Consider the following 227535-nt stretch of genomic DNA (forward strand, 5'->3'; position numbering starts at 1 on the left):
CTGAGGAAATGATGGCAAACAGCCAGGCCCAGTGGTTCTGGCGGATATTCAGCGCAACGGTTGTCAATGCCAGGACAAAGGAAATCAGTTCAAGCGGCGTGGTGGCAAAACCCAGCAGGAGAAGCGTATCGTTCATGGGAATCGTGATGAGGCTGGTGGCGCAGTATGCAATACCGGGCATGAATAAGCAAGATTGCCCGCACCGTCACGCCAGCTTCACGCCACCTTTACCGCTCAGGCAAAGCCGGCCCTCGCGGCGCGCGCCAGCGAACGCTGCACGATCAGCTTGTGAAACGGGCGGATCAGCAGGATATACGCGCGTCCCACCCAGTTATGGCAATGCACGACGCTGGAGACGGTCACGCTGCCATGGCGCCCCGCGCCCCGGTCGCGCAGCACCGACAGGCGAAAATCCAGATGGCTGTCATCTTCGCCCAGGATGATTTCATCGTCGCTGACGCTATAGATGCGGAAGATGCCGATGCGCTTGCCTGGCTTGGCTTCCAGCTGCTTCGCCGTCTTGATGCCGAACAGCGAGACGATGGCGTCGCGCACCAGCATCAGCCATTGCGCCCAACGGGGCTGGCTGCCCAGCAGCTGGCGCGCCAGGCTCTGCATGTCCATCTGGCGCGCCTGCGCCGTCGGCAGCGCGACGGCATACGCGTCGGCCAGGTTGCTGCCTGGATACAGCGACGCGATGCCGGCGCCGGACGGCAGGGCCACGGCCCGCACCGCGTTGTTCATTTCTTGCATGTGAACTCCATGTTTTCAGTGATAACATGGCCATCATACACCACAATGTGAACAGCGATAACATGCAATGACAACAGCGATGACAACCACGAACACTTACCATCACGGCAACCTGCGCGATACCCTCGTGACCGCCGCCATCGCCCAGCTGGCGCGGCAAAGCGACGCCGGGCTCTCCTTGCGCGAACTGGCGCGCGCGGTGGGCGTCTCGGTGGCCGCCGTGTACCGCCACTTCCCCAGCAAGGAAGCGCTGCTGGCCGAGGTGGCGGCGGCCGGCTTCGCCAGCCTGATACAGAAATGGGAAACGCAGCTGCCGCCGCCGGGCAGCCTGCCGGCCGAACAGCACTTTCAATTGCTGGGCCAGCAATACATCGAATTCGCCCTGGCCGCGCCGGCCCATTACCGCCTGATGTTCGAGCACCAGGACGTGCGCCAGTTCCCCGCCCTGCAGGAAGCGGCGCAAGCGTGCTTCCAGTATGTGCTGCAAACGGCGGGCGCGGCCGTGCGCGAAGCGGGCCTCGATGCGCGCTGGGACAAGGCCGCCGCCAGCGCCGGCTGGTCGCTGGGCCACGGCTACGTGATGCTGCTGCTGAGCGGCCGCCTGGCCATGACGGACGGCGGCGACGATTTATCGCCGGCCATGGTGCCGCGCTTTTTTCAGTTGCCGGTGGAGGCCCTGACGCCAGCACCGCTGTCCTGAATCCTGGACATCGTCGTCATGCGGGATCGCAAGGCGGCAGGGTGCAGCGCATAGTCGGCGGCCAGGAAATATGGTTGTTGCAACAGCGAGGCGGCGCTTGGCTGCGGGGTGGCTGGCGGTGGGCGGACGCCCATGGCGGCGTCAAGCAGGCTCTTTCGTTGACCATCCCAAGGCGGCAGATCGGCCGGTGGCAATGGCAGGACTCTATCGAGATTGGGGAAGCGGCGATTGGGGTTGAAGCCGAGGGCACGATTAAGCACCGCATAACGTTCGCCGCGAGCCTTGTCAATGAACGGCACTAACATATCGGACATATTAAAAGGTTGGCTGAACTCTATTGAGAGATCGCGTGCGCACTGCGCGCAACCCAGGCGGACACCTTCATGTAAGACTTTTAGTGCGCGGTCTTTTGTTTCTGGCGTCCGATGATCGCCAATTATTGTGCCATCTGCAGTTCTTGGCGCACCATATAAATAATATAAATCATATGCCGCTGGACCATAACCTTGGGCAACCGCACATTCCAGCATTTTGGTCGCTACAGGAATGTTGCCCCACATATCAATACCTGGGTGATCCTCTCCAGCAGTCAATTTTTCGCCGAGAAAACCCATTGCCTGTGGATTTCCCATCTGCGCCGCCTTTTGCCAGAAGGCATAGGCACGCGTGATGTCGCCGTTCACGCCGGTGCTGCTAGCATAATACGTGCCCATGCGGTCATAGGCGGCCGGTATGCCCAGCCGCATCGCCTTTTCCACCAGTTGGACCGCCTCTTCCTCGCCATACGAAGGATCGTGCCCTTCCACATACAGGCTGGCCAGATTAAGCATCGCCTTCCAGTGCAATCGCTCTGCCGCTTGACGCGTCAGATCGACGATTTTTTTATAATCGCGGTCTTCCACAAAAATTTCTGGATCTTCCATGGCGCGCGCTTCGAGGAACCAATCCTCCGCTTGCGCATCGATGGGCGGCACCTTGCTTGCCTCGATTTCACAGATGAAATCCGCGACATGGGGATTGAAGAGCGGCAGGCTCTGGTTGCGTGGCCAACCTTTGTCGTCTGGCATTTTGCAGGCTAGCAGGCAGCACAAGACAATCAGCAACGCAAGGCGTCCTCTTGTGGCATCCATGCTGGATTGATTGCCATCCATTGCGTTACCCAAGATCAGGAAGGGACGCATCCATCAAATGCCACGTCACCTCGTCGTCAGGCAAATCGAGCAGCCAGTCGCGGCGCGGTCGCGGGAACGGCGCGCCCTGGTTCAGCCACGCCTGCCGCCAGTACTGGTTGACGACGGCTTGCAGCGGATGGTCGGCCTCCACCCACGGTTGCCAGACGCCGCTGACCGGACAGGCCTGGTCGCAAGCGCAGCTCAACAAAGGCTCCGGCCGCGCCACCTCGCGCAGCAAGCCGCGCGCCGCGCACGGTTCCACTGCCCCATGGCTGTGCCGTATCGTCAGGCACTGCTCCCACGTCACGGGGCCGTAACGGGTCGTTCCATCGGCATCCAGCATGCCGAAATGGCGGAACTCTTCACCTTCACCGAACAGCCGGGCCGCTTCCGTCACTCCTTGCCCTTGGGCGGGTTGCCAGTATGCGGAAAACGGCGCAGTCGGCGCGTCGCTGAGCAAGCCGGTGGGATGCAGCGCATAGTCGGCGGCCAGGAAATATGGTTGTTGCAACAGCGAGGCGGCGCTTGGCTGCGGGGTGGCTGGCGGCGGACGGACGCCCTTTGCGGCATGCAGCAAGGTATCCCTGTCGCCATTCCAGGGCGGCAGATCGGCGGGCGGGAGCGGCAAGACCTTGTCCAGATTAGGAAAGCGCGCATTGGGATTGAATCCCAGTTCACGATTAAGTACGCCGTAACGTTCCGCTCGCGCTTTATCAATATAAGGAGCCAACATGGTTGCAAGATTAAATGGATCTCCAAACTCAATCTCCAGCTTGTTTGCGCACTTTTCGCAGCCGAATGCTACGCCCTCATGTAGCACTTTAAGAGCAAGTGCTTTAGTTTCTGGCGTACGCAGCCCGCTAACTCTTCCTGTGGCCATTCTCGGGGAGGCATACATATAAGATAAATTATATGCAACTGGTCCGTACCCTTGGGAAAATGCACATTCCATCATTTTTATTGCGACAGGAATATTAGCCCAATACCCTGCTCCTTCATTTGCAGGACCTACATTTAGTTTATCTGACAAAAAATCCATCGCTTGGGGGTTACCCATTTGCGCCGCCTTTTGCCAGAAGGCATAGGCACGCGTGATATCGCCGTTGACGCCCGTGCCATTCGCATAATACGTTCCCATCCGGTCATATGCGGCCGGAATCCCTAGCCGCATCGCCTTTTCCACCAGTTGCACCGCCTCTTCATTACCGTATAAAGGATCGCGTCCTTCCACATACAGGCTGGCTAGATTGAGCATCGCCTTCCAGTGCAATCGCTCTGCCGCTCGACGGGTCAAATCGACAATTTTTTTGTAGTCGCGGTCTTCCACGAAAATTTCAGGATCTTCCAAGGCGCGCGCTTCGAGGAACCAATCCTCCGCTTGCGCATCAATGGGCGGCACCTTGCTTGCCTCGATTTCACAGATGAAATCCGCCACATGCGGATTGAAGAGCGGCAGGCTTTGGTTGCGTGGCAGGACTGTGTCGTTAGGCATTTTGCATGAAGTTAGAGGAATACAGAGAAAAACTGCCAAAATAAGAAAAGGCAGGGGAAGGGGGAAATTTTTATACTTTTTCATGCTCACCCCAAACGCATCGTGGAACTGCGTGTATCTTCCAAGGGGAGCAAAAAGCCGGTCATTTTCTTGTCATCCGCATTTGCAGAATCAGATTTTTTCCTGTCACGGTTTGCCCCCATCAGCTCCACCCATTTCCCGTAAGCAGCTACAATTTCCCCCTTCGTCCCCTCCCCGCCATCGACCAGCCCACCGCTATGCATGCGCCACACCCGCTTGCGCAAGTCGCGGGCCACGCGGTAGTCGACGGTGGCGATATTGATCTCGCTGTCGACAGCCATGCTGCGCTGGTTCAGGTTGGCGCTGCCCAGCGTCATGAACACGTCGTCGACCAGCATCAATTTGGAATGGATATAGATTTCACGGTAGCGCCAGCGGTCCTTGTCAAACGCGCTGACATTGAGCATGGCCACCGATACCTTCAGCCCGAATTCGCTCTCAAGCGTCATCGCGCCGGGTTTGTTGATGCCGTTGGAGTGCTGCACCACGTCTGGCAACTTGACTTCCGCCTCGGTGGAAATGCCGAATCCGGCCCTGACACGCCGGGTTTTCGGTCGCTTGTTATAGTCGTCGATCATGGTGTTTTGCCCCGTCATGCCAGCGTGCTGCCCCAGGGTCGCCAGCGTGTCGTGGGTACGCGGCACCATCTGCGCGCGTTCCGGCACGGGAATGACGATGAATACGTGCATGACCGGCATATCACGCATGGTCTTGCCAGCTTTCAGGCTTCCGGCCTTCCAGGCGGAGACCACCTTCTTGCGCTCGCTCAGCAAGTGCCGGGCCCATTCTTCGTACTGGAAATACTGGTTTTCCACGTACAGGTAGCCGGCCGCCAGGCTGGCCTGGGTCACCGCGCGAAAGTAGGTTTCCTTGATCGTCTTGTCTTGCTCCTCGGGCTGCGTCAGGACGATCTGCACGGTGGAGTCATCCGGCCCGGCCTCGCGCAACAGCTGGGCCGGCGGGTTTTTACATGACGAATACCAACTCACGCATTCCCCGGCGGCCTGATGCGTGAGGTCGTCGATCGCGCGGTCCCATGCCTTCACGAAATTGTTGTACAGCGCGATCAATGCCTTGCCGCCGTCGATGCGGCAGGCATAATCCTGATAGGGCTTGAGCGTGGCAAAGCCGCCGTCCGCCGCCATTCCTTGCAAACACTCGCGCCGCTCGTTGACACCGCCCTGTTCGCGACGCGTGTCGTCGAGCAGATGGGCGGTCGTGTCCCAATAATCGGTCACCGAGTTCAGGCCCATTACATAGCCGACGGCCTTGGATCCCTTTTCGTGGGAGAAATCGATCAGGATCGTCTTCTGGTGATGCGTGCCCAAGTAGCTCATGCCGGGCTTTTCAATTTCCCCCATCGTCAAGCCGTGCGGCTGGCTTGTTTCGGTCGCGATACTCTTGCTGATCGCATGGCTGTTTCCGTGCCGCAGGTGAATCGTCAGGCGCCCCAACAAGCCATGGAACGCGGCCGCATACCAGCTGTGGCAATATTCTTCACGCGCCAGCATAGGGATATCCTCGGGCCGGACGATATCGCCCCTGAAAGCACTGCTTAAAACAAGTTTTTTCCTGACTGCCTCCTGCAACATCGCCAGGCTGGCTCTGGCGCTGATGTCGTCGGCGCGCTGTCCACCGGTTTTCCATGGCGAGGTGCCGTGCGAATGGCCCGGCATAGTGCGCGCTATCGGCGAACCGATCCGGTCATACCAGATCAGCAGGCGCACCCTGACGTGACGCCGCGTGGTGGCGTCGATCAGCAAGTCGCCAAACGTGTCGCCACGCGGCCAGGTGGCGCTGTTGCCGCGCACCAGTTCCATGCCTGGGTCGAAGCCCCAGCAGCACAGGTCGATGGAATCTTTAGCCCTGGCGATCTCGGCGGCGATGTCGGCGAACCCCTCCTGTCCGCAAATGAACAGCGTCAGCTTGTTGTTGTGCGTAATCGGATGAGTGGCCTTGCCCTTCAGGTTGCGGTTTTCCAGCAGCCACTGGAGCGAACTCGTCGCAGTGCGTCCGACTTCGTCGATGTGGGTGGTTTCAATGCGGCCGCTCGATTCCGGCATGGCGCTCTCCTGTCAGTGCAAGGTGATCATTGAAACCAGCGGCCGTCGCTGGTGTCGTCAAGCGCGCGCAAACCGCGGTTCGACAGCTTCTGCTCGCCGTCCGGCGCCGCGTTCGGCTCGAAGCACGCGCTGGCTTCCAGGGCAAACTCCTCGCCATTGCCGAGGACGACACGGTAGCGCGGCGTGCCGTCCTGGTGTGCGATCACGATGCGGCCGTATTCATCGGTCAGGCCCCGTTCGACTTCGGCGTCTCCCTTGTACAGCGTGTACGGCACATTGGCATACTGGCCGCCATCCGCATGGGCCTGTATCGTATGCTGCAATTGCCCCGCTACCGGCGCGATGGGCGGTTCCAGCTCTGGTTGCGGCCGGTTCTTGGGCGCCAGCGTTTCCAGGTTTCCATGGAACAGCGTCGGCGACGCGGTAAAAAACTGTACCTTGTCGCTAATTTCAAGCATGCAATTAGCGCCATGCAGGCGCACGCCCTTGCGGCCGCGAATGTTCACCCAGTCGGTCTGACTGATCAATTCCAGCACCTTGTGGGCGACGATATCGACCGTATCGGTTTGCGCCGCGATCTGCACCGGGCCGGCTGCGGCGATCAGTTTCATGCCAGCCTTGTGGACGAACAGGCGCAGCGCCGCGCCGATGCTGGCGAACAGGCCGCCGCCGGCCGCCAGCGACAGGTCGCACCCGGTCGTCAGCGCCGTGTGCTCGGCGCTGGCGATGTGCGTCGATTGCGCGGTCGTCGTTTCGATACCGGCCGGACTGGCCAGCACCAGATGCGGCTTCGATAGTTCGGGAAATGCGCTGTCGCCACTGCCGGCACCGCCCTTGATCGCCGCATGCTGGGCATTGAGCACATCGGCCGCGGCGCCCTGCTGGTCGGTGCTTTCTTGCGCGCCGTAATGCTGCGCCAGGGCGGCAAGCGCCTTGTGCCGCTCGGCAGCCTCGGCCAGCCGGCGCAAGGTTTCATCCATGCTCTTGATATGCGAAGCGGCGCCAGGGCGCGCCTCGGTGGTCAGCAACATGCCGCGCCCGGCGCGCGCCACGCCCCAGGCGTCTGACGCCAGTTCCCAGCCTTCGCCACGCGCATCCTTGCGCCCGCTGGCGTCTTCGATGCGGCTGATGCAGCCGAGCGACAATTGACTGTGCTGGTGATCGCTTTTCAGTTGCGCCTGGATGCGCTGGTGCGTGTCATCGAGCACCAGCTGGTTGCCGCGCACGCCGTAGCCGCCGCCAGGCATCAGCTCGGCGCTGCGCCAGCCGCCCAGCACGCATTGCCCCGGCAAATTCCACGGCGGCGCGTGGTTGCCGTTGTACACCGCGCCGACAATGACGGGACGGTCGATATTGCCATCAAGAAACTGAATCAGCACTTCCTGGCCGATGCGCGGCAACGCGATCTGGCCGAACGCCTGGCCCGCCCAGGGCGTCATGACCCGGATCCATGGCGAACTGCCCGCGTCGAACTTGCCCAGCCGGTCCCAGTGGAATTGCACCTTCACCCGGCCCAGCGCGTCGGTATGGATGGTTTCGCCTGCCGGCCCGGTGACGATCGCCGTCTGCACGCCGGGCCAGGCACAAGGCGTGCTGTTGAACTGCCGCCCCGGATACCAGCGGATGCTCTTGCGGATGCAGCGAAAACGGTTTTCATAATGCGACTGCGCGCCCGTGCCTGCCTGGTAATTGTTGCTGGCGATATGATCGACCGACAGGATCAGGTATTCGCGCGCGCGGATGTCCGGGCGCGCCGCCTCACCCTTGGCCGGCATGGATGGCGTGCCGCTGAAGTGTCCGCCCAGCGTGAAACTGCGCCCGGCCTGGGCGCAGCGGTGATTGCCGCCGGCGTCGAAGTATTGCGCCTGGCAGTGATGCTCCTCCAGGCGGCGTTGCGCCAGCGCTTCGCCGTCGCCCATGCCGGCGTAGCCATAGCCGGTGTTTTGATACAGTTCATGGGCAAACACGTCGCCCTGCTGGTGCAGCGCATAGCCGCTGGCGCGGCTGGCATACGGATGCTTGTAGTTGAAACTGGCCAGCGTGAGCGAGCCTGATGCGATCTTGCGTATTGCCTGCCAATCGCGTATGCCGTCGCGCTCCAGCGAGCCGGCGCCGCTGCGAAACGCCATCTCGTCGGCTTCGCTGGCATGGGGGTCGCCTGTGTCGATGCTGTCGCTCAGCCAGGTATTGTCGCCCAGACACAGCGTATGACCGTCGGCGCGATGTTCATACCAGTAATGGATACCCTGGTCTTCCCAGCGCCGGTGCAGATGGTTGTAATCGGTTTCATTATGCTGGTTGGCGCAGCTTAATATCGCTTTTTCCTCATGCAGCCGGTTTTGCCAGTCCCGCTGCAAATAATGCCCGAAGGTCGTTTCGCTGATGTCGATGACCGTGCGTTCGTGGAACGAGACGTTGTCCATGCGCAGCCTGGACAATGCCAGCCACGGTTGCAGCACCATCTGGTAGAACGCGAAACCGCCATCGCTGCGCAACAGGCGAAATTCGCCGACATAACCATTAAAATAGCGCAAGCTGCCGTCGTCGCGCACCATGGAAATCGTGACCATGCGTCCCATCATCGCGGTCAGGGGAACGTGGAGATTGTCGGACAGCAGTTCGACGTCGAAGCGGAAGTCGCGTGACATTTCCTCATGTGCCCGCAAGCTGTTGACCAGCAGCGCGGTATCGGGCGGACCGTCCTCGCGCGGAAAATCCATGCGCAGCAAGCGGCTCTCCTGCACGCGCCGGCCCGCTCCGAAAAGCCGCGCCAGATCGGCTGCCAGCTCGCCATCATCCATGTTGCCTCCTTCGGACAAGCAATCGTCAGGAAATTATTGTGAATTTATGACACACAGAACCGGATGCTATACAAGGCGCCGACTGCTAGCAGTTGGCAAGCCTCGTCGGCCACCTTGTAGAGCGCCGGTTATGGACGTCAGAAATCACAAGAATTTATTGGGGCTTACTTCGTTTCCCCGGTCCATGCTAACCACGGTGGACGCCGGCATATTGATGGAACTCAAAATAGTTGGCCATACGCAAAAAAGCCGCATCGGCCCTGGGGCGGATGCGGCTTTGTTCCAGCGCTTGCTAAAACTGATTACTTCGCGGCCTTGACGGCTTTCGGATACTTGATGGTCATTTCCTGCAGCAGGTTATCCGCGTGGTCCACTTCCTTCATCACCCACAGCATGTAGCGGATGTCGAGGTGGATGGCGCGCGTGATGGCCGTGTCGAAGTACCAGTCCTTGGTGATCGATTCATACGTCGAATCGAAGTTCAGGCCGATCAGCTCGCCACGCTTGTTCATCACGGCCGAGCCGGAATTGCCGCCCGTGGTGTCGGCGCTGGTGAGGAAGTTGACAGGCACCGTGCCCAGTGCCGGATCGCGGAACTGGCCGTAGCGCTTTTCCTTGACGGCGTCGAGCAGCGCTTGCGGCGCTTCGAACGGGGCCTTGCCCGTGACTTTCTCGACGATGCCTTCCACGGTCGTGAACGGCCCCTTGGTGATGCCGTCGCGCGGCGAGTACGGCGCGACCGTGCCGTACGTCACGCGCAGGGTCGAGTTGGCGTCAGGATACACCGGCTTGCCTTGCGACTGTTTCCACGCGATCACGGCCTGCATGTATTGCGGAATCACGCGCTCGAGGTTGCCGTCGATTTCCTTGCGGCGCTCTTCCAGCGCCAGTTCCACCGGCTGCAGCTTGACGGCCAGCTGCATGAAGGCATCGTCGGACTGGGCAACGGCAGCCTGGTCCTTGTCCAGCCAGGCCAGGCGCTTGGCCGTGTCAGCCAGTTGCGTCTGCTGGTACAGGGCCGCCACGGCCGCTGGGGCCGGCAACAGCGCGTCCAGGCCTTGCGGATGGCTCTTCGCCGCCAGTTGCGCGTAACGCTTCAGGCCCGCTTCAAAGCGCGCCTGGTCGACCTTGTTGACGTACGACTGTTCCAGACGCGCCAGGCGGGCCTTGATGAAGGCCAGGTCGCGCTGCTGGAAGCCCGATTCGCGCTCGGCGTCCGGCTTCTGGCGTTCCTGCGACAGGCGGTAGACGGTGCGCGCGCTCTTCAGCAGATCGCTGTTGGTGGCCACCGTCCAGGCGAACTCTTCTTCGCTCAGGGCCATGTCGCTGGCGATCGCCGCGTCCAGTTCGGCCAGCAGGGTCGGCGACACGTTCGGCTGCTTCGCGTACCAGGCACGGAACTCGGCATCCTGCCCATCCTTGATGGCGGCGATGTCCTTGCGGGCGAAACCGTCGAGCAAGCCCTGGGTTTTCTTCAGCACGTTATTGATGCTTTTCACCACGCTGGCGTAGCGCACGGCGGAGGCGGCGTCGCCCTGCGTCGCGTCCGCCATCACGGCCAGGTCAGCTTGCAGTTCGGATACTTTCAGGGGGAAGGCCGTATCGCGCGCGAAGCGGATTTCCGCCGGCAGCTTGTAGCGGCTGGTGCGGCCGGGGTAGCCCGCCAGCAAGATGCCGTCGCCAGCCTTCAAGCCTTCGGCCGAGACCACCAGGAAGTCCTTCGATTTGTACGGCACGTTGTCCGGCGACGGGTCGGCCGGACGGCCATCCTTGCCCACGTAGGCGCGCAGGAACGAGTAGTCGCCCGTGTGGCGCGGCCATTCGTAATTGTCGACGTCGCCGCCAAAGTTCCCGATCTTGTCCGATGGCGCATACACCAGGCGCACGTCGCGTATCATCATCTGGCGGATGCGGTAGTACTCGAGGCCGCGGTGGAAGGCAGGCACCGAGCAGCGGTACATCTTGTCCGTCTCGCATTCGGCGATCAGGTCCTTGACGCGTTTTTCCACGGCTTCGTGGCGCGCGCGGCCCGTCATGTCGGCCGTCAAGCCTTTCAGCACGCGCTCGCTGACATTTTCCACCTTGTCGGTCACATACACGAGGCTGTTCGGGCCGCCCGGCAGCTCTGCGGCGCGCGTCTTGGCCAGGAAGCCGTTGGTGATGTAATTATGTTCCGGCGTGGAATTGCGCTGGATGGCGCCGTACGCGCAGTGGTGGTTCGTCACCACCAGGCCCGCGTCGGAAACAAACGCGGCCGAGCAGCCGCCCAGCGACACGATGGCGCTCATCGGGTGCTTGCTCAGGTCTGCCAGTTTTTCGGCGGGAATGTCGATGCCGACCCGTTTCAGTTCGGCCTTCAGCTGTGGCAATTGGTGTGGCTGCCACTGCCCTTCGTCGGCGTGTGCGCCGGCGAACGCGCCCATCAAGGCGACTGGTAATACGATTGTCTTGAACAAGATATGCCCCTCCATAAAAAGCAGGCGAAAGTATAGCCTGTCCAGGCCGCCCGGGTCGGCAAAAAAATTATCTTGCGGCAATCACCGCTCAGCTGATCACGCGCACCGCGCCCGGCAAGGGAATCTGCAGGGCCAGGCGGCACCCGGCGCCCGATGGCGGCGTACCCACCTCGAACTGGCCGCCCAGCGCCGTCACCCTTTCGGAAATGCCGATGAGGCCAAAGCACTGTTTCTTGCGCTGCTGCTGCGGCGTGATGCCGATGCCGTTGTCGCTGATGGCCACGTACACGGCGCAGGCGTCCGAACTCAGCTCGATCTCGACCTGGCTGGCCTGGGCATGGCGCATGACGTTGCTGAGCGCTTCCTGCACGATACGGAACAGCACCGTCTCGACCTGGCTGCCGATGGCGGCGAACAGCGCCTCGTCGCGTATCAGCAGGCGGCAGGCCACGCCGCTGCGCTTGCGGAAGTCGCCCACCTGCCATTCGATGGCGGCCTGCAAGCCCAGGTCCAGCGCCATCGGGCGCAGCTCGTTCATGATGCCGCGCACGCTCTTGATGGTGGTGTCGACATTGCTGAGCACGGCACCGACACGGCGGTGCAAACGGGGATGGGAACCCTCGGTGCGCGCGCTGAGCATGGAAATATCGATGCGCAGCGCCAGCAGGTTCTGCCCCAGTTCATCGTGGATGTCGCGCGAAATGCGCTTGCGCTCGTCTTCCTTGGCCGTTTCCAGGTGCAGCGCCAGCTGGCGCAGCTGGGCGTGCGACTGGCGCAGCGCCCCGTCCATCAGCTTGCGCTCGGTGATGTCGGTGTGCGCCACCACCACGCGCAGCGGCCCTTCGCCGAGGAAGCGGCTGACCTTGGCCTGCGACCAGCGGGGACCGGCGCGCGTGGCAAATTCATACTCGAGCGCGTACGCATCGGTCGTGCCGGCGATCACGGCGCGGATGCCGGTGGCCAGCTCGCGCCCGGCATTGCGCTGCCAGCGCGGGTCCGTCTCGCAAAAATGCAGATACTGCAGCTGGTGGCTGGCGTGGCCGGCAAACGCCAGGCAGGCCTGGTTGGCGTGCACCAGGCTCCCCGCCTGGTCCAGCACCAGCACGCGGTCCGACAGCGAATCGATGGTGGCATGGAAGAAGCGCTCGGCGTCGCGCAGGGCTTCCTGCGCCCGTTCGCGCTGGTGCACTTCCATCTGCAGGTGCTGGTTGGCGCGCAGCAGCTCGGCCGTACGGTCGATGACGCGCTGGTCCAGTTCGCGGTGCAGCTCGCGCAAGTCGGCTTCGGCCAGCTTGCGTTCCGTGATATCGGAAAACACGCCGACAAAATGGCTGATGGCGCCATCGGCCGAGCGCATGGGCGTGATCGACAGCGATTCGACGAAGCGCTCGCCATTCTTGCGCCGGTTCACCAGCTCGCCATACCAGCTGCCGTCCTGGTGCAGGCTGCGCCACATGGCTTCATAAAATTGCGGCAGATGCGTGCCGCCGCCCAGGAAGGACGGGTCGCGCCCGATGGCTTCTTCCGCCTGGTAGCCCGTAATGGTGGTGAAGGCGGGATTGACGGAAATGATGTGGTTCGCGCTATCGGTCACCAGCACGCCTTCGCGGATGGTATCGAGGATGACGAAGGCGCGCCGCAAGGCCGATTCGCGCGCCAGCTCGTCGCCCAGGTCCGTCACCAGCATGCGCGCCGTGCCGCTGGCGCCGTCGAAGTTGGCCTCGATGCGCACCACGCCGCCCGAGCGGCCCGCCTCGGACTCGAACAGCTGCGCCTCGAGCACCTGGCGCGCGCCGCTGGCAAACACGGCGTCGAGGAAGCGCCGGAAACCACCCTGCGCCTGGGGCGCGATGAACTGTTCGAAACGCCGGCCCAGCAGGCGGCTCTTTTCCCGCCGCAGCAAGCCGCAGGCGGCTTCATTGGCGCGCGTGATGACGCCTTCGGGCGCCAACGAAAAATAGCTGACGGGCGCCTGTTCATACAGCTGCGCATAACGGTCGCGGCTGCTTTCAAATTCATTCTTCAGCTGTTCCAGCTCGGCCAGGGCCGCGTTCTGCATTTCCAGCTCGATCTGGCTCACCTGCAATTCATGCAGCTGGCGCATCACTTCTTCATTCGACAACGGTGGCGGCACAGGCTGACGCTGTCGCTCCGCCAATTGCTCGGCCTGCTCTCTCAGCCTGGCCGGCGCGGCACCGCCGTCGAATGGTTCGCTCATGACACGCTCTCTCCCGTCGCGCCGCCAGCCACGGCGCCGGACTGCATCTGGCGCAGCTGGGCTTCCAGCAACTTCGATTCCGTGATGTTGATGAAGGTGACGACCACGCCATCGATCACGTTTTCAATCGTGCGGTACGGCATGATGCGCACGTTGTACCAGCGCCCCGTCTTGGTCGGCACTTGCCGCTCGCAAAAGACCAGGCTGCGGATGACTTCCAGCGCGTCCGTTTCCAGCCCCGGATAGTCGAGGTCGTTGACGATATCGCTGAGCGGACGCCGCAAGTCCGTCTGGATCAGCTTGTAGATTTGCGTGGCAGGCGCCGTGAAGCGGCGGATGCGCAGGTCGCTGTCGAGGAAGATGGTGGCGATGTCCGTGCTGTTAAGCAAGTTCTTCATGTCGCTGTTGACCAGCGACAAATCATCGACCTTCGATTGCAGTTCGGCATTGACGGTGTACAGTTCCTCGTTCAGCGACTGCATCTCCTCCTTCGACGTCGTCAGTTCCTCGTTCGTCGATTGCAGTTCCTCATTCGTCGACTGCAATTCCTCGTTGGCCGATTTGAGTTCCTCGCGCGAGGTCTGCATCTCGTCGCGCACGGCCTGGATTTCATTGCGCGCCTGCGCCAGTTGCTGTTCCAGCTCCAGCACCTTGGGATTCGGCGAGCGGCCGCGGCGCACCTCGGACGCCAACGGCACGCTGGAGAACGTGACGAAGACCATGCCGCGCAGGGATTCGGGCTGGCTCAACGCTTCGGCGCTCAGGTCCACGCCCAGCGATTGTCCCAGATGGTCCTTGACCACCAGGCCCTTCAGGCGCACCACGCTTTCGCTCTGCAAGGCTTGCTTGATCAGGCCCGCCAGTTCATAGCGCAAGCCTTCGCGCGCCATGGCGTGGATATTCCAGTTGGCCTTGCCGGCCGCCGGCTCCAGGAATGCGCCCGTGCGGCCATTGATGTACAGGATGTCGCCGTCCTGGTTCAGCAGCGCGGCGGCAGGTGAATATTTCTGGAGCAATAATTGCTCGACATGGGATTGAATCTTTCCAGTCATGCTGACTTCTCTCGTGTCGCTAGGTGTAGGGGGGGATGCCAACGATACCTTGGTGGGAAAATACGTGGGCAGGCGCTGGCGCGCCAGGTTGTCGAGCCGGCGGTACAGCCGGGTCGACGTGGTCAGGGGCGAAAACAGGTCGGAAAAGTGGCCGGGCGTATCGGCGCTGCCCAGCAACAGGACCCCATCACGGTTCAGCGCGTAGTGAAACAGGGGAATCAGGCGCTGCTGCAGCTTGGCATTCAGGTAAATCAGCAGGTTGCGGCAGCACAGGATGTCGAGCTTGGTGAACGGCGGATCGGAGATGATGTTTTGCTGCGCAAAGATGATCGTGTTGCGGATCTCTTTTTTCACGTGGTAGTCGCTCTTGTCGCGCAAGAAGAAACGCTCCAGGCGTTCGGCAGACACATCGCTGCTGATGCTGTGCGGAAAGCGGCCCTGGCGCGCGCGGTCGATGGCGTCGGCCGACAGGTCGGTGGCAAAGATCTGCAGGCTGTATTTCGACGGCGGATTGATGCCCGCCACCACTTCATGGAAGACCATGGCCAGCGAATACGCTTCCTCGCCCGTGGAGCAGGCGGGCACCCAGGCCTTGAAGGCGCGCCCGTCCGGATGCGCGGCCAGCATTTGCGGGAAGACCACCATTTTCAGGTATTCCCATACCTTCTGGTCGCGGAAAAAACTCGTCACGCCGATCAGCAATTCCTTGAACAGCAAGTCGATTTCGGCCGGGTTCGCGCGCAAGTACGGCACGTACTCTTCCATCGACGTCATCTGGTACAGGCTCATGCGGCGCTCGATGCGGCGCAGCACCGTATTGATCTTGTAATCCGTAAAGCTGTTACCCGTATGCTCGGACAACAGGGCAACGATCTCCTGCAGCGAATTGCGCCCGTTCGGCTCCCTTCCCGGCAAGCTGAGGAAGCTGCTGCGGAACAGGTAGCTGATGATCTTGTCCGGCATCTTGTCGGGGAAGTCGACCAGATCGACCACTTCGGCGGCGATGGCGCTTTGCGGCATCATGTCGAACTTGGCCGTGTCGGGATGCTGCGCCAGCGTCAGGCCGCCCGCCTGCTTGATGGCCTGCAAGCCGCGCGTGCCATCGTTACCCATGCCGGAAAACACCACGCCGACGGCCAGCTCGCCCAGTTCGGCCGCCAGGCTTTCGAAAAAAGTATTGATGGGCAAGCGGTGGCCGCGCAGCTGCACCGGCTCGCTGAGCAGGAAACGCCCTTTCGACAGGCCCAGGTCGGCATTCGACGGGATCACATAGATATGGTTCGGGCGCAATTCCGCCTGGTGCGTGATTTCCGTGACGGGGATGCTGGTGGCGCGCTGCAGCAGTTCCGGCAGCATGGCCTTCTGCGTGGGATCGAGGTGCTGGATCACCACATAGGCGATGCCGCTTTCCTGGGGCACATTCGCCAGGAAGGCGACGATGGGATCGAGCCCGCCGGCGGAAGCGCCGATGGCCACCACGGGGAAGACGATGGTGGCCAGTTCGGGCACGGAGGCATTGCTGTGTTTGCTGCGTGTCATCGTCTGCAAGAGTGCAGCCACGGCAAAACCGTCAGGCTGTGAATTGATAATCTTGCATTTTAGCACTCAAGATGCGCGGGGAAACGCGAATTTGGCGCAGGTCTTTTGCCTGCGCCAGGCTGTCCCGCTTACTGCGCCGGCGGCGTATGCCAGCCGCCGCCCAGCGCCTGGATCAGTGCCACGGCCGTGGTCTGGCGATCGGCCTGCGCCTGCACCAGCGAGCGGCGCGCCGACAGGGCCGTCACTTGCGCCGTCACCACGTCCGTATAGCCGACCTGGCCCGCGTTATAGCGGTTCAGCATCTGCTGTTCGACCTGGTCGGCGGCCGACGACGCCTGCTGGCGCAAGGTCAGCTGCTCGGCCAGCGCGCGCGTGGCCGACAGCTGGTCTTCCACGGCGCCGAAGGCGCTCAATACCGTCTGGCGGTAGCGCGCCACGGCCGCTTCGTGGCCCGCCTTGGCGGCGTCCACGCTGGCCGTGGTGGCGCCCGCATTGAACAGGGTCTGCGCGGCCGACACGCCCAGCGACCACAGGCTCGACGATGCATTGAACAGGTCGCCCACACGGCTGGCCCCGCCGCCATAGGAACCCGTCAGGTTCAGGCTCGGATAGTACGCGGAACGGGCGATGCCGATCTGCTCGTTGGCCACGGCCACCCGGCGCTCGGCGGCGGCGATGTCGGGACGGCGCTGCAGCAGGGTCGACGGCACGCCCAGCGGCACCTCGGGCACGGTCAGGGTCCACGGCGCCACGGCCAGGCTGAAGTCGGACGGCGCCTTGCCCAGCAGGATCGCGATGGCGTGTTCCAGCTGCGCGCGCGCGCGCACCTGGCTCGACAGGTCGATCTGCGCATTGGCCAGCTGCGTCTGCGCCTGCAGCAGGTCGGACTTGGCGGCGATGCCGGAATTGAAGCGGTTGCCGGTGATGTCGAGCACGCGCTTGTAGCCGTCGATGGTGGCATTGAGCAGCGCGATCTGCGCATCGCTCTGGCGCAGCGAAAAATAATTGGTCGCCAGTTCGCCCTGCGCCGACAGACGCGCGGCGGCCAGGTCGGCCGCGCTGGCCGCCGCGCTGGCGTCGGCCCCCGTCACGCCGGCGCGCAGCTTGCCCCACACGTCCGGTTCCCACGACGCGCCGATGGCGGCGCGGTAGTTATTGCCGGTCTGCTGCTCGCCGCCGCCGCCCGAGCGCGTGCCGCTGCCCGTCAGGTTCACGCTGGGGAACAGCGAGGCGCGCTGTTCGCGCACCAGCGCGCGCGCCTGCTCGTACGCGGCGATGGCTTCGGCCACGTTCTGGTTGGAGATCTCAATGCCGTCGGCCAGCTGGTTCAATTGCGCGTCGCCGAACAGGGTCCACCAAGGGCCCCGCTCGAGGGTATCGGCCGGCGCGGCGGGCTGCCAGCCGGCCGCCTCCTTGAACGTCTGCGGCGCGGCCGCCGCCGGCACTTCATACGTGGGGCTGACGGCGCAGCCGGCCAGCATGACAGCGGCGGCCAGCGCCAGGAGATGCCGGCGCGGGCGCGCGGCGATGGTGGAGTGCAGAGGTTTTACATGCTTCATGATTGTGTGCTCGGGTTATCTGGCCCAGGAATGCGGCTCAATTGCTGCTCGTCGGCGCTGCGCGTGCGCAGCTTGTCGAGCAGGATATAGACCACCGGGGTGGTCAGCAATGTGAGTAACTGGCTGGCGATCAGGCCGCCGATGATGGCGACCCCCAGGGGCTGGCGTAGCTCGGACCCCTCGCCGAAGCCGATCGCCAGCGGCAAGGCGCCTAGCGCTGCCGCGACGGTCGTCATCAGAATGGGGCGGAAACGCAGCAAACAAGCCTCGCGCACCGCCTCCACCGCAGTCAGGCCGCGCGAACGCTCGGCCTCCAGCGCGAAGTCGATGATCAATATAGCATTTTTCTTGACGATACCGATCAACAGGAACACGCCGATCAGGGCGATGATGGAAAACTCCATGCGGAACATCAGCAGGGCCAGCACGGCACCCACGCCCGCCGAGGGCAAGGTCGACAGCACGGTGATGGGGTGGACCAGGCTTTCGTACAGGATGCCCAGCACGATATAGATCACCACGATGGCCGCCAGGATCAGCAGCGGCTGCTCCTTGTTGCTGTCCTGCGCGCTCTTCGCCGTGCCCTGGAAGCTGCCGCGCACATTCACGGGCATGCCGATTTCCGCCTCCGCCTGGGCCACGGCCGCCTGGCCATCGCCCAGGGTGTAGCCGTCGCTGAGGTTGAACGACACGGTGGTGGCCAGCTCGCCGCCCTGGTGGTTGATCGAGGTGGCCGTCGAACTCTCGGCAAAGCTGCTGAACGACGACAGCGGCACCATGGTGGTCAAGGTCGTGGCCAGCGCATTGCCGCTCGACGGGTCGCGCGCGGCCGTGATATTCGTCACCGTGGCTGACGTGCTGGATGACGTGTTGGCGGCGGTGGCCGGCACGTACACGGAGCGCAGCGCTTCCGGACTTTGCGCATAGCGGGGCGCCACTTCCATGATCACATGGTACTGGTTCAGTTCATCGTAGATGGTCGCCACCTGGCGCTGGCCGAAGCTGTTGTACAGCGCATTGTCGATATCCTTGACTTGCACGCCCAGCTGCGTGGCGCGGTCCTTGTCGATGGTGACAAAGGTTTCCACGCCATTTTCCGCCTGGTCCGTGTCCACGTCGATCAGGGCCGGCTGCAGCTTCATCTGGTCGGCCAGCTTGGCCGCCCATTTCTTCAGGTCCGCCTGGTTGTCGCTGATCAGGGTGTACTGGTAGGTGGAATTGCTGGAACGCCCGCCCATGCGCAGATCCTGCACCGGGTTGAGGAACAGCGAAATGCCCGTCACCTTGGCCAGCTGCGGGCGCAAACGGGCGATCACGGCCTGGCCCTTGTCGGTGCGCTGCGACGCGGGCTTGAGGTCGATGAACATGAAGCCGCCCCCTGCCCTGCCGCCGCCGGTGAATCCCACGACGGTGGCGACGGCGGGATCGTCCTTGATGATGTTGACCAGCTCGCGCAGCTTGCCCTGCATGGCCTGGAACGAGATGCTCTGGTCGGCGCGCATGCCGCCATTGATCTGGCCCGTATCCTGCTGCGGGAAGAAACCCTTGGGCGCGGCGGCGAACAGATACACGTTCAGGCCGACGACGAACACCAGGATGGTCATCACCAGCGCGGCGCTGGACAGGGCCCAGTCCAGGCAGTGCTCATACACCTTCAGCATGCGCTCGAAACCGCGTTCGAACCAGCGCGCCACGGCGCCGGGCGCCTTGTGCTGCCCGCCGCTTTTCAGCAGCCAGGCACACATCATCGGCGTCGTGGTGAGGGAAATGACCAGCGAAATCATCACGGCGGCCGAGAGGGTCACGGCAAACTCGCGGAACAGCCGTCCCACCTGGCCGCCCATGAACAGCAGCGGAATGAAGACGGCCACCAGCGACAGGCTGATCGACAGCACCGTGAAACCCACCTCGCGCGCGCCCAGCAGGGCCGCCTTGAAACGGTCCATGCCCGCCTCGATGTGGCGCTGCGTGTTTTCCAGCACCACGATGGCATCGTCGACGACAAAGCCGGTGGCCACCGTCAGCGCCATCAGCGACAGGTTGTTCAGGGAAAAGCCCAGCATGTACATCACGCCGAAGGTGCCCAGCAGGGAGACGATGGTGGCCACGGCCGGGATGATGGTGGCGCGCACGCTGCGCAAAAAGGCGCTGACCACCAGCACGACGAGCACGATGGAGAGGATCAAGGTGAACTCGATCTCGTGCAGCGAGGAGCGGATGGAATTGGTGCTGTCGGAAGCCACCTGCAGCTTGATGTCGCCGGGCAGCTGCGCCTGCAGCTGCGGCAGCAGCGCGCGCACGCCGTCCACCGTGGCGATCACGTTGGCGCCGGGCTGGCGCGTGATCAGCACGATGACGGCCGGGTCGCCATTGAACAGGCCCAGGGTATTCGTGTTTTCCACGCCGTCGACCACTTCGGCCACGTCGTCAAGACGGATGGCGGCGCCGTCGCGCCAGGCCACCACCAGGCTGCGGTAGTCGGCGGCGCTGCGCCCGCCGGACGCCGTGCTGGCGCCCGAGTAAATCTGCAGGCTGCGCTCGTCGCCGGTGATCGCGCCCTTGGGGCGGTTGGCATTCGTCGCCTGCAGGGCCGCGCGTACGTCGTCCATCGACACGCCGTAATGATTGAGCTGGTAGGGCAGCAGTTCCACGCGCACGGCCGGCAGCGAGCCGCCGCCCAGTTCCACGTCGCCCACGCCCTTCACCTGCGCCACCTTCTGCTGCACCAGGTTCGAGACGGCGTCGTAGATCTGACCCGGCGTGCGCGTCTTCGACGTCAGCGCCAGGATGATGACGGGCGCGTCGGACGGATTGGCCTTGCGGTAGGTCGGGTTGCTGCGCAAGGTGGCGGGCAGGTCGACGCGCGAGGCGGCGATGGCCGCCTGCACTTCGCGCGCGGCCGAATCGATCTTGCGGTTCAGGTCAAACTGCAAATTGATGCGCGCCGACCCCGTGCTCGACGACGACGTCATCTCGTTCACCCCGGAGATCACGCCCAGGCGCCGCTCCAGCGGCGTGGCCACGGAAGTGGCCATGGTTTCCGGACTGGCGCCGGGCAGGCTGGCGCTGACGGAAATGGTCGGGTAGTCGACCTGCGGCAGCGGCGAGACGGGCAGCACGAAAAACGCGCCGATGCCCGCCAGCGCGATGCCGATGGTCAGCAGCACGGTGGCGATGGGCCGCTTGACGAACGGTTCGGACAGGTTCACGCGGCGCTCCCCGCGTTGTCGCCCGGCTTGTCCAGGCTCACCGTGCCGCCCGTCTGGCCGCCGAAACGGCGCCCCAGGCGGTCGAAGGCCAGATAAATCACGGGCGTGGTGAACAGGGTCAGCACCTGGCTGACGATCAGGCCGCCGAAGATGGCCAGGCCCAGCGGACGGCGCAGCTCGGCACCCTCGCCCCAGCCCAGCATCAGCGGCACGGCCGCGAACAGGGCCGCCAGGGTCGTCATCAGGATGGGACGGAAACGCAGCAGCGCCGCCTGGTGGATGGCTTCCTGCGGCCCCTTGCCCTCGTCGCGCTCGGCCTCGATGGCGAAGTCGATCATCATGATGGCGTTCTTTTTCACGATGCCGATCAGCAGAATGATGCCGATGATGCCGATCACGCCCAGGTCCTGCCCGGAAATCATCAGCGCCAGCAAGGCGCCCACGCCGGCCGATGGCAGCGTCGACAGAATCGTCAGCGGGTGGATATAGCTTTCATACAGCACGCCCAGCACGATGTACACGCAGACGACGGCGGCCAGAATCAGCCACAGCTGGTTCGACAGCGAGTTTTCATACGCGCCGGCCGCGCCCAGGAACGTCAATGTCACCGAGGCGGGCATGGCGATGTCCTTCGCCGCCTGGCGGATGGCGTCGACGGCGCTGCCCAGGGCCACGCCCTGCGTCGTGTCGAAACCGAGCGTGGTGGCCGGGTACTGCGCCACGTGCGTGATCTGCAGCGGCGCCTGTTTTTCGCTGACGCTGGCAAAGGCCGACAGCGGCGTCGACTTGCCCGAGCCCGTGCGCACCTGCAGGTCCGACAGGTCGGACGGCGTGGTGACGATGCCGGGCTGCGCTTCGAGGATCACGCGGTACTGGTTGGTCTCGGTGAAAATCGTCGAGATGATGCGCTGGCCGAAGGCGTTGTACAGCGCGTCGTCGACGGTGGCCGTCGTCACCGACATGCGCGCGGCGCTGTCGCGGTCGATGGCCACCGTGACGGCGGCGCCCGTGGCGCCCGCATCCGTGACGACGTTGCGCAGCTGCGATTTCTCGCGCATGCGCGCCGCCAGCTTGCCGGCCCATTCGGTGACAGTGGCCGTGTCGGCCCCTTCGAGCGAGACGCGGTACTGCGTCGGGCCCGACTCGGCATCGATGGTCAGATCCTGCGTCGGCTGCAGGTACAGCGTCACGCCGGCCACCTTGGCCACGCGGTTGCGCAGGCGCTCCATGATGTCATCCTGGCTGTCGCTGCGCGAGCGCTTCAGGTTGATCAGCATGCTGCCCGTGTGCAGCATGGTGTTGTTGGCCGCATCCACGCCCACCAGGGAGCTCAGGGTGTCGACGTCGGGATCGTCCAGCAGCGCGGCGGCGGCCGCCTGCTGCAAGGCGGCCATGCGCGCATACGAGACGGCTTGCGAGGTTTCGATGCGCGCCTGCAGCTGCCCCGTGTCCTGCGTGGGGAACAGGCCTTTCGGGATGGTGATGTACAAAATCACCGTCAGCACCAGCGTGGCCAGGGCGACCAGCAGGGTCAGGCCCTGGCGCTTCAGCACCCATACCAGCGCATGGTCGTAGCGCACGATGACCTTGTCGAAGAAGGCCTGGATGCGCTGGCCCGTGGCGCTGACCTTTTCATCGGCGTGGCTTTTCAGCCAGCGCGCCGACATCATCGGCACCAGGGTCAGCGAGACGACGGCGGAAATCAGGATCGTGATGGCCAGCGTCATGGCGAATTCGCGGAACAGCCGGCCCACCACGTCGCCCATGAACAGCAGCGGAATGAGCACGGCGATCAGCGACACCGTCAGCGAGATGATGGTAAAGCCGATCTGCGACGCGCCCTTCAACGCGGCGGCCATCGGCGTCTCGCCCTCCTCGATGTAGCGGGCGATATTTTCGATCATGACGATGGCGTCATCGACGACAAAGCCGGTGGCGATCGTCAGCGCCATCAGGGACAGGTTGTTCAGGCTGTAGCCGAGCAAATACATGACGCCGCAGGCGCCGATCAGCGAGATCGGCACGGACAGGCTGGCGATCACCGTGGCGCGCAGACTGTGCAAAAAGGCGAAGATCACCAGCACCACCAGCAGCACGGAGACCAGCAATTCCATTTCCACGTGCTCGACCGAGGCGCGGATGCCCGTCGTGCGGTCGCTCAGCACGTCGAGCTTCATGGCCGCCGGCAGGCTGGCCTGCAAGTCGGGCAGCAGGGCCTTGATGGCGTCGACCGTCTTGATGACGTTGGCGCCGGGCTGGCGCTGCACGTTCAGGATGATGGCCGGCTGCTTGCCGGCCCAGGCGCCCAGGCGCGTGTTTTCCGCGCTGTCGACCACGTTGGCCACGTCTGACAGGCGCACGGGCGCGCCATTTTTATAGGTGATGATCAGGCGCTTGTAGTCTTCCGCCGTCACCAGCTGGTCGTTGGCGTTGATGGTGAACGAGCGCGTGGGACCGTCGAAACTGCCCTTGGCGCTGTTCACGTTGGCGGCCGTGATGGCCGTGCGCAGGCTGTCGAGGCCCAGGCCGTACGACGCCAGCAATTTGGTGTCGCCCTGGATGCGCACGGCAGGCCGCTGGCCACCGGACAGCGAGACGAGGCCCACGCCGTCGACCTGGCTGATTTTCAGCGCCAGGCGCGTGTTGACGATGTTCTGCACCTGCGTCAGCGGCATGGTGTCGGAAGTAATGGCCAGGGTCAGCACGGGCGCGTCGGCCGGGTTGATCTTGGCGTACACGGGCGGCGCCGGCAGGTCCGTCGGCAGCAGCGAGCCGCCCGCGTTGATGGCCGCCTGCACTTCCTGCTCGGCCACGTCGAGGGTCTGGCCCAAGGTGAATTGCAGGGTGATGATGGAGACGCCGGCGGCGCTGGTGGAACTCATGCGCTGCAAGCCCGACATCTGCCCGAACTGGCGCTCCAGCGGCGCCGTCACGGTCTGCCCCATGACTTCGGGGCTGGCGCCCGGATACAGCGTCTGCACCTGGATGGTGGGGAAGTCCACCTGCGGCAAGGCGGCCAGCGGCAGGAACTTGAAGCCGACCAGCCCCGCCAGCACGATGGCCAGCATCAGCAACGCCGTGGCGACCGGGCGCTTGATGAATGGGGTTGACGGACTCATTGCGCGGCGCCCTTCGCCGGCGCGGCAGGCGTGCTCGCCGAAGCGGCCGGTGCGCTGGCCGCGCCGTCAGCGTGCTGGCGGCGGTGGCGGCGTTCGCCATTCGCCGCGCCGGCGCCCGCGCCACCGGCGGCCGGCGTGTCGCCCGCCAGCATGACTTTCGAACCTTCCTTCAGGCGGTCGGCGCCTTCCGTGATGACTTGCTCGCCCGCCTCCAGGCCGGCGCGGATTTCCACCATGTCGGTGGTGGCCTGGCCGCGCGTGACCATGCGCACGGTGACGGTCTTGTCGGCTTTCAGCACGTAGACGAAGTCGCCGTTGTTGCTGTGGCGCAGGGCCGTCACGGGGACCAGCACGGCGCCCGTGATATTGCCCAGTTCCAGGCGTACGTTGACGAACTGGCTGGGGAACAGCGCCATCTTGTCGTTGACATAGCGGGCCTTGGCGCGCACGGTGCCCGTCTGCACGTCGACCTGGTTGTCCAGCGCCGTCAGGCTGCCCTTGTCCAGCGTGTGCGTGCGCGTGCGGTCCAGCGCCAGCGCCGCCAGGGCCGAACCGGAGTTCAGGCGTTCCTGCACCGTCTGCACCTTGTCCTGCGGCACGGAAAATTCCACGTCGATGGGCGAGAGCTGCGTCACCACCACCACGCCGCCCATGTCGCTGGTGCTCACCAGGTTGCCGATGTCGACCACCTTCAGGCCGGCGCGGCCGCTGATCGGCGAGACCACCTTGGTGTAGCCCAGGTTCAGCCTGGCCGTGCCTTCGGCGGCGCGGTCCGTCAGCACCGTGCCCTCCAGCTGTTTCACCAGCGCCGCCTGCGTATCGACGTCCTGGCGCGCGATGGAATCCTGGCCCAGCAGGGTCTGATAGCGTTTCAGGGTCAGGCGCGCGTTTTCCAGCTGCGCCTCATCGCGCTGGCGCTGGCCCGTGGCCTGCATCAGCGCCATCTCGAACTGCGCCGGGTCGATCAGCGCCACGACCTGGCCCGCCTTGACCATGCCGCCTTCCTTGAACTTCAGCTCCTTCAGGATGCCCGACACCTGCGGGCGCACCGTCACGGTCGACGCGGCCGTGACCGTGCCCAGCGCGTCGAGCACCACGGGCAGGTCGGACTTCACGGCCGTCGCCACGCCGACGGTGGTCGAGGGTGCGCCGCGGCGTCCACCGGGGCCGCCTGGCCCGCCAGGTCCGCCGGGGCCGCCCATGCCGGTAGCGCCCTTGGCGCTGGTGCCCGAATGGGTCAGGTACCAGGCGCCGCCTCCCAGCGCGGCCATCACGGCCAGCGCGATGACCGTGCCGACGATTTTCGAACGGCGGCTGCGCCGTGGGGTATTGGGTGCTGTCTGCGAATCCATCGCTTGTCCTTTTATAGGCCGCTGGCACGGCGAGTCTGTGGCGCCGGCCGAGGTGGTACACACTCAGGCCGGACGGCCGTTTTTCGGGTTGAACTATTGCTAAACCACCGGGGAGTCAAGAGCTGAAGATCAGCTGAAAAAACATCGCTCCCTAGCGTGAAACGACTCTAGCATAGTCATGTATCTGTTTCATTTCCATTTGAAACAATTCCCCACACGCCCGCCGGCGAGCGCCGGCAGCGCGCGCGCACCGCAGCCTGCCCGTGTGGGGAGAGTGCTGGATTCATCAGGCTTGCGGGGCTACGCAGCGCCGCCACGGGGCATGGCATGCGGCTGGCATGTCGATACAAACTCGCTACAAAAATACGCGCCAGCGGCCTGCATGAAGGGGAAAACAGTCATGGATCTTTACCTGGCTTTACAGCCAGGCCCGATCCCGCTCTTTTACAAGGTGATGCCGAGGATGACATCCTGATAGTCGGTGCGGCCCACGCGGAAGGTGCGCCGGCCCAGCGGCACAAAGCCGCAACGCGCATAAAACGCCAGCGCATCGCGGTTTTCCGCGTACACGCCCAGCAGCACCCTGCCCGCCCCGCCGGCGCGCGCCTGCGCCAGCGCCGCCTGCATCAGACGCTGGCCCACGCGCTGGCCCTGGAAGCGGTGCAGCAGGTAGATGCGCTTGATTTCCAGGTCATCGGGGCGGGGCGCGGCCACGGGCAGGCTGGCGGGGCTGAGCACCAGGTAGCCCACGGGCGCGCCGCCAGGCGTGGCCTCGGCCAGCCACAGACGCATGGCCGGCAGCGCCAGCCAGTCGCGGTACAGCTCCACATGGTGCTGGCGCTGGCAATGGGCGATGACGTCGGCGCCATCGAGGATGCCGGCAAACGCCTCCAGGAAGGTGGCCTGCCCCACCAGGGCCAGCGCCTGCTCATCGCCCTTCCCGCACGGCCGGATGGTGATCGCCGTGTCCGTCTGTCCGCTCATGTCGCTTGCCATGTCTTGCTCCTGCTATGCAACAAACCGCATGCATGGGGCCGGACCCGGCGGGCCCGACCCCGGTCCTTATCTTACCGGCCGCCCAAAGGCACCTCGCACAGGCAGTGCGTGAGGGCCATGAACGGCTTGTGCTCGCGCGTGATGCCCGACAGCCAGGAGAGGTCCTGCGCCATGCCCAGCGCCGCATCGGCCGGCAAGCCCGTGCCGGCCAGGCCCAGCTTCACGTGCTCGCCCAGTCCCAGCGAGGCCATGGCCTTGGAGCCGAACATGCCGATCAGGCGGTCGACGTTCGAGGTTTCCTGCTCCAGGTAGGTCACGCGGTAGTCGGCGCCCAGCTTGGCGCGCTTGGCGGCGGAGGCCAGCGCATCGCCATAGCTGCCGATGCGGTCGACCAGGTTGCGGTCTTTCGCCTGCAGGCCCGTCCACACGCGGCCCTGCGCCACCTCATTGATTTTCTCGGGCGTGGTCTTGCGCGCCCTGGCCGCCAGGCCGATGAAGTCACCATACACGTGGTTGATCGAGCCCTGGATCACTTCGGCGAAGCGCGGGTCGAGCGGACGCAATGGGTTGCCCGCGTCGGCCAGCCAGGTGGTCGGCGAACCGGCCGTATGGATGCCCAGTTTTTCCACCACCTTGTCGGCCGTCGGCAAGATCGCGAACACGCCGATGGAACCTGTGATGGTGGCCGCGTCGGCGATCACTTCATCGGACGAGGTGCTGATCCAGTAACCGCCGGAAGCGGCCACGTTGCCCATCGAGACGACCACCGGCTTGCCGGCGGCGCGCGTCAGTTCCAGTTCGCGGCGGATCAGTTCCGAGCCGAAGGCGCTGCCGCCCGGCGAATCGATGCGCAGCACGACAGCCTTGATCGACTTGTCTTCGCGCGCCTGGCGGATCAGGCGCGAGGTGGACAGGCCGCCGATGGAGCCCGGTGGCGCGATGCCGTCGCCGATTTCGCCCGAGGCGATGACCACGCCCACGGCGTCGCCGATGTGCACGGGACGCAGGCGCGCCAGGTAGTCGGTGTAGTTAATCTGGCGGAAGTTCGTGCCTTCCGTATTTTTCGCGCCGCGCGCCATCATGAACTGGCGCAGTTCGTCGCGCGTCTTCAGGCCGTCGACCAGCTTGCCGTTCAGCGCCAGCTTGGCCAGGTCGCCGCCGGCCGCCGTCATCATGGCGGGCAGGTTGTCGATGGTTTGCATGATGGCGCCGGCCGGCAGCTTGCGCGATTTTTCCACGTCAGTCGTGTAGGTGGTCCACAGGCCGCTGTTCAGGTAACGGTCCGCTTCGGCCGCCGCTTCGGACGGGCCGTTGGCGATGAAGGGTTCGGCCGCGCTCTTGTACGTGCCCACTTTCAGCAGGTTGACCGTCACGCCCACTTTGTCGAGCGCATCGCGGTAGTAGTTGCGGTAGCGGCCAAAGCCTTCCAGCATCACGCCGCCCATCGGGTGCACGAACACTTCGTCCGCCTTCGCCGCCACCAGGTACTGGCGCTGGTTGTAGCTCGACCCCCAGGCCGTCACTTTCTTGCCCGTGGCGCGGAAGCGCTCCACGCCGGCAGCCACTTCGCGCAGCGAGGCCAGGCCGCCGCCCTGCAGCTCGTCGAGCAGGATGACCATCGAGCCGATATTGCTGTCCTTGGATGCCGTGTCGAGCACTGCCAGCACGTCGCGCAGCTGCACGCTTTTCTTGACTTCGCCGCTGACATTGGCCAGCACCGCTTCGCGCACGCCCCCCGGCGTTTCCTCGACCAGCGGGCCTTGCAGGTCCAGCACCAGGGTGGTCTTTTCACCGAGCGGCTTGGCGCCGCCGCCAAAGATGGCGATCAGGATGGCGATGACGATGAGCAGGAAGATCAGGTTGAAGACGGCGCGGCGGGTGGCGTCCAGCGCGCGCCAGAATGCGCCAAAACCGCGGCGCAGCGGCGGGAACGGGTTGAGTGACATGAGTGCTCCGTGAGGTTATTTACCTAAAGGAAACCAATATAACTGAAAACCGGCCGAATCGTCCTATTTTGACAACGGTACGGCGCCCTGCCCACCCTCGGGTGCCGGGGTGGAAATGAGCAACAGGCCGCCCAGCACCAGGCCGCCATTCAGGATCAGCAATTCTAGGCCGATGCGGTAATGTTCGAACAGCCGCGCCTGCTCTTGCTCGACCAGCGCGCATAGCAGCGGCCCGGCGATGGCCACCCATGGCACCCAGCGGTCGCGCACGCCGCGCCGGCTCAAGAGCCCGAAGGCAAACAGACCCAGCAGCGGACCATAGGTATAGCTGGCCAGCTTCAGGATCACGCCGATCATGCTGGGATCGTCCAGCCACTTGAAGGCCATGATCAGGATCAGGAACAGCGCGGCAAAGCCCAGGTGCACGCGGCGGCGCCAGCGCATCTGCGCCGCCGCGCTCAAGTCCCGCCTGCGCTGCAGGCCCAGGATGTCGATGCAAAAGGTCGACGTCAGGGCCGTGAGCGCCCCATCCACGCTGGGAAACAGGGCGGAAATGAGGGCGATGAAAAAGATCAGCTGCACCACGGCAGGGAAATGCCCGAGCACGATGGCGGGAAACAGCTTGTCGCCCGTGGCCGTCACGCCGACGAGCGGCGCGTACAGGTGCAGCAGGCCGCCGAGGAAGAGGAACAGCAGCAGCACGCCAGTGAGCACCACGGTGAGGCTGAGCATGTTCTTTTGCGAGTCGCGCAAGGTGCGCACGGAGATATTCTTTTGCATCATCTCCTGGTCCATGCCCGTCATGGCGATGGTGATGAACATGCCGGCAAGAATATGCTTCCACACGTAGGCGGGGCTGTCCGGGTCGGTGGTGAAGATGCGCGTGAGCCCCTGCGCGCGCATGCGCTCCAGGCTGTCGATGAAGGACAGGTCCATGGCGCGCAGCAGGAACACGCTGCAGATGACGAGGCCCGCCAGCATGCATGCCGTTTGCAGGGTATCGGTCCAGACGATGGTTTTCACGCCCCCTTCATACGTGTACAGCAGGATCAGCAGCAGCACCACGCACGACGTCAGCCAGAACGGCACGCCCAGGCTGTCGAGGATGGTCGCCTGCAGGATATTAACCACCAGATACAGCCGCGCCGTGGCGCCCAGCAGCCGCGAGAGGATGAAAAACGCCGCCCCGCTCTGGTAGGCGCGCCGCCCCAGGCGCACTTCCAGGTAGCGGTAGATGGAGGTCAGCTGCAGACGGTAGTACAGCGGCAGCAGAATAAACGTGATGGCCAGGTAGCCGAGCACGTAGCCGAGCATCAGCTGGACGTAGCCGAAACCGTTGCTGCCCACGGCGCCGGGCACGCTGATGAAGGTCACGCCCGTCAGGGTGGTGCCGACCATGCCGAAGGCCACCAGCATCCAGTTGCTGTCCTTGTTGCCGATGAAAAAACTGTCGTTGGTGGCATGGCGCGAGGTGCGCCACGCCACGCCCAGCAGGATCAGGAAATACGCGAGGACGACGGCAAATAAAACGGCTGGGGACATGGACGACGCGCTCGCGGCAACAAGGAACAGGGGCAGCAATATACAGCAAAGCCCCTGTTGACGCCGGCGTCAGCAGCCGCTCGGCTTCACTTTTTCCACTTCCAGGCCGAACCACGGCCGCAAACGCGTGCCGATGACGTTGCCGAGGAAAGCGCAGACCAGCCACAGCCAGCCGTGCAGGCTGCCCGAGACGATGCCGCTGAAATACGCGCCGATGTTGCAGCCATACGCCAGGCGCGCGCCGTAGCCGAGCAACAAGCCGCCGACGATGGCGGCGATCAGCGAACGGCGCGGGATGCGCCACACGGGCGCGTAGCGGCCGGCCAGCGCGGCGGCCAGCATGGCGCCCAGCACGATGCCGATGTCCATCACGGACGTCTTGTCCTGCGTGATCGGCGCGGCCAGCGCGGCCGCGTTGGCCTTGGTCGACCAGTAGGCCCAGCTGGCCGTGTCGATGCCGATCGCGGAGGCGGCTTTCGCGCCCCACAGGGCGAAGGCGGACGTCACGCCCCATGGCCGGCCCGACAATGCCAGGGTGGCGAAGTTCAGCACGACGAGCGCGATGGCGCCCGCCACCAGCGGCCACGGACCATGCAGCCACGGCGACGCGTGCGCGGGACGCAATGCCGGGGTGATCAGCTTGCCATGGCGGCGCTTTTCCACCAGCACCGTGATGCCGGCGATCAGGGCGAAGACGATCCAGTTCAGCGCCAGCGCGGGTGCCAGGCCCAGCGTCGTGACGAGGGAAATGGGTTTCAATTGCGGCAACGCCGTCCAGAACGGCATGTGCGCCGTGCCGATCACGGAACCGACGATGAAGGCGGCCAGCGTGATGAGCATGCGCGTGCTGCCGCCGCCGACCGTATACAAGGTGCCGGAAGCGCAGCCGCCGCCCAGCTGCATGCCGATGCCGAAGATGAAGGCGCCGACGATGACGGAAGTGCCGGCGGGCGACACCAGGCCGGCGACGGGCGTGCCGAACAGGCTGCCGGCGGACAATGCGGGGAAGAACAGCGCCACGCCCACGGCCAGCATGAGCATTTGCGCGCGCAAGCCGTCGCCGCGGCCATCGGCGATGAAGACGCGCCAGGCGGAGGTAAAGCCGAATGCCGCGTGGTACAGGGTGATGCCCAGCAAGGCGCCCACTACGTACAGCGCGGCCTGGTTGAAGCCCACCGTCTGCGCCAGGTACCAAGCGCCCAGCACGATGAGCAGCAGCGCGACGCCCAGCGGTTTCGGATTGATATCGGTGCGCAGGCGTAATGGCGTGGCGGCGGTATTGGACATGGTAGAGGACGCTAAAGAAGGGGAAGCGCCATTTTCCCCCGTTTTGCAGTTTTCTGCCAGAAAGTTAGCCTGCGCCGATGCCGCACCGGCAGGAAGGCCTGCGCCTGCCTGCCCTGCGTGCCTGCGGCCGTATCAGACGGCGCGCATCATTTCGACAGTTTCACCTGCGTCAGTTCCGCCGTCAGGTAGCCGACGGCGCCACTGGCCTTGCTGTTGTAGTTGGTGTTGATGAGGATATTGATCTGGTCCTTCAGCGCCGATGGCAGGCCGGGGAAGCGGTTCCACTCATCGCCCGGATGCTGGAAGTTGCTCATCACATAGGTCCAGCCATTGATCTCGTCGACCGCATGCAGGCCCGTCGATTCCGCGCCGGCCGGGCAGGACAGCAGGCGTTCCAGCTTCTTGGTATCGACGTTAAACGCCCACAGGAAGTTGTTCAGGTGGTTGCCGCTGTCCTCGCCGATGAACAGGGTGCGCAGTTTTTCCGAGAACTTCAGGTTGTCGGGACTGGCGATCTTGGCCGGATTGGCCGTGTTGCCCAGGCCATCGGCCGCGATGTCTTCGCCCGCGATCAAGAGGGTCGATTCGCTCGGCACCCATTCGCTGTCGATGGCCGCGCCCGTGTCATCCTTCTGTCCGCCCGCCAGCTTGTGCGACACGACGGCGCCCGCCACCAGTTTCTTGAACTTGACGTTGTGGCCGGCCACGTAGCCCGAGCCGCCTTCCACCATCGAGTCCTGGATGTTGGCATACGCCGAATAGGCAATCTTGTCCTTGGCGTTGACCGTCGTGCCTTCATTCTTGGTGAAGGCCATGCTGCCGCCCTTGAGGGCGGCGTAGCGGTGGGTTTCCAGGAAGGCGGCGGCCTTGTCCTGCCCCGCCTTGACGCGGACCCAGGCGGTTTTCTTGTTCAGGACGATCTTCGTGTAGCTGGCGTCGGACGGGTCGGCCAGGGTCGAATCCATGATGTCGGCGGCCTTGATGCCGCCATCGACCAGCGCCTTGATCTCGGCGTGCGTCGCATGGCCCAGCTTGACCCATTGCAGCTTGCCGGTGGTGGTCTCGGTCAGCTGGCTCGTGTATTTGGCGACGTACAGGGTGCCGCCCGCAGCCAGGTCGGCAACCTTGTCGGCCACGAACATGAACAGCCCGCCGTTCGTATAGTCGTCGCCGCCCAGGATGGTGCGCTGATCCGGCATCACCTGCACCAGTTCGCGCGAATAGCGGCCCAGGCAATAGTGCTTCTTGATGCTGCCCGTGCCATCGGGGTTGACGGACACTTCCGGCAGGTGGCCGTAATCATAGGGATTGGCGGTCGCCGCATCGCCGAAGACGTTCTTGCTGAATTCCTTGAGCACGGCCAGACTCTGGCCGCCCAGGCCCTGGTCGAAGGCGTCGGGCTCGTACTCTTCGCTCGACAGATGGGTGTTCCACGGCGACAGGCTGGCGCCGCAGGTGATCCACAGGCCCTTCACCGGCGAGGTATCGACATTGTGGTATTTCACCAGCGACAGCTTGCCCGTGGTCTGGTCCTGGTCCAGGGTCAGCACGGCGATCGGCGACGGCAGCGTGCCATAGGTGGAGGCGCCGGCCTGGTTGAGCGAGTTGTATTCAAACTGCACCACGGCAAACACGGGCTTGCCCTTGACGCCGGCCACGCTGGCGTTGGCCACCGTCAGCATCGAGCTGCCGTCCGGCGAGTCGGAGAAGAACTGGCGCTCCTTGCCCGGCACCGAGCTGTCGATGATGGGCTGGTTCCTGATGTCGACATAGCCGCCCGCAATCACGGTGCCGCCCTTGCCGTCCGGCACCCGGTCGCCCGTCAGGAAGAAGGGCTGGTAGGCCAGGTTGTAGCTGTTGCTGCTGCCATCGCTGAAATTGACCTTGAGCTTGGAGCCGACGGTGGTCGTCGCCAGCGCGGCAGGCGAGCTCGCCAGCGGCGCGGCCATGCCCGTGAATTCCGCCGTGGTAAACGTGGCGGCGGGCGTGACTGGCGGCGTCACCGGCGGCAGGTCGTTATCGGACCCGCCGCCACAACCGGACAGAAAGGCGCTGACACCGGTCAAGCCGGCCAAGGGCAGCATGGGGGCGCCGGCGAACAGTTGCAACAGGCGGCGGCGTGAGGACTCAGGAACGTAATTCGACATTTTTTATGTTTCTTCCGTTATCAATATCGTTGGACAGACCAGCGGGAATACGAGGCCGGAGCATAAACGACAAATATGTCAGCTTGATTACCAGGCAAGCTGAAGCGTGAAGAAACGGCCAGCGGATGCGCAGCGGCTCAATGGCCCGCCGCGTGGATCGATTTCTTGCCGCCGGCCCGCACGGCGATCGGGTTCAGGCGGTCCAGGCGGCCGCTCCAGGCCGTCAAGCCGAACGCGCCCAGCACGACCAGGGCGCCGATCCAGCCCGTGTGCACCAGGCCCACATGCTCGACGATGAGGCCACCGCCCCAGGCGCCGCCGGCGATGCCCAGGTTGAAGGCGGCGATGTTCAGGCCGGAGGCGACGTCGACGGCGCGCGGCGTGAAGTGTTCCGCCTGCTGCACCACATACACTTGCAAGCCGGCCACGTTGCCGAACGCCACGGCGCCCCACAGCAGCACGGTGACGACGACGAGTACGGGATGCGGCGCCGTGAAGGTCAACAGCAGCAGCACGGCTGCCAGCAGCAAAAAGATCCGTTTCAGGGCGCTGACGGGGCCTTGCTTGTCGGCCAGCCTGCCGCCCCAGATATTGCCGAAGGCCACGGACACGCCATACACGAGCATCACCACGCCCACGGCGCTGGCGCTGAAACCCGATACCTGCTGCAGGATCGGCGCCAGATACGTAAAGGCGATGAAGGAGCCGCCATAGCCGACGGCCGTCATGGCGTACACCAGCAGCAGCCGGGGCTGGGCCAGCACCTGCACTTGCTGCAGCAGCGAGGCGGGCTTGCTGTGAGCGATGGTCGACGGCACGTACAGCAGGCTGCCGACAAAGGCGACCACGCCCAAGGCGGAGACGGCGAGGAAGGTTTCGCGCCAGCCGAAATGCTGGCCGATGAAGGTGCCCAGCGGCACGCCCGTCACCAGGGCCACGGTCAAGCCCGTAAACATGATGGCGATCGCGCTGGCCGCCTTGTCCTTCGGCACCAGCGAGGTGGCGATGGTCGAGCCGATCGAAAAGAACACGCCATGCGCCAGGCCGGTGAGGATGCGGGCGATGACCAGGGTTTCGTAGCCGGGCGACTTCCAGGCCAGCAAATTACCCAAGGTAAACAACACCATCAGCGACAGCAGCAGGGTCTTGCGCGCAATCTTGCCCGTCAGGGCAGTCAGGACGGGCGCGCCGACAGCCACGCCCAGCGCGTACAGGCTGACCAGCAGGCCTGCCGACGGCAGGCTCACGCCCAGGTCGGCGGCGATGGTGGGCAATAGCCCGACAATGACAAACTCGGTGGTTCCGATGGCAAATGCGCTGAGGGTCAGCGCGAGCAAGGCAATGGGCATGGCAAACTCCGATAAATGATGTTGGCATGCAGTATCGGGGTTTTCCTTGTTGCGAAAAATACGTCTCCAGGCAGAAGATAGTTGCGCCAAACTCAACAATTTCGTGTTCTGCTACACTGCAGCAATCGATAACGGAGCTGTCGCATGAATTCAGAAAAACTGGCGCTGCTGCTCACGCGCGAAATGCCATATGGGAAATATCAGGGACGCCTGCTGGCCGACCTGCCGGGCCATTACCTGGGCTGGTTCGCGCGCGAGGGCTTCCCCTCGGGCGAACTGGGCAGTTTGATTGCGCTGATGTACGAACTCGACCACAACGATTTGCGCGGCTTGCTTGATCCCTTGCGCACGCGCAAGTCGCCGTGGCGGCCGGGCGAATAAAGCAGCGCTTAGAACTCGCGTACTTTCTTGGCCAGCATGGCGCCCAATTCGCCGGTTTCCACCAGCTGTTGCAATTCGCTGGCGCCGCCGACCAGCACGCCATTCACAAAAATCATGGGAAACGTGGGCCAGCCCGTCCACATTTTCAGCGCATTGCGGCGGTGCCACTGGCTCAGGTAGCTGCCGTACTGCAAATACTGGTAGGGCGTGCCCAGCACGTCGAGGATCTTGCGCGCCTTGCGGGGAAACGGATTGAGCGCCATGCCGACGATGACGACCTGGTGCGCGGCAATGGCCGCCTGCACCTCGCGCACGATCTCCGTGTGCTTGCTGCCAATCAATGGGCGGGCGGCGGGATGGATCTGGGTTTCATCGAGGATGGCGCGGGTCATGAAAGTCCTGGGTCAGTGGCACGTGGCGTGCGGATCACGCATTGTGCCATGCGCCACGGCTGGCGTGGGCGACACTGCGCCGCTCCTCCCCTTCATTTGAATATATGCAAGCAATCCTTCCCATGCCTGAATGGCGCCGCAGCGGCCGCCTGATCGGCTCGCTTTTGCTCGCCGCCGGCTCCTCCAGCACCCTCGCCGCTGCCGATCCCGGTCTTGAAAATGGCCTGATCCAGGCGCTGCACCTGAAAAAGGGCAGCACGGCCAGGGTAGGCACCTCCGGCAAGGCCATCCAGGCTTACATACGCGAAGGCTACATCGGCAAGCACCCGGACCAGCGCTTTGATTACACCGATTATTACCTGCTCAAGAAGCCGGCCAGCTTCATGGGACACGAACTGGTGCTCATCGAGGAAGAATACATCACGCAATACATCGGCTGCTGCGTCAGCCCCGGGGCGGGCGTGACGCTCAAGGTGCAGGGCAGCACGCAGAAGCTGCAAGCGTTCGCCATCGCCCAGCGCTGCACCTTGACCGACCCCGTCGATATCCGGCAAGCACTGAGCGAGGTTGCCATCCAGGCCCGGCTGCCCAAGGACCATGACGCCTCATTGAGCTGCAGGGAACGCGACGCGGAGCGCGACGAATCCGACCAGTGACATGGCCGCCCGGCACCCACGCCGCGGCAGTGCGCTTCCCCGCCTCACGTCATCGTTGCCGTCGAATACGCTGACAGGGTCTGCCAGCCAAGGCTCGCATACAATTTCAAGCCATCCTCGGTTGCCACCAGCACCCGGCGCGCGCTATCAGACCGCTGCCGGGCCGCCAGCGCGGCGACCAGCACACGCCCCAGCCCCCGGCGCCGATGCGCGGCTTCGGTGACGATCCTGTCGAAAATAAGAACGCCCGCATATTCCACGGCATGGCCGCTGGCGGCCACGGCACCGTCGCCGGTCAGAATGCGCGCCGTCGTCATTGCCGGCGACGTTGCGACGTCCAGCCGGTAGCCGGCCGGCAGCGCTGGCGCAGGTAGCTGGCCGGCATGGGTCATGAAGTATCCCCCGGGCAGCAGCTGCCATCGGGGCGGCAACAGGCGCAGCAATTGCTCGCCGGTGCCGCACATCTTGATGAGGATATGCGGGCGGTCGATAGCGGCTGCCAGCGCGCTGATTGCCGGCACCGGTCCCGCAAAAACGTAGCGCCGGATTTCCTGGGGCGAGCCCGTATCGACGCGCCACCCCCCATGATCGGGCACGGGCAGCGCAAGGCCACGGGCAATGGAACGGGCGGCCAGCCAGGCCGCCAGCAGACCAGGCTCAAGCAGATACGAACTTCCTTGCTCCTCCATAGTCAAGCTCCCGCATTCGTTATAGCTGATGATGCCTGCCAGGGCATATTCAAAACAGCTCGTCCAGCAACAAGTGAAACTGCAGCTTGCCTTGATCGGCATCAACGATCCCATAGGCCCGCAACAACCTTTGCTGCAGCGAGGCGTCGAACTCACCGAGACTACGCCAGACGATAGCCAGGTCCTGGTAACGGTCGGCAACACCGGCCCGGCCCACGTCAATGCAGCCGGCGACGGCGCCTTCCCGCATCAGGATATTGTCCAGCGAGAAGTCGCCATGCGTCACGACGAGGTCGGGCGCGAGGGGCAGGCATCCGTGCAGCGCCGCCCACACCTGTGTCACCGTCCAGCCTGCCCGTTCGGCATCGAAATCGTCTGCATCGACCAGGCCCCCATCGATGCGCTGGCGCGCCTGGGCCAGCCGAAGCGCATGGCCCGCATCGAAGGGGCAGTCGCGCACCGGGATCGCGTGCAGGCGGCGCAGGAATGCCGCCAGCGCGTCGACCACGGCGGGTCCCAGCGCAGGGTTCGCTTCCAGCAGCGCGGACGCCGTTGTGCCCGGCATGGCCGTCATCAGCAGCCATGCCTGGTCCGGATCTGCCGCGCGGGCGAACTGGCGCACGGCCGGCACGGGCAGGTATGGCGCCAACCAGCGCAGCCGCGCCATTTCATCGGCAATATCGGCGGCGGCCGCCTCCACGCCATGCTTCAGGTACAGGTCGGGCGCAGCGCCCTGGCCCTGCAGGCAGTAGACGGCAGCATCCGATGCGCCCCCGTCGCCGCGCGCCCAGCCATGGCCGGCCACGGCGGCAGCCATGCTGGCGGGCATGGCTGCCGTCACCGCGGCTAGTGTTCTTTTGGAGATGGTCATTTGCCTGGCCTTTGCGCTATGCCAACGGCACGTGCAAGCCCATCTTGAGGCAAGTCAAGGCCACGGAAGTGCGGTAGCGCCGGATATTGTCGTCGCCGCCGAACAGGCGCTCCGTCAGTGCTTCATATTCCGCCATGCTGCTGGCCGTGATGACCAGCAGGTAATCGGCCTCGCCGGTAATCCCATAGCATTGCTGGATGGCAGGTTCGGCCAGGATGCGCGCGCGCATGCCGGCCGTGCGCAGCGGGTGCTCGTCGTGCAAATGCACTTCCACCGTCAAGATCAGCGGGCGGCCCAGGCGGCTCGCGTCGAGCACGGCCACCTCGCTGCGGATCACGCCGCTCTCGCGCAGGCGCCGGATGCGCCGCTGCACGGCCGGTGCCGACAAATGCACGGCCTGGGCGATTTCCCGCTGCGACGTCGTGTTATCGCGCTGCAAGATATCGAGGATGGCCAGGTCGAAGGCGTCGAGGTCGGGGGAAGGCGTGAGCGAAAGTTGCGTCATGAAGGTCAAAATGCAGTGCAAATATCGGAGCAGACACAATAAACTTTCACCACTCCGATATCAAGCCATTTATGACCATGCCTCAGCACCGCTACTCTTCTTTTATCCCCTTGCTCGCCATCCTCGGCTCCGTCACCGCGCTGGGGCTGGGCACCTCGTGGGCCAAGCACAGCCTGTTTCCCCTCGTCGGCGCGCAAGGCACGACGGCCGTGCGCGTGGGCTTTTCCGCCCTGTTGCTGCTGCTGTTCTGGCTCCCGTGGCGCTGGCAGCTGAGCCGTGCCGACCTGCGCACCGTGGCCCTGTATGGCGCCGCGCTGGGCTTGACCAACCTGAGCTTCTACATGGCCTTGCGCACGATCCCGTTCGGCATCGCCGTGGCGATCGAGTTTTCCGGCCCGCTGGCTGTGGCGCTGTTCGCCTCGCGCCGTCCGCTCGACTTCGTCTGGGTGGCCCTGGCCGTGGCGGGACTGGGCCTGTTGCTGCCGCTCGGCCACGACATCAGCAAGCTCGATCCGACCGGCGTGCTGTTCGCGCTGGGCGCCGCCGTCTGCTGGGCCACGTACATTATCTTCGGCAAGCGCGCCAGCCACTTGCACGCGGGCCATTCCGTGTCGCTGGGCCTGGCCATGGCCGCGCTGGTGGTGGTGCCCGTGGGCGTGGCGCACAGCGGCGCCGCCCTGCTCTCGCCCGTCGTGCTGGCCGTGGGGCTGGGCGTGGCCTTTGTGTCCAGCGCGATTCCGATCTCGCTGGAAATGGTGGCCCTGAAACGGCTGACGCCGCAGGCGTTCGGCATCATGAGCAGCATGGAGCCGGCCGTGGCCGCCATGCTTGCCTTCATCCTGCTCGATGAACGCCTGGGCGCCGCGCAATGGCTGGCCATCGCCATGATCATGGCCGCGTCCATGGGCAGCTCCTACATGGCGCAGCGCCAGAGACGCGGCGCGCCCGCGCTCAGGCCCGAATATAAATCGTGAAGCGCGCGCCGCCCAGCGGCGAGTCGTCGATGGCGATGGCGCCGCCGTGCAGCGCCACGGCCCGGGCGGCGATGGCCAATCCCAGGCCGTGGCCGGCGGCCGCCTGGTCCTGCTCGCGGGCCAGGCGGTAGAACGGGGCAAACACCCGTTCGCGCTGGTCGGCGGGAATGCCGGGACCGTCGTCCTCGATGACGATGCGCAGCGCCTCGCCATCGCGGAAGGCCGACAGCGCCACGCGCGCGACGGCATATTTGGCCGCATTGCCCAGCAGGTTGCCGACGGCGCGCGCCAGCAGGCGGGGATCGCCGCGCAGCTCGCCCAGGTCGCCGGCAATGCCGGCGTCCACCTGGCGCGGCAAGGCCGCCGCCACGCAGGCGTGCAGCAGGGGTGCCAGGGGAAAGGGCTGGCGCGGCAGCGCCTGCGCATGATCGAGCCGCATCAGGTCCAGCAGCTCATTGACGAGGGTTTTCAATTCCTCGACGTCGGCACCCATGGCGTCGACGCGCCGCCGCAGGTCGGGCTGGCCTTCCGCATGCCGCCCGGCCAGCAGTTCCAGGCCGAACTCCAGCCGCGCGATCGGCGTGCGCAGCTCGTGCGACACCGACAGCAGCAAATGCTTGCGCGCCTCCAGCAGGGAGCCGATGCGCCCGGCCATGTCGTTGATGCGGCCCGCCAGCGGCGCGATGCTGGACCCGGGGCTGACCTGCGCCCGCGCGCCCAGGTCGCCCTGTCCGAAATCGTCGGCCATGCGCGACAGCGCCGCCAGGCTGCGCCCGTGCGCGCGCGTCCACCAGCCCAGCGGCAGCAGCAGGCACAGGGCGATGACGGCGAAACGGATCGCCTCCATGCGCAGCGCCTGGCCCACGTCGATGGGCAGGTTCTGCGCGTGGAGCACGTCGTCCTCGCTGCCGGCATAGCGCGCGCCCGTGGCGTCGACGCGGCGGTAAAAGCCCTTGCCGCCCACGTCCATCACCACGGCGCCGTGCAGCAGCGGCGCGCGCCGCGCCGCCGGCAGCGCCGCCAGCACGACGGCCAGCGGCTGCAGTTCCAGCGTGACGTCCGACACTTCGCGCACCTTGTTCAGGCGCGGCAGCCATTCGTCGGCGGGCGCCTGGTCGATGTACTGCTCCAGCAGGAAGATCTGGCCGGCGGCCTGGTCGCGCGCGATATGTTCGAGCGGATCGCCGAACAGACGGCTGAAGGTGACGTAAATGACGCCGCTGCCCAGTGCGATGGACAGCAGCACCAGCAGGGCGAAACGCCAGAACAGGCGGTTCATTCCCAGGCGGAGGGCGTGAGCAGGTAGCCTTCGCCCCACACCGTCTTGATGCGCTCGGCGGCGGCGTCGTCGAACTTGCGGCGCAGGCGCGAGATGCAGTTGTCGATACTGCGGTCCAGGCCATCGAACTCGATGCCGCGCATCTTGACGAGGATGTCGTTGCGCGACATGACCTTGCCCGCGGCGTCGGCCAGGATGGCGAACAGCTTGAATTCGGCGCTGTTCATGGCGATTTCCTGCCCGCGCCAGTGCACGGCGCGGTTCTCGCGCGACACGCGCAGCTGGCCGATGACGATATCGCCGCCGGCCGCCGCGCTGCCGCGCCGCTGCAGCGCGCGCAAACGGGCCAGCAGCACGCGCGGCTGGATCGGCTTGTTCACGTAGTCGTCGGCGCCCTGCTCCAGGCCCGAGACTTCGTCGAAGGTGTCTTCGCGCGCCGTGAGTATCAGGATGGGCACGGCGCTGAGCTGGCGCAGCTGGCGGCACACCACCAGGCCGTCGACGCCGGGCAGGGTCAGGTCGAGTATCACCAGCTCGGGCTGGGTGTCGCGAAAGCGCGCCAGGGCCTGGTCGCCGCGCGTGACGACGTCGACCGCATAGTCGTATTGCTCCAGGTATTCCTTGACCAGCGCGGCCAGCCGCGCATCGTCCTCCACCAGCATGACACCTTGCATCGCTCCTCCGCGCCGCCATTTTTGTGGCGTATTGTAGTGGAGCGCGGCGCGAAAGTGGCATATTCGACAATCCGGTACACATTTGTACACTTTTCATACAAATGCGGCCTACAAATTGCGGACAATTCAAGGACAAACACAGGCGGATTCCGGGACGCTGTTTGCCTAACATTCATGGCTCCTACCTCAACCGGAATCCGAACATGAAAAAATTTGCATGCAGCACCCTGCTCGCCGTCGCCGCCACCTCGATCGTCCACGCCGAAGGCCTGTACGTGGGCGCCAACGTCAGCCCGTCCAGCGACGGCAAGATCCAGTATGCGGCTGGCGGCACGACAAGCCAGCGCGGCGCCAGCGGCAAGGCGCTGCCGTTCGGCGTCTTCGCCGGCTATGCACTGACGCCGGACTGGGCCCTGGAAGGCGGCTACCGCGCCAGCGGCGGCACGACCCGCTTCGACCTCGACCCCGGCTACCAGCTCAAGCTGCGCGCCAGCGCCGCCTACCTGGCGGCACGCGGCACGTGGCAGCTGGACGAGGACTGGTCGCTATTCGCCAAGGCCGGCATGGCGCGCAGCCGCGTCGAATTCAGCATCAACGGCAGGAATGCGCCGCCCGGTGAATCGGCGAACAAGACGGGCCTGTACGCGAGCGTGGGGGCGGCTTACCAGATCAACAAGGACGTGGCGCTGCAGCTCGAATGGGAGCACGCCCCGACAGTCAGATACGAGGGACTGGACAGCACGATGAACCGCATCGCGCTCGGTATCCGCTTCGGTTTTTAAAGGATGGCATGAACAAGTTCGCTCCCCGTTTTTCTCCCTTGCTGTTGCTACCGGCGCTGCTGCTGGCCGATGGCGCCGGCGCGCAGATGATGCCCGACGGGAGCAGGGACATGTACGTGGGCGCGGCCGTCACGGGCAGCTCCGCGACGGACGATGGCGCGCCGCGCGCCGCCGTCCTGCGGCCGCTGCTGCAAGTCCAGTGGAGCAATGGCCTGTTCGTCTCGGCCAGCGGCGTGGCGGGCATGCACTTGTCGGCCACGCCGGGCGTGGAATACGGTCCGCTGCTGGCCGCCAGCAATGCGCGCGATCCGGAAGATGGCTGGCGCCTGCGCGGCACGCGGCGCATCGCGGGCTCGCCCGACGTGGGCGGCTTCTATGGCTATTACCTGGGCGAGCAGGCGCGCGTCACGTCGAACCTGGTGTATGACACGAGCGCGCATGGCTGGCGCGCGCAGCTCGCCGTGCAAAAGACCCTGCCATCGCTGGCGGCCCATCATACTGTGACCCTGTCGGCCGGCGTCTCGCTGGCCAGCGGCGCCGTGATGGAGGAGCGCTACGCCGTCAGTGCCGCCGCTGGCGGCGCGCGCGACTACCGCCCGGCCGGCGGCGTCACCGCCATCGAGGCGGGTGTCAACTGGAACTGGGCCCTGAGCAGCAAGTGGCTGCTCAACAGCGCCGTGACGGGCACGCGGCTGGGCAGCGGGCCGGCCCGCAGTCCCGTCGTCGAACGGCGCCACGTCATCACCTGGTCCAGCGGCCTGGGATACCGGTTTTAAGCGCCATGCGCAAGTCCCTGCTTCTCGGCCTGGCACTGCTGCCCGCGTTCGCCGGCGCACAGGAAGGCAGCGACTGGACCGCGTACCGCGACGCCTACCGCCACATGATCTGGTTCGAGAAGTACGGCAAGTCCAAGCAATGGCTGCAGCAGCATCTGCGCCTGCGTGCGCGCGACGCCAGCGTGTCCACGGATGGCTTGCGCCTGACCTTGCACGGCAAGGACGCGCAGCTGGCGCTGCCGCTCGATGCGCTGGGCCGCGCCGTTTTCCCGTTTTCCAAGGCCGCCTATGACGACAACGCGGAGCTGAGCTGGAACCGCAAGCCGGGGCAGATCACGTCAAGCGCCTGGGTCTCCATCGTCACGCGGCCCGATGGCACCTATGCGGCGGCCGACCTGCGCGCCGCCTGCGAACAATTCCTCGCCTATGCGCGCTACGCCGGCGGCGCTGGCGCTGGCGGCAAGCGCTGCGCCGGCGTGCAGTTTGCGTATGCGCGGACGGATGCGGCGCAAGTGCGCTACCAGGGCGGCGATGGCGCGGCGCTCCCGCTGGCGGCGCAGGAAGGCCCCGCCTTTCCCGGCGACGCCGTGGGGGTTTTCCGCATCTTCGCCTACCGTTTCAGTGCGCACCCGGACGGGGGCCAGGTCCTCACCAGCGGCACGCCGCTGGCGATCGCCGCGCTGCTGGAATAAGGTGGCGGCACCGTGTTCAGTGCACGGCCGCTCCCGCCACATGGGCGGCCAGGTTCTTGCGCGCCAGCCACGCCAGCGGCAGCAAGGCGAACAGTGCGGCCGCCACGCCGGCCCACGGCGACGACGCCATCAGCTGGCGCGACACCATCAGCGCGCCCAGCATGGAGCCGAAGGAAATGCCGAGGTTGAACGCGGAAATGTTCAGGCCCGAGGCGAAATCGACGGCGCGCGGCGTGTAGCGCTCGGCCGTGGCCAGCATGCCGGCTTGCAGGGCGGGCGACAGGCCGAAGGCGAATACGCCCCAGATAAACAGCATCACCGTCATCATCCACTGGGACGTGATGCAGAGGGCCACGCCCACTTGCGTGGCGGCCAGCAACAGCAGCATCAGGCGCAGGGCTTTTTGCCAGCCCAGGTGGCTGGTCAGGTAGCCGCCCGCCAGGTTGCCGGCAAAGGTGGCGGCGCCGAACACGATCAGCAAGGCGCTGGCCATGGTGGCGGAAAAGCCCGTCACGTCCGTCAGGATGGGCGTGATGAACGTGAAGGCGGCAAAGCTGCTGCCGAAACCGAAGGTCGTCACCGCCATCATCGTCAGGATGGGGCCGCTACCGAGCGCCGCCAGCTGCGTCATGGCCTTGCCGCCCTTGCCTTGCTGCAAGCCAGCGGGCAGCCAGCGCGCCATGGCCGCCAATCCCAGCGCCGCCAGCACCACCACCGCAAAGAAAGGCAGGCGCCAACCCATCAAGTTGCCGAGGAAACTGCCGAAGGGCACGCCGATCACCATGGCCAGGGTCAAGCCCGCGAACATCACGGAAATCGCCCTGCCCGCCTGCGCCTTGCTGACCAGGCTGGCCGCCACGGTGGCGCCGATGGCAAAGAAGGTGCCGTGCGCCACGGCCGTGATGACGCGCCCGAACAGCAGCAGTTCGAACGTGTGCGAAAACGCGGCCAGCAAATTACCGGCCAGGAAGACCGACATCAGCCCCAGCAAGGCCGCCTTGCGCGGCAGGCGCGACATCAGCAGCACCAGCAGCGGCGTGCCGATGGCCAGCGCCAGCGCGTACAGGCTGACCAGGGAGCCGGCCGATTCGATGGAAATGTGTAAATCCCTGGCGATGGTGGGCAGGATGCCGACGACGATGAATTCGGTCACGCCGATGGCGAAGGCGCCGACGGCCAGCGCCAGCACGCCGGGTGGCATCTTGCTGGCTGGCGGGGAAACAGGGTGTGCGGTGGTCATGATTACTCCGGCAAATGGTTCAAGCCAGCCAGTCTATCGAGATAAATACTTTTGATATAGACTCTAATAATGGAAACACCTGTGAAATGGATTCAATAATGGCCAGGCAAGACATCAACCGCGCCTTCGAGATGAGCGTCTTCGTGGCCGTGGTGGAAACGGGCGCCTTCTCCGCCGCCGCGCGCCGCCTGGCCCTGACGCCATCGGCCGTCAGCAAGCTCGTCAATCGCCTGGAAGCGCGGCTCGGTGCGCGGCTGCTCCAGCGCAGCACGCGCCAGTTGCACACCACGCCCGAAGGCGACGCCTTTTTTGTGCAGTGCAAGCGCATCCTCGACGACATCGATGGGGCCGAGCGCGAGGCGGCGCAGGGGGCCGCGCCGCGCGGACGCTTGCGCATCAACTGTTTCGTGCCCTTCGGCGTGCGCCATTTGCTGCCCATCCTGCCCGAGTTCGCCCGCCGCTATCCCGACATCGTGCTCGACGTGGTCGTCAGCGATGCCATCGTCGACTTGCTGGAAGACCGCACCGACATCGCCATCCGCACGGGCCAGCTGAAGGCATCGAACCTGGTGGCGCGCAAGCTGGGCGAGGACGCGATGGTGGTGGTGGCGTCGCCAGCTTACGCGGCGCGCCACGGCTTGCCGCGCACGCCGCAGGAATTATCCGAACATAATTTATTGGCGTTCAACTTCCGCTGCCAGAACGAAACCTGGCCCTTCCTCGATGGGGAGGGAAATACGCTGCAAGTGGCGCCGCAGGGCAATACCTGCGTCAGCGACGGTGAAAGCATGCGCCAGCTGGTGCTGGCGGGCATGGGGCTGGGACGCTTTTCGCGCCAGCACGTGCAGCGCGATATCCGGCAGGGCGATTTGATCCCGGTGCTGCAGGACTACAATCCGGGCGACAGGGAACTCGTGCACGCCGTCTTCGTGGGACCGGGCCGGCAAGTGCCGGCCAGGGTGCGCGTGATGCTCGATTACCTGCTGGAAAAGGTCAAGCTGGACCCAGCTTAAACGACGGCCTCGCCCAGGCGCAGGCGCTTGCCCTCGTCCAGCATCAGTTCGAACTCGGCCGCCGGCACGGCGGGGCTGAACAGATAGCCTTGCAGCTGGTCGCAGCCCAGCTCGCGCAAGAAACGCATCTGCTCGGCCGTTTCCACCCCTTCGGCAACGATTTCCTGGCGCAGCTGCTGTGCCATGGTGACGATGGCGCGGGCGATGGCGCAGTCGTTTTCCTCGAACGGCAGGCCGATGACGAAGGAGCGGTCGATTTTCAAGGTGCTGATGGGGAATTTTTTCAGGTAGGCCAGGCTGGAATAGCCGGTGCCGAAGTCGTCGAGCGCCAGCGCCAGGCCCATGGCCACCAGCTGGTTCATGATGTCGATGACCTTGTCGGCGCCCCGCATCAGCAGGCTTTCCGTGATTTCCAGCATGATCTGCTCGGGCCGCACGCCGTAGCGATCGAGCACGGCCGCGATACGCGCCGGCAACTGTTCATCGAACTGGCGCGCCGACAGGTTGACGGCGATGGCCGGCATGTGCAGGCCGCGGTCTTCCCAGCTGCGGATCTGGCGGCACGCCTCGTCCAGCACCCAGGTGCCCAGCTCTAAAATCAAGCTGGTTTCCTCGGCGACGGGGATGAAGACGCCGGGCGAGACCATGCCGCGCATCGGATGCTTCCAGCGCAGCAAGGCTTCCGCGCCCACGATGCGTCCGCTGGCCAGGCTCACTTTCGGCTGGTAATGCAGTTCCAGTTCCTTGTCGCCCAGGGCCAGGCGCATTTCGCTTTCCAGGCGCAGATGTTCCTTGGCCCTGCGGTTCATGTCTTCGCGGTAAAACAGGAAGGTCGATTCAATCGTCTGCCCCGCCTTGGCCACGGCCACGTCGGCGAAGCGGAACAGGGCCGGCGCTTCCAGGCCGTCTTCCGGATACACGGTGATGCCGATGCTGGCGCCCACGTGCAGCGCATGCGTGTCGATATTGATCGGTGTTTCAAGCAGGTTGAGCAGCTTTTGCGCCACGTTGGCCGCGTGCTCGCGCTTCTCGATGTGCAACAGCGCCACGACGAACTTGCTGTTGTCGACCCGCGCCAGGATGTCCGCGTCGCGCAGGGCGCCACGGAACAGCTGGCCGATGGCGATCACCAGCTGGTCGCCCACTTCATGCCCCAGGGTATCGCTGATGGAACCGATGCGGCTGATGTCGATGACCATCAGCGCGCCATGCGTGCCCTGCCGCTTCGCTTCGGCCAGGCCCTGGTCCACCAGCTGGTTCAACAGGCAGCGGTTGGGCAAGCCCGTCAGGCTGTCGTAGTTGGCCATGCGCTGCATGCGCGCTTCCGCATCCTTGTGCACGGAGATATCGGAAAACAGGGAAAACACGTGGCTGATTTCGCCATACTCGTCGCGCACGACGCTGATGGTGACGTCTTGCGGGAACAGTTCGCCATTCTTGCGCTTGCCGATGATTTCGCCGCGCCAGGAACCGTGTCCGCGCATGGCGGCGCGCACCTTGGCGCGGAAATCGGGGTCGTGCACGCCCGAGCGCAACAGGTCGGGCGTGCGGCCGATGGCCTCGGCAGGCGAGTAGCCGGTGATGCGCGAAAACGAACTGTTGATGGAGACGATGCGCTCTTCCGCATCCGTGATCAGCACGGCTTGCTCGCTGTCTTCGATGATGCGCGCGTGCAATTTCACCTTGTCCATGTCGGACAGCGGTTCGCTCATGGCCGACAGGCGCACGGCCATGCCGCACCCTTTGCCAGCCTGGTCGTGGATCACGTGGCGGTGCATGCGCAGCCACGTCACCATGCCCGACTTCTTGCGCCGGCGCACATCGGTGGCCACGTCGCCGGGCGCCGCGTGCAGCTCCAGCACGCTCGCCTCCGCGTCGTCCTCCGGATACAAAAACAGGATGTGCTGGCCCAGCGCTTCCAGTTCGGAATAGCCGAACATCTGTTCGGCGCCATGGTTCCAGCCGATCAGGAAACCGTCATGGTCGATTTCCAGCAAGGCGTCGGCCGGCGCCACGCGCACCACGGGGCGGCTGGCGCCACGCAACCGCTCCAGCTCCTCCTGCAGCCGCGCCAGGGTGGCGGCCTGCTGCGGCCCCGCCTGCTCACTGGCTTCCTGGGACAGGCGCAGGCACAGCGCGACCTTCGCCTCAAGCACGGCAACCCCGCGCGGAAGGCAAGCCAGGGGAACATATCAGGGGCGCTGCGGTCTGTGTAATCATCAAAATCCCGCTATGGGGCATGGAGGTCGGGCCAAAAAAAAGATAACAATACTGTGAATATGGTAACTTAAAAATGTTGGCGTATGTCAACATTTTGCAGGCACGGCGGAATGGCGTGGCGACGTCAGGCCGGCGGCCAGGCACGCCCCGGCAGATGCTGCGCCAGGCGGGCAAACACGTCCGCTTCGCGCATGCGCGCCAGCCACCAGCGCAATGCGGCGCCATCCTCGCCCACCCGCCAGGCCAGGTAAAACGTTTCCGACGGTTTCGGCTCTTCCACGGCCTTTTCCACCAGCACGCCGCGCGCGATGGCGGCGCGCGCGCACGGTCCCGGCAGGAAGCCGAAGCCCAGGCCCAGCACCTGGTAGTCGAACTTGACCTGCATGCTCGGCACCGTCAGCGCATCCTGTCCCAGCAGCAAACCCACCGTGCGCGGCGCCATCTGGCGCGCCGAATCGGCCACCACCACGGCCCGGTGCCGCTGCAAATCGCCACGCGACAGCGGTCCCGGCAACTGCGCCAGCGGATGCGTGGGCGCGACAGTAAACACGAAGTCGAGCATGCCGATCGGCTGCGCAATATAGCCGCCGCCGGCCGGCCCGTCGCCGGGCGCGCCCACCAGCAGGTCGACGCGCCGGTCCAGCAGCGCCTCCCAGGTGCCCGACAAGGCATCTTGCGCCAGGCGCAGGCGCGTCTGCTGCGCCACGTCGTAAAAGGCGCGCACGTCATCGGCCAGGGCGACGGCGGAAAACATGGAATCGAGGCCGATCGCCAGTTCCGTTTCCCAGCCCGAGGCCACCCGGCGCACGCGGTGCTCGAGGTCCTGCGCCGCCTTCAGCAGATAGCGCCCCTCTTTCAGCAATTCCTGGCCGGCCGCCGTCAGCACGACTTTCGGGCCGTTGCGCTGGAACACCTGCACGCCCAGGTCGTCCTCCAGCTTGGCCACCGTATAGGAAATGGTCGAGGGAACTTTATGCAGCTCCTTGCCGGCCGACGAGAACGATCCCCGGCGGTCGATGGCGTCGACGATTTGCAGCGCTTCCAGGCTCAGTCTTAACATTCGATTTTTTCGATCATAGGTCGCAAGATTTTCCGTTTTTCTTTCTCTTCTGAGGCGCCTATACTTTGTCCATCGTACAGCGCAGGGCAGAAGAGAAGCCAAGGCATAGTGCCAGGCAACGGCCCTTCGAAATTATCGCACATTCACTGAGAGAAACGGAGTCCACCATGTTACAGATTCGTCATAGCGAAGAACGCGGCGCCGCCAACCACGGCTGGCTCAATTCCCACCACAGCTTTTCCTTCGGCAGCTACCACGATGCCAATCACATGGGTTTTGGCCCCTTGCTGGTGATCAATGAAGACAGGGTCACGCCAGGCCAGGGTTTCGGCACGCACGGCCACCGCGACATGGAAATCATTTCGTATGTGCTCGACGGCGCGCTCGAGCACAAGGACAGCATGGGCACCGGTTCCGTGCTGCACTACGGCGATGTGCAGCGCATGAGCGCCGGCAGCGGCGTGCGCCACAGCGAGTTCAACCATTCAAACACGGAGGGCTTGCACTTCCTGCAGATCTGGATCCAGCCGAACGTGACGGGCATTGCCCCCAGCTATGAAGAGAAACATTTCTCGCCGGACAGCAAACGGGGCAAGCTGCGCCTGATCGCCTCGTCCGACGGCCGCCAGGGTTCCGTGCTGATCCACCAGGACGCGGCCATCTACGCCAGCATCCTGCAGGAAGGCGAGCAGGCTGAACATGCGCTGGAGCAAGGCCGCATCGCTTATGTGCACCTGATCCGCGGCAGCCTGGTGGTGAACGGCACGCCCTTGAAAGCGGGCGATGCGCTGAAATTGACGGCGGAGGCCGCAGTCACGCTGACGCAGGCGGAAGACGCGGAAGTGCTGGTCTTCGACCTGCCACGATAAGGGGCGTAAGGGGCGCTGGCCCGAGCCTTGCGCCGCTTGCCGTTGCCGGCCAATGGGGCTTTTGCAAGGCCGCCCGTCTTGCAAAAGCCCCGTCCGGCCGCATCTGGAGGAAGTTCACCAGGCATTCCAGCCTGCAAATATCAGCCAGGGGAAATCGATAGCCCTGCTTTTTGGTATGATGACAGGGCGCGCCGGCACCGGAGTGGTCAGGCGCGCCTTTATTTTTGACAATTACCTATATGAGCACAACCATGCAAAGCGGCGCAGACCTCCTGGCGACAGGCGAATTGGATTACACGACTTCTTGCGCACTGCCGACGCCGTGGGCCCAGTTCACGCTGCACGCCTTTGTCGAGCACGCCACGGGCAAGGAACACCTGGCCATGGTGCTGGGCGATATCGGCGACGGCGAACCGGTGCTGGCGCGCGTGCATTCCGAGTGCCTGACGGGCGATGTGCTGTTCTCGCAGCGCTGCGATTGCGGCGCCCAGCTCGAAGGCGCCTTGAAGCGCATCGCCGAGGAAGGCCGCGGCATTTTGCTGTACCTGCGCCAGGAGGGCCGCGGCATTGGCCTGATCAACAAGATCCGCGCCTATCGCCTGCAGGAAGCGGGCGCCGACACGGTGCAAGCCAACGAGCAGCTGGGCTTCAAGGCCGATGCGCGCAACTACACCCTGTGCAAACCGATGTTTGCGCAATTCGGCGTGCACAGCCTGCGCCTGATGACGAATAATCCGCGCAAGATCGCCGCCATGGAAGCGCTGGGCATCGCCGTGGCCGAACGGGTGCCGCTGCTGGTCAACCGCAACGCCTTCAACCAGCACTATCTGAATACCAAGCAAAGCAAGCTGGGCCACATGATGACGCCCGTGACGGCGCCGGCGCTGGAAGACGGCGCCCTGTAGACACCCCGGGCTGGCGCGCCGTCGCGCGCCCCCGCTGCGCTCCTGCTCACGCACAAAGGATGCATGAAATTATCTAATCTCGCCTTCCTGCTGGCCAGCCTGTGCGCTGCGGCAGGCGCGCACGCGGCCCCGGCGACTGCCCCGGCCCCGGCCACCAGCGCTTCGACGCCTCCCGCCAAGCCACCGCCAGCCACCGCCGCGCCCGCCGCCACCGAACATGCGGCCCTGCCGCCACCGTCGTCGGCCGCGCAAAAGCTGTACACGGCGGCACGCGCCGACATCCTGCAAGTGCGCGTGCTGCTGAAAAATGGCCGCACGCAGTCATCGGTCGGCTCGGGCTTCCTGATCGGCACGGGCGACCTGGTCGTCAGCAACTACCACGTGGTGTCGCAATTCGCGCTCGACCCCGATACCTACGTGGGCGAATGGGTCGATACCAGCGGCCAGCGCGGCAATGTGGAGTTGCTGGCCGTCGACGTGCTGCACGACCTGGCCGTGCTGCGCGTGAGCCGCCACGGCACGGGCTTTTTCAAGATGCCGGCCCAGCTGGCACCCCTGACCCAGGGTCAATACCTGTATTCCATGGGCAACCCGCTGGACCTGGGTTTCGCCATTTCGGAAGGCTCCTATAACGGTATCGTCACGCGCAGCTTCTATGACCAGCTGATGTTTACGGGACCGATCAATTCCGGCATGAGCGGCGGCCCCAGCGTGACCGCGAATGGCGACGTCGCCGGCGTGAATGTCTCGAAGCGCCTCGATGGCGAACTGGTCAGCTTCCTCGTGCCGGCCCGCTACGCACAACAGCTGCTCGACAAGGTGGCGCAACAGGGCAAGCCGCCGAAGGATTTCAAGCCGGTCGTCACGGCGCAGCTGCTGGCGCACCAGGAAGTCATGGTGGCCCGGCTGCTCGATACGCCCCTGAACCTGAAAGCCATGGGCCCCTACCGCGTGCCCGTGCGCGAATCGGACCAGATGCGCTGCTGGGGCCGCTCCAATGTGAAGTCCGACAAACCGTACACGATCGACAACACCAGTTGCGCCATGGAATCGGCCATCTTCATTTCCGGCGCCCTGCAGACGGGGCAAGTGTCGATGCGCCACGAATTTCTGCGCAGCAGTGAACTGGGCGCCCTGCGCTTTTCCGAACTGGCCAGCGCCTCGTTCAAGAATGAAAACTTCGGCAGCTACAAGAGCGTGAACTTGACGGGTCCCCATTGCATCGAACAGTTCGTCAAGAACAAGACCCTGCCTTTGCGCGCCGTCATGTGCGTGCGCGCCTACCGCAAGTTTACCGGCCTGTACGACTTTGCCCTGCTGGCCGCCAGCACCGATGAGCCACTGATGAATCTGCAAAGCCGCATCGACGCGCGCGGCGTTTCCTACGCCAACGGCATGCGCGTCACGCGCACCTTCCTCGAAGCGCTGTCGCGGGAAAGCGGCAAAAAACCATGAGCGCGCCCTACTATATCGAGATCCTGGCCGAGAATGGCGAAGTGCGGCAGCGGCAGCGCATGGCCTCTTTGCCGATCCGCATCGGCCGCGGCTATGACAATGACTTCATCCTCGACGACGCGCACACGGCCGCCGCGCACGCCATCGTCGAGGAGGACGGGGCCGGCGGCCTGCTGCTGCGCGACCTGGGCAGCCACAACGGCGTGATCCACCGTGGCAAGCGGCAACTGCAGGTGGCCTTGACGGGCGACAGCGTCGTGCGCCTGGGCCACACCCGCCTGCGCGTGCGCGCCAGCAACCACCCGGTGGCGCCCGAACTGAGCGACACCACCATGCATAACTGGGAGGGTTTGCGCCCCGCCGTGGCGGGCCTGGCCATGATCGGCCTCTCGGCCGCCTTCAGCAACTGGCTGGGCGACGCGGAAGCGTTCGACCCGATATCCTATCTGATGATCATCGCGTATGCGCTCGGTGGCGGCCTCATCTGGGCGTCGATCTGGGCCGTGGCGAACCGCCTGTTCGGCCAGACGGCGCGTTTCGGCCGCCACCTGTTCATCATCGGCTGCGGCTTGCTGGCCATGGAAGTGTGGGAACTGGGCAGCAGCGTGCTGGCGTACGCGCTGTCGCTGGAAGCGCTGACGCGCTATGGACGGCATATGTTCATCGCCATCGTCTGTGTCATGATCTACTACCACCTGTGCACGATCAAGCCGCAGCATCCGCGCCGCTTCGCCCTCGTTGCCGTGGTGCTGGCCATCATCGGCTCGAGCCTGATTTTGCTGAGCAATCTGCAGATCAGCGGCCGCCTGGCGGACGAACCCTACATGTCTGTGCTCTACCCGCCCGCACTGCGCCTGAGCCCGGACCATGCGACGGACGCCTTCTTCCGCGATGCGGCCAGCCTGCGGCAAGGCGTCGATGCCGAACGGGGCAAGGCGGCCAAGGGCGACGCGGACGACGACGACAGCGACAGCGCCGAGTAAGTTCAACGCAATCCATGCAAAAAGCCCGCCGCGTCCTTGCAGACCGGCGGGCTTTTTCACGTGCGCCCTCCGGCGCGCGGTCAGCGCTGAAAAGCGCGCTGAAGACTCAGAACTTGGCTTCCTGCTTGCGGCGCGCCGTAAAGCCCAGCAAGCCCAGGCCGATCAGCAGCATGGCGTAGGTGGTCGGTTCCGGCACGGCCGAGATCAAGCCGTCATTCGCGCCGAAGCTGGCGAAATTGTTGTTGCCGGCCTTGAATTGCACCTGCTGGCCGCCATCGCAGCAACCTTCCAGGCCATAGATGCTCAGGGTATGGTTGCCGGCCGACAGGGCGCTCGAACCGCTGAGGAACTGGCTGGCATTGTTGTAGTTGCCCGCCCACCACATGTCGTTGCTCTTGACGTCCAGCGCCACGCCATCGAGGAACAGGGCGCCGCCCTTGCCGAAGTCGACGCCGCTGCGGAAGCTCCAGGCGCCCGCATCGGCCGCGCTGACGCCAAAGTTGATGACGGATTTGAAGGCGATGTTCGAGCCGCTGCCGAACAGGCCGCTGTTGCTGACGTTGTCATAGCTGGCGATGCTGGTCGAACCATAGCCGGCGCCTGGCGTGGCCACGGCGGCGTTCACCACGGACTGGTAGTTGGCGGCCGAGGTTTGCGCGGCGGCGGCCGAGTAGCCGGTGGACAGGGTGATGGTGCTGGCGTTTGCGTGGGCAAACACACCGACGGCGATCAGGGACAAGGCAATTTTAGGCAAGTTTTTCATGATGGTATCCAATAAGTAAGTATTCAGTGGGCGCGGCAGGCGGGCGCTTGAGCTGAATACACGCTGCATTGAGGCGTGTCGGCGTAGCGCGCTAAGATTGCAAAGATGAGCGGTCGGTGGCGTGAACTTCCGCGTAAAACACGGACTTGGTGCCATGGCGGCAGCGCAAGCGTCCTGGAAAGGGTTCGGGTTCCCGGGACAAAGCCAGACAGTTGACGGGTCAGGTAAGACGTTGAATGTATTCTATCTTAATTTCCCCATAAGAAAAGTATTTTTCTTTTTGCCATGAAAGATATTTTTCTGGCAATCACGGGCGGAGGCGCCAGAATCGGCCCGTGCGCCCCCGCCAGGCGGCGTGCGCGGCCCGGGAAGCAAGCTGTTGCGTGTCGCGCCAGCACCACAACCGGCCGGCCGACTGTCGCATCTTGCGCACTTCTTTTCGCACGCCGCTACACCACGCGGCGAAACAGCATGGCAAAATGCACTCACACTGCTTATCCGTCCGATGAAGGGGAAAGAGGAAATGGTTGACCTGGAAGAACTACGCTATCTGGCACTGTCGTTTCCCGACACCACCGAGGAAGAACACCACGACCGTCCGGCCTTCCGCGTGGCCGGGAAGATCTTTGCCACCCTGCCCGATGACGAGCACATCAACGTGCTGCTGGACGCGGAAGCGGCGCATATCGCCACCGTCATCACGCCGTCCGGCTGCAAGAAACTGTGGTGGGGCGAACGCCTGGCGGGCATTACCGTGCGCCTGGCCGATGCCGAACTGGACATGCTGGCCGCCGCCCTGACGGCCGCGTGGCGGCGCAAGGCGCCCAGCGACCTGGCCAAGAGCATCGACCAGGCCGGATAAGACTGCGCGCTACAGCGGCCAGTTGCGCAGCATCAGCGCCACCATCTGGTGCAACTGCTCGCGCGCGACACCAGCGGCAGCCTGGATGGCCATGCCCTGCGACAAGGTCACGACAAAGCGCGCCTGCTGCTCGGGGCAGGAATCGGGCGGCAGATCCCCCTCTTCCTTGGCGCGCCGCAAGCGGTCGCGCAGCTTGATTTCACCGCGCAAACGGCGCGCAAACAATTCATCGCGGATCGGCAGGGCGTCGTCGCTGCAGGCCAGCGCCGCGTTCACGCCCATACAGCCGTGCGGGCCGTCGGGCATGGTTTGCGCATCGACATATTGCGTCAGCAACGCTTCGACCACTTGGCGCGCCGTCGGCTGTTCCAGCGCCGCGTCGAAGAACCGCATGCGCGTGTCGCTGTAGCGCTCCAATGCCTTGTGGAACAGCTCCTCCTTGTTGCCGAAGACGGCATACAGGCTGGGCCGGTTCATGCCCATGGCTTTCGTCAATTCGGGCAGGGAGCTGCCCTCATAGCCTTTTTCCCAAAAGACTTTCATGGCGCAATCGAGCGCCTCGTCCGCATCAAACGTGCGTGGCCGGCCCGTCTTCGCCTTGGCCGCTGGCTCTTTTTTATCTTGTTTCATACCGATCGGTAAAAAATTGTGACAACGCTGTGGATTCCCGAATATTATATACCGACCGGTTAAAAACCTCTCAGCTTTTCAGGAACCCATCATGCAAGTACCCAGCAACTCTTCTGCGCAGGCCAATACGCCTGCCGCCAGCGACGACGCCACCGTGGCGCCCTGGCTGGCCGTCCTGTCGGTCGGCATCGGCGCCTTCGCCCTCGTCACGTCCGAATTCCTGCCCGTCGGCCTGCTGCCGGCCATGGCCGCCGAGCTGGCCATCAGCAAAGGCCAGGCGGGCCTGATGATCACCACGCCCGGCATCGTCGCCGCGTTTGCCGCCATTTTCGTCACCGTCGGCTCGGGCCGGCTGGACCGCCGCATCGTGCTGCTGGCGCTCACGGCGCTGCTGGTGGCCTCGAACCTGCTGGTGGCGCTGGCGCCTTCGTACGCGTGGATCTTGCTGGGACGCGCCATGCTGGGCGTCGGCGTGGGCGGTTTCTGGGCCATCGGCAGCGCCATCGGCCCCCGCCTCGTGTCGCCGCAGCACGCCTCGCGCGCCATGTCGATCATCTTCGCCGGCGTCTCGCTGGGCACGGTGGCAGGCGTGCCGGCCGGCGCCCTGGTGGGCGAGCTGGTGGGCTGGCGGGTGGCCTTCGGCGGCGCCAGCGCGATTGCCGTGCTAGTCTTCATCGGCCAGCTGTTCCTGCTGCCCAAGCTGCCACCGACTCAGGCCATCCGCCTGCGCCAGCTGCCGATGATCTTTGGCATCCGCAAGGCGCGCCTGGGCCTGATCGCCACGGCCATGCTCTTCACGGGCCAGTTCGCCGCCTACACGTATATCGCGCCTTTCCTCACGCAGATTTCACACTTGTCCGCCGCCACCGTCAGCGCCATGCTGCTGGTGTATGGCGCATCGGGCTTCATCGGCAACATCGCCGGCGGCTGGGTCGCCGGGCGCCACGAGCGTGCGGCGCTGCTGGTGACGGGGGCCATCCTCGGCATCTCGACCCTGGCGCTGGCCGCGCTGGGCAGCCATGCGTTCACGGCCATGCTGCTGGTGGCGATCTGGGGCTTCGGCTTCGGCGCCATGCCGATCGCCGTGCAGACGTGGATGTTCAAGGCGGCGCCCCATCTGATGGAAGGCAGCAGCGCGCTGTTCGTGGCCATCGTGCAAGTGTCGCTGGCCTCGGGCGCCTTGCTGGGCGGCCTGGCCGTCGATCATCTGGGCGTGGCCAGCGCCATGGTGGTGGGCGGCCTGTTCGCCCTCGGCTGCGCCTTGACCATTGGCATCTTCGGCAAGCCGCAGGCGACGGCGGCGGCCGGCGCGACGGCGTGCGAAGCGTAGGAAACAATCAGATGCGCCCGCGGCGGAATTCGCCGAGAAATTTCTTCACCTCGGCCGGCGTCATTGGCACATCGGCATCGCCGTGATACGCATACAGGAAGGGCGTGCCGCCCAGGCGGTCCGTCAGCTTGGCGAACAGCAAGAAGCGGCTGCCCAGCGGGTAGCGCCGCAGGTCGCTCAGGCGGCGCGAGCACTGCACGGCCAGCTCCGGCGAAAAGGCCTGGCCCGGCACGGGACGGATTTCCACACGGCCATGAACATCGCGCGATTCGACGGCGACATGCCGGTATGCATAAGTATCACGGGCCATGCCGCCACCTCTTTCTGAACAAAGGCGCCATCTTAAGCGAAGTGGGCGCCTGGCGTGCTATTGCGCCACGATGCGCAGCAAGCGCCCATTCTCTTCGTCCGTCAGCGCATACAGGTAGCCGTCCGGTCCCTGGCGCACGTCGCGCACGCGCGCGCCGATGGCCAGGCGGTCCTGGCCCGTCACCTTGCCGTTCGCGTCGACGGCGATGCGGCGGATATCCTTGGCCGCCAGGCCGCCGCTGAACACGCTGCCGCGCCAGGCGGGAATCTTGTCGCCCGTGTAGATGGCCAGGCCCGACGGCGCCGGCGACGGCACCCAGGCCACGCTCGGGTTGATCATCCCGGCCACCTCGTGCTTGCCGACCGGTTCGTGCGTCTGGTAGTCGGCGCCATAGCTTTGCAGCGGCCAGCCGTAGTTGCCGCCCGCCACCACCAGGTTCAGCTCGTCGCCGCCATACGGACCGTGCTCCGTCGCCCACACGCGGCCGGACACGGGGTCGAGCGCCAGGCCCTGCACGTTGCGGTGGCCAACCGACCAGATTTCCGGCAAGGCGCCCTTGGCCGCCAGCGGATTGCCTGGCGCCGGCTTGCCGTCTTCCGTCAGGCGCAGGATGGAGCCCTGGTGCGTGGCCAGGTTTTGCGCCTGCTCGCGCGCCAGGCGGTCGCCGATGCGCAGCGGCGGATTGCCGCCGTCGGCCACGCTCATCAGCAAAGTGCCGTCCGGCAGCCACAACAGGCGTGAACCGAAATGCTGGCCGCCGCTCTTGTCGGTGGCCACCTTGAACAGGGTCTGGATGCCCGTCACCTTCTTGCCGTCGAACACGCCGCGCACCAGGGTCGTGCGGTTCGCCGCATTCGTGCCCGTCGATAGCGTCATGTACACGCGCGGGTTCGGCTTGGCCGCATCCTGCGGATGGATGACGATATCGAGCAGGCCGCCCTGCCCGCCCGTGAAGACGGCGGGCATGCCTTCCAGTGGCACATCGGTGAACGTCTTGCCATTGAGCAGATGCAATGTCCCCTGCTTGCTGGTGACGAGCGCGCGCCCCTCGCCCAGCCAGGCGATGCCCCACGGCTGGCGCACGCCCTGCGCGACGGTCTCGGCCTTCCAGCCCTGTTGCGCGGCGGGCGGTTCGCCCGTGGCTTGCAGTTCGGCGTGGGCGGGCATGGCGGACGCCGCGAAGGCCCCCAGCAACAGTGCGGTGGCAAGGTGTGTGCGCTTGATGGTTGGCATCCGGAGTTCTCCTGTCTATATGAAAAAAAGCGGCCGGGATGGTCTTTGCCATCGCGCCGCCTTCTAAAAATAGCACAGATTGCACGGCGGACGCGCCGCCGATATGCGGCAATGCGCCGTTACCATCCGGGAACAACAGCTCGCCACTGAAACGCTTGAAGCTGGCTAGATGTCGCATCACTGCCGAGATAGCCGACGCCATCGCGTTCTATCACCAGCTGGCAGGCGGCGGTGCCGCAGCGTCACTGCCTCCGCCGCCACCGCCCCCCACCCGGTCGGCATGGCCATGGCCAAGATCCCGACGCCGAACCAGCACATGACTGGTCGCTACATACGGCTGGACATATGATTCCGTTTTCTCAACATTTCCCGTGGTACGCTCAGGCGCGCAGCAGCAAGGCCACGGCTTCGGCCGCGATGCCCTCTTCGCGTCCCAGATAGCCCAGCTTTTCATTCGTCTTGGCCTTGATGTTCACCTGTCCCACCGATACGCCCAGGTCTTCGGCCACGTTGGCGCACATGGCGGCGATGTGCGGCGCCATCTTCGGGCGCTGGGCGATGATGGTGGCGTCGATGTTGCCGATCACATAGCCCGTCGCCTGCACGCGGCGCACGGCTTCGCGCAGCAGGGTGCGCGAATCGGCGCCCTTGAATTGCGCATCCGTGTCGGGGAAGTGGCGGCCGATGTCGCCCAGCGCGGCCGCGCCGAAGATGGCGTCCGTGATCGCGTGCAGCAGCACGTCGGCGTCGGAATGGCCCAGCAGGCCCAGGTGATGGGGAATCTTCACGCCGCCGATGATCAGGTCGCGGTTTTCCACCAGCGCGTGGCAGTCATAGCCCTGGCCGATGCGGAAAGGGAGTACGGGAGTCGTTGTGTTCATGTCGTTCGCTTTCAAATGCAGGGATTGGCCAGGTACAGTTCGGCCGTGTGGATGTCGCGCGGCAGGGTCACCTTCAGGTTGCGCGGGTGGCCCTCGACCAGTGTCGGCGCCAGGCCCAGCGCCTCGACGGCGCTGGCGTCGTCCGTGATGGCCAGCGGATCGGGCGCTTCGGACAAGGCCCGGTGCAGCAAGGCATAGCTGAACATCTGCGGCGTCTGCGCCAGCCACAGGCCGTCGCGCGGCACCGTCCGCGCCGACACATTGCCCGGCCCCGCCCGCTTGACGGTATCGACCACGGGCAAGGCCAGCAAGCCGCCGGCCGCATGCGCGCCCACCTCGGTGATCAGCTTTTCGATCAGCGCCGGCGTCAGGCCGGGACGCGCCGCGTCGTGCACCAGCACCTGGTCGTGCGCGGCCACGCTGCCGTGCAAGGCTTGCAGGGCGTTCAGTATCGTTTCCATGCGCGTGGCGCCGCCGCAGCGCAGCACGGTCACGCCGTGCTGCGGCACGACCGTGTCGATCACGCCATCGTCGGCGCTGACGACGACATAGGCATGCGCGATCAGCGGGCTGGCGAGAAAGGCGTCGAGCGCGTGGCGCAGCATGGGCTTGCCGGCGATCGACAGATACTGCTTGGGACTGCCCGCCTGCATGCGCGCGCCCACGCCGGCGGCGGGGATCAGCGCAAAGTAACGGGGGGTATTCGGTGCTGCTGTCATGCCTGTCCTTGTCTATTTGGCGGACGCTGCCTTGCCCGCCAGGATGTTCTGGATGTCGCCATTGCACGCCTTGCCCAGGCGCGCATATTCCTGCGGTGAATCAATCGCCGCCTGCAAGGTTTCCACCTTGCGCATTTCCGCCTTGATGTACGGCAGCCAGCCCGTATCGATCTCGCGCGCCAGCGCCGCCTTGGCCGTGCCGCTGGGCGCATACAGGGGACGCGCCTCGAAGCGCCTGGCCAGCGCGGCGCGCACGGTCTGTTCCACCTTCGGCAAATGTTCCATATAGGTTTTCATGTGCCGCAGCTCGTGCTTGAGTATCTCATCATACGCGCAGCTGCCGGGGGCGAACTCGCGTCCGATGTAGATCACCACGGGCGCATAGGTAATCTTCACGCTGATCTGCGGCGCCACGCATTCGTAGCCGCTGGAGGGATCTTGCAGCATGGGACCGGCCAGGCCGATCTGCACCTGCGAATCCGTCTTCGTCAGGCCCAGCACCCAGGTGTTGGCGCGCGCCGTGCCCTTCATTACCGTCAGCGCCTTGTACGGCAGGTGCGTGTCGATGCTGTAGCCGTTCTGCTGCGCCGTCAGCACGGACACCGTCTTGCTGATGGTGTCTTCGCAGCGCACCTGGAACGGCGTGCGCGCCTGCGCCTGCGCCCCCAGGGCGGCACCAGCGAGCAGCAGGAAGAGCGCCGTGCGCATGCGCAGGATCAGGCCGGCTGCCAGGCGCCGCTGGTGATCTTGTCGAGCCAGAAGATGCCGATGACGGTTTTTACGTCCGTGATGGTGCCGTCCCTGACCCAGTCCAGCAGCTGCGGCACGGTGGCCGTAAACGTTTCCAGGAATTCGCCGTCGTCGAGACGGCGCTCGCCCGCCACCAGACCGCGCGCCAAAAACAGTTCCAGGTGCTCGTCCGAATAGGCGATGGCATTGTGGATGGTGGACACGAATTGCCAGTCGCTGGCCGTGTAGCCCGTCTCTTCCAGCAACTCGCGCCGGGCGCAGGCCAGGTGCGATTCGCCCGCGTCGATTTTACCGGCAGGAAATTCGATGAAGACCCGCTCCAGCGGATAGCGGTACTGGCGCTCCATCAGCACCGTGCCGTCGTCGAGCAGCGGCAGGATGACGACGGCGCCCGGATGCAGGATGAATTCGCGCGCCGTGATCTTGCCGTCTGGCAGCGTCACCCGGTCGCGCTGCACGCGCAGGAAGCCGCCCTCGTAGACGATCTCGCCGTCCACTTTGGTTTCAATCAGGTTCGTATCCATGCAATTCCTTTATTCAATAAAAAACGGCGCCGGAGGCGCCGTTTCTGGTCGTTGCTGCTAACGGCGTTTGCGCAGGTAGCGGGCGACAAAGCCGGGGAAGGCCAGCACCAGGAACAGGCATCCCGTGATGGCGTAGAACTCCCATGTCTGCGGGAAACCATTGCCGATGCGCGCTTCGAGCGCGAACGCCACGGCGCCGACGATGAAGTACAGGATCACCATCTCCAGCAGGCGCAGTGCCAGCGGCTTGCGCCAGCCCTGCTCCGCTGGCGCCGCCTTTTTCAAGGGCACGGCGGCAAACAGTTTCTCGTTAAAGAAAGGCAGGTTGGCGCCCAGGATGCCCAGGGCGATCACCAGCCAGCTGGAGACGGTGACATCCATCGATCAGGACGCCAGCGTCTTGCTGATGGCCGATGCGCAGGCCGCCAGGATGCTGTTCGGCATGACGCCCAGCGCCAGGACGAATACGCCGTTCAGGGCCAGCACGACGCGCATGTCGCCATGCACGACCAGCGCGTTGCTGTCCGTCGGCTCGTCGAACCACATCATTTTCACGACGCGCAGGTAGTAGAAGGCGCCGATCAGCGAGAACAGCACGGCGGCGATGGTCAGCCACAGCTGGCCCGTGGCCAGCACGGATGCCAGCACCGAGTACTTGGCCATGAAGCCCATCAGCGGCGGCACGCCGGCCAGCGAGAACATGAACAGGGTCATCACCAGGGCGAAGATCGGGCTGCGTTTGCCCAGGCCCTTGAAGTCGGCCAGTTCGTCTGCTTCGAAACCATTACGTGCCAACAGCATGATCACGCCGAAGGTACCCAGGGTGGTGAACACGTAGGTGATGACGTAGTACATCGAGGCACCGTAGGCGGTGGCCGCGCCAGCCGCGTTCAGGGTGTTGCCCGGACCGTCAACGGTACCCGACAGCAGACCCAGCAGAACGAAGCCCATTTGCGCGATGGTCGAGTACGCCAGCATGCGCTTCAGGTTCGTTTGCGCGATGGCGGTGAAGTTACCGATGGCCAGCGACATCACGGCCAGCACCAGCAGCATTTGCTGCCAGTCATGCGCCATCGGCAGCAAGCCCTCGCCCAGCAGACGCAGGGTGATGGCGAACGCGGCCAGTTTCGGCGCGCCGCCCAGCAGCAGCGTCACGGCCGTCGGCGAACCTTGATACACGTCCGGCACCCACATGTGGAATGGCACGACGCCCAGTTTGAAGGCCAGGCCGGCAACGAGGAACACCAGGCCGAAGACCATGATGGTGCCGTTGGTCTTGCCGTTTTCCAGCGCCACGCGCACTTCGTTCAAGTCCAGGGTGCCGGAGGCGCCGTACAGCATCGAGATACCGTACAACATGAAACCGGAAGCCAGCGCGCCCAGGATGAAGTATTTCATGGCCGCTTCCGTGGCCTTGGCATTGTCACGGCGCAAGGCGATCAGCGCGTACAGCGACAGCGACATCAGTTCCAGACCCAGGTAGATGATCAGGAAGTTGTTGGCCGAGATCATGATCATCTGGCCCAGCAGTGCAAACAGGGCCAGCACGTAGAACTCGCCGCCCAGGTTACCCGACAGCATGTTGCGGTCGGTGGCGTAGGCACGCGAGTAGATCAGGGTCAGCGCCACGGCGCCGTACGAGAACAGTTTCAGCAGCTGCGACATCGGGTCCGACACGAACATGTTGTGGAACGTGTAGACGGTGGTGCCCGCGTTGAAGTCGCCCACGGTCAGCAAGGCGCAGCCGGCCAGGGCCAGCAAGGACAGCGCATAGGTGATCGAACGCTTCGCCGCAGGCAAGAACATATCGATCAGCAAGAGCGCCGACGTGGCGATCAGCAGAAAGATTTCCGCGTACAGCGGTACCAGATTAGGTGCATTAGTCATGTTATCGGTCTTCTATTTAAGGCAACTTGCTGGTGGCGACATGCTGCAGCAGGTCAGCAACCGAAGTTTGCATCGTGTCGGTGAACGGGGCTGGGTACAGACCCATTACGAGCACGGCGATGGCCAGTACAGCAAGCATGAAGAATTCACGTTTGTTGATATCGGTCAGTTCAGCCACATGCTTGTTCTTGATCTTGCCGAACACCACGCGCTTGGCCATCCACAGCGAGTACGCCGCGCCCCAGATCAGTGCCGTCGCAGCCAGCAAGCCGATCCAGAAGTTGTATTTCACCGCGCCCAGGATCACCATGAACTCGCCGACGAAGCCGGACGTCGCTGGCAGACCGCAGTTGGCCATCGAGAACAGCACGAAGAAGGCGGCAAATTTCGGCATGCGGTTCACGACGCCGCCGTAGTCGGCGATGTTGCGGGTATGCATGCGGTCATACAGCACGCCGATGCACAGGAACATCGCGCCGGAGATGAAGCCGTGCGAGACCATCTGCACGATACCGCCCTGCACCGAGATGTCGTTGAACATGAAGAAGCCCAGGGTGACGAAACCCATGTGCGCGATCGACGAATAGGCGACCAGTTTTTTCATGTCGGTTTGCACCAAGGCAACCAGACCGATGTAGATCACGGCGATCAGCGACAGGGTGATCATGAAGCCCGACAGGTAGTGGCTGGCGTCCGGCGTGATCGGCAGCGAAAAACGCAGGAAGCCGTAGGCGCCCAGTTTCAGCATGATGGCGGCCAGCACGGCGGAACCGCCCGTTGGCGCTTCCACGTGAACGTCCGGCAACCACGTGTGGACCGGGAACATCGGCACCTTGACGGCAAACGCCATCAGGAAGGCCAGGAAGATGAAGATCTGTTCGTTCATCGTCAGCTTGAACGCGTGCCAGGCCAGGATGTCGAAGGTGCCCGACACATTGCGCAGGTAGATGATGGCAACCAGGGTCAGCAGCGAACCGAAGAAGGTGTACAGGAAGAACTTGAACGACGCGTACACGCGGTTCGAGCCGCCCCAGATACCGATGATGATGAACATCGGGATCAGGGTTGCTTCAAAGAAGAAGTAGAACAGCAAGCCGTCCAGCGCGCAGAACACGCCGATCATCAGGCCCGACAGGATCAGGAAGGAGCCCATGTACTGGGCGATGCGCTTCTCGATCACTTGCCAAGCGGAAATGACGACGATGACGGTGATGAACGCCGTCAGTGGCACGAACCACAGGGACAGGCCGTCGATACCCAGCGAGTACCAGATATTGAAGGTTTCAATCCATGGGGCTTTTTCGACGAATTGCATGCCGTGCGCGGCGTTGTCGAAATGCTGGATCAGCGGCAAGGTGCACAGCATGCTGAGCACGGCGCCAGCCAGCGACAGCCAGCGGGTAAAGCCCGCTTTGCTGTCACGGCCGAGAGCCAGGACCAGGACGCCGCAAATGATCGGCACCCAGATCGACAGACTCAGGTAAGGAGGTAGTGTAGAAATCGTAGACTGCATCATGGTTCTCAGTATTCTTTTATCAGGTCAGCTTACTTAGCGGGCCAGAATGGCAGGAAATAGATCAGGAAGCCCAGCACGCCCAGGATCATCACGAATGCATAGTGATAGATGTAGCCGGTCTGCAACACTCGCGACAGCGAGGACAGCCAGGCGACGACCTTGGCGCTGCCATTGACGACGAAACCGTCGATCAGCTTCTTGTCACCGAAGTTCCACAGGCCATTACCCAGCAAGCGGGCACCGCCGGCGAACACGACTTCATTGAACTTGTCCATGTAGTACTTGTTGTCCAGCAGGGTGTGGATCGCGTGGAACTTGGCGAAGAACCAGGCCGGTACGCGCGGGTTGACCATGTAGCAGTAGTAGGCTGCCACCACGCCGGACAATGCCAGCCAGAACGGTGCCGTCGACAGGCCGTGGATCGCCATCGCCATCGCGCCGTGGAATTCATGCGACAACTCTTCCATTGCCGGATGGTTTTCGCCGACAAAGATCACACCCTTGAAGAAATCGCCATGCAGCATCGGGCCGATCGTCAGGTAGCCGATGATCAGCGAAGGAATCGCCAGCATCACCAGCGGGAACCACACGACGAACGGCGATTCATGCGGCTTCTGGCCAGGTTCCAGACCGTGGTGGCCGTGGTCGTCCTCTTCCTCTTCGTGATGGTCGTCATGCGCGTGGGCATCGTGCTTGGCCGCAGGCGCGTGATGGTCGTCATGACCGTGCGCATGCGCCTGGCCGAAACGTTCCTTGCCGTGGAAGACGAGGAAATACATGCGGAACGAGTAGAAGGCGGTGACGAACACGCCAGCCAGCACGGCGAACTGGGCAAAGCCAGCACCCCAGATGTGCGTCGCTTCGACGGCTTCGATGATGCTGTCTTTCGAGTAGAAACCGGAGAACAGCGGCGTGCCGATCAGGGCCAGCGAACCGATCAGGGAAGTGATCCACGTGATCGGCATGTATTTGCGCAGGCCGCCCATGTTGCGGATGTCCTGGTCGTGGTGCATGCCGATGATGACGGAACCGGCGCCCAGGAACAGCAGTGCCTTGAAGAATGCGTGCGTCATCAGGTGGAACACGGCCACGGAGTACGCGGACGAACCGAGCGCCACCGTCATGTAGCCGAGCTGCGACAGGGTCGAGTAAGCGACGACGCGCTTGATGTCGTTCTGGATGATGCCCAGGAAGCCCATGAACAGCGCCGTGATGGAGCCGATCACCAGGATGAAGGACAGTGCCGTGTCGGACAGCTCGAACAGCGGCGACATGCGCGAGACCATGAAGATACCGGCCGTCACCATCGTCGCGGCGTGGATCAGTGCCGAGATCGGGGTAGGACCTTCCATCGAGTCAGGCAGCCACACGTGCAGCGGGAACTGCGCCGACTTGCCCATCGCGCCGATGAACAGGCAGATGCAGGCCACGGTCAGCAGGGCCCAGTCGGTGCCCGGCAGGCTCAGGAGCGCCAGTTCGTCTTTCTTGGCGAATACTTCCTGGTAGTTCATGGTGCCGGCGTAGGCCAGCAGCAGGCCGATGCCCAGGATGAAGCCGAAGTCGCCCACGCGGTTGACGAGGAAAGCCTTCATGTTGGCCACGATGGCCGTCGGACGCTGGTACCAGAAACCGATCAAGAGGTAGGAGACCAGGCCCACGGCTTCCCAACCGAAGAACAGTTGCAGGAAGTTGTTGGCCATGACCAGCATCAGCATCGAGAACGTGAACAGCGAGATGTAGGCGAAGAAGCGGTTGTAGCCTTCGTCGTCCTTCATGTAGCCGATCGTGTAGATGTGCACCATCAGGGAAACGAAGGTGACCACGCACATCATCATCGCCGACAGCGAATCGATCTGGAAGCCCACTTCCATCTTCAGGGTGCCGATCGTCATCCAGTTATAGATCGTGCCATTGAATGTCGCGCCATCCATCACTGCCAGCAGCGTCTGCACGGACAGGATGAACGCAATCAGAACGCCCAGGATCGTCGCGGTATGCGACGTCTTGCGTCCGACCAAATTACCCAGGAACTGGGTGCCAAGCAAACCTGCAATCGCGGCACCGGCCAGCGGCGCCAGCGGTACGGCAAGAAGGAGGTTAGGGTTGAGGAGTTGCCCCGCCATGATGAACCTTAATCGTTATTATTCGAGAGATCGAGTCTGAAAAACATCAGCCTTTGAGGCTGTCCAGGTCTTCGACGTTGATGGTATCCAGATTACGGAACATCACCACCAGAATAGCCAGACCGATAGCCGACTCAGCGGCGGCAACCGTCAGGATGAAGAAAACGAAGATCTGACCGGCCGCGTCGCCCATGAAATGGGAGAACGCGATGAAATTCATATTCACCGCCAGCAGCATCAATTCGATTGCCATCAGCAATACGATGATGTTCTTGCGGTTCAGGAAAATACCGACGATCGAGATTGCGAACAGGATCGCGCCCAGGACCAGAAAATGTGTGAGCGATAATGTCATGGTGCCTCCTTAACTTCCGGCTCAGCCGCAGGACGCTCGACAACCGCGTCCATCTTGATGATCTTCAGGCGGTCGTTGCGCTTGACGCGCACGGCATCGCCTGGAGCGAAATGCTTGGTATCCTTGCGTTTGCGCAGGGTCAGTGCGACCGCGGCAACGATGGCCACCAGCAGCACGACGGCAGCGATCTCGAAGGCGAACACATATTTCGTGTAGATCAGCAGGCCCAGTTCCTTGGTACCGCCCAGGTTGACGTTCACCGGCGCGATGCTCGGCGCAAAGTTACGGAAACCGTGCCACAGGACGGCGGCCATTTCCAGCACGATGATCACGCCCACCGTCACGGACAGCGGCAGATAGCCCCAGAAGCCTTCGCGCATGCGGTCGATATTGATATCGAGCATCATGACGACGAAGAGGAACAGCACCATCACGGCGCCGACATACACCAATACCAGCACGATGGCCAGGAATTCAGCTTGCAGCAGCATCCAGATGCCGGCCGCGGAGAAGAAGGACAGTACCAAAAACAGTACTGCGTGGACCGGATTACGGGCCGTGATGACGCGCGTCGCTGCCAGGATCAAGATCAGCGCGAAGGCGTAAAACAAAATTGTTTTAAAGTCCATAAAAAACCCAATAGACGTACAGATGAACGAGGGGCGCGCCGCAGCTTCTCAGCTGCGGCGCATCCATCAGCGATAAGGTGCGTCGGCGGCGCGCGCAGCGGCGATGTCATTTTCATAACGATCACCCACGGCCAGCAACATCTCTTTCGTGTAATACAAATCCCCGCGTTTCTCGCCGTGGTATTCCAGGATTTGCGTCTCGACGATCGAATCGACCGGGCAGGACTCTTCGCAGAAACCGCAGAAGATGCACTTGGTCAAGTCGATATCGTAACGCGTGGTGCGGCGCGAACCGTCGTCACGCTGTTCCGATTCGATCGTGATGGCCATCGCCGGGCAAACCGCTTCGCACAGTTTGCAGGCGATGCAACGTTCCTCGCCGTTCGGGTAGCGGCGCAGCGCGTGCAGGCCACGGAAACGCGGCGAGATCGGTGTCTTCTCTTCCGGGAATTGCACCGTGATCTTGCGCGAAAACATGTACTTGCCTGTCAACGCCATGCCCTTGATCAGCTCGCCTAACAAGAGGCTGCTGAAGAAATCTTTTACCTTATCCATTCGTATGCACTCTCTTACTTCCAAATATTCCAGGATGTCTGCATCCAGGCAGCGACGAAGACCAGGTAGACCAGCGTCAACGGGATAAACACTTTCCAGCCGAGGCGCATGATCTGGTCATAACGGTAGCGTGGGAACGTACCGCGCACCCAGATGAACACCGAGACGATGAAGAAGGTCTTGGCGAACAGCCAGAAGAAGCCGCCGAAACCACCCCAGAACTCCAGGAAAGCAAATGGTGCGGACCAGCCACCGAGGAACATGATCGAAGCCAGGGCGCCGATCAGGATCATGTTGGCGTATTCGGCCAGCATGAACATGGCGTAGGCCATGCCCGAGTACTCGACCATGTGGCCGGCCACGATTTCCGACTCGCCTTCGACGACGTCGAACGGGTGGCGGTTGGCTTCAGCCAGGCCCGACACCAGGTAGATGACGAACATCGGCAGCAGCGGCAGCCAGTTCCACGACATGAAGTTCACGCCCTTGTCGGCGAAGTAGCCGATTTGCTGGCCGCCAACGATGTCGATGAAGTTCAGGCTGCCCGAGACCATCAGCACGATGACCATCACGAAGCCCATCGGGATTTCATACGAAATCATCTGTGCCGAAGCGCGCATGGCGCCCATGAACGAGTACTTCGAGTTCGAGGCCCAGCCGGCGATGATGATGCCGTAGACTTCCATCGAGGTAATCGCCAGCAGCAGCAGCAAGCCTGCGTTGACGTTGGCCAGCACGGCTTCCGGGCCGAACGGCACGACCGACCAGGCGGCCAAGGCCGGCATGATGGTCATGATCGGGCCGATCACGAACAGGCCCTTGGCGGCCTTGGACGGGATGATGATCTCTTTGAACAAGAGTTTCAGCGCATCGGCGATCGGCTGCAGCAAGCCCAGCGGACCCACGCGGTTCGGACCGACGCGGATCTGGATCCAGCCGATCAGCTTGCGCTCCCACAGGGTGGCGTAAGCAACCAGGCCCATCAGCGGCAGCAGCACGCACAGGATCTTGATCAGGGTCCAGAAGAAAGGCCAGCTACCACCCAGCAGTTCTTGGCCGCCGTGGTTGATGACGTTTACAAATTCAGGCAGAGCCATCAGATTTTCCCCTCTGCTGTTTCAACTGTGATGTCACCGAACATGCCGCCCAGGCCAGCCGTCGAGGCATGCGCCGCCGACACCTTGACCACATTGGCTGGCAGGCCGGCATGGATTGCCGCCACCAGGATGGCGCTGCCGGAGCCTTGCGCCACCTTGACCTTGTCGCCCGCCTTGATGCCCAGCTGTGCGGCCAGTGCTGGCGACAGATGGGCTTGCGGCGCGGCGCCATCGACCGTGCGTTGCAACGGTTCGGAGCGGCGTACCAGCGCGTCGGCGAAGTAGATCGGCACGTCGGCGATGCGTTGCAGCGCTGGCGAAGCCGGTGCATACGAGGCCGCTTCCGGTGCGTTCTTGGCGATATTGCTCAGCTGTGCCGACAGGTCGGTCACGCCAGGGCCAAACGCTTCGTCGCGGATCGCTTCGGACGTGTCGTAGTCGAAACCGGCCAAGCCCAGGATGTTGCCCAGGACGCGCAGCACTTTCCAGGCTGGACGGGTTTCCGCCAGCGGTTTCACGGTACCGTTGAAGCTTTGCGCGCGGCCTTCGCAGTTGACGAAGGTGCCCGAGGTTTCGGCGAACGGGGCGATCGGCAGCAAGACGTCGGCGTACTCCATGCCGTGCTTGAAGGCCGACATCGCCACGACCATCTCGGCCTGGTCCAGCGCGGCGCGGGCCGCTTGTGGATTGGCGCTATCGAGTTCCGGCTCGGCGTGCAGCAGCACGTAGGCTTTTTTCGGCACGGCAAAGGCAGCTTGCACGTTGGCGCGCGGCTTGGCGACCAGGTGCGCGCCCACCGTGTTGGCCGCTTCCGTCAGGTAGCCCAGGGTGGCGCCCGTCTGTTCGGCGATCCATTGCGCGGCAGCATGCAATTGCGACGCTTGCGGGTGTTGCGTTGCCGCGTTACCCAGCAGCACGGCGCCGTGGTCGCCAGCCATCAGGCTGGCGGCGATGGCGACGGCCACGTCCGACGCAACAACGGCTTCGAAACCGGCTGGTGCGGCGATTTCTTTTGCCTTGGCAACGGCAACGACCACTTCCGACAAGGCCGCCAGCCAATCGCTTGGCGCTGCGATCATCTTGTTGGCGATGGTGATCAGCTGATCATCGTCCGAGGCGTGCAGGATCGACAGCTTGGCGCCGCCCTTGACGGACGCGCGCAAACGCGTTGCCAGCAATGGGTGGTCCTTGCGCAGGAACGAGCCGATGACGAAGGCGCGCTTGATCTGGCCAAATTCGTTGATCGGCATGCCCAGCCATGGCTTGACGTTCGCGTCCAGCGCGAAGTCCGTCTGGCGCAGGCGGAAGTCGACGTTCTCGCTGCCGAGACCGTGGGCGACTTTTTGCAGCAGGACCAGTTCTTCAACGGTCGAGTGCGGCGTTGCCAGCGCGGCGATGGCGTCGGCGCCATGTTCGTGCTTGATGTTTTTCAGGCCGTGCGCCACGTATTCCAGCGCCGTCTGCCAATCGACTTCTTTCCACTCGTTGCCCTGTTTCAGCATCGGCGAGGTCAGGCGTTCGGCACTGTCCAGCGCTTCGTACGAGAAACGGTCCTTGTCCGAGATCCAGCACTCGTTGACGGCTTCGTTTTCCAGTGGCAGCACGCGCTTGACCTTGCCAGCTTTCACTTGCACGATCAGGTTCGAACCGAGGCCGTCATGCGGGCTGACCGATTTGCGGCGCGACAGTTCCCACGTACGGGCGCTGTAGCGGAACGGCTTCGAGGTCAGTGCGCCGACCGGGCACAGGTCGATCATGTTGCCCGACAGTTCAGAGTCGACCGACTGGCCGACGAAGGACACGATTTCCGAGTGCTCGCCGCGGCCGATCATGCCCAGCTCCATCACGCCGGCCACTTCCTGGCCAAAGCGCACGCAGCGGGTGCACTGGATGCAGCGCGACATTTCTTGCATGGACACCAGCGGACCGGCTTCCTTCGGCGTGACGACGCGCTTGTCTTCCTTGTAGCGCGATTCGCTCTTGCCGTAGCCCACTGCCAAGTCTTGCAACTGGCACTCGCCGCCCTGATCGCAGATCGGGCAGTCGAGCGGGTGGTTAATCAGCAAGAATTCCATGACCGACTTTTGCGCCTGCACAGCCTTATCGCTGGAAGAGCGCACGATCATGCCGGCACTGACCGGGGTCGCGCAAGCGGGCAAAGGCTTCGGCGCCTTTTCCACTTCGACCAGGCACATGCGGCAGTTCGCTGCGATCGACAATTTCTTGTGATAGCAGAAGTGCGGAATGTAGGTTCCCAATTTGTTGGCGGCGTCCATCACCATGCTACCAGCAGGGACTTCGACTTTTTTGCCGTCTATTTCGATTTCAACCATGGTGATCGTTACCTGACGCAGCTTAGATATATGCGGGCACTAAGCAATGCTTGTGCTCGATATGATATTCAAATTCTTCACGGAAATTCTTAATGAAGGCCCGTACCGGCATGGCAGCCGCATCGCCCAGCGCGCAAATGGTGCGGCCCTGGATGTTGTCGGCGATCGAGTTGAGCATGTCCAGGTCGTCTGGACGACCCTGCCCCTGCTCGATGCGATGCACCATGCGGTACATCCAGCCTGTGCCTTCACGGCAAGGCGTACACTGGCCGCACGATTCTTCAAAGTAGAAGTAGGACAGGCGTTCCAGCGCCTTTACCATGCAGCGTGTTTCGTCCATCACGATGACGGCGCCCGAACCCAGCATCGAACCGGCTTTCGCGATCGAGTCGTAGTCCAGGTCGGTCTGCATCATGATGTCGCCGCGGATCACCGGCGCGGACGAGCCGCCAGGGATCACGGCCTTGATCTTTTTGCCACCGCGCATGCCGCCCGCCAGTTCCAGCAGAGTCGCAAACGGGGTGCCGAGCGGCACTTCGTAGTTGCCCGGTTTTTCCACGTCGCCCGAGATCGAGAAGATCTTCGAACCGCCGTTGTTCGGCTTGCCCATCGCCAGGTATTTCTCTGGACCGATGTTCAGCACGAAAGGCACGGCCGCGAAGGTTTCCGTGTTGTTGATCGTCGTCGGCTTGCCGTACAGGCCGAACGAGGCCGGGAAAGGCGGCTTGAAGCGCGGCTGGCCTTTCTTGCCTTCCAGCGATTCGAGCAGGGCCGTTTCTTCGCCGCAGATGTAGGCGCCATAACCATGGTGCGCATGCAACTGGAACGAGAATTCGCTGCCCATGATCTTGTCGCCCAGGAAGCCGGCGGCGCGCGCCTCTTCCAGCGCTTCTTCGAAACGCAGGTATTCCTGGAAGATCTCGCCGTGGATGTAGTTGTAACCCACGGTGATGCCCATGGCGTAAGCGCCAATGGCCATGCCTTCGATCAGCGCATGGGGATTGTAACGAATAATGTCGCGGTCCTTGAAAGTGCCCGGTTCGCCTTCATCTGTATTGCAGACGAGGTATTTCTGACCCGGGAACTGGCGCGGCATGAAGCTCCACTTCAGGCCGGTAGGGAAACCCGCGCCGCCACGGCCGCGCAAGGACGAAGCCTTGAGGTCGGCGATGATCTGTTCCGGCGTGATTTTCTCTTCCAGGATACGCCGCAGGGCCGAATAGCCGCCGCGGTTCACATAATCTTGCAAATGCCAGTTCTTGCCATCCAGATCCTTCAGGATCAATGGATCGATATGGCGGTTGTGGAGTGACGTCATTTCTTGAGTTCCTCCAGCATGGCGTCGATTTTCTCGTTCGACATCCAGCTGCACATGGTTTTATTGCTGACCAGCAAGACAGGCGCATCGCCGCAGGCACCCATGCACTCGCCTTCAACCAGGGTGAACTGGCCGTCAGGGGTGGTTTCGCGGAAATCGATACCCAGCTTCTGCTTCAGGTAGTCTGCAGCGCGCACGCCGCCCGACAGGGCGCATGGCAGGTTGGTGCACACGGTGATCTTGTGCTTGCCCACGGGTTTCACGTTGTACATATTGTAGAACGTGGCCACTTCCTGCACGGCAATGGCCGGCATGCCGATGTAATCGGCCAGTTCCTTCATGGTTTCCGGTGCCAGCCAGCCCAGTTCATCCTGGGCATGGGCCAGCGCGGCCATGACGGCGGATTGACGCTGGTCGGCCGGGTACTTGGCCAACTCACGGTCAATTTTCTTATAGCATTGCTCTGATAACAACATACTTTTTGCCTCTTAGCGGTCAATACTGCCGAACACGATATCTTGCGTACCGATGATGGTCACGGCGTCGGCAAGCATGTGCCCACGCGCCATCTCATCGAGCGACTGCAAGTGGGCGTAGTCTGGCGCGCGCAGTTTCATGCGGTACGGCTTGTTGGCGCCATCGGACACCAGGTACACGCCGAACTCGCCCTTCGGATGTTCCACGGCGCTGTAGGCCTCGCCTGGCGGCACGTGGAAACCTTCCGTAAACAGCTTGAAGTGGTGAATCAGCGATTCCATGTTGGTCTTCATGTCGACACGGCCCGGAGGCGCCACCTTGCGGTTGCTGGTCATGACAGGACCTTCATTGTTGCGCAGCCACTCCACGCATTGCTTGATGATGCGGTTCGACTGGCGCAGCTCTTCCACGCGGACCAGGTAGCGGTCGTAGCAATCGCCGTTGGTGCCGATAGGAATGTCGAAGTCCATCAGGTCGTACACTTCGTACGGCTGTTTCTTGCGCAAGTCCCACTGCACGCCCGAGCCGCGCAGCATGGCGCCCGTAAAGCCCATGGCCAGCGCATCTTCCGGCGAGACCACGCCGATGCCGACGGTACGCTGTTTCCAGATACGGTTGTCGGTCAGCAGGGTTTCGTACTCGTCCACGGAATTCGGGAAGCGGCGCGCGAAGTCTTCGATGAAGTCCAGCAGGGAACCCTGGCGGTTTTCATTCAGCTTGCCGATGGCCTTGGCGTTGCGGATGATCGACGCCTTGTGCTGCGGCATCGCGTCCGGCAGGTCGCGGTACACGCCGCCCGGACGGTAGTAGGCCGCGTGCATGCGCGCGCCCGACACTGCCTCGTAGGCGTCGAACAAGTCTTCGCGGTCGCGGAAGCAGTACAGGAACGGGCCCATGGCGCCAACGTCCAGCGCGTGGGTGCCGAGCCACATCAGGTGGTTCAGGATGCGCGTCATCTCGTCGAACATGACGCGGATGTATTGCGCGCGCAGCGGCACTTCCAGGCCCAGCATCTTTTCGATGGCCATCACGTAGGCGTGTTCATTGCACATCATCGACACATAGTCGAGACGATCCATGTACGGCACGGATTGCAGGTAGGTCTTCTGTTCGGCCAGCTTTTCGGTGGCGCGGTGCAGCAGGCCGATATGCGGGTCGGCGCGCTGGATGACTTCGCCATCCATCTCCAGCACCAGGCGCAGCACGCCGTGCGCGGCCGGATGCTGCGGCCCAAAGTTCAGGGTGTAGTTCTTAATCTCAGCCATTATTTCATCCCGTAATGTTCTTCGCGGATCACGCGCGGCACGTTTTCCCGCGGCTCGATCGTCACGGGCTGGTAAATCACGCGCTTTTGTTCCGGATCGTAACGCATCTCGACATAGCCGGAGACGGGGAAATCCTTGCGGAACGGATGGCCGATGAAACCGTAGTCGGTCAGCAGGCGGCGCAAGTCGTTGTGGCCTTCGAAGAGGATGCCCAGCAGGTCGAACGCTTCGCGCTCGTACCAGTTGACGGCGCGCCAGATGCCGACCACGGAGGGCAGCAGCGGCATGTCGTCATCGGGCGCGAACACGCGCACGCGCACGCGCCAGTTGTGCTTGACCGACAGCAAGTGCGAAACGGCCGCGAAACGCAGGCCGTCCCAGCTGCCGTCGCCATAGGTCGAGTAATCGACGCCGCACAGATCGATCAATTGCTCGAAGTGCAGGGTCGGATCGTCGCGCAGGGTCTGCATCACGCCCAGGTAGTCTTGCGCCTTGACCAGCAAGGTGACTTCGCCCAGGGTAACCGTCGTGCTAACGCGCTCGCCCAGGGCGGTGCCGAGGGCGTTTTGCAATACTTCTAAATGTGTTGTCATAATCTGAAGCGGCCCGGTTAGCGTGCGATCGTGCTGGTACGCTTGATCTTGTTCTGCAACTGCATGATGCCGTACAGCAGGGCTTCAGCGGTCGGAGGACAGCCAGGCACATACACGTCGACGGGCACGATGCGGTCGCAGCCGCGCACCACGGAGTAGGAATAATGGTAGTACCCGCCGCCATTGGCGCAGGAACCCATCGAGATGACCCAGCGTGGCTCTGCCATCTGGTCGTAGACCTTGCGCAGGGCCGGCGCCATCTTGTTGCACAGGGTACCGGCAACGATCATGACGTCGGACTGACGCGGCGACGGACGGAACACGACGCCGAAACGGTCCATATCGTAGCGGGCTGCGCCCACGTGCATCATTTCGACCGCACAGCAGGCCAGACCGAACGTCATCGGGAACATAGACCCGGTGCGCGCCCAGTTGATCAGCTTGTCGGCCGAGGTGGTGATGAAACCTTCGCTTAATACGCCTTCAATAGCCATGGCTTATTCCCAGTCAAGGGCACCTTTCTTCCAAATGTACCAAAATCCGACCACGAATTCAGCGATGAACACCATCATCGTGACGAAACCGGCCCAACCCAGGTCGCGCATTGCAACGCCCCACGGGAAAAAGAATGCCGTTTCCAGATCGAACAAAATAAACAGGATTGCGACCAGATAGTAGCGCACATCAAATTTCATGCGCGCGTCTTCGAATGCTTCAAAGCCACATTCGTACGGGGAGAGTTTTGCTGCGTCAGGCTTGTTAGGACCTAACAGGCGCCCCAGGAGCTGGGGAGCGATACCGACACCGAGGCCGATAAGAATGAACAGCAGGACGGGGAAGTAATTTTCGAGGTTCACGATTGATAAGCTTATATTGAACGATCGGTTAAATGAGGACACTGCGATCATTTGCAGCGTATCTAACGCACGACCCCAATCAAAGCTAAGACCAGGATCGAACGACACATCCTCGTAAAAAAAGCCAGCAACTTTGTACGAGCCATGGCTCGTGCGCCGTTGCTGGCTTCTGATTTCTGGTGCCGACGACGAGACTCGAACTCGTACAGCTTTCGCCACTACCCCCTCAAGATAGCGTGTCTACCAATTTCACCACGTCGGCGGTAAGGCCCGTATTCTACTCTGCTTTGCCGCTAAAGTTAATGCACAAATGCATCAAAACACAGATAAAAACGATAAATTTTTACAGCTTACAGCGCGCCATGATTTTTTCCTGCCGCGCTGCCAAAACATTGAGCAATAATCTGCCCGTAATGAGAATTACTCTCGATGAGGTATCGAGTCACTACCCGGTAAAGACCAAATTACTTCGGAATCGCGCCGGCCGGGGTGCTGGCAACCGGTGCCGCCGCTGCCGGAGCGCTGGCGGCCGGAGCCGCAGGCACCGTCGTCGGGATCGCGCCCGCGCCAGTGACCGGCACCCGCTTGACGACCTTGTCCATCACGCCGCCGCCAACCGTCGTGGCGCGCTGGTTGGCCATCAGCGACAGGGCCAGGGTGGCGCCGAAGAAGATCGCGGCGGCGACGCCCGTCGACTTCGACATGAAGTTCGACGAACCCGTCGCACCAAACAGGCTGCCCGAGGCGCCCGAACCGAAGGCGGCACCCATGTCGGCGCCCTTGCCGTGCTGCAGCAACACCAGCGCGATAATCGACAATGCCGAAATAACCTGTACCACCACTACCAGATTGAACATCATGTTCATTGCAATTCCATTCTTAGTTTAAATTAATTCAATCAGCGGCGTGAATAATTGCCAGGAAATCCGCCGCCTTCAATGCTGCTCCACCGATCAGACCGCCATCGATATCCGGCATCGCCATCAATTCTTTTGCGTTCTCTGGCTTCATGCTGCCGCCGTACAGGATTTGCACGCCGGCCGCCGCTACCGCATTCTTTGCCGCCAGCTGGGCGCGCAATACCTGATGCACGTCCTGCGCCATCTGCGGCGTGGCCGTCTTGCCCGTGCCGATGGCCCAGACCGGCTCGTAGGCCAGCACCAGTTTCGCCACGTCGGCGGCGGAAATCGCCGCCAGCACGGCACCCAGCTGCTGCGCCACCACTGCGTCGGTCTGGCCCGCCTCGCGCTGCGCCAGCGTTTCACCGATGCAGACGATCGGCGTGATGCCGGCCGCCAGCGCCGCCACCGTCTTGGCCGCCACGTGCGCATCGTTCTCGCCATGGTAGGCGCGGCGCTCGGAATGCCCGATCACCACATAGCTGCAGCCGAAATCCTGCAGCATGGCGGTCGAGATTTCTCCCGTGTACGCGCCGCCAGCATGGGCGGACACGTCTTGCGCGCCCCATGCAAGGGCCGTGCCTGCCAATTGCGCCTGGCACTGCGCCAGATACGGCGCGGGCACACAGACGGCGCTGGCGGCGCCAGAGGCAGCCAGGCCAGCAACTATTTCAGACAATAACACCGCGTTCGAGGTGCGACTGCCGTTCATTTTCCAATTTCCGACGACGAGTTTGCGACGCATAGTAGCCTAAATTCTAATAACCCGTCATTCTAACTCCAGCACCGATGCCGGTCAAACAGGCAGTGCCCCGTTTCAGGCAACTTGCAACATGATCTTGCCCACGTGCGTGCTCGCCTCCATCAGCGCATGCGCCTCGTTGGCTTTGTCCAGAGGGAAGGTTTTGTAGATGACGGGCTTGATCTTGCCCGCCTCGATCAGCGGCCAGACGGTGCTGCGCAAATGGTTCGCGATGGCGGCCTTGAAGGCGACCGAGCGGGGACGCAGGGTGGAACCTGTCACCGTCAGGCGGCGGCGCAGCAAGGTGCCCAGGTCCAGTTCCGCCCTGGTGCCGCCCTGCACCGCGATCAGGCCGATGCGGCCATCGTCGGCCAGGCAGGCAATCTCGCGCGGCAGGTAGTCGCCGCCCACCATGTCGAGGATGACATCGACGCCTTTGCCATCAGTCAACTGCTTGACGACGGCAACAAAATCTTCCGTGCGGTAATTGATGCCCCGTTCGGCGCCCAGCGCCTCGCAGGCACGCGCCTTCTCGTCGCTGCCCGCCGTGGCGAACACGCGGTGGCCCAGAGCGGCCGCCAGCTGGATGGCCGTCACGCCGATGCCGGAGGTGCCGCCCTGCACCAGCAGGGTTTCGCCGTCGGCCAGCGCGCAGCGGTCGAAGACATTGCTCCAGACGGTAAAGAAGTTTTCCGGCAAGGACGCGCCTTCCAGCGCCGTCAAGCCCTTCGGCAAGGGCAGGCACTGGCCGGCGGGCGCGGCGCAGTATTCGGCATAGCCGCCGCCCTGCACCAGCGCGCAGACCAGGTCGCCCTTGCTGAATGCGGCATCGGTAAAATCGCCATCGACGATTTCGCCCGCCACTTCCAGGCCCGGCAAGTCCGACGCGCCGGCCGGCGGCGCGTATTTGCCCAGGCGCTGCAGCACGTCGGGACGGTTGATGCCGGCCGCGTGCACCTTGATCAGCAGTTCACCCGCCTTGAAGGCGGGAACGGGACGTTCGGCAATCTGCAAAACGTCGGCGGGACCTGGCTGGCTGATGGCAACTGCGCGCATGGGGGGACTCTTTCAAGGGAAAACGGCGATTGTACGCCAAGCCGCCCGCCCTTGCAGATCACCACCCTGTCAGCCGCCGCCCGTTTTCGATTGCCGCGGCAAGGGCGTGCCCGGCTTCCACTTGGCCGACAAGGCCTGCCCCTCCTCGACTTGCTCATGCGTCATCTTGCGCACCACGGCGGCGCGCTGGTCAGCCGCGTTGGCATTGCCATTCGCCGCCGCCAGGTTCCACAGCATGTAGGCAATCACATCATCCTGCGGCACGCCGCCCATGTGGTAGCGGTACATCAGGCCCAGCACCTGCTGCGCCTCGGCATGGTTTTGCTCGGCGGCCTTGCGGAACCAGGCCACGGCCTGCTTGTGGTCCTGCAGCACGGCGTTGCCCGTGTAATACATGGCGCCCACCACGTACTGGGCATCGGCCTTGCCCTGGTCGGCCGCCTTGCGGTGCCAGAACATGGCTTGCTTGTAATCCTGCGGCAAGCCCCGGCCCATGTAATACATCAAGCCCAGCAAATGCTGGGCATCGGCATTGCCGGCCTTGGCCAGGGGCAGGATTTCCTTGTAGGCCAGGGCATAATTCTTGTTGTTGTAGGCGCTGGCGCCTTCGACGAAGCCCGCCCGCGCGGGCAGCTGTATCGCCAGCAGCATGAGTAATGTAATGATCAGTTTTTTCATCGGATTGGGATGTGGTCTGACTGCTTTTTCTTTTCTTATCCTGCCCAAGGCAGGAGCCCCTTATGTCCTTACTTCCAGCTCACCTTGCCCAGGCCCTCGACGCTGACATCGCGGTTGGCCGGCTTGCCGTACACCACCACCGAACCGAGTCCACTCAGGTTCAGCTTGGCATTCGTGCGGGCACTCACCGTGGCATTGCCCAGGCCGCTCAATTCAAGATTGACGGCATCGGCTTCGAATTGCTGCGCATTCAGGCTGCCCAGGCCACCCAGGCTGGCTTTCAGCATGCGCCCGCGCCCGCCGAGCACGACGGAGCCGGCGCCCTGCAGGTCGAGCTCCGCCTTTTCATTGTTGCCGACCCAGATATGCATGCTGCCCACGCCGCCCAGGCTGGCATTGAGCTTGCGGTAGTCGCCCACCACCTTGATGCTGCCCGCCCCTTCCAGCGAGAGGGTCAGCTCCTCGCCCGTGAACCCCGTGACGTCCGTGCTGCCGAAGCCCTCCGAACTCACTTCGCGCAGGTTCGGCAAGACCAGGTCGGCCCGGATCGACGACGGATTGATCTTGAAGCCGCGCACTTCCGTTTCGATATGCAGGGTGTCGCCGCTTTGCGCCGTGCTGACATCGGCGATATAGCGCTTGTCGGCCGTGATGCTCAGCGAGGGCACATTGCCCTGGCGAATGCGCACTTCCATCACGCCATCGAGCTTGACCCGCACCACGCGGGCGTCGATGGTGCGCATTTCCAGCAAGCGGGTCTCGGCGGCCGCAGCGCGCACCAGGCCCAGTGTCGCCAGGAACAGCAGCGCCAGTTGCAGTGTCTTTTTCATGTATTGCATCCTCGGTATCTTGTTTTTATCTGCCAGGGCAACCGTCCGGGGGACGCCTGCACTGCATCACGCCTTGCCACTCTAGCAGCGTGGAAAATGACTGACAATGGCTTTGACAGGCGCGCTTATGCGAAACGGGCTTTTTCGGCGGCGCTCAGGCGCTTGGCCTTGACTTGCACCACGTGCATGGACATGGCGGCCTTGCCGGCTGGCGCGGCCAGGGTGGCCGTGGAGCTGGCCACCTGCAGGGCTGGCGCGGCAGGGGCGATGGCGTAGCAGCTGGCGCCCAGCAGGATGGCGGCGGCAACGGCAATGACTTCCATGTTTTTAGCGACGTTCATGTTGTTCTCCTCGGGTATCTGGCAGTGGGCTTGCGGTATGGTGTGACTATAGCCATACCGCCCCCGGCCGGCACGCCGATTGCGACGAACTGCGCTTTTGGCAGGCTGGCCTGACAAAAACGCGGATGAACGTGCGGATCGCTACGCTTGCCGCTTAAAACTCTTCCCACTCGTCGGCGCCGGACCTGGCCGCCTTGGCCGGCTTGGTCAGCTTGGTCGGCTTGGCTGGCGACAGCGCGCGGGCCGGCGCGCGCGGCGCGGGAGCGGCCGGCTTCGCCTTGAGGCGCGCGACGGGCGCCGATGCCGCACCCGCATCGCCCAGACGGAACATGCCGACGGCCTGCGCCAGGTCCACGGCCTGCTCCTGCAGGCTTTCCGCGGCGGCGGCCGCCTGCTCGACGAGGGCCGCGTTTTGCTGCGTCATGGTATCCATGTGCGTGACGGCCGTATTGATCTCGCCGATGCCGGCGCTCTGTTCGCGGCTGGCCACCGTGATCTCGCTCATGATGGCGGTCAGTTGCTGCACCGATGCCACCACCTGATCCATGGTCTGGCCCGCTTCGTCGACGAGGCGTCCGCCCGCATCGACCTTGTCGACCGAATCGCCGATCAATTCCTTGATTTCCTTGGCCGCACCGGCCGAGCGCTGCGCCAGGTTGCGCACTTCGGACGCCACCACGGCAAAGCCCCTGCCCTGCTCGCCCGCGCGCGCCGCCTCGACGGCCGCGTTCAAGGCCAGGATATTCGTCTGGAAGGCGATGCCGTCGATCACGCCGATGATGTCGACGATCTTGCGCGAGCTTTCCTGGATGCCCGCCATGGTGCCCACCACCTGCTGCACCACGCGGCCGCCCTTGGCCGCCACTTCAGAAGCGGACACGGCCAGCTCGTTGGCCGCATGCGCGTTTTCCGCGTTCTGCTTGACGGTCGAGGTCAGCTCATCCATCGAACTGGCCGTCTCTTCCAGCGCGCCCGCCTGCGCTTCCGTGCGCGAGGACAGGTCGGCATTGCCGGCGGCGATATCGGCCGATTCGCTGCGCACCAGGGTGCTGATGCTGCGGATCTGCACCAGCACGGTGGCGATCTTTTCGACGAACAAGTTAAACGCCTTGGCGATCTGCGCCAATTCGTCCGAGCCCTCCGCGTCGAGGCGGCTGGTCAGGTCACCGTCGCCCGTGGCGATGGCTTCCATCGCATCGCGCACCAGGCCCAGGCGGCGCAAGGCGCGCGCCACCAGCACGCTCAGGACGGTGGCGGCCAGCACCAGGACCAGCAAGGCCGTCAGGGCCGAGGCGCGCAGCATGGCAGTGAGCGCCTGCGTCGCTTCCGCGCGGTCGAGCACGGTCGCCAGCAGCCAGTCGCTGCCCGGCACTTTGCTGACATGCAAGATACCGTCGCGCCCGCCGAGGCGGATGCTCGCGCCTTCGCCGCTCTTTTCGATATCGGCCAGGGCTTGCGCGCTCAGGCCGGCATCGAGTTCCGCCAGCGGTTTCAGGGTCAGCTTGCCATCCGGATGGGCGATGATCTTGCCGCCACCATCGACAAGAAAGCCATAGCTGGCCGGCGTCGGCTTGATCGAGGCGACGTTTTGCACGACGGCATCCATCATCACGTCCGCCGCCAGCACGCCCGTCACGCTGCCCTTGCCGCCCAGCGGCTCGGCAAACGTCACCACCAGCTTGCCCGTGCTGGCGCCGATATACGGCGCCGTGATGATGGGGCCGCCCACTTCGGACGCCAGCTTGTACCACGGACGCGCCGTGGGATCGTAGTCGGCCGCGCGCTTGCGCTCCTGCGAGAAGACGGCGTGCTTGTCGGCAAAGCCGATATACGCCATATCGAACGTGCCTGCCTGCTCGGCCGCCTTCAGGGCCGGCAGCGGATCGGCCGCCGTGGCGCCCTGCTTCAGCGAGCCCACGACGGCTTGCTTGGAACGCAGCCATTCGGCAATCGCCTGCGCATGGCTGTGCGACAACTGCAGCATTTGCGTGTCGAGCGCCGCCAGGGTGCTGGAACGCGTGGTAAAGAAGTTGGCGATGGCCACGGCCAGCATGGCCAGCACGACGATGGAAACGGCGATGGCGATCAGCCGTGCCTTAAGGGAGGACAACATGGTGCATCCAATAAAAAAAGAGAAAATCGGGAGGGATGCGCCATGGTCGATGAATAAGATTTTGTCGTCAAGCAATACCGACTATCAATTACCCATAAACAACAATTGATACCATGTATCTATGCGCGAGCGCTAGGAAGCCTCGCCGCGCAGCTTGCGCAAGGCCGGCGATGCGCCGCCCGTGGCTTCGATGCGGAAACGCGCAAACGCCTGCTCCAGCTCGGCATACTGGCGCAAGCCGCCTTCCGTGAAATAGCGCCCGCCCGGAATGTCGCCCCACGGCAGCGGCGCGGCCAGGGCGCCGCTGGCGGCCAGGGCCAGCAGCGGCTCGAGCGCGCTGCGCAGGTCGGCCACTTCCGCATCGGCGGGCGCCAGGCGCGCCAGCAGTTGCTGCAATTCGGCAGTACAGGCCTGCAAACGCTGCTGGTCCATGCTCACTCCTCAATTCTTGATGGTGCCGATCAGCACGGGTGCCGACCACAGGCTGCGGTTCGGCAATAAATACTGCTGCGCGCCGCCACGGCGTCGTACCAGGCCACCCAGTTCCTGCGTCGGCGCCACTTGGCTGACAAACACGTTGACGGGGCCCTTGGGCATGATTTGATACACATCATACAGCGGCGCTTCGCTCTTCAAGGGCAAGCCGAAGCAGTCGGCCAGGGTGGCGCAGCGGCCCGACGCCAGCTGCAACTGCGCGCTGGTGGTGAAATACGGCGAATACGGCGAGACACGCTGGCCATGCGGCACGATCTTCACCAGCGCGGCCGACATCGTCTGCAAGTCCGGCAAGGTACTGCCGGACGCCAGCTGCTCGACGGCGCGCGCATACACGGTGTCGGCGGAGGCGGCCGGGTCGGCGGCGCGCAATTCGCGCAGCAATTGCTGGCCCGGCGCGCTGTCGAGATAGGGATCGATCACTTCCCGCTGCACCCCTGCCGTCTTGAAGGTGCTGAGGTCGTTGATTTCGCGCGCATGCACGGCGCGCAGGGCGTCGAGGTCCTGCGGCGGCATGGCCGTGGACGCGGCGGCGATGGGAATCGGCAGCGGCACCGGCGTGGGGGCGTTGTCGGGCTGCGCCCAGGCACCGGGCGAAACGGCAAGCAAAAAGGCGGCGGCCAGCCGGCATAGTGTGCGCATGCTGCATCTCCTTGGAGGACAGGTTCAGGGGAGTATCCCCATCCGAATCTACAAGGAGCGCCAGTCACCGGGACGAGCTGCATCAAGGCCGGCGCACCCACCTGCCCCCACCTTCGATACAGCGCAAGCCAGGCGTAAAAAAACCGCCAGGGCTTGCGCGCTGGCGGTTTGTGGAGATGGCGGACCAAGCCGCCGTCAGGCGAACTTAAGCGGCTGGCGCTTCGTTGCCTTCAGCAGCTTTCATCGACAGCTTCAGGCGGCCGCGGTCGTCCGTTTCCAGCACTTTGACGCGCACCAGCTGGCCTTCTTTCAGGTAGTCGGCCACGGCGTTGACGCGCTCGTTGGCGATCTGCGAGATGTGCAGCAGGCCATCCTTGCCTGGCATGACTTGCACGATGGCGCCGAAGTCCAGCAGTTTCAGCACGGTGCCTTCGTAGGTCTTGCCCACTTCGACGGAGGCCGTCAGTTCCTCGATGCGGCGCTTGGCTTCCTGGCCGGCAGCAGCATCGACGGAAGCAATGGTGACCACGCCTTCGTCGCTGATGTCGATCTGGGTGCCCGTCTCTTCGGTCAGCGCGCGGATCACGGCGCCGCCCTTGCCGATCACGTCACGGATTTTTTCCGGGTTGATCTTGATGGTGATCAGACGCGGTGCGAAATCGGACAGTTCGGTTTTGACGTGCGGCATGGCTTTTTGCATTTCGCCCAGGATGTGCTCGCGGCCTTCCTTGGCTTGCGCCAGCGCCACTTGCATGATTTCCTTGGTGATGCCCATGATCTTGATGTCCATCTGCAGCGCCGTGATACCGTTGCGGGTACCGGCTACCTTGAAGTCCATGTCGCCCAGGTGATCTTCGTCACCCAGGATGTCGGACAGCACGGCAAACTTGCCGCCTTCCTTGATCAGGCCCATGGCGATACCGGCCACGTGCTCTTTCATCGGCACGCCGGCGTCCATCAGTGCCAGGCAGCCGCCGCAGACGGAAGCCATCGACGAGGAGCCGTTCGATTCCGTGATTTCCGATACCAGGCGCACCGAGTAGCTGAACTCTTCAGCGGCTGGCAGGGCGGCGATCAGCGCGCGCTTGGCCAGGCGGCCGTGGCCGATTTCGCGGCGCTTTGGCGTACCGACACGGCCCGTTTCGCCGGTGGCGAACGGAGGCATGTTGTAATGCAGCATGAACGAATCGGTGAACTCGCCCATCAGTGCATCGATCTTCTGGCTGTCGCGGGCGGTGCCCAGGGTAGCGACGACCAGCGCCTGCGTTTCGCCGCGCGTAAACAGGGCCGAACCGTGGGTGCGTGGCAGCACGCTGGTGCGGATCGAGATCGGACGCACGGTGCGCGTGTCGCGGCCGTCGATGCGTGGCTCGCCGTCCAGGATCTGCGTACGCACGATCTTGGCTTCGATGTCGAACAGGATGTTGTTCACTTCAGCGCTGTCGATGGACGCGCCGCCGGCGGCAGCCGCTTCAGCCGTCAGGTCGGCGATCACTTCCGACGTCGCCGCCTTCAGCTTGGCCGTACGCTCTTGCTTGTCCTTGGTTTGATACGCATCATTGATCTTGGCGTTGGCGAAATGCGCGACGCGGGCGATCAGTGCTTCGTTTTTCGGCGCAGGCGCCCATTCCACTTCCGGCTTGCCGCCGTCGCGCACCAGGTCGTGAATCGCGTCGATGACGACTTTCATCTGGTCGTGGCCGAAGACCACGGCGCCCAGCATGACTTCTTCGGACAGCTGTTTCGCTTCCGATTCGACCATCAGCACGGCCGTTTCGGTACCGGCGACCACCAGGTCCATTTCCGACGTTTTCAGTTGCTGCACGGTCGGGTTCAGGATGTACTGGCCGTTGGCGTAACCGACGCGCGCGGCGCCGATCGGGCCGTTGAAAGGCACGCCCGATACGCACAGGGCAGCCGATGCGCCGATCATGGCGGCGATGTCCGGATCGATTTCAGGATTGACCGACAGCACGTGAATGATGACTTGCACTTCATTCAGGTAGCCTTCCGGGAACAATGGACGGATAGGACGGTCGATCAAACGGGAAGTCAGTGTTTCTTTTTCGGAAGGACGGCCTTCGCGCTTGAAAAAACCGCCCGGGATTTTACCGGCAGCATAGGTTTTCTCGACATAATCAACCGTCAAAGGGAAGAAATCCTGGCCTGGCTTGGCATCTTTGCGTGCCACCACCGTTGCCAGAACGACGGTATCTTCGATCGACACCAGCACTGCGCCGGATGCCTGACGTGCGATTTCGCCGGTTTCCAGGGTCACTTGATGTTGACCGTACTGGAAGGTTTTCGTAACTTTGTTAAACATGGGGTATCCCTTTTCTAATTGCCGACAGATTTTCAGGGGCTGTCGTTCACCTCACCACAGGCGGCGTAAAAATGCTGCCTTTACTTGTTACCACCTTTGCTACATTGCTGCTAAAACATGATATCGGCAAGAGAATACTGTACTTACCGACATAAATCCGGAATTCAAATGACAAAATGCCCGCGTCAGCGAACTGGCGCAGGCATTTCTGTATAAACCTTGTACGGCAAAAATTACTTGCGCAGACCAAGTTTAGCGATCAGGTCGCGATAACGGGTAGCGTCTTTAGCCTTCAGGTAGGACAACAGGCTCTTACGACGGTTGACCATCATGATCAGGCCGCGGCGGGAGTGGTGATCTTTCGAGTGGGCTTTGAAGTGGCCGTTCAGTTCGTTGATACGAGCCGTCAGCAGTGCAACTTGCACTTCAGGGGAGCCGGTGTCGTTTTGACCACGAGCGTTGTCCGCGATGATAGCGGCTTTGTTGATGTTTTCTACTGTCATGATAAACCTTTCACATGCGGTGCACAGAGTCTGAACCCTATCCACCGTGAACTACGATTATTAAAAGACTGGCCTAGTGCTGCCAACCAGACGCGCAAGTATATCGGAAAAATGCCCGCCTGTATCCTGCCGTGCGGCCTTTTCTCGGTGCATGATAGGATTTTCCTGCATTTCAGGAGCACAAACATGAAAAATATACTCAAATTAGCAACACCGATGCTGTTTGCCGCGCTGGCCGGCTGCGCCAGCTGGAACGTCCCGCCGCCGCAGCCGGGCGAACCGCGCGCCGCCGTGGAGGCGCGCCTGGGCCGGCCGACGAATGTCTACCAGTTGCCCACGGGCCCCGAACTGGAATACGCCACGGGCCCATATGGCCAGGCCACCTACATGGCCCGCTTCGGCCCCGACGACAAGCTGATTTCCTATGAGCAAGTCCTCGACACGGCAGGCTTCGCCCGGGTCAAGGTCGGCGTTTCAACCGAGCAGGACGTCCTGCACTTGTTGGGCAGGCCGACGGAAACCTCGTATCTGTCGATCCCGAAACTGCACGTCTGGTCCTACCGCTACAAGGAATCGGGCGTGTGGGATTCCATGATGCACGTGCACTTCGACCAGGACGGCATCGTGCGCATGATGATGAACGGGCCCGATCCTGCCAAAGAAGAGCGCCGCTTCTTCTGGTAAGACATTACTGGCGCAACAACGCCTGATAAAACCGTAGCGAGCGGAAGAGAGAGGTGGCCAAGAAGCGCAACCGTACTCTAGTACGGTGAGCATCGCAGGCCACCTATACCGACGCGTAGTAGGTTGAATCAGGCGTCCTTCACTCAGGTTGCGGGTCGATGCGCTCATCCTTCGCGTGTAATTTGTTGAGCGCCGACAAATACGCCTTGGCCGAGGCGACGATGATGTCCGGGTCGGCGCCCACGCCGTTGACGATGCGTCCGTCGCGCGACAGGCGCATCGTCACTTCGCCCTGCGACTGCGTGCCCGTGCTGATGGCGTTGACGGAGAACAAGACCAGCTCCGCGCCGCTGGCGGCCGCGCTTTCGATGGCGTTGACGGTGGCGTCGACGGGGCCGTCGCCCTCCCCCACACAGCTGCGCTGTTCGCCGCCGACGAGAAACTCCACGCGGGCGCGCGGCACGGCGCCCGTCGTCGATTGCTGCGTCAGCGAAATGAAACGGTAGTGCTCACTCTCCTGCGCCTGCTGTTCCTCGCTGACGAGAGCCATGATGTCTTCGTCGAAAATCTCGGATTTCCGGTCCGCCAGCTCCTTGAAGCGGAGAAAAGCCGCGTTGACTTCCGCCTCGGAGTCGAGCGCGATGCCCAGCTCCTGCAGGCGCTGCTTGAAGGCGTTGCGGCCCGACAGTTTTCCCAGCACGATCTTGTTGGCCGTCCAGCCCACGTCCTCGGCGCGCATGATTTCATACGTCTCGCGCGCCTTTAAGATGCCGTCCTGGTGGATGCCGGGCGCGTGCGCAAAGGCGTTCGCGCCCACGACGGCCTTGTTCGGCTGCACGGCAAAGCCCGTGATCTGCGACACCATCTTGGATGCCGCCACGATTTGCGTTGTATCGATGCCCACCGTCAGGTTGTAGTAGGCGGCGCGCGTGCGCAGCGCCATCACCACTTCTTCCAGCGCCGTATTGCCGGCCCGCTCGCCCAGGCCATTGACCGTGCACTCGATCTGCCGCGCGCCGCCGATCATGACGCCGGCCAGCGAATTGGCCACGGCCAGGCCCAGGTCGTTATGGCAATGAACAGACCAGATGGCCTTATCGGAATTCGGTATGCGTTCGCGCAAGCGCTTGATGGTCGCGCCGAAGATCTCGGGCACGGCATAGCCCACCGTATCGGGGAAGTTGATGGTGGTGGCGCCCTCGGCGATCACGCCCTCCAGCACGCGGCAGAGGAAATCCTCGTCGGAGCGGCTGCCGTCCTCAGGGCTGAATTCGATGTCGTCCGTAAACTGGCGCGCGTAGCGCACGGCGTTTTGCGCCTGTAATAACACTTGCTCGGGCGTCATGCGCAGCTTCATCTGCATGTGCAGCGGCGACGTGGCGATGAAGGTGTGGATGCGCTTGCGTTCGGCCGGCGCCAGCGCTTCGGCGGCGCGGGCGATGTCACGGTCGTTGGCGCGCGACAGCGAGCAGATGGTCGATTCGCGCACGGCGCCGGCAATCGCCCGGATCGACTCGAAGTCGCCTTGCGAGGCGGCCGCGAAGCCCGCCTCGATCACGTCGACCTTCATGCGCTCGAGCTGCCTGGCGATGCGCAGCTTTTCCTCGCGCGTCATGGACGCGCCCGGCGATTGCTCGCCGTCGCGCAAGGTGGTGTCAAAAATGATGAGCCGGTTACTGGTATGCATGGCTGCTCCTCGCTGATGGAAAGAAGTGGCTACCGGCCCAGGGTATCGTCAGTGCTCCGGGTCCGTCTGGATGATGCTGACCGGCTTGCCCTTCGCCATGCGCCAGAAGAACACGGCATAGCCGGACAAGCCATAGGCGACGAAAATCGGGAACAGCACTTTCGGCGGGTCGATGGAAATGAGCGCGAAGAACAGTGCCAGCAGGAACACCACGATGAAGGGCACGGACTTGCGGAAGTTCACATCCTTGAAGCTGTAGAACGGCACGTTGGTGACCATGGTCAGGCCGGCGAACAGGGCGATCGTCCACGAGACCCAGGCCAGCTGGTTGCCGGCGAATTCCAGGTCGTTCATGAGCAGGATGAAGCCGGCCACCATGGCCGCCGCAGCCGGGCTGGGCAAGCCCTGGAAGAAACGCTTGTCGACCACCTGGATATTCGTGTTGAAGCGCGCCAGGCGCAGCGCGGCGCCGGCGCAATACACGAAGGCGGCCAGCCAGCCCAGCTTGCCCATGCCGCGCAGCGACCATTCGTAGATCACCAGCGCCGGCGCGGCGCCAAAGGACACCATGTCGGACAGGCTGTCGTACTGGGCGCCAAATTCGCTCTGCGTGTTCGTCAGGCGCGCGATGCGGCCATCGAGGCCGTCGAGAATCATGGCGATGAAGATGGCCCAGGCCGCATGTTCGAATTTCTGGTTCATGGCCATGACGATGGCGTAGAAACCGCAGAACAGGGCCGCCGTCGTGAAAGCATTCGGCAACAGATAGATGCCGCGGCGGCGCAAGGTTTTCTTGCCCGCGCCGTCGGCGACCGGCTGGCGCACGAATTTGCTGAAGCGCGAAGCCTTGGAGGTTGCGGGAGTGCCGTTCTTGCCTCTACGACGGGGGAAGTTTGCCATGTTGTTCCATTTCTTGTGTACTGCAGGGGATTCGGTGCCAGATGGCAGGCGGCTTGGTCAAACACACACACCTGCCGATGTTGCCATTATAGAGGAGCCGCCGCCAAAGAAAAGCGCGGCGGCGTCAAGCCGGCAATATTGACACCAATACTAACCTTATTTGAACTTGACCTTGGCCACCAAGCCCATGTTCAAGGTGGTTTCGCCCGGTTCGAAGCTCGGTTCGGCCACCTGGCTGCCGCCATAGGCCATGGCATCGGCGCTCATGTTGCGCGCACCGGTCACGTTGACGCGCTGCGCGTAGTTGCCGGAACCTTCGAAGTCGATGGTATCGATCACCGCATCGCTGACCTTGCGGCCCATGGCGCCGGCGATGGCCGCCACGCGCTCGTTCAGGTTCTGGTACGCGGCGGCGATGCGCTGGTCATCGAGCTTGCGCACGGTGGCCGGCGCCAGGCTGAAATTCAAGCGGTTCAGGGTCAGCACGCCTTGCGCGGCGGACACTGTTTTCGGCAGGGCCGCCAGGTTGGTCGTCGTCACCTGCAGATACTGGCCGACCCTCCAGCCCGTGGCGACGCGCGGCTTGGCGGCTACGCCGGGCGGCAGGGGCGCCGTTTCCGGGTACACGGCATACGTGTAGTAGCCCTGGGTTTTCAGCACGGCTTGGGGATCGGCCTTCTTGACGATGGCCACGCCCTGGTTCATCTTCTGGTTCACGCGCGAGGCGGCAGCGGCCTTGTCCTTGTCCTGCTCCTCGATGGCCAGGGTGACGGTGACCTGGTCGTTCGCATGCACCACTTCACCGTTGGCCGGCACGACCACCAGGGTGCCGGAAGTTGGCAGGCTTTGCGCCTGGGCGGACAGGGCAACGGTGGCGACGGCCGCGGCCAGCATCGATTTCATGACTGTCATGGATTTCTCCTGGAAAATAATCGGGTAAAAACAAGCATGGGGCCAACAAGCCCCATGATTTAAAACATGCTAATGCGGGAATTTCCCACGCAAGTGCACTTACTTGAACTTGACCTTGCCGACGACGCGCATGTCGAGCGTGGTTTCGCCTGGTTCGAAGCTCGGTTCGGCGACGGCGCTGTCGTCGGCCATCTTGGCGCTGCGCATCATCATCGGTGCGGCGGCAGGACGGCTTTCGTTGGCGTAATTGCCGGAACCTTCGAAGTCCACCGTATCGAGCACGGCGTCGGCCACATTGCGGCCCATGGCCTTGGCAATGGCGGCCACGCGCTCGTTCAGGTTCTTATACGTGGCGGCGATGCGCTGGTCGTCCAGCACGCGGATGGTTTCCGGCTTCAGGCCGAAATTCAAGCCATTCAGGGTCAGCACGCCTTGCGCCGCGGAGACGGTCTTTGGCAGGGCCGCCAGGTTGGCCGTCGTCACTTCCAGGTACTGGCCAACACGCCAGGCCGTTGGCAAACGCGGCTTGGCCACGGCGCCGGCAGGCAATGGGCGCTCTTCCGGATACACGGGATAGGTGTAGTAACCGTACGATTTCAGTGCCGCCGACGGGTCGGCCTGCTTGACGATGGCGATACCCTTGTTCATCTTCTGGTTGACGCGCGAGGCGGCGGCAGCCTTGTCCTTGTCCTGCTCTTCGACGGCCAGGGTGGCAACGACCTGGTCGTTGGCATGCTTGACTTCGCCATATGCGGGTACGACCACCAGGGTGCCGGAAGTCGGCAAGGTTTGAGCTTGTGCGCTCAAGGCAACGGTAGCTGCGGCAGCAACAAGTACGGATTTCATCACGGTCATGGGGGTACTCCTAGGTGGTTAAAGTGGCTGACAATCAGGAACGGGGCAGTGCGTGCCGCCCCGTTTCGCTTGAGAAACTTGTCAAACTGTGTAGATTCTAACGCCTCAAAAATTCCCGTGGCGCAAATTAACAAATCGTCACAAAATGCGCCGCCCGGTCACATCTGCTCACATTTAAATAACAACGTTATTTTATATAACGACGCTATCAATGGCCCGCCACCACGCCGCCGCTGCGGCGGCCCGGCTTGAAGCTGTAGCGGCGCGCGCGCCAGGCGATGGCCAGCGCCACCAGCAGCAAGGCCAGCATGGCCCACGGGAACGATGCCGCGCCATAACCATCGAGCAGCATGCCGCCGGCCAGGCCGCCGCCCGCGATGGCCACGTTCCAGATGGTGGCCACCATCGCCTGCGCCACGTCCATGCCGTCGCCGGCCGCGTCCGCCGACGCCGTCTGCAGCAGGGTGCCGGCGCCGCCAAAGGTGATGCCCCAGATGGCCATGCTGATGTAGATCACGGCCGGCGCATCCATCGCCAGCCCCAGCGCGACCACCACCACGGCAAAGGCCGCGATGCAGCCCAGCACCAGGGCGCGCAGCCAGCGGTCGATCAGCTGGCTGATCAGCCAGATGCCGGCCAGCGAGCCCACGCCATACACGAGCAGCACCAGGTCGACGCGTGGGCGCAAGCCCGATGGCGCCAGGAACGGCGCGATATACGTATATAAAATATTGTGCGCCAACATCCAGGCGACGATCACCGCCAGGATGGGCCGCACGCCCGGCGTCATGAATACTTGGCGGATGGACAGGCGCTCGCCATTCTTTTGCCCCGGATAATCGGGTACGGCCAGCAGCACCCAGGCGATCAGCACCACGGCCAGGCCCGACATGATGCCGAAGATGCTGCGCCAGCCCAGCACGCCGCCCATCAGGGTACCCAGCGGCACGCCCAGCGACAGGGCCAGTGGCGTGCCGATCATGGCGATGGCCATCGCCCTGCCCTGCTGCTCGACGCTCACCATGCGGCGCGCATAACCGGCCATCAAGCCCCAGGCCAGGCCGGCGGCCATGCCGGCGAGGAAACGCGAAACCAGGGTGATGACGTAGTGCGGCGACAGGGCCGTCACCGTATTGAAAATCAGGAAGCCGACGATGGCCAGCAGCAATACATTGCGCCGGCGCCAGCCGCTCGTCAGCGCCGTCAGGGGAATCGCCGTCAAGATGGAACCGATGGCGTACACGGTCACGAGCTGGCCCGTCATGACTTCGGAAATGCCCAGGCCCTGGGCGATCTGCGGCAGCAGGCCGGCCGGCAAGGTTTCCGTCAGGATGGCAATGAAACTCGTCATCGCCAGGGCCAGCAGGGCCAGCACGGGAAGGCGTTGGGGAATGGGAGCGGCAACAGCGGCCGATGGCGGCACTGTGGCGGTAAAGCGGTCAGTCATGGAAGTCCTTCTGGTGGCGCAGGCGGCGAATGGTTTGCGCCTGGCGTGCTACGAAAGCGGTGATGCGCGTTGCGGTCGGCAGATACCGAAACAGATGCAGGACAGATGACACTGCAAAGGAAGGGCGGAATTATATAGGAGGCGGGCGCAAAGCGTGCGCGCCAAGACAGCCGTGCTTCAAGCAGCCGTGCTCAAGCCGGGGTCATGCAGGCATCATTGGCCGCCTTGCGCGGCGAAAACCAGGCATTCGATTTCGGACTGTACAGGAAGGCGCAGAGGACGGCGAACAAGAGCGCGCCAGGCAGCACGTCCATCTTCAGCGGCAAGGTCGCCAGACAGAACGCTATGTCGATCACGCCCCACACCAGATACACCGTGCGCGCGCCACGCCGCCTTTGCAGCATGGCCAGCGCCGCCACCAGGGTAATGCCCTGGCTGAAGAGCAAAATCGCGTATTGCACCTCGACGGGAATGGCGCCGTGCGCCATCCCGGCCAGCATGGCGGGATCGTTGCGGCCGAGATAAACCGAGGTCAGCGAGAACAGCGCGCTGAGGACCAGAATCCAGCAGCTGACGGCAACCTGGACGGGACGCTTGAGCACATGAAGATTGCCTACAAAAACTTTAGAGAAAACAAGCATGGTGCCGACGGTATCGTTGAATGGGCCTGATTGTAACGGATGTTGGCTGGCGAACGCCCGCGCACAAAAAAAGCCGGCTTGCGCCGGCTTCCTGTGAAGAACGGTAAATGCTTAGTTCTTCGACTGATCCACCATCTTGTTCTTGGCGATCCAAGGCATCATGGCGCGCAGTTTCGCGCCCACTTCTTCGATCTGGTGCTCGGACGTCAGGCGGCGGCGCGAGATCAGGGTCGGTGCGCCTGCCTTGTTTTCCAGGATGAAGCTCTTCGCGTATTCGCCCGTTTGAATGTCTTTCAGGCATTGACGCATCGCATCCTTGGTGGCCGAGGTGACGACTTTAGGACCCGTCACGTATTCGCCGTACTCGGCGTTGTTCGAGATCGAGTAGTTCATGTTGGCGATGCCGCCTTCATAGATCAGGTCGACGATCAGCTTGAGTTCGTGCAAGCACTCGAAGTACGCCATTTCAGGCGCGTAGCCCGCTTCCGTCAGGGTCTCGAAGCCGGCCTTGATCAGTTCCACGGCGCCGCCGCACAGCACGGCCTGTTCGCCGAACAGGTCCGTTTCAGTTTCTTCACGGAAGTTCGTTTCGATGATGCCGGCACGGCCGCCGCCGTTGGCCGAGGCGTACGACAGGGCGATATCGCGGGCGATGCCCGACTTGTCCTGGTACACGGCGATCAGGTGGGGCACGCCGCCACCCTGGGTGTAGGTGGCGCGCACGGTGTGGCCCGGCGCTTTCGGCGCGACCATGATCACGTCCAGGTCGGCGCGTGGCACGACTTGGCCGTAATGCACGTTGAAACCGTGGGCGAAGGCCAGCACGGCGCCCTGCTTGGCGAACGGCGCGATGTTTTCGTTGTAGACCTGGGCGATGTTTTCATCCGGCAGCAAGATCATGATGACGTCGGCCGCTTTCACGGCGTCGTTGACTTCCGCTACTTTCAAGCCAGCTTGTTCGACCTTGGTCCACGATGCGCCGCCCTTGCGCAGGCCGACGGTGACGTTGACGCCCGAATCGTTCAGGTTTTGCGCGTGGGCATGGCCTTGCGAACCGTAGCCGATGATGGCCACGTTTTTGCCTTTGATCAAGGAGAGGTCAGCGTCTTTGTCGTAAAAAACTTTCATGGTATTTCCTATGATTTGATGATGCGTTGTTGTTTTAAATGCGGCCTGTGGACCGCGTAGTGCTACTTATATTTTTATACTTTGAGGATGCGTTCGCCGCGGCCGATGCCGGAACCGCCCGTGCGGACGGTTTCCAGGATGGCGGCGCGGTCGATCGAATCGATGAACGCGTCCAGCTTGACCTTGTTGCCGGTCAGTTCGATCGTGTACGTCTTTTCGGTGACATCGATGATGCGGCCACGGAAGATATCGGCGGTGCGCTTCATTTCCTCGCGCTCCTTGCCCACGGCACGAACCTTGATCAGCATCAACTCGCGTTCGATATGCTGGCCTTCGGTCAGGTCCACCACCTTCACCACCTCGATGAGGCGGTTGAGGTGCTTGGTGATCTGCTCGATGATGTCATCCGAACCGCTGGTGACGATGGTCATGCGCGACAGAGTCGAGTCTTCCGTCGGCGCCACGGTCAAGGTTTCGATGTTGTAGCCGCGTGCCGAGAACAGGCCCACCACGCGCGACAGGGCGCCCGCTTCGTTTTCCAGCAAGACAGAAATAATATGGCGCATGATCAGAGGTCCTCCGAGCCGAGCATCATTTCGGACAGGCCCTTGCCGGCTTTCACCATTGGCCACACGTTTTCCGACTGGTCGGTAATGAAGTTCATGAATACCAGCCTGTCTTTCATGCCGAACGCCTCTTTCAGGGCGCCGTCAACGTCGCCCGGTTTTTCAATTTTCATGCCCACGTGGCCGTATGCTTCGGCCAACTTTTCAAAGTCGGGCAGCGAATCCATGTACGACTCGGAATAGCGCGAACCGTAATCGATTTCCTGCCACTGGCGCACCATGCCGAGGAAACGGTTGTTGAGCATGATGATCTTCGGCGTCAGGTGATACTGCTTGCACGTGGCGAGCTCCTGGATGCACATCTGGATCGAGCCTTCGCCGGTAATACAAGCAACGGTGGCGTCCGGATTGGCCATCTGCACGCCCATGGCGTACGGCAAGCCGACACCCATGGTGCCCAGGCCGCCGGAATTGATCCAGCGGCGCGGCTTGTCGAAGCCGTAATATTGCGCGGCCCACATCTGGTGCTGGCCCACGTCGGAGGTGATGAAGGCGTCGCCCTTGGTGATCTGGAACACTTTCTCCACCACCGCTTGCGGCTTGATGACCAGGTCGGACGTTGGATATTTCAGGCATTCGCGGCCGCGCCATTCGGCGATCTGCTTCCACCAGTTGCTCAAGGCATTGACGTTCGGCTTGGCTTCGGCCGCGTCGAGTTGCGCGAGGAACTCGATCAGCACGTCCTTGACGTTGCCGACGATGGGAATATCGACCTTCACGCGCTTGGAAATCGACGATGGATCGATGTCCACGTGGATGATCTTGCGCGGGTGCGAGGCGAAATGCTTGGGGTTGCCGATCACGCGGTCATCGAAACGGGCGCCGATGGCGATCAGCACGTCGCAGTTCTGCATCGCCATGTTCGCTTCATAGGTGCCGTGCATGCCGGGCATGCCGACATACTGCTCGCTCGAGGCGCGGTAGCCGCCCAGGCCCATCAAGGTATTGGTGCAAGGGAAACCCAGGCGGTCGACCAGCTTGTTCAGCTCGGGAGCCGCATGCGCCAGGATCACGCCGCCGCCCGTGTAGATCATCGGACGTTCCGCCTGCAGCAGCAGTTGCACGGCCTTGCGGATCTGGCCCGAGTGGCCCTTGTCGACGGGACGGTAGGAACGCATCTCGACTTCCTTCGGATAGTCAAAGTTGCATTTGTGCATGCTGATATCCTTGGGGATATCCACCAGCACGGGTCCCGGACGGCCGGTGCGGGCGATGAAGAAGGCTTTCTTGATCGTCGCTGCCAGGTCCTTGACGTCCTTGACGAGGAAGTTGTGCTTGACGACGGGGCGCGTGATGCCGACCGTGTCGCATTCCTGGAACGCATCCTGCCCGATGGCGTGGCTCGGCACCTGGCCGGAGATCACGACCATGGGAATCGAGTCCATGTAGGCGGTCGACAGGCCCGTGACGGCATTCGTGACGCCCGGACCGGACGTGACGATGGCGACACCGACTTTGTTCGAGCTGCGCGAATAGGCATCGGCGGCGTGGATCGCGGCCTGCTCGTGGCGTACCAGGATATGCTGGAATTTGTTTTGCTGGAAGATGGCGTCGTAGATGTAGAGTACGGCTCCGCCCGGATATCCAAAGACGTGCTCGACGCCCTCTTCAGCCAGACAGCGCACGACAATTTCCGCGCCGGTAATAGGTCCTGCTGTTGCTTCGGTATTCATGAAACATTCCTTTCAAGGTCCATTGGAGATTGATCGGATGTTCTTTCCTGACGAGGTACGCCTAACGCAACAGTGCTCCTGCTTCCCTTTTCATGCGGTCACGACATTTCTTTGGGCACCCATAGATACCTTACAAAACAACGCTTAACGCAACTCGTTTGGCCGGAGTTTCTGTGGCGCCTGTACGAACCGCTCGCGCTTGTGGCGCGGGTTAGAACAAACTGCCTACAAATGAAAGCGCGTCTTGTCGCTGGTGGCGTTGTGTGCCAGTTGCAACTTGACCATAGAGCTTTGGGGTGTTCAAAGCGTCCCATACGTTATCGCGTCGCACCATTATGGTCAAGGAAAATGTCAGCCGAATGCCCTTTTTGCTCACACGCAGTGCAAAAACGCTGCGGAAACGCACATTTTTTGCTAGCATGCTCAGGGTTGCAAAAAGCATACCCGCCTCCATTTCGCCCACAGCACACGCAGCCGCAAGCTCACCCCATACCGCATGGCAACAGACAAAGAATTATCCGACTTTCTAGAAAATGTCGAGCGGCGTGCTTTCAAGCAAGCCGCCTACGCGGTCCGCAAGGATGAATCGGCGCTCGACATCGTGCAGGATGCGATGATCAAGCTGGCCGAGAAATACGGCGACAAGCCGGCGGCGGAACTGCCGATGCTGTTCCAGCGTATCTTGCAGAACACCATACTCGATTATTTCCGTCGCGAAAAAGTACGCAATACCTGGGTCAGCCTGTTTTCCGGCATGAAATCCTCGGGCGACGAGCATGACGATTTTGAATTACTGGACACGTATGAGGCGGAACAGGGCTCCAGCGCCGCAGAATCTTCGGCCGATCAGGTCGAACGCGCGCAAATCCTTGATTTGATTGATGAAGAGGTACAAAAACTGCCTGCGCGTCAACGCGAAGCGTTCCTCATGCGTTATTGGCAGGACATGGATGTGGCTGAAACAGCGGAGGCGATGGGTTGCTCCGAAGGTAGCGTGAAAACACATTGCTCCAGAGCTACCCACACGCTCGCCGAATCGCTGAAAGCCAAGGGAATAAAACTATGAACACCGACGATCTCAATTTCGCTTACAAAGTGCGCCATGCACTGAACGAAAAACTCGACGACCTGCCCGCATCGACCACCGATCGCCTGGCGGCGGCACGCAAACTGGCCCTGGCGCGCAAGAAGGCGGACGCGCCTGCGGCCGTCGCCGTGCGCAAGGACGTCTTCGCCGGCATCGCCAGCAGCCTGTTTGTCGAACCGCTGTCGTGGCTGGGCCGCATGAGCGTCATCATCCCGCTGGTGCTGCTGGTGGGCGGCATGGTGGGCATTTACCAGTTTGAGCAAGAACAACATATTGCCGAACTGGCAGAAATCGATGCCGCCGTGCTGTCGGATGAATTGCCGCTGTCGGCCTATATGGACCATGGCTTCAACGCCTACCTGACGAAACGCGAGCAATAAGCATGGTACGTATCAGCAAACGCACTGGCTGGCTTGCCGCCGGCATCGGCCTGGGCGCCTGCGCCCTGGCTGGCGCCGCCTGGATGGGCCAGCACGCCGCGCCCCCGGCCGCCGTTCCCGTGACGGCAGCGCCGGCAGCGGCCGTGGCGCCTGCCCCACCCGCCAAACCGGGCTCGCCCCGCACGGCGGGCAAGGGTGGCACGCCGCCCAAGGCCAGCGACAATCCATCCTGGAACAAGCTGTCGCGCACGCAGCAGGAAGCCCTGCAGCCGCTGGCGGGCGAATGGAACAAGCTGGAAGCCTTGCGCAAGCAAAAATGGCTCGATATCGCCGCCCGCTTCGCTTCCATGTCGCCGGACGAGCAAGCCCGCGTGCATGAACGCATGCGCGAATGGATCAAGCTGACGCCGGAACAGCGCCGCCTCGTGCGCGAAAACTATACGCGCACGAAGAAGATTGATCCTGGTCAAAAAACCGCGCAATGGGAGCAATACCAGCAATTGCCGGAAGATCAAAAGAAGAAACTGGCCACGGAGCTGGTGCCGAAAAAGCCGCTGGGCAAAGTACCGGCGATCAATTCGAACACCAGCAAACCGGCCGTGATCCTGCCGCCAGCGGTACCAGTTGCCGCCGCGCCCCTTGCCCCGGCTCCCGCCGCGCCAGCCCTGACGCCGGCGACGCCGTCCGCCGCCGATGCCGCCATGGCAGCGCCGGCCACCACCGTGCCCGTCACGCCGCCCACCACGCCTGCCCCACTACCCGCCAATGCCAAATAGCACGCCTGCCGCCAGCACCACTTCCCTGCCCACGATCAAGCGCCGCCTGATTTCCATGGTGTACGAGTCGCTGCTGGCCCTGGCCGTGCTGTTCCTGCCCTTCCTGGTATTTGAATTGGTCGTGCAAGGCGCGCATACGCCCTTGACGGAACACATGCGCCAGTGCCTGGCCTTCCTCGTCATGGGCGCATATTTCATCCATCAATGGAGCCGCGAAGGGCAAACCCTGGCCATGAAGACATGGCGTCTGAAAGTGGTGCTGCCGGGCCACGCCCACGTGCCGCTGCGCGTGGCCGCCTGCCGCTACGTGCTTGCCTGGATGTGGCTGCTGCCTGCCCTGCTGGTGGCGTATAGCTTCGACCTGCAGCACTGGACGGCGCTGGGCGCCATCGGCATCGGCATGCTGGCGTGGTCAAGCACCGCCCTGTTCACGGGCAATGGCCAGTTCCTGCACGACAAACTGCTGGGCACGCAGATCGTGCAATTGCCCGCCCCGGCAAAGAAGTCCAAGAAAGTCGCCGCCTGAGATTTCAAGCGGCTTGACCTGCGTCATTGAAGCACCGCTGGGGGCCTGCGATCATGGCATGCCATGAACAATACCGCTCCCCCACCCCACATCCATATCATCAAATCCCGCCCGGACGTCTGCAGCGAAGACGAAGTCCGGCATCTCGTGCACACCTTCTATGCGGCCGCGCGCGAAGACGCCATGCTCGGTCCCATCTTTGCCGCCGAGGTCGAGGACTGGGATGCACACCTGGCGACCCTGGTGGATTTCTGGTCCGGCTTGCTGCGCGGCACCATGCGCTACCACGGCAAACCGCTGGCGCAGCACGCGCAGATGACAAACCTGACGCCGTGCATGTTCCGCCGCTGGCTGACCCTGTTCTTCGCCACCACGGAAAGCATGGGCAATGCCGCCCTGCAAGAGAAGGCCGACACCATCGCCCTGAATATCGCCGAACGGCTATGGAAAAGCTTTGCGGAAAGCCACGCCATCGTGGCGCCGCAGATTTAGAAGCGCTCGTAGCCTTGCAGGTAGCGCCATTGCCCCACGGGCATGGCGCCCATCGAAATGCGGCCGATGCGCAGGCGCTTCATGCCGACGACATCCAGGCCCACCATCTTGCACATGTGGGCGATCTGGCCCGGCTGCACGTTTTTCAGGGCGAAACGCAACCGCGTTTCATTCTGCCAGCTGACTTTGATCGGCGGCAAAGGCTTGCCATTGAAGGGCAAACCGTGATTCAGCAGCGCCAGGCCGTTTTCCATGATGTCGCCCGACACTTCGACGATGAATTCCTGCTCCACCGTTTTCGCTTCATCGACCAGCTTGCGGGCCACGCGGAAATCCTGCGTGAACACCAGCAGGCCCGAGGCCATGGTTTCCAGCGGATTGGTGATGGTCAGGCCAATCAGGTGACGTTTCAGGAAGCGCGTGACGGAGCTGGGCGCCACGTTCTCGGGCGTAAAAATTTCTTCCGGACGCAGGCAGCTCAAGGCCGGCTTGCCTTCCGCGCCCACGCCGCCATTGATGCCGGCCGGCTTGTGCAGCAGGATCGTCACGGGCGGCATTTCATCGAGCGTCGCGTTCGGCAGCAGCAACACTTCCTGGTTGTCCGCCACACGCGCACCGGCCTCTTCCACCAGCACGCCATCGACCGTCACCCAGCCGCCCTCGATGTACAGCTCGGCCTCGCGGCGTGAGCAGGGCACGTCTTCGGACAGGCGCTTGGCCAGGCGGACGGTGGGCATTTCGTGTGGTGTGGTCATGGGGGTGCGCAAAAAGCAAGAGGAGGAGAAAGCCGGTATTGTAACCGACCCGCTCCTCCCCTTTTACGACTTGCGCTGATGACTGTCAGATTACGCTGCTGATTGTCGGATTACGCTGCGCTAATCCGACCTGCGCGGCAAAAGGCCGCGGTCATCCACCAATCAGGCTTGCGCCTTGGCCAACTCCTCGGCAAAGAAGCGGTGGCCCATCTCTTCCAGGCCCAGGGTCTGCAGCACTTCCTGCAGGCGCTCGGTGGGACGCTGGCGCGGCAGGTTTTTGTAGCTGGCGATGATGAGCTCATTCTTCATCGAATGTTCCCAGCCCACCAGCTCCGTCACGCTGACCTGGTAGCCATGGGCTTCGAGCTGCAGGCAGCGCAGCACGTTGGTGATCTGGCTGCCGAACTCGCGCGTGTGCAGCGGGTGGCGCCACAGCTCCGTCAAGACATTCTTGCCCAGGCTCTTGCCCTTGTTCTTCTTCAGGACGGAGGCCACTTCCGCCTGGCAGCATGGTACCAGCACCATGAATTTCGCCTTTTTCTTCAGCGCGAAGTGGATGGCGTCATCGGTGGCCGTATTGCACGCATGCAAGGCCGTGACGATGTCGATCTGCTGCGGCAGCAAGGTCGATTCCGTCGATTCGGCCACGGACAACGGTAAAAACGACATGCCGGGGAAGTTGAATTTCTTCGCCAGTTCCTGGGAGCGCTGCACCAGTTCTTCGCGCGTCTCGATGCCGTAGATGTGCGAACCGTCGTTGCCATTCTTGAAGAACAGGTCGTACAGGATGAAACCCAGGTAGGACTTGCCGGCGCCGTGGTCGACCAGCGACACGCCGGGGTGGTCCAGCTGCACTTCGCGCAGCAACGGCTCGATGAACTGCGTCAGGTGGTACACCTGCTTGAGCTTGCGGCGGCTGTCCTGGTTCATCTTGCCGTCGCGCGTCAGGATGTGCAATTCCTGCAGCAAGGCGACCGACTGGCCATCCTTAATCTCGGGCATGTTGCTGGCGGCCGTGATGACGTCTTTCGGCGCAGCGGCTGCGGTGGCGGCGGGTGCCGCGCCCTTAGCGCGCTTCATCGATCCACGCCATCTGTATCGCTTCGAGCACTTTTTCGCCGCCGCGCGTGTGGTCATCGTCGAAGCCGTCCAGTTCCACCACCCAGTTGTGCAGGTCGGTGAAACGCACGGTCAGCGGATCAATGTCCGGATGCGCGTCATACAGCGCTTCGGCGATCGCGTGTATGTCGGACCATTTCATCTTAGTTGCCATATTAGTGGCTGCCTTCGCTGACCTGGTTGATCGTGTATTTCGGGATTTCGACGACGAGGTCGGCCTCGGCCACGATGGATTGGCACGACAGGCGCGACACGGCTTCCAGGCCCCAGGCCTTGTCCAGCATGTCTTCTTCCAGTTCCGTCGCTTCGTTCAGCGATTCGATGCCCTCGCGCACCAGCACGTGGCAGGTGGTGCAGGCGCACGATTTTTCGCAGGCGTGCTCGATGTCGATGTCGTTTTCCAGCAGGATGTCGCAGATGGACTTGCCGGCCGGGGCTTCGATGACGGCGCCGTCCGGGCAAAGCTTGGCGTGCGGCAGGATAACGATTTGTGGCATGGTGTCTTCTTTCAGTCTGTCATTCGGGGCGCGGCCGCGGCGAGTGCCTGCGGCGCGCATGTCAATTATTCTTAAACCACTTGATCGAGCGTTTTGCCGGTCAGCGCCGTGCGCACGCTGCGGTCCATGCGGCGCGAGGCGAACTCCTCGGTCCCGTCGGCCAGCGCCTCGATCGCCAGTTTTAATGCCTGGTGGTCGATGGCGCCGCTTTGCGATTGCGCAATGGCGTCGCGCACCTTGTTCATCAAGCCGTCGACGGCCGCACGCTCGGCATCGTCGAGCAAGCCGCCGTCTTCATCGAGCGCCGACTGCGTGGCCAGCAGGATGCGTTCCGCCTCCACCTGCTCTTCGCGCAGCGCGCGCGCCACCATGTCGGTGTCGGCCGAGGTGTACGAATCCTGCAGCATGCGGGCGATGTCGTCGTCGCCCAGGCCATAGGCCGGCTTGACGCTGATCGACGCTTCCACGCCCGAGCGCAGTTCGCGCGCCGAGACGGACAGCAAACCGTCCGCATCGACCTGGTAGGTGATGCGGATGCGCGCGGCGCCCGCCACCATCGGCGGAATGCCGCGCAATTCAAAGCGCGCCAGCGAGCGGCAATCGCTCACCAGTTCGCGCTCGCCCTGCAGCACGTGCACGGCCAGGGCCGTCTGGCCATCTTTGAATGTCGTGAATTCCTGCGCGCGCGCGCACGGGATCGTCGAATTGCGCGGGATGATCTTTTCCACCAGGCCGCCCATGGTTTCGATGCCCAGCGAGAGCGGGATCACGTCCAGCAGCAGCCAGTCGTCGCCGGCGGCGCGATTGCCGGCCAGCAAGTTCGCCTGGATGGCCGCGCCCAGCGCCACGACTTTATCGGGATCGATATTCGCGTGCGGCGTGGTGTGGAAGAATTCGCTGACGGCGCGCTGCACGTGCGGCATGCGCGTGGCGCCGCCGACCATCACCACGCCATCGACGTCATCCGCATCGACGTTCGCGTCGCGCAGGGCTTTCTTGATGGCGTTCATGGTCTTGGCGACCAGGTGCGCCGTCATCTTGGCGAATTCCTCGGCCGTGATGCGCAGGTGGATCTCTTCGCCCGAGTTCAGGGCCGCGTCGATCAGCGTTTCCGACTTGGTCGACAGCGTTTCCTTGATTTCGCGCGCCTTGACCATCAGGATGGCCGTGTCTTCGTCGGACAGGGGCGCCAGCTTGGCGTGTTCGCTGATCCAGCAGAACAGGCGGCGGTCGAAATCGTCGCCGCCCAGGGCCGAGTCGCCGCCCGTGGACAGCACCTCGAAGACGCCCTTGCTCAGCTTCAGGATCGAGATGTCGAAGGTGCCGCCGCCCAGGTCGTACACGGCGTACACGCCTTCGGACGCGTTATCGAGGCCGTAGGCAATGGCGGCGGCCGTCGGCTCGCTCAGCAGGCGAAGCACGTTGATGCCGGCCAGCTGCGCCGCGTCTTTCGTCGCCTGGCGCTGCGCGTCGTCGAAGTAGGCGGGCACGGTGATCACGGCGCCCACCAGGTCGTCGCCCAGCGAATCTTCCGCGCGCTGGCGCAGGGTGGCGAGGATTTGCGCCGACACTTCGACGGGGCTTTTCACGCCGGCCACGGTTTTCAGCTGCACCATGCCAGGCGTATCCTGGAAGTCGTAGGGCAGGTTTTCCGCGTAGGCGATATCGGCCAGGCCGCGGCCCATGAAGCGCTTGACGGAGACGATGGTGTTTTTCGGGTCGGTGGTTTGCGCGGCCAGGGCCTTGTAGCCGATGTTCGCGTGGCCGTTCGGCAGGTAGCGCACGACGGACGGCAGCAGGGAACGCCCGTCTTCGTCGTTGAGCACCTCGGGAATGCTGTTGCGGACGGTCGCGACCAGGGAATTGGTGGTGCCAAGATCGATGCCGACGGCCAGGCGGTGCTGGTGCGGCGCGGTCGACATGCCTGGTTCGGAAATTTGCAGAAGTGCCATTGTATTCGTGCCTCGATTAATTTTTTGCGTGTTGCAGCAGATGCCTGGTGCGCATTATAAGACGCGCGCGTATCACACGCTCGCCACAGTCCCGAGTGTCGGACAGAAGCGCAGCGCGCGGCAGTGATTTGCGGCCGGGAAGCGCAACCGCACTCTGGTACGGCGGGCATCGCCGGCCGCGCAGCGCGACGCGCGGCAGCTGGTGTCCGGCACTCTCAGGCCTCGATGGCCTCGTAGGCAAAACGCACTTCCTCGCCGAATTTGTCGAGGAACATCAGGGCGCGCACGCTTTGCGCGGCATTCACGTAGTCGCCGCCATCGAGCTGGGCGGCCACCTGGGCCAGCAAGGCCTTGCGTTCGCCGCGCAGCTGGCGGTCCAGGGCGTCGAGCGCGTCGGCATCCTTGCCGGCACGCGCATCGCCCAATTCCTCGCGCCATTCCATCTGCTGCATCAGGAAGCTGACCGGCATGGCCGTGTTCGACTCCGTCTGCAGGTCGACGCCATTGATCTCGCACAGGTACTGCGCGCGCTTTTGCGGGCTTTTCAGGGTCTGGTAGGCTTCATTGGCGCGCGTGGCCCACTGCATGGCGACGCGCTTTTCGGCGCTGCCGGCATTGATGAAGCGGTCGGGATGGACCTTGCCCTGCACGTCGCGGTAAGCCGCGTCGAGCGCATGCATGTCGAGCGCGAACTGCGCCGGCAACTGGAATAATTCGAAGTGGTTTTGCATAATTTGTCGGTGGTCGCTGTACCGCAATCGATGGGTACAGCGCACCGACCGGGGTCTTGCCAGCTGTTTAAATCCTGAACGATTCGCCGCAGCCGCAGGCGTCCTTCTCGTTCGGATTGTGGAACTTGAAGCCTTCATTCAAGCCTTCGCGCGCGAAATCGAGTTCCGTGCCATCGATGTAAGGCAGGCTTTTCGGGTCGACGAAGACCTTCACGCCATGCGATTCGAAGACGCTGTCTTCGGCCGCCGCTTCATCGACATATTCGAGCTTGTAGGCCAGGCCCGAGCAGCCCGTGGTGCGCACGCCGAAGCGCAAGCCCATGCCCTTGCCGCGCCGTTCGATATAACGGTTGATGTGTTTCGCCGCTTTTTCGGTCAGTGTGATCATGTATTTCTCCGCAACTGCCCCGGCCTTGCGGCCGGAGCGGGCTGCCAACGTTTAAGCTGCTACTGGATGGCGGGTCTGGTAATCCAGCACTGCCGCCTTGATGGCGTCTTCCGCCAGGATGGAGCAGTGGATCTTCACTGGCGGCAGGGCCAGTTCTTCGGCGATCTGCGTGTTCTTGATGGCCAGCGCCTGGTCCAGGGTCTTGCCCTTGACCCATTCGGTCACCAGCGAGCTCGATGCGATGGCCGAACCGCAGCCGTAGGTCTTGAATTTCGCATCTTCGATCAGGCCATCGGCGCCGACCTTGATCTGCAGTTTCATCACGTCGCCGCAGGCGGGCGCGCCCACCATGCCGGTGCCGATGGTTTCATCACCCTTGTCGAAAGCGCCCACGTTGCGCGGGTTTTCGTAGTGATCGAGTACTTTGTCCGAGTAAGCCATTTTGATGCTCCTTTAATATTCTTGCCGGCCCCGTTCACGAGGCAAATTGATCTTCAAGTGCCTGGAAAACCGTAGCGAGCGGCAGTGAGTTGTGGCCGAGAAGCGGAACTGTGCCGGGGCACAGTGAGCATCGCAGGCCGCAAATCGCGACGCGCAGTAGGTTTAACAGGTGCTTTTAGTGGGCTGCCCATTGGATGGAGTTAATGTCGATTCCCTCTTTGAACATGTCCCACAGCGGCGACAGTTCGCGCAATTTGTGTACTTTCGATTTCAGCAGGTTCACGGCGAAGTCGATGTCTTCCTCGGTCGAGAAGCGGCCGATGGTGAAGCGGATCGAGCTGTGCGCCAGTTCGTCACTGCGGCCCAGGGCGCGCAGCACGTACGATGGTTCCAGGCTGGCCGAGGTGCAGGCCGAACCGGACGACACGGCGATATCCTTGATCGCCATGATCAGCGACTCGCCTTCGACGTAGTTGAAGCTGACGTTCAGGTTGTGCGGCACGCGGTGGTCCATGTCGCCGTTGATGTAGACTTCTTCGATCTCCTGCAAGCCCTTGGCCAGGCGGTCGCGCAAGGCCTGGATGCGGCCGATTTCGCTGTCCATCTCTTCCTTGGCGATGCGGAAGCTCTCGCCCATGCCGACGATCTGGTGCGTCGGCAGGGTGCCCGAACGCAGGCCGCGCTCGTGGCCGCCACCGTGCATCTGCGCTTCCAGGCGCACGCGCGGCTTGCGGCAGACGTACAGGGCGCCCACGCCTTTCGGGCCGTAGGTTTTGTGCGCCGTGAAGGTCATCAGGTCGACCTTGGTCTTTTGCAGGTCGATGACGACCTTGCCCGTCGCTTGCGCGGCGTCGCAATGGAAGATGATGCCTTTCGAGCGGCAGAACGCGCCGATCTCGTCGATCGGCTGGATCACGCCGATTTCGTTGTTCACCAGCATGACCGACACGAGGATGGTATCCGGGCGCACGGCCGCGGCCAGCTGCTCGACGGTGATCAGGCCGTTGTCCTGCGGTTCCAGGTAGGTCGCCTCGAAGCCGATGCGTTCCAGTTCGCGCACCGTGTCGAGCACCGATTTATGCTCGGTCTTGACGGTGATGATGTGCTTGCCCTTGGTCTTGTAGAACTGTGCCGCGCCCTTGATGGCCAGGTTGTTGCTTTCCGTCGCGCCGGAGGTCCAGATGATTTCGCGCGGATCGGCGTTCACCAGGGCCGCCACGTGGCCGCGTGCCTCTTCCACGGCTTTTTCCGCCGTCCAGCCGTACATGTGGCTGCGCGATGCCGGATTGCCGAACTGCTCGCGCAGGTAGGGAATCATCTTGTCGGCGACGCGTGGATCGATCGGCGTCGTGGCCGAGTAATCCATGTAGATCGGGAAATGCGGTGCGGTTTCAAAGTGCACTTGGCCTACGTTTTTTTCTGGGGCGTTCATCAATAACTCCTGCAATCAGCAACTGGTATTTTTGTCATTATCAACCGAGGGCGGCGTGGTTACGGTGCATCACCATCACGCTTTGCTCGGCGTTCTTTTGTCTCTGCTGGTCGACCAGGTCCTGCAAGGACACAGAATCCAGATAATCGACCATTTTTTCGTTGAGTGTGGACCACAATTCATGCGTCATGCAGCGCGCGCCCGTGGCCGCGTCGGCGCCGTGGCAATGTTCCTTGCCGCCGCACTGCGTGGCGTCGAGCGGTTCGTCGACGGCGATGATGATGTCGGCCACCGTCACCTTGTCGGCGCGGCGCGCCAGGCTGTAGCCGCCGCCCGGGCCGCGGATCGATTCGACGATCTCATGCCGGCGCAGCTTGCCGAACAGCTGTTCCAGGTAGGACAGGGAAATCGACTGGCGCTGGCTGATGCCGGACAAGGTGACCGGTCCCTTGCCCTGGCGCAGGGCAAGATCGATCATCGCTGTCACGGCAAAACGGCCTTTTGTAGTCAGACGCATACATCCTCGGTCAACTGTTCAATAACTGGTTTAAAATATTGCGGCTTTTCAACTCCTCAAACCCCGAGTAGTTGAATGATTTAGTCAAGTATAACAAATTCGGCGGGGTTTGTCAGAGCGCCCCTCGATGACCACAGGGCTGGCAGGGGCATGGCCGGCCGCGCCAGGCGCGGCGGCATCAGGAAAACAACAGGCGGGAAAGCACGGGCATGCGCAGCGTCGATTCTCAGCCCCGTAAAGCGCTTCGTACTTTCATCAGTTCAAAGCCCAGCAGGTTCAAGCCATCCCAGGTGGCGGGGTCGCCGATGCGCGGATTGTCCGACGCCAGGCCCACGCCCCAGATGCGGTCGACGGGACTGGCTTCGACGATGACGCGCTCGCCCGTGCCCAGCAAAAACTTGCGCAGCGCCGCCTTTTGCGAAAACTTGGCGAAATTCCCATCGAAAACGATGCCGGCCCGCGCCGCTTCCCATGCCTTGGCGTCAAAGTTCGCCACTTCGCGCCCCAGCTTCTTCACTTCCGACGGCCGCTCGGCCGCCACGATGCGCGCCTGGACTGAGGTGTCGCCGAACAGGGCCGCCTTTTGCGCCATCATGTAGTGCTCGGCAGTGGCATACGTCACGCCAGCCAGGCTGAACGGCGACGGAAACCACTGGCTGAAGCAGCTTTTATCAGGCACTTGCGGTTGCGCCGGCGTGTGGCCCCAGAAATACAGATAGTCGGGCACGCCGCCCGCCGCGATCCATTGCTTCAATTCTTCAACGTTACTGATTTGCATATTCCCCGGACTTCCGCCACACAGGCGCCAATTCAATGTCAAGCACGCAATAGGTGCATCGGGCCGAACAAGGCCTGCATGTCACGATTGCCGATAAAGGACAGATTATACGGATGTTCGGCCGTTACCTGCGGCAACATTGCCGCCACGGGCAGGCGTTTGATCAGCTCGGCAATCTTGCCCCACAGGACCAGTTGCGGCAAAGCGACTCCGTCCGGCTGCGCCAGCGCTTCCAGCACCACTTGCAGGAAAGGCAGCCAGCCGCGCGCATCCTGCACGGGCGGCACGTGGGCGCGGAACACCAGCGCCGCGTTGAGCAGCAAGAAACCCTGCTCCGTCATCTTGCGCTGCAGCTCGGGCAGGGTCTGGACGACGCCGCTGTCCGCCTGCAGCGCGGCGGCCGCCACGGGCGCCATGGCCGCGCCGGACGTGTCGCCCGCCTGCAGCTGGCCGTCGGCCACCAGCAGCATCTTCATGAAGTTGCGCAGGGAGGTGGCGCGGTTGACGGGCTTCGACAGCCCGGTCGCCGACCACAGGCTGCCCACGGCGCCATCCATGAAGCACACGCCCGTGGCGCTGTCGGCGCGCGGATACGGCCCCTCGCCCACCAGCACATGGCGCACCTGCGCCAGCGGCAGGGCGAAGGCGGCGAACAACCGGCCCTGCGTGGGCAGGTAATCGTCGGCGGCCAGCGCCGGCAAATAGGCGGGATCGGCCGCCATCACGGCGTGCAAGCCGCGCAGCAGGATGGGCCGCCAGGAAGCATGCGCCAGGGACAAGGCATCGGTGATGCTGGCAGGAACGGTTGTTGCGGTCATGGCGCGTCAGTAAAATATTTGGGCAAACGCAAATTGTAGCCTAACGGCAAGCGGGCATTGACTGCCCAAAATCAATTCCGCATAAAAAAGCCCCGGCCTGCATGCTGGCCGGGGCGGCTTACGTTTGATACGGCTCAAACTTACTCGGCGTCAGGCTGCCGCGACGGATGGGCGGCGGCAAACGCCGGCAAGGCGGCGCAATGCGCATGGATGCGCGCCACGCGCGGGTACGGCGCCAGGTCAATGGCGAAGCGCTGCGCATTGAACACTTGCGGCACCAGGCAGCAGTCGGCCATCGTCGCCCTGTCGCCGTGGCAGAACAGGTTTTTACCCTCCGGGTCGCCCTGCGCCAGCAGCGCCTCGACGGCCGCCAGCCCTTCGGCCATCCAGTGGCGGTACCACTCCTGCTTGGCCTCGTCCGACAGCCCCAGGGTGTTTTTCAGGTACTTCAGCACGCGCAGATTCGTCAGCGGATGGGCGTCGCAGGCAATCGCCAGCGCCAGCGCACGCACGCGGGCACGGCCCAGCGCATCGGCCGGCAGCAGCGGCACGGCTGGCCGCGTCTCCTCAAGATACTCGAGCATGGCCAGCGACTGCGTCAAGATGGCGCCCTCGTCATCGAGCGCCGGCACCAGCGCCGACGGATTGACGGCGCGGTAGGCCGGCAGCAGCTGCTGGCCGCCATCCTGCAGCAGATGCACGGGGATGCTGTCGTAGGCGATGCCCTTCAAATTGAGGGCGATGCGCACGCGGTAGGCGGCCGAACTGCGAAAGTAGGTGTACAGCTTCATGGGGCGCCCTCCCCTCAGGCGCGTGTGGCGCCGGCGTACAGGGCCACGGTCTGCTCGATGCTGCCGAAGATGCTGGCGCCGGCCGCGTCGCGCATCTCGATGCGCACCGTGTCACCGAACCTCAGGAAACCCGTCTTCGGCGCGCCGTGTTCGATGGTTTCATACATGCGCACTTCGGCCAGGCAGCAGTAGCCCACGCCGCCATTCTCGATGCTGGAACCGAACAGGTTGCCCTGCTTGTTCGACACGGTGCCCGAGCCGACGATGCTGCCGGCGCCCAGCTCGCGCGTCTTCGCCGCATGGGCGACGAGCTGCGCAAAATTGAAGGTCATGTCTTCGCCCGCATTCGGCTTGCCGAACGGCTTGTCGTTCAAGTCCACCAGCAGCGGCAGGTGCAATTTGCTGTCCACCCAGTGGCTTTCAAGTTCATCGGGCGTGACGGCGACGGGCGAAAAGGCGCTGGCCGCCTTCGACTGGAAGAAGCCAAAGCCCTTGGCCAGTTCGCCCGGGATCAGGTTGCGCAAGGAGACGTCGTTGACCAGCATGACCAGGCGAATCGCCTTCGCCGCCTCGTCCACGCTGGCGCCCATGGCGACGTCGCCCGTAATCACGGCCACTTCCGCCTCCAGGTCGATGCCCCACTCTTCCGACAGGGCGAAGATGGGATCGCGCGGGCCGATGAAACTGTCCGAGCCGCCCTGGTACATCAGCGGATCCGTGTAGAACGAAGCCGGCACTTCCGCATTGCGCGCCTTGCGCACCAGCTCCACGTGGTTGATGTAGGCGGAACCGTCGGCCCACTGGTAGGCGCGCGGCAGCGGCGAGTGGCACAGGCTGGCGGCAAAGGGCTGGGCGCCAGCCGCCGTGCCCGCGTTCAGGGCCGCGTAGGCCTGCTCCAGCTTCGGCGCCACGGCGTCCCAGTCGTCCAGCGCCGCCTGCAGCGTGGGCGCGATATCGGCCACGAGGAGGCATTGGCGCAGGTCGCGGCTGACGAGGATCAGGGCGCCGTCACGGCTGCCGTTTTTCAGGGTTGCGAGTTTCATGTTATTCCTTGTTCGGTGTATTTTTCAGTTGGCATCAAGCTGCGGCACTCAGGCGTCGGCCGGCGCATGCATCCAGGCGGCGTGTTTCGGCGCGCGGCGCGTCTGCGACCATTCTTCCAGCATTTCCCATTTGACGGCGTCCAGTTTGGCCATCATCTCGGGCGTGCCCACGTTGGCCGCCAGTTCCAGGCGGTGGCCGTTGGGGTCGAAGAAATAAATCGACTGGAAGATGGCGTGGTTCACGGGACCCAGCACCTCGATGCCGGCGGCCACCAGGCGCTCCTTGGCGGCCAGCAGCTCCTCCATGCTGGCCACTTCCAGTGCCAGATGCTGCACCCAGGCCGGGGTATTGCGGTCGCGGTCCATCGGCGGCTGCGTCGGCAGTTCGAAAAAGGCCAGCACATTGCCCTGGCCCGCGTCGAGGAAGACGTGCATGTACGGATCCGGCGCCTTGGTCGACGGCACCAGGTCTTCGGCGATGGCGAGGACGAAATTCATGTTCAAATGCTTGACGTACCACTCGACGGTCTTTTTCGCGTCGATGCAGCGGTAGGCGACGTGGTGGATTTGCTTGATTTTCATACTGTCTGTCTCCAATGGATGCGCGCACGGCGCGATGGCTGGCGTGTTTTTCAGCTTTTCACCATTAGAATCGAGTTGCAGCTATCATACAAACAATTTTTATCCATTGATTTATCGGATTATCTTATGAGTCCCAGCTTGCGACAAATGCGCGCCTTCGTGGCGCTGGCCAAGACCGGCAGCTTTACCCTGGCCGCCGAATACCTGCACGTGACGCAGTCCGCGCTGAGCGGCTTGATCAAGGAACTGGAAAGCGTGCTGGGCGTGCGCGTGGTCGAGCGCAGCACGCGCAAGACGCAGCTGTCGGAGATCGGCCGCGAACTGTATCCGCTGTTTGAAAAGATGATCGAGGACCTCGACGGCGCCATGGCCGGCATCGCCCAGCGCAAGGCCCTCAAGACGGGCATGGTGCGCATCGCCGCGCCGCAGATGATGGCCTGCACCCTGCTGCCGGAAGTGATCGCCGCCTACCGCCAGGCGCACCCGGAGGTGCAATTGCGCCTGGTCGACTGTCCCGTGGAGAATGTCTCGGCACGCGTCTTCAGCGGCGAAGTCGATTTCGGCATCGGCCCCGAGCGCGATCCGACGGCGGAAATCGCCGCCCAAGTGCTGTTCGAGATGCCGTTCGTGCTGGTCTACCCCGAGCGGCACCCGCTGCAACAGAAGGAACGGGTCACCTGGGCCGACGTGGGCGACTACCCGTTCATCTCGCTGCAGGGGCAGTTCACGGAGCGCCTGCTGCGCGACATGCATGGCAGCTTCCGCGACCTGTCGCTCAATCCCTACAATGAGGTAACGTTCATGACGACGGCGCTGGCCATGGTCAGCGCCAACCTGGGCATCACGGTCTGCCTGCCGTACGCGGAACCGATGGTCAAGTTATACCGGCTGCAGATGCGCGCCCTGCACGAGCCGGAGCTGACGCGGCGCTTTTTCGTCTACACGAAGACGGGACGTTCACTGTCGCCGGCCGCCGAAAGCTTCATGGCCTTCCTGTTCCAGTTCGTCGAGACACACGAGTGGAACGTGAGCGGCACCGGCGCGCGCGATACCCTGCCCGCGGGCGGCGCGGCTGCCAGCCCTTTATAATCGATCATCGCCCTCTCACCGCCTACGCCATGACCCAGCCTGACCTGTCGTCCATCGACGCCACCACCATCGCCATCAACCAGCGCATGAACAAATTCGACGGCCACGACCAGGTCTGGCTGTTCGGCTATGGCTCGCTGATCTACAAGGCGGACTTCCCCTACATCGAACGGCGGCCCGCCAGCATCGCAGGCTGGACGCGGCGCTTCTGGCAAGGCTCGCATGACCATCGCGGCACGCCGATGGCCCCTGGCCGGGTCGTCACCCTCGTGCCGCAGGCGGGCGCCGTGTGCGACGGCATGGCTTACCTGATCACGCCCGAAGTCTTCGCCCACCTCGACCACCGCGAAAAGAACGGCTATCTGCGCCTGGCCACCGACATCACCTTCGACGACGGCGGCAAGGTCGAAGGCCTGGTGTACATCGCCAACGAGGAAAACGCCGCCTTCCTGGGCGCCGCGTCCGAACTCGACATCGCGCGCCAGATCGCCAGATCCGCCGGCCCCAGCGGCCCGAACAGCGACTACCTGCTGCATCTGGCCAGCGCCCTGCGCGAGCTGGGCAAGAGTGACCCGCACGTCTTCGCCATCGAGCAGCATCTGGCGCAACTCCAGACACCTGGCCAGGACAGTGCTGCGGCGCCCTCCGGCGCTTGAGGCAGACTGAGGCAGACTGAGGCAGCCCGAGGTGGCCTGGGTTCAGATCCTGCCTCCCCGTTCCCGGACGCCGGCGCGGCGCCACTTCCGGCGGGCGGCGGCAGGCCCCGGCGGCGGGCCAGCGCCATCCGCCTTACGGCACATGAGCGCCCGTGCGGCAGCAGCGATGACGACGGTTTAATTTAAAACAAATCCAGCTGTCCCGCATTGCCCCCTTTCGCCTTGTTGCCCAGCGGTGGCACGACCAGCGGCCGGCGGAACTGCGTGCAGTCGAGCTGCTTGAAGCGCCCGCCCTTGCCATGCAAGCCCAGGCGGTGCACGGCCTTTTCAAAACGCTGGCGGATGAGGTCAGCCCACACGCCTTCGCCGCGCATGCGCGTGCCGAACGCGCTGTCGTAATCCTTGCCCCCCCGCATTTCGCGCACCCGGTTCATCACACGCTGGGCCCGTTCCGGGAAATGCGCTTCCAGCCACTGCTGGAACAGTGGACTCACTTCCCACGGCAGGCGCAGCACCACGTAGTGGGCATGGATGGCGCCCGCATCGCGCACGGCTTCGAGCAGCTGTTCGATTTCCGGTTCCGTCACAAATGGGATGATGGGCGCGATGCTCACGCCCACGGGAATGCCCGCCTCCGTCAGGGTGCGGATGGTGCGCAGGCGCCGCGCCGGGGCCGCCGCGCGCGGTTCCAAGGTGCGCGCGATGGCGGGATCGAGGGTGGTCACGGTGACGGCCACGGCCGCCAGGCGCCTGGCCGCCATGGGCGCCAGCAAGTCGATGTCGCGCTCGATCAGCGACGATTTGGTGATCAGCGCCACCGGGTGATCGCACTCGTTCAGCACTTCCAGCACGCGCCGCGTCAGCTGGCGTTCGCGTTCGCACGGCTGATACGCATCGGTATTCACGCCCAGCGCGATCGGTTCGGGCACATACGACGGCTTGGCCAGTTCGCGCCGCAACAGTTCCGGCGCATTCACCTTGGCGTAGATGCGGCTTTCAAAGTCGAGGCCCGGCGACAGGCCCAGATAGCTGTGCGTGGGGCGCGCAAAGCAATAAATGCAGCCATGTTCACAACCGCGATAGGGATTGAGCGACACATTGAACGGCAAATCAGGCGAGGCGTTGCGCGTGAGAATGGTGCGCGCCTGCTCGTCGCTGACCTGCGTCTTCCAGGCTGGCGTGCTCGCCTCCCCGCCTGGCGCATCCAGGCCGCCCACGCTCCAGCCATCATCGAAACCGTCGCGCGCATGCAATTCGTAGCGTCCTTGCAGGTTGGATACGGCGCCACGGCCTTTCTGCGCCTTCGGCGATTGCGGCGGCAGCATGGCTTGCCCGGCAAAGCTGTCACCGTGCTCTGGAATGATTGCTTTCATGAACGGCCCCATCAACTGTATATACGTACAGTATACTATGCCGCTCGCGGGGCAAGATCAAGGGCTACCGTGCCACCAATTCAAGCTTTTTCACCAGGCGGCATGACATAACTCAACTGCTGCGCGACAAATCCGTCAAAGGCCGCAATCAGGGGAACGAAACGCGGCACGTCCTGCTCCAACTGCATCAGGGCGTAGCAAGTCGCTTCCAGGGTCGACAACTGGTCCGGCGCATGCGCCTTGCGGATCAGGTAATGGGAAGCGGGCATGTCGCGCAGCGGCAGGCGCGGCAATTGTTGCAATAGCGGGTTTTGATACAGCATCTTGCGGCTTTTGCGCCAGGTGCCATCGAGTACCACCAGCCGCAGCTGCGCAGGGTCGAGCAGGATGGCCGGGTCGAGCGTGGGCGGCGGCGCGATGCCCAGCGAGCGGTCGCCAGGCGTATCGGGATACAGCAAGACATTGTGCTTGCCGGCCAGCAGCGCGGCAAGGCGGTCGGGAGTGAACTGTTCGCCTGTCAGCAACTGGCTGTTGGGCAGGCTCAGGTGCAGCAAACGGGCGCTCCCCTTGGCGTTGTGCACTTCCAGTGGATGCTGCAGGATCAGCACATCGACGGTGTGGGCGACGGGGGCCATCCAGCGGCAAATGCAACTGGCGGTCGCGCGCAGGCAAATGGCGCAGCGCGCGCGTTTAGCCGGTGCCGCTGGCTTGGCGGCTTCAGTACGGGAGGGATCAATGGTGCGGCGGGTAGTCATGGCGGGGCGCGTTCGCGGGATTCTTCAAGCCGCGATTGTAGCGCCCGCGCCACGTCAAGCAGAAACGCTGCTTGAAAAGTCCGTGCAGCAAGCCCGTGCAGGACGGGCTTTACAGCGAAGGGAGACGATCAATCAATCGATCCGATGTCTTATAGCGTGCTTGAAAAAGAGTGCTTGAAAAGAGTGCTTGAAACGAGCGCTTGAAAAAGAGTGTTTGAAAAACCCGGCAAAGAACCAGGCGCGACGCGCGTCCCGGCCCAGGGTTCCATCCCAAGGCTCCTTCCCAAGGTTCCTTAAAACTCTTCCCACTCATCGGCACCAGTCGTCGCGGGGGCGCGCGGCTTGCTGGCGCGTACCGGATCGGGCTGCGCCACCTTGGCAGCTTGCCCGGCTACCGTACGGGCACCTGCGGCGGCGGACTGCGCCGCATGGGCAGGGACAGGGCCGGACGCGGAGGCTGGGCCAAGCGTGCGCCGCGTGGCAGGCGCGGCGGATTGGGCAGGCCTGGCGGCGGCCGTGCGCACCACCTTGCTGGAAACACTGTCGGCCGCATATTGCTGTGCAGCGTCGAGCTTGAACAAGCCCACCACGTCGGCCAGCCTGGCCGCCTGTTCCTGCATCGATTCGGCCGCGGCGGCAGCCTGTTCCACCAGTGCTGCGTTTTGCTGCGTCACCTGGTCCATCTGGCCGATGGCCTGGTTGACTTGTTCGATGCCCGTGCGCTGTTCGTCGCTGGCGTCGGTGATCTGGTTCATGATCTGCGTCACATGGCTGATGCTTTGCACGATTTCATCCATGGTGCGGCCCGCCTTGTCCACCAATTGCGAACCGGCCTCGACCTTTTGCACGGAATCGTCGATCAAGCCTTTGATTTCCTTGGCTGCCTGGCTGGAGCGCTGCGCCAGGTTGCGCACCTCGGATGCCACCACGGCGAAGCCCCTGCCCTGCTCGCCTGCCCTGGCCGCTTCGACGGCCGCGTTCAGGGCCAGGATATTCGTCTGGAAGGCGATGGCGTCGATGACGCTGATGATGTCGACGATCTTGCGCGAGGAGTCATTGATCGAGCCCATGGTGCTGACCACTTCCGAGACCACCGCGCCGCCCTTGCTGGCGATTTGCGAAGCGTCGATGGCCAGCTGGTTGGCGCTGCGCGCATTGTCGGCGTTGAGTTTCACGGTGGACGTCAGCTCTTCCATGGAAGATGCCGTCTCTTCCAGCGAACTGGCCTGTTCTTCCGTGCGCGACGACAGGTCCAGATTGCCGGCGGCAATTTCGCTCGACGCCGTGCTGATGGCATCGGTGCCGGCACGCACCTGGCCGACAATGCTGATCAACTTGTCGTTCATGTTTTTCAGCGCATGCATCAATTGCCCCGTCTCATCGCGGCTTTCCACCACGATATGGCTGGTCAGGTCGCCAGCGGAAACAGCTTCGGCCACCTCGACGGCGCGGGTGATGGGCCGCGTGATCGAGCGCGTGATCCAGTACGCGCAGGCGATGCCGAGCAGGATGGCGGCCACGCCAAGCGAGATCAGCAGCAAACGGCCATTTTCATAGCGCGAACGGATTTGCGCGGCCGATTCGTCGAGCAATTTGGCTTCCAGCATTTCCAGTTTCTTCAGCGCCGCCAGGTAAATATCGCGCTTGACGGCCATGTCGCCCTCGTACAGGCGCTTGCCCAGTTCCAGGTCGCCCGCGTTCTTGGCCTTGAAGACGTTCTTGCGCACTTCCGTGTATGCCTTGCGCGTGCTCAGCACTTCCTGGTACAGCGCCTGCTCTTCCGCATTCAGCTGGCTCTTGCCGATAGCGTTCTGGATTTCCGTGGCGCGGGCGGACGAGGCCGCCATTTCCGTCTCGAATTGTTTTTGATGGCCAGGATCGCTGACCTTCCAGGCGGCGGCCGTGCGCGCCGCGTTGACCTCGATGACCTTGGTCCACTCGCCGATCAGGCGCTCGTTGCGCACCTTGACGTTGACGAGGGCATCGGTTTCCTTGCTGGCGCCTTGCATCTGCACGATGCCCACCACGGTCAGGGACGTCAGCAGGAACAATACCGCGGCGAAACCACCACCGAGACGCACGCCAATCTTGAGGTTTTTCATTGCGCTATTCCTATCTGAAAAAGCTATGCACGCTTGCCGCCGACCCGATGCCGCTACCATTCACTATAGCAAGCATTTGTCGGCAGACAATCGCGAAAGTGGGACGACACCATGCAGCCATGCCCGGCGCCACAAGCGCCACGCACGCACTACTTTGGTGCTGATTGTGAGTGAATCAGGAGGGTATTGCAAGAAATAACATGCAGAAAAGCAACAACCAGAAGACAATATGCCGCCACGCGCGGGCGGCACTGGGGAATACTCAGTTTTGTTTCACATAGATCAATTTTGACGTATCAAAACCCAGCGCTGTCGCCTTCTCGATCAAACGCTGCTGCAATGCGGGATCCATCGTGGGCGTGCGCGACAGCAACCACAAGTAGGACTTGTCGGGGCCGCTGATCAGGGAATAACTATAGTCCTGCTGATCCAGGTCGAAGACGATGTAGGAACCATAGAAGGGGCCGAAAAACGACACTTTCAGATAGCCCTCGTCTTTCTTGTCAACAAAATACGCCTTGCCTTCGGCTTCCTTCCACTTCGCATCCGCATCCTTGTAGCCACGGTTGAGCACTTTCAGGCCGCCATCCTGGCGCAGGCTGTAGTCGGCCGTCACGTGGCTCAAGCCCCGTTCGAAGGAATGGTCGAGGCGTGCGATTTCATACCATTTACCCAGGTATTTGGTGGTATTGAAATTGCTGACAGGTTCAATATTCTCGGGACGGCCCACGCAGCCGGCCAGCAGCACCACGCACAGGAACAGCAGTTTTTTCATGTTTTCTCCAAGGGTCAAATATCAGGGTTGCAGCGCGCGCTCGAGAATGCGGCGAATCGCGCCATTGTTTTGCATGCGCACGATGGCGGCATTGAACTGGTCGATAAAATCATCGCGGTAGGGATATTTTCCCGGCTGGCGCAAGGTAAATCCCATGTAGCCCTGCTGGCTGGCCAGCTGCGCCGTTTCGTGGATCGCCTGCATCGGCGTACCGGCCTGGCGGTCGCGCCGGATGCGCTGCAATTCCCACTGCGCCGACAGGCGGTCGCTGACATAGCAATCGATACGCCCGCGCATCAGCTTGAGCAAATTCGTGCGCGTTCCCTTCGCCGCATCGAGCACGACTTTCCCGCTGCGCAGCGCTTGCGTCAGCCCCGCATCGCCCAGCAGGAAGCCCGCATTGATGCCGATGTGCAAGCCACCATAATCGGCGGGCCAGTGCTCCAGCTTGCGCCTGGCCACCACCTCCTGGTTGCAGAACACCACCATCTGCTCCATCAGCAAGGGCACGGAATAGCGCATGTATGGCCGCTCGTCGCGCCACAAATACGGCGGATACAGGGCAAACGCCTCGCCCGTCTGCAGCATCAGCACGCCGCGCTTCCACGGCACGGGCCGCAACTGCACCTGGTATTGCGGCATCGCTTGCGCGGCCTCGCGCACGATCTCCGTATAGATGCCCTTCAGCTGGCCGTTCTCGACATAGGAATACGGCGGATAGTCGTCGTCGCCATAGATGAGCACTGGCGACGCGGCGCACGCGGCCCCGGTGGCGAAAATGGACAGGCACAGCGCAACAGGGAGAAAGAACGGTCTGGGCATGCCGGCAGGGTAGCATGGAAGACGTCAACACCATCATCCGTTCGCACTGCCCATGCCCAGCATTTCGTCGAGCTGCGCCAGCGTGCCCTGGTCCTTGACGACGGCGCGCAGCCACAGGTGCAAGGGCAATTCCCCCCAGCTGGCGGCCTTGTCCGCCAGATAGGCGACCGGGCTGTGCGGTTCCGTGCGGCGGAAGAAATCGGCTACCTGGCGCAGCTGGGCCAGCGCCTGCTGGCGCTGCACGATGGCGCCGCCCTGGCCTGCGCCAGGTGCCGCAACGCCTGGCGCACCGGAGAAGTCCGCCTCGGGCGCCAGCGGCGCGATGAAATGGATGGCGCTTTCCAGCGCTTCGCGGGCGGCGCGAAAACTCGGGCCTTCGGTGCCGAAGCGCGCATCGACGCTGCGCTCGAGCGCCAGCAGCGATTGCATGCAGTACTGCGCATCGGCCAGCAAGCCATCGGCAAACTCGCGCGTGTTTTTCTGCCGCGCCGCCTCCATCTGCGCCAACGTCGCCGCGTCATCGCGGATCGACTCGCCCCAACCCTGTTCGGGCGCGCCCGCGCTGGCGGCGCGCTGGCGCGCCGCCTCGAAATCCTGCAGCGAAAACTGCCCGTCGGCGCCCGCCGTCAGCGGGATCTCGCGCACCAGCTGCGGCGTGCGCGACAAGAGCCAGAACAGGTTGCCGATGCGCTGTTCATGGTCATCGTCCTCGGCCAGCGGAAACAGGCCATCCCAATAGCGTTCGCACAAACCGGCCAGCAGCGCATAGCCATCGCCCAGGCCACGGAAATGCCGCGTCTTGGCGTGCGCCTCGGCCAGCCAGACGGCCACCCGCAGATCCTTGCTGTGCGAGGCGATCAGCTGCTCGCAGCGCGTCGCCACGAACGGCCAGTCCGCCTCCTTCAATGCCGTCACCCACTCGCCCTGGTCCAGGCTGGGGTCATCGTGCTGGCGCGCGCGCGCGATGGCGTCGAGCTCCTGGCTGAAGGTGATATCGCCGCCGCAAGGGCTGACGGCGCTGACGGGGTGCAGCAACTGCTCGAGATTGAACATGGCATGCTCCGGCGATGATTTATTTGATGGTGTACTTGAACTGCCCCTGCTTGCTGGCGCCGACGCGGATGGAGGCAACCGGTTCGCCCTCGGCCATGCGCGCCAGCACGGCTTCGGCGATCGCCGGCAGCACGCTGCCATTGAGGATCTGGTCGACATTGCGCGCGCCCGAATCAACCTCGGTGCAGCGCGCCAGCACAGCCTCGACCAGCGCCGCATCGTGGCTGAACTGCGCCTGGTGGTTGCGCGCGATGCGCGCGCCGATGCGCGCCAGCTTCAAGGCGACGATCTCGGCCAGCACCGCGTCGTTCAGGGGATAGAACGGCAGCACCTTCAGGCGGCCCAGCAAGGCCGGCTTGAAATGCGCCACCAGTTGCGGGCGCACCAGCTCCTCCAGCGCGTCCGGCGTGGGCAATGCTTCCGCAGTCCGGTTCAGGCAGGCGGCCATCATGGCGCCCGAACCCAGGTTCGAGGTGGCGATGATGATGGTGTTGCGGAAATCGACTTCGCGGCCTTCCGCGTCATCGAGCACGCCCTTGTCGAACACCTGGAAAAACAATTCCAGCACGTCGGGGTGGGCCTTTTCCGCCTCGTCGAGCAGCACCACGCTGTAGGGCTGGCGCCGCACGGCTTCCGTCAGCACGCCGCCCTCGCCGTAGCCCACATAGCCGGGCGGCGAACCTTTCAGGCCGGCCACGCTGTGCGCTTCCTGGTATTCGCTCATGTTCAAGGTGATCAGCTTGCGCTCGCCGCCGTACAGCAGCTCGGCCAGCGCCAGCGCCATTTCCGTCTTGCCCGTGCCCGACGGTCCCGTGAACAGGAACACGGCTTGCGGCTTGTTCGGATCATCCAGATTGGCGCGCGCCGTGCGCACGCGCTGCGCCACCGCGGCGATGACATGGTCCTGCCCCAGCACCCGTTCGCGCAGCGCCGCATCCAAGGTCAGCACCGTGCGGATCTCGTCCTTGACCATCTTGCCCAGCGGGATGCCGGTCCAGGCAGCGACGATGCCCGCCACCACCTGCGCGTCGACTTCCAGCGGCGCCAGCGGCGCTTCTCCCTGCAGCGCGGCCAGTTCCTCCTTCAGCGCCAGCAGGCGCGCCGCGCCGCTTTCGCCCGGACGCTCGTCGCGCAACTGCGTGCGCAAGTCGCCGATCTGCGCCACCAGCGCCTTTTCACGCTGCCAGCGCTGCGCCAGCCCGGCGACGAATGCCTGCCCGCCCTCATGCTCGCGCCGCAGCTGCGCCAGGCGCGCCGTACCCGCTTTATCGGCCACCTCGCCATCGGCAGCCTCGCGCTCCAGGGCGGCGATTTCCGCGCCGATGCGCTCCTGCTGGCGGTGCGCGTTTTCCAGCTGCGCCGGCGTGGCGCTCTGGCCCAGGGCCACCTTGGCGCAAGCCGTATCGAGCACGCTGATGGCCTTGTCGGGCAGCTGGCGCCCGCTGATGTAGCGGTGCGACAGGCGCACGGCGTCGACGATGGCGGCGTCGCGCACGCGGATGCCGAAATGGCGCTCCATCAATGGCGCCATGGCGCGCAGCATGGCGCAGGCGATATCTTCGCTCGGTTCCTCCACCTTCACCACCTGGAAGCGCCGCGCCAGCGCCGCATCCTTTTCAAAGTATTTTTTGTACTCGCTCCAGGTGGTGGCGGCGATCGTGCGCAGGGCGCCGCGCGCCAGCGCCGGTTTCAGCAGATTGGCCGCGTCGTTCTGCCCCGCCTGGCCGCCGGCGCCGATCATGGTGTGCGCCTCGTCGATGAACAGAATGATGGGGTGCGGGCTTTTCGCCACCTCGTCGATGACATTTTTCAGGCGGCTTTCGAATTCGCCCTTCACGCTGGCACCCGCCTGCAGCAGTCCCATGTCGAGCGTGTGGATGTGCGCGCCCTGCAGCACCTCGGGCACGTCGCCGGTGGCGATGCGCAGGGCCAGGCCTTCCACGACGGCCGTCTTGCCCACGCCCGCCTCGCCCGTCAGGATGGGATTGTTCTGGCGCCGGCGCAGCAGGATATCGACGGCCTGGCGAATCTCCGCCTCGCGGCCGATCACGGGATCGAGCTTGCCATCGCGCGCCAGCTGCGTCAGGTCGGTGGTGAACTGGTCCAGCGCCGGGGTTTTCGTCGCCAGCGTCGTCGCTGGATCGTCAGATCCCTCGGACGATGGCGGCGGCGCCGCACTGTCCTCTTCGGAACCGGCCGTCAGCTTGTCGGGATGGTGCTTCAACTGCTCCACGCTGAAGCGGGCGAACAGTTTCGAGCCACGGTAGGCCAGCTGCGACAGCTCCGGCTCCGTCAGCAGCGCCAACAGCAAATGCCGGCTGCGGATGGCGGCCGGCTGCGCGGCATCCGCCGATGCGCCCAGCGAGGCGATCAGCCAGGCGTGTTCGAACAGCAGCGGCAGATGGGGAGAGAATACAGGCGTGCGCGCGCTGCCCGTCTTGAAGCCGCCGATCTCGCGGCGCAGGTCCGCTTCCAGCGCCGTCAGGCTGATTTCGCTGCGCCGCGCGATGGTGACGAAATCGCTGCGCTCCTGCTCCAGCAAGGCCAGAAACAGGTGTTCGATATCGACTTCGTACTGGCCCAGTCCCACGCAGATGCCGGCGGCGCGGGTGGCCGCCGTGCGCGCCGTGTCATTGAGCTTGCTGATCAGCGTTTTCAGGTTATTGCTCATATGGCGGCTCCCTTGCGGTTGATCGAATAGCGCAGCGACGACGGTTGCAGCACGGCGTCGAAATTGACCATCTCGCCGCCGCAGGCCACGGCCAAGGTGCCGCTGATGACGAAGCCGACCTTGTTGATGGCGCCCGCCTCGCGCTCCAGGCGCGCGCGCACATTGCGCAGGCGCGGCTCGTGGCGTTCGATGGCCGCCTTGAGCGCGGCGCAGATGCGCGCGCGGTCATCGCTGCTGGACAGGCACATGCCGGCAAAGTCGATCAGGCCATAGTTGACGATGGAGGCGGCGCATTCGGGATAGGCGTCGAGGGCACCCGGTGGCAGGGCGACGCGCGTGTTGAGCAATTCCTCCAGGTCGCGCGCCACCGCATCTTTCAGCTGCTCAAGCGAGAGGCGCGCCGCCACGCCGCCCTGCCCGCTGCCGCCATCGCCCATCAGGCGGTCGAACAAACCGGGTACATAACTGTCCATGCATGCTCCTCAAAAGTCAGCGGCACGCGCCGGAGGCTATCCGCCGCGTGCCGCGCACAATGGATCAAGCCACGCGGTTCGCGGCCAGGTCCCAGCCGCCCGAGGTATTGCCGCCGGCGCCGCCCGTGACTTTTTGCTGCGTGTATTTCCACTTCACTTTCGAGAATTTGAAGCCGACGTGTTCACCCAGGATGTCGCCTTCCTCCACGTTCGGCGTGACGGCGCCGATCAGCACATTCTCGATCTCGATTTCAAAGTACTTGACGCGCTCGCCCTGGCCGTCGGCGCGCATGAATTCGAAACGCGCCTTGGGGATGGTCTTGCCGGCCGAGCAGGTCTGCAGCAGCACCGGCGAGGCCAGGTCGGCCAGCTTGGAGATGACGATATCCTTGTGCTCGCAGCGCTCGGCCGTGTGGCCGCCACCCGTCGAGGCGGTGGCCGATTTCGGTTGCTCGACGCTCCAGCTGACCGATTTGCACTCGATCCAGTCCTTGTGCTTGTCATCGGTGGACTCGCCCTTGATGCCGTCTATCTGCAGATATACATCGATTGCCATGGTGTGCTCCTCTGGTTGAAAGATGATCCACTGGATCAGGAATTGGTCGACTTCGGCAACTCCGCGACCAGTCGGAGCGAAACGGATAATTCGTCGAGCTGGAAGTGCGGGCGCAGGAAGGAGACGGCGCGGTACACGCCGGGGCGGCCCGCAACTTCATGCACCTGCACCGACGCCTCGCGCAGGGGAAACTGCGCCTTTTGCTCCTGGCTGGCGTTATCGTCGAGCAGCACGTACTGCATCAGCCAGCGGTTCAGGAAATCCTCCACGTTGGAGGCGGCGGCAAAGCTGCCGATCTTGTCGCGCATCATGGCCTTCATGTAGTGGGCGATGCGCGAGACGGCGAAGATGTACTGCAGCTGCGACGACAGCACCGCATTCGCATTGGCCGCGTCGCTGTTGTACTTGCGGCTTTTCTGCGCCGACTGGGCGCCGAAAAACGCCGCATACGCCGTATTCTTGCAGTGCACCAGCGAGATGAACCCCAGGTCGCTCAATTCCTTTTCGCGCCGGTCGGTAATCGCCACTTCGGCCGGACATTTCAGGGCCACGTCGCCCTCGTCCGTCTTGAATGTGTGGGTCGGCAGGTCGTCCACCAGGCCGCCGCCTTCCACGCCGCGGATGGCGGCGCACCAGCCGTAGTCGGCGAAGGCGCGCGTCAGCTTGCTGCCAAACGCATACGCGGCGTTACACCACAAGTATTTATGGTGGTCGCTGCCGTCGACTTCCTCGACGAAGTTGAAGCCTTCGACGGTGGTGCCGTCGAGGGGATTGAATGGCAGCCGGCCCAGGAAGCGGGGCAAGGTCAGGCCCACATAGCGCGCATCCTCGGACTCGCGGAAGGCTTTCCATTTCGCATACTCGATGGTGTCGAAGACTTTCGCCAGATCGCGCGGCTTGCCCAGGTCGCCGTAGCTTTCCAGGCCAAACAGTTCCGGCGCGGCCGAGGCGATGAACGGCGCGTGGGCCGCGGCGGCGATGTGCGACATCTGCTCGACAAAATACATGTCTTCCGGCTGGCGCGAAATGGCGAAGTCGCCCAGCAGCGCGGCGAACGGCGCGCCGCCGAAGGTGCCGAATTCCTCTTCGTAGACCTTCTTGAACATGCTGCTCTGGTCGAACTCCAGCGCCGCCTGGAAATCCTTCACCAGCTCGCGCTTGGTGGCGTTGAACATGCGGATCTGCAGCCGCGTGCCCGTGTCGGAATTGCCGACCAGGTAGCGCAGTCCCGTCCAGCTTTGCTCCAGTTGCTGGAACGGCGCCGCGTGCATGATTTCACTGAGCTGGGCGGAAATCAGGCCGTCGATTTCGGCCACCCGCGCGTCCAAGGTAGCCGACAGGCTGTGCGACATCAGCACCGTGCCATCGAGCACCTGCGCCACCAGTTCCGAGATCAGGTCGCGCGCGCGCGCATGTTCCGCGCCGGACTTGGCGACGCGGCTTTGTTCGACGATCTGGTCGAGCAGATCGGTCGCCTGGGCCGGCGCGCTGGCCGCCGCCTGCACTGCGTGATCTTCTGCCTGTGCATTCATCTCAATCCTCCTGCGCCGGGAACTGCGGTTTCAGGGTGGCCAGGCTGTCGGTGTTGTTCAGCACTTCCGTCAGCAGGTCTTCCAGCTTGTCGTTGCCGGCCAGCTTGTTGCGCAGGTCGGCCAGCTTGGTGCGCGCGTCGAGCAGCTTGCGCAAGGGATCGACCTGGCGCACCACCGATTCCGGGCGAAAGTCATCCATTGAACGGAAATGCAGGTCGACGGCGAAGGTGCCGCCCGCCTCGCTGAGACGATTCTGCACGGCGAAACGCGCCACCGGCTCCACGCCGGCCAGCACTTCGTCGAAATTGTCGCGGTCGAGGGCAACGAACTTGCGGTCCTTCAGACGCTTTTTCTCGCTATCGGGATTGCCGCCGAAGTCGCCCAGCACGCCGACGACGAAGGGCAGCTCCTTGTTTTCAATGGCGTCGCCGATTTCGACGTCGTAGGTCATTTGCACGCGCGGCGCGCGTATTTTTTGCAGGCGTTTCTGGACGCTGTCGGACTTGGGCATGTCGCTTCCTTTGCAAGGGGGTGAGGGAGTCGCCGGCTTATTTCAGGCCGCTGAACGGGTCGGCCGTGCCGCTCGCCGCTGGCGCGCCTTTGGAGGCCGCCGCCGGCGCGCCCGCGCCCGTGGCGCGCTTGCCGGCAGCTGGCGGGCGCTTGGCCGGCGGCACCAGCACTTCCTCGCCGATGCTCACGCGCAGCAACTTGGCCAGGTCCTGCGCTTCCGAGCGCAGCGAGCCATTCAGGTTGTTTTGCCGCGACAGGTCGGTCAGGGCCTTGCCAGACAGGCGCAAGCCGCTGACGGCGACGATGCTGTTGGCCACCTTGTCGTCCGGGTCGCGCTCGAGCGCCTCGAGCGCATGGCCGATGGCGTCGCCGTACTGGCCGCGGTCGAACTTCATCTGCGCCATTTGCAGCCACGGCGCCTTGTCGGCCGGATAGCTGGTGCCGCCCCCCTTGAGCAAGGTCATGGCCCGTTCGTACTGGCCGGCGCGCGCGGCCGCATCGGCATCGCTCATGACTTGCGCCAGGGTCGGCGCGGCAGGTTTTTTGGGCGCCACCGGTTCCGGCGTGGCGCAGGCGGCCAGCAGCAAGGCGCTGGCGAGACAGGCTATACGGGGCAAGGTCATGGCTGGCTTCATCTGGGCATTCCTTCACGAGGAGGACGCTACCGCTGGGAAAGATGGGCGGCGCCGTGGTGGAGGCCATTATTGATCGCCAATTTTTTTGCCAGGTTGAGATTAATCAGCAAAGAAGAAGTTCCACTCGACAGCGTGCCGCAAGGCGAACAATCCTGATCTGGCACAGTAATTTCTTCGATCACGGACGGTCTTTGCGCCACCGCAAGCAGGCCGCTGGCACATGCGATTAAATGGCTGCAGCACTTTCTTTCCCCATGTAATTTTCTGCGAAGGCAGGCCCATGCGATATCCCCTTCCGTTCCGCCTGCCGCTCATGCACCTCCTTTTGCTGCTGCCGCTGACCGGCTGCGCGGGCGGCGCCATCGGCTCCCTGGCCAGCGCGGCGCTGCAAATGGCGGGCGTGGCCAAGCCGCCAGCGGAGCTGCCCGACGCGCAAAAGCCGCCGCGCAATGTCCGCATCCACCTGCACGCGGCGCAGCGCCTGAACACCGATGCCGAAGGCCGTCCGCTGGCGCTGGTGGCGCGCATCTACAAGCTGCGCCAGAGCGCCGCCTTCGAACAGGCCGCCTACGACAGCTTCCTCGATGCGCAGAAGGAAAAAGCCGCGCTGGGCGCCGATCTGATGGAAGTCAAGGAAGTGCTGCTGGTGCCTGGCCAGCGCTACGAGATCGAGGAAAAAGTCAGCAAGGAAGCGTATTTCATCGGCGTCGTGGCCCTGTTCCGCGCGCCCGCGGCGCAGCGCTGGCGCGCCACCTTTGCCGCCGCCGACGCGGAGCGTGGCGGCATCACGGTCGGCCTGCATGCCTGCGCGCTGAGCGTGGGCGGCGGCGGCGCCATGGCCGCGCTGTCGTCCGTACGCTGCCAGTAAGCCATTCATCACACCGCCACACACGAGGAGAAACGACATGGGCATGGCAGCGAAAGTCTTGTGGGGAGAAGGCCTGTTCCTGCGGCCGCAGCACTTCCAGCGCCAGGATCAATATCATGAAATGCGCTTGCATCACACGGCCAGCGCGCTGCATCCGTATCTGTGGGGCGTGGCGCACATGGAATGGGACCTGGCGGCGCTGCAGACGGGCACCTTGCGCCTGCTGGCGCTGTCGGCCATCTTCCGCGACGGCGAAGTATTCGAGGCGGCCGGCGACGGCGCGCCGGGCAGCGACGCCCTGCCGGCGCCGGTGGACCTGGAAGCCCTGCCGCCCTCCGTGCAGGAAGTGACCTACTACGCGGCCCTGCCGGTGCTGAACCGCGAAGGCGTGAACTACACGGCGCAGCCGGCGACCGGCACCGGCGCCGCCAGCACGCCGCCGAACACCCGCTATGTGCACAGCATGCGCGCCACGCCCGACCTGTTTACGGAGTCCGCCGTGGCCGACGTGGCCTACCTGAAAAAGACCTTGCGCCTGCTTCCCGACAGCGAGGCGCGCGGCTCCTACGACTGCCTGCCGCTGATCGCCCTGCGGCGCACGGTGTCGGGTGGTTTCGAAGCCGTGCCCGCGTTCATGGCGCCCAGCCTGGCGATTGCCGGCGCGCCGCGCCTGCAAGGCGTGCTGGAACACCTGCTCGACGCGCTGCAGGCCAAGGTGGGCGCGCTGCACGGCCACCACCGCGAACCGAGCCGCAACGTGATCGAGTTCCGTTCGGGCGACGTGTCCTCGTTCTGGCTGCTGCACACGGTCAGCACGGCCGCCACCACCCTGATGCACTATGTGCGCCATCCTGCCCTGCATCCGGAGCGCCTGTACGAAGCGCTGCTGGGTCTGGCGGGCGGCCTGCTCAGCTACTCCAGGCACTACACGCTGGCCAGCCTGCCCGCCTACGACCATGCGCAGCCGGGCGCCTGTTTCGACGCCATCGACGGCATCATCCGCGAACTGCTCGACACGGTCATCTCGTCCAAGTATTTTTCCATCGCCCTGCTCGAGGACAAGCCATCGTACTACCTGGGCAAGCTCGATTCGGGCAAGATCGACCAGCACACCACCTTGTACCTGGCCATCCGCGCCGCCATGCCGGCCATCGAACTGGTCGACGTGGTGCCGCTGCGCGTCAAGGTGGGCGCGCCCGACGACGTGGAGAAATGCGTGCTGTCAGCCATGCCCGGCGTGAAGCTGTCGCACGCGCCACAGGTTCCCGCCGCCATCCCCGTGCGCCCTGATACGTATTATTTTGCGATCGACAACCGCGGCGCGCTGTACGAGCAAATGCGCAAGGCGCAGTCGATCTCCGTGTACGTGCCGGCCGGCATACGCGACCTGCAGCTGGAACTGATCGCGGTGACGGCATGAGCCAGCTCATCGAACGGCGCGCGGCGCCCTCCCTGCTGGGTCCTCGCGGCCCCGCCCCGGCAAACAGCAGCCGGCATGCCGGCAGCGCCCTGCTGGACCTGATGCACGAAGGCTTCTACATGCTGTTCATGCTGAAGAATGGTTCGTCGCCCGGCGATGAGCAAAGCTTCATGGAGCGCATCACGGCCTTTCTCGGCGACTTCGAACGCGAAGCGAAAAAGATCCGCGCCGACGGCGATGATATCGAGGCGGCCAAATATGCGTTTTGCTCGGCCGTCGATGAAATCATCCTGGCCTCGCCCTTCTCCTTGCGCAAGCAGTGGGAGCGGCGCCCGCTGCAGTTGCTGATCTTCGGCGACCAGCTGGCCGGCGAACACTTTTTCGACCGTCTCGACGCCTTGCGCGGCAAGGGCGCCATGCGCGTGCAGGCGCTGCAGGTCTTCCACATGTGCCTGTTGCTGGGCTTCCAGGGAAAATATGCGATCGACGGCGGCGAGAAACTCAGCTATCTGACCAGCCGCCTGGGCGACGAGATCGCCCACATCAAGGGCAAGAGCCGGGGCTTCGCGCCGCGCGCCGAGCGCCCCGACCAGGTGGTCAACAAGCGCCGCAGCGACGTGCCGCTATGGGCCTTGTCCAGCATCTTCGCCCTGCTGGCCATCTGCGCCTACCTGGGCCTGAAAACGCATCTGACACATGCCACGCAAACGACGCTGGCGGCCTATGCGGACCTGGTCAAGCTGGCGCCGCGACCGGCGAACCTGACCATCACGCTGCCTTGATCATTGCGCGTTGATCATTGTGCGATCCTGAATTCGATGCGCCGGTTGCGCGCCCGGCCATCGGCCGTGGCGTTGCTGGCCACGGGGCGGTCCGGTCCCTGGCCCGAGGTCAGCACCATCTCCGCCTTGATGCCTTGCGTGATGAAATAACTGCGCACGGCGTCGGCGCGCGCCTGGCTCAGCGCCACATTGCTGGCGCGCAGACCCGTGTTGTCCGTGTGGCCGATCACTTCCACCTTGCGCTCCTTGAGCTTTTGCATGACAGCCGCCATCTCGTCGAGGATGGCCAGGCCGGCTGGCGTGATGCTCGCCTTGCCGCTGTCGAATTCGATGATGCGCTTGTCCAGCGCCGCGTCGAGCATGCCCTGCTCCGCCTCGGCCGCCTTGACGCGCAAGCCGTTGTTGACGATGTAGGTGGGATTGAGGCTGGTGGCGATGTCGCTGGCGATCTGCTGGCGCTGCGCCTCGTTGGCCACTTCACCGCGCACGCTGACGTTGCTGCCGTCGATGCTGATCTGTCCGCGCGAGATGAGCTTCAGGTTCGGCGCGATCAGCTTCTGCACATAAGCGTTCCAGTTGGCTGGCACGGCCACGTTGCCGATGGCGATCTGGTCGACCACGCGCTCGGCGCCATACAGTTCGCGCAGGCGCGCCAGCACGGCCGCCTTGGCCCCTTCATCTGCCAGGGTGCCCGTCACCAGGATCTGTCCCGGCATGGGCGTGGCGGGCGCCTGTGCCTGCACCTGGGCGCGGCAAGGCATGGCGGCGGCAAGCAGCAGCACGACGATGGCGGAAGATTTCATCGCAATCCTTCAGGCAAAGGTTTCGGCAAACAGGCTGCAGGCCGAGCGCAGCGACATCTGTTCCTGCTGCAGGCAGGCGGAGAACCGGCGCAGCGCCGGCTCCGCCCCCAGCTGCTCGTCGACCCAGTCCAGCTGATCGAAGACGATCAGCCGCTCGCCGGCCGACTGCGGCTCGATCAGCGCGCGCAAGCCATGCGGATCGGCGCCGCAAAAGCCGATCACCAGCACCGGTGCCTCATCCAGATGGGCGAAGAACAGCGCCAGTTCGAAATCGGCCTGGCGCAGGAATGGCGTGACCAGGTGCAGCCAGAAGCTGGCCGCCAGTTCGCGCGCGTGCGCGTCCTGCGGCAGTGGCAGCACCAGGCTTTTTTCCAGGCGCGGGCGGCCGCTCTGGCGCACGGGGCGCAGCAGCAAGCCGAGTCCCAGCAGCAGCTCGCGCACCGTCACGGGAAAGGTGGGCGAGGCCAGCATGGCTTGCAGGCTGTGCACCGTCTGCGCCTGTAAAAAATCCGAGAATTGCACCGCATGGCAAGCGGCGCCCGTATCGATTTCCACCACGTTGCCGGCCAGCGCCAGCAGCGCCGCCCCCGGTTCGGCGCTGGCCACGATGCCGTGCGACAGCTGCTCCACCCGCTGCCACAGCGGCGCCAGCACCAGCGGACTGCGGGCAACAAAGGTGCCGGCATCGTCGACCTCCAGCGCCCCCATGGCCATGAAGGGAAAGCGCCGGTGCGACTGGTCGCTGCTCGCTTCCAGGCGCCCGGCGATGGCGCGCCGGCTGCGCGTGCCGACAAAGGCGAAGCGCAGCGGCGGCAAGGCGTCGTAATTGAGCTTCCAGCGCGGTTCGGCCGTCAACGCGTTCATGACTTGCGCCAGCCAGTCGTCGAGCAGCTGCACCAGCGCGTGGTTGTCGCAGGCCTTGATGAAGTCGCCGCGCGCGGGGATCTTGCCAAAGTATCCCAGGCGCACCTGCTGCGGCCCGCGCATCATGGCGCCACCCCGCCCGCCACTCCCGCCACCGCGTCCGCGACACCTGCCGCCGGCGGTGCCGCCACGGCCGTGCCAACGATCGTTTCCGGCAGCTTCATGCCGCGAAAGCCCTGTTCCTGCACGGCCGTCGCGGCGCCGGCGCCCGTGGTTTCGGCGCTGCTGGTGATTTTCAGGTCCAGCGCCACGGCCACGTCGCCGCGCGTCCAGCGCAGCTCGAACACGCCGCCGTCCTTGCGCTTTTTGCTGGCCGCGTCGATCATGCGCTTCAGGCCAAACTGGCCCGCTTCGTTGAACAGTTCCACCGTGCGCCCGTCGAAGGTGACGGCCGTGATCCTTGCTCCCGGCGCGCCCTGCGGGCTGGGATGGACCATGTTGGTCCACTGCGCCGGCGTATTGCGGTAGCGCAGCTGCTGGCCGTCGATCTCCACCGTGTATTCCAGCGTGCCCGGCGCGGGCGATGGCTGGATCTGGAACACGGTTTGCGCCGCCGTCGAGGTGGACGCCACGCCCCCCGCGCCCAGCGGCGCGATCCAGCCGGGGAAGCGCGCCACCACCTGCGGCGACAGGCTGATGCCCATGTCGGCCCAGGTGCGCGGCGCCAGCACGTCGCCGCGCCGCACCACCAGCGGTCCCATGGCGGTGGTGACGAATTTCGCCACCAGCCCTTCCGGGCCGAAGAACTGGCCGATTTCCAGGTTGCTCGCCTCGATGCGCGCCGAGGGCGCAAACGGATATTTGTTCGCCAGCGACTTCTGGAACGGCTCATACACCTGCGCCGCCCAGGTCTTGTTGATGTCCAGCTCCGCCGGCGCGACGATGACGGCAAAGGTCTGCATCAATGGCCGCACGAGGATGGGCCGGATGGCCTGCTTTTGCGCGTCGCTCATCCCCGTGAGCATCTGCTCGTCGACCAGTTTCAAGGTGTCGGCCAGTTCGGAGCCGCTGCCTTCCAGCGTCTGCTGCATGAACTGGCGCGCGCCTGGCCCGGGATCGCCCTGGTTCTTCAGCTGGTTCAAACGGCTGCGCAGTTTCGACAGCGCCTCCAGGTAGGCGCGCATCAGCGACGCATCCTTCTCGTTGGCGGCCATCAGCTTGCCCACGCCCGCAAACTCGCGCCCCACGGGTCCCATGGGCTTGTCCAGGCGGGCCGGGTCGATCTGCGCGTTCAGGCCGGGATTGGCCGTCAGCTGCGAGGGCGCCCGGCGCAGCACGGTCTCCTTGAACCAGGCAATGATGCCCCGCTCGGCCTTGCGCAGCTGCGCATTTTGCAGCGCCGGGTTGTCCCACGACGTCTCCTGGTAGATGGTCGTGAGCAGCTTGGCGATCGGCGAGGACTGCGGGTCGCCCAGCCGGTTCATGGCTTGCACGGCGCCGTCGAAGCCTTTCAGGTCGGCGACGGCCACGCCCTGCACGAACTTTTGCCATTCGCGCGCGTAGTCGGCCTTGTACATGGCCACCAGGTTTTTCTCGATCTGCTCCGGACTGCCTTCCAGCGTCAGGTCGTCGGTCGACGCGCTTTTCAGCACCCAGTCGGCGCTTTGCAGTTCGCGGTTGGCGGCATCGCGGAACGCCCCTTCGACGAACTGTTCCCAGGCCTGGCGCGTGTAGGCGCCGGACACGGCATAACTGCCCGCCAGCAGCGCCTGGTCCTGCTCGCCGACGATGCGCGCCACCGTCATGCCCGGAAAGCGCGTTGACGCGCGCGCGCGGATATCGGCATACACGCGCTCGCGCGCCGGCATGCCGCGCACCACGCGGCGCAGGTTGTCGCGCGCCTGGTCCACCAGCGCCAGCTTCTGTTCGATGCGCGGCCACGACGGATCGGCCACCTGCGCCAGGTAGAACGTCAGGAGCCGCTCGGCGCTGCGTATCATCTGCTCGCGCGGCATGGCGCCACGGTTGCCTTCCAGCCAGCCGCGCCAGAAACGCGTCATCTGGTCATTCAGATGGCTGCTTTCCGCATGCGTTTTATCGGCCAGCATCAGATAGGTTTTCAGCGCGTTGTAGGCGTCTTCCACATTCGTCGGCGACGCGGCCTGGTACTGGAAGGTGCGTGCGGCGGGCGATGCAGCCGGTGCCGCGGCCGGTGTCTGCGGCGTGCGCGCCGCCGGCTGCAGCTGGTCGGCGCTGGCATTCATCTCGGCCAGCAAGCCCTCCAGTGCGCCCACCACGGGTTCGAGCATGACGTGGCGCGCGCCGGCAAAATATTCCTCGCGCAGCTTACGTTCGAGCAACTCGCCCTGGTACAAGCCCATGCGCAAGGACCAGGGCCGTTGCGTGCGGTACGCTTCCAGCTGCTCGATGCGGTCCTGCAAGATCTCCAGCGCTTCCAGGCGCGACTGCAAGTCCAGGCGCTGCTCCTGCAGGCGCACCACCTTGTTCAGATCGGCCTCGACATTGGCCACCAGTTGCCGGTTGCCCAGGTACGACCAGCTCCAGCCGCCCAGGCAGGCGCCCAGGGTCACGGTGGCGGCAAAGAATATGGCGTACTTGAAACGCACCTTGTTGCGGCTGGCATAGTTGGCGACCAGGTGTTTATCGGCAAAAATCACCTTGCGGAACAGGTCGAGCAGGAAATAGCCATGCTGGCGCGCCCCCGTTGGCGCCACGGCGGGCGCAGGCGCGAAGGCCAGATCAAAGCGGCGCGCCACCTGCTGCGACGATGCGCTGACGGGCTCGCCTTCCTGCAGCGCGCTGGTCAGATAAAAACCACGGAACACGGGCTGGAACTGGAACGGGTTTTCCTCGAACAGGGTGGCGATGAAGGCGCGCAGGGCGGGCTTGATGGCGGCGAACTCGAGCGGGAAAGTAAACACCCCGGGCGCCATGGTCTGGCGCTGGCGGTGCGCCATGTTGGCCAGGCTCATTTCCGTCAAGCCATCATGCAATTCGTCAAAACTCTGGTCGAAGAAATTCAGCAGGTCCGCCGTGGGCAGCTTGCGCTGGTAGGGCATGGTGGCGCCCCAGACCCGCTCGCGCTCGCTGCGTTCCGCATCCGCGAAAAACTCCGAGAAGCCGGCGATCAGGTCGGCCTTGGTAAACACGATGTACAGGGGCGCGAATACTTCCAGGCGCTCGATGACGTCCTGCACGCGCTTGCGCAGGCTGCGCGCCAGTTGCATGCCGACATCAGGATCGCCGCCCAGTTCGGCGATGCTGACGGCGATGAGGATGCCGTTGATGGGCGCCTTGCGCCGGTATTTTTTCAGCAGGTCAAGAAAGCCGAACCATTCGCCGCGGTGCTCGTCGACCACGGAATAGCGGCCCGCCGTGTCGAGCACGATGCCGTCCGTGGTAAAGAACCAGTCGCAGTTGCGCGTGCCGCCCACGCCTTGCACGATCTTGCCGTCGGCGAAGGGAAATTGCAGGCCTGAATGCAGGATGGCGCTGCTCTTGCCGGCGGCCGGATTGCCGATGATCATGTACCACGGTAATTCGTACAGCGCGGCGGCGCCCGACTTGAGCCCCAGCTTGGAACTCTTGATGGTATCGATGGCTTCCAGCAAGCCGGTGCGCACGGCGTCGAGCTCGCCATGCTGCGGATGCGCCGTCGTGGAAGCCGAGGCGGCCTGCGCGGCGGCGATCTCGGCCTGGTTGAGTATCGCCTGCCCCAGCGCCTGCGCATCGCGCCGCGCGCGGCGCCGGCGCCACAGCCACACGCCCAGCCAGATGACAAAGGCGAGCAGCAGCACGGCCACGGCCCAGACCAGCGCCACTTCCAGCATGTCGGCACCCAGGTACAGGAACACGGCCAGAGCCACGAAGCCGAAGATGGTCAGATGGCGGCTATCGGTAAGGAAATGCCAGATTCTTCGCAGCATGGTGAGCCCAGGGTGAGGTCGCAAAGCGGGATGGCCGCCGCAAGAGCATGAGCGGACCCGGTCGATCCTGACAGCAATGCCGGGAAACTTTGTTGACAAATAACAAGTGTTGAACGGCCGCGCCGTGCAGCGTGCCGGGCACTATTGACGCCGCGCAAGCATGCTTGCGCCTTTGAAAACACCGCGCGCGGGCGGCGCTAGAATGGCTGGCGCCGCCTGTCAGTTCGTCGCTGCCGACTTGCCCAGCACCTGGCGCTGCGGCAATTCCGTGTGGCCGAAATCCATCATGGTCCAGCGCCCGCCCCAGCGCAGGCCTACCGATTCGGCCGTCACGCCATATAAACGGTAGCCGCGCATGGCCCACGCATTTTTTTCAGAAATGATGAGCTTTCCCTCATGCATGAACGCGCAATCGGCGGCCAGGCCATACTGGTGATAACTTTGAAAGGCCCGGGCGTTCGTCACGTTCGGGCCGGCCGCCGCCAGCTGGTTCTGGCGGGCGGGGCTGCGGTAGCCTTCCAGCAAGACCATATCGTAGCCATGCACCTCCTTCATGATCTTGAACACCAGCAACAGGCGCTGCGCGTAATCATGGTCGAGCAACTGCCAGTTGCGGCTGGCGCCGCCCAGCAGCGGACGCAACTGGGTCACCTCCGCCGTGGTAAACAACAGCGGCGGCAGGGTCGGCGGCGGCACCAGCTGCTCGCCTTTCAGCAAGTCGCTGACCTGGTCATTGATGGCGTGTTGCCGGTCGGCATAGCCACGCAGGGCAATGCGGTCGCTGGACAGCCAGGCCAGCAGTGGCGGCATGACGATCAGCATGCCGCCTGCCAGCGACAGCCAGCGGTGGCGCAGCAGCAGCCGCCAGGCGCGCGCCGTGCCGGAACCCGTGTGCTGCCGCAAGCGCTGCCATTGCGCCCCGCCGCCCTGGTTCAGGCGCCGGGCGCGCCGCTGCACGCGCCAGCCCAGGTTGACCATGGCGTGCAGCAAGGTGGCGCGCCCGCCGGGAAACAGCAGCAGCCAGCAGGCGAAACAGGCAAGCAGGAAATACATCAGGACCAGGGCGACGAACATGGGGCGCTCCGTGACAGGGATCTGCGGGGGTCGGACAGCAATTGCCCGGCGGTATCGCTAGATCGTATGCGTGCGCGGCCCACATGAGCGCGGTTTACATCAAGCTCGATCCAGTTCGGAGGTGATATTTTGTCTTTGCTGAAAACCGGAGATCAACCGCCGCGCGGCCCGAACCTGCTGGGCAAGGCAGACATGGCTGCCGCCCATGCCGACGGCAATCGTATTCTGTCCCAGCTCGAACATGGCGCCACCGCGCCCGCCACATCGGATGCGGCGCACTGGCGGCCCGGCCGCTGGTATTGGGTGGCAGGCGGCGCCTGCCTGGTGGCGCTTGGCGTGGCCGTGCTGGCCCATGACATGGCAAGCCTGGGCGCGCCGGACTCCGCAGCGGAGCCGGCAACAACCGTGGCGCGCGCCACCGCAACCGCGCCGGCGCCAGCACCAGCGCCACCGGCGGCGCCGCCGGCGACGGCCCAGCATGCGGCCACCATCGTCAATGACGCGAGCCCGCCCCTGCCTGTCGTGGTGGCGGCGGCGCCCATGGCCGCGACCACGCCGCGCAAGGCGCCTGCCGCCGTGCGCCAGGGGGCCACGCGCCCGCCCGCGTCCAGGCCCGCACCGTCCGCCGCGGGCGACAGCGACGTGGCCTTGCTGACGGCCATGGTGGCGCATGCGCACCGGCAAGAAGGTCCGGCGGCGCCCGTGCGCGACGTGGTGCTGCGCACGGAAGAAGAGGAAACGGCAAGCCTGCTGCGGCGCTGCAAGCAACTGGGCATGATCGAAGGCATGCTGTGCCGTTCGCGCATCTGCTCGGGCCGCTGGGACAGCGATGCCGCCTGCCATTGAGGCGCGCTGGCGACGCTTATGCGCGCTCGGACACTTCGATCAGGTTGCGGTCCGGGTCGCGCAGATAGATGGAGCGGATGGGCCAGTTGGCACCCGTGCGGGCCACCGGCCCCTCCTCGATCGCCACGCCCAGGCTGTTCAAGTGGGCAATAAAGGTATCGAGCGGCACGGCGGCGATGAAACACAGGTCGAGCGAACCCGGGGTCGGCAGCGCGGCCTTGGGCAGGAATTCCTTGCCATGCTCGTGCAGATTGATCTTTTGCATGCCGAACTTGAAGGCATGGCGCCCGGCACCAAACGTTTCCAGCCGCATGCCCAGCACGCGCGTATAAAAATCGATGCACGCGCTCTTGTCGCGCGTCGTCAATACCAGGTGGTCCAAATGGTCGATCATGTTGTCTCCGGGTGAGCGGGCGCGTCCATGCGCCCCCGTAAAAAGCCGTCCATCAGCGCCAGCAACGCGGGCGGCTGCTCCTGGTGCGGCGTATGGCCGCACTGCTCGACCATGGCCGGGATGGCGTTCAAGGCCTGCGCCACGATGGTGTCGACCTGGGCGGCGCTGCCGTACTGGTCTTCCGTGCCCTGCACCACCAGCGCCGGGCATTCGACCGAGGGCAGCAGATATTCGATATTCCAGAACTGGAAGCCATAGCTGAGCCATGTTTCGGACCAGGCCTTGAAGACCGACGCGGTATTATCGCCATGGTATTTCGCCAGCGCACGCAGCTTGCCCGCGCCAAACGCCGCATCGGCGCTGCGGATGCCGTCAAGCGTCATGCCTTCCACGAAGACATGCGCCGCTTCGGTGATGATGCCGCGCAGGCGTGGCGCTTGCTGCGCCGCATAAATCAGGGCGATGCTGCCGCCATCGGAGTGGCCGATGAGAAAGTGATCCTGTCCCGGTATCAGTGCCGCAAGCACGAGCGGCAACTCGCATAGCGCATAGTCGTGCAAGTAATGGATCTGGCGCCGCGCCGCCAGCGGCGACGACTGTCCATAGCCGTGACGGTCATACAGCAAGCCGCGGCAGCCTGTGGCCTGGCACAGTTGCGCGGGGAAATCCTTCCACATCGCGCAGCAACCGAGGCCCTCGTGCAGGAACACCAGATACGGCCTGGCGGGATCGCCGTCGATCAGTTCGTAATAGATATCGGTGTCGGCGCTCAGGTTGAGTATCGGCATAGGCTAGGTTTGCAAGAAGGTCCACATCGACAGGATAAACGGACCTATTGTGCCATTCCCTGTACAAGCTTGCTCATCGCACACACAAAAATAGCTCACTGGAAAAACTATCAACGGCCCTCCGCCAACCTTTTGCGCCAGCGCAAATAGCCGCCGTTTTTCACGCGCCCGGCGGCCCTTTTCGCCACGCCACGCGCCTAGAATTACTCTCTCTGCCCAATGCGGAGTACACGGCTACCTTATCAGCCAGGACGTGACACAGGCCGTCACGGTAACAGGATAGGGCGTCTTGCCGCACGACGACAGGCGCGGCGTCCAAACTATCGATCAGGAGTACATCATGGAAATGAAAGTAGAACACCGCACCGGCAGCAACCTGGCTCTGGAAGAAACGGATGCGCCGATGGAACAGGAAGGGCAAAGCGCCAAAGGCGCCGCCGCGCAGGACCTGAACCTGAGCGCCGCCGCCTTTACCACCTACTACACGTGGACCGCCAATGGCGTGCATCCTTCGGTCAACTTCGCCAATGCCAACGTGAAAGCCAATTCGCGCGTGCTGCTCAACATCAGCGAATACGGCGCGAATGCCCAGGACCGCTTCATCGGCGCCGCCCGCATGGCCGTGTATAACATCGCTCCGTACAACGGCGGCTTCAAGGCCTGGGTGGAAATCTCCTGGGGCGCCCCGCTGAAGGTCCGTTTCGACGTGTTTGTCGATCCCTGATCCGGGCAGCACACGCGCCGATGCGGCCTGATGGCATCAGCCCGGCGTGTCCTGCCTTGGGCATACCCTGATGCGGGGAGTGTGAAGCAGTAAGCTGTGCAGGAATCTGTGCGCGCAAAACAAAAGGGCCACGTGTTGCCACGTGGCCCTTTGCTACTACTTGTTCTGGCTCCCCGACCTGGACTCGAACCAGGGACCTGCGGATTAACAGTCCGTCGCTCTACCAACTGAGCTATCAGGGAAAGGAGGCCGAATTATATACGTCAACAATACACATGTCCAGTTGCAATCAGCACGCTGGTAAAAAGCAGGCGGTCACGGGGCTGGCGGCAAAGCTGCCCGGCGCGATTACGCCATCCGGAGCAAGCCTGCGCTGCGCTGCCGCGTCCGTCTGCGCACCGCGCCGCAAGATAGTAGAATAGCCTTGCCTCCGCAGCACGGGAGGCGCAAAACAGCACGCCAGAGACAGCCGCCTTAGCCACGCGGCGGCTTCGGCATGCACTTGCAAGGCCTGGCCTTGCCCCTGGCTTTCTGCTTCTACCTGACATGACCGAATCAAGCGCACCAGCGGTGGACAAGCCCAACAGCGGCGACAGCTCGGCCGAGATTGCCGAGCATATGGCAGCGGCCATTGTGGCGCGCCAGTTGCCGCCCGGCACGCGACTGCGTGAAGAGGCCCTGTGCCGGCTGTATGGCGTCAGCCGCACCAAGATCCGCGCCGCCCTGCTGATCCTGTTCAAGGATAAATTGATACGCATGGTGCCCGACAAGGGCGCCTTCGTCAGCCAACCCACGGAAGCCGAGGCGCGCGACATCTTTGCCGCGCGGCGCATCATCGAGGCGGCCCTGGCGCGCGAATTCGTCGCGCGGGCCAGGCCGGCCGACTATCGGATGCTGGAACGGCACCTGAAAGCGGAGCGGCAGGCGCTGACCCAGGCCACGCCGCTGCGCTCGCAACTGCTGGGCGACTTCCATGTGCTGCTGGCCGACATCGCCGGCAATGCCGTGCTGCGCGATATCGTGCGCGAACTGGTGGGCCGCAGCTCGCTGATCACCATGCTGTACCAGTCCGGCCACGATGCCGCCTGCTCGTGCGATGAACACGTCCGCTTTCTCGACGCGGCGCGCAGCGGGGATGCCGGCCTGGCGGCACGATTGATGGTCGAGCACCTGACACACGTGGAAGCGGCCTTGCGCTTCGATGGCAGCGCGCATGACGACAAGAAAGACCTGGTGGCGGCATTGCTGATGTAAAACGCCGGCTGCCGCGCCAAAAGCAAAGGCCTCCCCTGCTCGTGCACGGGAGGCCTTTTCATACGCGGCGCCAGGGAACTGACGGCCAGGCGGCTATTCGCCCAGGTAGATAAACTTGAACAGGAAGATGGCGGCGATGATGTAGGCCACCACCGAAACTTGCTTGCCCTTGCCCGTCAACAGCTTCAATACCGCGTAGGTGATGAAGCCGAAGGCCACCCCGCTGGCCACCGAATAGGTGAACGGCATCATCAGGGCCGTGATGGCGGCGGGAATGCTCTCCGTGCTGTCATCCCAGTCGATATAGGTCAGTTCGCGCAGCATCAGACAGGCCACGTACAGCAGCGCGGGCGCCGTCGCATACGGTGGCACGGTGTGCGCCAGCGGCGCGAAAAACAGGCTGCCCAGGAACAGCAGCGCAACGGCCACGGCCGTCAAGCCCGTGCGGCCGCCCGCTTGCACGCCGGCAGCGCTTTCCACGAAGGCCGTGGTGCTGGACGTGCCCAGGCAGGCGCCGGCGGCGATCGCCGTGCTGTCGGCCAGCAAGGCCTTGTTCATGCGTTCCATCTTGCCGTCCTTCAGCAAGCCGGCGCGGTTGGCCACGCCCATCAGGGTACCCGTCGCATCAAACAGCTCAACCAGGAAAAACACCAGTACCACGTTGACGATGCCGATCGACAGGGCGCCCATGATATCGAGCTTGAACAAGGTCGGCTCGATGGCGGGCGGCGCCGAGACGATGCCGTTGAACTGGTTGCCGCCGAAGAAGAAGCTGGCGATGGTGATGCTGAGAATGCCGATGAGGATGGCACCGGGCACTTTCAGGCGGTCCAGCGCGACGATGATGAAGAAACCGAGAATGGCCAGGATGGGCGCCGCCTGGTGCAAGTCGCCCAGGGCGATGATGGTGGCGGGATTCGATACCACCACGCCGGCGCTTTTCAGCGAAATGATGGCCAGGAACAGGCCGATACCCACCGTGATGGCCGTGCGCAGCGCGGGCGGGATGCTGTTGATGATCATCTCGCGCACCTTGAACAGGCTGACCAGGATAAACAGGCAGCCGGAAATGAAGACGGCGCCCAGCGCCACTTCCCAGCTCATGCCCATGCCCTTCACCACCGTGTACGAGAAATACGCATTCAAGCCCATGCCCGGCGCCAGCGCGATCGGATAATTCGCGTACAGCCCCATGATCAGGGTGCCGATGGCGGCGGCCAGGCAGGTGGCGACGAAGACGGCGTCTTTCGGCATGCCCGCGTCGCCGAGGATGGACGGGTTGACGAAGATGATGTAGGCCATCGTCAGGAATGTGGTCAGGCCGGCCAGCAGCTCCGTGCGCACATTGGTCCCGTTGTCCTTCAATTTGAAATAGCGTTCCAGGAACTGCATGATTAACCCCTTGTTTTTGGTCGAACCGGGCGCCGGCTTGGAGCCAGTGCGCCTCTTGTTATTTCTAGATGACTACTTCTTGCCGGCGCTGGCCGGCTTGAACGCCCACCAGCGGCTGCCGGCAAAATTCCACAGCAAACCGATACCCGTTACCAGCAACTGCGCCAGCCAGTAATACCAGCCCAGCTGATGCACGAGCAGCCACATCAGGGCTGTATTGATGCACCAGCCGATGCCCAGCAGGGTGAAATATTTGCTGGCCGCTTCGCCGTGATTTTTCTGACTTTGAAAGGTGAAGAAATAATTGAACAGGTAATTGACGACGGAACCAAGGATATAGCCTAGGCCCGAAGCGACGGCGGCACTGATGCCGGCCCATTCGACACCCGCCCACAACACGGCATACTGCACGGCCGTGCCGGAAGCGCCGACGGCGGCAAAACGTAAGAACTGGTGATGCAGGGCATGCGAGGTGGTCGATGAAGACATGGTCAATTTTCAAATGGAACGGTGGCGGGGCCGGCAAGAATAAAAAATGGCTACGATTGCTCGTAACCATTTTTCAGCCTGCATTTTACTGCAAGTTGCAGCAAAGGTTCAGATTCACGTCCCCTTTGCCGCTTGCGCATGGCGCTGGCGGCGCCGGCGCAGCCACACGCACAGCGCGAGCAGCAGCAGGATGCCCACCACGCCAGCGGGCAGCATGAACGGCTGCGCACGGGCTAGCACGGGTTTCTCGCCGCCGCTGCGCGCCTGCGCCACATAGGCGGGCGTGACCGACACGTCCGGGTTGCCGTACCGCTTCAACACGTAGTTGGCGATCGAGGCGATCTGCTCGTCCGTGAGCGGCTGCACGTACGAGCGCTGGTCGAAGCGGGGCATGAAGGCTTCATGCGTTTCCCCTTCGATCTTGCGCTCGACGCCGAACAAAATGGCCGATACCAGATTCGCCGGCGTGGCGCCGCCCGTCGCCGTATTGTTGAACAGGGCCGGATACGCCTGCCCCGTGCTGCCGGCGCCGCTGGCCGAATGGCAGCTGGCGCAATAGCCGGAAAACAGCACCGCGCCGCTGTTGAGCGAATGGTGCTCGGTGGAACTGGCCATGCCCCGCAACGCCGGCTCTTCACTGGCCGCGCTGCCATGGCTGAACGCGGCCTTCTGCTGCCCGGGCGCGCGCACGGGCGGCACCGTGCGCAGCCAGGCGACGATGGCCGCCACGTCATCGTCGCGCAAGAATTGCAGGCTGTTCTGGATGGCTTCGGCCATGCCGCCCGCCGCCTGCCCCTTGCCTTCCACGTGGCCCGTCTTCAGGTACGCCGTGAGCTCGGCATCCGTCCACGCGCCGATGCCGCTGACCTTGTCGGAGGTAATGTTCGGCGCATGCCAGGAGCCGAGCGAGGCGCCCGCCAGCGTCTGGCTGCCGATTTCCGCCATCAGCGCGTTGCGCGGCGTATGGCAGGCGCTGCAGTGCGCCAGGCCTTCGGCCAGGTAGGCGCCACGGTTGATCTGCGCGCTTTTTGCCGGGTCCGGCACGAAGCGTTTATTGTCGAGGAACAAGGTATTCCAGCCCAGCATGGACAGGCGCACATTGAACGGGAAAGGCAGGGCCGTCTGGCGCGCGGGCTCATCGACGGGCTGGACGGCCTGCATGAAGTAGTAATACAGGTCGCCCACATCCGTATCCGTCAGCTGCGCATAGCTGGTATAGGGCATGGCCGGGTACAGATGGCTGCCGTCGGCGCGCACGCCTTCGCGCAGCGCGCGCGCAAAGTCGCTTTCCGTGTAATGGCCGATGCCACCCTTTTTCGACGGCGTGATATTCGTCGCATAGATCGTGCCCAGCGGCGAATCGATGGCATAGCCGCCCGCGTACGGCTTGCCGCCGGCGGCCGTATGGCACGCCATGCAATCGGCGGCGATGGCCAGGTAGCGGCCCCGCTCCAGGCGCGCATCGGGGTTGGCAGCCACGGGGGCGGCCGGACGGTCCGGCGTCAGGGTGACGGGCGGTGCCGAGGCCGGCACGGATGCGGGCACGGCGGCAATGGCGCCGCCGGCCAGCAAGGCCACGCCGAGGGCAAGGGACAGGCGGCGCATCATGCCGCCTCCCTTGCCAGGATACGGGCGATGTCGTCGGCCGCGCGCAAACCGAGCGCAGCCATGCTGAGGGTGGTGTTCACCACGCTGGCCGATGGCATGGCGCCGCCGCCGGGCAGCCACAGGTTGGCGTGGTCGTGCGCGCGGCAATTGCCGTCGACCACGGAGTCGGCGCGGTTGCTGCCCATGATGACGCCGCCCATGATGTGGTTGTTGGCGTTCAGGCTGCTGGTGATATTGAATTCCACGGCACCGAACAGCTTGCCGATGTGTTCCAGCTGCGCATGCGCGGCCTTCGCGCCATCGCGCACGTAGTCGCCCACGTCGTAATAAATATCCGGGCAGGCCAGGCCCAGCGGGTCCTTGCGCGTCTTGCTCAAGGTTAAACGGTTATGCGCTTCCGGCAAGGGTTCCAGGCTGATCGACAGGTCCACGCCAAAGGCGGCGCGGCGGCGGATCTCATCATCGAGATCCTTGCCCACCAGGCCCAGTTTCAGCGACTGCTGGGTAGCGGGCCCCACGCGGGTGATATTGTTCAGGATCATCTTGTTGGCCGAGTACCGCGCGCGGAAGGCGCCATCGCGCGGCCCCACCAGGCAGCTGCTCTGCGCCGGACCACGTCCTGTCCAGATCGGCTCATTGGCGAGGAAGGTACAGTGGAAGCCGGAATGGTCCATCATGTTGCGGCCCACCTGGTCCGAACTGTTGGCGATGCCGTTCGGATTGTTCCGGTTCGCCGCCAGCAGCAGCAAGCGCGGCGTCTCGATGCCATTGCAGGCGATGACGAAGGCCTTGCCCGTCGCCATGTGCGATTGTTTCTTGGCGTCGTACCAGTGCACGGCCGTCACGCGGTTGTTCTGGTCCGTGTCGATGCGGTAGACAACGGCCTCGGCCAGCACGCCCGCGCCTTTCAGCTCGGCGCGCTCCACATGGTGGATGCCGTTGTACATGGCGCCGATCGGGCAGATCGGCTGGCAATTGTTGTTGCCGCAGCAGGTGGGACGCCCCTGCCACGGGCGCGTCGAGCGGCCTTGCGGGATCGGCACGGAACGGTAGCCGTGCGGGTTGACCACCTCGGCGAAGCGCTTGTCGCCATAGCCCCAGGGCACCATGTCCATCGGATACGGCGCGCTGCGCTCGCTGGGCGACTGCAGCGCGGGATCATTGGGACCGGCCACGCCCATTTCCTGCTCGGCGCGGCAATAATAGGGTTCCAGCTCATCGTAGGAAATGGCCCAGTCCCGCCCTACCCCATAGTCGCTCTTCATGCGCATGTCGGACGGCAAGTGGCGCCAGCACGACGCGGCCCAGTGCCAGGTGGTGCCGCCGACCGTGCGCAGATAGCCCTGCTGGAAACTGCTGCCGCTGGGGCCGGACAGTTCCACGTAATTATTCTTCGGAAAATACAGGGGCGCCGGCGCGTTGTCCGCCTGCGGATACAGGCCCTGGAAGTCGGAACCGACGCGGTTTTCAAATGGCATGTTGCGCCAGTTTTCCACGGCCTGCCCCCGCTCGATGCGCAGGCCCGCTTCCAGCATGATCACGGAATGGCCCTGCGCGGCCAGCTGGTCGGCCATCATGGCGCCGACCACGCCGGAACCGACGATGACGACATCGGCGACGACGTCGCCATTACTCTTGAATTGGGGTGATTTCATTTTGCTTGTTTGCCTTTGGGTTCGGGAGTGCCGGTGGTGGCCGGGGCGGGCACGGGCTTCGGTGCCACGGGCGCGGAAACGCCCACGGCGGGCGGCGCCTTGAGCCACCACAAGGGGCCGTAATTGCAATAAGTCGGCACGACCTGACCATCGGCCACCGTGCGGTACATCAACGCTTCCGCATAGGCGACGACGATGGACTTGGTGCCGTTGGCTGCCTGGCCGGCCACGGTGCCCGTGTACCAGGCGGCCACGATGGCCAGCGCCAGCGCGCGCAGGCCAGGATCGGCGGCGCTGGCGGCCGCCAGCAGGGCCTTGGCTTCCTGGCCCGTGACGAGCAGCGCGCCCAGCCGCGGCAACTGCTCGGCAAAACCGGGCACATTGGTGCGCATGGCCTGCTCGATGCGGCTTGCCGTGCCGGCAGACAAATCGCGGTGGCCCGTGATGGTTTGCGACAGGGTGTAGAACAGCATGCTGCCAGGCACCAGGCCGGTGGCGGGCGCGCTGGCCGGCGCCTGCATGGCGGCCGACAGGGGATTGCTCCAGAAACCGGCCTGTGCCAGCAAAGCGGCCAGGCCGATCAGGGCATGCCGGCGGCTGATGCGTGGTAGGGATGAGGATGCTTCAGATGCTGCGCTGCCTGAATGTGTCATGAGACTCCCGCAAGACTTGTTGTTTTGTTGACTTGGATGATTGCGCTAAATCACATTTGAACAAATGAAATTCATCGCGTCATTATCATACAGAAATAAATTGTTTGCCAATGTAGTATTACTACTGGAACACGGCATGCAAGATGGTGGGCACCGAGCAAGGCCTGTTCGCGCAGACTGGCGGTATCGCGCCGCCAGCGCGCACGGCGTGCCGAGTGGCCGTGTCCTGACCCGGCGGTTTCATCACCCGCGCGCGGTGGCTGGAAAAGCCTGCGGGAAGGGACGCTTTATACGCTGCGTTGCGGATTGCACGCAATAACACTGTATTTGCAATAACAGAGTGAAGTTTATATAAAAGTAAATTAATATAAGCGCGCTGCATTGGAAAAATACTGCGCCCGCCGTCAGAATAAACAGCGCCGGGACAATCACGACTGACCCCATACTTGAAAGGCATTCATCATGGATAGTTTTATTGGCACGATAATGGCCGTTGGCTTCAATTTTGCCCCGCGCGGCTGGATGACCTGCAGCGGGCAATTATTATCGATCAACAGCAACAGTGCCTTGTTTGCGCTGCTGGGCACGCAATATGGCGGCGATGGCGTCAACACCTTCGGCCTGCCCGACCTGCGCGGCCGGGTTGCCGTCGGCGCCAACAACGGTGTCGCGGGACGCATCACGGCTGTGAACGGCACTGCTGGTGGCGCCCTCACCAGTGCCGTGACCGGCACCGGCACCGGCACCGTGACAGGCTCGCTGACCGTGGCCAACTTGCCTGCCCACAACCATACGGCGACATTCACGCCAAGTGGTGGCGGCTCGACCACCGTAGCCATCAAGGTCAGCACCGATGCCGCCACCACCGCCACCCCCAGCAGCACCAGCTATCTGGCGGTCGGCAAATCGTCGGGCGCACAGACCCCTTTCCTGTACCGCAATGATATCGGCGCGGGCAGCACCAACCTGGCGAGCGACATGGCGACGGTTTCCGGCGGCGGCTCAGGCGGCACGGTGACGGTCGACAATACGGGCACCGGCTCCCCGCTGGCCTTGCCCGCGACCGTCAACCTTGCAGGCACCGCGGCGACCGTGCCGCCATTCCAGGGCGTGCTGTATATTATCTGCGTCGAAGGTCTTTTCCCAAGCCGAAATTAATAAAATAATATTTATTTTTAATCAATAACATAAAAAAGTGCGCGTGCCGCACTTTTTTATGTCGACGCAAGCCCGTCCGATAAGCCGCCGCGCCGCCAGGACCGCAAAGCGAACACAAGTAAAATATTCCGCATCATTCAAAAACCAAAATCGTTGACTTGGCCCGGGATCATATTATGATGGACGGGGTTTCATAATCCGCCCTGCCTTTTTCCAGTCGACCGGAAGAACGTCTTGCGCTCAAAAATTCACTGCAATTTCCTCTTTATCAAGGATGAAAGAATGGATCCAATTTTAGGTACGGTTATCTTGTCGGCCTTTCCCTTCGCGCCGCAAGGCTGGATGTTCTGCAATGGCCAATTGCTCAACATCCGCCAATATACGGCGCTGTATTCGCTGCTCGGCACCGCGTATGGCGGCGATGGCGTGAACACCTTCGCGCTGCCCGACCTGGCGGGACGCATTCCCGTCGCCCTGAACGGCACGGCCGCGCCCGACCGCATCGTGACCGCCGCCGTCGCGACGCCTGGTGGCAACGGCACGCCAAAGATGGGCGATAAACTGGCCGCCAACGTACGCCTGAGCAGCACGGGCACGGCCAGCGTGGCCTTGCAGGAAACCAACCTGCCGTCCCACACCCACACCGCAACCGCCTCGTCCACGCCCGCGTCGGTGACCATGAAGATCACCGCCAGCCTGGATGCGGGCAGCGGCGTCACGCCCATGGCAAACGGCTATCTGGCGGTGTCCAAGGCAAACGGCGCCAGCGTGTCCAGCATTTACACGACGGCCATCGGTCCAGCCGGCAGCGTGGAATTGGCAGGCGGCACGGGGCAGGTGAGCGTGACACCGACCATCACCAATTCCAACACGGGCAACGGCACGCCGCTGCAGGCGCCGGTGACCGTGACGGCAGCGGCAGCGCCAACGCCGCCGTTCCTGGCGATGCAATACATCATCGCCGTCGAAGGCAATTATCCGATGCGTAACTGATACGCCAGGAACTCTACGGATGGGCCGGCCAACAGCCCATCCGTTTGTCAAACGATGCGGCAGGCCAGCCCCGGCTCCCTGCCGAGCATGTAAGTAAAGTCGAGCACCTCGCCGCCGGTGAGGGCGGGCTTGCCAGGCAGCGGCAAGGGCAGGTTCAAGCTGCAATCATAGTCACCGAGCACAACGTCGCCATGTACGCGGATGCGCGTGAGCAGGCGCGGCGCCTGCTCCAGCTTGGCCGGCACGCGCAGGCGCGCGCCAGGCAAGCGACTCCCTTCGCCCGCCGGCAAGCCGCCCTCCTCCCACGCCGCGATCGTCTGTGCCGTCAAGGCAAATACGGTACCCCATTCGCCGCAGACATCCTCCGGCGTGCGGCGCGGCAAGCCCAGATGCACCGTCACGGCGGCCGGCAGCAGCGCGGCCGAAGGCGCCTGCACATGCAGGTTGCGCATGATGGCCACCTGCGGTTCCTTGCCCAGGGCCGTGTTCATGGTTTCGCTGATGATCACGTCGGGCATGCCGTCGGCGGGGATGCGGTAGGCGGCCGCATCGGCGCAAATATAGTCCGACACGTGGCCGGCGTAGCCGAGTTCCCCGATCAGCGCGCGCGCATAGCCGAGGGTATGCGCGTGCACTTCGAGGATGCACAACTGCACCTGCTGCTCGCTCAGCAGCGCCATCAGCGGCAGGGCCAGCAAGGCAAACGGTCCGCTGCCCGCATACAGTACCCGCACCGGCCGGTCCGCCCGCAGGCGCTGCGTCACCGCCTGCAGCAGGCCGCGCGTGAAGGCGGCGCTGCGCAGCGGTTCGCGCGCGCACAGGGCCGCCTGCACGGGCGATATGGCCCAGCCGCTGTCGAGAAAACTCTCGCCGTCCGTCATGCGGTCCGATGCCTGCATCGGCAAGGCACAATGCCGCTCCGCCACACGCCGCAGACGGTCCATCTCGCCGATCAGGCTGGCAAGCGGGCGTTGCGGATCCGCGACAGCACGCGCAATACTGGCCAGCTCGGCCTGCGCCGCGCTCACGAAAAACTCACCTGGTAGCGCTGCCGCCCCTCGTCCTGCGCCCTGGCGGGAAACGCGGGGGCGATCGGCCACAGGTACCATTGCTGGCGACCCAGCAGTGGATGCTCGAGCACATATTGCCCCTCTTCCAGCAGCAGCTGGGCCGGGCCGCTGAAGATCAGCGACAGCGGCGTGCGAAACGTTTCCGGCAAGCCGCGCCGTGGCAGCTCCAGCGCTTCATCCAGGCGCAAGGCCAGGAGTCCGCCCGAACAGTGGGCAAGGAATTCGGTCTGCAGGCAAGGCAACAACTGCTCCAGCGTGATCATCGGGGCGATATTCATTCAGGCATCCTGTAGTGATTGCAAGTGGGCGCAAAAATAGGCAGCATAGCAAATAGCCGCAGTCTCGTTAAGCAACTCCGTCAGTCCCCAACACTTTGGAGCCCTAGTGCACACATTGCCGCCGTTTCTCTCCCCCACCGCGCTGCCGGCGCCCTACCAGTTGCGCCCGCAGCACGATGCCGATGATGCCTTCGCAGCCACGCTGTACCGTTCCTCGCGCGACGACTTGCGCATGCTGCCAGGCGATCCCGCCTTCGTGGAACAATTGCTGGCCATGCAGCAGCGCGCGCAGATCCTCGGCTACCGCCAGGCCTATCCGCAAGCATCGTATCTGGTGCTGGAGCGCGAGGGCACAGCCATTGGCCGGCTGGTGCTTGACCACGACGGCACGGTGCTGCGGCTGGTCGATATCGCCATCCTGCCCGAAGCGCAGAACCAGGGCGGCGGCGGCGCCGTGCTGCGCGGCTTGCAGGCGCTGGCCGGCGCGCGCCAGTGGCGTCTGGAACTGGGTGTCAACAAGAGCAACCTGGCCGCGCGCCGGCTGTACCAGCGGCTGGGATTTCGCCTGCTGGCCGAGGACGCGCTGCAAGAGCAGCTGAGCTGGAGCGCCGCATGATGGCGGCGAACGCAGCGCCCACCAGCTGGCTGCAATTGCCGCTGGCTTTCGACGTCGCGCGCATGCGGCAGGAAAGCGATCAGTTCGCCGCCGGCGACTGGATCAGCCATTTCAACACGCGCGCGTATGAGAGCGGCTGGAGCTGCGTGCCCTTGCGCTCGGCCGGCGGCGAAGCGCGCCACATCATCCCCATCGACGGCGCCGCCTACAGCGCTACGCCGCACCTGGCGCGCTGTCCCTACCTGCGCGACGTGATCGCCAGCTTCGCCTGCGACACGAGCGCCGTGCGCCTGATGGCGCTGGAGCCGGGCGCCGTGATCCACGCCCACCGCGACCCGGGCACGGCGCTGATGGACGGCCTGACGCGCATCCACATTCCCATCCACACGTCGCCGCAAGTGCATTTCAGCATCGATGGCGAACGCGTGCACTTTACGGCCGGACACGCCTGGTACATGGACGCCAGCTGCCTGCACGCGGTGCACAATGGCGGCGCCACGCCACGCATCCACCTCGTCATCGACTGCATCACCAACGCCTGGCTCGAAGCGCTGTTCGCGCGCGCCGGCTTCGTGCCGAAAGCGGCCGCCCGCTATGGCGACCCCAGCATCAACGATGGCAATGTGCACGATGTCATCGCCCGCCTGCGCGCCAGCGCCACGCCTGCCGCGCTGGCGCTGGCCAGCAGGCTCGCCGCGCTGGCCGCCGCGGAGGCCGCATGAGCGCCCCCTACGGCCTGGCGCGGCAGGAACGGCTGCTGGCCAGAGGCGACGCCGTGGCATGGCAGGAAGGCATGGCGCTGCGCCACTGGTATCCCGTGTATGCGGAACACGCGGCGCAGACGGACCAGGTATCGCTCTGCTGGCGCGACCTGGGGCAGCTGCGCTTCACGGATTCGTTCTTCGTCAACACCCTGGCGCGCCAGCCGCAGGAAGAGCGACGCTTCTGCCACGCGCCCGCCGGCGCGTTCACCGGCCTGGACGATGGCCTGGCGCCCGACGCCTTCATCTTTCACATCTCGCGCTGCGGTTCGACCTTGCTGAGCCAATTGCTGGCATCCCTGCCGCAATGCGTGGTGATGTCCGAACCGACCGTCATCGATTCGCTGCTGCGCCTGTATCACGACAGTGCGGACCGGGCCGCCAGCATTGCCCTGCTGCGCCAGTCCATCCTGGCATTGGGCCAGCGCCGCTCGGGCGAGGAAACGCACTTTTTCATCAAATTCGACTGCTGGCACATCCACAGCCTGGACGTGCTGAAACAGGCGTTCCCGCACACGCCCTGCCTCTTCCTGTACCGCGAGCCGCAAGCCGTGCTCGCCTCGCACCGGCGCCAGCGGGGGCCGCAGATGGTGCCCGGCATGCTGCATCCAGCCCTGCTGCCGCTGCCTGCGCACGCCGTGGCGCCGGGCGACCTCGATGGCTATACGGGCATTGTGCTGTCCAGCCTGTTTGATGCCGCGCGGGCGCACGCGGCCGCAGGCAAGCTGGAATTAATTAACTACCATCAATTGCCCGGCATCCTGTTCAGCGACTTGCTGCAGCGCTTCGGCATCGTCCCAACGGATAGCCAGCTGCAAGCGATGCGCGAACGGGGCGGCATGCATGCCAAATACGGCACGGCGTACACGGGCGATCCGCAAATCACCGCGGCGGGAGGCTTGCCGGCCATCGCCGCGCGGGTGCAGCCGGGCTATCTGGCACTGGAAGCATTGCGCGCGGCATGATGGGCTGCTGAAGCTAGCGCGCCGCAGCGCCGTCGGCGGCACCGGCGGCACCGGCGCCAGCATTCTCCTGCCGCCACCTGCGCACCATGTCGCTGCTGACATCGCGGTCATAGCACAGGGGCGCATAACCGCCTTTCCGGCTCCATGCGCTGCGCGCCCCGCAGGCGCTGCCATTCCTGGCGGCGTTGTAGGGGCACGGGCAACGTCCCGGATACGCGGCAATCGATTCGGCGATGATGCGCTGGCGGATTTGCGCTTCCGACGGCGGCTGGCGCCCCTGGCCGCCAGCAAGCGGCGCATGGGCGGCGCCGGCCAGCAGCATCAACAGCAGGACGCAGACTTTTTTCATGGAGGCGTTGTGGGTCTCGAAGACACTGGAGGTGCCTGCGAGTATGACAGATGCTTTTAGGAAAATCTGCGCGCAATGTCACTGCCGCCAGCACCGGCGCCCGGCGGACGGCAGCCATGGGGCATCGCGCACGCAACAAAACCCAGCCGGTGAGGGATGGGTTTTCGACGCCGCGCCCAGGCTCTGCGGGCGGAGCGGGAAGCAGGGAGCCGTGAATGACGCAAGCGAATCGCGGGGGGAAGCCCCTCTGCTGGAGGGGCTGGAAGGAGTTTCGACAGGGCCGTGGGCGCACAAGGCCAGCTCGCTTGTGCCCGCCACGGTTTGCTCAGGCCGTATCAATCTCCTGCTTTTTCTCACGCGCAATTGCAGCGACGGCTTTCCCGATCAGGGACGCTACCGCATCGGCCCGGGAAATGTAGATGGCATGGCTGCCGGCGACTTCTTGCAACGTCGAACCGGCGCGCCTGGCCATCTTGCGTTGCGCCACCGGTGAAATCATTCGATCCTCGCTGGCGAGCAGGTACCAGCTGGGCTTGCTCCTCCAGGCCGGCGTGGTGACGACGCCCGTCAATGCCGCCACGCCCCAGGGCACCTGCGAAGCTGCCATGAAATTGGCCTTGTGCCGGGGAACGTCGGCGGCGAAGGCGGCCGCGAACTTCTGCGGGTCTAGCAACAGGAAGCCATCGCGTGGCGGCAAGATCGGCGGAACCGGAGCTCCAGGAGGGGCATTTTTAATCAGCGCCTCGACCGACTCTCCCTGATCCGGCACGAAGGCCGCAATATAGACCAAGGCCTTGACTTTGGGGTCATTCCCCGCTTCCGTGGCCACGGCGCCGCCATAGGAATGCCCCACCAGGACCACGGCGCCTGGAGCGGTGGCAATGACCCGCCGGGTGACGGCCACGTCGTCGGCCAGGGAGAGCGTCGGATTTTGCACGATGGAGACATGATACCCATCCTTGCGCAGCGCCAGATAGACGCCCTCCCAGCCAGAGCCATCTACAAAACCGCCATGCACCAGCACGATCGTCACCCTTCTGGAATTTATCATTTCCACCATGCTCGCCTCCCGGGACATTGGAACGGACGCGGAGGACAGTGCCTCCACTGCCGCAAGGCCCTGGCCAGGCGCTCATTGACACCGACTGCGCCACCAGGGCCCGCTTGAGCAAGCTTATCGCCGCAGTTTTGCCGGCCTGTGCGATGGATCAATGGTCGCGCCACAGCCTGCGCAAACAAGCAGGCCCTGCAACGCAAAAAGCCCAACCGGTGAAGGCTGGGCTTTTCGATACTGCTGATGTTCTGGCTCCCCGACCTGGACTCGAACCAGGGACCTGCGGATTAACAGTCCGTCGCTCTACCAACTGAGCTATCAGGGAAAAGAGGCCGCATTTTATAGGGCAATTTTTCGGCTGTCCAGATCTTCCCTGAAAAATGTGGATTTTTTCTCCATCACACCGGCCGCTTGCCGTCAGCCGGGATTTTCCTGCGGATGATAATCGATCACCAGCACCCGCCCCAGCCATGGCTTGAGCAGCTCGACAAACGCCAGGTGCGCGGGATGCGCCAGATACACGTCGCGCGCACCGGCACCATCGAAAGTGAGAGTGAAGCAATCCGTAAAGCCATCATCGAGGCCTTCCGGGCTGACGTTCGGCCCCCATTCAAATTGCTGCACGCCGGGAATGCGGTGTTTCAACTGCGAGAATTCGTAGACCAGCTCGGCATGCCGGGCAGGGGTAAGCTCATCAAGAAAGTCACACAGGACGATATGGCGCAAGGTGGTGGCACAAGTCATGGCGGGTGTTCTCCTATCGGGATGCATTCAGGATAACGCAAAACGCCGAAGCGCACCGGCGGGCCCCTGCGGCGGAGGCGGAAAACAAAAAAGGCCATGTTTTTCAACATGGCCTTCCGAATTCTGGCTCCCCGACCTGGACTCGAACCAGGGACCTGCGGATTAACAGTCCGTCGCTCTACCAACTGAGCTATCAGGGAAAAGAGGCCGTATTATATAGGGCCAACTTTCACTTGTCTAGATTTCCATAGGGAAAATCTTATCTTGCCACCCTGCCGCCAGGGGCCGCAAAAAACGAAAAAGGCCACGTTTTTCAACGTGGCCTTTCGCAACTACATGTTCTGGCTCCCCGACCTGGACTCGAACCAGGGACCTGCGGATTAACAGTCCGTCGCTCTACCAACTGAGCTATCAGGGAAAAGAGGCAATATTATATGCCAGCTATTCCGAATTTGCAAGACTGATACCGCCGCTTGCGAAACACGGTCATCGCTGACTTTTTACCGCCATCAGCGCCGCACTTGCATGCAGCGCCGAAGAAGCAAGATCTTAAAGCACTTTGGCGATCGCGTCAATCACGATGTCGATATTGCGCGAATTCAATGCTGCCACGCAGATACGGCCCGTGTCGACGGCGTAGATCGATTGCTCGCGCAGCGATGCCACCTGCTCCTTGGTGAGGCCGGAGTACGAGAACATGCCGATCTGCTGGCGCACGAATTCGAAATCGTGGCCTGGCGCCTTGGCTTTCAGCTTTTCCACGAAGGCATTGCGCATTTCGCGGATGCGCACGCGCATGCCGGCCAGTTCCTCTTCCCACAGCTGGCGCAGCTCCGGCGTGGCCAGCACGGTGGCGACCACCTTGCCGCCGTGCACCGGCGGGTTCGAGTAGTTGGTGCGCACGACGCGCTTCAGCTGCGACAGCAGGCGGGCCGCCTCGTCGGCGCTCGAGGCGACCACGCTGAGGGCGCCCACGCGCTCGCCGTACAGCGAGAACGATTTCGAGAACGAGTTCGACACCAGCAGCGGGCCGCCCGCGTCGGCGAAGCGGCGCACGACGGCGCCGTCTTCGGCGATGCCGTTGGCAAAGCCTTGATACGCCATGTCCAGGAACGGCACCAGGCCGCGCGACGTCACCACGCCGATGATCTGATCCCACTGGGCCACGCTCAGGTCGGCGCCGGTCGGGTTGTGGCAGCAGGCGTGCAGCACGACGATGGAGCCGGCCGGCATGGCGTTCAGGCTGGCCAGCATGCCGTCGAAGTTCACGCCATGGGTGGCGGCATCGTAATACGTGTAGTTATTCACGACGAAACCGGCGTTTTCAAACAGCGCGCGGTGGTTTTCCCAGCTCGGGTCGCTGATGTAGACCTGGGCACCCGGCGCGAAGCGCTGCAGGAAGTCGGCACCGATCTTCAGTGCGCCCGTGCCGCCGATGGCTTGCACGGTGACGGCGCGGCGCTCTTGAATTACGGCGCTATCGGCGCCAAATACGAGTTCTTGCACCGCCTTGTCGTAGGCCGCCAGGCCTTCGATCGGCAAGTAGGTGCGTGGGGCTGCCTGTTCGATCAGGATGGCTTCCGCCTTGCGTACGCAAGCTAACAGAGGCACCTTGCCGTTGTCGTCATAATAGACGCCAACGCCCAGATTGATTTTGGCGGGATTCTGGTCCGCGTTAAATGCTTCGGTGATGCCCAGGATCGGGTCGCGTGGGGCCATCTCGATGGCGCTAAACAGACTGGCAGAAACAGTTGGGTTCGTCATGATAAGATTGGATTCGATTGGAAGCAGGTTCACAGCGGAGTTGTAGACAGCGCCCCGAATACAACGCCAGGGCCGCCAGCAGAGCACTATTCTAACAAAGGTCTGATTCACATGCCCGAATTATCTACCGCCAGCGAGGCGGAAAGCGCAATTATCTCTTTCCCGGACTCCCCCTTCAAGCTGCACCAGCCCTTCCCTCCGGCCGGCGATCAGCCCACGGCGATCGCGCAATTATCCGAGGGCATCGCCGATGGCCTGGCCTTCCAGACCCTGCTGGGCGTGACCGGCTCGGGCAAGACCTACACCATGGCCAACGTCATCGCGCGCATGGGCCGGCCGGCCATCGTCTTCGCGCCCAACAAGACGCTGGCGGCGCAGCTGTACAGCGAATTCCGCGATTTCTTCCCGCAGAACGCCGTCGAATACTTCGTCAGCTACTACGATTACTACCAGCCGGAAGCCTATGTGCCGCAGCGCGACCTGTTCATCGAAAAGGATTCGTCGATCAACGAGCATATCGAGCAGATGCGCCTGTCGTGCACCAAGTCGCTGATGGAACGGCGCGACGTCATCATCGTCGCCACCGTCTCGGCCATCTACGGTATCGGCAATCCGAACGAATACCACCAGATGATTTTGACCCTGCGCGTGAAGGACCGGGTCAGCCAGCGCGACGTCATCGCGCGCCTGATCCAGATGCAGTACACGCGCAACGAGGTCGACTTCGGCCGCGGCACCTTCCGCGTGCGCGGCGATACCATCGACATCTTCCCCGCCGAGCATGCGGAACTGGCCGTGCGCCTGGAGATGTTCGACGACGAGATCGAATCGATCCAGCTGTTCGACCCGCTGACGGGCCGCGTGCGCCAGAAAATCCCCCGCTTCACCGTGTATCCGGGTTCGCACTACGTGACGCCCCGCTCCACCGTGCTGCGCGCCGTGGAAACCATCAAGGACGAGCTGCGCGAACGCCTCGAGTTCTTCCGCAAGGAGAATAAACTGATCGAGGAACAGCGGCTGGAACAGCGCACGCGCTTCGACCTGGAAATGATGGCGGAAATCGGTTTTACGAAAGGCATCGAGAACTACTCGCGCCATCTGAGCGGCGCGCTGCCGGGCGAGCCGCCGCCCACCCTGGTCGACTATCTGCCGCCCGACGCATTGATGTTCCTCGACGAGTCGCACGTGCTGACGGGCCAGCTGAGCGCCATGTACAACGGCGACCGCTCGCGCAAGACGAACCTGGTCGATTACGGCTTCCGCCTGCCGTCGGCGCTGGACAACCGGCCCTTGAAATTCGAGGAATTCGAGCAGAAGATGCGCCAGACCGTGTTCGTCTCGGCCACGCCGGCCGAATACGAAAAGACGCATTCCGACCAGATCGTCGAACAGGTGGTGCGCCCCACGGGCCTGGTCGACCCGCAGATCATCGTGCGCCCGGCCAGCAGCCAGGTGGACGACCTGATGTCGGAAATCGTCGAGCGCATCAAGAAGGACGAGCGCGTGCTGGTGACAACTTTGACCAAGCGCATGTCGGAGCAGTTGACGGAATACCTGGGCGACCATGGCATCAAGGTGCGCTACCTGCACAGCGATATCGAGACGGTGGAGCGCGTGGAAATCCTGCGCGACCTGCGCCTGGGCACCTTCGACGTGCTGGTGGGGATCAACCTGCTGCGCGAGGGCCTGGACTTGCCGGAAGTATCGCTGGTGGCCATCCTCGACGCGGACAAGGAAGGCTTCCTGCGCTCCGAGCGCAGCCTGATCCAGACCATCGGCCGCGCCGCGCGCAACCTGAACGGCACGGCGATTCTGTACGGCGACCGCATCACCGATTCCATGCGCCGCGCCATCGACGAGACGGAACGCCGCCGCGCCAAGCAGATCGCCTTCAACACGGCGAATAACATCATCCCGATCGGCGTGAAAAAGTCGATCCGCGAAATGATCGACGGCGTCTACAGTCCGCAGGAAGCGCGCGAAACCCTGCAGGTGGCGCAGGAAGCGGCGAAATTCGAAGCGATGAGCGAGAAACAGGTCAGCAAGGAAATCAAGCGCCTGGAAAAACTGATGGTCGACCACGCCAAGAACCTGGAATTCGAAAAGGCGGCGCAAGTGCGCGACCAGCTGCACATCCTCAAGCAGCAGCTGTTCGGCGCGCCCGGCACCGACAACGTGGCGTCGATACTGGGCAAATAAAAAGGCCGGGATCATCTCCCGGCCCCAACGATGTCGCCACACGGCCAGCCTGCGCTGGCCGTTTTTACGTCGTCACGCGTTTACATCGTCCATGTAGGCGCGGATGATGGCGGCGACATCCGCATCGGCCGTCAATCCCAGCGCTTCGGCGCGGGCCGTGTCCCACGCGCCGGGCCAGCTCTTGACGATGCGCTCGATGGCGGGGTCAGGGGCGTAGCTGATGCGGGCCGTCACTTCGCTGCCGGCCACCTGCTCCAGCGCGGCGATCATCTCGCCCACGCTGACGCTCAAGCCAGGCAAGTTCACGGTGCGGCTGGCGCCAAACGCCGCGCCCGCCAGTTCATGGCCGGCGATCAGCGAGGCGATGGCGCCGCGCGGCGACAGCAGCCACAATCGCAAATCGGTGGACACGGGGCAGACGGCCGCCTCGCCGTTCAGCGGTTCGCGGATGATGCCGCTGGCGAAGGACGATGCCGCCTTGTTCGGTTTACCGGGACGCACGCTGATGGTCGGCAGGCGCAGGACGCGGCCATCGACAAAACCGCGGCGGCTGTAATCGTTGAGCAGCAATTCGCCGATGGCCTTTTGCGCCCCGTACGACGATTGCGGGTTCAGCGCGGTGGTGTCCTGCACCACGTCGGGCAACTGGCCGCCGTAGACGGCGACCGAGCTGGTAAACACCACTTTCGGCTTGTGCCCCAGTTCGCGGCAGATATCGAGCAGCAAACGCGAGGCATCGAGGTTGATGCGCATGCCCAGCTCGAAATCGGCTTCCGCCTGGCCGCTGACGATGGCGGCCAGATGGAAGATCGAGCTTGTGCGCGCATCGATGGTGGCGCGCATCAGGGCCCCGTCGGCGATGTCGCCCGTGACCACCGTCACGCGCGCGTCGTTGAAGTCATGCGCGGCCACCACGTCGACCAGCACCAGCTCGCTGATGGTCTGCAACTGGCCGTGGCTGTCCGTCAGCCGGCCCTGCGCCAGCAACTGGCGCGCCAGGCGCTGTCCCAGGAAACCGGCGCCGCCGGTGATCAGTACTTTCATTTCCATTCTCCTTGCTTGGTGTTGTATGCGGCGAGCCAGCCGAGGCCATCCTCGGTGCGCCCGCGCGGACGGTATTCGCAGCCGATCCAGCCCGCGTAGCCCAGTTCATCCAGCAGGGCGTACAGGTACGGGTAATTGACTTCGCCATCGTCCGGCTCATTGCGCGCCGGGACGCTGGCGATCTGCACGTGGCCGATGCCGTCGAAGTTGTTCCTGAACGTCATGGCGATATCGCCCTCGACGATCTGCGTGTGATAAAAATCCATCTGCACCTTGACGTTGGGCGCGCCCGATTCCAGGCGCAGCGCATGGCCCTGCGCCTGCGTGACGAGGAAGTAGCCGGGCATGTCGCGCCCGTTGATGGGTTCGATCAAGAGGTCGATGCCATGCTCGCCCACGGCTTGCGCGGCGTACCGCAGGTTCGCCAGGTAGGTGGCGCGGTGCAGATTGACGTCGGCACCCACGGGCAGCAGCCCGGCCATCATGTGCACGCGCGGGGTGCCCAGCGCCAGCGCATACTCGATGGCGCGCGCCACGCCGGCACGAAATTCCGCTTCGCGGCCCGGCAAGGAGGCAAGGCCCCGCTCGCCGGCAGCCCAGTCGCCCGGCGGCAGGTTGAACAGCACATTCGTCAAACCGTTCTCGCGCAGCCAGCCCGCCACTTCCTGCGGCGGGTAGTCATACGGGAAAAGAAATTCGACGCCCTGGAAGCCCGCTTGCGCGGCGGCGGCAAAGCGCTGCGGGAAAGGCACTTCGTTGAACATCATGGTCAGATTGGCGGCAAAGCGGGGCATGCATGTCTCCTGGGTTTCTTAGATATCGAGTTTGAAGGTGTGTTTCAGGTCGGCGATCTGCGCCGCGTCGAGCGGGCGCGTGGGCACGCCGCGCAGCAGCAGGAACAGCTTGGCCGTCTCTTCCAGTTCCTCGGCCGCGTACACGGCCGCTTCCAGGTTCGATCCCGACACGACGGGGCCGTGATTGGCCAGCAGCACGGCCGAATGCCTGCGCGCCATGGCGCTGATCGCGCCGGCCAGCGCCGGGTCGCCAGGACGGTGGTAGGGCAGCAGCGGCAAACGCCCCACCTTCATCACAAAGTACGGCGTCAGCGGCGGAATGCAGTCGTCGTGGTTCAAGCCGCACATGCACGACACGGCCGCCGCATGCGTCGAGTGCAGGTGCACGATGGCGCCCGCGCTGCTTCGCTCTTCGTACATGGCGCGGTGCAGGAATGCCTCCTTGGACGGCGGCGCGCCGCTGAGCAGCTTGCCATCCCAATCGAGCTTCGACAGCTGCGCGGGATCGAGCCGCCCCAGGCTGGCGTTCGTCGGCGTCAGCAGCCAGCCATCGGACAGGCGCACGCTCAGGTTGCCGCTGCTGCCGGCCGTGAGTCCCCGCTCGAACAGCGACTTGCCGAAGTCGACGATCTGTTCGCGCTGGCGCATCTCTTCTGGCGACGTGTGAATCGCAGGGGCGCTCATGCCAGCACCTGCCATGCCTTGCTGAAGAAGTCCACGCTGCCGAAATTGCCGGACTTGAGCGCCAGCACCAAAGGCGCCCTGCCATCGTCGCCCGGCGCGGCCAAGGCTTGCGTCCACGGCACGCCGGGGTCGATCTCGGGGCCGATGCGCAAGCCCGCCACGCCCAGCGCTTTGACGACGGCACCCGAGGTCTCGCCGCCGGCGACGATCAGCTGGCCCACGCCCAGGCGCACGAGGCCCTGGGCGATGGCGGCCAGGGTTTCCTCGACCAGCGCGCCGGCCCGTTCCACGCCCAGCTGCGCCTGCACGGCGCGCACGGCGTCCGGCGTGGCCGTCGCATAGATCAGCACCGGCCCTTGCGGCAGGTGCTCAGCCGCCCATGCCAGCGCCTGGCCGACTACCGCATCGACCACCTCGCCGCCGGCCGCCAGCTGCAAGGGATCGACGTGGAATGCTGGCGCGCTCTCGCGCAGGTGCGCCACCTGCTGCTGCGTGGCCACGGAGCAGCTGCCCGAGATCACGGCGCGCAATCCGGATGCAGGCGGCAAACGCCCTGCCTGTCCGGCATGCGAGGGCGACAACTGGCCCCGCTGGCGGAAATTCTGCGGCAGTCCCAGCGCGATGCCGGAGCCGCCCGTGATCAGTTTCAAGTCCGCACAGGCGGCGCCGATGGCTTCGAGGTCGCGGTTCGACACGGCATCGACGATGGCGAAATGGCAGCCCTGGCCGCGCAAGTCCGTGAAGCGCTGGGCGATGGCGGCCGCGCCCTTCTCCACCACGCTGTAATCGGCCAGCCCCACCCTGGCCTGCACCTGCTGCTGCAGCACGCGCACCAGGTTCGAATCCGTCATCGGCGTCAGGGGATGCTCGCGCATGCCCGACTCGGCCAGCGGCACGTCGCCGACGAACAGGTTGCCCTTGTAGATGGTGCGCCCGTTGGCGGGAAACGCCGGGCAGGCGATCGTGAAGTCCGTGTCCAGCGCCTGCATCAGCGCCTCTGCCACGGGACCGATATTGCCGCGCGGCGTGGAGTCGAAGGTGGAGCAGTACTTGAAGTAGAACTGGCGGCATCCGGCCTGCTGCAGCCAGCGCAAGGCCGCCAGCGATTCGGCCACCGCGTCTTGCGGCGCGGTCGTGCGCGACTTGAGCGCGATGACGACGGCATCGACGTCGGCTGGCGGTGGCCCTTGCGGCACGCCGATCAGCTGCACCGTGCGCATGCCGGCCTTGACCAGCATGCCGGCCAGGTCGGTGCCACCCGTGAAGTCATCGGCGATACATCCCAGTAGTACGGTCATGATAATTCCTTTTTGATTCAGTTACGCTTTCGCCGGCAAGCTAATTCCCGGGAAAGTCTTGATGACGGCCGCATCGTCCTCGCCGCCAAAGCCTGCCGCCGACGCCTGCATGAACATCTGGTGCGCCGTGGCCGACAGGGGCAGGGGAAACACGCTTTTCTTCGCGTAATCGAGCACGATGCCCAGGTCTTTCACAAAAATGTTCACGGCTGATAGCGGCGTGTAGTCGCCCTTCAAGATGTGCGGCACCCTGTTCTGGAACATCCACGAACTGCCGGCGCTGTTTGAAATGACTTCGTACAGCGCGTCCGGGTCGCAGCCGGCGCGCAAGCCCAGCGCCATCGCTTCGGCGGCGGCGGCGATGTGCACGCCGGCCAGCAGCTGGTTGATCATCTTGACCTTCGAGCCCTGCCCCGGCTGCTCTCCCAGGCGGTACAGCCGGGCGCAGATGGCGTCGAAGATGCCGGCGCAGGCGTCGAACGCGTCGGGCGCGCCGGCCGCCATGACGGACATCTCGCCGGCTTGCGCCTTGGCCGCGCCGCCGGAAATCGGCGCGTCGATGAAGCGCAGCCCCATGGCCGCCAGGCGCGCGCCCAGCGCTTCGGCAAATTCGGGCGCCACGGTGGCGCAGGCGATGATGACGCTGCCCGGCGCCAGGGCGCTGGCCGCGCCATGCTCGCCAAACAGCACGGCTTCCGTCTGCTGCGCATTGACGACGACGATCAGCAGCGCCTGCACCTGCGCCGCCAGCGCGGCGGGCGACTGCGCCGCATGGGCGCCCTTGTCGGCCAGCGCTTGCACCGTCTCGGCGCGCACGTCGCAGGCATGCACTTCAAAGCCCGCGCGCAGCAGCGATTGCGCGATGCCCATGCCCATGGCGCCCAGGCCGATCACGCCCACTTTTTTCATTTCCACGTTCATCTGCTACTCCAGTCTTATTTGTTCACCAGCTTGGCCGGCACGCGCATGATGATGGCCGCGCCGATCACCAGGATGGCCGCCAGCAGGTAGATGGCGATGTCGGTCGACTGCGTCAAATCCTTGATCGAACCGATCATGTAGGGCGCCGCGAAACCGGCCAGGTTGCCCACCGAGTTGATGGCGGCGATGCCGGCGGCGGCCGAGACGCCACCCAGGAAAGCCGTCGGCAAGCTCCAGAACATGGGCGAGGCGGCCAGGATGCCGCCGGCGGCGATCGTCAGGAAGAAGATGGCCCATCCGGTATTGTGGGCACCGGCCAGCGCGCTGCAGACGATGGCGGCCGCGCCGATCACCAGCGGGATGGCCATGTGCCAGCGGCGCTCGCGGTATTTGTCCGAGCTGCGGCCCAGCAAAATCATCGCGGCCACGGCGAACGAATACGGAATCGCCGTGAACAGGCCGATATTGAGCACGCCCGTCACGCCGGCCGCCTTGATCAGGCTGGGCAGCCAGAAGGTCAGCGAATACTGCCCCATCACGCAGCAGAAGTAGATCAGGGCCATGACCCAGATGCGCGGATCGGCGAACATGGCGCGGATCGACGGATGCGAGACCTTGCCCTTCGCTTCCGTATCGATGCGCTGTTCGAGCAGGCACTTTTCTTCCTCCGTCAGCCACTTCGCGGCGCGGATGCTGTTATCGAGGTACAGCAGCACGGCCACGCCCATGATCACGGCGGGCACCGCTTCGAGCACGAACATCCACTGCCAGCCCGCGTAGCCATGCACGCCGGCGAAGGTTTCCATGATCCAGCCCGACAGCGGGCCGCCGATCAGGCCCGCCACGGGAATGGCGGCCATGAAGGTGCAGACCATGCGCGCGCGGCGCTCGGACGGATACCAGTAGGTCAGATACAGAATGATGCCGGGGAAAAAGCCCGCTTCGGCCACGCCGAGCAGGAAGCGCATGATGTAGAACATGGTCGGCGTGGTGACGAACATGAAGGCGCCCGAGATGATGGCCCAGGTGATCATGATGCGGGCGATCCACACGCGCGCGCCGATCTTGTGCAGCATCACGTTGCTGGGCACTTCGAACAGGAAGTAGCCGAGGAAGAACACGCCGGCGCCCAGGCCGTACACGGTTTCGGAAAACTGCAGGTCGGCCAGCATTTGCAGCTTGGCGAACCCCACATTGACGCGGTCGAGGTAAGCGACGATGTAGCACAGCATGAGGAAGGGGATGATGCGCCAGGTCACCTTGCGGTAAACGGCATCGTCGATGATTTTCTGGCTGGCGGCGGCGCCCGCCGGCTGGCCCGGCATTGTTTGTGACACTTGCATGCTTGTCTCCTGATCGCTGGGGGATCGACCGTGCCGGGTTTTTATGGTCCACCGGAGGTGGCTGGCAACTTGTCTAAAATTTGTATGGATGTATATTATGTGTGTGTTTTATGTGTGTCAAGCTGTATATTCCCTATAATGGCAAGCAGGCAATCCCCCTTTGAATACCGTTAGCGCAAGGATGCACCCGATGGACCGCAGTTTCAGCTTCACCCTCCCCGCGCCGGAGCCCGCCGCGGGCAGCTTCACCACCGGCACCCTGGGCGCGCGGGTGGCGGCCCGCCTGCGCCAACAGCTCCACCACGATGGCCTGGCCGGCGGCACGCGCCTGCCGTCGGAGCAGGCGATGGCCGAGCATTTTGGCGTCAGCCGCACGGTGCTGCGCGAAGCCATCGCCCTGTTGCAGGCGGAAGGCATCCTCGTCACGCGCAAGGGCAGCGGCACCTTCGTCTGCGCGCAGGATGGCGCGAAGACGGGCGAACGGGGCGACGCGCTGACGGAGCAATCGGTGCAATCGCTGCTGAACCTGATCGAAGTACGGCAAGGGCTGGAGGCGGAAATCGCCGCGCTGGCCGCCGTGCGGCGCACGCCGGGCCAGCTGGCCGACATCGAACACGCGCTGCGGCGCATCGAGGAAGCGGTGGCGGCCGGCGTCGATGGCGTCGAGGAAGACGTGCGCCTGCACCTGTGCATCGCCGAGGCGACGGGCAATCCCTACTGGCCGAAATTCGTCGCCATGTTCGCCGACCCGATCCGCTCGGCCGTCAAGGTGACGCGCGCGAACGAAGCGCGGCGCACGGATTTTTCCATCGAGGTGCGGCGCGAACATGAAAAGATCGTGCAAGCGATTGCCGCCGGCGACCCGCAGCTGGCGCGCCAGGCCGCCATGGAACACATGCAGCACGCGGCGGAACGGGTGCGCCTGGCCGACCGCGAATTCTGGCGCGGCGACGGCGGCGCGCTGGCGCGCACCCTGGGACGCGATCCCATCATGCAAAAATAAGCGCCTTGCCGGCAGCAGCTGCGCGCCGCAGGCAAGGCGGCCATCCGCCTGCCGCGCCTATCCCCTCACGCCCGGCCGCCGCTGCTTCTCCATATTCGCGATCAGCATGTCGAACAGCGTGCGCGACGCCGGCGGCATCGCGTGCCGGTGCTTGCTGATCAGGCCCAGCGTCCGCTTGACTGCGGGATTGACGAGCGGCACGCCGACCACCGTGTTCTGCTGCTCCGGCAGGATGGACAGCCCTGGCACCGCCGCCACGCCCAGCCCCGACGCCACCAGCGCCAGTATGCCTGACACATGGTTGATCTCGCACGAGATCCACGGATGCTTTTCCACGCCGGACAGCGCGGCGTCGAGCACGCTGCGGTTGCCGCTCGACTTGGCCACCGAAATATAGCGTTCGTCGACGGTTTCCTTCCAGCTCAGCTTCTTGCGCCTGGCCAGCGGATGATCGTGGCGCATCGCCAGCACGTAGCTTTCGACATAGATGGGCTGGAAATGGATCTCGGGATTTTCCGCCCCCGTAAAGCTGATGCCGAAATCCGCCTCGCCGGCCAGCACGAGGTTAAGCACGTCCTGCGCGCTTTCATCATGCACGCGCACGCGGATCTTCGGGAACTGCGCGCTGAAGCGCTTGAGCACATCGGGCAGGAAGTGCCAGACGGCCGACGGGACGCAGGCGAACGTCACCGTCCCGGTGCGGTGCGCGGCCAGGTCGGCCACGCCCAGCACGGCATCTTCCAGCCCGTTGAGCGCATCGCGCACGTTCACGAGGAATGCCTGCCCCACATTGGTCAGCTGCACGCGCCGCGTGGTGCGCGCGAACAGCTTGACGCCCAGGGCATCCTCCAGCTTGTCGATGCGGCGGCTCAGCGCAGGCTGCGACAGGAACAGATCGGCCGCCGCCTGGCGAAAGCTGTTGCGCTCCGCCACGGCCACAAAGGCCTGCAAATCATGTAAGTCGTAATTGATGCGTGACATGCATTAATCCTCGGAAAAATTGCAATTATCAAATTATGCCATTTCAACGATGATGGGATCTTCATGCTGAGCCTCGCCAAGAAGGCATCACCCCACAGGAGACACCATGCGACCTCGTTGTACGTGCGCGCTGTTGCGGGCGCCAGGCGGCAGCACGCCCGCCATGCGCCGCGGCATCGACCGCGCCAGCCGCCACCTTCCCCCGACAAACCGCGCTCACTGCGCGCCAGCGATCGTCATGGCGCCCGCTTGACGCCGGGCCGCACGCAAAAAAATTAACGATAGGAGTCACCATCATGCTTCACCCTGCTCTGCCGCGAAAATCGCGGCCCCTTCTTGCGGCGCTGCTCCTGCTTGCCGCCGGCACGGCGCATGCCGCCGAGATCCACGTGGTCAGCTCGGGCGGCTTCGCCCAGGCCTACAGGAATCTGGCGCCCGCCTACGAGCGCGCCAGCGGCGACAGGCTGCTGTCCGCATGGGGGCCGTCGATGGGCAGCACCAGCAATGCGATCCCGGCGCGCCTGGCGCGCGGCGAGCAGGTCGACGTCGTCATCATGGTCGGCGACGCGCTCGACAAGCTGATGCAGGAAGGCCGCCTGGTCCCCGGCAGCAAGGTGGTGCTGGCGCAGTCGCCGATCGCCTGCGCCGTGCGGCACGGCGCGGCGAAGCCGGACATCAGCACCATCGATGGCTTGCGCAGCGCCTTCCTGCAAGCGCAAACAGTGGCTTATTCCGACAGCGCCAGCGGCGAATACATCGAGCGGCAGATGCAGGGCAAGGCCGCGAAAATTCCCGCCACCCCGGTCGGTGAAATCATCGCCCGCGGCCAGGCCGATTTCGGCTGCCAGCAGCGCAGCGAGCTGATGCCGGTCGAAGGCATCGACATCGTCGGCCTGCTGCCGGCGCAGGTGCAGCAGCTGACGGAGTTTTCAGCGGCGCTGGTGCGCGATACCCGGCAGCCGGACGCCGCACGCGCCTTGCTGCGCTTCCTCGCCGCTCCCGCCAGCGCCGCCGCGATCGCGGCCACCGGCCTGCAGCCGGCATCGGCGCTGCCGCCGGCGCCAAAGCCGATGCCAAGCGCGCACTAAGCGACGTCACTCCATCTTTTCTCCAGAGGTAAACCATGGCCATTCCCTCCACCGCCACCCCCGTCGCCGAAGCGCTGGCGCCATCGGCACCGGCACCGGCGCGCGCGCCCTCGCGCATCGCCACCGTCATCCGCGTGACGAGCGGGAACTTCATCGAAATGTACGACTTTTTCCTGTTCGGCTTTTATGCGACATACATTTCCAGGGCATTCTTCCCCGCCACCAGCGAATATGCGGCCCTGATGATGACGTTCGCCACCTTCGGCGCCGGTTTTTTCATGCGTCCGCTCGGCGCCATCATCCTCGGCAGCTATATCGACCGCATCGGCCGCCGCAAGGGCCTGGTGCTGACCCTGGCCATCATGGCCTCCGGCACGGCGCTGATCGCCTTCGTGCCCGGCTACGCCACCATCGGCCTGCTGGCGCCATTGCTGGTGCTGGCCGGGCGGTTGCTGCAAGGCTTCTCCGCCGGCGTGGAACTGGGAGGCGTGTCGGTCTACCTGTCCGAGATAGCAACGCCGGGCAACAAGGGATATTACGTCAGCTGGCAATCGGCCAGCCAGCAGCTGGCCGTCATCTTTTCCGCCGCGCTCGGCTATTTCCTCAACGAGACCCTGAGCAAGGAATTCATCGCGGACTGGGGCTGGCGCATCCCCTTCTTCATCGGCTGTTCGATTATTCCCGTGGTGTTCTACATCCGCCGCTCGCTGCAGGAGACCGAGGCCTACCTGACGCGCAAGTCGCATCCGACCTTCCGCCAGATGCTGGCGACGATCAGCCTGAACTGGCCGCTGGTCGTCACCGGCGCGATGCTGATCGTCCTGACGACGGTGGCGTTCTACCTGATCACCGTCTACACGCCGACCTTCGGCAAGAGCGTGCTCAAGCTCAGCACCGAGGAAAGCCTGCTCGTCACCTTGTGCATCGGCCTGTCGAATTTCCTCTGGCTGCCGCTGATGGGCGCACTGTCCGACCGCATCGGGCGCTGGCCCATCATGGCCGCATGCGCGGCGCTGACGCTGCTGACGGCCTATCCAGCCTTGGCCTGGCTGGTCGCCCGTCCAAGCTTCGACCATATGCTGATGGTGGAATTGTGGCTGTCCTTCCTGTACGGCAGCTACAACGGCGCCACCATCGTCGCGCTGACGGAAATCATTCCGGCCAGCGTCAGGACCACGGGCTTTTCGCTGGCCTACAGCCTGGCCACCGCGCTGTTTGGCGGCATGACGCCGCTGGTATCGACCTTGCTGATCGAGAGTACGGGCGACAGGGCGGCACCCGGCTACTGGATGGCCGGCGCCGGCGCCATCAGCCTGCTGGCGACATGGCTGATCTATCGCGGCATCGTCAAGGAGCGCAAGCCGGCCTGACCCGGGCCGCCTGACCCGGGGCTGCCTCAGGGCCAGGCCGGCCGGCGCATCTGGAACCGGCTGTCCGGGCCGATCTCGAAATAATCGGCCGGCCCGCCGCCGCGCAGGATGGGCTGCGCGGCCGCCGTGTCATACACGCCGTCCACCAGCAGATGGCGCGCGATATGCACGCCCACCACTTCGCCCAGCACCAGCCAGCTGCCCACGCCCTCCCCGTTCACGCCCTCCAGCTCGATGATCTGCGTGCGCCGGCATTCGAAGGACACGGGGCTTTGCGCCACGCGCGGCACCGTGACGACGCGCGAGGCGGCCGGCGTCAGGCCCGCCAGCGCGAATTCATCGACCTCGGGCGGGGCCAGCGCGCAGCTGGCGTTCATGGCCCCGGCCAGCGGACGCGTGGCCAGGTTCCACACGAATTCGCCCGTCTCTTCGATATTGCGCAGGGTATCCTTGCGCCCGATGCTGGAAAAGCCGATCAGCGGCGGCGTGTAATTGAAGGCGTTGAAAAAGCTGTACGGCGCCAGATTCAGCACGCCGGCGCCGCTGCGGGTAGCGATCCAGCCGATGGGCCGCGGCCCGACGATGGCATTGAACGGGTCGTGCGGCAAGCCATGGCCCTGCGCAGGTTCATAAAAATGGATGGGATCGGCCACGCGGATTCCTGAAGTGAGGGGCGCCGCGAAGCGGGCGCCTGGAATGACAGCTTAACAAAATCATCGCGCGGGCGCACTTGCCGGTACCTTGGGTGGCGGATTGCGCGTTGTGCCCGAAAGCTGTTTACAACACTGTGGCAAATTTGCATACTGGTGCCACCTTCATCACGGGAAGCGTGAAACAGATGAGCACTGGCCTTGCGCAGCATGCGCCTGATTTTTCTCTCGGCCGGCGTCCCCGGGGCCGCTACATCGCCGCGCTTGTCCTGCTGCACCTGGCGCTGTTCTGGGCGGCCACGCGGCCGGCCCACAGGGGCATCGCGCACGACGACCGGGTCTGGCTGCAACTGGTGCCGCCCTTGCCGCCCGCAAGAGACGCCACGCCCCCCGTCGAGCGCGATCCGCCGTCCCCACGCCTGCCAGCCCGCCCCGCCGGTGCGGCGACCGCGTCGCCTCCCAAGGACGCAGTTCCCCCCGCGCCGCCGGCACCGGCGCCAGACCAGCCGCAAGACAGGCAGCAGGACAATCCCCTGCTGGCCGAACCGGCGCCTGCGGCGCCAAGGACGGAGCCGCGCTCGCTGGCGCAGCGGGCCTTGCTGGCCGCCGGCGCCATCGACCGCCAGCTGCGCGCCGAGCACCCGCAGGAGTTCGTGGCGCCGGCCGACACGGCGCAGACGCGCCTGGCGAAAGGCTTCGCGCAAGCGCATGCGGCGGTCAAGCCGAAGTGGTTCGAAGCGGCCCGCATCGAATTGTGGAGCGCGCCGAACGACCCCAAGCGCATCTACCGCGTCATCACGGCGACCGGAGAATATTGCATCTACCTGCCGGACAAGGGCAACATGACGCTCAACCTCAGCGCGCGATCCGGCTACGCCGGTTTCGGCGAAGGCACGGCGGCGCCTTGTCCGATACGGTTTTAATGCTCCTGCTCCTGCGCGGCGGCGGCGAATTGCTGCGCCCAGGCGTGCGCTCCGGCCACGTCCATCTGCAAGCTGGCATAGGATTTTTTCAGCAAATGCTCGGGCAGAGCCCAATCCCATTTTTCCCTGCGCAGATTGAATGCGCCCGCCAGCAGTTGCTGTGCGTCGGGCGGCGGCTGGCTGGCAAATGCACGCAGGCATTGCGAGATCATTTCCTCGCCGGTTTCCTTGGCAAAAATCTCGATCGCGGGACCCGATACCGAGACGCTCAAGCCCGCCTTGCGCAGCACTGCGGCCAGGGCCTCGTTCTGCTTGTCGCCAAGCCAGGTCAGCAAATAGATAGTGCTGCCCATGCTCAGCATGACGCGTTGATCCAAGCGACAACGCGCATAGCTGTCACGCCCTTCCTGCAACAAGAGGGCAGCCGTGGCATCGAGAAAATGTGGCACGCCGGTGCCACGATACAGCTCGCGCATGCGTTCCCTGACGCTTGCATGTCTGTGCCCTTGACTACCGCTAAACACGGGCGCCTTGCCGGTCGATGTCTTGCTGACCAAAATGGTTTTGCCGTCTTCATCTATCGTCTCGACACGCCAGGTTTTTCCTGCGAACACGATATAGTCGCCGATGGACACGCTGCTTGAAATAGGCAGGGAGCCGAGGACGCGGCTATCGCACACCACGCGATATTCGTCTTCCACCGCAAACGCGGCATAAAAGGAATAGTGGTTGACGATGCGTTCGCCTTTTGCACCGTGCAGCAGCACGCCTGATGCTTCCTGCTGTATCAATTCGAGCTTGCCCAGGTGGCGCAACATGTCGAGAAAATCAGCTTTGCCCAAGGCGGAAAAGGGACCTTGCACACACAGCGTGCGATAAACGTCACCCGCCTGCACGCCGCCACGCTGGGCAATCAGGGAAAGCAGTTGCTGGATCAGCGTTGAAAAGTGCAAGCCATTCGTTTGCGGTGGCTCAACCCATTTGTCTTCCAGCAGGCTGACCATTGCAGCGAAAGTAAACAACCCTGTCCGCAACTGGACATCCAGTGCGGAGTCCTTGGCCAACGCCTGTTCCGTGACATAGCCGCGCAAGATGGCGGGCTCGCCGGGGCGCCGTCCGGACCGTCCCAGGCGCTGGCGCATGCTGGCCACCGATGGCGGCGAGCTGATCTGCACCACGCTCTTGACTGCGCCTATGTCGATACCCAGCTCGAGGGTATTGGTACAGATGGCAGTGGCACAGCTTTCCTTGTTCTTCAAGGCCGCCTCTGTTTCCTCTCGAATGTCGCGCGAGAGGCTGCCATGGTGGGGCCAGAATTCATTGGGCGCCCTGGCGGCCTCACAGAGCCGGCGCAACGCGTAGGTATATTGTTCGACTTTGCCTCGGCTATTCGGAAAAATCAGGTTATTCGACCCGCGCAGCTTCGCAAACAGATCTTGCACAATAGACCGTTCAGAGGCTGATTCGTCGCCTGGATTTGCGTCCGCTGCTGGCGCCACATCGAGATAACCCTTGATACATATGTCTAACGCGCCACGGTCGGCTTGCGATTCGATGAGATCGACGGCCGCGCCGCCATGCGGGCGCAAAAAATCCGCTCCCAACCGCGGATTGCCCAACGTCGCCGACAAGCCGATGCGCGGCACCATACGCCCCGCCGCCTGTTCGATGCGCTGCATCAGCGACTGCAATTGCTTGCCCCGTTCCGTACCGATAAACGCATGCAGTTCATCGACCACGATGTAACGCAACCGTGCAGCGATGTTCGGCATCTGGAAACCCCGGTTGCACAGCATGGCTTCCAGCGACTCCGGCGTGATCAGCACGACACCGGACGGCTGTTTGAAAAAACGCATCTTTGACGACGATGAAATATCGCCATGCCACGGCCAGACGGGAATTTCCAGCGTCGCGCACAGACGCTCCAATCTGCCAAACTGGTCGTTAATCAATGCCTTGAGCGGACTGATATACAAACACAGGCCGTGCTCCTCCCCGGCCTTCAGCATATTGCTCAGCACAGGAAAAAAAGCCGCTTCGGTCTTGCCGCTGGCCGTGGCGGCAGCAATGATGACATCGCCTGCGCCACTGCTGATCGCAGCGATCGAGCGCTCCTGGACATCGTGCAGCTCGCTCCAGTTTTCCGCCCAAATCCAGCGCTGGATACGCTCGTCCAGCAGCGAAAACGACGACGACAGTGGCGTACTCATGGCCGTCAGAGCTTGAACGAGGCGAATTCGTCGTCGTCCTCGACCTCGGTATCAGAGACACCTGCCCTGTCAGGCATGATTTCAACGGCGCCTAACAATTGCCGCCATGCGGCGCCAGGATTTTGCTCCAGCACCGCCAGCAAGTTGACAAAGGCCGTGATGGTCGTGCGCGGTGTGCGGAAATAGCTATCACCGAGACGGCGCGCGCAATGTTCCATGAAAGCCGGCAGTGCCTCATCGGGCAGCAGATATTTCTCGGCGATGCCATATGCGTGCACGTGGCGCAGCTTGTCCAGCAACACATAAAAGTCTTCTGGGTGCAAACTCGCCAGCCGCAGCACGGGTCCGCTGTAGTCGACCAGGCCGGCAACGGCGAAGGTATTTTCCGCCAGCCGGCTTTGCAGCGCCGGATAGCTGAACAAGCCGCGCCGCGTATCGAGCAGAAATTCCGGCGTACCGCCCAGAATGAATCCAAGCCCTACCGCCGTGCCTTGCAAGGTATCGTTCAGGATGCGCAGTATCTGTTCATAGTTCGCGTTGCGCGCCGGCGTATTGGCCAGCTTGTACAAATTGACCAGTTCATCGAGACAGACGACAAAACCGGCGTAGCCAGCCAGTCGCACGAAGCGGGCAAACAGCTTCAGCTGGTCATAAAAGGAAGCATCGTCGACAATGGAACGCACTCCCAATGCCTGGCGCGCTTCAGTCTTGGTATTGAATTCACCGCGCAGCCAGCGGATCGCATCGGATTTCAACCCTTCGTCACCTGCCTCGAAGCCACGACAGTATGCCGCGATCACATCGGCAAAATCAAAACCGTTGACCATCTCCGTCAAATGTTCGAGCTTTTGCCGTATCACTTCCTCCGTGCTGGCACCTTGGGCCAGCGCCTCGGTTTTGGCGTTGGCGATGAACCGTTCGACGATACCGGCCATCGCGCCACCCTCGGGCTTGGTACGGGTCGACAGATTACGCATCAATTCCGCGTACAACGAGCGCGCCTGGCCACCGGTCGCATGCAGGCGCCGGTCAGGATTCAGGTCGGCGTTGGCGGTCACCAGTTTTTTTTCCATCGCCACGGAACGTATCAGGTTGAGGAAAAAAGTCTTGCCGGCGCCATACTCACCGATAACAAAGCGTATTGTCGAACCGCCGTCGGCGATACGATCAAGATCCGCCACCAGTGACTCGATCTCTGGCTTGCGGCCAACCTGGATCAGGTGCTGGCCAGCGCGCGGCACGACGCCGGCGCGCAAGGACTGGATCACCGCGTCGCGGTCTTTCGGGCGGATGGCTGGAGCGTTCATTGTGCAAGTCTTTCGAGAATGTCGGGATTGATGTCGACCGGATCGTCGCCTTCGGTGCAGGGCATGTCGAACGCGTCGTAGCACGCCTCGTTGAGCCGCTCCAGGGCACCATCGAGCATGACGCCCGCTTCCTGGGCGAGGGGTTCCAATTCGGAGCGCCGCCACGAGGTGCGTGTGAGCAGATGGCGCGAGAATCGGGCATGCGTGGCGTCAAGTCCAAGCAAGCCGTCATGGCTGTCGATCGGTGGCGACGCGACGTCAGTGCCCGGTTCGTCCTGGAAGATATCGCCCAGTAGCGTCGCCACCTGTTGACTGTCTTGTTGTAATGCCGCAATGCGCGCGCGATCCAGCACAAAACCGTCTGCCGACACGCTGGAGCCGCTTACGGGCCGGTGTGCTGTCGCGCCAGCATGGACTTGACTGTACATTTTTTGATGCTCGACGCCCAGCAGTGTGCAGACCCTTTCCAGCACCGCGATTTCCTGGCGTGTCGCCGGCGTCCCCGCCATCGTGATGATGCAGTCGGCGCAGGCCTCGCGCGCGACCGGCGGGAGCGCGGCGATACGCCGCTTGAAAGAACTCAGCGCGACAGGTTGCAGCAGAATCATGCGCGCCATCAGGCGGCGCCGCAGATACGGTGTCAACTGGCTCCAGGCGACGATCTGCGCCTGGCAGAGTGGCCATTTATGGTCAGAATACACACCGTCTGCCTGCGCCATGGCAAGCAACAATTCCAGGCTCAGCAAGGCAGTCTCGTAAAACGACGCCACATCGCCCGCCTCTTGCGGCGCCGCCGCGCGGTACAGCGCCACCCGCTCGGGTAATGCCGCGCCGCCCGCCATGGACAGGATGTCCGGCTCCATGGCAATCCGTTGCGCCAGCAGGGCCGCAGCCAAGGCACGCAAATTGTCCTTGCCGATACCTGCCGATGCACCAAAATGCCGCGCCAGTTCCTCCACAGACATCACCATTACTGTCTCGCCCAAGCATGCATTCACGTAAGCGAGAGCTCGCTTCGCCGTCTCGGGCCATAATGAAAATGGCAAGAACAGCCAGGCATCGGGCGTTGCGTGCCTGTCCGGACGATGCTCGATGACACGGCTATAGGCGTCCAGCTCCGACGAGCAGGCATCGATCAGCTCCTGCAGCGTTTGTCGTGGAAGGCTGGCGATGGTGAAGTCAGGAATATCGCCTGGCATCGTCTTCCCGCCCGCGCTGGCCTGCAATCCGGGCGATGCGGGCGAATACGGCAGGCACAGCTTGTGCGTCGTCAAAACAAGCGCGATGCCATCACCATGCAGCCGCTTGTACGTCAGGCGAAACAGGCTTTCAAATTCATCAGGACAGCGGCTTGCCGCCGTGCGCAATATCAGCGCAGGATCGTAGCGTATCCACGCCCAAGCCATATCTACCGTCAGCGGTACATTATCGACACAGGCTTGCCCGAGCGCTACCCGTAAATGCAGTGGCATGCCATCTTCAGGCGACGAATCCGGCATCGGCTGCAGATAGAGCCGCTGCGGATCGCCTGCCAATTGCAATACCTGTAAAAGAGACATGCAATGGCGCGAAAATAATCCGGACTTGCTGCCGTAGTGTTTATGCAGCCGCGTGAGTTCCTTCATAATCTGCGGCATTTCCGCATCGACGGCACGGTCATTTTCCGCATCGATCAATACCCGCCGTTCCAGCCCATAAAAGAAAGCGAATACATAAGCGATATCAGCGTCCGGACTACTACGTCCGTCGGCAAGCCAGCGCAGGTAAGCACCGCGCTGCTGGGGCAAGGCATCCGCATAACCCGACCAGTAGAAATTCACGGGAACCGCATAGTCGCTGCCAAAGTCGACGCTCTTGCCAGTATCAATCAATGCAGGATCAGCCCTGCCATTATTTCCTGGCAAGCTATGTCCAACATAAATCATCCCGCCGGAAATCACCAGGCCGCCAATCTCCACCCTTTCATGGCGCGCTATCCATCGAGCGGCATGGCCATGCGAAGGCGGCGGTGGGGGAATGCGGTAGCCAGATGAATCAGCCAATCGAACCTCGCTTGTTTTTGCTGACAGGATAGCAACCCAGGTCCGACAGCGCGCCATGGCGGAGCCAACGCGAACAAACACCTGAGTCTTTTCTTCCAGTCACATTCTTCTTTAAGGCGATGCAATGAAAGTAAGATGCCTTATTGTATAGAAATGTTTGCATCAGCAAGTGCTTATCTTGATTTGCGGATTTTCTTGCAACATCGCAGGAACCAGCCGAAGCGCACCGCAACAGCATGCCGCATGGGCCCGACCCGTGTGGCATGGCGCACGCAAGGGCACAATTGTCTAGCCCCCTTCCCCGGGCCTCGCTTATGATGGGGCAACTCAACCATTATCATTGCGCTACCGCCCATGTCTACCCTCACGCTGCACCAGAAAGTGTTCCTGCTCCTGCTGAGCATCGTCACCATCGGCTTCGGCTGGATACTGGCGCCGTATGCGGGCGCCATCTTCTGGGGCGTGGTGCTGGCGATCCTGTTCGCGCCCGTCTACCGCTGGCTGCTGCGCAAAACCAGGGGGCGCGCCGCCCTCGCTTCGCTGCTCACCTTGCTGCTGATTATCCTCATCGTCATCCTGCCCCTGTCGCTCATTTCCGTGTCGCTGGTGAACCAGGCGGCGGCTGTGGTGGAGATGGTGCGCTCGGGCGACCTCACGGTGGGCATGTTCTTCAACAAGATCATGGCCGTGCTGCCGCAATGGCTGATCAATCTGCTCGACCGCTTCAACCTGTCCAGCCTGGCGAGCCTGCAAGACAAGCTGGCCGACGGCGCCAAGCAGGTGAGCCAGGTGGTGGCCGTCAAGGCCATCAATGTGGGCCTGTACACGTTTGAATTCATCACCAGCCTGTGCATCATGCTGTACCTGCTGTTTTTCCTCATGCGCGATGGCTCGACCCTGTCGGCGCGCATCCGCGATGCCGTGCCGCTGAGCCGCAAATACAAGCAGCGCCTGTTCACCAATTTCACCACGGTGATCCGCGCTACCGTGAAAGGCAACATCCTCGTGGCGATCGCCCAGGGCGCCCTCGGCGGCCTGGCGTTCTGGTTCCTCGACGTGCCGGCACCCCTGCTGTGGGCCGTGCTGATGGCCTTTTTGTCACTGCTGCCGGCCGTCGGCGCCGCCCTCGTCTGGGCGCCCGTGGCCGTGTATTTCCTGGCCACCGGCGCCATCTGGCAAGGCGCGGGCCTGGCCGCCTTCGGCGTCTTCGTCATCGGCCTGGTCGACAACGTGCTGCGCCCCGTCCTGGTTGGCAAGGACACCAAGATGCCCGACTACGTGGTGCTGCTGTCGACCGTCGGCGGCATGGCCCTGTTTGGCCTGAACGGCTTCGTCATCGGCCCCGTGGTGGCGGCCCTGTTCATCGCCTCGTGGGACCTGTTCGTCTCGGCCAGCGAGTTTCATGCGGACTGAGGCCGCCCCGCTTGCCCGAACACGGGCCGGAAAAAACTGCGCTCGTAGCTGATGATGCAGCGCGTCTCCTCGGCGTAGCGGAACGCGGCCTGGCATGCGGCATCCTGCAGCGAATCGGCGCGGTATTGTTCATACAGGGCCAGGCTGGGAAACGAGAACATGGCCAGGGCCACGTTGCTGGCGCCCTCGGATGGCAGGAAGTAGCCGTGGTGCCGGCCGCCGAAGCGTTCGACCAGCGGTATCCACAACTTGCCGTAGGCTTCGAATTCCTGCAATTTATACGGGTCGATGATGTAGCGCAGGTAGCAGGTGATCATGGGGTTTCCTCAGGTAGATTCAATTCCGTCAGCATGCCCGTTTCCCACGAGCCGATGGCGGCCAGTGGCGAGCCAGGCAGGAAGGCCAGCGCGCACGGGTAGGTAAACGGGTGGTCGGCCACGACCTCGAGGCCGGGCCAGGCGTAGAACAGCAGCTTGCCCTTGCCGATGCGGCCCAGCGCGCCGCCGTCGGGCAGCCAGCGCAAGGCGTCGCCCGTGCCGCCGCCCGCCTCCACAGGAACGCTGGCGAGCTGGCGGCCATCGGCCAGCGCATGCACGGACAGATACTCCTGGCCGCCAGCGTAGTGCAGCACGGCCAGGTGCGCGCCATCGGGCGAAGCCGCGCAGGACTTCAAGCCTGGCAGCGACAGCGCCACGCGGCCGGCGCCGGCCTGCAAGGGCCAGTCCCACACGCTGCAGTAGTCGGGCGGCTGCAGCTGCCCTTGCGCCACCGATTTCACGCCATGCAAAACCAGCAGGCGCCGACCGCCGTCGATGGCATAGGCGCCGCGCAGCATCTCGCCCGGGTGTTCCTGCGTGAACATGACTTGCTCCGTTTGCGCGTCGCGCACGCGCAAACGGCCATCCCAGCCGCCATCGGCAAGATACTGGCCGCAGGGCGACCACGCGGGGCCGCAGCCTTCGCCATCCTTCCTGTTCTGGAAGTTCAGCAGCAGTTGCCCCGATGCCGCCTCCACCACGGCCATCTGGCCGGTCGTACTCTTGATGGCCAGGCGGGCGCCGTCGGGCGAAAACGCCATGCTGGAGCAATGGGCGATGAATTTGCCGCGCCATACTTTCTGGCGCGCCGCCACGTCCCACAGCACCAGGTCGCGGCCCAGCACGGCCAGGCGCGTGCCGTCCGGCGAAAACTGCACGCTGTAGCTGCAGCCCAGCTTCAGGGGCTTCGTCGCTGCCGTCATGGGCGCGCCAGCCGGTACACCACGCTGTCGATGTCGTAATGGCGCTCCATGCCCACGTACTGCATGCCCAGGCGCGTCATGACCTTGATCGAGGCGGCGTTGTCAGGATGGGCCACGGCCACCACTTCGGGCGCGCCGATGACGTCGAAGGCATGCGCGACGATGGCATTGGCCGCTTCGCTCGCATAGCCCTTGCCCCAGCCGGCGCGCGCCAGGCGCCAGCCGATTTCGTGCGGCTGCGCCCTGTCGCCACCGAGATGCTGCAGGCAGGCCAGCCCCACCAGCACCTCGTCTTCGGTGCGCATCAAGGCCCACCACGAATAGCCCCACTCGGCCCAGCGCCCCATGATGCGGGCCAGGGCCGCGCGCGTGTGTTCCTCCGTCTCCGGCTGGCCCGCGTTCAGGTAAGTCATCACTTCGGTATCCGAGTTCATGGCGTGCATGGCGTCGTAGTGCTGGGCGGTGACGGGTTCGAGGCGCAGGCGCGCCGTGTGCAGGATGGTCATGGCATTTCCTTGGACGAAAAAAAAGACGATACACGATCGTCTTTTTTTAGCAAGAGTGCAAGCGAATTACTTGCTCGACTCGCCCTTCTTGATCCACGCCGCCAGCTGGTGCGGACGCAGGCCGTCATAGTCTTCGAATGGCTGGTGGATCCACGGGTTGTGTGGCAGCTCGTCGAGGAAGTAGTCGGGACGCACGACGGAGCAGCCCTTCAGCCAGATCACGGCCGATTTGACTTCGGTCACGCCCGGGAAGTTGTCCTTCAGGTGGCGCGTGACCTTGTCCAGCGTGACGCCCGAATCGGCCAGGTCGTCGACCAGCAGGATGCGGCCGGCCAGCGGGCCCTTGGTCATGGTCATGTACTTGGCGATATCCAGGTCGCCCTGGGTGGTGCCCTTGTCTTCGCGGTAGGAGCTGGTCGACAGGATGGCCAACGGCAAATCAAAGATGCGCGAGAAGACGTCGCCGGGACGCACGCCGCCGCGCGCCAGGCACAATACCTGGTCGAATTTCCAGCCCGATTCGTGGACCTTGAGCGCGAGGCGCTCGATCAGGCGGTGGTACTCTTCCCAGTTGACCCAGAGATGTTGATCGTTCGATTGTGGGGTAGTCATGATAGTGGAATCTTGTTATTGGCTTGATTAAAAAAATCCGCCTTGCGGCGGATTGTGTCCAGCAGCTTATTCGAATGGGTGGCGCAGCACGATCGTTTCTTCACGATCCGGACCGGTCGACACCATGTCCACCGGTACGCCGACCAGTTCTTCGATGCGCTTGATGTAGGCGCGGGCCGTGGCAGGCAGGGCCGCCAGCGACTTCGCGCCGACGGTGCTTTCCGTCCAGCCCGGCATTTCTTCGTACACCGGCACGCAACGGGCGGCTTCTTCGGCGCCCGACGGGAAGATGTCCGTGGCCACGCCATCGATGGTGTAGCCGGTGCACAGCTTCAGCGTTTCGATGCCGTCCAGCACGTCCAGCTTGGTCAGGCACATGCCCGTCACGCCGTTGATCTGCACCGAGCGGCGCAGCAAGGCGGCGTCGAACCAGCCGCAGCGGCGGGCACGGCCCGTCACGGTGCCGAATTCATGGCCGACTTGCGCCAGGTGGTGGCCGACGCCAGCATCCGTCGGCAGTTCCGACGGGAACGGGCCGGAGCCGACGCGCGTCGTGTAGGCCTTGGTGATGCCCATGATGTAGTGCAGCATGCCGGGGCCGACGCCCGAACCGGCGGCGGCATTGCCGGCCACGCAGTTCGACGAGGTGACGAACGGATAGGTGCCGTGGTCGACGTCCAGCAGGGAACCTTGCGCGCCTTCGAACAGCAGGTTGGCGCCGGCCTTGTGCGCCTTGTACAGCGCGCTCGACACGTCGGTGACCATCGGACGCAGGCGTGGTACATAGGCCAGCGCGTCGTCGAGGGTCTTCTGGTAGTCGATGCGCGGCGCCTTCAGGTAGTGCTCCAGCACGAAGTTGTGGTAATCGAGGTTTTCCGCCAGCTTTTCAGCGAAACGGCTCTCGTTCAGCAAGTCGGCGACGCGGATGGCGCGGCGCGCCACCTTGTCTTCGTAGGCCGGGCCGATGCCCTTGCCCGTGGTGCCGATCTTGGCCGCGCCGCGCGCCGCTTCGCGGGCCAGGTCGAGTGCCGAGTGGTAAGGCAGGATCACGGGTGCCGCGTCCGACACTTTCAGGCGCGAGGCGACTTCGACGCCCACCGCTTCCAGCTTGTCGATTTCGCGCAGCACGTCCGGCACGGAAACGACCACGCCGTTACCGATGTAGCAGGCGACGCCTGGACGCATGATGCCCGACGGGATCAGCTGCAGCGCCGTTTTCACGCCGCCGATGACCAGCGTGTGGCCTGCATTGTGGCCGCCCTGGAAGCGCACCACGCCTTGGGCGTGATCGGTCAACCAATCGACGATCTTGCCTTTACCTTCATCGCCCCATTGGGTGCCGATGACAACAACGTTCTTTGCCATAATTTTCTTTGACATCACTCAACCTAAGTTTTTAAGAATCCAGCTACTACCATTATCGGCAAGTACCAGCACGCGATCGCACTCGAACTCGTCTTGTTCATTACTGTGACCCGGCAAACTCTGGATCACGACCTCGCCCGCCTTGCGCAACTCGGCGATTTTTTCCTTCAATTCTGGCGCGCTGCCCCATGGGGCGCGGATCGAATGCTTCCGTTCCGCCGTAGGGAGCAGGCGCGCCAGTTCGCGCAAATCGAGCGAGAAGCCGGTCGCGGGACGTGCCCGGCCGAACGCTTCGCCGACGTGGTCATAACGGCCGCCGCGCGCAACCGCGTTCGGCAAGCCAGGTACATACAGCGCAAACATCGCGCCACTTTCATATTGGTAGCCGCGCAGGTCGGCCAGGTCGATCGCCACTTCGGCGCGGCCCAGGGCCGATCCCGCCAGCACGGCCAGTTCGGCCAGCGCCTTGAGCACGCCCGGCAGCGGCGGCAGCACGTCGCGCGCCCGCGCCAGCACGTCGATGTCGCCATACAGGTTCGGCAAGGCCAGCAGCGCATCGCGCGTCACGGCGTCGTAGCCGGCGGTCAGTGCGCGCAACCCCGGCGCATCTTTCGCGCGCAGCAAGGTGTACAGCGCAGCCTCGTCGCGCATGGCGGCGGCATCTTGAGCAATGATAGCGCGCAACAGGCCGACGTGCGACAAATCCAGGCGCACGCTGTCGAAACCGGCCAGTGCCAGCGAGGCGAGCGCCAGTTCCTGGATCTCGGCGTCCGCTTCCAGGCCGGCGTGGCCATAGATTTCGGCGCCGATCTGCAGCGGCTCGCGCGTGGCGTGCAAGCCCGATGGACGGGTATGCAGCACGCTGCCGGCATAGCACAGGCGCGTCACGGTGGCACGGTTGAGCAGATGGGCGTCGATGCGCGCCACTTGCGTGGTCATGTCGGCACGCAGGCCAAGCATGCGGCCGGACAGCTGGTCGACCAGCTTGAACGTGCGCAGGTCGGTATCCTTGCCAGCGCCTGTCATCAGCGATTCAAGATACTCGAGCAGCGGCGGCATCACCAGTTCATATCCGTACAGACGGAAATTATCCAGCATGAGGCGGCGCAGCTCTTCGATCTTGCGCGCTTCCGACGGCAGAACATCGGCAATATTTTCGGGCAAAAGCCAATTCGGCATGAGGGAGCGAGATACGGAAGAAAGTTGAAAAATGCATCATGCGAGGCAGCGGCGAGCGCGCCAGGCAAGAGGCCGAACCTGATATTTTACGCGAAAACACGGGCCTTTAGGGATAAGTTGTCCGAAACGCTGCCGCACAGCCCTAAAAACACCGCATTTTACGCCTTCCCGCAACGCTGCGGCGGGCACAAAAAAAGCGGGGCCGGCATCGATGCCGGCCCCGCTGTCGCCGCCCCCGCCCTTGCGGGCCGGGATGCCGCCTTACTTCTTGGACGGAGCGGCCGTGCCGTTGCCCTTGAAGTACTTGAAGAATTCCGAGCTTGGATCGACGACCATCACGTCGCCCTTGTCCTTGAAGGTGGCACGGTAAGCTTCCAGGCTACGGTAAAACTTGTAGAACTCCGGATTCTTGCCAAACGCTTCCGCATACACCTGCGACGCCTTAGCATCGCCTTCGCCGCGGGTCTTCTCGGCTTCGCGGTAGGCTTCGGCCAGGATCACCGTGCGCTGCTTGTCGGCGTCGGCGCGGATTTTCTCGGAGTCGGCCGAACCGGTCGAACGCAATTCATTGGCCACGCGCACGCGCTCGGACTTCATGCGCTCGTACACGGAGTTGTTGATCTGCTCGACGTAGTCGACGCGCTTGAGGCGCACATCGACGATGCCCACGCCGATGGCCTCGGCCTCGGCGGCCACCTTGGCCTTGATCGCCTGCATCACCTTGCCGCGTTCGCCCGAGATCACTTCGCGCACGGTGCGCTTGGTGATTTCATCGTTCAGGGCGGCCTTGACGATTTGCGACATGCGGTTGCGGGCGCGGCTTTCATCGCCGCCGAAGCTGCGGAAATAGGTCCTCGGATTGACGATGCGCCACTTCACATACGCGTCGACGAGGATATTCTTCTTCTCGGCCGTGATGAAGCGCTCCGGCTCCGGCGTGTCGAGCGTCAGGACCCGCTTGTCCAGGTAGATGACGTTCTGGAACGGCGGCGGCAGCTTGAAGTACAAGCCTGGTTCGCTGATCTCGTCCTTGAATTCACCCAGGGCGAAGACGATGGCGTACTTACGCTGATCGACGACGAACACGGTCGAGGAAAGGAGCATGATCGCGATAAAGCCCGCGATCAGGGCGGCAACGATACGGTTCATTAGCGGCTCTCCCGTTCACGCGAAGAGCGGCTGTCGCGACGCGAATTGACTTCTACTGTCTGCATGGCTTCCTGTGGCAATACGGTGTTGGCTGCGGGTGCGGCCGCCGCGGCGCGCGCTGCCGCGGCCGAAGCATCCGACGCCGCCTGCTGGGCGATCAACTTGTCGAGCGGCAGATACAGCAGATTGCTGCCCGTCTTGGCGTCGACCATGACCTTGCTGGCACTGCTGAAGACCTGCTGCATGGTTTCCAGGTACATGCGGTCACGCGTCACGGCCGGCGCCTTCTGGTACTCGACCAGCACCTGCTTGAAGCGCGATGCATTGCCTTCGGCGTTCTCGGTCACCATCGAGCGGTACGCCTCGGCTTCCTGCAGCAAGCGGAATGCGGCGCCGCGCGCTTTCGGAATGACGTCGTTGGCGTAAGCCTGGCCTTCATTCTTCTGGCGCTCACGGTCCTGGCCGGCCTTGACGGCGTCGTCGAAGGCGGCTTGCACCTGCTCCGGCGGCTGCACGGCCTGCATCGTCACGTTGTTAATCAACACGCCAACCTTGTAATCATCCAGAATCTGCTGCATCAATTTTTGCGTGTCAAAGGCCACTTTTTCGCGGCCTTCATACAGCACGAAGTCCATCTTGCTGCGGCCGACGACTTCGCGGATCGCCGTTTCGGCGACCTGGCGCAAGGTGTCTTCCTGGTCGCGCACGTTGAACAGCCATTCGACGGGATCCTTCAAGGTGTATTGCACCGCGAACTGGATGTCGATGATGTTTTCATCGTCCGTCAGCATCAGCGACTCGCTGGCCTGCTTGTTGCGCAGCGACTGGCGATAGCCCACTTCCACCGTGCGCACCTGCGACACGTTGACGGTTTCGTCGGTCTGGAACGGATACGGCCAGCGCCAGTTGAAACCGGCCGGCGTGGTGCGCGTGACTTTGCCGAACGTCAGCACGACGCCGCTCTGGCCCTCTTGCACGATGAAGGCGCCGCTGGCCAGCCAGATCAGCACCGCGATGATGCCGACGACGCCGGCGGTGATGCCCGCGCCCTTCATGTCGGGACGCGGGCCGCCGCTATTGTTGCCGCCATTGCCGCCGTTGTCGGGACGGTTCTTCTGTCCGAAAAAGGCGTTCAGGCGCTGATTGAAATCGCGCCATAGCTGGTCGAGGTCCGGCGGACCTTCACCGGGCTTTTTGCCTTCTTGGGCTTTCTTGCCGTCGTCCTTGCGATTGCCCCAGCGGGGATCGTTCAGGGACAACTTCAAGCCTGTTTTTTTGAGTAGGGAGACAAGCATAACTATCGTGTTCCGACTTTGGAGTGGGTGGAAAACCTATCGTCCTCGCCAGGCTCTTCGGCCTGGTCCGGGGCGGCGCCATCGTGCTGGTCCTGCGGGTCGTACTGACCGTCAAACTGATCTTCCTGCAGCGGGGCTTCGCCGCTCCCATCGTTCTGATAGAGGTGGGCCGAACCCGGCGCCTTCCTGGCCATCTCGACAATGGCATCGCGCAGCAGGTCGAGACCGCTGCCCTTCTGCGCACTGACGAACACGCGACTGATCGTAGCATATTCGTCGCGTTCCACCGAAGGCTCCAGCCCGGCCGCATCGATCTTGTTCCACACGAGGATTTGCGGAATATGATCGGCGCCGATCTCTTTCAGGACCAGGTTGACCTGTTCGATCTGCTCCATGCGCACCGGCGACGCGGCGTCGACGACGTGCAGCAGCAGATCGGCATGGATGGTTTCTTCGAGCGTGGCGCGGAAGGCGGCCACCAGCTGGTGCGGCAATTCGCGCACGAAGCCGACCGTGTCGGAGATCACCACATTGCCCACTTCCTGGCCCAGGTAGACCCGGCGCGAGGTGGTGTCCAAGGTGGCGAACAGCTGGTCGGCGACATACACGCCGGCCTTCGTCACGGCATTGAACAGCGTCGACTTGCCGGCATTGGTATAGCCGACCAGGGACACCGAGAATGTGTGATTGCGGCCGCGCGCGCGGCGCTGCGTTTCGCGCTGCTTGTGCAGCTTTTCCAGGCGCGCGCGCAGGGCCTTGACACGGTCGCCGATCAGCCGGCGGTCCGTTTCAAGCTGCGTCTCGCCGGGACCGCGCAAGCCGATACCGCCCTTTTGCCGTTCCAGGTGAGTCCAGCCGCGGATCAGGCGCGTGGCCAGATGCTGCAGCTGGGCCAGCTCGACTTGCAGCTTGCCCTCGTGGCTCTTGGCGCGCTGCGCGAAGATGTCGAGGATCAGGCTGGTACGGTCGAGCACCCGCACATTCAGGCGCTTTTCCAGATTGCGCTGCTGGGCAGGCGAGAGGGCGTGATTGAAGATGACGATTTCCAGGCCATCGTTGACGACGGCGTCGCCAATCTCATCGGCCTTGCCGCTGCCGACAAAGTAGGCGGAATCGGGACTGGAACGCTTGGCCGTGATGGTGGAAATCGGTTCCGCGCCAGCCGAACGCGACAACAGCATGAGTTCCTCCATGCTGGCGGCGAAGTCGCTGTGACCGAAGTCAACCCCGACTAGTGCCGCGCGCATGATGGCAACAGATAAGTTGAAACGGACGCCGACGCCGATGCAAACGCATCAGCGCCGCTGGCGCGGACGGGGGCGATGGAGGGTGAAAGGCGCTGGGCCGTCAAGCTCAACGCTTTACTCCGCTTCGGATTCAATATTGAGATTGACGGCACGGGCCGGCACCACTGTCGAGATGGCGTGCTTGTACACCATCTGCGTGACCGTATTGCGCAGCAATACGACATATTGATCGAACGATTCGATATGGCCCTGCAATTTAATGCCATTGACCAGGTAAATCGAGACAGGAACATGCTCTTTGCGTAATGCATTGAGGAATGGGTCTTGTAACAGTTGCCCTTTGTTGCTCATAACAGCTCCGTTGTTTATGTTGTTGTGTAAGAATTGGAGGCGACTCGCTTGATTTCAAGTGCTCTCACACCTTTCAAAGAGAGAAAGATGCGTCACAGCTACTGTAACCTGTTTTCGCGATCGCTGTCGCGCATGGCGCATTAACACTTTATTATTTCCGTGCAAATGGCCATATTTATTTGCTGTCGGCGCCGCATTATTGCCGCGGCGCCTTAATTAAGGCTTAACCCTTCACGCTGAGCCAGCCGTTTTTACTTGCTGGGCGTGCGTGCAAACGGATTTTTACCCGTGCGCAGCTCGATGCGCAATGGCGTGCCGACGAGCGCAAAGGTATCGCGGAAATGTTTTTCCAGATAGCGCTTGTACGGATCGCCAACGGCGTCCAGTGCATTGCCGTGAATAACGATCACAGGCGGGTTCATGCCGCCCTGGTGGGCATAGCGCAGCTTCGGACGAATCGAGCCCTTGCGGCGCGGCTCCTGCTTCTCCACGGCCTCGATCAGGGCGCGCGTCAGCTTCGGCGTCGACAGGTCGCACATGGCGGCCGCATACGCGGCGTTGAGCGACTTCATCAGTGGACCGATGTTGGTGCCCTTCAGCGCGGAAATGAAATGCATCTGCGCGAACGAGAGGAAATCGAGCTTGCGGTCGATATCGATCTTGATCTCGTCACGCTGGTGCGATTGCAAGCCATCCCATTTGTTCACGGCCACCACCAGCGCGCGGCCCGATTCCAGGATGAAGCCGGCGATATGCGCGTCCTGCTCGGAAATATCCTGCTGCGCGTCGAGCATCAGCACCACCACGTTGGCTTCGGAAATCGACTGCAGGGTTTTCACCACCGAGAACTTCTCGATCGCTTCAAACACCTTGCCGCGGCGGCGGATACCGGCCGTATCGATCAGGGTGTATTGCTGGCCATCGCGCTCGAACGGAATCTCGATCGAGTCGCGCGTCGTGCCCGGCATGTCGAAGGCGATCACGCGCTCTTCGCCCAGCAGGGTGTTGATGAGCGTCGACTTGCCCACGTTCGGACGGCCCACGAGGGCGATCTTGATGCCGCGGTCGGTCTTTTCCAGCTCTTCAGGCTCATCCGGACGCTGCGCGAACGCCAGGTCCAGCATCACTTCGACGAGGTCGTTGACGCCGTCGCCGTGCGCCGACGAGATCGCATACGGATCGCCCATGCCCAATTCATAGAATTCGGACACGACGGCCGTGTAGCGCATGCCTTCGCTTTTGTTGACCACCAACAAGACCGGACGACCGCTCTTGCGCAGGAAGTCGACGATGGTCTTGTCATGCGGGGTCAGGCCCTGACGGCCGTCCACGATGAACACCACCACGTCGGCCTCGGCCACGGCCTGCTTGGTCTGCAGGGCCATCTGGTGCATGATGCCTTCCTTGGCGACGGGTTCGAAACCACCCGTATCGATGACCAGGAAGGGACGTTCGCCGACACGGCCTTCGCCATAGTGACGATCGCGCGTCAACCCAGGCAAATCCGCCACCAGCGCATCGCGCGAGCGGGTCAGACGATTGAATAAAGTCGATTTCCCAACATTGGGTCGACCTACTAGTGCAATTACCGGCTTCATTTGTATTACTCGACCGCGAGAGCGATCACTGTCCCTGATTGGGTTTGAAAAATCAAATTCGAACCGGCAACGACGGGAGCCGAAACAATCGGACTGCCGTCGGTGCTGACCCGACCTATTAATGCGCCATCTTCCCGTGACAGGAAGTGGATATAACCTTGATAGTCGCCGACGGCAACGCTGCGGCCAAACGAGGCCGGCGTCGACAGGCGGCGGCGCGCCAGCGCATCATTCTTCCACGCGCTCTGGCCACCGTCGCGGCTGAATGCCACCACGGCGCCCTGGTCGTCGGCGGTAAACACGAAACGCTGGTCGACGGCCACGCCCACATCGGACGAGATTGGCTTGGTCCAGCGCGGCACGCCCGTGGCGGCGTCAAAACAGCCCGCCTTGCCCTGGTAGGTGACGGTGCACACTTCGCTTTCAAACACCACCGGCGTGCCGGCGATGTCGGAGACACGCTCCAGTTCGGTGGCGCCGCGCGGTTCGCTGACGACGATTTCCCAGCGTACCACACCGGTCGCCGCCGTCAGTGCCAGCAGCTTGCCGCCCGGCTGGGCCACATACACGTTGGCGCCGCCCAGCACCATGCCCGGCGCATTGCGCAAGGTCAATGCCGGCGTGGCGCGCTGCACGGTCCACTTGCGCTCGCCCGTCTTGGCGTCGAAGCCGACGATGCGGTTGTCCACGCTGCGCACCACCACCACGCCCTGGCCCACCACTGGCGGCGTCAGCACTTCGCTGGACGCCTGCGCCTTCCACAGCTGCTTGCCATCCGCGTCGAATGCCAGCACGGCACCCTTGGCGGCGCCCACGGCCACGACCGTGCCATCGCTGCCGGCGCTCGAGGTGATATCGCTGCCGGCCTTGATGCGCCAGGTTTCACGGCCGCTGGCCGCATCCAGGCGCGCCAGCGCGCCCTCGGCGTTGACCACGTACAGGCTGCTGCCCGCCAGCGCTGGCGAGAACGCATACACGCCGGCCTTGCCGATCGAATATTTCCAGGCGTCGCGCACGGCGATGCTCGATTTTAACTCGACCAGCTTGGCCGGCTCGACTTTCGGATCTTTCGAGGCAAACGGGTTCCAGGACGAGCAACCGGCCATCAGGGCCAACAGGCTTGCAGCTACCAGCTTTTCAGTGACACGCATAAGTGTTATCCAACCTTTTTCTTGTACTTGTAAGGGCAAGACGGGCGGCGAGAACGCCGCGCCGCGAACCGTCAGTGTGCCTGTCAGGCGGCGGCCTTGTCAGCCTTGGCCTTGTCGTCCGGTACCGTACCGCCGATCGCTTCCAGCTTGACCTGGATCAATTGACGGCCTGGGTTGTTCTTGTCCGTCGCGGCCAGCGCGGCCAGGTAGGCGGTGCGGGCATCGGCCAGCTTGTTTTGCGCCACCAGGATGTCGCCCTTGCGGTCGGCCACGGCGCCGGCAAATTGCGGCACGGAAGCCGTCGCCAGCACTTTCAGCGCTTCATCGTAGGCTTTCTCATCGAGCAGCACGCCGGCCAGGCGCAGCTTGGCGATGGCCTTGTACTCGTCCGTGCCATGCTCGGCCACCCATTGCAGCTGGGTCTTCGCCGTTTTCAGGTCATTCGCGTCGAACGCCACCTTGGCCGCGGCCAGGGCGCTCATCTGCGCGTAAGCCGTGCCGCTGAAGCGCGACTGCATGTCGCCGGCCGCGCGCATGACCTTGGCCGTGTCCTTGGCGGCGATGGCATTTTGCAATTCGTCGTACAGCTGGCCCGCTTGCGCCGCCTGGGTGCGCTGGTAGTACTGCCAGCCGGCCCAGCCGCTATAACCTGCCAGCGCCACGATCAGGACCCAGGAGGTCAGATTGCCATTGCGCTGCCACCAGGCCTTGAGGGTTGCCAGTTGTTCTTGTTCTTCGTGATCGTATGCCATGGTCGTCAGTTTTAATGAGTAGTTGATCGAGGGTAGAACTGTGTTGCTTCAAATCAGTGGTGGTGATGCACGTGGCCGCCAGGACCGTGGTCATGGCCGCAGTCATGGTCGCCGATGATCTGGTCCACCACGTAATCGACGACATCGTCGAACGGCACCGTGCTTTGCTGCGCGCCCGCATCGGCTTCGCGCATGGCTTTCACCGTGGCGACGTTATTGGCGATTTCATCGTCGCCCATGATCACGGCAAACGCCGCGCCGCTGGCGTCGGCCTTTTTCATTTGCGTCTTGAAGCTGCCGCCGCCGTTGCTCGCTGCGCAATGTAGCACAACGTCCAGGCCCGCATCGCGAATCCGCTCGGCCAGCACGAACGCTTGCAAGCCTGCCTGCTCGCCCTGGTGCACCAGGTAGACGTCGCACTGGGCCGGCGCTTCCGGCTCGGCCGCGTCCTTCATCAGCAGCACCAGGCGTTCCACGCCCATGCCGAAACCGACGGCGGGCGTCGGCTTGCCGCCGAACATTTCCACCATGCCGTCATAGCGGCCGCCGGCGCACACCGTGCCTTGCGCGCCCAGTTTGTCGCTGACCCACTCGAACACCGTGCGGTTGTAGTAATCGAGGCCGCGCACCAGGCGTGGATTGATGGTGAACGGGATATTGTTGTGGTTCAAGATCTTCTGTACGCCGTGGAAGTGCGCCAGCGATTCCTCGCCCAGGTAGTCCAGCAGCTTCGGCGCGCCGTTGACCAGGTCCTGCATGGCAGGATTCTTGGTGTCGAGGATGCGCAGCGGATTGCTGTGCAGGCGGCGCTTGGCTTCCTCGTCGAGCAGCTCGCTGTGGCTTTCCAGGTAGGTGATCAGGTCGGCGCGGTGGCGCAGGCGCTCGGCCGCGTCGCCGATCGAGTTCAGTTCCAGGCGGATGCCTTCCAGGCCCAAGTCATCCCACAGGCGGCGCGACAGCATGATGATCTCGGCGTCGATATCCGGGCCCGTGAAACCGATGGCTTCCACGCCGAACTGGTGGAACTGGCGGTAGCGGCCCTTCTGCGGACGCTCGTGGCGGAACATCTGGCCCTTGTACCACAGGCGCTTCGGGCCTTCGTAGACGAGGTTGTGCTCGACCACGGCGCGCACCACGCCGGCCGTGCCTTCAGGGCGCAGGGTCAGGTTGTCGCCGTTCATCGAATCGGTGAACGAATACATTTCCTTTTCCACGATATCGGTGACGGCGCCGATGGCGCGCGCGAACAATTTCGTCTCTTCCACGATCGGCGTGCGGATCTGCTGGAAGCCATAGCTTTGCAGCACGGATTGGGCCGTGTTTTCAAACAATTCCCACAGCGGGGCGTCGGCCGGCAGCACGTCGTTCATGCCTTTCACGCCGGTGATTTTCTCTGCTTTTTTATTTTCGGACATAGTGTTCTTCTTTGCTTTTGATCGGATCAGGCTCAGGCGGCAACCGTTTTTCCGTAGTGACTTTGTACATAATTCAAGACGATGTCCTGGAATTCCTCGACGATGCGTTCGCCGCGCAGGGTGACGACTTTTTCGCCGTCGACAAACACGGGCGCGGCCGGCGACTCGCCCGTGCCGGGCAGGCTGATGCCGATGTTCGCATGCTTCGATTCGCCGGGGCCGTTGACGATGCAGCCCATGACGGCCACGTTCATCGCTTCCACGCCCGGATACGATTTCTTCCACTCCGGCATCTGTTCGCGCAGATACGTCTGGATGTTGTCGGCCAGTTCCTGGAAGGTGGTCGACGTCGTGCGGCCGCAGCCGGGGCAGGCGATGACCATCGGCGCGAACTTGCGCAAGCCCATGGTTTGCAGGATTTCCTGGCCGACGATGACTTCGCGCGTGCGGTCGCCGCCCGGTTCCGGCGTGAGCGAAATGCGGATGGTGTCGCCGATGCCCTCTTGCAGCAGCACGGCCAGGGCCGCGGTGGACGCCACGATGCCCTTGCTACCCATGCCCGCTTCCGTCAGGCCCAGGTGCAGCGGATAGTCGCAGCGCTGCGCCAGTTCGCGGTACACGGCGATCAGGTCCTGCACGCCAGAGACTTTACAGGACAGGATGATCTTGTCGCGGCCCAGTCCCAGCTCTTCGGCGCGCACGGCGTTTTCGATCGCCGACGTCACCAGCGCTTCATACATGACGGCTTGCGCCGGCCACGGCTCGGCGCGGCCCGCGTTCTCGTCCATGATGCGCGCCAGCAAGGCCTGGTCCAGGCTGCCCCAGTTCACGCCGATGCGCACCGGTTTGTCGTACTTGCAGGCCGCTTCGATCATTTGCGCGAATTGCGTGTCGCGCTTGGCGCCCTTGCCCACGTTGCCCGGATTGATGCGGTACTTCGACAGCGCGCGCGCGCAATCGGGGTAGTCATTGAGCAGGGTATGGCCGTTATAGTGGAAATCGCCCACCAGCGGCACGTCGATGTCCATCTTGTCGAGCTGCTCGCGGATGTAGGGCACGGCCGCAGCCGCTTCAGGACGGTCCACCGTCAGGCGCACCAGTTCGGAACCGGCACGCGCCAGCTCCTTGATCTGGATCGCCGTGCCGATGGCGTCGGCGGTATCTGTGTTCGTCATCGACTGCACCACCACGGGGGCGTCGCCGCCCACCCAGATCTGGCGCTGGCCATGCGAGATCAGCACCTTGCGGCTGTCGCGCCGGCCGGAGGGACCGGAGCCGATCGCTGTTTTCGAGGTAGCCATAATATTATCTTCTGAGTTTGCTTGAACGATTACTGCAATTATTTGATGCTGACACGCGAAATCGTGCCACCGGCCACTGTCGGCAGATCCAGCTTGGCGCCGCGCAAGGTTGCCTGCACGACACCCGGCTTGCCCACCACCAAAGTGGCAGGACCCGTGATATCGAACGTTTCCGTGCTGCCCGCCTTGACCATGCGCGAAATCAGCGGAGAAGCGCCGGGACGGCGGATCTCGACCCAGGAATCCTGCTCCACCTTCAGCACCAGCGCATTCGCGCCCACGGCCGCGGCCGCAACGGGCGGCGTGGCGGCGGCCGTCGCCGCTGTCGCCGGCGCTGGCACGGCCGCTGGCGGCACCACGGCGGCGGGCGCCGAGGCGATGGCGGACGCGGCGGGCGCACCCGTCTGCGTATCGTTGCCTGGCGGCGGCGGCACGGAAATCAGCGGCACGGACGGCGTCTGCACGGGCGTCAAGTCCTGGCCCGGCTTGATCAGGGTCGTTTCCACGGGGCCCACGTCCGCGTGCGGCGCTTCCTTCTCCGCGTGCGAGGACAGCAGGCTGGCCGGCACATAGCCGAGTTTATAGGCGCCAAAGGCGGCCGCCACGACGACGGCCACGGCGCCGGCGATCCAGAGGGGCGTCTGGTTCGACGAACGCTGCGTCATCGACGGGAAGCGCGATTCGGAAAACGTGGCGGAAATCTCGCGCCGCACGGGCGCGGCCGGGTCTTGCGCCGGCGCCGGATGGACTTCGATCATGGCCACCAGCGGCGCGGCGTCGAGACGCACCACCTTGGCGTAGGCGCGCACGAAACCGCGCACCACGGCCAGGTTCGGCAAGGCCGCCATGTCGCCCTCTTCCAGCGCGATCACCTGGCGCGGCGCCAGCTTGAGCTGGTCCGCCACCTGTTCCACCGGCCAGCCCAGCGCTTCGCGCTGTGCCTTCAACTGCGCGCCTGCCGACGCCAGATTGCCCTGGGGCTGCTGCTGAGGCGTTTCTGCCCACTCTGAATTCATTGGTATCCCTGTCTCACTCATCAAACGCCCCACTTTGATAAGCAGCATATTCGGACGAGCCGGAATGGTGGTTGCGCAAATGCGCCCCCAGGCCAGCTTCCGCACCCGCATCCCCGAGCTTATGCTGCACCTTGATCCCGAGCCACAGCACATCGGCCGTCTGGCTCTCCATTGTCGCTACTTTACCGAGCCGTTCAAGATAATAAGCGGCGTGCCGGTAGTCTTGCTGTTGGTAATACACGCGCACCAGGCCGGCATAGGTGATGGCCGCGCCGGGTGCGATGCGCTCCGCCTTGAGCCAGTAGCCGGCGGCGCGCGGGTAATCTTTCATGGCCAGGCTGCACGCCGCCGCATTATGCAGCGCCAGTTCAGGCGTGGCATAGGCGGCATCTTGCACTGCGGCATCGAAATACGCCAGCGATTGCGCCGCGCGCCCCGTCTGGCACAGAAACAGGCCATAATTATTGCTCAACTCGGGATTGTGGGGCGCAAGGCGCAATGCGTAAAGAAAATCTTTTTCAGCAGCCACCGGTTGGCGCAGGGCGGCAAAAATCAGGGCGCGCATGCCGCGCACCTGGGCGTCGTCCGGCACCAGCCGCACCGCCTGCTCCGCTTCGGCCAACGCCACCACAAACTGGTCCTGCATATAATAGGCGCTGGCCAACTGCAAGCGCAAGGCGGCGCGCTGCTCGACAGAGGCTGCTTGATCCTTGTCCGCGGCGGAAGCACAGCCGACCAGCAGCACAGCCAGGCTAACAGCGGCCACAGCGAGTGAGCGATGGTAAGCCATGCCTTCCCCCATCAGGAGCGGATCTCCACGATCTTGCCGAAATTGGCACCAAACTTTTGCTGGTATTCCGTCATCTTTTCCATGCGTTCCTGCACCCGGGTGCGGTCCTTGACTTCGCCGGCCAGCTGGCCGCAGGCCGCATCGATATCGTCGCCGCGCGTCTTGCGCACGGTGGTGATGATGCCGCCATCCATCAGCACCTGGGCAAAGGCCTTGATGCGCGGGTTTTTCGAGCGGAACAGGCCCGACTCGGGGAAGGGATTGAACGGGATCAGGTTGAACTTGCAGTTCACGCCGAACTCGCGGTCTTGCACCAGCGCCAGCAGTTCGCGCGCGTGCTCGTCGCTGTCATTGACGCCATCGAGCATGCAGTATTCGAAGGTGATGAAATCGCGCGGGGCGAATTCCAGGTAGCGCTTGCAGGCCGCCATCAATTCCTTCAGCGGGTATTTCTTGTTCAGTGGAATCAGCCCATCGCGCAAGGTGTCGTTCGAGGCGTGCAGCGAGACGGCCAGGGCCACCGGCACTTCCTGCGACAGCTTGTCCATCATGGGCACCACGCCCGAGGTCGACAGGGTCACGCGGCGGCGCGACAGGCCGTAGGCGTTGTCGTCGAGCATCAATTTCAGGGCCGTGACGGTGGGCTCGAAGTTCAGCAGCGGTTCGCCCATGCCCATCATCACCACGTTGGTGATCTGGCGCTCGCCTTTCGGGCCCGGCTCGATGCCCTTGGTGCGGCGCAATTGGAATTCCGCCATCCACAGCTGGCCGATGATTTCGCCCACGGACAGGTTGCGGTTGAAGCCTTGCTTGCCCGTCGAGCAGAAACGGCAGTTCACGGCGCAGCCGGCCTGGGTCGAGATGCACAGGGTGCCGCGGTTGTCTTCCGGAATGAACACGGTTTCCACGGCATTGCCATTGCCCACGTCGACCAGCCACTTGCGCGTGCCATCCGTCGACGTATGGTCGCTGATGATGGCCGGGGCGCGCACTTCGGCGCGCGTGGCCAGCTTGTCGCGCAGCGACTTGGCCAGGTCCGTCATGGCGTCGAAATCGGACGCGCCGAACTGGTGTATCCAACGTTGCAATTGTTTCGCACGAAACGGTTTCTCCCCCAACTCGGCGCAATAGGCGATGAGTTGCGCGGGATCGAGGTCCAGCAAGTTGGTGAGGGTCGTCGTATTCATGATCTTGTCTATTCTAAAAATCCGTCCCCGCGCGCAGCGGGAGCGAAAACTCCACAGCGCAGCGGGAACAGGGGGTGATAAGTTATTTCACAGATAACGCCAGGAAATAACGTTATCTAAGGCAATTAAGCCTTCAGTTCTGGGAAGAAGTAAGCGATTTCCACTTTAGCAGCTTCGACAGCGTCGGAGCCGTGCACGGCGTTGGCGTCGATCGAATCGGCGAAATCGGCGCGGATCGTGCCTTTTTCTGCTTTCTTCGGATCGGTCGCGCCCATCAGGTCACGGTGGGCCAGAACGGCGTTTTCGCCTTCCAGGGCTTGGATCATGACTGGACCGGAAACCATGAAGTCAACCAGGTCCTTGAAGAAGCCGCGCTCTTTGTGCGCTGCGTAGAAGCCTTCGGCTTGTTCGCGGGTCAGTTGGGTCATGCGCGCAGCGATGATTTTCAAGCCAGCGTTTTCAAAACGGGTGTAGATTTGACCGATTACGTTTTTTGCAACTGCGTCTGGTTTGATGATCGACAGGGTGCGTTCGATTGCCATGTGTGAAAACTCCAATAAAAAGAAAGGTTTAAAACGGTAAATTGATAACTCAATCAACCTTTGATTTTACCATACTCCACCCCATATCACCCAGAGAGGCAGGGGGCATCCTTGCGCACCGCCTGGGTTTAATGAAATCTTAAGCTGGTTTTTTTGTAAAAACCGGGGTCCATGCTATCCTTGGGCAAAGTAGTAATTTGAATTGACAACACGGAGGCACTATGAATCAGAACATGCAACGCACCTTTGACCTGTCGGGGGGCATGCAGCAAGTCCGCCACCAGGTCTTGCGCAACACTTACTGGCTGCTGGCACTGTCCATGATACCGACCGTGCTGGGCGCCTTCATCGGCGTGCAAATGCATTTGCCGATGCTGACCGGCGGCATGGGCTTCATCATCTTCATGGCCGTCGCTTTCGGCTTCATGTACGCGATCGAGAAGACCAAGAACTCGGGCCTGGGCGTCGCCGTCCTGCTGGGCTTCACCTTCTTCATGGGCCTGATGCTCACGCCTATCCTGACGCGCACGCTCGGCTACTCGAACGGCGGCATGCTGATCATGACGGCGTTCGGCGGCACGGCCACCATCCTGGCCGTCATGGCGACGATTGCCACGGTGTCGAAGCGCGATTTTTCCGCGATGGGCAAATGGCTGTTCGCCGGCGTGATCGTGCTGATCCTGGCATCGGTGGCGAACATTTTCCTGGGCCTGTCGGCACTGTCGATCGTGATCTCCATGGTCGCCATCGCCATCTTCTCGGCCTACATCCTGTATGACGTGCAGCAGATCATCAACGGCGGCGAGACCAACTACATCTCGGCCACCCTGCGCATCTACCTGGACGTGTACAACATCTTTACCAGCCTGTTGTCGCTCCTGGGCTTCGCCGGCGGCAGCCGCGACTAAGCGCTAGCGCGAAAACGCCCAGGGCGGCGTCGCAGTGCCTCGCCGTACCAGTCGTACTGTCTTCGGCACCGCACCTCGCCCTGAACGTTTTATGCGCCAGAGCATGAAAATAAAAGCCGACCCTCGGGTCGGCTTTTTTACGTCTGCAGCATCTACCTGACCTTCTCCGCGACGTCGAGCAGGCAGGCGCGGGCGCGGTCCAGGGTGGGATTGTCGCGCTGGGCCGCATACACGGCGTAGGCCGAATGCGAGAATTCGGGCGCGTCGCGCACGCGGTGCAGCAAGCCCGCATCGAGGTAGGGCTGGGCCGAGCCGATGCGGAAGTAGCTGGCGCCACCCACCTCCAGCAAATACACGAGGGCCAGCGGCCCCAGCGAGATGGACACGGGCGGGCTGCTCAGTTCCGGGTAGGCCGCCTGGTGGTTGGCCGCAAAGGCCGGCCCCCAGTCCACGTACACGTAGGTGTCGGCATGCATCTGCCCGTCGTCGCGCGTCGTGACCATCACGAGTTTCTCCTCGGCCAGCAGTTCGCTGACGAGGCCGGGGCGCTGCGGCGGGTTGTACAGCACGGCCAGGTCCAGCGAACCGTCGTGCACGGCGTCGAGCAGGCGCGCGGGGCTGTCGACTTCCGCGCGCAGGGCGATCTCGGGGCAGTCGCGGCTCATGCGGATCAGCCAGTCGCCCAGCAGCGGCTGCCACAGGCTCAGCTCGCAGCCGATGCTGACGGCGTCATCGCGCCCCGGCGGCAGGGCCACCTGGTGGCGCGCCCGCTCCCACACCTGCACCATGGTGGCCGCGTGGCGCAAGAAACGTTCGCCGGCCGACGTCAGGCGCGCGCCCGCCTTGTTGCGCACGAACAGCTGGCGCCCCAGTTGCTGCTCCAGGGTGCGGATGCGGGCGCTGACGGCCGTCTGCGTCACGTGCATGCGTTCGGCCGCCATGATGAAGCTGCCGCAGGAAGCCACTTCCAGGAAGGTACGTGCTTGATTGATATCCATCAAGCCATGATATCAGCTCACGCGTTCATAGCCGCCCAACACGCCCTGCTTCGACAACACCCATTGCCACAGCTGCAAGTCGCGCGCGCGGAAGGCGCCCGCGCAGGACAGCAGGTAATACGACCACATGCGGTGGAAGCGCTCGCCCAGCTGGGCGGAAAACTGCGGCCAGGCCTGCTCGAAATTGGCATGCCAGGCCATCAGGGTCTTGTCGTAGTCGGCGCCGAAGTTGTGCAAGTCCTCGGCCACAAATAAGTCGTCCATGGCGTCGCCGATCTGCCCGATCGACGGCAGGTCGCCATTCGGGAAGATGTATTTGTCGATCCATGGATCGCACGTGGAGTGGCGCTTGTTCTTGCCGATCGTGTGCAGCAGGAACAGGCCGTCGTCTTCCAGGCAGCGGTGCGCCACTTCCATGAAGGTGCGGTGATTCTTGTGCCCCACGTGCTCGAACATGCCGATGCTGACGATGCGGTCGAATTTTTCATTGGTGTCGCGGTAATCCTGCAGGCGGAAGTCCAGCTGCTCGCCGCCCGGCATGGCGCGCGCATACGCGGCCTGCTCTTTCGAGATCGTCACGCCCACGCATTGCACCCCGTATTTTTCCGCCGCATAGCGCATGAAACTGCCCCAGCCGCAGCCGATGTCGAGCACGCGCATGCCCGGCTCCAGGCGCAGCTTGCGGCAGATCAGATCAAGCTTGGCTTCCTGCGCCTCGGCCAGGTTGGCCGCATCCTTCCAGTAGCCGCAGGTATACGTCATGCGCGGGTCCAGCATGGCCGCATAGAACGTGTTGCCCAGGTCGTAGTGTTCCTTGCCCACCATCCAGGCGCGGCGCTCCGTCTGCAGGTTGAACAGGCGCGCGTACAGCGCGTGGAAGGCCAGGCGCATGGGGCGCACGTCGTCGGCCACCCGGGCGCGCAGCAGGTGGCAAAAGAATTCATCGAGCTGGTTCGCATCCCAGTCGCCGTCCATGTAGGCCTCGCCCAGGCCCAGGTTGCCGCTGGCGAAGGCCCGCTCCGGTACGCCCGGCTTGCGCAACTGCATGTCCCAGGCCGCGCGCCCGTTCAGGTGGATATCGGCCCGGGCCAGCAATTCGGCCGCTTCGCGCGTGAGCCGCGTGTCGAGCTTGAGTTCGGTGCCGGATGCCGGCGCTTGTTGCAACTGCATTGCTGCTTGTGTCGTGTGCTGCGTGTTCATGCCCTGCCGCCTCCAGATGATTGTCGGTGCCGACGCGCGCCGGCAAGTCAACATCAGCTGGCCGGCGGCGCGACAGCCATAAAATTATCCGCCCGCCATGGCCATCTGGATAATGAAACATCATGGCCATTCATATCAAATATTTTGCACTGAAATGACTTGAATCAATTATTTTATGGAAATATCTTAGACAAGAAGCGCACCGTAGCATGAAAAAAGCCGCCTGTTCGGCGGCTGTTCCCGGCGCGTTGGCGGCAATGCGCACAACGATCAAAAGTCGTGATTCGATGGATACTTGGTGTAAAAATCGTTGTCCCACTTGAAGTTGGTGAATGCCACCGTCATCGATACGTCGAGCGCTTCGACAAAATGCCAGCAGCCTACGGGCAGGAATAATATTTCGCCCGGCGCCAGCACGCATTCGCGCACCTGCACGTCGGCCATCAGCGGGTAGCGCTGCAAGTCGATGTCGCGCCCGTCGACGGGGGTGAAACAGTGGCGCTGGTTGTACACGCGCGCCACTTCGCAGGCCGCCATGATGCGCAGGCGCTTGCGCCCCGCCACCTGCGCCATGAAATTGTTCGTCAGGTCGTGGTGGAATGGCGTCACCGTGCCGGCCGGGCCGAACCACAGAAAGCCCGTGGGGCCGCCATCCTGCTTCAGGTATTCGGGCAGCTGGCCGATATCGTCCCACAGCTCGCGCAAGGCTTGCCGGTTCTGCGAATTGTTATTCGCCGTCATGTAGAAATCGTTGGTCGGGCCGCTGCCCTCGACCAGGCTGGCGTAGTCGCCAAAGGCCATCTTGCGCTTGTGCGCCACGCTGTTCATTTCGTACTGGGCATCCGCCTCGCGGCCGAACTGCACCTCCACCTCGCGCTGCGCGTAATGTTCGCGGAAATACGCGGGACTCCATTTCGCCATGGCGGGCCAGTCATCCATCATGCCGGTGATGATCACGGGCTGGTTGGTGGAATAGTATTCGTCGAGGAATTCCTGCGCGGACAATTTCTCGCGGCGGGCAATCTCGGGCGTGCGCAGCTGGTTCAGCTTGCGCTGGATATCGATCACCCAGTCGCGCTTGGCCAGCCGGTTCGACAGGCGCACGGCGCCGGCCAGATAGGGGCTTTGCAGCGCCAGCTCCACTTCGCGGCGCGCCAGGGGTTCCGCGATGCCGGCCTTTTGCAGCACCGGCATCAGCGCCGATGGGTGGCTGCCCAGCATGAGGTTTTCCGCGATCCAGCTGCGCCACTCGCGGCTCAGCTCCTGCTCCAGCTTCTGCTCCTGCTGCCTGACTCCCAATGTCGATACCGCCGCCATCGCCCGTCTCCTGTATTTTTAGATGATCAAGCGGCCGGGCAGCATGCACTGCCCGGCCGCCTCCTACTCTAGCGCAGTATTAGCGCACTTTCCACACCTCCGTCGCCAGCACGCCATTCGCGTCGCCATCGAGTTCCCACGAGAACGCGCCGCGCAAGCCCTGGTCCTTGACGTATTTCACCTTGGTGCCGATGACGGTCGGATCGTCATAGCTCCACCACTGGCCGCCCGCGCCCGTGTACAGGTACAGCTGCTTGGTGACGGGATGGTAGTAGCGCGTGCCGGCCTTGGCCACCAGGACTTTGTAGTCCTCGATGCCCGCTTCGTACGCACCGGGCGCCATGCCCGTGGCCGTCTGGTACAGGCCATCGCCATTCGGTCCCGGCGCCACGCCTGTCCAGCCGCGGCCATAGAATGGAATGCCCAGCAGCAGCTTGTCGCGCGGCACGCCGGCGGCGATCATGTACTGCACCGCCTTGTCGCCCACGTATTCCCGCGCCATGCCTGTCGACGGATCGGCAGGGTCGGCAAACAGCTGGGCGTTGAAGTTGGTGCTGTTTTCCCAGCCGCCGTGGAAGTCGTAGGTCATCAGGTTGATCCAGTCCATGTACTGCGAGTACAGGGCCGGTTCCGTGTTGTCGATCTTGTCCTTGCCGGCGCCGACTGCCGCCGTCAACAGGTAGCGCTTGCCGGTGCTTGCGCCCAGCGCATCGAGCTGGCTGCGGAATTCCGCCATCAGCAAGGTGAAATTGCGCTTGTCATTCGGGCTGACCGTGTTGTACGGCTGGCCGCCGCCGACCGGATATTCCCAGTCGATGTCGATGCCGTCAAAGATATTGGCCGCCGAACCCGGGCCACCGCGCCCTTGCGAGAGGGGCAGGTTGCCCTTGATGTACAAGTCGATGCAGGAACTGACCATCTGCTTGCGCAGCGCGTCGGTGGCAGATCCCACCGAGAAATTCTTCGACCAGCTCCAGCCGCCCAGCGAGATGAACAGTTTCAGGTTCGGGTGCGCCGCCTTGAGTTTTTTCAGCTGCAGGAAGTTGCCCGACAGTGGAGCATCCCATGGAATGGCCTGGCCATCGACGGTGCGCTTCGGCGTGCGGATGTAGTCGGCCTCGGCATCGCCGCCCGTGCCGGCGTCCGGCGCGTTCGGATTCGTCGCGCCCGGCTCGGCCTTGGTGATCATGCCGCACTCGTAGCCGCCGTTTTTCGGATAGATATTGCCGAAGGCGTAGTTGATGAAGGTCAGCTTGTCGGCCACGCCGCTGGTGTGCACGTTCGCCACTTCATAGTCGCGACCATACACGCCCCACTGCGCGAAATAGGAACCCACTTCGCGGCCCGTCGGGGTAGGCGTCGGGGTTGGCGTCGGGGTCGGGGTTGGCGTCGGCGTCGGCGTCGGCGTCGGGGTCGGCGTCGGGGTCGGTGTCGGGGTCGGCGTTGGAGTAGGCGTCGGCGTCGGCGTGATGCTGCACAGCTCCTGGCTGGTCCATGGCTTGCCCGTGCCGGCGGCGCCGTTGTTGCTCGACGGGTTGTCGCCCAGGGTCCAGTAGTTGGCGCGGTAATTGGTGCCGGCAAAGCTGACGACGGCGCCCGCGCTGTAGGCCGTGCCCGAGGCCCAGGCCAGCGCGCAGGTGCTGCTGGTTGGCGTCGGTGCCGGCGTCGGCGTAGGTGTCGGGGTGGGATTCGGCGTCGGTGTCGGGGTAGGCGTTGGCGTTGGGGTAGGTGTCGGCGTGGGGGTCGGCGTGGTGCCGCCATCACAAGCACCGCCGGCGCTCCACAGGCTAGGCGCGGAAACGGGATTCCAACCCGAGCCCACGTGATCGGTCTGCGTCACCAGGGCCGTGTAATTGGCGCCCAGGTAAGTGACCACCGTGCCCGCGTTATACGTGCCGCCCTCTTGCCACGGGATGCAGGCCACGGTGCTGACGGCCAACAATTGCGAACCGGCCGGCGCGCTGGCATCGCCACCGCCGCCGCATGCCGCCAGCACACCACCGCTGGCCAGGCACACCATCATGTTTCTGATCGTCTTTCTGAGTATTAAATTTTCCACGCTGTCTCCTGTTCAGGTTTGCGGAAATACCACTCTGCTTCAATAAAGAGCTACCCTGTGTTTTCATTTTTTTCAGTTGCAAGAACAGCATGCTGCTGAAAAAATAGGCGGTCAAGTGGTTTTGAAGTGGCATCAAAGTGGGCAATACCACTTCGCGCAAAAAGCACAGCAGCTTATGCGGACGGCATGTTGTCCTACTGGACAACGAAAAAACTGCAACGGGAAGAGGAGGAAAGGCGCTGGATCTGGAAAAAACAGACCAATTTTATAACACGGTGTAAGTGGTATTGCGGTGGCTTGCTGGCTTGCTGTGCTAAGCGGCGACGGGTGACTGCCTGGCCACCCGCCCCTTGCACGTACTTATTGCGCTAAATCAAATACCGCCATCGACTCTACGTGCGAGGTATGCGGGAACATGTTCACCACGCCCGCCTTGCTCAGGACATAGCCCGCTTCCAGCGCCAGGATGCCGGCGTCGCGCGCCAGGGTCGAGGGGCTGCAGGACACGTAGACGATGCGCTTGGGCAGCATGTCCGGACGCACTTGCGACAGGCCCACCAGCGCCTGGCACAGGGCCATGGCGCCATCGCGCGGCGGGTCGATCAGCATGCGGTCGAATTTGCCCAAGGCGATCAGGTCGTCCGTCGTCACTTCAAACAGGTTGCGCGTCGAGAACGAGGTTTTTTCCGCCAGGCCATTGGCCAGGGCGTTTTCCAGCGCCCGCTCCGTCAGCGTGGTGCTGCCTTCGATGCCCACCACTTCGCTGCCTTGCGTGGCCAGCGGCAAGGTGAAATTGCCCAGGCCGCAGAACAGGTCGGCCACGCGGTCGGACGGCTGCACTTCCAGCAGGCGCAAGGCTTTCGATACCAGCACGCGGTTGATGTGGTGGTTCACTTGCGTAAAATCGACGGGCTTGAACGGCATCTTGACGCCGAATTCCGGCAGCAAATAGTGCAGCTGCTTGTCCAGCGGATAGAACGGCACGGCCGTTTCCGGGCCTTTCACCTGCAGCCACCATTGCACGCCGTATTCGTCGGCAAAGGCCTTCAATTTCATCTCGTCGTCCGCCGTCAACGGCGCCATGATGCGCAAGACCATGGCCGTGACGTCTTCGCCCACGGCCAGCTCGATCTGCGGCATCTGGTCGAAGATGGACAGCGAAGCAATCAATCCACGCAGCGGCAGCAGCATGGCGGAAATGTGCGGCGGCAGGATCTCGCAGCTATCCATGTCCGCAACGAAGGCCGATTTCTTTTCATGGAAGCCCACCAGCACGGCATCCTTCTTCTTGACGTGGCGCACCGACAGGCGCGCGCGGTAGCGGTAGCCCCACGTCGGGCCATACATGGGGCGCATGATGCTTTGCGGACGCACCTTGCCGATATGCCACAGGTTATCTTCCAGCACGCGCTGCTTGATCGCCACCTGCGCCGATGGCTCCAGGTGCTGCATGGAGCAGCCGCCGCAATTATCGAAATGCTTGCACTTGGGTGTCACGCGCATGGCCGATTCGCGGTGCAGCGCCGTCATGCGGGCCATTTCCCAGTTTTTCTTTTTCTTGTACGTCACGAAGCTGACGCGCTCGCCCGGCAATGCGCCTTCGACAAACACGACCTTGCCCGGCGAGCCGTCTTCGTTCTCAATATGGCCAACGCCACGGGCGTCCATGTCGAGCGATTTGATTTCGATGATATTTTCTTGCATAGCGATCAATAGGTAAGAGTGGGCCAGGACGCAGGGCCGCGCTGGAACTTGCAAACAATGGGGGAAAGGTCAGGCGCCGCGAGCGGGGCGTATGATAGCAGATGCCGACTAGCTTAAGTCCGCGGCACAGTTGCGCCGATTCAGCGTGCCTGAGAAAATGTACAGGGCAAGGCGCATTGCCGAAGACAGTACGCCAGTACGGCGAGGCATTGCAACGCCGCCGATGCGTTTTATCGGGCACGCTACAGCAGGGAGTCGCGCACGACGCCGCGCGCGGCCATGGCGCGCTTCAATTTAATCAGCGCTTCCTGCTGGATCTGGCGCACGCGTTCGCGCGTCACGCCCATTTCCTCGGCCAGGGTTTCCAGGGTGGCCGGATCATCGTTGTCGAGGCCGAAACGGCGCATGATCACCACGCGCTGCTTGTCGGGCAGCTTGGTCAGCCAGTCGCGCACGAGCACCGTCATTTCATGGTGTTCCGCGCGCGCGTCGGGGCTGTCCTCGCTGGCGCCGGGCAGCATGTCCATCAGGGACGATTGCGGGTCGTTGTCGAGCGGCGCGTCGAGCGAGGTGGCATGCTCGGACAGGGCCAGGATATCCTGCACCTCTTCCACGGGACGTCCCACCAGGTGGGCGATATCTTCCGCCGTGGCATCCTTGCCATCGTGGTGCTGGGCTTCCAGGTGGTATTTGCCGCGCAGGATCTGGTTCAGTTCGCGCACCATGTGCACGGGCAGGCGCACCGTGCGCGCCTGGTTCATGATGGCGCGCTCGATGCTCTGGCGTATCCACCAGGTGGCGTAAGTGGAAAAGCGGAAGCCGCGCTCGGGCTCGAACTTGTCGATGGCGCGCATCAGGCCGATGTTGCCCTCCTCGATCATGTCGAGCAGCACCACGCCGCGGTTGATGTAATGCTTGGCGATCGACACGACGAGGCGCAGGTTGTGCTCGATCATGGTTTGCCGGGCTTCGAAATTGCCCTGCTTGGCCAGGGTGGCGTAATGCACTTCCTGCGCCGCCGTCAACAGGGGCCGCGTGCCGATCTGGTTCAGGTAGTGCTGCGTGGTATCGGTCGACAGCTCGGCCGCCAGCACTTTCTTCAATTCATCGACACTTTCGACCAGCACGCTGACGCTGGCCACTTCGCCGCCCTCGCCCGCCTCGACGGCGTCAATGCCGTCGAGTTCGCCCGCATCGTCCGTCACGACTTCGTCCGCCCCGTCTTCCGGCGGTTCCTGGTCATCGTCCAGCTGGTCATGCGGCGCGTGTGTCATTGCTTTACCTAACGGTTAGGCAGGAATTTCGAAGGGTCGACAGGTTTGCCTTGCTGGCGAATTTCAAAGTGCAGCTTCACGCGGTCGGCATCGGAATCGCCCATCTCGGCGATGGCCTGGCCCTTGTTCACGTTCTGCCCTTCCTTCACCAAGATGCTGCGGTTATGCGCATAGGCCGACAATAAACTATTACTGTGCTTCACGATAACAAGATTACCATAACCACGGATTCCGCTCCCGGCATACATGACTTTTCCTGCGCCGGCCGCCACCACCTGCTGGCCCGCCTTGCCGGCGATATCGACGCCCTTGTTCTTGCCTTCGTCAAAAGTACCGATGACCTTGCCTTCGGAAGGCCACATCCAGCTGATCTTGTCGTCGCCCGGCGCCGATGCCGCAGCGGCGGCAGCGGCCGGTGCGGCGGCAACGGTTGTCGCCGGCGCCGGCGCCGGCTTGGCGTCAGGGGTGCCGCCATCGGCGCGCAGTTCGGCCAGCGTGGCATCGGAGTAGGCGCGCTTCTCGCCGCGCGGCCCCGTTTTCTTCGGCACCACGGGCGCGGCGGCGCGCACTTCCGTCGATGGCGGCATGACGATGGCCGACGTTTGCGCGCCGCCAGCATCGCCCGTCGGCGGCAGCACGCGCAAGATCTCGTCGACCTTGATGTCATTCGGATTGCTCAAGTCATTCCAGGTCACCAGGTCGCGGTAATTCTGGCCATGTTCGAGGGCGATGCGCAACAGGGTGTCGCCGCGCTTGACCCGGTAAAAAGCGGGATCGCGGTCGCGCGGATCGCTGGCCGCCGCATTGCTGGTGACGGGCTGGCGCTCCACCACAGGCGCCTGCACGCCCGTCGTGCCGCAACCGCTCAACAAGGCGGCCAGGGTGATGCTGCATAGGAGGATGTTACTTTTCTTAATCATTCGCATGTAATTGTAGGTCCTGCTGCTAACTGATCCGGGGATCATATGGTGCCCGGGCGCAAAGGCACAAAATGGCAATCTTCCAGGGTTTGGCTGGTCCATTCCATTTTCCCCACCCGGGTAATGAGTTGTAAGTGTTGCAATTTCGCCCCGACCGGTGCAACCAGGCGCCCGCCGGGCGTCAGCTGTTCCAGCAGGGCTTGCGGGACTTCCAGGCCGGCTGCGGCAAGGATGATGCCATCAAAGGGCGCCGCCTGCGGCAGGCCAAGCATACCATCTCCGTACTGCAAGCGCAGATTCGACACGCGCAGCGGGCGCAGATTGGCCTTCGCCAGCTCGTGCAAGGGACGGATGCGCTCGATCGAATACACCTCCTTCGCCACCAGCGACAGCACCGTCGCCTGGTAGCCGCAACCCGTGCCGATCTCCAGCACGCGCTGCAGCGCTCCGCCATTGCGCATCACTTCGATCATGCGCGCGACGATATATGGCTGCGAAATGGTCTGGTGATGGCCGATGGGCAGCGACGCATCGATATACGCCTGCGATGCCAGCGCCTCGTCCATGAACATGTGGCGCGGCACGGCCTGCATGGCGTCGAGCACCACCTGGTCCTTGACGCCCTGTTTGGCGATGCGCGCCACCATGGCGCGCCGCACGGCGTCCGACACCAGCGGGTTTTGCCGTGGCGCCGCGGCGACCGCCGGCTGCGCCCGCTCATTGGCGATGGCCTGGGCGCGCGACGGCGTGATGGCCGCGGGCGCGCCATACGGCTGCGCGCCGCCGCGGGCCGCATTCTGCGCCGCGTTCTGCGTCGCCGTCTGCGGCGTGGCGATGCGCGATTGCGCCAGCGACTGCCCCCCGCCCTGCCTGGCGGGCTTGCCGGCCAGCGAATCGAGGGACAGCGGGAAGGTACGCGGCTTATCGGTCATGGTGAGCGGTCATCGTGAGCGGTCATGGTCAGCGGTCATGCCAGGCCTCGTGCCAGTGCATCGAGTTGGGTGGTATGCGTCAGGTCGATCTGCAACGGGGTAATCGAGACTTGTCCTTGCTTCACTGCATGGAAGTCCGTGCCGGGACCACCATCCTTGGTGGCGCCTGCCGGGCCGATCCAGAAGATTTCCCGGCCGCGCGGGTCGAGCGCGCGGATCACCGGCTCGGCCGAGTGGCGCTTGCCCAGGCGCGTGGCCACCACGCCTTGCATTTGCTCATAAGGAATCGCCGGGATGTTCACGTTCAGCAGATACGGCTTTTGCAAGGCATCGTAACGGCGTTCGACGATCTCGCGCGCCACGCGGGCGGCAGCATCGAGGTTGGCCCAGCCAAACTCGGACTGGGAAAAGGCAATGGCGGGAATGCCGAACAGATAGCCTTCCGTGGCGGCGGCCACCGTGCCCGAATACAGCGTATCGTCGCCCATGTTGGGGCCGTTGTTGATGCCGGAGACCACCAAATCGGGACGCTCGATGAGCATGCCCGTCAGCGCCACGTGCACGCAGTCGGTGGGCGTGCCATTGACAAAATAAAAGCCATTCGCGGCCTTGTGCACGGACAGGGGCCGGTCCAGGGACAGGGAATTGGACGCGCCCGAGCGGTTGCTGTCGGGCGCCACCACCACGATCTCGGCGATGGGCGCCAGCGCGTCGGCCAGTGCGGCAATGCCAGGCGCGAGGTAGCCGTCATCGTTACTGATAAGAATTCTCATAACGAGATTTTACCTGAAGCAATGCCAACACTGCGCGTACGGCACGTCGATCGGCAGCATTTTTTCTGCCGCCCGGCGCCAGCACGCACGGCGTCAACGCGGCTCGATGCGCGCTTCCGACAGCGCGCCTTCCAGCGCCTGCACCTCGTCTTCCTGCAAGGCCAGCAAGCCATCGAGGTCGCCTTGCAGTTTGTACATGCGTTTCAGCTGGGCCATGCCGCGCTTGCGCAGCTTGCCGGGCACGCCGGGGCGCAGCAGGCACGACTTCAAGTGTTCGGCCAGCTCGCCCGCCTGCGCATATTGCTCGCGCTCGATCATGCCTTGCAACATGCCGATCATGCTGGCCAGGGTATCGGGCTCCGCCCCGTCGTGCCCGTTGGCACGCCCCGCCAGGATGGTTTCCTGCAGATGGCGTGCACCGTCGAGCACGCTATCGGCATGGCCCGTGACGGGCGCGTTCAGCAGCCGGTCGCTGCCGCTGAGCACGTCGTCTTCCAGCTGGCGCGCCGCCTCGCTGTCACCCTGCTGCAACAGCGTCCCGGCCAGCTGCTTCTTGCTGTGCAAGGTATCGAGGTGGTCTTCGCCCAGCAGCCGCGCGTGCACTTCCAGCACCTGCTCCTGCACGCTGCGCGCCGCATCGAGCTCGCCGCGCCGCAGCAGCGCTTCGGCCAGCTTGCGCTGGCTCATCAGGGTTTCCGGATGGTCGAGTCCCCGCGTGCGCTCGCGCGCCGCCACCTGGTCTTCATGCAACTGGCGCGCCCCGGCCCAGTCGCCCTGCCCCGCCACGATATCGGCCAGCAGGTCGCGCGTGGCCAGGGTCGCCGCGTGGTCGACGCCCAGGCGGCGCTCCTGCGCCTGCAGTACGGCGTCGAGCAGGCGCCGCGCGCCTTCCAGGTCGCCATCGCGCCCCTGCGCCTGCGCCAGGGCCAGCTTGCTGCGCAGGGTGTCGCCATGCTCGGCGCCGAACAGGCGCTCGCGCGCCGCCACCACCCGGGCCAGCACTTGCTGCGCCTGCGCCAGCCGGCCCATGCGCAGCAAGGTGGCGGCGCGGCCATCCATCGCCCCCAGCGTCATCGGATGCTCGTCGCCCAGCAGGCGGGAGTAACTGTCCAGCACGAAATCCTGCAACAGCAGCGCGCCCGCCAGGTCGCCCTGCTGCGCCAGGGTTTGCGCCAGGCAGGCTCGCGCGGCCAGGGTGTCGGGGTGTTCGGCGCCCTGCAGGCGCTCGCGCACATCGGCCACGTCCTCTTCCAGGAAGCGCGCTTCGTCCAGCTTGCCCAGCTGGCGCAGCAGGCGCGCCATGCCGCTCTTGCCGGCAAGGCTGTCGGGATGCTCCTCGCCCAGCAGGCGCACGCGGATCTCCACGCTCTGGCGGAAGGCGTCGAGGGCCTGCGCGCTGCGCCCATCTTTACGGTACAGCTCGCCCAGGCGCGCCAGGTCGCGCGCCAGCGGCAGCGCCACGGCGCGGCCCGGCTCCAGCAGCGCGGCCTGGCGCGCCTCGCCGATGGCCGCCAGCAAGGCGATTTCACGGCTCGATTGCCAGGGGAAGTAGCCGCCCGTCAACCAGTGCAGAAAGGCCTCGAAGGTGCGCGTGAGGGAAAAGCGGTCGCCGCCCTGGTCGATGCGCACGGCCAGTTGTTCGCCATAGGCAAAGGTTTTCGTCTGCTGCAGCTGGACTTCATCGAAATAGCTGTCGAGGGCGATCTGCGGCAAGCCGTAGGAGCTGCGCAGCAAGCGCTCGAACATGGGCTGGAAACCGGCGATGCCCTTGTGCGCATCACCGCGGCGCCACTCGGCCCGCTGCGCCCCATCGCCCATTTCTATGCGCGACGGCAAGGGGTACACGAGCAGCGGACGCTGCTCGTCTTCATGGCTGCGCCGGTATTCGATGGCCCGCGTGACGAGCGCATCGACGCCCTCCAGGCTTTGCCGGTTCGGCGTGAAGACCACCACCAGTTTTTTCGGCAACAAGGTGGTGCAGATGCCCGCGCTGTCCGTGCGTCCCGTGCGCGAATCGACCAGCACGTAGCGGAAATGCTGGGCCAGCGTATCGGCGAAGCAGCGGAACAGGGCCGGGCAGGTATCGAACAATTGATCCCAGCGCATCTGCGCCAGGCGTTCGCTGTAGCTGGCGTCGAAGCGCCCCGCGCGCATCAGGTACAGGGGACTGCCCTGGTCGACGCGCACCACGTATTGCTGCCAGTCGATGGCGTCGAGCACGCGCTGCGCCAGGGCCGCGTCGTCCGCGCCCGTGGCGCGCTTGCCGCCCGTTTCCAAACTGATGCGTTCAAGCTGCTGGCGGCAGGCTTCAAAAAACTCCAGCACGCCGGGGCGCTCCTCGTGCTGCTCGAAATAATGGTGCAGGCCCGGCGCTTCCATGTCCCAGTCCAGCATCAGCACCGGCACGCTGGCGTTTTCGCGCCGCGCCAGCAGCACGGCGATATTCGACAATGCCATGGTGCGGCCGGTGCCGCCCTTGTAGGAATAGAAGGTGACGACTTCGCCAGGGGCGCTCAAAGGCGGTAGGGACAGGCGTTGGCATTCCATGACGGTACCTTTAACGTGATTAGCGTGGAAAGTGAGGAGGCGGAACGGCGCGCCATTCCGGCGGAATATCGGGCAGCACGAAGCGGCTGCAATCGTGGCCCGGCGGCGTCGACCGCTTGAGCAATTGGTAATGCTTGGCAATGCGCTGGACGATGCGTTCGATGTCGGGCAGATATTGGAGGTTCGATTTCAGGTCGCCGCTGGCCAGGGTGTAGCCGGAAAAATCCACATACAGGCCCGACTCCGTGATTTGCTGCGGCAAACCGTCGGGGTGGCGCGTCATGATGATGGGAATGATCAGGTGGCTGGGCAAGTCATACCAGGTACGGCGCTCCTGCTCGATCAATTGCATGGCGGCGAACTCGCGCCGCGTGTAGCCATGCGCTTCGTATTTCGGCGTGTACAGCACGATCATGCACACGCTCTGGCACATGGCGCGCGCCACGCGCAGGTCGATATCGTCGCCGCCGCCCAGCTGTTCGGCGTCGATGAACAGCACTTCCTCGCGGTCCAGGTGCGGCTCCAGGTAGCAGGCCAACGCCTCGATGAGGTCATCCTTGAACTTGTTCATGAACGCATATTGGCCGTGCGCGTAGCTCAAGAAACAGCCGTAGCGGATATCCATGGCATCCCCCTGTTCCCCGTGCGGCCTGCCATCGCCGCGCCCTGCTCCCACAAGGCATGCAGCCACTGTAAACCGCTGAGCAACGTCCTGTTTGCGCTGGCGCAAAGATGTGTCCGGCGTCCTGGACATCAATTCCAATGCCGGAAAATGGCGCGATCACGCCGATTTCTGGCATGGCAGGCGCGCAGGCCGGCGCCGCACGGCATCGCCAGCACCTTGATTACAAAGGGAAAATGACCAGGGAGAAATAGCCGGCGCGGGCGCGCCGGCCAAATGGACTACTCGGCGCGCGGCGGCAGGTTGCGGAAGAACTCGACCACTTCGGCGCTATCGCGCGTGCGCTTGAACGGCGGCAGGCTTTGCCAGATGCGCTTGCCGTAGGGCTTGGAAATGAGGCGCGGATCGCAGATCATCAGCACGCCACGGTCGCCCTCGTCGCGGATCAGCCGGCCCGCGCCCTGCTTCAGGTTGATGATGGCTTCCGGCAGCGAATGGTGCATGAAGCCGTTCTTGCCCTGCTTTTCCATCACTTCGATGCGCGCCGCCAGCACCGGGTCGTCGGGCGGCGCGAACGGCAGCTTGTCGATGATGACCAGCGATAACGCATCGCCGCGCACGTCGACGCCTTCCCAGAAACTCTGGCTGCCGATCAGCACGCCATTGCCGGCGGCGCGGAACTGGTCCAGCAATTCCGTGCGGCCCCGGTCGCCCTGCACGAACAGCGGGAAGTTCAAGCCGCGCTGCTTGAATTCGTCGGCCAGGCGCTCGGCGGCCCGTTTCACGGCGCGCAAGGTGGTGCACAGGAAGAAGGTGCGTCCGCCGGCCGCCTCGATGATGGGCAGGGCGCAGTCGATGACGGCGTCCGTGTAGCCCAGCGAGTTCGGCTGTGGCAGGTTTTGCGGCACGAACAGCAAGCCTTGCTGGCCATAGTCGAAGGGGCTCGGCCACGTGTGCGACGGTTCGCCCGTCAAGCCCATCTGTTCTGAGAAGTGCTTGAAATCGTTTTTCACGGCCAGGGTGGCGGAGGTGAAAATCCAGCTGCGCGGCGTGCCTTCGCGCTGGTTGTTGAAGATGGGCGCGATCGACAAGGGCGTCTTATGCAGCTGCAGGGAGCTGGAAAACGCTTCCACCCAGAACACGGCTTCCTCGCCGGCCGCGACCTTGGCCTTCGGATCGAATTTCCAGCCGCTCAACTGCTGCGCCAGTTCGACGCCGCGCACGCGGCACTGCTCCAGGGTTTCCGCCCGTTCCGCCTGGGTTTCCAGCACGGCCACCATGCCATCGAGCTCATCCTTGAGGGTGTCCAGCGCGGGGAAGAAGTCGCTCGACGGGGCGATTTGCGGCAGCGACAGGCGCACGATGTCCTGCGGAAAGGTCAGGCGCAGGTCGCGCGCGGCCTTTTCCACCACCGTCACCGTCTTGGCCCAGTCGATGCCGCGCGCATGCGCGAGTCCCTCGGCCAGCACGTCGCGGCACAGTTCCAGGATTTGCGAGGTGGACACGGTGTTACCGAAGAACAAAGTGGCCGTGTCGGGCAGCTGGTGCGCCTCATCGAAGATGATGGTGTTGGCCGATGGCAGCAATTCCGCCACGCCCGTGTCCTTCAGGGCCACGTCGGCAAAGAACAGGTGATGGTTGACCACCACCACGTCGGCCTGCTGCGCTTCCTTGCGGGCCTTCATCACAAAACAATCCTGGTAGTACTGGCACTCGGCGCCCATGCAGGTGTCGCGCGTGGACGTCACCAGGTTCCAGATCATGGCGTTTTCCGGCACCTTGGCCAGTTCCGCCTTGTCGCCGGAGCTGGTCATCTTGATGAAGCGCGAGATTTCACGCAGGTGGCCCACGTCGTCGCGCGAGGTCATGCGCCCGTTCTGCAGGGTGCGTTCCAGGTGGTAATGGCAGACGTAGTTCGAGCGCCCCTTCAGCAGGGCGACGGACACGGGCGCCTGCAGCGCGGCGCGCACGGTGGGGATATCGCGCAGGAACAGTTGATCCTGCAAGTTCTTCGTGCCCGTGGAGACGATGGTCTTGCCGCCCCACATCAGGGCCGGCACCAGGTAGGCAAAGGTCTTGCCCGTGCCCGTGCCCGCCTCGGCGATCAGGGTCGTCTGGCTGTCGATGGCATTGGCGATGGCCTTGGCCATTTCCGTTTGCGAACGGCGCGGCTTGTAGCTGCCCACGGCCGGCCCCAGCGGGCCGCCGGCGCCAAACAGGCGTTCGATGTCGGCATCGTGCTTGCCAGGCGCAGCCTGCGGTTCGGCTGCGGCCTCGGGTGGCTGGCCGTCCTGGCTGGCGGGCATTAAATTGTGATCGGTCAAAATATACTTAAAGTGATGGCATGGCCGGGCGCGGCAAGCGCCCTTCAGGCTGGAACGTCGGGCACCAATTGCATTTTCAGCAAGGTGATGTGATCCTTCAATTGCAATTTGCGCTTCTTCAAGCGGCGCAGCTGCAGCTCGTCATGGTGGCCATCGAGTATCAGCAGCTCGATGACGGCATCGAGGTCACGGTGTTCCACGTTGAGTTCAATCAGGCGCCGCTCTATATGCTGTGCATCGCTCATGTGTTGCGTTCCAGGCAGTGTTGGGAAACGGGCGCACGCCTTCATCGCGTGCGCGGACATCTGCGCCGGAATTCCCGGCGAGTGCATAGTTTAACCTGCCGCGCGCGATAGGGCACGCCATTTCCGGCCTGCCCGCGCGGCGGCGGTCAATTCGCGGGGGGAACGGCGGGCGCCGGCGCGCTGGCCGCCTTGGCCGCCTTGGCGTCCGCCTCGGCCTGGCGCTCGGCCAGGCGTTGCGCCACGCGCTTCTGGCGCGCCACGGCGTCGGCCTGCTTGCGCGCATACGCCGCTTCGCGGGCGGCGCGGCGGGGCGCCTCGGCCGCCTCCTCGGCCGCCTGTTTCTTCACTTTTGCCGCATACTCGGCTTCGCGCTCGGCCAGGCTCTTGCCTTGCGGCTTAGGTGCTTCCGGCTCGGGCGCCACCACTTTCATGGGCTTGGGGGCGGCGGCGGCGCGCTGTTCCGCGTCGAGGCGCGCCGTTTCCTGGGTCCGCGCCAGGTCGATATCGCGCAGGCGCACGGATTCGGCGCGCTTGAAGTGATTCGCTTCCGCTTCGATGGCGCGCAGGCGCACCAGGATCAGACGGCGCTTTTCCTTGGCCTTGTCGAGGCAGTTATTCACGAAAAACTTGTCGTAGCACTCCACTTCGCGCGCGGCATACTCGCTTTCCGCCGCCTCGCGCTCGCTGGCTGCCTGCTTCAGTTTCGCATCCGCTTCCTCGACGGACAGGGTGGCGGGCACTTGCGGCGCGCCGACTTCATCCAGTGCCACGCTGCCCTGGTGCGCGCAGGCGGACAGGGCCAATGCCAGGCCCACGCCCGCTGCCAGCTTGTAGAGTGTTTTTGCCATCATCTTCATTCTTCCTGCCTCAAACGATCGCGTCGGCCGCGCCGCGCTGTTCTTTTTCCATGTATTCGCGTGACTGCATCTCGATGATACGCGAAACGGTACGGTGAAACTCATTGGCCAGCATGCCGTTCGTGTACAGCTGCTCGGGCGGCACTTCGGCCGACATGATCAGCTTGACCTTCTGGTCATAAAAGACGTCGATCAGCCAGGTGAAGCGGCGCGCCTCGGACGACTGCGCCGCCGACATGGCCGGTATCCCTGACAATATCACCGTATGGAAGCGGCTGGCGATTTCCAGGTAATCATTTTGCGAGCGGGGGCCGCCGCACAGGGTGGCGAAATCGAACCAGATGATGCCGCCGGCGCGGCGCAGGCAGTGGATTTCGCGGCTTTCGATGCGGATGCGCGCGTCTTCGTCGGCCGTCTCGGCGATGCGCGCGTAGGCGTCGCGCAGGGCCTTGTCGGTGGCCGCGCCCAGCGGCGTGTAGTAGCTTTCCACCTGCTCCAGCGCGCGGCCGCGGTAATCGACGCCCGCGTCGACGTTCATCACGTCGAGCTTGTCCTTCAGCAGCGCGATGGTCGGCAGCATGCGGTCGCGGTGCAGGCCGTCCGGATACAGCAGGTCCGGGTCGTAATTCGAGGTCATGATGAAGGACACGCCGTTGTCGAACAGGGCCGACAGCAGGTTGTACAGGATCATCGCGTCGGCGATGTCCGAGACGTGGAATTCATCGAAACAGATCAAACGGTACTTCTTGGCGATGCGTTTCGCCACTTCATCGAGCGGATCGGCCACGCCCTTCAGCTCATCGAGCTGCTGGTGCACGCCGCGCATGAATTCGTGGAAGTGCAGGCGCGTCTTGCGCACCACCGGCACGACCGAGTAAAAACTATCCATCAAAAACGACTTGCCGCGCCCCACCCCGCCCCACATGTACACGCCTTTCGGCACGGCGGGACGGTTGATCAGGCGCTTGAAGGTGCTCGACCGCGCGCCCTTGTAGGCGACCCACTCGTCATAGCACCGCTGCAGGCGGTCGACCGCGCGGCGCTGGGCGGCGTCGGCCTTGAAATCGCGCTTCTGCAACGCGTTCTGGTAAAACTCTTCAACGTTCATGGGATTCGCTTTTACGGATGGGCACTAATGCACAGGGGCGCTGGCGAAAAAAATCCGCGAGCGCCCCTGAAAAGACTAGCTACAATTAAAAGTTCAACGTGCGCTTGTCAACCGCCAATGCCGCTTCCTTGGTCGCTTCCGACAGGGATGGGTGTGCGTGGCAGATGCGCGCGATGTCTTCGGCCGACGCCTTGAATTCCATCGCCACGACGGCTTCGGAAATCAGTTCGGACGCCATCGGGCCGACGATGTGCACGCCGAGGATTTCATCGGTCGTCGCATCGGCCAGGAATTTCACCATGCCCGAGGTGTCGCCCAGCGCGCGCGCACGGCCGTTGGCCATGAACGGGAAGGTGCCTGCCTTGTAGGCGATGCCTTCGGCCTTCAGCGTTTGCTCGGTCTTGCCGACCCACGCGATTTCCGGCGAGGTGTAGATCACCCACGGAATCGTGTTGAAGTTGGTGTGGCCATGCTGGCCGGCGATACGCTCGGCCACGGCAACGCCCTCTTCTTCCGCCTTGTGCGCCAGCATCGGGCCGCGCACGACGTCGCCCACCGCCCACACGTTCGGCAGGTTGGTCTTGCAGTCGCCGTCGACCGCGATGAAGCCGCGCTCGTCGAGCTGCAGGCCGACCTTGTCGGCGCCCAGGCCATTCGTGTTCGGCGTGCGGCCGATCGAGATGATCAGCTTGTCGAACACGGCCTTTTGCGCTTCGCCCTTGGCGTCGACGAATTCCACGGTGACGTCTTTCTTGCCTGGCGTGATCGCACCGATCTTGCAACCGAGGTTGATCTTCAAGCCCTGCTTGGTGAACAGCTTCGACGCTTCCTTGGCGATCTGCTCGTCGACCGCGCCGAGGAAGACCGGCAGGCCTTCCAGCACGGTGACGTCGGAACCCAGGCGGCGCCAGACGCTGCCCATTTCCAGGCCGATCACGCCGGCGCCGATGACGCCCAGCTTGGCGGGTACGGCGTCGATGGCCAGTGCGCCCGTGTTCGACAGGATCAGTTTCTCGTCGAACGGTGCGCCCGGCAGTTCGCGCGCGTTCGAGCCCGTGGCGATGACCACGTGCTTGGCGCTCAGGGTTTCGTTGGCTTCGCCCGTCACGCTGATCTCATACGCGCCAGCGGCGGCGGCGGCGAAAGCGGCGCGGCCGTGGAAGAAGGCGATCTTGTTCTTCTTGAACAGGTACAGGATGCCGTCGTTGTTCTGCTTGACGACCGTATCTTTACGCTTGAGCATCTGGCCCAGGTTCAGCTTCAGGCCGGCGACGTCGATGCCGTGCTCGGCGAAGCTGTGGCCCGCGTGTTCGAAATGCTCGGACGATTGCAGCAGCGCTTTCGACGGGATGCAGCCGACGTTGGTGCAGGTACCGCCAGGCGCGGCGCCGCCCTTGGCGTTCGACCACTCGTCGACGCAAGCGACGGAAAAGCCCAGCTGCGCTGCGCGGATGGCGGCGATGTAGCCGCCAGGGCCCGCACCGATGACAACTACGTCAAATTGTTTAGTACTCATGTTTTGTTATTCCAATCTCTTCGTCTGGTACGAAAATCCACAATAGAAGGTAAATCGCCACGCCGAAGCCGAAGGTCAATGTAAACAGGACGAACACCAGGCGCCAGATCCACGCCTCCATGCCGGAGGCGCGTCCCAGGCCGCCGCACACGCCGCCCAGCCAGCGGTCGGTGCGCGAGCGGCGCAGGCGGTTGAATTCCTGCACCAGGTCGTTCGACGGGCCGGAGGCGGCGCCAGCGCCGGACGTGCTGTCCGGCTTGTCCAGGTTGATACTGCTCAGGAGCTTGGCTTTCGCTTGCGCGAATTCCGCCTCGCTCAGGGCGCCCGCCAGGTGCAACTCGTGCAGACGCTTGATTTCTTCAGAGACGTTCATGGGAATCCTCTTTCGTTGAGATCAGCCAGCTGCGTCTTCTGGCAAGGGGTATCGGCTACATTGCCCCGGCGGCTACGCCGGGGGACTACGGTGCTTACAGGTCCAGCAGCAGGCGTGCAGGATCTTCCAGCGCTTCTTTCATCGCCACCAGGCCCAGGACGGCTTCGCGGCCGTCGATGATGCGGTGGTCGTAGGACATCGCCAGGTAGTTCATCGGACGCACCACGATCTGGCCGTTTTCAACGACAGCGCGGTCCTTGGTCGCATGCACGCCCAGGATGGCCGATTGCGGCGGGTTGATGATCGGGGTCGACAGCATGGAGCCGAAGGTGCCGCCGTTCGAGATCGAGAACGTGCCGCCCGTCAGGTCGTCCAGGGTCAGCTTGCCTTCCTTGGCTTTCGCGCCGAATTCACCGATTTTTTTCTCGATGTCGGCGATCGACAGCTGGTCCGCGTTGCGGATGATAGGCACGACCAGGCCGCGCGGCGAACCGACAGCGATGCCGATGTCGAAGTAGCCGTGGTAGACGATGTCGTTGCCGTCAACGGAAGCGTTGATGATCGGGTACTTTTTCAGGGCGGCGACGGCGGCCTTGACGAAGAAGGACATGAAGCCCAGCTTGACGCCGTGTTCTTTCTCGAACTTGTCCTTGTACTTGTTGCGCAGGTCGATGACCGGCTGCATGTTCACTTCATTGAACGTGGTCAGGATGGCGTTCGTCGATTGCGATTGCAGCAGGCGCTCGGCGATACGTGCGCGCAGGCGGCTCATCGGCACGCGCTCTTCCGGACGGTCGCCCAGGCTGGCGGCGGATGGCGTGGCAACTTGCTGCAGCGCCGGCTTGGCGGCGGCTGGGGCCAGTGGCGCGACAGCCGGCTTGGCGGAAGCGGCCAGGGCGTCGCCCTTGGTCACGCGGCCATCCTTGCCCGAACCGGCGACGTCGCCAGCGGACAGGCCTTTTTCCGACAGGATCTTGGCGGCGGCCGGCATGGCCACGTCGCCCTTGGTCGCGGCGGCAGGCGCGGCAGCGGTCGAAGCGTCTTGTGCGGCGGCAGCCAGGGCTGGCGCGGCAACGGCCGACACTTCCATCGGGCTGACCTTGGCCGAGCCGTCGGTGTCGATGATGGCGATGACTTCGCCGGCCACGACGGTGGCGCCGTTATCCTTGATGATCTGGATGATCACGCCAGCGGCTGGCGCAGGCAGTTCCAGGACCACTTTGTCGGTTTCGATGTCGATCATGTTTTCGTCGCGCGCCACTGGCTCGCCGACTTTTTTATGCCATGCCAGCAGGGTCGCTTCCGCAACCGATTCCGACAACTGAGGAACTTTGACTTCGATTTGTGCCATGTAAAACTCCGTTTATTTTGTTCTTGCGGCGCCGCCCCTGCGTAGCAAGGGCGGCGCTCCGTCATTATCTATGTAATCAGGCGCCATGCAAGCCGCACGGCGCCCGCATTCCCGCTTACTTGGTGAGAATGAAACCCTTCAGCTTCGAGAATGCCGTTTCCAGCAGATCTTTTTGCTGGGCGTAGTGCTTGTCATAGTAACCGACAGCAGGCGACGCCGAAGCAGGACGGCCGGCGTAGGCCAGACGCTGGCCCGATTCCAGGCCTTCGAAGATGTTGTGCTGGATCTGGAACCACGCGCCCTGGTTTTGCGGCTCGTCCTGAGCCCAGACGACTTCGACCAGGTTCGGGAACTTCTTCAGTTCAGCAGCGAACGACTTGTGCGGGAACGGATACAGCTGTTCCAGGCGCACGATGGCCGTGTCGGTCTGGCCGCGGGTCTTGCGTGCATTGACCAGGTCGTAGTAGACCTTGCCCGAGCAGGCGATGACGCGCTTGACTTTCTTGGCATCGATTTTGTCGTCGACTTCGCCGATCACGGTCTGGAAACCGCCCTTGGCCAGGTCGGTCAGCGGCGAACCGGCATCCTTGTTGCGCAACAGCGACTTCGGCGTCAGGATGACCAGCGGCTTGCGGAACTGGCGCACCATCTGGCGGCGCAGCAAATGGAAGATCTGCGAAGCCGTCGTCGGCTGCACCACTTGCATGTTGTTGTCCGCGCACAGCTGCAGGAAACGCTCCGGACGCGCGGACGAGTGCTCAGGACCCTGGCCTTCGTAACCGTGCGGCAGCATCATGACCAGGCCCGAAGCGCGGCCCCACTTCACTTCGCCGGAGCTGATGAACTGGTCGATCACCACTTGCGCGCCATTGGCGAAGTCGCCGAACTGGGCTTCCCAGATCGTCAGCGTGTTCGGTTCAGCGGTCGAGTAGCCGTATTCGAAGGCCAGCACGGCTTCTTCGGACAGCACCGAGTCGATGACGGTGAACGGTGCCTGGTTTTCCGACACGTTTTGCAGCGGAATGTAGGTGCCCGCATCCCAGCGTTCGCGGTTCTGGTCATGCAGCACGGCGTGGCGGTGCACGAAGGTGCCGCGGCCCGCATCCTGGCCCGTCAGGCGGATGGCGTAGCCGGACGATACCAGCGAAGCGTAGGCCAGGTGTTCGCCCATGCCCCAGTCCAGGTTCATTTCGCCGCGGCCCATGGTGGCGCGGTCGCCCAGCACTTTTTCCACCAGCGAGTGGACCTTGAAGTCTTCCGGTACGGAGGTGATGCGCGTGGCCAGGCGTTTCAGTTCCGTCATCGGCACGGCCGTGTCGGCCGAATCGGTCCATTTCTTGTTCAGGAACGGCAGCCAGTCGACGGCGTACTTGTTCTTGAAGTTCGAGATGACCGGATCGACGGTGTGCTTGCCGGCGTCCATGGCGTCGCGGAAAGCGGCCACCATCTTGTCGCCGCCATCGGCAGGGATCACGCCTTGCGCCACCAGCTTGTCCGCGTACAGCTTGCGGGTGCCTGGATGCTGGCCGATCTTCTTGTACATCAGCGGCTGCGTCAGTGCCGGCGTATCTTGCTCGTTGTGGCCAAGCTTGCGGTAGCAGATGATGTCGAGGACGATGTCCTTCTTGAACTCCATGCGGTAGTCGAGCGCGATCTGCGTCGCCAGCACCACGGCTTCCGGATCATCGGCGTTGATGTGCAGGACCGGTGCTTCGATCATCTTGACGACGTCCGAGCAGTACAGGGTCGAGCGCGCATCGCGCGGATCCGAGGTGGTGAAACCGATCTGGTTGTTGATCACGATATGCACCGTGCCGCCCGTATGGTAGCCACGGGTTTGCGCCAGATTCAGCGTTTCCATGACCACGCCCTGGCCGGCGAAAGCGGCATCGCCGTGCACCAGGATCGGCAGCACTTGCGCGCCCTGCGCGTCGCCGCGGCGATCCATGCGGGCCTTGACGGAACCTTCGACCACAGGGTTGACGATTTCCAGGTGCGACGGGTTGAACGCCAGCGACAGGTGGACCGGGCCGCCCGCGGTGGAGATGTCCGACGAGAAGCCTTGATGGTACTTCACGTCGCCGGCAGGCAGGTCGTCGCCATGCTTGCCTTCGAATTCTTCGAACAGTTCCTGTGGCGCCTTGCCCAGGGTGTTCACCAGCACGTTCAGGCGGCCGCGGTGGGCCATGCCGATGACGATTTCCTGCACGCCTTTTTCGCCGGCGCGCTGGATGGTTTCATCCATCGAGGCGATGAAGGTTTCGCCGCCTTCCAGGGAGAAGCGCTTCTGACCCACGTAGCGGGTGTGCAGATAGCGTTCCAGGCCTTCAGCCGCGGTCAGGCGGTCGAGGATGTGGATTTTTTTCTCTGGGGTGAAATTCGGGGTGGAGCGGATCGCTTCCAGTTTCTCTTGCAGCCAGCGCTTTTCGGCCGGATCGGAGATGTACATGAATTCGGCGCCGATCGAACGCGTGTAGGTATCGCGCAGATAGTTCAGCAGATCGCGCAGGGTGGCGGTCTCGGGGCCAAAATAGGTATTGCTGATGTTGAACACGGTGTCCATGTCCGCGTCGGTGAAACCGTAGAAGCTCGGCTCGAGCTCAGGGATCATCGGACGTTCCTGGCGTTGCAGCGGGTCCAGGTTGGCCCAGTGCGAACCGAGGTAGCGGTAAGCGGCGATCAGCTGCGTGGCGGCGACGCGCTTGCGGCCCATTTCAGCATCGAAGGAAGCGGTGACGGTGCGGATCGGACCAGCCTTTGCGCGCTCGGCGAACGAGGCGACGACGGAGGCATGCGCCACGTCAGGCTTGTTGGTGCCATCGACGGCAGGCACGTGCTGCATGGCGTCGAAGTAGGAACGCCAGTTATCGGGTACCGAGCCTGGATTGTTCAGATACGCCTCGTACAGGTCTTCCACGTACGGAGCATTCCCACCGAACAGGTAGGAGTTGGTCGTTAATTGCTGCATATATTGCTCACCTTTCTTCGCGCTTCGCGAGATTAGCGGGTTAATCTAACCTTCCGCGACACGGCCTGACCGGTTAGCGGATTGCACATCAAGTTGTGGGGGAAGGGCTTTTTTATTGCGCCAGCATTCTTCATACCGTCATTTAGAATAGCACGCGGTATTGTAACGCAACAACCACAAGTTGAATTTTATTTGGCAAGCAAATGTAAGCTGCGTGCCTGATTTCCGGGGCTGGCGCGGGCCGTACTGTTGCGCTTATGCGATTCCGCCGACCGCGTCCGCGCCGCGCGGCTGCGCAAGTGGTCTGCTTGATAACGGCGGCGCGGCGATGGCGTCCAGCCACTGGGGATCGCGGGCGAACCACTCCACGAGAAAATCGAGCATGGTGCGCAGCAGGGGCGACATGTGCTGGCGCGAGGTATAGATGCCGTAGATGCCCATGTCCTGCGGCTGATACGCGGGCAGCAGCTCCACCAGCTGGCCGCTGGCGATGAGCGGCGCGGCCGAATAGCGGGGCTGCATGGCGATGCCCGCCCCCGCCACCGTCGCCACCAGCAGCACCAGCGATTCATTCGCCGACAGCCGCCCGCTGACAGGGACAGTGAGCACTTCCCCCTGGTGCGTGAACTGCCACAGGCTCTTGCCAAAATAGGTGTAAGTCAGGCAATTGTGCAGGGCCAGGTCTTCCACCCGCCGCGGCGTGCCATGCGCCGCCAGGTACGATGGTGCGGCGCACACCACCGAGGCGCAACTGGCCAGCTGGCGCGCGATCAGGTTCGGTTCGAGCGCGTTGGTGATGCGGATCGCCAGGTCGATGCGCTGCTCCACCAGGTTGACGGCGCGGTTCTCCATCTGCAGGTCGACGGCGGCGCGTGGGTAGCGCCGCAGGTAAGCGGTCACTGCGCCGGCCAGCGCCGTCTGTGCCAGCGACTGCGAGCAGGTGATGCGCAGCAAGCCGTGCGGCGTATCGGCGCCTTCGGCCGCGGCCACGGCCATGGCGCCCGCCACTTCCAGCATCTGCCGGCAGCGCGCCAGGGTGGCGTCGCCTGCATCCGTCAGACTCAGGCGGCGCGTGGTGCGATGCAGCAGCCGCGCCCCCGCCCACTGCTCCATCTCGGCCAGGTAGCGCGTCACCATGGCGCGCGACATGTCCAGCGCCTCGCTGGCGGCGACCATGCTGCCGCGCTCGGCGATGGCGACAAATACTTGTGCGGCGGTGATGCGGTCCATGCGGGCACTCCTTTGATTCATCCGATCCATGCAACGAAGTATTGCAATCTACCCTATTTGTGGCACATAGTCGAAAGGATAATATGTGCCGGTGATAACGAAAAACGAGAAGAACGCATGTTGTCGAACTCCGCCCCGCATGACCGTCCCGGCTTTCTTCCTCCTGCGGGCGGCCGCCCCGCCCCGCGCGCCAGCGTGGCCGGCTTTGCCATGCAGCGCCTTGGCAGTGCGCACTCACCCTCCATCTTGCTGAGCGGGGTGCACGACGCCATCCTGGTCAACGCCCAATTCCTGCACAGCGATGCCGTGGACGTGGCGCAAACGATACAGGCGGGCGGCAAACACCTGCGCGCCATCTACGTCAGCAGCGCCGAACCGCACGCCTATTTTGGCCTGGGCGTGCTGCAGGCGGCCTTTCCGCTGGCGCGCATTCTCGCCAGCGGCGACACGGTCGAGGCGATCCGCCGCCAGGCCGGCGCCAGGGTCGCCCACTGGGGCGGCATCCTCAAGCACAATGCGCCGCGCTGCATCGTCGTGCCCCAGCCCTATGACGGCGCCAGCCTGCCACTGGAAGGCCGGCATATCGCACTGCGCCACCTCGAAGCAGCCTTCGAATAATTACAACGCGGACAGGAAGCGCACGTAATCTTGCGCGCTGCGCCCCAGCCGCTCCGCATAGCCCGGCTCCTTCGGACCGTCTTCCGCGCCATAGAAGGCGAAGAACTGGCGGCTCTCGGCGCCGATGTATTTGAAGGTCACGTCAAACGGCGCCAGCAACTGCGCCAATGTCATTTTCCACTTGCCTTGCGGCGTGAAATCCGCCTCGCGGATGCCGGCCGTGACACCCAGCGCCACCTTGCGGCCCCGGAAGGCGTCGCCGCCCGTGCCATAGGCCCAGCCATGCGTCAATACTTCGTCGAGCCACTGCTTCAGCAGCGGCGGGCAGTTGAACCAGTACACGGGGAACTGCAGCACCACCGCGCCGTGCGCCTCGACCAGCGCCTGCTCGCGCGCCACGTCGATCTTGCCATCAGGGTAAGCCTGGTGCACATCGTGGATGGTGTACTGCTGCGGATGCCGCGCCACTTCCTGCAGCCAGCGCTGGTTGGCGACCGAGGTGTCGAGGGCGGGATGGAAGACGATAACGAGGGTTTTCATCGTGTTGCTTTCATGAGAATGGGATCGGCGCGTACCGGCCCGCAGCCTCGGGAAAGCAGGCAAGCCGGTACCCTGCCCCGCCGCGCGTGATCGCGCCGCCAGAGGCAAAAACAGCATAGCCTTGGTGAGTACTTTTCACAAGTACGCACATTTATTACGCATACCCTATAAAAAGTAAGTGGCTAGGCCGCAGATAGCGGCATGGACGGGCGGCACGGCGGTCGCATCAGGCCGGCCGGTGCTGTTCGCCCCACTCGCACAAGGTGTTGAGCACGGGGATCAGCGAGGCGCCTGTGCTGGAGAGGAAATACTCCACCTTGGGCGGCACTTGCGGGTACTCCCTGCGGATGATCAGCGCATCGGCTTCCAGCTCCTTCAGCACGACGCTGAGGGTCTTGAAGGCGATGCCATCGAGGTGGCGCTTGAGCTCGTTATGCCGCAGCACCTTGTTTTCCGCCAGCGCGTACAGGATCAGCATCTTGTACTTGCCGCCGATTAGCGACAAGGTGTAGCCGAAGCCCGTATCGCCCAGGGCCACGCCGCCGGGCGCGCATGTTTCTTCGTTCATCACGTTCTGCTTCTTGGTTAACCAGGGCCCGAGCATACCAGCCCGGCAGCCCTGGCTGCCACCGGCGCGGCGGGCGCGCATAAAAAAAGCGAGCCCGCAGGCTCGCTTTCGTGCGCCGGGCCGCCAGGCCCGGCAGGAACAATACGCGGTAACTTAGGCGCGCTTGTCCAGTGGCAGTACTTCGCGGGTCGTCGAACCGACGAACAGCTGGCGCGGACGGCCGATTTTCTGTTCCGGGTCGGCGATCATTTCGTTCCACTGGGCGATCCAGCCGATGGTGCGGGCCATGGCGAAGATACCGGTGAACAGCGACACGGGAATGCCCAGTGCCGATTGCACGATGCCCGAGTAGAAGTCGACGTTCGGGTACAGCTTGCGCGACACGAAGTATTCGTCGTTCAGTGCGATTTTTTCCAGTTCCATCGCCAGCTTGAACAATGGGTCGTCTTGCAGGCCCAGTTCGTTCAGCACTTCGTAGCAGGTTTCACGCATCAGCTTGGCGCGCGGGTCGAAGTTCTTGTACACGCGGTGGCCAAAGCCCATCAGCTTGACGCCGGAGTTCTTGTCCTTGACTTGCTCGATGAAGGCAGGGATGTTCTCGACGGTGCCGATTTCCTTCAGCATGTTCAGTGCCGCTTCGTTGGCGCCGCCGTGGGCAGGGCCCCACAGGCAGGCGATACCGGCAGCGATACAGGCGAACGGGTTGGCGCCCGACGAACCAGCCAGACGGACGGTCGAGGTCGAGGCGTTTTGCTCGTGGTCCGCGTGCAGGATCAGGATGCGGTCCAGGGCGCGCACCAGCACGTCGTTGACTTTGTAGTCTTCGCACGGGTTGGCGAACATCATGTGCATGAAGTTGGCGCTGTACGACAGGTCGTTGCGTGGGTACGTGAACGGCTGGCCGATCGAGTACTTGTAGGTCATGGCGACCAGGGTCGGCATCTTGGCGATCAGGCGGATGGCCGACACTTCGCGGTGGCGCGGGTCGTTGATGTCCAGCGAATCATGGTAGAACGACGCCAGCGCGCCAACGGTGCCGACCAGGATCGACATCGGATGGGCGTCGCGGCGGAAGCCACGGAAGAAGAATTGCATCTGCTCGTGGACCATCGTGTGCTTGGTCACGGTGTCGACGAACTTGGCTTTTTGCGCCGCGTTCGGCAGTTCGCCGTTCAGCAGCAGGTAGCACGATTCCATGAAGTCGGCGTTGACGGCCAACTGTTCGATCGGGTAACCGCGGTACAGCAGTTCGCCCTTGTCGCCATCGATGTAGGTGATCGACGAATTGCACGAGGCGGTCGACATAAAGCCTGGGTCGTAGGTGAACTTGCCGCTACCGGCGTACAGCTTGCGGATGTCGATGACGTCCGGGCCTACGGTGCCTTTGTAGATGGGAAATTCAAGCGATGGGCTGCCATCGGAGAACGACAGGGTAGCTTTTGTGTCAGAGATATTCATGGGCTCTTCCTTCTCGGGAGTGAGTCGAAATTAAAATCAAAAATTCTGGCTGCAATTCGCACCGCATTCGGCAGTGCTACAGCGCGCCACTCGCACCGTTTGCAATATATCGCCCAGGCGTCTAGGCAATGCGCAGTCGTTGCAGCAGTGCGCGCACATGCGGCAGATCGACTTCGCCTTCCGGCTCTTTACGGGCCAGTACCAGATCCATTAACGCATTGTCCGATAAATCCAGCAAACGCGTCAGCGCGTCAACTTCTTCATCGGTCAATTCGGTTTCATACGCATCGAGAAAACGGGTCAGGATA

At 63.6% G+C, this 227535-nt stretch carries 212 protein-coding genes and 5 tRNA genes (2 of these 217 cut by a window edge); 41 read left to right on the plus strand and 176 right to left on the minus strand.

What is annotated here, in order from left to right; translation table 11 throughout:
- A protein-coding gene (pnuC, locus tag BM193_RS01835) for a nicotinamide riboside transporter PnuC (RefSeq protein ID WP_092794927.1) crosses the window boundary here: on the minus strand, nt 1-136 show its 5' portion. 476 nt of this gene lie to the left of the window's left edge; only the first 136 of its 612 coding nucleotides appear in the window; the start codon lies at nt 134-136; its stop codon lies off the left edge, out of view.
- 98 nt (nt 137-234) lie between these two features.
- A complete protein-coding gene (locus BM193_RS01840) occupies nt 235-753 on the minus strand; it encodes a DUF2867 domain-containing protein (protein WP_092794929.1) in 519 nt (172 codons plus the stop codon).
- A 79-nt stretch (nt 754-832) separates the two neighbouring features.
- Here BM193_RS01840 and BM193_RS01845 point away from each other — a divergent pair, with 79 nt between their 5' ends.
- Nucleotides 833-1453: a TetR/AcrR family transcriptional regulator gene (locus BM193_RS01845; RefSeq protein ID WP_175533123.1), complete on the plus strand. Its 621-nt coding sequence runs from the start codon at nt 833-835 to the stop codon at nt 1451-1453.
- Here the strand turns inward: BM193_RS01845 and BM193_RS28155 are convergent.
- The 17 genes from BM193_RS28155 to BM193_RS01950 form a co-directional block, all read right to left on the minus strand.
- Complete coding sequence (locus BM193_RS28155) at nt 1411-2634, minus strand: tetratricopeptide repeat protein (protein ID WP_139175993.1); 1224 nt, start codon at nt 2632-2634, stop codon at nt 1411-1413. The two genes, BM193_RS01845 and BM193_RS28155, sit on opposite strands and share 43 nt — an antisense overlap.
- Complete coding sequence (locus tag BM193_RS28160) at nt 2609-4201, minus strand: tetratricopeptide repeat protein (RefSeq protein WP_139175994.1); 1593 nt, start codon at nt 4199-4201, stop codon at nt 2609-2611. The genes BM193_RS28155 and BM193_RS28160 overlap by 26 nt, the downstream gene beginning before the upstream one ends.
- 2 nt (nt 4202-4203) lie before the next feature.
- A complete protein-coding gene (locus BM193_RS01875) occupies nt 4204-6261 on the minus strand; it encodes a phospholipase D-like domain-containing protein (protein ID WP_092794946.1) in 2058 nt (685 codons plus the stop codon).
- 26 nt (nt 6262-6287) lie between these two features.
- Nucleotides 6288-9062, minus strand: coding sequence for a type VI secretion system Vgr family protein (locus BM193_RS01880; protein ID WP_254785785.1), 2775 nt, complete (start codon nt 9060-9062; stop codon nt 6288-6290).
- Nucleotides 9063-9364: 302 nt separating this feature from the next.
- Entirely contained in the window at nt 9365-11518 is a 2154-nt protein-coding gene (locus BM193_RS01890) for a S46 family peptidase (RefSeq protein ID WP_368087074.1), read from the minus strand.
- An 88-nt stretch (nt 11519-11606) separates the two neighbouring features.
- Nucleotides 11607-13736, minus strand: a complete 2130-nt coding sequence (locus BM193_RS01895; protein WP_254785787.1) for a sensor histidine kinase — start codon at nt 13734-13736, stop codon at nt 11607-11609.
- Nucleotides 13733-16327 carry a chemotaxis protein CheB gene (locus BM193_RS01900; RefSeq protein WP_092794952.1) on the minus strand — a complete coding sequence of 865 codons (2595 nt, stop codon included), beginning with the start codon at nt 16325-16327 and terminating at the stop codon, nt 13733-13735. The genes BM193_RS01895 and BM193_RS01900 overlap by 4 nt, the downstream gene beginning before the upstream one ends.
- Nucleotides 16328-16455: 128 nt before the next feature.
- Nucleotides 16456-17886: an efflux transporter outer membrane subunit gene (locus BM193_RS01905; protein ID WP_092794954.1), complete on the minus strand. Its 1431-nt coding sequence runs from the start codon at nt 17884-17886 to the stop codon at nt 16456-16458.
- Complete coding sequence (locus tag BM193_RS01910) at nt 17883-21095, minus strand: efflux RND transporter permease subunit (RefSeq protein WP_092794956.1); 3213 nt, start codon at nt 21093-21095, stop codon at nt 17883-17885. Before BM193_RS01910 ends, BM193_RS01905 begins: the two co-directional genes overlap by 4 nt.
- Nucleotides 21092-24214: an efflux RND transporter permease subunit gene (locus tag BM193_RS01915; RefSeq protein WP_092794957.1), complete on the minus strand. Its 3123-nt coding sequence runs from the start codon at nt 24212-24214 to the stop codon at nt 21092-21094. Before BM193_RS01915 ends, BM193_RS01910 begins: the two co-directional genes overlap by 4 nt.
- A complete protein-coding gene (locus BM193_RS01920) occupies nt 24211-25566 on the minus strand; it encodes an efflux RND transporter periplasmic adaptor subunit (RefSeq protein ID WP_092794959.1) in 1356 nt (451 codons plus the stop codon). Before BM193_RS01920 ends, BM193_RS01915 begins: the two co-directional genes overlap by 4 nt.
- 444 nt (nt 25567-26010) lie before the next feature.
- Nucleotides 26011-26562 carry a GNAT family N-acetyltransferase gene (locus tag BM193_RS01925; RefSeq protein WP_254785789.1) on the minus strand — a complete coding sequence of 184 codons (552 nt, stop codon included), beginning with the start codon at nt 26560-26562 and terminating at the stop codon, nt 26011-26013.
- A 71-nt stretch (nt 26563-26633) separates the two neighbouring features.
- A complete protein-coding gene (gene sppA, locus BM193_RS01930) occupies nt 26634-28508 on the minus strand; it encodes a signal peptide peptidase SppA (protein ID WP_092794963.1) in 1875 nt (624 codons plus the stop codon).
- Nucleotides 28509-28571: 63 nt separating this feature from the next.
- Nucleotides 28572-30050 (minus strand): sodium:solute symporter, encoded by a 1479-nt coding sequence (locus BM193_RS01935; protein ID WP_092794965.1) that lies wholly within the window; start codon nt 30048-30050, stop codon nt 28572-28574.
- Nucleotides 30051-30119: 69 nt separating this feature from the next.
- Complete coding sequence (locus tag BM193_RS01940) at nt 30120-31337, minus strand: YeeE/YedE family protein (RefSeq protein WP_092794967.1); 1218 nt, start codon at nt 31335-31337, stop codon at nt 30120-30122.
- A gap of 146 nt (nt 31338-31483) precedes the next feature.
- The gene (locus BM193_RS01945; protein WP_092794969.1) at nt 31484-33484 is read right to left on the minus strand and encodes a PhoX family protein; all 2001 of its coding nucleotides are present in this window, start codon (nt 33482-33484) and stop codon (nt 31484-31486) included.
- Between the two features lie 137 nt (nt 33485-33621).
- Entirely contained in the window at nt 33622-34833 is a 1212-nt protein-coding gene (locus BM193_RS01950; RefSeq protein WP_092794971.1) for an MFS transporter, read from the minus strand.
- Between the two features lie 144 nt (nt 34834-34977).
- Between BM193_RS01950 and BM193_RS01955 the strand changes: the two genes are divergently transcribed.
- On the plus strand, nt 34978-35214 hold the full coding sequence (locus BM193_RS01955) for a DUF3820 family protein (protein WP_092794973.1): 237 nt from the start codon (nt 34978-34980) through the stop codon (nt 35212-35214).
- An 8-nt stretch (nt 35215-35222) separates the two neighbouring features.
- Here BM193_RS01955 and BM193_RS01960 read toward each other — a convergent pair whose 3' ends face one another.
- The gene (locus tag BM193_RS01960) at nt 35223-35606 is read right to left on the minus strand and encodes a glutaredoxin domain-containing protein (protein WP_092794975.1); all 384 of its coding nucleotides are present in this window, start codon (nt 35604-35606) and stop codon (nt 35223-35225) included.
- A 122-nt stretch (nt 35607-35728) separates the two neighbouring features.
- Between BM193_RS01960 and BM193_RS01965 the strand changes: the two genes are divergently transcribed.
- Complete coding sequence (locus BM193_RS01965; protein WP_092794977.1) at nt 35729-36262, plus strand: hypothetical protein; 534 nt, start codon at nt 35729-35731, stop codon at nt 36260-36262.
- 44 nt (nt 36263-36306) lie between these two features.
- Here BM193_RS01965 and BM193_RS01970 read toward each other — a convergent pair whose 3' ends face one another.
- From BM193_RS01970 to BM193_RS01980, 3 genes are read right to left on the minus strand one after another with little or no spacing between them, the layout of a single operon-like run.
- Complete coding sequence (locus BM193_RS01970) at nt 36307-37053, minus strand: GNAT family N-acetyltransferase (protein WP_217638403.1); 747 nt, start codon at nt 37051-37053, stop codon at nt 36307-36309.
- On the minus strand, nt 37001-37822 hold the full coding sequence (locus BM193_RS01975) for an APH(3')-I family aminoglycoside O-phosphotransferase (protein ID WP_139175996.1): 822 nt from the start codon (nt 37820-37822) through the stop codon (nt 37001-37003). The genes BM193_RS01970 and BM193_RS01975 overlap by 53 nt, the downstream gene beginning before the upstream one ends.
- Before the next feature lie 16 nt (nt 37823-37838).
- Entirely contained in the window at nt 37839-38327 is a 489-nt protein-coding gene (locus tag BM193_RS01980) for an Lrp/AsnC family transcriptional regulator (protein ID WP_092796959.1), read from the minus strand.
- Nucleotides 38328-38404: 77 nt separating this feature from the next.
- On the opposite strand from BM193_RS01980, the gene BM193_RS01985 reads away from it, so the two are divergent.
- A complete protein-coding gene (locus tag BM193_RS01985; protein WP_092796961.1) occupies nt 38405-39301 on the plus strand; it encodes an EamA family transporter in 897 nt (298 codons plus the stop codon).
- Here the strand turns inward: BM193_RS01985 and BM193_RS01990 are convergent.
- On the minus strand, nt 39279-40580 hold the full coding sequence (locus BM193_RS01990) for an ATP-binding protein (protein ID WP_092794980.1): 1302 nt from the start codon (nt 40578-40580) through the stop codon (nt 39279-39281). The two genes, BM193_RS01985 and BM193_RS01990, sit on opposite strands and share 23 nt — an antisense overlap.
- The gene (locus tag BM193_RS01995) at nt 40577-41254 is read right to left on the minus strand and encodes a response regulator (protein ID WP_092794982.1); all 678 of its coding nucleotides are present in this window, start codon (nt 41252-41254) and stop codon (nt 40577-40579) included. The genes BM193_RS01990 and BM193_RS01995 overlap by 4 nt, the downstream gene beginning before the upstream one ends.
- A gap of 203 nt (nt 41255-41457) precedes the next feature.
- Between BM193_RS01995 and BM193_RS02000 the strand changes: the two genes are divergently transcribed.
- Genes BM193_RS02000 through BM193_RS02010 form a run of 3 tightly spaced genes read left to right on the plus strand, consistent with a single transcriptional unit; the run spans nt 41458 to nt 43504 of the window.
- Nucleotides 41458-42036 carry a porin family protein gene (locus BM193_RS02000; RefSeq protein ID WP_092794983.1) on the plus strand — a complete coding sequence of 193 codons (579 nt, stop codon included), beginning with the start codon at nt 41458-41460 and terminating at the stop codon, nt 42034-42036.
- Between the two features lie 8 nt (nt 42037-42044).
- Nucleotides 42045-42812 carry a MipA/OmpV family protein gene (locus BM193_RS02005; RefSeq protein ID WP_092794985.1) on the plus strand — a complete coding sequence of 256 codons (768 nt, stop codon included), beginning with the start codon at nt 42045-42047 and terminating at the stop codon, nt 42810-42812.
- A gap of 5 nt (nt 42813-42817) precedes the next feature.
- On the plus strand, nt 42818-43504 hold the full coding sequence (locus tag BM193_RS02010) for a hypothetical protein (RefSeq protein ID WP_092794986.1): 687 nt from the start codon (nt 42818-42820) through the stop codon (nt 43502-43504).
- Nucleotides 43505-43520: 16 nt separating this feature from the next.
- On the opposite strand, the gene BM193_RS02015 is transcribed toward BM193_RS02010, so the two are convergent.
- The gene (locus BM193_RS02015) at nt 43521-44744 is read right to left on the minus strand and encodes an MFS transporter (RefSeq protein WP_175533124.1); all 1224 of its coding nucleotides are present in this window, start codon (nt 44742-44744) and stop codon (nt 43521-43523) included.
- Nucleotides 44745-44842: 98 nt separating this feature from the next.
- Between BM193_RS02015 and BM193_RS02020 the strand changes: the two genes are divergently transcribed.
- Nucleotides 44843-45757 carry a LysR family transcriptional regulator gene (locus BM193_RS02020; protein ID WP_092794990.1) on the plus strand — a complete coding sequence of 305 codons (915 nt, stop codon included), beginning with the start codon at nt 44843-44845 and terminating at the stop codon, nt 45755-45757.
- Here the strand turns inward: BM193_RS02020 and BM193_RS02025 are convergent.
- Entirely contained in the window at nt 45754-47913 is a 2160-nt protein-coding gene (locus BM193_RS02025; RefSeq protein ID WP_092794991.1) for a putative bifunctional diguanylate cyclase/phosphodiesterase, read from the minus strand. The genes BM193_RS02020 and BM193_RS02025 overlap by 4 nt on opposite strands.
- Before the next feature lie 188 nt (nt 47914-48101).
- Nucleotides 48102-49037 (minus strand): LysR family transcriptional regulator, encoded by a 936-nt coding sequence (locus tag BM193_RS02030; protein ID WP_092794993.1) that lies wholly within the window; start codon nt 49035-49037, stop codon nt 48102-48104.
- 167 nt (nt 49038-49204) lie between these two features.
- On the opposite strand from BM193_RS02030, the gene BM193_RS02035 reads away from it, so the two are divergent.
- The 4 genes from BM193_RS02035 (at nt 49205) to BM193_RS02050 (ending at nt 53249) form a co-directional block, all read left to right on the plus strand.
- Nucleotides 49205-49906 carry a pirin family protein gene (locus BM193_RS02035; RefSeq protein WP_092794995.1) on the plus strand — a complete coding sequence of 234 codons (702 nt, stop codon included), beginning with the start codon at nt 49205-49207 and terminating at the stop codon, nt 49904-49906.
- 251 nt (nt 49907-50157) lie between these two features.
- Entirely contained in the window at nt 50158-50811 is a 654-nt protein-coding gene (gene ribA / locus BM193_RS02040) for a GTP cyclohydrolase II (RefSeq protein WP_092794997.1), read from the plus strand.
- A gap of 63 nt (nt 50812-50874) precedes the next feature.
- Nucleotides 50875-52266, plus strand: coding sequence for a S1 family peptidase (locus tag BM193_RS02045; protein WP_092794999.1), 1392 nt, complete (start codon nt 50875-50877; stop codon nt 52264-52266).
- On the plus strand, nt 52263-53249 hold the full coding sequence (locus BM193_RS02050) for an FHA domain-containing protein (RefSeq protein WP_092795001.1): 987 nt from the start codon (nt 52263-52265) through the stop codon (nt 53247-53249). The genes BM193_RS02045 and BM193_RS02050 overlap by 4 nt, the downstream gene beginning before the upstream one ends.
- 106 nt (nt 53250-53355) lie before the next feature.
- Here BM193_RS02050 and BM193_RS02055 read toward each other — a convergent pair whose 3' ends face one another.
- Nucleotides 53356-54012, minus strand: coding sequence for a CCXG family PEP-CTERM protein (locus tag BM193_RS02055; RefSeq protein WP_092796963.1), 657 nt, complete (start codon nt 54010-54012; stop codon nt 53356-53358).
- Nucleotides 54013-54535: 523 nt separating this feature from the next.
- Between BM193_RS02055 and BM193_RS02060 the strand changes: the two genes are divergently transcribed.
- A complete protein-coding gene (locus tag BM193_RS02060; protein ID WP_092796965.1) occupies nt 54536-54874 on the plus strand; it encodes an MmcQ/YjbR family DNA-binding protein in 339 nt (112 codons plus the stop codon).
- A gap of 9 nt (nt 54875-54883) precedes the next feature.
- On the opposite strand, the gene BM193_RS02065 is transcribed toward BM193_RS02060, so the two are convergent.
- Complete coding sequence (locus tag BM193_RS02065; RefSeq protein WP_092795003.1) at nt 54884-55504, minus strand: TetR/AcrR family transcriptional regulator; 621 nt, start codon at nt 55502-55504, stop codon at nt 54884-54886.
- A 91-nt stretch (nt 55505-55595) separates the two neighbouring features.
- On the opposite strand from BM193_RS02065, the gene BM193_RS02070 reads away from it, so the two are divergent.
- On the plus strand, nt 55596-56834 hold the full coding sequence (locus BM193_RS02070; protein WP_092795005.1) for an MFS transporter: 1239 nt from the start codon (nt 55596-55598) through the stop codon (nt 56832-56834).
- A gap of 7 nt (nt 56835-56841) precedes the next feature.
- On the opposite strand, the gene BM193_RS02075 is transcribed toward BM193_RS02070, so the two are convergent.
- From BM193_RS02075 to rpsO, 33 genes are all read right to left on the minus strand, one after another.
- Nucleotides 56842-57144: a hypothetical protein gene (locus tag BM193_RS02075; protein ID WP_092795007.1), complete on the minus strand. Its 303-nt coding sequence runs from the start codon at nt 57142-57144 to the stop codon at nt 56842-56844.
- Nucleotides 57145-57201: 57 nt separating this feature from the next.
- A complete protein-coding gene (locus tag BM193_RS02080; RefSeq protein ID WP_092795009.1) occupies nt 57202-58377 on the minus strand; it encodes a PQQ-dependent sugar dehydrogenase in 1176 nt (391 codons plus the stop codon).
- Between the two features lie 380 nt (nt 58378-58757).
- Complete coding sequence (gene ispF / locus BM193_RS02085) at nt 58758-59258, minus strand: 2-C-methyl-D-erythritol 2,4-cyclodiphosphate synthase (RefSeq protein ID WP_092796967.1); 501 nt, start codon at nt 59256-59258, stop codon at nt 58758-58760.
- A gap of 11 nt (nt 59259-59269) precedes the next feature.
- Nucleotides 59270-59977 (minus strand): 2-C-methyl-D-erythritol 4-phosphate cytidylyltransferase, encoded by a 708-nt coding sequence (gene ispD / locus BM193_RS02090; RefSeq protein WP_092795011.1) that lies wholly within the window; start codon nt 59975-59977, stop codon nt 59270-59272.
- 12 nt (nt 59978-59989) lie between these two features.
- Nucleotides 59990-60685, minus strand: a complete 696-nt coding sequence (locus tag BM193_RS02095) for a hypothetical protein (RefSeq protein WP_175533126.1) — start codon at nt 60683-60685, stop codon at nt 59990-59992.
- Between the two features lie 8 nt (nt 60686-60693).
- Nucleotides 60694-61251, minus strand: a complete 558-nt coding sequence (locus BM193_RS02100) for an NUDIX domain-containing protein (RefSeq protein ID WP_092795015.1) — start codon at nt 61249-61251, stop codon at nt 60694-60696.
- A gap of 57 nt (nt 61252-61308) precedes the next feature.
- Nucleotides 61309-61632 carry a DUF2818 family protein gene (locus BM193_RS02105; protein ID WP_092795017.1) on the minus strand — a complete coding sequence of 108 codons (324 nt, stop codon included), beginning with the start codon at nt 61630-61632 and terminating at the stop codon, nt 61309-61311.
- 3 nt (nt 61633-61635) lie between these two features.
- Entirely contained in the window at nt 61636-63138 is a 1503-nt protein-coding gene (gene nuoN / locus BM193_RS02110; RefSeq protein ID WP_092795018.1) for an NADH-quinone oxidoreductase subunit NuoN, read from the minus strand.
- 16 nt (nt 63139-63154) lie between these two features.
- On the minus strand, nt 63155-64654 hold the full coding sequence (locus BM193_RS02115; protein ID WP_092795020.1) for an NADH-quinone oxidoreductase subunit M: 1500 nt from the start codon (nt 64652-64654) through the stop codon (nt 63155-63157).
- 29 nt (nt 64655-64683) lie between these two features.
- Nucleotides 64684-66777: an NADH-quinone oxidoreductase subunit L gene (nuoL, locus tag BM193_RS02120; RefSeq protein ID WP_092795022.1), complete on the minus strand. Its 2094-nt coding sequence runs from the start codon at nt 66775-66777 to the stop codon at nt 64684-64686.
- A 46-nt stretch (nt 66778-66823) separates the two neighbouring features.
- Nucleotides 66824-67132, minus strand: coding sequence for an NADH-quinone oxidoreductase subunit NuoK (gene nuoK, locus BM193_RS02125; RefSeq protein ID WP_010399724.1), 309 nt, complete (start codon nt 67130-67132; stop codon nt 66824-66826).
- Entirely contained in the window at nt 67129-67761 is a 633-nt protein-coding gene (locus tag BM193_RS02130) for an NADH-quinone oxidoreductase subunit J (protein WP_034779507.1), read from the minus strand. The genes nuoK and BM193_RS02130 overlap by 4 nt, the downstream gene beginning before the upstream one ends.
- Before the next feature lie 66 nt (nt 67762-67827).
- On the minus strand, nt 67828-68316 hold the full coding sequence (nuoI, locus tag BM193_RS02135; protein ID WP_010399726.1) for an NADH-quinone oxidoreductase subunit NuoI: 489 nt from the start codon (nt 68314-68316) through the stop codon (nt 67828-67830).
- Between the two features lie 14 nt (nt 68317-68330).
- Nucleotides 68331-69413 carry an NADH-quinone oxidoreductase subunit NuoH gene (gene nuoH, locus BM193_RS02140; RefSeq protein WP_092795023.1) on the minus strand — a complete coding sequence of 361 codons (1083 nt, stop codon included), beginning with the start codon at nt 69411-69413 and terminating at the stop codon, nt 68331-68333.
- The gene (gene nuoG, locus BM193_RS02145; RefSeq protein WP_092795025.1) at nt 69413-71746 is read right to left on the minus strand and encodes an NADH-quinone oxidoreductase subunit NuoG; all 2334 of its coding nucleotides are present in this window, start codon (nt 71744-71746) and stop codon (nt 69413-69415) included. The genes nuoH and nuoG overlap by 1 nt, the downstream gene beginning before the upstream one ends.
- A 22-nt stretch (nt 71747-71768) precedes the next feature.
- On the minus strand, nt 71769-73064 hold the full coding sequence (gene nuoF / locus BM193_RS02150; protein WP_010399729.1) for an NADH-quinone oxidoreductase subunit NuoF: 1296 nt from the start codon (nt 73062-73064) through the stop codon (nt 71769-71771).
- Nucleotides 73061-73540, minus strand: coding sequence for an NADH-quinone oxidoreductase subunit NuoE (gene nuoE / locus BM193_RS02155; RefSeq protein WP_034779513.1), 480 nt, complete (start codon nt 73538-73540; stop codon nt 73061-73063). Before nuoE ends, nuoF begins: the two co-directional genes overlap by 4 nt.
- 12 nt (nt 73541-73552) lie before the next feature.
- On the minus strand, nt 73553-74806 hold the full coding sequence (locus BM193_RS02160) for an NADH-quinone oxidoreductase subunit D (RefSeq protein WP_034749992.1): 1254 nt from the start codon (nt 74804-74806) through the stop codon (nt 73553-73555).
- A complete protein-coding gene (locus BM193_RS02165) occupies nt 74806-75399 on the minus strand; it encodes an NADH-quinone oxidoreductase subunit C (protein ID WP_092795027.1) in 594 nt (197 codons plus the stop codon). The genes BM193_RS02160 and BM193_RS02165 overlap by 1 nt, the downstream gene beginning before the upstream one ends.
- Before the next feature lie 17 nt (nt 75400-75416).
- Nucleotides 75417-75893, minus strand: a complete 477-nt coding sequence (locus BM193_RS02170; protein ID WP_010399733.1) for a NuoB/complex I 20 kDa subunit family protein — start codon at nt 75891-75893, stop codon at nt 75417-75419.
- Nucleotides 75894-75896: 3 nt separating this feature from the next.
- On the minus strand, nt 75897-76256 hold the full coding sequence (locus BM193_RS02175) for an NADH-quinone oxidoreductase subunit A (protein WP_092796969.1): 360 nt from the start codon (nt 76254-76256) through the stop codon (nt 75897-75899).
- A 177-nt stretch (nt 76257-76433) separates the two neighbouring features.
- Nucleotides 76434-76518, minus strand: a tRNA-Leu gene (locus BM193_RS02180).
- A 202-nt stretch (nt 76519-76720) separates the two neighbouring features.
- Entirely contained in the window at nt 76721-77122 is a 402-nt protein-coding gene (gene secG / locus BM193_RS02185; RefSeq protein WP_092795029.1) for a preprotein translocase subunit SecG, read from the minus strand.
- Between the two features lie 28 nt (nt 77123-77150).
- Nucleotides 77151-77900, minus strand: coding sequence for a triose-phosphate isomerase (gene tpiA, locus BM193_RS02190; RefSeq protein ID WP_092795030.1), 750 nt, complete (start codon nt 77898-77900; stop codon nt 77151-77153).
- Nucleotides 77901-77972: 72 nt separating this feature from the next.
- On the minus strand, nt 77973-78953 hold the full coding sequence (locus tag BM193_RS02195; RefSeq protein WP_092795032.1) for an NAD(P)H-quinone oxidoreductase: 981 nt from the start codon (nt 78951-78953) through the stop codon (nt 77973-77975).
- Between the two features lie 69 nt (nt 78954-79022).
- Nucleotides 79023-79631 (minus strand): tetratricopeptide repeat protein, encoded by a 609-nt coding sequence (locus BM193_RS02200; RefSeq protein ID WP_092795034.1) that lies wholly within the window; start codon nt 79629-79631, stop codon nt 79023-79025.
- Between the two features lie 68 nt (nt 79632-79699).
- Complete coding sequence (locus BM193_RS02205; protein ID WP_092796971.1) at nt 79700-80461, minus strand: GIN domain-containing protein; 762 nt, start codon at nt 80459-80461, stop codon at nt 79700-79702.
- A 125-nt stretch (nt 80462-80586) separates the two neighbouring features.
- Nucleotides 80587-80802 (minus strand): hypothetical protein, encoded by a 216-nt coding sequence (locus BM193_RS02210; protein ID WP_092795036.1) that lies wholly within the window; start codon nt 80800-80802, stop codon nt 80587-80589.
- A gap of 154 nt (nt 80803-80956) precedes the next feature.
- Nucleotides 80957-82915, minus strand: coding sequence for a methyl-accepting chemotaxis protein (locus BM193_RS02215; protein ID WP_175533127.1), 1959 nt, complete (start codon nt 82913-82915; stop codon nt 80957-80959).
- 132 nt (nt 82916-83047) lie between these two features.
- On the minus strand, nt 83048-83347 hold the full coding sequence (locus tag BM193_RS02220; RefSeq protein ID WP_092795038.1) for a hypothetical protein: 300 nt from the start codon (nt 83345-83347) through the stop codon (nt 83048-83050).
- A gap of 9 nt (nt 83348-83356) precedes the next feature.
- Nucleotides 83357-84052 (minus strand): hypothetical protein, encoded by a 696-nt coding sequence (locus BM193_RS02225; RefSeq protein WP_092795039.1) that lies wholly within the window; start codon nt 84050-84052, stop codon nt 83357-83359.
- Nucleotides 84053-84257: 205 nt separating this feature from the next.
- On the minus strand, nt 84258-86375 hold the full coding sequence (pnp, locus tag BM193_RS02230; RefSeq protein ID WP_092795041.1) for a polyribonucleotide nucleotidyltransferase: 2118 nt from the start codon (nt 86373-86375) through the stop codon (nt 84258-84260).
- A 233-nt stretch (nt 86376-86608) separates the two neighbouring features.
- Entirely contained in the window at nt 86609-86878 is a 270-nt protein-coding gene (gene rpsO / locus BM193_RS02235) for a 30S ribosomal protein S15 (protein WP_010399743.1), read from the minus strand.
- Between the two features lie 186 nt (nt 86879-87064).
- On the opposite strand from rpsO, the gene bamE reads away from it, so the two are divergent.
- Complete coding sequence (gene bamE, locus BM193_RS02240) at nt 87065-87562, plus strand: outer membrane protein assembly factor BamE domain-containing protein (protein ID WP_092795043.1); 498 nt, start codon at nt 87065-87067, stop codon at nt 87560-87562.
- 139 nt (nt 87563-87701) lie between these two features.
- Here bamE and BM193_RS02245 read toward each other — a convergent pair whose 3' ends face one another.
- The 10 genes from BM193_RS02245 to BM193_RS28165 all read right to left on the minus strand — a co-directional run bounded on the left by BM193_RS02245 (nt 87702) and on the right by BM193_RS28165 (nt 97873).
- Nucleotides 87702-89249, minus strand: a complete 1548-nt coding sequence (locus BM193_RS02245) for a 2-isopropylmalate synthase (protein WP_092795045.1) — start codon at nt 89247-89249, stop codon at nt 87702-87704.
- Nucleotides 89250-89297: 48 nt separating this feature from the next.
- Nucleotides 89298-90149: a CDP-diacylglycerol--serine O-phosphatidyltransferase gene (gene pssA, locus BM193_RS02250; RefSeq protein WP_092795047.1), complete on the minus strand. Its 852-nt coding sequence runs from the start codon at nt 90147-90149 to the stop codon at nt 89298-89300.
- A 156-nt stretch (nt 90150-90305) separates the two neighbouring features.
- Entirely contained in the window at nt 90306-91061 is a 756-nt protein-coding gene (locus tag BM193_RS02255) for an SIMPL domain-containing protein (protein ID WP_092795049.1), read from the minus strand.
- A gap of 99 nt (nt 91062-91160) precedes the next feature.
- Entirely contained in the window at nt 91161-91916 is a 756-nt protein-coding gene (locus BM193_RS02260) for an SIMPL domain-containing protein (RefSeq protein WP_092795051.1), read from the minus strand.
- Nucleotides 91917-92124: 208 nt separating this feature from the next.
- On the minus strand, nt 92125-93363 hold the full coding sequence (locus tag BM193_RS02265) for an MFS transporter (protein ID WP_092795053.1): 1239 nt from the start codon (nt 93361-93363) through the stop codon (nt 92125-92127).
- 191 nt (nt 93364-93554) lie between these two features.
- Nucleotides 93555-93965: a hypothetical protein gene (locus tag BM193_RS02270; RefSeq protein ID WP_092795055.1), complete on the minus strand. Its 411-nt coding sequence runs from the start codon at nt 93963-93965 to the stop codon at nt 93555-93557.
- Between the two features lie 150 nt (nt 93966-94115).
- The gene (gene ilvC / locus BM193_RS02275) at nt 94116-95132 is read right to left on the minus strand and encodes a ketol-acid reductoisomerase (protein WP_034750044.1); all 1017 of its coding nucleotides are present in this window, start codon (nt 95130-95132) and stop codon (nt 94116-94118) included.
- Between the two features lie 74 nt (nt 95133-95206).
- Complete coding sequence (gene ilvN, locus BM193_RS02280; RefSeq protein WP_010399754.1) at nt 95207-95698, minus strand: acetolactate synthase small subunit; 492 nt, start codon at nt 95696-95698, stop codon at nt 95207-95209.
- 2 nt (nt 95699-95700) lie between these two features.
- Entirely contained in the window at nt 95701-97431 is a 1731-nt protein-coding gene (locus tag BM193_RS02285; RefSeq protein ID WP_092795057.1) for an acetolactate synthase 3 catalytic subunit, read from the minus strand.
- A gap of 211 nt (nt 97432-97642) precedes the next feature.
- Nucleotides 97643-97873, minus strand: a complete 231-nt coding sequence (locus tag BM193_RS28165; protein WP_139229958.1) for a hypothetical protein — start codon at nt 97871-97873, stop codon at nt 97643-97645.
- A gap of 54 nt (nt 97874-97927) precedes the next feature.
- On the opposite strand from BM193_RS28165, the gene BM193_RS02290 reads away from it, so the two are divergent.
- The 5 genes from BM193_RS02290 (at nt 97928) to BM193_RS02310 (ending at nt 100692) form a co-directional block, all read left to right on the plus strand.
- Entirely contained in the window at nt 97928-98497 is a 570-nt protein-coding gene (locus BM193_RS02290; protein ID WP_092795059.1) for an RNA polymerase sigma factor, read from the plus strand.
- Nucleotides 98494-98898, plus strand: coding sequence for a DUF3619 family protein (locus BM193_RS02295; RefSeq protein WP_092795060.1), 405 nt, complete (start codon nt 98494-98496; stop codon nt 98896-98898). Before BM193_RS02290 ends, BM193_RS02295 begins: the two co-directional genes overlap by 4 nt.
- Before the next feature lie 2 nt (nt 98899-98900).
- Nucleotides 98901-99674: a DUF3106 domain-containing protein gene (locus BM193_RS02300; RefSeq protein WP_092795061.1), complete on the plus strand. Its 774-nt coding sequence runs from the start codon at nt 98901-98903 to the stop codon at nt 99672-99674.
- On the plus strand, nt 99664-100200 hold the full coding sequence (locus BM193_RS02305) for an RDD family protein (RefSeq protein ID WP_092795063.1): 537 nt from the start codon (nt 99664-99666) through the stop codon (nt 100198-100200). The genes BM193_RS02300 and BM193_RS02305 overlap by 11 nt, the downstream gene beginning before the upstream one ends.
- A 63-nt stretch (nt 100201-100263) precedes the next feature.
- Nucleotides 100264-100692, plus strand: a complete 429-nt coding sequence (locus tag BM193_RS02310; RefSeq protein ID WP_092795065.1) for a group III truncated hemoglobin — start codon at nt 100264-100266, stop codon at nt 100690-100692.
- On the opposite strand, the gene BM193_RS02315 is transcribed toward BM193_RS02310, so the two are convergent.
- From BM193_RS02315 to BM193_RS02385, 15 genes are all read right to left on the minus strand, one after another.
- Nucleotides 100689-101447 carry an rRNA pseudouridine synthase gene (locus BM193_RS02315; protein ID WP_092795067.1) on the minus strand — a complete coding sequence of 253 codons (759 nt, stop codon included), beginning with the start codon at nt 101445-101447 and terminating at the stop codon, nt 100689-100691. The two genes, BM193_RS02310 and BM193_RS02315, sit on opposite strands and share 4 nt — an antisense overlap.
- 162 nt (nt 101448-101609) lie before the next feature.
- A complete protein-coding gene (locus tag BM193_RS02320; protein ID WP_254785877.1) occupies nt 101610-102449 on the minus strand; it encodes a class I SAM-dependent methyltransferase in 840 nt (279 codons plus the stop codon).
- Between the two features lie 64 nt (nt 102450-102513).
- On the minus strand, nt 102514-102708 hold the full coding sequence (iscX, locus tag BM193_RS02325) for a Fe-S cluster assembly protein IscX (RefSeq protein ID WP_071076333.1): 195 nt from the start codon (nt 102706-102708) through the stop codon (nt 102514-102516).
- Nucleotides 102709-102721: 13 nt separating this feature from the next.
- Complete coding sequence (gene fdx, locus BM193_RS02330; protein ID WP_034750070.1) at nt 102722-103063, minus strand: ISC system 2Fe-2S type ferredoxin; 342 nt, start codon at nt 103061-103063, stop codon at nt 102722-102724.
- Between the two features lie 71 nt (nt 103064-103134).
- The gene (gene hscA / locus BM193_RS02335) at nt 103135-105015 is read right to left on the minus strand and encodes a Fe-S protein assembly chaperone HscA (RefSeq protein ID WP_092795071.1); all 1881 of its coding nucleotides are present in this window, start codon (nt 105013-105015) and stop codon (nt 103135-103137) included.
- Nucleotides 105016-105230: 215 nt separating this feature from the next.
- On the minus strand, nt 105231-105746 hold the full coding sequence (gene hscB / locus BM193_RS02340) for a Fe-S protein assembly co-chaperone HscB (protein ID WP_092795073.1): 516 nt from the start codon (nt 105744-105746) through the stop codon (nt 105231-105233).
- Between the two features lie 67 nt (nt 105747-105813).
- A complete protein-coding gene (iscA, locus tag BM193_RS02345) occupies nt 105814-106134 on the minus strand; it encodes an iron-sulfur cluster assembly protein IscA (RefSeq protein ID WP_034750079.1) in 321 nt (106 codons plus the stop codon).
- A gap of 51 nt (nt 106135-106185) precedes the next feature.
- Nucleotides 106186-106575 carry a Fe-S cluster assembly scaffold IscU gene (gene iscU, locus BM193_RS02350; protein WP_076567031.1) on the minus strand — a complete coding sequence of 130 codons (390 nt, stop codon included), beginning with the start codon at nt 106573-106575 and terminating at the stop codon, nt 106186-106188.
- Nucleotides 106576-106750: 175 nt separating this feature from the next.
- Nucleotides 106751-107977, minus strand: coding sequence for an IscS subfamily cysteine desulfurase (locus tag BM193_RS02355; RefSeq protein ID WP_280175047.1), 1227 nt, complete (start codon nt 107975-107977; stop codon nt 106751-106753).
- A gap of 70 nt (nt 107978-108047) precedes the next feature.
- Nucleotides 108048-108524: a Fe-S cluster assembly transcriptional regulator IscR gene (gene iscR, locus BM193_RS02360; protein ID WP_065310626.1), complete on the minus strand. Its 477-nt coding sequence runs from the start codon at nt 108522-108524 to the stop codon at nt 108048-108050.
- A 226-nt stretch (nt 108525-108750) separates the two neighbouring features.
- Nucleotides 108751-109302, minus strand: a complete 552-nt coding sequence (locus tag BM193_RS02365; protein WP_092795075.1) for an NADAR family protein — start codon at nt 109300-109302, stop codon at nt 108751-108753.
- 38 nt (nt 109303-109340) lie between these two features.
- Entirely contained in the window at nt 109341-110120 is a 780-nt protein-coding gene (locus BM193_RS02370; protein WP_092795077.1) for a uracil-DNA glycosylase family protein, read from the minus strand.
- 140 nt (nt 110121-110260) lie between these two features.
- The gene (gene maiA, locus BM193_RS02375) at nt 110261-110911 is read right to left on the minus strand and encodes a maleylacetoacetate isomerase (RefSeq protein ID WP_092832206.1); all 651 of its coding nucleotides are present in this window, start codon (nt 110909-110911) and stop codon (nt 110261-110263) included.
- 14 nt (nt 110912-110925) lie between these two features.
- A complete protein-coding gene (locus BM193_RS02380) occupies nt 110926-111954 on the minus strand; it encodes a fumarylacetoacetate hydrolase family protein (RefSeq protein ID WP_092795081.1) in 1029 nt (342 codons plus the stop codon).
- 48 nt (nt 111955-112002) lie between these two features.
- Nucleotides 112003-112536 (minus strand): VOC family protein, encoded by a 534-nt coding sequence (locus tag BM193_RS02385; RefSeq protein ID WP_092795083.1) that lies wholly within the window; start codon nt 112534-112536, stop codon nt 112003-112005.
- Nucleotides 112537-112662: 126 nt separating this feature from the next.
- Between BM193_RS02385 and BM193_RS02390 the strand changes: the two genes are divergently transcribed.
- Entirely contained in the window at nt 112663-113625 is a 963-nt protein-coding gene (locus tag BM193_RS02390) for a LysR family transcriptional regulator (protein ID WP_092795084.1), read from the plus strand.
- 53 nt (nt 113626-113678) lie between these two features.
- Entirely contained in the window at nt 113679-114281 is a 603-nt protein-coding gene (locus BM193_RS02395) for a gamma-glutamylcyclotransferase (protein ID WP_092796975.1), read from the plus strand.
- A 182-nt stretch (nt 114282-114463) separates the two neighbouring features.
- Here the strand turns inward: BM193_RS02395 and BM193_RS02400 are convergent, their stop codons facing one another.
- The 13 genes from BM193_RS02400 to BM193_RS28655 form a co-directional block, all read right to left on the minus strand.
- Nucleotides 114464-115606, minus strand: a complete 1143-nt coding sequence (locus BM193_RS02400; protein WP_092795086.1) for a PA0069 family radical SAM protein — start codon at nt 115604-115606, stop codon at nt 114464-114466.
- Nucleotides 115607-115734: 128 nt separating this feature from the next.
- Nucleotides 115735-116409, minus strand: coding sequence for a tRNA-uridine aminocarboxypropyltransferase (locus BM193_RS02405; RefSeq protein ID WP_092795087.1), 675 nt, complete (start codon nt 116407-116409; stop codon nt 115735-115737).
- Between the two features lie 293 nt (nt 116410-116702).
- On the minus strand, nt 116703-118511 hold the full coding sequence (locus tag BM193_RS02410) for a methyl-accepting chemotaxis protein (protein WP_092795089.1): 1809 nt from the start codon (nt 118509-118511) through the stop codon (nt 116703-116705).
- Between the two features lie 262 nt (nt 118512-118773).
- Nucleotides 118774-119286, minus strand: a complete 513-nt coding sequence (locus BM193_RS02415; protein WP_092795091.1) for a lipocalin family protein — start codon at nt 119284-119286, stop codon at nt 118774-118776.
- Nucleotides 119287-119307: 21 nt separating this feature from the next.
- A complete protein-coding gene (locus BM193_RS02420) occupies nt 119308-120108 on the minus strand; it encodes a substrate-binding periplasmic protein (RefSeq protein WP_092795093.1) in 801 nt (266 codons plus the stop codon).
- Between the two features lie 33 nt (nt 120109-120141).
- Complete coding sequence (gene tssA, locus BM193_RS02425; protein WP_092795094.1) at nt 120142-121161, minus strand: type VI secretion system protein TssA; 1020 nt, start codon at nt 121159-121161, stop codon at nt 120142-120144.
- Nucleotides 121162-121180: 19 nt separating this feature from the next.
- Entirely contained in the window at nt 121181-123832 is a 2652-nt protein-coding gene (gene tssH / locus BM193_RS02430; RefSeq protein WP_092795096.1) for a type VI secretion system ATPase TssH, read from the minus strand.
- On the minus strand, nt 123829-124305 hold the full coding sequence (tssE, locus tag BM193_RS02435) for a type VI secretion system baseplate subunit TssE (RefSeq protein ID WP_092795098.1): 477 nt from the start codon (nt 124303-124305) through the stop codon (nt 123829-123831). Before tssE ends, tssH begins: the two co-directional genes overlap by 4 nt.
- 64 nt (nt 124306-124369) lie before the next feature.
- Nucleotides 124370-124861 carry an Hcp family type VI secretion system effector gene (locus tag BM193_RS02440; RefSeq protein WP_034750126.1) on the minus strand — a complete coding sequence of 164 codons (492 nt, stop codon included), beginning with the start codon at nt 124859-124861 and terminating at the stop codon, nt 124370-124372.
- A 35-nt stretch (nt 124862-124896) separates the two neighbouring features.
- Complete coding sequence (gene tssC, locus BM193_RS02445) at nt 124897-126393, minus strand: type VI secretion system contractile sheath large subunit (protein WP_092795100.1); 1497 nt, start codon at nt 126391-126393, stop codon at nt 124897-124899.
- Between the two features lies 1 nt (nt 126394).
- Nucleotides 126395-126904: a type VI secretion system contractile sheath small subunit gene (gene tssB / locus BM193_RS02450; RefSeq protein WP_092795102.1), complete on the minus strand. Its 510-nt coding sequence runs from the start codon at nt 126902-126904 to the stop codon at nt 126395-126397.
- Nucleotides 126905-126941: 37 nt separating this feature from the next.
- Nucleotides 126942-127538 carry a hypothetical protein gene (locus BM193_RS02455; protein ID WP_254785794.1) on the minus strand — a complete coding sequence of 199 codons (597 nt, stop codon included), beginning with the start codon at nt 127536-127538 and terminating at the stop codon, nt 126942-126944.
- A gap of 26 nt (nt 127539-127564) precedes the next feature.
- Nucleotides 127565-127720 (minus strand): hypothetical protein, encoded by a 156-nt coding sequence (locus BM193_RS28655; RefSeq protein ID WP_175533128.1) that lies wholly within the window; start codon nt 127718-127720, stop codon nt 127565-127567.
- A 98-nt stretch (nt 127721-127818) separates the two neighbouring features.
- Here BM193_RS28655 and tssJ point away from each other — a divergent pair, with 98 nt between their 5' ends.
- From tssJ to icmH, 3 genes are read left to right on the plus strand one after another with little or no spacing between them, the layout of a single operon-like run.
- Nucleotides 127819-128406 carry a type VI secretion system lipoprotein TssJ gene (tssJ, locus tag BM193_RS02460; protein ID WP_092795105.1) on the plus strand — a complete coding sequence of 196 codons (588 nt, stop codon included), beginning with the start codon at nt 127819-127821 and terminating at the stop codon, nt 128404-128406.
- A 37-nt stretch (nt 128407-128443) separates the two neighbouring features.
- Nucleotides 128444-129826 carry a type VI secretion system baseplate subunit TssK gene (tssK, locus tag BM193_RS02465; protein ID WP_092795108.1) on the plus strand — a complete coding sequence of 461 codons (1383 nt, stop codon included), beginning with the start codon at nt 128444-128446 and terminating at the stop codon, nt 129824-129826.
- Nucleotides 129823-130608, plus strand: coding sequence for a type IVB secretion system protein IcmH/DotU (gene icmH, locus BM193_RS02470; RefSeq protein ID WP_092795111.1), 786 nt, complete (start codon nt 129823-129825; stop codon nt 130606-130608). The genes tssK and icmH overlap by 4 nt, the downstream gene beginning before the upstream one ends.
- Nucleotides 130609-130622: 14 nt before the next feature.
- Here the strand turns inward: icmH and BM193_RS02475 are convergent, their stop codons facing one another.
- The 4 genes from BM193_RS02475 to BM193_RS02490 all read right to left on the minus strand — a co-directional run bounded on the left by BM193_RS02475 (nt 130623) and on the right by BM193_RS02490 (nt 137296).
- Nucleotides 130623-131411 carry an OmpA family protein gene (locus BM193_RS02475; protein ID WP_092795113.1) on the minus strand — a complete coding sequence of 263 codons (789 nt, stop codon included), beginning with the start codon at nt 131409-131411 and terminating at the stop codon, nt 130623-130625.
- Nucleotides 131412-131420: 9 nt separating this feature from the next.
- Nucleotides 131421-132401, minus strand: coding sequence for a type VI secretion system-associated protein TagF (gene tagF / locus BM193_RS02480; protein WP_092795115.1), 981 nt, complete (start codon nt 132399-132401; stop codon nt 131421-131423).
- Complete coding sequence (gene tssM, locus BM193_RS02485; protein WP_092795117.1) at nt 132398-136222, minus strand: type VI secretion system membrane subunit TssM; 3825 nt, start codon at nt 136220-136222, stop codon at nt 132398-132400. Before tssM ends, tagF begins: the two co-directional genes overlap by 4 nt.
- Nucleotides 136223-136441: 219 nt before the next feature.
- Nucleotides 136442-137296, minus strand: coding sequence for a M15 family metallopeptidase (locus BM193_RS02490; protein WP_092795118.1), 855 nt, complete (start codon nt 137294-137296; stop codon nt 136442-136444).
- A gap of 129 nt (nt 137297-137425) precedes the next feature.
- Here BM193_RS02490 and BM193_RS28660 point away from each other — a divergent pair, with 129 nt between their 5' ends.
- The gene (locus BM193_RS28660) at nt 137426-138142 is read left to right on the plus strand and encodes a hypothetical protein (RefSeq protein WP_175533129.1); all 717 of its coding nucleotides are present in this window, start codon (nt 137426-137428) and stop codon (nt 138140-138142) included.
- Nucleotides 138143-138158: 16 nt separating this feature from the next.
- Here BM193_RS28660 and BM193_RS02500 read toward each other — a convergent pair whose 3' ends face one another.
- Nucleotides 138159-138536 (minus strand): VOC family protein, encoded by a 378-nt coding sequence (locus BM193_RS02500; protein WP_092795121.1) that lies wholly within the window; start codon nt 138534-138536, stop codon nt 138159-138161.
- Nucleotides 138533-139324 carry an alpha/beta fold hydrolase gene (locus BM193_RS02505; protein ID WP_092795123.1) on the minus strand — a complete coding sequence of 264 codons (792 nt, stop codon included), beginning with the start codon at nt 139322-139324 and terminating at the stop codon, nt 138533-138535. Before BM193_RS02505 ends, BM193_RS02500 begins: the two co-directional genes overlap by 4 nt.
- 340 nt (nt 139325-139664) lie before the next feature.
- Between BM193_RS02505 and BM193_RS02510 the strand changes: the two genes are divergently transcribed.
- Nucleotides 139665-140048 carry a hypothetical protein gene (locus tag BM193_RS02510; RefSeq protein ID WP_254785795.1) on the plus strand — a complete coding sequence of 128 codons (384 nt, stop codon included), beginning with the start codon at nt 139665-139667 and terminating at the stop codon, nt 140046-140048.
- Between the two features lie 166 nt (nt 140049-140214).
- Here BM193_RS02510 and BM193_RS02515 read toward each other — a convergent pair.
- Nucleotides 140215-140290, minus strand: a tRNA-Asn gene (locus tag BM193_RS02515).
- A gap of 304 nt (nt 140291-140594) precedes the next feature.
- Here BM193_RS02515 and BM193_RS02520 point away from each other — a divergent pair.
- Nucleotides 140595-141302 carry a GntR family transcriptional regulator gene (locus BM193_RS02520; protein ID WP_092795126.1) on the plus strand — a complete coding sequence of 236 codons (708 nt, stop codon included), beginning with the start codon at nt 140595-140597 and terminating at the stop codon, nt 141300-141302.
- Between the two features lie 93 nt (nt 141303-141395).
- Here the strand turns inward: BM193_RS02520 and BM193_RS02525 are convergent, their stop codons facing one another.
- The 5 genes from BM193_RS02525 to BM193_RS02545 form a co-directional block, all read right to left on the minus strand.
- Nucleotides 141396-142694, minus strand: a complete 1299-nt coding sequence (locus BM193_RS02525) for an NCS2 family permease (protein ID WP_092795127.1) — start codon at nt 142692-142694, stop codon at nt 141396-141398.
- Between the two features lie 72 nt (nt 142695-142766).
- Nucleotides 142767-143183 carry a GtrA family protein gene (locus tag BM193_RS02530; protein WP_092795129.1) on the minus strand — a complete coding sequence of 139 codons (417 nt, stop codon included), beginning with the start codon at nt 143181-143183 and terminating at the stop codon, nt 142767-142769.
- Nucleotides 143184-143297: 114 nt separating this feature from the next.
- Entirely contained in the window at nt 143298-144791 is a 1494-nt protein-coding gene (locus BM193_RS02535; protein WP_254785797.1) for a c-type cytochrome, read from the minus strand.
- Complete coding sequence (locus BM193_RS02540; RefSeq protein WP_092795130.1) at nt 144788-146446, minus strand: GMC family oxidoreductase; 1659 nt, start codon at nt 146444-146446, stop codon at nt 144788-144790. The genes BM193_RS02535 and BM193_RS02540 overlap by 4 nt, the downstream gene beginning before the upstream one ends.
- The gene (locus BM193_RS02545; RefSeq protein WP_092795131.1) at nt 146443-147099 is read right to left on the minus strand and encodes a sugar dehydrogenase complex small subunit; all 657 of its coding nucleotides are present in this window, start codon (nt 147097-147099) and stop codon (nt 146443-146445) included. Before BM193_RS02545 ends, BM193_RS02540 begins: the two co-directional genes overlap by 4 nt.
- Nucleotides 147100-147561: 462 nt before the next feature.
- On the opposite strand from BM193_RS02545, the gene BM193_RS02550 reads away from it, so the two are divergent.
- Together BM193_RS02550 and BM193_RS02555 are read left to right on the plus strand one after the other, a co-directional pair.
- On the plus strand, nt 147562-148257 hold the full coding sequence (locus tag BM193_RS02550; protein WP_092795133.1) for a phage tail protein: 696 nt from the start codon (nt 147562-147564) through the stop codon (nt 148255-148257).
- Between the two features lie 282 nt (nt 148258-148539).
- On the plus strand, nt 148540-149250 hold the full coding sequence (locus BM193_RS02555; protein ID WP_092795134.1) for a phage tail protein: 711 nt from the start codon (nt 148540-148542) through the stop codon (nt 149248-149250).
- 47 nt (nt 149251-149297) lie between these two features.
- Here the strand turns inward: BM193_RS02555 and BM193_RS02560 are convergent, their stop codons facing one another.
- Together BM193_RS02560 and BM193_RS02565 are read right to left on the minus strand one after the other, a co-directional pair.
- Nucleotides 149298-150278 carry an SAM-dependent methyltransferase gene (locus tag BM193_RS02560; RefSeq protein WP_092795136.1) on the minus strand — a complete coding sequence of 327 codons (981 nt, stop codon included), beginning with the start codon at nt 150276-150278 and terminating at the stop codon, nt 149298-149300.
- On the minus strand, nt 150275-150598 hold the full coding sequence (locus tag BM193_RS02565) for a DUF6916 family protein (RefSeq protein WP_092795137.1): 324 nt from the start codon (nt 150596-150598) through the stop codon (nt 150275-150277). The genes BM193_RS02560 and BM193_RS02565 overlap by 4 nt, the downstream gene beginning before the upstream one ends.
- Before the next feature lie 106 nt (nt 150599-150704).
- Here BM193_RS02565 and BM193_RS02570 point away from each other — a divergent pair, with 106 nt between their 5' ends.
- Genes BM193_RS02570 through BM193_RS02580 form a run of 3 tightly spaced genes read left to right on the plus strand, consistent with a single transcriptional unit; the run spans nt 150705 to nt 152940 of the window.
- On the plus strand, nt 150705-151214 hold the full coding sequence (locus tag BM193_RS02570; protein WP_092795139.1) for a GNAT family N-acetyltransferase: 510 nt from the start codon (nt 150705-150707) through the stop codon (nt 151212-151214).
- The gene (locus BM193_RS02575; RefSeq protein ID WP_254785799.1) at nt 151211-151936 is read left to right on the plus strand and encodes an aspartyl/asparaginyl beta-hydroxylase domain-containing protein; all 726 of its coding nucleotides are present in this window, start codon (nt 151211-151213) and stop codon (nt 151934-151936) included. The genes BM193_RS02570 and BM193_RS02575 overlap by 4 nt, the downstream gene beginning before the upstream one ends.
- A complete protein-coding gene (locus tag BM193_RS02580; protein WP_092795141.1) occupies nt 151933-152940 on the plus strand; it encodes a sulfotransferase in 1008 nt (335 codons plus the stop codon). The genes BM193_RS02575 and BM193_RS02580 overlap by 4 nt, the downstream gene beginning before the upstream one ends.
- A 13-nt stretch (nt 152941-152953) precedes the next feature.
- Here the strand turns inward: BM193_RS02580 and BM193_RS02585 are convergent, their stop codons facing one another.
- The 7 genes from BM193_RS02585 to BM193_RS02615 all read right to left on the minus strand — a co-directional run bounded on the left by BM193_RS02585 (nt 152954) and on the right by BM193_RS02615 (nt 156851).
- The gene (locus BM193_RS02585) at nt 152954-153289 is read right to left on the minus strand and encodes a hypothetical protein (RefSeq protein WP_092795142.1); all 336 of its coding nucleotides are present in this window, start codon (nt 153287-153289) and stop codon (nt 152954-152956) included.
- A gap of 325 nt (nt 153290-153614) precedes the next feature.
- Entirely contained in the window at nt 153615-154349 is a 735-nt protein-coding gene (locus BM193_RS02590; protein ID WP_254785800.1) for an alpha/beta hydrolase, read from the minus strand.
- 243 nt (nt 154350-154592) lie between these two features.
- Nucleotides 154593-154668 (minus strand) — tRNA-Asn (locus tag BM193_RS02595).
- A 92-nt stretch (nt 154669-154760) separates the two neighbouring features.
- Entirely contained in the window at nt 154761-155087 is a 327-nt protein-coding gene (locus BM193_RS02600) for a Dabb family protein (protein ID WP_092795145.1), read from the minus strand.
- 124 nt (nt 155088-155211) lie between these two features.
- Nucleotides 155212-155287, minus strand: a tRNA-Asn gene (locus tag BM193_RS02605).
- Between the two features lie 142 nt (nt 155288-155429).
- A tRNA-Asn gene (locus tag BM193_RS02610) sits at nt 155430-155505 on the minus strand.
- Between the two features lie 131 nt (nt 155506-155636).
- Nucleotides 155637-156851 carry an amino acid aminotransferase gene (locus tag BM193_RS02615; protein ID WP_175533130.1) on the minus strand — a complete coding sequence of 405 codons (1215 nt, stop codon included), beginning with the start codon at nt 156849-156851 and terminating at the stop codon, nt 155637-155639.
- A 111-nt stretch (nt 156852-156962) separates the two neighbouring features.
- On the opposite strand from BM193_RS02615, the gene uvrB reads away from it, so the two are divergent.
- Complete coding sequence (uvrB, locus tag BM193_RS02620; protein WP_092795147.1) at nt 156963-159050, plus strand: excinuclease ABC subunit UvrB; 2088 nt, start codon at nt 156963-156965, stop codon at nt 159048-159050.
- Between the two features lie 72 nt (nt 159051-159122).
- Here uvrB and denD read toward each other — a convergent pair whose 3' ends face one another.
- Genes denD through BM193_RS02650 form a run of 6 tightly spaced genes read right to left on the minus strand, consistent with a single transcriptional unit; the run spans nt 159123 to nt 165116 of the window.
- Nucleotides 159123-160094, minus strand: coding sequence for a D-erythronate dehydrogenase (denD, locus tag BM193_RS02625; protein WP_092795149.1), 972 nt, complete (start codon nt 160092-160094; stop codon nt 159123-159125).
- Entirely contained in the window at nt 160091-160888 is a 798-nt protein-coding gene (gene otnI / locus BM193_RS02630; RefSeq protein WP_092795151.1) for a 2-oxo-tetronate isomerase, read from the minus strand. Before otnI ends, denD begins: the two co-directional genes overlap by 4 nt.
- Nucleotides 160889-160906: 18 nt before the next feature.
- On the minus strand, nt 160907-161572 hold the full coding sequence (gene otnC / locus BM193_RS02635) for a 3-oxo-tetronate 4-phosphate decarboxylase (RefSeq protein WP_217638404.1): 666 nt from the start codon (nt 161570-161572) through the stop codon (nt 160907-160909).
- The gene (gene otnK / locus BM193_RS02640; protein WP_092795154.1) at nt 161569-162870 is read right to left on the minus strand and encodes a 3-oxo-tetronate kinase; all 1302 of its coding nucleotides are present in this window, start codon (nt 162868-162870) and stop codon (nt 161569-161571) included. The genes otnC and otnK overlap by 4 nt, the downstream gene beginning before the upstream one ends.
- Before the next feature lie 21 nt (nt 162871-162891).
- A complete protein-coding gene (ltnD, locus tag BM193_RS02645; protein WP_092795156.1) occupies nt 162892-163791 on the minus strand; it encodes an L-threonate dehydrogenase in 900 nt (299 codons plus the stop codon).
- 14 nt (nt 163792-163805) lie between these two features.
- Nucleotides 163806-165116: an MFS transporter gene (locus BM193_RS02650; RefSeq protein ID WP_175533165.1), complete on the minus strand. Its 1311-nt coding sequence runs from the start codon at nt 165114-165116 to the stop codon at nt 163806-163808.
- A 208-nt stretch (nt 165117-165324) separates the two neighbouring features.
- On the opposite strand from BM193_RS02650, the gene BM193_RS02655 reads away from it, so the two are divergent.
- Nucleotides 165325-166137 carry a FadR/GntR family transcriptional regulator gene (locus BM193_RS02655; RefSeq protein ID WP_092795159.1) on the plus strand — a complete coding sequence of 271 codons (813 nt, stop codon included), beginning with the start codon at nt 165325-165327 and terminating at the stop codon, nt 166135-166137.
- A 57-nt stretch (nt 166138-166194) separates the two neighbouring features.
- Here the strand turns inward: BM193_RS02655 and BM193_RS02660 are convergent, their stop codons facing one another.
- Nucleotides 166195-167118: a LysR family transcriptional regulator gene (locus BM193_RS02660; RefSeq protein WP_092795161.1), complete on the minus strand. Its 924-nt coding sequence runs from the start codon at nt 167116-167118 to the stop codon at nt 166195-166197.
- A 296-nt stretch (nt 167119-167414) separates the two neighbouring features.
- On the opposite strand from BM193_RS02660, the gene BM193_RS02665 reads away from it, so the two are divergent.
- Both BM193_RS02665 and BM193_RS02670 read left to right on the plus strand, forming a co-directional pair.
- On the plus strand, nt 167415-168206 hold the full coding sequence (locus BM193_RS02665) for a substrate-binding domain-containing protein (protein WP_092795163.1): 792 nt from the start codon (nt 167415-167417) through the stop codon (nt 168204-168206).
- Nucleotides 168207-168241: 35 nt separating this feature from the next.
- A complete protein-coding gene (locus BM193_RS02670) occupies nt 168242-169576 on the plus strand; it encodes an MFS transporter (RefSeq protein ID WP_092795164.1) in 1335 nt (444 codons plus the stop codon).
- A 26-nt stretch (nt 169577-169602) separates the two neighbouring features.
- On the opposite strand, the gene BM193_RS02675 is transcribed toward BM193_RS02670, so the two are convergent.
- Entirely contained in the window at nt 169603-170229 is a 627-nt protein-coding gene (locus tag BM193_RS02675) for a flavin reductase family protein (protein ID WP_092795165.1), read from the minus strand.
- Nucleotides 170230-170414: 185 nt separating this feature from the next.
- Here BM193_RS02675 and BM193_RS02680 point away from each other — a divergent pair, with 185 nt between their 5' ends.
- Nucleotides 170415-171149, plus strand: coding sequence for a hypothetical protein (locus tag BM193_RS02680; RefSeq protein ID WP_092795167.1), 735 nt, complete (start codon nt 170415-170417; stop codon nt 171147-171149).
- On the opposite strand, the gene BM193_RS02685 is transcribed toward BM193_RS02680, so the two are convergent.
- Genes BM193_RS02685 through BM193_RS02695 form a run of 3 tightly spaced genes read right to left on the minus strand, consistent with a single transcriptional unit; the run spans nt 171146 to nt 176789 of the window.
- Nucleotides 171146-173359 (minus strand): DEAD/DEAH box helicase, encoded by a 2214-nt coding sequence (locus BM193_RS02685; protein WP_092795168.1) that lies wholly within the window; start codon nt 173357-173359, stop codon nt 171146-171148. The genes BM193_RS02680 and BM193_RS02685 overlap by 4 nt on opposite strands.
- Nucleotides 173360-173364: 5 nt before the next feature.
- Nucleotides 173365-174666, minus strand: a complete 1302-nt coding sequence (locus BM193_RS02690; protein ID WP_092795170.1) for an ATP-binding protein — start codon at nt 174664-174666, stop codon at nt 173365-173367.
- Complete coding sequence (locus tag BM193_RS02695) at nt 174663-176789, minus strand: tellurite resistance TerB family protein (RefSeq protein ID WP_139176000.1); 2127 nt, start codon at nt 176787-176789, stop codon at nt 174663-174665. The genes BM193_RS02690 and BM193_RS02695 overlap by 4 nt, the downstream gene beginning before the upstream one ends.
- A 273-nt stretch (nt 176790-177062) precedes the next feature.
- Between BM193_RS02695 and BM193_RS02700 the strand changes: the two genes are divergently transcribed.
- On the plus strand, nt 177063-178121 hold the full coding sequence (locus BM193_RS02700; protein ID WP_092795173.1) for an AI-2E family transporter: 1059 nt from the start codon (nt 177063-177065) through the stop codon (nt 178119-178121).
- On the opposite strand, the gene BM193_RS02705 is transcribed toward BM193_RS02700, so the two are convergent.
- The 19 genes from BM193_RS02705 to ndk form a co-directional block, all read right to left on the minus strand.
- Complete coding sequence (locus BM193_RS02705) at nt 178109-178438, minus strand: NIPSNAP family protein (protein WP_092795174.1); 330 nt, start codon at nt 178436-178438, stop codon at nt 178109-178111. The two genes, BM193_RS02700 and BM193_RS02705, sit on opposite strands and share 13 nt — an antisense overlap.
- Nucleotides 178435-179361: a WD40 repeat domain-containing protein gene (locus tag BM193_RS02710; protein ID WP_092795176.1), complete on the minus strand. Its 927-nt coding sequence runs from the start codon at nt 179359-179361 to the stop codon at nt 178435-178437. The genes BM193_RS02705 and BM193_RS02710 overlap by 4 nt, the downstream gene beginning before the upstream one ends.
- Nucleotides 179358-179867 (minus strand): GNAT family N-acetyltransferase, encoded by a 510-nt coding sequence (locus BM193_RS02715; RefSeq protein WP_092795178.1) that lies wholly within the window; start codon nt 179865-179867, stop codon nt 179358-179360. The genes BM193_RS02710 and BM193_RS02715 overlap by 4 nt, the downstream gene beginning before the upstream one ends.
- Nucleotides 179868-179933: 66 nt before the next feature.
- Nucleotides 179934-180479: a phosphoribosyltransferase gene (locus BM193_RS02720; protein WP_092795180.1), complete on the minus strand. Its 546-nt coding sequence runs from the start codon at nt 180477-180479 to the stop codon at nt 179934-179936.
- 66 nt (nt 180480-180545) lie between these two features.
- Nucleotides 180546-181859 (minus strand): adenylosuccinate synthase, encoded by a 1314-nt coding sequence (locus BM193_RS02725; protein WP_077407287.1) that lies wholly within the window; start codon nt 181857-181859, stop codon nt 180546-180548.
- 3 nt (nt 181860-181862) lie between these two features.
- A complete protein-coding gene (locus tag BM193_RS02730) occupies nt 181863-183023 on the minus strand; it encodes an ATP phosphoribosyltransferase regulatory subunit (RefSeq protein WP_092795181.1) in 1161 nt (386 codons plus the stop codon).
- A 261-nt stretch (nt 183024-183284) separates the two neighbouring features.
- The gene (gene hflC, locus BM193_RS02735) at nt 183285-184172 is read right to left on the minus strand and encodes a protease modulator HflC (RefSeq protein ID WP_092795183.1); all 888 of its coding nucleotides are present in this window, start codon (nt 184170-184172) and stop codon (nt 183285-183287) included.
- Nucleotides 184172-185467, minus strand: coding sequence for an FtsH protease activity modulator HflK (gene hflK / locus BM193_RS02740; RefSeq protein WP_092795184.1), 1296 nt, complete (start codon nt 185465-185467; stop codon nt 184172-184174). Before hflK ends, hflC begins: the two co-directional genes overlap by 1 nt.
- Before the next feature lie 2 nt (nt 185468-185469).
- The gene (gene hflX / locus BM193_RS02745) at nt 185470-186714 is read right to left on the minus strand and encodes a GTPase HflX (RefSeq protein WP_092795186.1); all 1245 of its coding nucleotides are present in this window, start codon (nt 186712-186714) and stop codon (nt 185470-185472) included.
- 114 nt (nt 186715-186828) lie between these two features.
- Nucleotides 186829-187065, minus strand: coding sequence for an RNA chaperone Hfq (hfq, locus tag BM193_RS02750; RefSeq protein ID WP_008450615.1), 237 nt, complete (start codon nt 187063-187065; stop codon nt 186829-186831).
- A gap of 251 nt (nt 187066-187316) precedes the next feature.
- Nucleotides 187317-188663, minus strand: coding sequence for a ribosome biogenesis GTPase Der (der, locus tag BM193_RS02755; RefSeq protein ID WP_070221915.1), 1347 nt, complete (start codon nt 188661-188663; stop codon nt 187317-187319).
- Between the two features lie 5 nt (nt 188664-188668).
- Nucleotides 188669-189814: an outer membrane protein assembly factor BamB gene (bamB, locus tag BM193_RS02760; RefSeq protein WP_092795187.1), complete on the minus strand. Its 1146-nt coding sequence runs from the start codon at nt 189812-189814 to the stop codon at nt 188669-188671.
- Between the two features lie 83 nt (nt 189815-189897).
- Nucleotides 189898-190566 carry a YfgM family protein gene (locus tag BM193_RS02765; protein ID WP_092795189.1) on the minus strand — a complete coding sequence of 223 codons (669 nt, stop codon included), beginning with the start codon at nt 190564-190566 and terminating at the stop codon, nt 189898-189900.
- A gap of 53 nt (nt 190567-190619) precedes the next feature.
- Nucleotides 190620-191981 (minus strand): histidine--tRNA ligase, encoded by a 1362-nt coding sequence (gene hisS / locus BM193_RS02770; protein ID WP_092795191.1) that lies wholly within the window; start codon nt 191979-191981, stop codon nt 190620-190622.
- Between the two features lie 32 nt (nt 191982-192013).
- On the minus strand, nt 192014-193282 hold the full coding sequence (gene ispG / locus BM193_RS02775; protein WP_092795192.1) for a flavodoxin-dependent (E)-4-hydroxy-3-methylbut-2-enyl-diphosphate synthase: 1269 nt from the start codon (nt 193280-193282) through the stop codon (nt 192014-192016).
- 38 nt (nt 193283-193320) lie between these two features.
- Nucleotides 193321-194298 (minus strand): helix-turn-helix domain-containing protein, encoded by a 978-nt coding sequence (locus tag BM193_RS02780; RefSeq protein ID WP_092795193.1) that lies wholly within the window; start codon nt 194296-194298, stop codon nt 193321-193323.
- Between the two features lie 13 nt (nt 194299-194311).
- Complete coding sequence (pilW, locus tag BM193_RS02785; protein ID WP_092796985.1) at nt 194312-195088, minus strand: type IV pilus biogenesis/stability protein PilW; 777 nt, start codon at nt 195086-195088, stop codon at nt 194312-194314.
- A gap of 11 nt (nt 195089-195099) precedes the next feature.
- Nucleotides 195100-196275: a dual-specificity RNA methyltransferase RlmN gene (rlmN, locus tag BM193_RS02790; protein ID WP_092795195.1), complete on the minus strand. Its 1176-nt coding sequence runs from the start codon at nt 196273-196275 to the stop codon at nt 195100-195102.
- 125 nt (nt 196276-196400) lie between these two features.
- The gene (gene ndk, locus BM193_RS02795) at nt 196401-196817 is read right to left on the minus strand and encodes a nucleoside-diphosphate kinase (RefSeq protein ID WP_092795197.1); all 417 of its coding nucleotides are present in this window, start codon (nt 196815-196817) and stop codon (nt 196401-196403) included.
- 221 nt (nt 196818-197038) lie between these two features.
- Here ndk and BM193_RS02800 point away from each other — a divergent pair, with 221 nt between their 5' ends.
- Nucleotides 197039-197725, plus strand: a complete 687-nt coding sequence (locus tag BM193_RS02800) for a Bax inhibitor-1/YccA family protein (RefSeq protein ID WP_034752039.1) — start codon at nt 197039-197041, stop codon at nt 197723-197725.
- A gap of 152 nt (nt 197726-197877) precedes the next feature.
- Here the strand turns inward: BM193_RS02800 and BM193_RS02805 are convergent, their stop codons facing one another.
- The 20 genes from BM193_RS02805 to BM193_RS02900 form a co-directional block, all read right to left on the minus strand.
- Entirely contained in the window at nt 197878-198723 is an 846-nt protein-coding gene (locus tag BM193_RS02805) for a LysR family transcriptional regulator (RefSeq protein ID WP_092795199.1), read from the minus strand.
- Nucleotides 198724-198735: 12 nt separating this feature from the next.
- Nucleotides 198736-199923 (minus strand): cyclopropane fatty acyl phospholipid synthase, encoded by a 1188-nt coding sequence (cfa, locus tag BM193_RS02810; RefSeq protein ID WP_092795201.1) that lies wholly within the window; start codon nt 199921-199923, stop codon nt 198736-198738.
- Between the two features lie 270 nt (nt 199924-200193).
- Nucleotides 200194-201240: a cupin-like domain-containing protein gene (locus BM193_RS02815; protein WP_092795203.1), complete on the minus strand. Its 1047-nt coding sequence runs from the start codon at nt 201238-201240 to the stop codon at nt 200194-200196.
- Nucleotides 201241-201319: 79 nt separating this feature from the next.
- Nucleotides 201320-203299: a glycosyl hydrolase family 18 protein gene (locus BM193_RS02820; RefSeq protein ID WP_302848136.1), complete on the minus strand. Its 1980-nt coding sequence runs from the start codon at nt 203297-203299 to the stop codon at nt 201320-201322.
- A gap of 360 nt (nt 203300-203659) precedes the next feature.
- The gene (rlmD, locus tag BM193_RS02825; protein WP_092795205.1) at nt 203660-205003 is read right to left on the minus strand and encodes a 23S rRNA (uracil(1939)-C(5))-methyltransferase RlmD; all 1344 of its coding nucleotides are present in this window, start codon (nt 205001-205003) and stop codon (nt 203660-203662) included.
- Between the two features lie 242 nt (nt 205004-205245).
- Nucleotides 205246-206277 (minus strand): RNA polymerase sigma factor RpoS, encoded by a 1032-nt coding sequence (gene rpoS / locus BM193_RS02830; RefSeq protein WP_092795207.1) that lies wholly within the window; start codon nt 206275-206277, stop codon nt 205246-205248.
- Nucleotides 206278-206285: 8 nt separating this feature from the next.
- Nucleotides 206286-207197 (minus strand): peptidoglycan DD-metalloendopeptidase family protein, encoded by a 912-nt coding sequence (locus BM193_RS02835; RefSeq protein ID WP_092795209.1) that lies wholly within the window; start codon nt 207195-207197, stop codon nt 206286-206288.
- Nucleotides 207198-207238: 41 nt separating this feature from the next.
- Complete coding sequence (locus BM193_RS02840) at nt 207239-208129, minus strand: protein-L-isoaspartate(D-aspartate) O-methyltransferase (protein WP_092795211.1); 891 nt, start codon at nt 208127-208129, stop codon at nt 207239-207241.
- A gap of 35 nt (nt 208130-208164) precedes the next feature.
- Nucleotides 208165-208902 (minus strand): 5'/3'-nucleotidase SurE, encoded by a 738-nt coding sequence (surE, locus tag BM193_RS02845; RefSeq protein WP_092795212.1) that lies wholly within the window; start codon nt 208900-208902, stop codon nt 208165-208167.
- 93 nt (nt 208903-208995) lie between these two features.
- Nucleotides 208996-211449 (minus strand): tetratricopeptide repeat protein, encoded by a 2454-nt coding sequence (locus BM193_RS02850; RefSeq protein ID WP_092795214.1) that lies wholly within the window; start codon nt 211447-211449, stop codon nt 208996-208998.
- Nucleotides 211450-211468: 19 nt separating this feature from the next.
- A complete protein-coding gene (locus tag BM193_RS02855) occupies nt 211469-212074 on the minus strand; it encodes a toll/interleukin-1 receptor domain-containing protein (protein WP_092795216.1) in 606 nt (201 codons plus the stop codon).
- A 278-nt stretch (nt 212075-212352) separates the two neighbouring features.
- Entirely contained in the window at nt 212353-214377 is a 2025-nt protein-coding gene (locus BM193_RS02860) for a DNA repair helicase YoaA (protein WP_092795218.1), read from the minus strand.
- Nucleotides 214378-214439: 62 nt separating this feature from the next.
- Nucleotides 214440-214640 carry a YdcH family protein gene (locus BM193_RS02865; RefSeq protein WP_010399897.1) on the minus strand — a complete coding sequence of 67 codons (201 nt, stop codon included), beginning with the start codon at nt 214638-214640 and terminating at the stop codon, nt 214440-214442.
- Nucleotides 214641-214786: 146 nt separating this feature from the next.
- Nucleotides 214787-215491 carry a hypothetical protein gene (locus tag BM193_RS02870; RefSeq protein ID WP_254785801.1) on the minus strand — a complete coding sequence of 235 codons (705 nt, stop codon included), beginning with the start codon at nt 215489-215491 and terminating at the stop codon, nt 214787-214789.
- 16 nt (nt 215492-215507) lie between these two features.
- Complete coding sequence (gene zapE / locus BM193_RS02875; protein WP_092795221.1) at nt 215508-216605, minus strand: cell division protein ZapE; 1098 nt, start codon at nt 216603-216605, stop codon at nt 215508-215510.
- A gap of 85 nt (nt 216606-216690) precedes the next feature.
- Complete coding sequence (gene lpdA, locus BM193_RS02880) at nt 216691-218121, minus strand: dihydrolipoyl dehydrogenase (protein WP_035820749.1); 1431 nt, start codon at nt 218119-218121, stop codon at nt 216691-216693.
- Nucleotides 218111-218494, minus strand: a complete 384-nt coding sequence (locus BM193_RS02885; protein ID WP_092795223.1) for a PspC domain-containing protein — start codon at nt 218492-218494, stop codon at nt 218111-218113. The genes lpdA and BM193_RS02885 overlap by 11 nt, the downstream gene beginning before the upstream one ends.
- A gap of 94 nt (nt 218495-218588) precedes the next feature.
- Nucleotides 218589-219845, minus strand: coding sequence for a 2-oxoglutarate dehydrogenase complex dihydrolipoyllysine-residue succinyltransferase (gene odhB / locus BM193_RS02890; protein ID WP_092795225.1), 1257 nt, complete (start codon nt 219843-219845; stop codon nt 218589-218591).
- A gap of 115 nt (nt 219846-219960) precedes the next feature.
- Nucleotides 219961-222813 (minus strand): 2-oxoglutarate dehydrogenase E1 component, encoded by a 2853-nt coding sequence (locus tag BM193_RS02895; RefSeq protein ID WP_092795226.1) that lies wholly within the window; start codon nt 222811-222813, stop codon nt 219961-219963.
- 255 nt (nt 222814-223068) lie between these two features.
- Complete coding sequence (locus tag BM193_RS02900; RefSeq protein ID WP_254785802.1) at nt 223069-224043, minus strand: LysR family transcriptional regulator; 975 nt, start codon at nt 224041-224043, stop codon at nt 223069-223071.
- A gap of 117 nt (nt 224044-224160) precedes the next feature.
- Here BM193_RS02900 and BM193_RS02905 point away from each other — a divergent pair, with 117 nt between their 5' ends.
- On the plus strand, nt 224161-224661 hold the full coding sequence (locus BM193_RS02905) for an MBL fold metallo-hydrolase (RefSeq protein ID WP_092832209.1): 501 nt from the start codon (nt 224161-224163) through the stop codon (nt 224659-224661).
- On the opposite strand, the gene BM193_RS02910 is transcribed toward BM193_RS02905, so the two are convergent.
- From BM193_RS02910 to BM193_RS02925, 4 genes are all read right to left on the minus strand, one after another.
- Nucleotides 224662-225201, minus strand: coding sequence for an NAD(P)H-dependent oxidoreductase (locus BM193_RS02910; protein ID WP_092795229.1), 540 nt, complete (start codon nt 225199-225201; stop codon nt 224662-224664). It abuts the gene before it with no gap.
- A gap of 226 nt (nt 225202-225427) precedes the next feature.
- Nucleotides 225428-225769, minus strand: coding sequence for a winged helix-turn-helix transcriptional regulator (locus BM193_RS02915; protein ID WP_092795230.1), 342 nt, complete (start codon nt 225767-225769; stop codon nt 225428-225430).
- A gap of 153 nt (nt 225770-225922) precedes the next feature.
- A complete protein-coding gene (gltA, locus tag BM193_RS02920) occupies nt 225923-227227 on the minus strand; it encodes a citrate synthase (RefSeq protein WP_092795232.1) in 1305 nt (434 codons plus the stop codon).
- Between the two features lie 121 nt (nt 227228-227348).
- Nucleotides 227349-227535 carry the 3' portion of an FAD assembly factor SdhE gene (locus tag BM193_RS02925; protein ID WP_034752073.1) on the minus strand. 95 nt of this gene lie beyond the right edge of the window, so only the last 187 of its 282 coding nucleotides appear in the window; the start codon falls outside the window, past its right edge — the gene reads right to left on this strand; the stop codon is at nt 227349-227351.

Origin of the sequence: Janthinobacterium sp. 344, assembly GCF_900112025.1 — a bacterium.
Lineage (GTDB): Bacteria > Pseudomonadota > Gammaproteobacteria > Burkholderiales > Burkholderiaceae_D > Janthinobacterium.

Bases quoted from the DNA above. Each gene is read 5' to 3' on its own strand.
- BM193_RS01840 (WP_092794929.1), bottom strand. From the start codon at position 753: ATGCAAGAAATGAACAACGCGGTGCGGGCCGTGGCCCTGCCGTCCGGC.
- BM193_RS01845 (WP_175533123.1), top strand. From the start codon at position 833: ATGACAACCACGAACACTTACCATCACGGCAACCTGCGCGATACCCTC.
- BM193_RS28155 (WP_139175993.1), bottom strand. From the start codon at position 2,634: ATGCGTCCCTTCCTGATCTTGGGTAACGCAATGGATGGCAATCAATCC.
- BM193_RS28160 (WP_139175994.1), bottom strand. From the start codon at position 4,201: ATGAAAAAGTATAAAAATTTCCCCCTTCCCCTGCCTTTTCTTATTTTG.
- BM193_RS01875 (WP_092794946.1), bottom strand. From the start codon at position 6,261: ATGCCGGAATCGAGCGGCCGCATTGAAACCACCCACATCGACGAAGTC.
- BM193_RS01880 (WP_254785785.1), bottom strand. From the start codon at position 9,062: ATGGATGATGGCGAGCTGGCAGCCGATCTGGCGCGGCTTTTCGGAGCG.
- BM193_RS01895 (WP_254785787.1), bottom strand. From the start codon at position 13,736: ATGAGCGAACCATTCGACGGCGGTGCCGCGCCGGCCAGGCTGAGAGAG.
- BM193_RS01900 (WP_092794952.1), bottom strand. From the start codon at position 16,327: ATGACACGCAGCAAACACAGCAATGCCTCCGTGCCCGAACTGGCCACC.
- BM193_RS01905 (WP_092794954.1), bottom strand. From the start codon at position 17,886: ATGAAGCATGTAAAACCTCTGCACTCCACCATCGCCGCGCGCCCGCGC.
- BM193_RS01915 (WP_092794957.1), bottom strand. From the start codon at position 24,214: ATGAGTCCGTCAACCCCATTCATCAAGCGCCCGGTCGCCACGGCGTTG.
- BM193_RS01920 (WP_092794959.1), bottom strand. From the start codon at position 25,566: ATGGATTCGCAGACAGCACCCAATACCCCACGGCGCAGCCGCCGTTCG.
- BM193_RS01925 (WP_254785789.1), bottom strand. From the start codon at position 26,562: ATGGCAAGCGACATGAGCGGACAGACGGACACGGCGATCACCATCCGG.
- sppA (WP_092794963.1), bottom strand. From the start codon at position 28,508: ATGTCACTCAACCCGTTCCCGCCGCTGCGCCGCGGTTTTGGCGCATTC.
- BM193_RS01935 (WP_092794965.1), bottom strand. From the start codon at position 30,050: ATGTCCCCAGCCGTTTTATTTGCCGTCGTCCTCGCGTATTTCCTGATC.
- BM193_RS01940 (WP_092794967.1), bottom strand. From the start codon at position 31,337: ATGTCCAATACCGCCGCCACGCCATTACGCCTGCGCACCGATATCAAT.
- BM193_RS01945 (WP_092794969.1), bottom strand. From the start codon at position 33,484: ATGTCGAATTACGTTCCTGAGTCCTCACGCCGCCGCCTGTTGCAACTG.
- BM193_RS01950 (WP_092794971.1), bottom strand. From the start codon at position 34,833: ATGCCCATTGCCTTGCTCGCGCTGACCCTCAGCGCATTTGCCATCGGA.
- BM193_RS01955 (WP_092794973.1), top strand. From the start codon at position 34,978: ATGAATTCAGAAAAACTGGCGCTGCTGCTCACGCGCGAAATGCCATAT.
- BM193_RS01960 (WP_092794975.1), bottom strand. From the start codon at position 35,606: ATGACCCGCGCCATCCTCGATGAAACCCAGATCCATCCCGCCGCCCGC.
- BM193_RS01965 (WP_092794977.1), top strand. From the start codon at position 35,729: ATGCCTGAATGGCGCCGCAGCGGCCGCCTGATCGGCTCGCTTTTGCTC.
- BM193_RS01970 (WP_217638403.1), bottom strand. From the start codon at position 37,053: ATGCCGATCAAGGCAAGCTGCAGTTTCACTTGTTGCTGGACGAGCTGT.
- BM193_RS01975 (WP_139175996.1), bottom strand. From the start codon at position 37,822: ATGACCATCTCCAAAAGAACACTAGCCGCGGTGACGGCAGCCATGCCC.
- BM193_RS01980 (WP_092796959.1), bottom strand. From the start codon at position 38,327: ATGACGCAACTTTCGCTCACGCCTTCCCCCGACCTCGACGCCTTCGAC.
- BM193_RS01985 (WP_092796961.1), top strand. From the start codon at position 38,405: ATGCCTCAGCACCGCTACTCTTCTTTTATCCCCTTGCTCGCCATCCTC.
- BM193_RS01990 (WP_092794980.1), bottom strand. From the start codon at position 40,580: ATGAACCGCCTGTTCTGGCGTTTCGCCCTGCTGGTGCTGCTGTCCATC.
- BM193_RS01995 (WP_092794982.1), bottom strand. From the start codon at position 41,254: ATGCAAGGTGTCATGCTGGTGGAGGACGATGCGCGGCTGGCCGCGCTG.
- BM193_RS02000 (WP_092794983.1), top strand. From the start codon at position 41,458: ATGAAAAAATTTGCATGCAGCACCCTGCTCGCCGTCGCCGCCACCTCG.
- BM193_RS02005 (WP_092794985.1), top strand. From the start codon at position 42,045: ATGAACAAGTTCGCTCCCCGTTTTTCTCCCTTGCTGTTGCTACCGGCG.
- BM193_RS02010 (WP_092794986.1), top strand. From the start codon at position 42,818: ATGCGCAAGTCCCTGCTTCTCGGCCTGGCACTGCTGCCCGCGTTCGCC.
- BM193_RS02015 (WP_175533124.1), bottom strand. From the start codon at position 44,744: ATGACCACCGCACACCCTGTTTCCCCGCCAGCCAGCAAGATGCCACCC.
- BM193_RS02020 (WP_092794990.1), top strand. From the start codon at position 44,843: ATGGCCAGGCAAGACATCAACCGCGCCTTCGAGATGAGCGTCTTCGTG.
- BM193_RS02030 (WP_092794993.1), bottom strand. From the start codon at position 49,037: ATGTTAAGACTGAGCCTGGAAGCGCTGCAAATCGTCGACGCCATCGAC.
- BM193_RS02035 (WP_092794995.1), top strand. From the start codon at position 49,205: ATGTTACAGATTCGTCATAGCGAAGAACGCGGCGCCGCCAACCACGGC.
- ribA (WP_092794997.1), top strand. From the start codon at position 50,158: ATGCAAAGCGGCGCAGACCTCCTGGCGACAGGCGAATTGGATTACACG.
- BM193_RS02045 (WP_092794999.1), top strand. From the start codon at position 50,875: ATGAAATTATCTAATCTCGCCTTCCTGCTGGCCAGCCTGTGCGCTGCG.
- BM193_RS02050 (WP_092795001.1), top strand. From the start codon at position 52,263: ATGAGCGCGCCCTACTATATCGAGATCCTGGCCGAGAATGGCGAAGTG.
- BM193_RS02055 (WP_092796963.1), bottom strand. From the start codon at position 54,012: ATGAAAAACTTGCCTAAAATTGCCTTGTCCCTGATCGCCGTCGGTGTG.
- BM193_RS02060 (WP_092796965.1), top strand. From the start codon at position 54,536: ATGGTTGACCTGGAAGAACTACGCTATCTGGCACTGTCGTTTCCCGAC.
- BM193_RS02065 (WP_092795003.1), bottom strand. From the start codon at position 55,504: ATGAAACAAGATAAAAAAGAGCCAGCGGCCAAGGCGAAGACGGGCCGG.
- BM193_RS02070 (WP_092795005.1), top strand. From the start codon at position 55,596: ATGCAAGTACCCAGCAACTCTTCTGCGCAGGCCAATACGCCTGCCGCC.
- BM193_RS02075 (WP_092795007.1), bottom strand. From the start codon at position 57,144: ATGGCCCGTGATACTTATGCATACCGGCATGTCGCCGTCGAATCGCGC.
- BM193_RS02080 (WP_092795009.1), bottom strand. From the start codon at position 58,377: ATGCCAACCATCAAGCGCACACACCTTGCCACCGCACTGTTGCTGGGG.
- ispF (WP_092796967.1), bottom strand. From the start codon at position 59,258: ATGAACACAACGACTCCCGTACTCCCTTTCCGCATCGGCCAGGGCTAT.
- ispD (WP_092795011.1), bottom strand. From the start codon at position 59,977: ATGACAGCAGCACCGAATACCCCCCGTTACTTTGCGCTGATCCCCGCC.
- BM193_RS02095 (WP_175533126.1), bottom strand. From the start codon at position 60,685: ATGCGCACGGCGCTCTTCCTGCTGCTCGCTGGTGCCGCCCTGGGGGCG.
- BM193_RS02100 (WP_092795015.1), bottom strand. From the start codon at position 61,251: ATGGATACGAACCTGATTGAAACCAAAGTGGACGGCGAGATCGTCTAC.
- BM193_RS02105 (WP_092795017.1), bottom strand. From the start codon at position 61,632: ATGGATGTCACCGTCTCCAGCTGGCTGGTGATCGCCCTGGGCATCCTG.
- nuoN (WP_092795018.1), bottom strand. From the start codon at position 63,138: ATGACTAATGCACCTAATCTGGTACCGCTGTACGCGGAAATCTTTCTG.
- BM193_RS02115 (WP_092795020.1), bottom strand. From the start codon at position 64,654: ATGATGCAGTCTACGATTTCTACACTACCTCCTTACCTGAGTCTGTCG.
- nuoL (WP_092795022.1), bottom strand. From the start codon at position 66,777: ATGGCGGGGCAACTCCTCAACCCTAACCTCCTTCTTGCCGTACCGCTG.
- nuoK (WP_010399724.1), bottom strand. From the start codon at position 67,132: ATGACATTATCGCTCACACATTTTCTGGTCCTGGGCGCGATCCTGTTC.
- BM193_RS02130 (WP_034779507.1), bottom strand. From the start codon at position 67,761: ATGGACTTTAAAACAATTTTGTTTTACGCCTTCGCGCTGATCTTGATC.
- nuoI (WP_010399726.1), bottom strand. From the start codon at position 68,316: ATGGATAAGGTAAAAGATTTCTTCAGCAGCCTCTTGTTAGGCGAGCTG.
- nuoH (WP_092795023.1), bottom strand. From the start codon at position 69,413: ATGGCTCTGCCTGAATTTGTAAACGTCATCAACCACGGCGGCCAAGAA.
- nuoG (WP_092795025.1), bottom strand. From the start codon at position 71,746: ATGGTTGAAATCGAAATAGACGGCAAAAAAGTCGAAGTCCCTGCTGGT.
- nuoF (WP_010399729.1), bottom strand. From the start codon at position 73,064: ATGACGTCACTCCACAACCGCCATATCGATCCATTGATCCTGAAGGAT.
- nuoE (WP_034779513.1), bottom strand. From the start codon at position 73,540: ATGTTGTTATCAGAGCAATGCTATAAGAAAATTGACCGTGAGTTGGCC.
- BM193_RS02160 (WP_034749992.1), bottom strand. From the start codon at position 74,806: ATGGCTGAGATTAAGAACTACACCCTGAACTTTGGGCCGCAGCATCCG.
- BM193_RS02165 (WP_092795027.1), bottom strand. From the start codon at position 75,399: ATGACAACACATTTAGAAGTATTGCAAAACGCCCTCGGCACCGCCCTG.
- BM193_RS02170 (WP_010399733.1), bottom strand. From the start codon at position 75,893: ATGGCTATTGAAGGCGTATTAAGCGAAGGTTTCATCACCACCTCGGCC.
- secG (WP_092795029.1), bottom strand. From the start codon at position 77,122: ATGAACATGATGTTCAATCTGGTAGTGGTGGTACAGGTTATTTCGGCA.
- tpiA (WP_092795030.1), bottom strand. From the start codon at position 77,900: ATGCGTCGCAAACTCGTCGTCGGAAATTGGAAAATGAACGGCAGTCGC.
- BM193_RS02195 (WP_092795032.1), bottom strand. From the start codon at position 78,953: ATGCGCGCAGTTGCCATCAGCCAGCCAGGTCCCGCCGACGTTTTGCAG.
- BM193_RS02200 (WP_092795034.1), bottom strand. From the start codon at position 79,631: ATGAAAAAACTGATCATTACATTACTCATGCTGCTGGCGATACAGCTG.
- BM193_RS02205 (WP_092796971.1), bottom strand. From the start codon at position 80,461: ATGAAAAAGACACTGCAACTGGCGCTGCTGTTCCTGGCGACACTGGGC.
- BM193_RS02210 (WP_092795036.1), bottom strand. From the start codon at position 80,802: ATGAACGTCGCTAAAAACATGGAAGTCATTGCCGTTGCCGCCGCCATC.
- BM193_RS02215 (WP_175533127.1), bottom strand. From the start codon at position 82,915: ATGTTGTCCTCCCTTAAGGCACGGCTGATCGCCATCGCCGTTTCCATC.
- BM193_RS02220 (WP_092795038.1), bottom strand. From the start codon at position 83,347: ATGGACCAGCAGCGTTTGCAGGCCTGTACTGCCGAATTGCAGCAACTG.
- BM193_RS02225 (WP_092795039.1), bottom strand. From the start codon at position 84,052: ATGCGCACACTATGCCGGCTGGCCGCCGCCTTTTTGCTTGCCGTTTCG.
- pnp (WP_092795041.1), bottom strand. From the start codon at position 86,375: ATGTTTAACAAAGTTACGAAAACCTTCCAGTACGGTCAACATCAAGTG.
- rpsO (WP_010399743.1), bottom strand. From the start codon at position 86,878: ATGACAGTAGAAAACATCAACAAAGCCGCTATCATCGCGGACAACGCT.
- bamE (WP_092795043.1), top strand. From the start codon at position 87,065: ATGAAAAATATACTCAAATTAGCAACACCGATGCTGTTTGCCGCGCTG.
- BM193_RS02245 (WP_092795045.1), bottom strand. From the start codon at position 89,249: ATGCATACCAGTAACCGGCTCATCATTTTTGACACCACCTTGCGCGAC.
- pssA (WP_092795047.1), bottom strand. From the start codon at position 90,149: ATGGCAAACTTCCCCCGTCGTAGAGGCAAGAACGGCACTCCCGCAACC.
- BM193_RS02255 (WP_092795049.1), bottom strand. From the start codon at position 91,061: ATGACAGTCATGAAATCGATGCTGGCCGCGGCCGTCGCCACCGTTGCC.
- BM193_RS02260 (WP_092795051.1), bottom strand. From the start codon at position 91,916: ATGACCGTGATGAAATCCGTACTTGTTGCTGCCGCAGCTACCGTTGCC.
- BM193_RS02265 (WP_092795053.1), bottom strand. From the start codon at position 93,363: ATGACTGACCGCTTTACCGCCACAGTGCCGCCATCGGCCGCTGTTGCC.
- ilvC (WP_034750044.1), bottom strand. From the start codon at position 95,132: ATGAAAGTTTTTTACGACAAAGACGCTGACCTCTCCTTGATCAAAGGC.
- ilvN (WP_010399754.1), bottom strand. From the start codon at position 95,698: ATGCGCCATATTATTTCTGTCTTGCTGGAAAACGAAGCGGGCGCCCTG.
- BM193_RS02285 (WP_092795057.1), bottom strand. From the start codon at position 97,431: ATGAATACCGAAGCAACAGCAGGACCTATTACCGGCGCGGAAATTGTC.
- BM193_RS28165 (WP_139229958.1), bottom strand. From the start codon at position 97,873: ATGCTTTTTGCAACCCTGAGCATGCTAGCAAAAAATGTGCGTTTCCGC.
- BM193_RS02290 (WP_092795059.1), top strand. From the start codon at position 97,928: ATGGCAACAGACAAAGAATTATCCGACTTTCTAGAAAATGTCGAGCGG.
- BM193_RS02295 (WP_092795060.1), top strand. From the start codon at position 98,494: ATGAACACCGACGATCTCAATTTCGCTTACAAAGTGCGCCATGCACTG.
- BM193_RS02300 (WP_092795061.1), top strand. From the start codon at position 98,901: ATGGTACGTATCAGCAAACGCACTGGCTGGCTTGCCGCCGGCATCGGC.
- BM193_RS02305 (WP_092795063.1), top strand. From the start codon at position 99,664: ATGCCAAATAGCACGCCTGCCGCCAGCACCACTTCCCTGCCCACGATC.
- BM193_RS02310 (WP_092795065.1), top strand. From the start codon at position 100,264: ATGAACAATACCGCTCCCCCACCCCACATCCATATCATCAAATCCCGC.
- BM193_RS02315 (WP_092795067.1), bottom strand. From the start codon at position 101,447: ATGACCACACCACACGAAATGCCCACCGTCCGCCTGGCCAAGCGCCTG.
- BM193_RS02320 (WP_254785877.1), bottom strand. From the start codon at position 102,449: ATGCCCGAGATTAAGGATGGCCAGTCGGTCGCCTTGCTGCAGGAATTG.
- iscX (WP_071076333.1), bottom strand. From the start codon at position 102,708: ATGAAATGGTCCGACATACACGCGATCGCCGAAGCGCTGTATGACGCG.
- fdx (WP_034750070.1), bottom strand. From the start codon at position 103,063: ATGCCACAAATCGTTATCCTGCCGCACGCCAAGCTTTGCCCGGACGGC.
- hscA (WP_092795071.1), bottom strand. From the start codon at position 105,015: ATGGCACTTCTGCAAATTTCCGAACCAGGCATGTCGACCGCGCCGCAC.
- hscB (WP_092795073.1), bottom strand. From the start codon at position 105,746: ATGCAAAACCACTTCGAATTATTCCAGTTGCCGGCGCAGTTCGCGCTC.
- iscA (WP_034750079.1), bottom strand. From the start codon at position 106,134: ATGATCACACTGACCGAAAAAGCGGCGAAACACATCAACCGTTATATC.
- iscU (WP_076567031.1), bottom strand. From the start codon at position 106,575: ATGGCTTACTCGGACAAAGTACTCGATCACTACGAAAACCCGCGCAAC.
- iscR (WP_065310626.1), bottom strand. From the start codon at position 108,524: ATGCGTCTGACTACAAAAGGCCGTTTTGCCGTGACAGCGATGATCGAT.
- BM193_RS02365 (WP_092795075.1), bottom strand. From the start codon at position 109,302: ATGCAAATCAGTAACGTTGAAGAATTGAAGCAATGGATCGCGGCGGGC.
- BM193_RS02370 (WP_092795077.1), bottom strand. From the start codon at position 110,120: ATGACCGCAACAACCGTTCCTGCCAGCATCACCGATGCCTTGTCCCTG.
- maiA (WP_092832206.1), bottom strand. From the start codon at position 110,911: ATGAAGCTGTACACCTACTTTCGCAGTTCGGCCGCCTACCGCGTGCGC.
- BM193_RS02380 (WP_092795081.1), bottom strand. From the start codon at position 111,954: ATGAAACTCGCAACCCTGAAAAACGGCAGCCGTGACGGCGCCCTGATC.
- BM193_RS02385 (WP_092795083.1), bottom strand. From the start codon at position 112,536: ATGAAAATCAAGCAAATCCACCACGTCGCCTACCGCTGCATCGACGCG.
- BM193_RS02390 (WP_092795084.1), top strand. From the start codon at position 112,663: ATGAGTCCCAGCTTGCGACAAATGCGCGCCTTCGTGGCGCTGGCCAAG.
- BM193_RS02400 (WP_092795086.1), bottom strand. From the start codon at position 115,606: ATGCTGCCGCCGCAATCGCCGAAGGCGCAGAAAGGCCGTGGCGCCGTA.
- BM193_RS02405 (WP_092795087.1), bottom strand. From the start codon at position 116,409: ATGACTACCCGCCGCACCATTGATCCCTCCCGTACTGAAGCCGCCAAG.
- BM193_RS02410 (WP_092795089.1), bottom strand. From the start codon at position 118,511: ATGAAAAACCTCAAGATTGGCGTGCGTCTCGGTGGTGGTTTCGCCGCG.
- BM193_RS02415 (WP_092795091.1), bottom strand. From the start codon at position 119,286: ATGAAAAAACTGCTGTTCCTGTGCGTGGTGCTGCTGGCCGGCTGCGTG.
- BM193_RS02420 (WP_092795093.1), bottom strand. From the start codon at position 120,108: ATGCCCAGACCGTTCTTTCTCCCTGTTGCGCTGTGCCTGTCCATTTTC.
- tssA (WP_092795094.1), bottom strand. From the start codon at position 121,161: ATGTTCAATCTCGAGCAGTTGCTGCACCCCGTCAGCGCCGTCAGCCCT.
- tssH (WP_092795096.1), bottom strand. From the start codon at position 123,832: ATGAGCAATAACCTGAAAACGCTGATCAGCAAGCTCAATGACACGGCG.
- tssE (WP_092795098.1), bottom strand. From the start codon at position 124,305: ATGGACAGTTATGTACCCGGTTTGTTCGACCGCCTGATGGGCGATGGC.
- BM193_RS02440 (WP_034750126.1), bottom strand. From the start codon at position 124,861: ATGGCAATCGATGTATATCTGCAGATAGACGGCATCAAGGGCGAGTCC.
- tssC (WP_092795100.1), bottom strand. From the start codon at position 126,393: ATGAATGCACAGGCAGAAGATCACGCAGTGCAGGCGGCGGCCAGCGCG.
- tssB (WP_092795102.1), bottom strand. From the start codon at position 126,904: ATGCCCAAGTCCGACAGCGTCCAGAAACGCCTGCAAAAAATACGCGCG.
- BM193_RS02455 (WP_254785794.1), bottom strand. From the start codon at position 127,538: ATGAAGCCAGCCATGACCTTGCCCCGTATAGCCTGTCTCGCCAGCGCC.
- tssJ (WP_092795105.1), top strand. From the start codon at position 127,819: ATGCGATATCCCCTTCCGTTCCGCCTGCCGCTCATGCACCTCCTTTTG.
- tssK (WP_092795108.1), top strand. From the start codon at position 128,444: ATGGGCATGGCAGCGAAAGTCTTGTGGGGAGAAGGCCTGTTCCTGCGG.
- icmH (WP_092795111.1), top strand. From the start codon at position 129,823: ATGAGCCAGCTCATCGAACGGCGCGCGGCGCCCTCCCTGCTGGGTCCT.
- BM193_RS02475 (WP_092795113.1), bottom strand. From the start codon at position 131,411: ATGAAATCTTCCGCCATCGTCGTGCTGCTGCTTGCCGCCGCCATGCCT.
- tagF (WP_092795115.1), bottom strand. From the start codon at position 132,401: ATGATGCGCGGGCCGCAGCAGGTGCGCCTGGGATACTTTGGCAAGATC.
- tssM (WP_092795117.1), bottom strand. From the start codon at position 136,222: ATGCTGCGAAGAATCTGGCATTTCCTTACCGATAGCCGCCATCTGACC.
- BM193_RS02490 (WP_092795118.1), bottom strand. From the start codon at position 137,296: ATGTTCGTCGCCCTGGTCCTGATGTATTTCCTGCTTGCCTGTTTCGCC.
- BM193_RS02500 (WP_092795121.1), bottom strand. From the start codon at position 138,536: ATGATCGACCATTTGGACCACCTGGTATTGACGACGCGCGACAAGAGC.
- BM193_RS02505 (WP_092795123.1), bottom strand. From the start codon at position 139,324: ATGCCGATACTCAACCTGAGCGCCGACACCGATATCTATTACGAACTG.
- BM193_RS02510 (WP_254785795.1), top strand. From the start codon at position 139,665: ATGGAAATGAAAGTAGAACACCGCACCGGCAGCAACCTGGCTCTGGAA.
- BM193_RS02520 (WP_092795126.1), top strand. From the start codon at position 140,595: ATGACCGAATCAAGCGCACCAGCGGTGGACAAGCCCAACAGCGGCGAC.
- BM193_RS02525 (WP_092795127.1), bottom strand. From the start codon at position 142,694: ATGCAGTTCCTGGAACGCTATTTCAAATTGAAGGACAACGGGACCAAT.
- BM193_RS02530 (WP_092795129.1), bottom strand. From the start codon at position 143,183: ATGTCTTCATCGACCACCTCGCATGCCCTGCATCACCAGTTCTTACGT.
- BM193_RS02535 (WP_254785797.1), bottom strand. From the start codon at position 144,791: ATGATGCGCCGCCTGTCCCTTGCCCTCGGCGTGGCCTTGCTGGCCGGC.
- BM193_RS02540 (WP_092795130.1), bottom strand. From the start codon at position 146,446: ATGAAATCACCCCAATTCAAGAGTAATGGCGACGTCGTCGCCGATGTC.
- BM193_RS02545 (WP_092795131.1), bottom strand. From the start codon at position 147,099: ATGACACATTCAGGCAGCGCAGCATCTGAAGCATCCTCATCCCTACCA.
- BM193_RS02550 (WP_092795133.1), top strand. From the start codon at position 147,562: ATGGATAGTTTTATTGGCACGATAATGGCCGTTGGCTTCAATTTTGCC.
- BM193_RS02555 (WP_092795134.1), top strand. From the start codon at position 148,540: ATGGATCCAATTTTAGGTACGGTTATCTTGTCGGCCTTTCCCTTCGCG.
- BM193_RS02565 (WP_092795137.1), bottom strand. From the start codon at position 150,598: ATGAATATCGCCCCGATGATCACGCTGGAGCAGTTGTTGCCTTGCCTG.
- BM193_RS02575 (WP_254785799.1), top strand. From the start codon at position 151,211: ATGATGGCGGCGAACGCAGCGCCCACCAGCTGGCTGCAATTGCCGCTG.
- BM193_RS02580 (WP_092795141.1), top strand. From the start codon at position 151,933: ATGAGCGCCCCCTACGGCCTGGCGCGGCAGGAACGGCTGCTGGCCAGA.
- BM193_RS02585 (WP_092795142.1), bottom strand. From the start codon at position 153,289: ATGAAAAAAGTCTGCGTCCTGCTGTTGATGCTGCTGGCCGGCGCCGCC.
- BM193_RS02590 (WP_254785800.1), bottom strand. From the start codon at position 154,349: ATGGTGGAAATGATAAATTCCAGAAGGGTGACGATCGTGCTGGTGCAT.
- BM193_RS02600 (WP_092795145.1), bottom strand. From the start codon at position 155,087: ATGACTTGTGCCACCACCTTGCGCCATATCGTCCTGTGTGACTTTCTT.
- BM193_RS02615 (WP_175533130.1), bottom strand. From the start codon at position 156,851: ATGACGAACCCAACTGTTTCTGCCAGTCTGTTTAGCGCCATCGAGATG.
- uvrB (WP_092795147.1), top strand. From the start codon at position 156,963: ATGCCCGAATTATCTACCGCCAGCGAGGCGGAAAGCGCAATTATCTCT.
- denD (WP_092795149.1), bottom strand. From the start codon at position 160,094: ATGAAAGTACTGATCACCGGCGGCGCCGGTTTCCTGGGACAGCGCCTG.
- otnI (WP_092795151.1), bottom strand. From the start codon at position 160,888: ATGCCCCGCTTTGCCGCCAATCTGACCATGATGTTCAACGAAGTGCCT.
- otnC (WP_217638404.1), bottom strand. From the start codon at position 161,572: ATGAGCGCCCCTGCGATTCACACGTCGCCAGAAGAGATGCGCCAGCGC.
- otnK (WP_092795154.1), bottom strand. From the start codon at position 162,870: ATGACCGTACTACTGGGATGTATCGCCGATGACTTCACGGGTGGCACC.
- ltnD (WP_092795156.1), bottom strand. From the start codon at position 163,791: ATGAACGTGGAAATGAAAAAAGTGGGCGTGATCGGCCTGGGCGCCATG.
- BM193_RS02650 (WP_175533165.1), bottom strand. From the start codon at position 165,116: ATGCCGGGCCAGCCGGCGGGCGCCGCCGCCAGCCAGAAAATCATCGAC.
- BM193_RS02655 (WP_092795159.1), top strand. From the start codon at position 165,325: ATGGACCGCAGTTTCAGCTTCACCCTCCCCGCGCCGGAGCCCGCCGCG.
- BM193_RS02660 (WP_092795161.1), bottom strand. From the start codon at position 167,118: ATGTCACGCATCAATTACGACTTACATGATTTGCAGGCCTTTGTGGCC.
- BM193_RS02665 (WP_092795163.1), top strand. From the start codon at position 167,415: ATGCTTCACCCTGCTCTGCCGCGAAAATCGCGGCCCCTTCTTGCGGCG.
- BM193_RS02670 (WP_092795164.1), top strand. From the start codon at position 168,242: ATGGCCATTCCCTCCACCGCCACCCCCGTCGCCGAAGCGCTGGCGCCA.
- BM193_RS02680 (WP_092795167.1), top strand. From the start codon at position 170,415: ATGAGCACTGGCCTTGCGCAGCATGCGCCTGATTTTTCTCTCGGCCGG.
- BM193_RS02685 (WP_092795168.1), bottom strand. From the start codon at position 173,359: ATGAGTACGCCACTGTCGTCGTCGTTTTCGCTGCTGGACGAGCGTATC.
- BM193_RS02690 (WP_092795170.1), bottom strand. From the start codon at position 174,666: ATGAACGCTCCAGCCATCCGCCCGAAAGACCGCGACGCGGTGATCCAG.
- BM193_RS02700 (WP_092795173.1), top strand. From the start codon at position 177,063: ATGTCTACCCTCACGCTGCACCAGAAAGTGTTCCTGCTCCTGCTGAGC.
- BM193_RS02705 (WP_092795174.1), bottom strand. From the start codon at position 178,438: ATGATCACCTGCTACCTGCGCTACATCATCGACCCGTATAAATTGCAG.
- BM193_RS02710 (WP_092795176.1), bottom strand. From the start codon at position 179,361: ATGACGGCAGCGACGAAGCCCCTGAAGCTGGGCTGCAGCTACAGCGTG.
- BM193_RS02715 (WP_092795178.1), bottom strand. From the start codon at position 179,867: ATGACCATCCTGCACACGGCGCGCCTGCGCCTCGAACCCGTCACCGCC.
- BM193_RS02720 (WP_092795180.1), bottom strand. From the start codon at position 180,479: ATGACTACCCCACAATCGAACGATCAACATCTCTGGGTCAACTGGGAA.
- BM193_RS02725 (WP_077407287.1), bottom strand. From the start codon at position 181,859: ATGTCAAAGAAAATTATGGCAAAGAACGTTGTTGTCATCGGCACCCAA.
- BM193_RS02730 (WP_092795181.1), bottom strand. From the start codon at position 183,023: ATGCCGAATTGGCTTTTGCCCGAAAATATTGCCGATGTTCTGCCGTCG.
- hflC (WP_092795183.1), bottom strand. From the start codon at position 184,172: ATGAACCGTATCGTTGCCGCCCTGATCGCGGGCTTTATCGCGATCATG.
- hflK (WP_092795184.1), bottom strand. From the start codon at position 185,467: ATGCTTGTCTCCCTACTCAAAAAAACAGGCTTGAAGTTGTCCCTGAAC.
- hflX (WP_092795186.1), bottom strand. From the start codon at position 186,714: ATGCGCGCGGCACTAGTCGGGGTTGACTTCGGTCACAGCGACTTCGCC.
- hfq (WP_008450615.1), bottom strand. From the start codon at position 187,065: ATGAGCAACAAAGGGCAACTGTTACAAGACCCATTCCTCAATGCATTA.
- der (WP_070221915.1), bottom strand. From the start codon at position 188,663: ATGAAGCCGGTAATTGCACTAGTAGGTCGACCCAATGTTGGGAAATCG.
- bamB (WP_092795187.1), bottom strand. From the start codon at position 189,814: ATGCGTGTCACTGAAAAGCTGGTAGCTGCAAGCCTGTTGGCCCTGATG.
- BM193_RS02765 (WP_092795189.1), bottom strand. From the start codon at position 190,566: ATGGCATACGATCACGAAGAACAAGAACAACTGGCAACCCTCAAGGCC.
- hisS (WP_092795191.1), bottom strand. From the start codon at position 191,981: ATGTCCGAAAATAAAAAAGCAGAGAAAATCACCGGCGTGAAAGGCATG.
- ispG (WP_092795192.1), bottom strand. From the start codon at position 193,282: ATGGCTACCTCGAAAACAGCGATCGGCTCCGGTCCCTCCGGCCGGCGC.
- BM193_RS02780 (WP_092795193.1), bottom strand. From the start codon at position 194,298: ATGAATTCAGAGTGGGCAGAAACGCCTCAGCAGCAGCCCCAGGGCAAT.
- pilW (WP_092796985.1), bottom strand. From the start codon at position 195,088: ATGGCTTACCATCGCTCACTCGCTGTGGCCGCTGTTAGCCTGGCTGTG.
- rlmN (WP_092795195.1), bottom strand. From the start codon at position 196,275: ATGAATACGACGACCCTCACCAACTTGCTGGACCTCGATCCCGCGCAA.
- ndk (WP_092795197.1), bottom strand. From the start codon at position 196,817: ATGGCAATCGAACGCACCCTGTCGATCATCAAACCAGACGCAGTTGCA.
- BM193_RS02800 (WP_034752039.1), top strand. From the start codon at position 197,039: ATGAATCAGAACATGCAACGCACCTTTGACCTGTCGGGGGGCATGCAG.
- BM193_RS02805 (WP_092795199.1), bottom strand. From the start codon at position 198,723: ATGGATATCAATCAAGCACGTACCTTCCTGGAAGTGGCTTCCTGCGGC.
- cfa (WP_092795201.1), bottom strand. From the start codon at position 199,923: ATGAACACGCAGCACACGACACAAGCAGCAATGCAGTTGCAACAAGCG.
- BM193_RS02815 (WP_092795203.1), bottom strand. From the start codon at position 201,240: ATGGCGGCGGTATCGACATTGGGAGTCAGGCAGCAGGAGCAGAAGCTG.
- rlmD (WP_092795205.1), bottom strand. From the start codon at position 205,003: ATGCAAGAAAATATCATCGAAATCAAATCGCTCGACATGGACGCCCGT.
- rpoS (WP_092795207.1), bottom strand. From the start codon at position 206,277: ATGACACACGCGCCGCATGACCAGCTGGACGATGACCAGGAACCGCCG.
- BM193_RS02835 (WP_092795209.1), bottom strand. From the start codon at position 207,197: ATGATTAAGAAAAGTAACATCCTCCTATGCAGCATCACCCTGGCCGCC.
- BM193_RS02840 (WP_092795211.1), bottom strand. From the start codon at position 208,129: ATGACCGATAAGCCGCGTACCTTCCCGCTGTCCCTCGATTCGCTGGCC.
- surE (WP_092795212.1), bottom strand. From the start codon at position 208,902: ATGAGAATTCTTATCAGTAACGATGACGGCTACCTCGCGCCTGGCATT.
- BM193_RS02850 (WP_092795214.1), bottom strand. From the start codon at position 211,449: ATGGAATGCCAACGCCTGTCCCTACCGCCTTTGAGCGCCCCTGGCGAA.
- BM193_RS02855 (WP_092795216.1), bottom strand. From the start codon at position 212,074: ATGGATATCCGCTACGGCTGTTTCTTGAGCTACGCGCACGGCCAATAT.
- BM193_RS02860 (WP_092795218.1), bottom strand. From the start codon at position 214,377: ATGCCCGCCAGCCAGGACGGCCAGCCACCCGAGGCCGCAGCCGAACCG.
- BM193_RS02865 (WP_010399897.1), bottom strand. From the start codon at position 214,640: ATGAGCGATGCACAGCATATAGAGCGGCGCCTGATTGAACTCAACGTG.
- BM193_RS02870 (WP_254785801.1), bottom strand. From the start codon at position 215,491: ATGATGGCAAAAACACTCTACAAGCTGGCAGCGGGCGTGGGCCTGGCA.
- zapE (WP_092795221.1), bottom strand. From the start codon at position 216,605: ATGAACGTTGAAGAGTTTTACCAGAACGCGTTGCAGAAGCGCGATTTC.
- lpdA (WP_035820749.1), bottom strand. From the start codon at position 218,121: ATGAGTACTAAACAATTTGACGTAGTTGTCATCGGTGCGGGCCCTGGC.
- BM193_RS02885 (WP_092795223.1), bottom strand. From the start codon at position 218,494: ATGAACGTCTCTGAAGAAATCAAGCGTCTGCACGAGTTGCACCTGGCG.
- odhB (WP_092795225.1), bottom strand. From the start codon at position 219,845: ATGGCACAAATCGAAGTCAAAGTTCCTCAGTTGTCGGAATCGGTTGCG.
- BM193_RS02895 (WP_092795226.1), bottom strand. From the start codon at position 222,813: ATGCAGCAATTAACGACCAACTCCTACCTGTTCGGTGGGAATGCTCCG.
- BM193_RS02900 (WP_254785802.1), bottom strand. From the start codon at position 224,043: ATGGACCGCATCACCGCCGCACAAGTATTTGTCGCCATCGCCGAGCGC.
- BM193_RS02905 (WP_092832209.1), top strand. From the start codon at position 224,161: ATGTTGTCGAACTCCGCCCCGCATGACCGTCCCGGCTTTCTTCCTCCT.
- BM193_RS02910 (WP_092795229.1), bottom strand. From the start codon at position 225,201: ATGAAAACCCTCGTTATCGTCTTCCATCCCGCCCTCGACACCTCGGTC.
- BM193_RS02915 (WP_092795230.1), bottom strand. From the start codon at position 225,769: ATGAACGAAGAAACATGCGCGCCCGGCGGCGTGGCCCTGGGCGATACG.
- gltA (WP_092795232.1), bottom strand. From the start codon at position 227,227: ATGAATATCTCTGACACAAAAGCTACCCTGTCGTTCTCCGATGGCAGC.